217 protein-coding genes and 1 riboswitch (2 of these 218 only partly in view) are annotated in these 225,777 nt (G+C 70.7%); of the genes, 115 read left to right on the forward strand and 102 right to left on the reverse strand.

What is annotated here, in order from left to right; all coding sequences use genetic code 11:
* Positions 1–619, forward strand: partial view of a chitinase gene (locus tag OG841_RS17345; protein ID WP_371565986.1) — the 3' end only. 1,070 nt of this gene lie to the left of the window's left edge; 619 of the gene's 1,689 nt are visible here — the last part of the coding sequence; the start codon falls outside the window, past its left edge; its stop codon occupies positions 617–619.
* Positions 620–754: 135 nt separating this feature from the next.
* Here OG841_RS17345 and OG841_RS17350 read toward each other — a convergent pair whose 3' ends face one another.
* On the reverse strand, positions 755–1,153 hold the full coding sequence (locus tag OG841_RS17350; protein ID WP_328640652.1) for a hypothetical protein: 399 nt from the start codon (positions 1,151–1,153) through the stop codon (positions 755–757).
* 123 nt (positions 1,154–1,276) lie between these two features.
* On the opposite strand from OG841_RS17350, the gene OG841_RS17355 reads away from it, so the two are divergent.
* On the forward strand, positions 1,277–1,783 hold the full coding sequence (locus OG841_RS17355; protein ID WP_328640651.1) for a SigE family RNA polymerase sigma factor: 507 nt from the start codon (positions 1,277–1,279) through the stop codon (positions 1,781–1,783).
* A 56-nt stretch (positions 1,784–1,839) separates the two neighbouring features.
* A complete protein-coding gene (locus OG841_RS17360; RefSeq protein WP_328640650.1) occupies positions 1,840–3,084 on the forward strand; it encodes a hypothetical protein in 1,245 nt (414 codons plus the stop codon).
* On the opposite strand, the gene OG841_RS17365 is transcribed toward OG841_RS17360, so the two are convergent.
* Positions 3,081–4,397, reverse strand: a complete 1,317-nt coding sequence (locus OG841_RS17365) for an Nramp family divalent metal transporter (protein WP_328640649.1) — start codon at positions 4,395–4,397, stop codon at positions 3,081–3,083. The genes OG841_RS17360 and OG841_RS17365 overlap by 4 nt on opposite strands.
* Positions 4,398–4,641: 244 nt before the next feature.
* Here OG841_RS17365 and OG841_RS17370 point away from each other — a divergent pair, with 244 nt between their 5' ends.
* Positions 4,642–5,964, forward strand: coding sequence for a M14 family metallopeptidase (locus tag OG841_RS17370; protein WP_328640648.1), 1,323 nt, complete (start codon positions 4,642–4,644; stop codon positions 5,962–5,964).
* 4 nt (positions 5,965–5,968) lie between these two features.
* On the opposite strand, the gene OG841_RS17375 is transcribed toward OG841_RS17370, so the two are convergent.
* From OG841_RS17375 to OG841_RS17395, 5 genes are all read right to left on the reverse strand, one after another.
* A complete protein-coding gene (locus OG841_RS17375; protein ID WP_328640647.1) occupies positions 5,969–6,502 on the reverse strand; it encodes a hypothetical protein in 534 nt (177 codons plus the stop codon).
* A gap of 83 nt (positions 6,503–6,585) precedes the next feature.
* Positions 6,586–8,058 carry a GntP family permease gene (locus OG841_RS17380; protein ID WP_328640646.1) on the reverse strand — a complete coding sequence of 491 codons (1,473 nt, stop codon included), beginning with the start codon at positions 8,056–8,058 and terminating at the stop codon, positions 6,586–6,588.
* A 115-nt stretch (positions 8,059–8,173) separates the two neighbouring features.
* On the reverse strand, positions 8,174–8,584 hold the full coding sequence (locus OG841_RS17385; protein WP_328640645.1) for a RidA family protein: 411 nt from the start codon (positions 8,582–8,584) through the stop codon (positions 8,174–8,176).
* Positions 8,581–9,342, reverse strand: coding sequence for an IclR family transcriptional regulator (locus OG841_RS17390; protein WP_328640644.1), 762 nt, complete (start codon positions 9,340–9,342; stop codon positions 8,581–8,583). Before OG841_RS17390 ends, OG841_RS17385 begins: the two co-directional genes overlap by 4 nt.
* Positions 9,339–10,598 carry a sugar kinase gene (locus OG841_RS17395; RefSeq protein ID WP_442759706.1) on the reverse strand — a complete coding sequence of 420 codons (1,260 nt, stop codon included), beginning with the start codon at positions 10,596–10,598 and terminating at the stop codon, positions 9,339–9,341. Before OG841_RS17395 ends, OG841_RS17390 begins: the two co-directional genes overlap by 4 nt.
* Before the next feature lie 184 nt (positions 10,599–10,782).
* Between OG841_RS17395 and OG841_RS17400 the strand changes: the two genes are divergently transcribed.
* Both OG841_RS17400 and OG841_RS17405 read left to right on the forward strand, forming a co-directional pair.
* Positions 10,783–12,045: an amino acid deaminase gene (locus tag OG841_RS17400; RefSeq protein ID WP_328640642.1), complete on the forward strand. Its 1,263-nt coding sequence runs from the start codon at positions 10,783–10,785 to the stop codon at positions 12,043–12,045.
* Between the two features lie 35 nt (positions 12,046–12,080).
* Complete coding sequence (locus OG841_RS17405) at positions 12,081–13,721, forward strand: N-acyl-D-amino-acid deacylase family protein (protein ID WP_328640641.1); 1,641 nt, start codon at positions 12,081–12,083, stop codon at positions 13,719–13,721.
* Here OG841_RS17405 and OG841_RS17410 read toward each other — a convergent pair.
* The gene (locus OG841_RS17410) at positions 13,711–14,643 is read right to left on the reverse strand and encodes a S1 family peptidase (protein WP_328640640.1); all 933 of its coding nucleotides are present in this window, start codon (positions 14,641–14,643) and stop codon (positions 13,711–13,713) included. The genes OG841_RS17405 and OG841_RS17410 overlap by 11 nt on opposite strands.
* 135 nt (positions 14,644–14,778) lie before the next feature.
* Positions 14,779–15,441 (reverse strand): hypothetical protein, encoded by a 663-nt coding sequence (locus tag OG841_RS17415; protein WP_328640639.1) that lies wholly within the window; start codon positions 15,439–15,441, stop codon positions 14,779–14,781.
* Positions 15,442–15,567: 126 nt separating this feature from the next.
* Between OG841_RS17415 and OG841_RS17420 the strand changes: the two genes are divergently transcribed.
* The 6 genes from OG841_RS17420 (at position 15,568) to OG841_RS17445 (ending at position 22,162) form a co-directional block, all read left to right on the forward strand.
* Complete coding sequence (locus tag OG841_RS17420; RefSeq protein ID WP_328640638.1) at positions 15,568–16,779, forward strand: pyridoxal phosphate-dependent aminotransferase; 1,212 nt, start codon at positions 15,568–15,570, stop codon at positions 16,777–16,779.
* A gap of 48 nt (positions 16,780–16,827) precedes the next feature.
* A complete protein-coding gene (locus OG841_RS17425) occupies positions 16,828–17,250 on the forward strand; it encodes an SCO4983 family protein (protein ID WP_328640637.1) in 423 nt (140 codons plus the stop codon).
* Between the two features lie 506 nt (positions 17,251–17,756).
* Positions 17,757–18,821 (forward strand): hypothetical protein, encoded by a 1,065-nt coding sequence (locus OG841_RS17430; RefSeq protein ID WP_371566001.1) that lies wholly within the window; start codon positions 17,757–17,759, stop codon positions 18,819–18,821.
* Between the two features lie 23 nt (positions 18,822–18,844).
* Positions 18,845–20,008, forward strand: coding sequence for a toxic anion resistance protein (locus OG841_RS17435; protein WP_371566003.1), 1,164 nt, complete (start codon positions 18,845–18,847; stop codon positions 20,006–20,008).
* On the forward strand, positions 20,005–21,564 hold the full coding sequence (locus tag OG841_RS17440) for a substrate-binding and vWA domain-containing protein (RefSeq protein ID WP_371566005.1): 1,560 nt from the start codon (positions 20,005–20,007) through the stop codon (positions 21,562–21,564). Before OG841_RS17435 ends, OG841_RS17440 begins: the two co-directional genes overlap by 4 nt.
* Positions 21,551–22,162 (forward strand): hypothetical protein, encoded by a 612-nt coding sequence (locus OG841_RS17445; RefSeq protein ID WP_328640633.1) that lies wholly within the window; start codon positions 21,551–21,553, stop codon positions 22,160–22,162. The genes OG841_RS17440 and OG841_RS17445 overlap by 14 nt, the downstream gene beginning before the upstream one ends.
* Positions 22,163–22,333: 171 nt before the next feature.
* Here the strand turns inward: OG841_RS17445 and OG841_RS17450 are convergent, their stop codons facing one another.
* Complete coding sequence (locus tag OG841_RS17450) at positions 22,334–24,157, reverse strand: phosphoenolpyruvate carboxykinase (GTP) (RefSeq protein WP_371566007.1); 1,824 nt, start codon at positions 24,155–24,157, stop codon at positions 22,334–22,336.
* Positions 24,158–24,495: 338 nt separating this feature from the next.
* Here OG841_RS17450 and trhA point away from each other — a divergent pair, with 338 nt between their 5' ends.
* The 4 genes from trhA to OG841_RS17470 all read left to right on the forward strand — a co-directional run bounded on the left by trhA (position 24,496) and on the right by OG841_RS17470 (position 28,286).
* Entirely contained in the window at positions 24,496–25,209 is a 714-nt protein-coding gene (trhA, locus tag OG841_RS17455; protein WP_328640631.1) for a PAQR family membrane homeostasis protein TrhA, read from the forward strand.
* A 102-nt stretch (positions 25,210–25,311) separates the two neighbouring features.
* On the forward strand, positions 25,312–26,856 hold the full coding sequence (locus OG841_RS17460; protein WP_371566010.1) for an MFS transporter: 1,545 nt from the start codon (positions 25,312–25,314) through the stop codon (positions 26,854–26,856).
* A 5-nt stretch (positions 26,857–26,861) separates the two neighbouring features.
* Complete coding sequence (locus tag OG841_RS17465; protein ID WP_328640629.1) at positions 26,862–27,494, forward strand: TetR/AcrR family transcriptional regulator; 633 nt, start codon at positions 26,862–26,864, stop codon at positions 27,492–27,494.
* A 33-nt stretch (positions 27,495–27,527) separates the two neighbouring features.
* Entirely contained in the window at positions 27,528–28,286 is a 759-nt protein-coding gene (locus OG841_RS17470; protein ID WP_328640628.1) for a Mut7-C RNAse domain-containing protein, read from the forward strand.
* Here OG841_RS17470 and OG841_RS17475 read toward each other — a convergent pair.
* Positions 28,243–30,297: a thioredoxin domain-containing protein gene (locus tag OG841_RS17475; protein ID WP_365118896.1), complete on the reverse strand. Its 2,055-nt coding sequence runs from the start codon at positions 30,295–30,297 to the stop codon at positions 28,243–28,245. The two genes, OG841_RS17470 and OG841_RS17475, sit on opposite strands and share 44 nt — an antisense overlap.
* A 150-nt stretch (positions 30,298–30,447) precedes the next feature.
* On the opposite strand from OG841_RS17475, the gene OG841_RS17480 reads away from it, so the two are divergent.
* On the forward strand, positions 30,448–33,651 hold the full coding sequence (locus tag OG841_RS17480; protein ID WP_328640626.1) for a tetratricopeptide repeat protein: 3,204 nt from the start codon (positions 30,448–30,450) through the stop codon (positions 33,649–33,651).
* Between the two features lie 310 nt (positions 33,652–33,961).
* On the opposite strand, the gene OG841_RS17485 is transcribed toward OG841_RS17480, so the two are convergent.
* Both OG841_RS17485 and mca read right to left on the reverse strand, forming a co-directional pair.
* A complete protein-coding gene (locus OG841_RS17485; protein ID WP_371566015.1) occupies positions 33,962–34,222 on the reverse strand; it encodes a hypothetical protein in 261 nt (86 codons plus the stop codon).
* Positions 34,215–35,075: a mycothiol conjugate amidase Mca gene (gene mca / locus OG841_RS17490; RefSeq protein ID WP_266568629.1), complete on the reverse strand. Its 861-nt coding sequence runs from the start codon at positions 35,073–35,075 to the stop codon at positions 34,215–34,217. The genes OG841_RS17485 and mca overlap by 8 nt, the downstream gene beginning before the upstream one ends.
* A 136-nt stretch (positions 35,076–35,211) precedes the next feature.
* On the opposite strand from mca, the gene OG841_RS17495 reads away from it, so the two are divergent.
* Together OG841_RS17495 and greA are read left to right on the forward strand one after the other, a co-directional pair.
* The gene (locus OG841_RS17495) at positions 35,212–35,610 is read left to right on the forward strand and encodes a DUF4307 domain-containing protein (protein WP_371566017.1); all 399 of its coding nucleotides are present in this window, start codon (positions 35,212–35,214) and stop codon (positions 35,608–35,610) included.
* A gap of 168 nt (positions 35,611–35,778) precedes the next feature.
* Positions 35,779–36,279: a transcription elongation factor GreA gene (gene greA, locus OG841_RS17500; protein ID WP_328640623.1), complete on the forward strand. Its 501-nt coding sequence runs from the start codon at positions 35,779–35,781 to the stop codon at positions 36,277–36,279.
* A gap of 60 nt (positions 36,280–36,339) precedes the next feature.
* Here greA and OG841_RS17505 read toward each other — a convergent pair whose 3' ends face one another.
* From OG841_RS17505 to ilvA, 3 genes are all read right to left on the reverse strand, one after another.
* Entirely contained in the window at positions 36,340–37,185 is an 846-nt protein-coding gene (locus OG841_RS17505) for an ABC transporter permease (protein ID WP_328640622.1), read from the reverse strand.
* A complete protein-coding gene (locus tag OG841_RS17510) occupies positions 37,182–38,162 on the reverse strand; it encodes an ATP-binding cassette domain-containing protein (protein WP_328640621.1) in 981 nt (326 codons plus the stop codon). The genes OG841_RS17505 and OG841_RS17510 overlap by 4 nt, the downstream gene beginning before the upstream one ends.
* Before the next feature lie 138 nt (positions 38,163–38,300).
* The gene (gene ilvA / locus OG841_RS17515) at positions 38,301–39,530 is read right to left on the reverse strand and encodes a threonine ammonia-lyase (protein WP_328640620.1); all 1,230 of its coding nucleotides are present in this window, start codon (positions 39,528–39,530) and stop codon (positions 38,301–38,303) included.
* A gap of 162 nt (positions 39,531–39,692) precedes the next feature.
* Here ilvA and OG841_RS17520 point away from each other — a divergent pair, with 162 nt between their 5' ends.
* The 3 genes from OG841_RS17520 to OG841_RS17530 all read left to right on the forward strand — a co-directional run bounded on the left by OG841_RS17520 (position 39,693) and on the right by OG841_RS17530 (position 41,160).
* Positions 39,693–40,196: a MarR family winged helix-turn-helix transcriptional regulator gene (locus tag OG841_RS17520; protein WP_020118471.1), complete on the forward strand. Its 504-nt coding sequence runs from the start codon at positions 39,693–39,695 to the stop codon at positions 40,194–40,196.
* A gap of 150 nt (positions 40,197–40,346) precedes the next feature.
* On the forward strand, positions 40,347–40,850 hold the full coding sequence (locus tag OG841_RS17525) for a sigma factor-like helix-turn-helix DNA-binding protein (RefSeq protein ID WP_365118899.1): 504 nt from the start codon (positions 40,347–40,349) through the stop codon (positions 40,848–40,850).
* Positions 40,851–40,911: 61 nt separating this feature from the next.
* Positions 40,912–41,160: a hypothetical protein gene (locus OG841_RS17530; protein WP_371566021.1), complete on the forward strand. Its 249-nt coding sequence runs from the start codon at positions 40,912–40,914 to the stop codon at positions 41,158–41,160.
* Positions 41,161–41,172: 12 nt separating this feature from the next.
* On the opposite strand, the gene OG841_RS17535 is transcribed toward OG841_RS17530, so the two are convergent.
* Positions 41,173–42,330 (reverse strand): cystathionine gamma-synthase, encoded by a 1,158-nt coding sequence (locus tag OG841_RS17535; RefSeq protein WP_328640618.1) that lies wholly within the window; start codon positions 42,328–42,330, stop codon positions 41,173–41,175.
* Between the two features lie 193 nt (positions 42,331–42,523).
* Between OG841_RS17535 and OG841_RS17540 the strand changes: the two genes are divergently transcribed.
* The 3 genes from OG841_RS17540 to OG841_RS17550 all read left to right on the forward strand — a co-directional run bounded on the left by OG841_RS17540 (position 42,524) and on the right by OG841_RS17550 (position 44,818).
* Positions 42,524–43,642, forward strand: coding sequence for a hypothetical protein (locus tag OG841_RS17540; protein ID WP_328640617.1), 1,119 nt, complete (start codon positions 42,524–42,526; stop codon positions 43,640–43,642).
* A 179-nt stretch (positions 43,643–43,821) separates the two neighbouring features.
* A complete protein-coding gene (gene msrA / locus OG841_RS17545; protein WP_371566024.1) occupies positions 43,822–44,487 on the forward strand; it encodes a peptide-methionine (S)-S-oxide reductase MsrA in 666 nt (221 codons plus the stop codon).
* Positions 44,480–44,818, forward strand: coding sequence for a hypothetical protein (locus tag OG841_RS17550; RefSeq protein WP_371566026.1), 339 nt, complete (start codon positions 44,480–44,482; stop codon positions 44,816–44,818). The genes msrA (OG841_RS17545) and OG841_RS17550 overlap by 8 nt, the downstream gene beginning before the upstream one ends.
* Positions 44,819–44,954: 136 nt before the next feature.
* Here OG841_RS17550 and OG841_RS17555 read toward each other — a convergent pair whose 3' ends face one another.
* Positions 44,955–45,644 carry a hypothetical protein gene (locus OG841_RS17555; RefSeq protein WP_371566028.1) on the reverse strand — a complete coding sequence of 230 codons (690 nt, stop codon included), beginning with the start codon at positions 45,642–45,644 and terminating at the stop codon, positions 44,955–44,957.
* Between the two features lie 156 nt (positions 45,645–45,800).
* On the opposite strand from OG841_RS17555, the gene OG841_RS17560 reads away from it, so the two are divergent.
* From OG841_RS17560 to OG841_RS17570, 3 genes are all read left to right on the forward strand, one after another.
* Positions 45,801–46,394 (forward strand): DUF4291 domain-containing protein, encoded by a 594-nt coding sequence (locus OG841_RS17560; protein ID WP_365118907.1) that lies wholly within the window; start codon positions 45,801–45,803, stop codon positions 46,392–46,394.
* Between the two features lie 257 nt (positions 46,395–46,651).
* Positions 46,652–47,101, forward strand: a complete 450-nt coding sequence (locus OG841_RS17565) for a hypothetical protein (RefSeq protein ID WP_371566031.1) — start codon at positions 46,652–46,654, stop codon at positions 47,099–47,101.
* A 443-nt stretch (positions 47,102–47,544) separates the two neighbouring features.
* Positions 47,545–47,868 carry a hypothetical protein gene (locus OG841_RS17570; RefSeq protein ID WP_365118910.1) on the forward strand — a complete coding sequence of 108 codons (324 nt, stop codon included), beginning with the start codon at positions 47,545–47,547 and terminating at the stop codon, positions 47,866–47,868.
* 111 nt (positions 47,869–47,979) lie between these two features.
* On the opposite strand, the gene OG841_RS17575 is transcribed toward OG841_RS17570, so the two are convergent.
* Positions 47,980–48,813 (reverse strand): helix-turn-helix transcriptional regulator, encoded by an 834-nt coding sequence (locus tag OG841_RS17575; RefSeq protein WP_365118911.1) that lies wholly within the window; start codon positions 48,811–48,813, stop codon positions 47,980–47,982.
* 107 nt (positions 48,814–48,920) lie between these two features.
* On the opposite strand from OG841_RS17575, the gene OG841_RS17580 reads away from it, so the two are divergent.
* The 4 genes from OG841_RS17580 to OG841_RS17595 all read left to right on the forward strand — a co-directional run bounded on the left by OG841_RS17580 (position 48,921) and on the right by OG841_RS17595 (position 52,054).
* Positions 48,921–49,667 carry an SDR family oxidoreductase gene (locus tag OG841_RS17580; RefSeq protein ID WP_365118912.1) on the forward strand — a complete coding sequence of 249 codons (747 nt, stop codon included), beginning with the start codon at positions 48,921–48,923 and terminating at the stop codon, positions 49,665–49,667.
* A 31-nt stretch (positions 49,668–49,698) separates the two neighbouring features.
* A complete protein-coding gene (locus OG841_RS17585; RefSeq protein WP_365118914.1) occupies positions 49,699–50,292 on the forward strand; it encodes a hypothetical protein in 594 nt (197 codons plus the stop codon).
* A gap of 76 nt (positions 50,293–50,368) precedes the next feature.
* Positions 50,369–51,046 carry a HEAT repeat domain-containing protein gene (locus OG841_RS17590; RefSeq protein WP_371570731.1) on the forward strand — a complete coding sequence of 226 codons (678 nt, stop codon included), beginning with the start codon at positions 50,369–50,371 and terminating at the stop codon, positions 51,044–51,046.
* A gap of 3 nt (positions 51,047–51,049) precedes the next feature.
* Positions 51,050–52,054, forward strand: coding sequence for a MerR family transcriptional regulator (locus OG841_RS17595; RefSeq protein WP_371566034.1), 1,005 nt, complete (start codon positions 51,050–51,052; stop codon positions 52,052–52,054).
* A gap of 43 nt (positions 52,055–52,097) precedes the next feature.
* Here the strand turns inward: OG841_RS17595 and msrA (OG841_RS17600) are convergent, their stop codons facing one another.
* Complete coding sequence (msrA, locus tag OG841_RS17600; protein ID WP_328640610.1) at positions 52,098–52,610, reverse strand: peptide-methionine (S)-S-oxide reductase MsrA; 513 nt, start codon at positions 52,608–52,610, stop codon at positions 52,098–52,100.
* A gap of 173 nt (positions 52,611–52,783) precedes the next feature.
* On the opposite strand from msrA (OG841_RS17600), the gene OG841_RS17605 reads away from it, so the two are divergent.
* Both OG841_RS17605 and OG841_RS17610 read left to right on the forward strand, forming a co-directional pair.
* Positions 52,784–53,893 carry an AI-2E family transporter gene (locus OG841_RS17605; RefSeq protein ID WP_371570734.1) on the forward strand — a complete coding sequence of 370 codons (1,110 nt, stop codon included), beginning with the start codon at positions 52,784–52,786 and terminating at the stop codon, positions 53,891–53,893.
* Between the two features lie 196 nt (positions 53,894–54,089).
* The gene (locus OG841_RS17610; RefSeq protein ID WP_371566036.1) at positions 54,090–55,010 is read left to right on the forward strand and encodes a DUF5829 family protein; all 921 of its coding nucleotides are present in this window, start codon (positions 54,090–54,092) and stop codon (positions 55,008–55,010) included.
* Between the two features lie 50 nt (positions 55,011–55,060).
* Here the strand turns inward: OG841_RS17610 and OG841_RS17615 are convergent, their stop codons facing one another.
* Positions 55,061–55,444, reverse strand: coding sequence for a VOC family protein (locus OG841_RS17615; RefSeq protein ID WP_371566038.1), 384 nt, complete (start codon positions 55,442–55,444; stop codon positions 55,061–55,063).
* 91 nt (positions 55,445–55,535) lie between these two features.
* On the opposite strand from OG841_RS17615, the gene OG841_RS17620 reads away from it, so the two are divergent.
* Genes OG841_RS17620 through OG841_RS17630 form a run of 3 tightly spaced genes read left to right on the forward strand, consistent with a single transcriptional unit; the run spans position 55,536 to position 58,691 of the window.
* Positions 55,536–56,588 (forward strand): iron-siderophore ABC transporter substrate-binding protein, encoded by a 1,053-nt coding sequence (locus tag OG841_RS17620; RefSeq protein WP_328640606.1) that lies wholly within the window; start codon positions 55,536–55,538, stop codon positions 56,586–56,588.
* Positions 56,589–56,592: 4 nt separating this feature from the next.
* Positions 56,593–57,579, forward strand: a complete 987-nt coding sequence (locus tag OG841_RS17625; RefSeq protein WP_365118921.1) for a FecCD family ABC transporter permease — start codon at positions 56,593–56,595, stop codon at positions 57,577–57,579.
* Positions 57,576–58,691, forward strand: a complete 1,116-nt coding sequence (locus tag OG841_RS17630) for a FecCD family ABC transporter permease (protein ID WP_371566041.1) — start codon at positions 57,576–57,578, stop codon at positions 58,689–58,691. Before OG841_RS17625 ends, OG841_RS17630 begins: the two co-directional genes overlap by 4 nt.
* A 771-nt stretch (positions 58,692–59,462) precedes the next feature.
* On the opposite strand, the gene OG841_RS17635 is transcribed toward OG841_RS17630, so the two are convergent.
* Positions 59,463–60,503, reverse strand: coding sequence for an NAD(P)-dependent alcohol dehydrogenase (locus OG841_RS17635; protein ID WP_328640603.1), 1,041 nt, complete (start codon positions 60,501–60,503; stop codon positions 59,463–59,465).
* Positions 60,504–60,686: 183 nt separating this feature from the next.
* Here OG841_RS17635 and OG841_RS17640 point away from each other — a divergent pair, with 183 nt between their 5' ends.
* Positions 60,687–61,589 carry a helix-turn-helix transcriptional regulator gene (locus OG841_RS17640; protein WP_328640602.1) on the forward strand — a complete coding sequence of 301 codons (903 nt, stop codon included), beginning with the start codon at positions 60,687–60,689 and terminating at the stop codon, positions 61,587–61,589.
* Positions 61,590–61,596: 7 nt separating this feature from the next.
* Here the strand turns inward: OG841_RS17640 and OG841_RS17645 are convergent, their stop codons facing one another.
* The 7 genes from OG841_RS17645 to OG841_RS17675 all read right to left on the reverse strand — a co-directional run bounded on the left by OG841_RS17645 (position 61,597) and on the right by OG841_RS17675 (position 70,796).
* Positions 61,597–62,367, reverse strand: coding sequence for a group II truncated hemoglobin (locus OG841_RS17645; RefSeq protein ID WP_328640601.1), 771 nt, complete (start codon positions 62,365–62,367; stop codon positions 61,597–61,599).
* Between the two features lie 63 nt (positions 62,368–62,430).
* Positions 62,431–62,691: a nuclear transport factor 2 family protein gene (locus tag OG841_RS17650; RefSeq protein WP_371566043.1), complete on the reverse strand. Its 261-nt coding sequence runs from the start codon at positions 62,689–62,691 to the stop codon at positions 62,431–62,433.
* 267 nt (positions 62,692–62,958) lie between these two features.
* Positions 62,959–66,279: a S8 family serine peptidase gene (locus tag OG841_RS17655; RefSeq protein ID WP_371570735.1), complete on the reverse strand. Its 3,321-nt coding sequence runs from the start codon at positions 66,277–66,279 to the stop codon at positions 62,959–62,961.
* 200 nt (positions 66,280–66,479) lie between these two features.
* Positions 66,480–67,163, reverse strand: coding sequence for an ABC transporter ATP-binding protein (locus tag OG841_RS17660; RefSeq protein WP_365123790.1), 684 nt, complete (start codon positions 67,161–67,163; stop codon positions 66,480–66,482).
* A 164-nt stretch (positions 67,164–67,327) separates the two neighbouring features.
* Entirely contained in the window at positions 67,328–68,806 is a 1,479-nt protein-coding gene (locus OG841_RS17665) for an ABC transporter permease (RefSeq protein WP_371566046.1), read from the reverse strand.
* A 173-nt stretch (positions 68,807–68,979) separates the two neighbouring features.
* On the reverse strand, positions 68,980–70,245 hold the full coding sequence (locus OG841_RS17670) for a L,D-transpeptidase (RefSeq protein WP_328640597.1): 1,266 nt from the start codon (positions 70,243–70,245) through the stop codon (positions 68,980–68,982).
* Positions 70,246–70,451: 206 nt separating this feature from the next.
* Positions 70,452–70,796: a hypothetical protein gene (locus tag OG841_RS17675; RefSeq protein ID WP_328640596.1), complete on the reverse strand. Its 345-nt coding sequence runs from the start codon at positions 70,794–70,796 to the stop codon at positions 70,452–70,454.
* 130 nt (positions 70,797–70,926) lie between these two features.
* On the opposite strand from OG841_RS17675, the gene OG841_RS17680 reads away from it, so the two are divergent.
* Entirely contained in the window at positions 70,927–71,208 is a 282-nt protein-coding gene (locus tag OG841_RS17680; protein WP_266568632.1) for an LPXTG cell wall anchor domain-containing protein, read from the forward strand.
* A gap of 42 nt (positions 71,209–71,250) precedes the next feature.
* Positions 71,251–72,009 carry a hypothetical protein gene (locus OG841_RS17685; RefSeq protein WP_328640595.1) on the forward strand — a complete coding sequence of 253 codons (759 nt, stop codon included), beginning with the start codon at positions 71,251–71,253 and terminating at the stop codon, positions 72,007–72,009.
* Positions 72,010–72,046: 37 nt separating this feature from the next.
* Here the strand turns inward: OG841_RS17685 and hutH are convergent, their stop codons facing one another.
* From hutH to OG841_RS17700, 3 genes are all read right to left on the reverse strand, one after another.
* A complete protein-coding gene (gene hutH / locus OG841_RS17690) occupies positions 72,047–73,585 on the reverse strand; it encodes a histidine ammonia-lyase (RefSeq protein WP_328643641.1) in 1,539 nt (512 codons plus the stop codon).
* An 82-nt stretch (positions 73,586–73,667) separates the two neighbouring features.
* A complete protein-coding gene (locus OG841_RS17695) occupies positions 73,668–74,816 on the reverse strand; it encodes a GGDEF domain-containing protein (RefSeq protein WP_328640594.1) in 1,149 nt (382 codons plus the stop codon).
* A 701-nt stretch (positions 74,817–75,517) separates the two neighbouring features.
* Complete coding sequence (locus tag OG841_RS17700; RefSeq protein ID WP_328640593.1) at positions 75,518–76,321, reverse strand: enoyl-CoA hydratase/isomerase family protein; 804 nt, start codon at positions 76,319–76,321, stop codon at positions 75,518–75,520.
* Positions 76,322–76,520: 199 nt separating this feature from the next.
* Between OG841_RS17700 and OG841_RS17705 the strand changes: the two genes are divergently transcribed.
* Positions 76,521–77,168, forward strand: a complete 648-nt coding sequence (locus OG841_RS17705) for a hypothetical protein (protein ID WP_371566055.1) — start codon at positions 76,521–76,523, stop codon at positions 77,166–77,168.
* Here the strand turns inward: OG841_RS17705 and OG841_RS17710 are convergent.
* Both OG841_RS17710 and OG841_RS17715 read right to left on the reverse strand, forming a co-directional pair.
* The gene (locus tag OG841_RS17710) at positions 77,165–78,259 is read right to left on the reverse strand and encodes an adenylate/guanylate cyclase domain-containing protein (protein WP_328640591.1); all 1,095 of its coding nucleotides are present in this window, start codon (positions 78,257–78,259) and stop codon (positions 77,165–77,167) included. The genes OG841_RS17705 and OG841_RS17710 overlap by 4 nt on opposite strands.
* 187 nt (positions 78,260–78,446) lie before the next feature.
* Positions 78,447–79,310, reverse strand: coding sequence for a biotin--[acetyl-CoA-carboxylase] ligase (locus OG841_RS17715; RefSeq protein ID WP_328640590.1), 864 nt, complete (start codon positions 79,308–79,310; stop codon positions 78,447–78,449).
* A gap of 111 nt (positions 79,311–79,421) precedes the next feature.
* Between OG841_RS17715 and OG841_RS17720 the strand changes: the two genes are divergently transcribed.
* The 4 genes from OG841_RS17720 (at position 79,422) to OG841_RS17735 (ending at position 82,069) form a co-directional block, all read left to right on the forward strand.
* Positions 79,422–81,014, forward strand: a complete 1,593-nt coding sequence (locus tag OG841_RS17720; protein ID WP_280862898.1) for an acyl-CoA carboxylase subunit beta — start codon at positions 79,422–79,424, stop codon at positions 81,012–81,014.
* 17 nt (positions 81,015–81,031) lie between these two features.
* The gene (locus OG841_RS17725) at positions 81,032–81,241 is read left to right on the forward strand and encodes an acyl-CoA carboxylase epsilon subunit (protein ID WP_311720852.1); all 210 of its coding nucleotides are present in this window, start codon (positions 81,032–81,034) and stop codon (positions 81,239–81,241) included.
* Between the two features lie 74 nt (positions 81,242–81,315).
* Complete coding sequence (gene mmpB, locus OG841_RS17730) at positions 81,316–81,444, forward strand: morphogenic membrane protein MmpB (protein WP_328640589.1); 129 nt, start codon at positions 81,316–81,318, stop codon at positions 81,442–81,444.
* Between the two features lie 4 nt (positions 81,445–81,448).
* Positions 81,449–82,069: a nucleoside triphosphate pyrophosphatase gene (locus tag OG841_RS17735; protein WP_328640588.1), complete on the forward strand. Its 621-nt coding sequence runs from the start codon at positions 81,449–81,451 to the stop codon at positions 82,067–82,069.
* Here OG841_RS17735 and OG841_RS17740 read toward each other — a convergent pair.
* Positions 82,038–82,559 (reverse strand): hypothetical protein, encoded by a 522-nt coding sequence (locus OG841_RS17740; RefSeq protein ID WP_328640587.1) that lies wholly within the window; start codon positions 82,557–82,559, stop codon positions 82,038–82,040. The two genes, OG841_RS17735 and OG841_RS17740, sit on opposite strands and share 32 nt — an antisense overlap.
* 364 nt (positions 82,560–82,923) lie before the next feature.
* Here OG841_RS17740 and OG841_RS17745 point away from each other — a divergent pair, with 364 nt between their 5' ends.
* Positions 82,924–84,696 carry an acetyl/propionyl/methylcrotonyl-CoA carboxylase subunit alpha gene (locus OG841_RS17745; protein WP_328640586.1) on the forward strand — a complete coding sequence of 591 codons (1,773 nt, stop codon included), beginning with the start codon at positions 82,924–82,926 and terminating at the stop codon, positions 84,694–84,696.
* A 720-nt stretch (positions 84,697–85,416) separates the two neighbouring features.
* Here OG841_RS17745 and OG841_RS17750 read toward each other — a convergent pair.
* Entirely contained in the window at positions 85,417–86,379 is a 963-nt protein-coding gene (locus OG841_RS17750) for a DeoR/GlpR family DNA-binding transcription regulator (RefSeq protein WP_371566063.1), read from the reverse strand.
* 166 nt (positions 86,380–86,545) lie between these two features.
* Positions 86,546–87,994 (reverse strand): NAD(P)H-quinone dehydrogenase, encoded by a 1,449-nt coding sequence (locus OG841_RS17755; protein WP_266560306.1) that lies wholly within the window; start codon positions 87,992–87,994, stop codon positions 86,546–86,548.
* Positions 87,995–88,091: 97 nt separating this feature from the next.
* Here OG841_RS17755 and OG841_RS17760 point away from each other — a divergent pair, with 97 nt between their 5' ends.
* The 3 genes from OG841_RS17760 (at position 88,092) to OG841_RS17770 (ending at position 91,526) form a co-directional block, all read left to right on the forward strand.
* Positions 88,092–88,529 carry a gamma-glutamylcyclotransferase gene (locus OG841_RS17760; RefSeq protein ID WP_266521562.1) on the forward strand — a complete coding sequence of 146 codons (438 nt, stop codon included), beginning with the start codon at positions 88,092–88,094 and terminating at the stop codon, positions 88,527–88,529.
* Positions 88,530–88,642: 113 nt separating this feature from the next.
* The gene (locus OG841_RS17765; RefSeq protein WP_059204730.1) at positions 88,643–89,467 is read left to right on the forward strand and encodes a purine-nucleoside phosphorylase; all 825 of its coding nucleotides are present in this window, start codon (positions 88,643–88,645) and stop codon (positions 89,465–89,467) included.
* A gap of 427 nt (positions 89,468–89,894) precedes the next feature.
* On the forward strand, positions 89,895–91,526 hold the full coding sequence (locus OG841_RS17770; RefSeq protein WP_365122634.1) for a phospho-sugar mutase: 1,632 nt from the start codon (positions 89,895–89,897) through the stop codon (positions 91,524–91,526).
* A gap of 192 nt (positions 91,527–91,718) precedes the next feature.
* Here OG841_RS17770 and OG841_RS17775 read toward each other — a convergent pair whose 3' ends face one another.
* A complete protein-coding gene (locus tag OG841_RS17775) occupies positions 91,719–92,390 on the reverse strand; it encodes a PH domain-containing protein (protein WP_365122632.1) in 672 nt (223 codons plus the stop codon).
* A 110-nt stretch (positions 92,391–92,500) separates the two neighbouring features.
* Between OG841_RS17775 and deoC the strand changes: the two genes are divergently transcribed.
* From deoC to OG841_RS17790, 3 genes are read left to right on the forward strand one after another with little or no spacing between them, the layout of a single operon-like run.
* Positions 92,501–93,460, forward strand: coding sequence for a deoxyribose-phosphate aldolase (gene deoC / locus OG841_RS17780; RefSeq protein ID WP_059205131.1), 960 nt, complete (start codon positions 92,501–92,503; stop codon positions 93,458–93,460).
* 5 nt (positions 93,461–93,465) lie between these two features.
* A complete protein-coding gene (locus OG841_RS17785; RefSeq protein ID WP_365122629.1) occupies positions 93,466–94,902 on the forward strand; it encodes an aldehyde dehydrogenase family protein in 1,437 nt (478 codons plus the stop codon).
* The gene (locus OG841_RS17790; RefSeq protein ID WP_328640581.1) at positions 94,895–95,782 is read left to right on the forward strand and encodes an aldehyde dehydrogenase family protein; all 888 of its coding nucleotides are present in this window, start codon (positions 94,895–94,897) and stop codon (positions 95,780–95,782) included. The genes OG841_RS17785 and OG841_RS17790 overlap by 8 nt, the downstream gene beginning before the upstream one ends.
* Before the next feature lie 75 nt (positions 95,783–95,857).
* Here the strand turns inward: OG841_RS17790 and OG841_RS17795 are convergent, their stop codons facing one another.
* Entirely contained in the window at positions 95,858–96,250 is a 393-nt protein-coding gene (locus OG841_RS17795) for a hypothetical protein (protein WP_365122627.1), read from the reverse strand.
* A 61-nt stretch (positions 96,251–96,311) separates the two neighbouring features.
* Between OG841_RS17795 and OG841_RS17800 the strand changes: the two genes are divergently transcribed.
* Together OG841_RS17800 and OG841_RS17805 are read left to right on the forward strand one after the other, a co-directional pair.
* The gene (locus OG841_RS17800; RefSeq protein ID WP_328640579.1) at positions 96,312–97,016 is read left to right on the forward strand and encodes a uridine kinase; all 705 of its coding nucleotides are present in this window, start codon (positions 96,312–96,314) and stop codon (positions 97,014–97,016) included.
* A 73-nt stretch (positions 97,017–97,089) separates the two neighbouring features.
* Entirely contained in the window at positions 97,090–97,416 is a 327-nt protein-coding gene (locus OG841_RS17805) for a DUF6281 family protein (RefSeq protein ID WP_371566068.1), read from the forward strand.
* 157 nt (positions 97,417–97,573) lie between these two features.
* Here the strand turns inward: OG841_RS17805 and OG841_RS17810 are convergent, their stop codons facing one another.
* Positions 97,574–98,311, reverse strand: coding sequence for a SigE family RNA polymerase sigma factor (locus tag OG841_RS17810; protein WP_328640577.1), 738 nt, complete (start codon positions 98,309–98,311; stop codon positions 97,574–97,576).
* Positions 98,312–98,540: 229 nt separating this feature from the next.
* On the opposite strand from OG841_RS17810, the gene afsQ1 reads away from it, so the two are divergent.
* The 5 genes from afsQ1 to OG841_RS17835 all read left to right on the forward strand — a co-directional run bounded on the left by afsQ1 (position 98,541) and on the right by OG841_RS17835 (position 102,386).
* The gene (gene afsQ1, locus OG841_RS17815) at positions 98,541–99,218 is read left to right on the forward strand and encodes a two-component system response regulator AfsQ1 (RefSeq protein WP_037718821.1); all 678 of its coding nucleotides are present in this window, start codon (positions 98,541–98,543) and stop codon (positions 99,216–99,218) included.
* Complete coding sequence (locus OG841_RS17820) at positions 99,215–100,798, forward strand: HAMP domain-containing sensor histidine kinase (RefSeq protein ID WP_328640576.1); 1,584 nt, start codon at positions 99,215–99,217, stop codon at positions 100,796–100,798. The genes afsQ1 and OG841_RS17820 overlap by 4 nt, the downstream gene beginning before the upstream one ends.
* Positions 100,795–101,448 (forward strand): hypothetical protein, encoded by a 654-nt coding sequence (locus OG841_RS17825; protein WP_328640575.1) that lies wholly within the window; start codon positions 100,795–100,797, stop codon positions 101,446–101,448. The genes OG841_RS17820 and OG841_RS17825 overlap by 4 nt, the downstream gene beginning before the upstream one ends.
* A gap of 93 nt (positions 101,449–101,541) precedes the next feature.
* The gene (locus tag OG841_RS17830) at positions 101,542–102,093 is read left to right on the forward strand and encodes a VanZ family protein (protein ID WP_328640574.1); all 552 of its coding nucleotides are present in this window, start codon (positions 101,542–101,544) and stop codon (positions 102,091–102,093) included.
* A gap of 92 nt (positions 102,094–102,185) precedes the next feature.
* Positions 102,186–102,386 carry a PspC domain-containing protein gene (locus OG841_RS17835; protein WP_326665090.1) on the forward strand — a complete coding sequence of 67 codons (201 nt, stop codon included), beginning with the start codon at positions 102,186–102,188 and terminating at the stop codon, positions 102,384–102,386.
* A gap of 81 nt (positions 102,387–102,467) precedes the next feature.
* Here OG841_RS17835 and OG841_RS17840 read toward each other — a convergent pair whose 3' ends face one another.
* On the reverse strand, positions 102,468–102,824 hold the full coding sequence (locus tag OG841_RS17840) for an ATP-binding protein (RefSeq protein WP_328640573.1): 357 nt from the start codon (positions 102,822–102,824) through the stop codon (positions 102,468–102,470).
* Between the two features lie 111 nt (positions 102,825–102,935).
* Positions 102,936–104,126, reverse strand: a complete 1,191-nt coding sequence (locus OG841_RS17845; RefSeq protein ID WP_371566072.1) for an adenosine deaminase — start codon at positions 104,124–104,126, stop codon at positions 102,936–102,938.
* A gap of 113 nt (positions 104,127–104,239) precedes the next feature.
* Here OG841_RS17845 and OG841_RS17850 point away from each other — a divergent pair, with 113 nt between their 5' ends.
* Entirely contained in the window at positions 104,240–104,995 is a 756-nt protein-coding gene (locus tag OG841_RS17850) for an alpha/beta hydrolase (RefSeq protein WP_328640571.1), read from the forward strand.
* Position 104,996: 1 nt separating this feature from the next.
* Here the strand turns inward: OG841_RS17850 and OG841_RS17855 are convergent, their stop codons facing one another.
* Positions 104,997–105,947, reverse strand: a complete 951-nt coding sequence (locus OG841_RS17855) for a LysR family transcriptional regulator (protein WP_280862919.1) — start codon at positions 105,945–105,947, stop codon at positions 104,997–104,999.
* A gap of 63 nt (positions 105,948–106,010) precedes the next feature.
* Here OG841_RS17855 and OG841_RS17860 point away from each other — a divergent pair, with 63 nt between their 5' ends.
* A complete protein-coding gene (locus OG841_RS17860; protein ID WP_365122612.1) occupies positions 106,011–107,288 on the forward strand; it encodes an MFS transporter in 1,278 nt (425 codons plus the stop codon).
* 328 nt (positions 107,289–107,616) lie between these two features.
* The gene (locus tag OG841_RS17865; RefSeq protein ID WP_328640569.1) at positions 107,617–108,633 is read left to right on the forward strand and encodes a sigma-70 family RNA polymerase sigma factor; all 1,017 of its coding nucleotides are present in this window, start codon (positions 107,617–107,619) and stop codon (positions 108,631–108,633) included.
* Here OG841_RS17865 and OG841_RS17870 read toward each other — a convergent pair.
* Positions 108,517–108,903 (reverse strand): STAS domain-containing protein, encoded by a 387-nt coding sequence (locus OG841_RS17870; RefSeq protein ID WP_328643640.1) that lies wholly within the window; start codon positions 108,901–108,903, stop codon positions 108,517–108,519. The genes OG841_RS17865 and OG841_RS17870 overlap by 117 nt on opposite strands.
* Positions 108,904–109,036: 133 nt before the next feature.
* On the opposite strand from OG841_RS17870, the gene OG841_RS17875 reads away from it, so the two are divergent.
* Positions 109,037–109,960, forward strand: a complete 924-nt coding sequence (locus OG841_RS17875) for an AEC family transporter (RefSeq protein ID WP_328640568.1) — start codon at positions 109,037–109,039, stop codon at positions 109,958–109,960.
* Positions 109,961–110,029: 69 nt separating this feature from the next.
* Here OG841_RS17875 and OG841_RS17880 read toward each other — a convergent pair whose 3' ends face one another.
* The 8 genes from OG841_RS17880 to OG841_RS17915 all read right to left on the reverse strand — a co-directional run bounded on the left by OG841_RS17880 (position 110,030) and on the right by OG841_RS17915 (position 119,567).
* A complete protein-coding gene (locus tag OG841_RS17880; RefSeq protein ID WP_328643639.1) occupies positions 110,030–111,307 on the reverse strand; it encodes a thymidine phosphorylase in 1,278 nt (425 codons plus the stop codon).
* A gap of 27 nt (positions 111,308–111,334) precedes the next feature.
* A complete protein-coding gene (locus OG841_RS17885; protein ID WP_328640567.1) occupies positions 111,335–111,736 on the reverse strand; it encodes a cytidine deaminase in 402 nt (133 codons plus the stop codon).
* On the reverse strand, positions 111,733–113,016 hold the full coding sequence (locus OG841_RS17890) for an ABC transporter permease (protein ID WP_328640566.1): 1,284 nt from the start codon (positions 113,014–113,016) through the stop codon (positions 111,733–111,735). The genes OG841_RS17885 and OG841_RS17890 overlap by 4 nt, the downstream gene beginning before the upstream one ends.
* Positions 113,016–114,143: an ABC transporter permease gene (locus tag OG841_RS17895; RefSeq protein WP_328640565.1), complete on the reverse strand. Its 1,128-nt coding sequence runs from the start codon at positions 114,141–114,143 to the stop codon at positions 113,016–113,018. The genes OG841_RS17890 and OG841_RS17895 overlap by 1 nt, the downstream gene beginning before the upstream one ends.
* Positions 114,140–115,654 carry an ABC transporter ATP-binding protein gene (locus OG841_RS17900; RefSeq protein ID WP_365122606.1) on the reverse strand — a complete coding sequence of 505 codons (1,515 nt, stop codon included), beginning with the start codon at positions 115,652–115,654 and terminating at the stop codon, positions 114,140–114,142. The genes OG841_RS17895 and OG841_RS17900 overlap by 4 nt, the downstream gene beginning before the upstream one ends.
* A gap of 233 nt (positions 115,655–115,887) precedes the next feature.
* Positions 115,888–116,946, reverse strand: a complete 1,059-nt coding sequence (locus tag OG841_RS17905) for a BMP family lipoprotein (protein ID WP_057607711.1) — start codon at positions 116,944–116,946, stop codon at positions 115,888–115,890.
* A 288-nt stretch (positions 116,947–117,234) separates the two neighbouring features.
* Positions 117,235–118,455 (reverse strand): M20 family metallopeptidase, encoded by a 1,221-nt coding sequence (locus OG841_RS17910; protein WP_328643638.1) that lies wholly within the window; start codon positions 118,453–118,455, stop codon positions 117,235–117,237.
* A 704-nt stretch (positions 118,456–119,159) separates the two neighbouring features.
* Entirely contained in the window at positions 119,160–119,567 is a 408-nt protein-coding gene (locus OG841_RS17915) for an ATP-binding protein (RefSeq protein ID WP_328640563.1), read from the reverse strand.
* 216 nt (positions 119,568–119,783) lie between these two features.
* On the opposite strand from OG841_RS17915, the gene OG841_RS17920 reads away from it, so the two are divergent.
* The 3 genes from OG841_RS17920 (at position 119,784) to OG841_RS17930 (ending at position 121,582) form a co-directional block, all read left to right on the forward strand.
* On the forward strand, positions 119,784–120,638 hold the full coding sequence (locus tag OG841_RS17920; RefSeq protein WP_328640562.1) for a helix-turn-helix domain-containing protein: 855 nt from the start codon (positions 119,784–119,786) through the stop codon (positions 120,636–120,638).
* Positions 120,639–120,646: 8 nt separating this feature from the next.
* Positions 120,647–120,847 (forward strand): DUF397 domain-containing protein, encoded by a 201-nt coding sequence (locus tag OG841_RS17925; RefSeq protein ID WP_328640561.1) that lies wholly within the window; start codon positions 120,647–120,649, stop codon positions 120,845–120,847.
* A gap of 75 nt (positions 120,848–120,922) precedes the next feature.
* Complete coding sequence (locus tag OG841_RS17930; protein WP_328640560.1) at positions 120,923–121,582, forward strand: class I SAM-dependent methyltransferase; 660 nt, start codon at positions 120,923–120,925, stop codon at positions 121,580–121,582.
* A gap of 243 nt (positions 121,583–121,825) precedes the next feature.
* On the opposite strand, the gene OG841_RS17935 is transcribed toward OG841_RS17930, so the two are convergent.
* Positions 121,826–122,524, reverse strand: a complete 699-nt coding sequence (locus tag OG841_RS17935) for an SDR family NAD(P)-dependent oxidoreductase (protein WP_328640559.1) — start codon at positions 122,522–122,524, stop codon at positions 121,826–121,828.
* Positions 122,525–122,637: 113 nt separating this feature from the next.
* Here OG841_RS17935 and OG841_RS17940 point away from each other — a divergent pair, with 113 nt between their 5' ends.
* The 4 genes from OG841_RS17940 to OG841_RS17955 all read left to right on the forward strand — a co-directional run bounded on the left by OG841_RS17940 (position 122,638) and on the right by OG841_RS17955 (position 127,412).
* A complete protein-coding gene (locus tag OG841_RS17940; RefSeq protein ID WP_328640558.1) occupies positions 122,638–123,507 on the forward strand; it encodes a helix-turn-helix transcriptional regulator in 870 nt (289 codons plus the stop codon).
* 406 nt (positions 123,508–123,913) lie between these two features.
* Positions 123,914–124,690 (forward strand): alpha/beta hydrolase, encoded by a 777-nt coding sequence (locus tag OG841_RS17945; RefSeq protein ID WP_328640557.1) that lies wholly within the window; start codon positions 123,914–123,916, stop codon positions 124,688–124,690.
* Between the two features lie 158 nt (positions 124,691–124,848).
* Positions 124,849–125,745 (forward strand): alpha/beta hydrolase, encoded by an 897-nt coding sequence (locus OG841_RS17950; protein ID WP_365122659.1) that lies wholly within the window; start codon positions 124,849–124,851, stop codon positions 125,743–125,745.
* A 227-nt stretch (positions 125,746–125,972) separates the two neighbouring features.
* On the forward strand, positions 125,973–127,412 hold the full coding sequence (locus OG841_RS17955) for an ATP-binding protein (protein WP_365122656.1): 1,440 nt from the start codon (positions 125,973–125,975) through the stop codon (positions 127,410–127,412).
* Between the two features lie 2 nt (positions 127,413–127,414).
* On the opposite strand, the gene OG841_RS17960 is transcribed toward OG841_RS17955, so the two are convergent.
* The 5 genes from OG841_RS17960 to OG841_RS17980 form a co-directional block, all read right to left on the reverse strand.
* Complete coding sequence (locus OG841_RS17960; protein ID WP_371566080.1) at positions 127,415–127,792, reverse strand: DUF1266 domain-containing protein; 378 nt, start codon at positions 127,790–127,792, stop codon at positions 127,415–127,417.
* Between the two features lie 43 nt (positions 127,793–127,835).
* Positions 127,836–128,900 (reverse strand): hypothetical protein, encoded by a 1,065-nt coding sequence (locus tag OG841_RS17965; protein WP_365122655.1) that lies wholly within the window; start codon positions 128,898–128,900, stop codon positions 127,836–127,838.
* 119 nt (positions 128,901–129,019) lie between these two features.
* Positions 129,020–129,961, reverse strand: a complete 942-nt coding sequence (locus tag OG841_RS17970; RefSeq protein ID WP_328640555.1) for an N-acetylneuraminate synthase family protein — start codon at positions 129,959–129,961, stop codon at positions 129,020–129,022.
* 14 nt (positions 129,962–129,975) lie between these two features.
* Complete coding sequence (locus tag OG841_RS17975; RefSeq protein ID WP_328640554.1) at positions 129,976–131,226, reverse strand: N-acylneuraminate cytidylyltransferase; 1,251 nt, start codon at positions 131,224–131,226, stop codon at positions 129,976–129,978.
* Between the two features lie 35 nt (positions 131,227–131,261).
* Positions 131,262–132,605: a DUF6716 putative glycosyltransferase gene (locus tag OG841_RS17980; protein ID WP_371566083.1), complete on the reverse strand. Its 1,344-nt coding sequence runs from the start codon at positions 132,603–132,605 to the stop codon at positions 131,262–131,264.
* Positions 132,606–132,803: 198 nt separating this feature from the next.
* Here OG841_RS17980 and OG841_RS17985 point away from each other — a divergent pair, with 198 nt between their 5' ends.
* The 5 genes from OG841_RS17985 to OG841_RS18005 all read left to right on the forward strand — a co-directional run bounded on the left by OG841_RS17985 (position 132,804) and on the right by OG841_RS18005 (position 138,614).
* A complete protein-coding gene (locus OG841_RS17985) occupies positions 132,804–133,790 on the forward strand; it encodes a glycosyltransferase family 2 protein (protein ID WP_371566085.1) in 987 nt (328 codons plus the stop codon).
* Entirely contained in the window at positions 133,790–135,133 is a 1,344-nt protein-coding gene (locus OG841_RS17990) for an alpha-2,8-polysialyltransferase family protein (RefSeq protein WP_371566086.1), read from the forward strand. Before OG841_RS17985 ends, OG841_RS17990 begins: the two co-directional genes overlap by 1 nt.
* Positions 135,134–135,531: 398 nt before the next feature.
* Positions 135,532–135,753 carry a hypothetical protein gene (locus tag OG841_RS17995; protein ID WP_371570743.1) on the forward strand — a complete coding sequence of 74 codons (222 nt, stop codon included), beginning with the start codon at positions 135,532–135,534 and terminating at the stop codon, positions 135,751–135,753.
* Positions 135,754–136,540: 787 nt separating this feature from the next.
* Positions 136,541–137,677 (forward strand): acyltransferase family protein, encoded by a 1,137-nt coding sequence (locus tag OG841_RS18000; RefSeq protein ID WP_328643634.1) that lies wholly within the window; start codon positions 136,541–136,543, stop codon positions 137,675–137,677.
* A 64-nt stretch (positions 137,678–137,741) separates the two neighbouring features.
* Complete coding sequence (locus OG841_RS18005; protein ID WP_365122593.1) at positions 137,742–138,614, forward strand: class I SAM-dependent methyltransferase; 873 nt, start codon at positions 137,742–137,744, stop codon at positions 138,612–138,614.
* On the opposite strand, the gene OG841_RS18010 is transcribed toward OG841_RS18005, so the two are convergent.
* Positions 138,580–139,257, reverse strand: a complete 678-nt coding sequence (locus OG841_RS18010; protein WP_328640549.1) for a TetR/AcrR family transcriptional regulator — start codon at positions 139,255–139,257, stop codon at positions 138,580–138,582. The genes OG841_RS18005 and OG841_RS18010 overlap by 35 nt on opposite strands.
* A gap of 70 nt (positions 139,258–139,327) precedes the next feature.
* On the opposite strand from OG841_RS18010, the gene OG841_RS18015 reads away from it, so the two are divergent.
* Positions 139,328–140,728 carry an FAD-dependent oxidoreductase gene (locus OG841_RS18015; RefSeq protein ID WP_371566089.1) on the forward strand — a complete coding sequence of 467 codons (1,401 nt, stop codon included), beginning with the start codon at positions 139,328–139,330 and terminating at the stop codon, positions 140,726–140,728.
* Here the strand turns inward: OG841_RS18015 and leuE are convergent.
* Both leuE and OG841_RS18025 read right to left on the reverse strand, forming a co-directional pair.
* Entirely contained in the window at positions 140,718–141,368 is a 651-nt protein-coding gene (gene leuE / locus OG841_RS18020) for a leucine efflux protein LeuE (RefSeq protein WP_365122586.1), read from the reverse strand. The two genes, OG841_RS18015 and leuE, sit on opposite strands and share 11 nt — an antisense overlap.
* Before the next feature lie 17 nt (positions 141,369–141,385).
* Positions 141,386–142,966: an acyl-CoA mutase large subunit family protein gene (locus OG841_RS18025; protein WP_328640546.1), complete on the reverse strand. Its 1,581-nt coding sequence runs from the start codon at positions 142,964–142,966 to the stop codon at positions 141,386–141,388.
* Positions 142,967–143,089: 123 nt separating this feature from the next.
* On the opposite strand from OG841_RS18025, the gene OG841_RS18030 reads away from it, so the two are divergent.
* Positions 143,090–143,911: a L,D-transpeptidase family protein gene (locus OG841_RS18030; RefSeq protein ID WP_328640545.1), complete on the forward strand. Its 822-nt coding sequence runs from the start codon at positions 143,090–143,092 to the stop codon at positions 143,909–143,911.
* A gap of 221 nt (positions 143,912–144,132) precedes the next feature.
* Here the strand turns inward: OG841_RS18030 and OG841_RS18035 are convergent, their stop codons facing one another.
* The 4 genes from OG841_RS18035 to OG841_RS18050 form a co-directional block, all read right to left on the reverse strand.
* Positions 144,133–145,200 carry a hypothetical protein gene (locus OG841_RS18035; RefSeq protein ID WP_328640544.1) on the reverse strand — a complete coding sequence of 356 codons (1,068 nt, stop codon included), beginning with the start codon at positions 145,198–145,200 and terminating at the stop codon, positions 144,133–144,135.
* Entirely contained in the window at positions 145,200–145,862 is a 663-nt protein-coding gene (locus OG841_RS18040) for an RNA polymerase sigma factor (protein ID WP_328640543.1), read from the reverse strand. Before OG841_RS18040 ends, OG841_RS18035 begins: the two co-directional genes overlap by 1 nt.
* A 327-nt stretch (positions 145,863–146,189) precedes the next feature.
* Positions 146,190–146,924, reverse strand: coding sequence for a hypothetical protein (locus tag OG841_RS18045; RefSeq protein ID WP_371566092.1), 735 nt, complete (start codon positions 146,922–146,924; stop codon positions 146,190–146,192).
* 36 nt (positions 146,925–146,960) lie between these two features.
* Positions 146,961–147,578, reverse strand: a complete 618-nt coding sequence (locus OG841_RS18050) for an RNA polymerase sigma factor (protein ID WP_328640541.1) — start codon at positions 147,576–147,578, stop codon at positions 146,961–146,963.
* A 272-nt stretch (positions 147,579–147,850) separates the two neighbouring features.
* Between OG841_RS18050 and OG841_RS18055 the strand changes: the two genes are divergently transcribed.
* The gene (locus OG841_RS18055; RefSeq protein WP_365122581.1) at positions 147,851–150,040 is read left to right on the forward strand and encodes a peptidoglycan recognition protein family protein; all 2,190 of its coding nucleotides are present in this window, start codon (positions 147,851–147,853) and stop codon (positions 150,038–150,040) included.
* On the opposite strand, the gene OG841_RS18060 is transcribed toward OG841_RS18055, so the two are convergent.
* Complete coding sequence (locus tag OG841_RS18060) at positions 150,028–150,267, reverse strand: hypothetical protein (RefSeq protein WP_371566095.1); 240 nt, start codon at positions 150,265–150,267, stop codon at positions 150,028–150,030. The two genes, OG841_RS18055 and OG841_RS18060, sit on opposite strands and share 13 nt — an antisense overlap.
* A gap of 104 nt (positions 150,268–150,371) precedes the next feature.
* Positions 150,372–150,755, reverse strand: a complete 384-nt coding sequence (locus tag OG841_RS18065) for a hypothetical protein (RefSeq protein WP_328640538.1) — start codon at positions 150,753–150,755, stop codon at positions 150,372–150,374.
* A gap of 231 nt (positions 150,756–150,986) precedes the next feature.
* Here OG841_RS18065 and OG841_RS18070 point away from each other — a divergent pair, with 231 nt between their 5' ends.
* Positions 150,987–151,448: a DUF1877 domain-containing protein gene (locus tag OG841_RS18070; protein ID WP_328643633.1), complete on the forward strand. Its 462-nt coding sequence runs from the start codon at positions 150,987–150,989 to the stop codon at positions 151,446–151,448.
* 27 nt (positions 151,449–151,475) lie between these two features.
* On the opposite strand, the gene OG841_RS18075 is transcribed toward OG841_RS18070, so the two are convergent.
* The 4 genes from OG841_RS18075 to OG841_RS18090 form a co-directional block, all read right to left on the reverse strand.
* Positions 151,476–152,135 carry a hypothetical protein gene (locus OG841_RS18075; RefSeq protein ID WP_328640537.1) on the reverse strand — a complete coding sequence of 220 codons (660 nt, stop codon included), beginning with the start codon at positions 152,133–152,135 and terminating at the stop codon, positions 151,476–151,478.
* Positions 152,136–152,211: 76 nt separating this feature from the next.
* On the reverse strand, positions 152,212–152,715 hold the full coding sequence (locus OG841_RS18080; protein ID WP_328640536.1) for a hypothetical protein: 504 nt from the start codon (positions 152,713–152,715) through the stop codon (positions 152,212–152,214).
* Positions 152,716–152,800: 85 nt separating this feature from the next.
* Entirely contained in the window at positions 152,801–153,568 is a 768-nt protein-coding gene (locus OG841_RS18085; protein WP_328640535.1) for a DUF4328 domain-containing protein, read from the reverse strand.
* Between the two features lie 122 nt (positions 153,569–153,690).
* Complete coding sequence (locus tag OG841_RS18090) at positions 153,691–155,343, reverse strand: family 20 glycosylhydrolase (RefSeq protein WP_371566102.1); 1,653 nt, start codon at positions 155,341–155,343, stop codon at positions 153,691–153,693.
* A 155-nt stretch (positions 155,344–155,498) separates the two neighbouring features.
* On the opposite strand from OG841_RS18090, the gene OG841_RS18095 reads away from it, so the two are divergent.
* The 7 genes from OG841_RS18095 to OG841_RS18125 all read left to right on the forward strand — a co-directional run bounded on the left by OG841_RS18095 (position 155,499) and on the right by OG841_RS18125 (position 161,985).
* On the forward strand, positions 155,499–156,011 hold the full coding sequence (locus OG841_RS18095; protein ID WP_328640533.1) for a 2-oxo-4-hydroxy-4-carboxy-5-ureidoimidazoline decarboxylase: 513 nt from the start codon (positions 155,499–155,501) through the stop codon (positions 156,009–156,011).
* Positions 156,012–156,263: 252 nt separating this feature from the next.
* Entirely contained in the window at positions 156,264–156,644 is a 381-nt protein-coding gene (gene sdhC, locus OG841_RS18100; RefSeq protein ID WP_328640532.1) for a succinate dehydrogenase, cytochrome b556 subunit, read from the forward strand.
* 5 nt (positions 156,645–156,649) lie between these two features.
* Positions 156,650–157,132: a succinate dehydrogenase hydrophobic membrane anchor subunit gene (locus OG841_RS18105; protein WP_057607755.1), complete on the forward strand. Its 483-nt coding sequence runs from the start codon at positions 156,650–156,652 to the stop codon at positions 157,130–157,132.
* A 19-nt stretch (positions 157,133–157,151) separates the two neighbouring features.
* Positions 157,152–158,906 carry a succinate dehydrogenase flavoprotein subunit gene (gene sdhA / locus OG841_RS18110; RefSeq protein WP_059204785.1) on the forward strand — a complete coding sequence of 585 codons (1,755 nt, stop codon included), beginning with the start codon at positions 157,152–157,154 and terminating at the stop codon, positions 158,904–158,906.
* The gene (locus tag OG841_RS18115; RefSeq protein WP_057607757.1) at positions 158,906–159,685 is read left to right on the forward strand and encodes a succinate dehydrogenase iron-sulfur subunit; all 780 of its coding nucleotides are present in this window, start codon (positions 158,906–158,908) and stop codon (positions 159,683–159,685) included. The genes sdhA and OG841_RS18115 overlap by 1 nt, the downstream gene beginning before the upstream one ends.
* A 126-nt stretch (positions 159,686–159,811) precedes the next feature.
* The gene (locus OG841_RS18120; protein WP_371566109.1) at positions 159,812–160,597 is read left to right on the forward strand and encodes a hypothetical protein; all 786 of its coding nucleotides are present in this window, start codon (positions 159,812–159,814) and stop codon (positions 160,595–160,597) included.
* A 95-nt stretch (positions 160,598–160,692) separates the two neighbouring features.
* The gene (locus tag OG841_RS18125) at positions 160,693–161,985 is read left to right on the forward strand and encodes a M48 family metallopeptidase (RefSeq protein ID WP_371566111.1); all 1,293 of its coding nucleotides are present in this window, start codon (positions 160,693–160,695) and stop codon (positions 161,983–161,985) included.
* A gap of 21 nt (positions 161,986–162,006) precedes the next feature.
* Here OG841_RS18125 and OG841_RS18130 read toward each other — a convergent pair whose 3' ends face one another.
* Genes OG841_RS18130 through OG841_RS18145 form a run of 4 tightly spaced genes read right to left on the reverse strand, consistent with a single transcriptional unit; the run spans position 162,007 to position 165,791 of the window.
* On the reverse strand, positions 162,007–164,469 hold the full coding sequence (locus tag OG841_RS18130) for a DUF4132 domain-containing protein (protein WP_371566113.1): 2,463 nt from the start codon (positions 164,467–164,469) through the stop codon (positions 162,007–162,009).
* 2 nt (positions 164,470–164,471) lie between these two features.
* On the reverse strand, positions 164,472–164,864 hold the full coding sequence (locus OG841_RS18135) for a hypothetical protein (protein ID WP_266560454.1): 393 nt from the start codon (positions 164,862–164,864) through the stop codon (positions 164,472–164,474).
* Between the two features lie 50 nt (positions 164,865–164,914).
* Positions 164,915–165,385: a DUF2752 domain-containing protein gene (locus tag OG841_RS18140; RefSeq protein WP_328640528.1), complete on the reverse strand. Its 471-nt coding sequence runs from the start codon at positions 165,383–165,385 to the stop codon at positions 164,915–164,917.
* Positions 165,357–165,791 carry a TM2 domain-containing protein gene (locus tag OG841_RS18145; RefSeq protein WP_328640527.1) on the reverse strand — a complete coding sequence of 145 codons (435 nt, stop codon included), beginning with the start codon at positions 165,789–165,791 and terminating at the stop codon, positions 165,357–165,359. Before OG841_RS18145 ends, OG841_RS18140 begins: the two co-directional genes overlap by 29 nt.
* 126 nt (positions 165,792–165,917) lie before the next feature.
* On the opposite strand from OG841_RS18145, the gene OG841_RS18150 reads away from it, so the two are divergent.
* The 4 genes from OG841_RS18150 (at position 165,918) to OG841_RS18165 (ending at position 168,120) form a co-directional block, all read left to right on the forward strand.
* Positions 165,918–166,328, forward strand: a complete 411-nt coding sequence (locus OG841_RS18150) for a VOC family protein (protein WP_328640526.1) — start codon at positions 165,918–165,920, stop codon at positions 166,326–166,328.
* 117 nt (positions 166,329–166,445) lie between these two features.
* A complete protein-coding gene (locus OG841_RS18155) occupies positions 166,446–166,841 on the forward strand; it encodes a hypothetical protein (RefSeq protein ID WP_326665202.1) in 396 nt (131 codons plus the stop codon).
* Entirely contained in the window at positions 166,838–167,356 is a 519-nt protein-coding gene (locus OG841_RS18160) for a thiol-disulfide oxidoreductase DCC family protein (protein WP_328640524.1), read from the forward strand. The genes OG841_RS18155 and OG841_RS18160 overlap by 4 nt, the downstream gene beginning before the upstream one ends.
* Positions 167,357–167,367: 11 nt before the next feature.
* Complete coding sequence (locus OG841_RS18165) at positions 167,368–168,120, forward strand: TetR/AcrR family transcriptional regulator (protein WP_371566116.1); 753 nt, start codon at positions 167,368–167,370, stop codon at positions 168,118–168,120.
* Positions 168,121–168,125: 5 nt separating this feature from the next.
* Here the strand turns inward: OG841_RS18165 and OG841_RS18170 are convergent, their stop codons facing one another.
* Positions 168,126–170,534: an MMPL family transporter gene (locus tag OG841_RS18170; RefSeq protein WP_328643632.1), complete on the reverse strand. Its 2,409-nt coding sequence runs from the start codon at positions 170,532–170,534 to the stop codon at positions 168,126–168,128.
* Positions 170,535–170,699: 165 nt separating this feature from the next.
* On the opposite strand from OG841_RS18170, the gene OG841_RS18175 reads away from it, so the two are divergent.
* Positions 170,700–171,413, forward strand: coding sequence for a response regulator transcription factor (locus OG841_RS18175; protein WP_371566118.1), 714 nt, complete (start codon positions 170,700–170,702; stop codon positions 171,411–171,413).
* Positions 171,410–172,870: a sensor histidine kinase gene (locus tag OG841_RS18180; protein ID WP_328640522.1), complete on the forward strand. Its 1,461-nt coding sequence runs from the start codon at positions 171,410–171,412 to the stop codon at positions 172,868–172,870. Before OG841_RS18175 ends, OG841_RS18180 begins: the two co-directional genes overlap by 4 nt.
* Positions 172,871–172,888: 18 nt before the next feature.
* Here the strand turns inward: OG841_RS18180 and OG841_RS18185 are convergent, their stop codons facing one another.
* The 5 genes from OG841_RS18185 to OG841_RS18205 form a co-directional block, all read right to left on the reverse strand.
* Positions 172,889–173,287 carry an ATP-binding protein gene (locus OG841_RS18185; RefSeq protein ID WP_328640521.1) on the reverse strand — a complete coding sequence of 133 codons (399 nt, stop codon included), beginning with the start codon at positions 173,285–173,287 and terminating at the stop codon, positions 172,889–172,891.
* A 142-nt stretch (positions 173,288–173,429) separates the two neighbouring features.
* Positions 173,430–174,983 (reverse strand): ABC transporter substrate-binding protein, encoded by a 1,554-nt coding sequence (locus tag OG841_RS18190; RefSeq protein WP_328640520.1) that lies wholly within the window; start codon positions 174,981–174,983, stop codon positions 173,430–173,432.
* Positions 174,984–175,162: 179 nt separating this feature from the next.
* The gene (locus OG841_RS18195) at positions 175,163–175,507 is read right to left on the reverse strand and encodes a hypothetical protein (RefSeq protein WP_328640519.1); all 345 of its coding nucleotides are present in this window, start codon (positions 175,505–175,507) and stop codon (positions 175,163–175,165) included.
* 98 nt (positions 175,508–175,605) lie between these two features.
* Complete coding sequence (locus OG841_RS18200; protein ID WP_328640518.1) at positions 175,606–176,913, reverse strand: metallophosphoesterase; 1,308 nt, start codon at positions 176,911–176,913, stop codon at positions 175,606–175,608.
* Between the two features lie 6 nt (positions 176,914–176,919).
* Positions 176,920–177,180, reverse strand: coding sequence for an SCO4848 family membrane protein (locus OG841_RS18205; RefSeq protein ID WP_266521402.1), 261 nt, complete (start codon positions 177,178–177,180; stop codon positions 176,920–176,922).
* Between the two features lie 91 nt (positions 177,181–177,271).
* On the opposite strand from OG841_RS18205, the gene OG841_RS18210 reads away from it, so the two are divergent.
* Positions 177,272–178,570 carry a D-alanyl-D-alanine carboxypeptidase family protein gene (locus OG841_RS18210; protein ID WP_328640517.1) on the forward strand — a complete coding sequence of 433 codons (1,299 nt, stop codon included), beginning with the start codon at positions 177,272–177,274 and terminating at the stop codon, positions 178,568–178,570.
* On the opposite strand, the gene OG841_RS18215 is transcribed toward OG841_RS18210, so the two are convergent.
* Positions 178,515–179,426: a YihY/virulence factor BrkB family protein gene (locus tag OG841_RS18215; RefSeq protein ID WP_328640516.1), complete on the reverse strand. Its 912-nt coding sequence runs from the start codon at positions 179,424–179,426 to the stop codon at positions 178,515–178,517. The genes OG841_RS18210 and OG841_RS18215 overlap by 56 nt on opposite strands.
* 181 nt (positions 179,427–179,607) lie before the next feature.
* On the opposite strand from OG841_RS18215, the gene OG841_RS18220 reads away from it, so the two are divergent.
* Both OG841_RS18220 and OG841_RS18225 read left to right on the forward strand, forming a co-directional pair.
* The gene (locus OG841_RS18220; protein WP_328640515.1) at positions 179,608–180,990 is read left to right on the forward strand and encodes an FAD-binding oxidoreductase; all 1,383 of its coding nucleotides are present in this window, start codon (positions 179,608–179,610) and stop codon (positions 180,988–180,990) included.
* Positions 180,991–181,018: 28 nt separating this feature from the next.
* A complete protein-coding gene (locus OG841_RS18225) occupies positions 181,019–181,774 on the forward strand; it encodes a decaprenylphospho-beta-D-erythro-pentofuranosid-2-ulose 2-reductase (protein WP_328640514.1) in 756 nt (251 codons plus the stop codon).
* A gap of 6 nt (positions 181,775–181,780) precedes the next feature.
* On the opposite strand, the gene OG841_RS18230 is transcribed toward OG841_RS18225, so the two are convergent.
* Both OG841_RS18230 and trpS read right to left on the reverse strand, forming a co-directional pair.
* Positions 181,781–182,365 (reverse strand): 2'-5' RNA ligase family protein, encoded by a 585-nt coding sequence (locus tag OG841_RS18230; protein ID WP_328640513.1) that lies wholly within the window; start codon positions 182,363–182,365, stop codon positions 181,781–181,783.
* Positions 182,366–182,550: 185 nt separating this feature from the next.
* Positions 182,551–183,564 (reverse strand): tryptophan--tRNA ligase, encoded by a 1,014-nt coding sequence (trpS, locus tag OG841_RS18235; protein WP_057608143.1) that lies wholly within the window; start codon positions 183,562–183,564, stop codon positions 182,551–182,553.
* A gap of 142 nt (positions 183,565–183,706) precedes the next feature.
* Between trpS and OG841_RS18240 the strand changes: the two genes are divergently transcribed.
* The 4 genes from OG841_RS18240 (at position 183,707) to OG841_RS18255 (ending at position 186,779) form a co-directional block, all read left to right on the forward strand.
* Entirely contained in the window at positions 183,707–184,267 is a 561-nt protein-coding gene (locus OG841_RS18240) for an RNA polymerase sigma factor (protein WP_328640511.1), read from the forward strand.
* Entirely contained in the window at positions 184,260–185,174 is a 915-nt protein-coding gene (locus OG841_RS18245; protein WP_371566124.1) for a hypothetical protein, read from the forward strand. The genes OG841_RS18240 and OG841_RS18245 overlap by 8 nt, the downstream gene beginning before the upstream one ends.
* A gap of 110 nt (positions 185,175–185,284) precedes the next feature.
* On the forward strand, positions 185,285–185,992 hold the full coding sequence (locus OG841_RS18250) for a hypothetical protein (RefSeq protein ID WP_365119630.1): 708 nt from the start codon (positions 185,285–185,287) through the stop codon (positions 185,990–185,992).
* 52 nt (positions 185,993–186,044) lie between these two features.
* Positions 186,045–186,779: a hypothetical protein gene (locus tag OG841_RS18255; protein ID WP_371566127.1), complete on the forward strand. Its 735-nt coding sequence runs from the start codon at positions 186,045–186,047 to the stop codon at positions 186,777–186,779.
* Between the two features lie 38 nt (positions 186,780–186,817).
* Here the strand turns inward: OG841_RS18255 and OG841_RS18260 are convergent, their stop codons facing one another.
* Together OG841_RS18260 and OG841_RS18265 are read right to left on the reverse strand one after the other, a co-directional pair.
* A complete protein-coding gene (locus OG841_RS18260; protein ID WP_328640508.1) occupies positions 186,818–188,269 on the reverse strand; it encodes a glycine hydroxymethyltransferase in 1,452 nt (483 codons plus the stop codon).
* A 41-nt stretch (positions 188,270–188,310) separates the two neighbouring features.
* Positions 188,311–188,400: riboswitch (ZMP/ZTP riboswitch) on the reverse strand.
* A gap of 109 nt (positions 188,401–188,509) precedes the next feature.
* The gene (locus tag OG841_RS18265; RefSeq protein WP_328640507.1) at positions 188,510–189,361 is read right to left on the reverse strand and encodes an LLM class flavin-dependent oxidoreductase; all 852 of its coding nucleotides are present in this window, start codon (positions 189,359–189,361) and stop codon (positions 188,510–188,512) included.
* A gap of 309 nt (positions 189,362–189,670) precedes the next feature.
* Between OG841_RS18265 and OG841_RS18270 the strand changes: the two genes are divergently transcribed.
* The 7 genes from OG841_RS18270 to OG841_RS18300 all read left to right on the forward strand — a co-directional run bounded on the left by OG841_RS18270 (position 189,671) and on the right by OG841_RS18300 (position 198,648).
* Positions 189,671–190,534: a hypothetical protein gene (locus OG841_RS18270; RefSeq protein WP_328643630.1), complete on the forward strand. Its 864-nt coding sequence runs from the start codon at positions 189,671–189,673 to the stop codon at positions 190,532–190,534.
* Positions 190,535–190,678: 144 nt separating this feature from the next.
* Positions 190,679–191,257: an antibiotic biosynthesis monooxygenase gene (locus OG841_RS18275; protein ID WP_328640506.1), complete on the forward strand. Its 579-nt coding sequence runs from the start codon at positions 190,679–190,681 to the stop codon at positions 191,255–191,257.
* Between the two features lie 29 nt (positions 191,258–191,286).
* Positions 191,287–193,521: an aminodeoxychorismate synthase component I gene (gene pabB / locus OG841_RS18280; RefSeq protein WP_328640505.1), complete on the forward strand. Its 2,235-nt coding sequence runs from the start codon at positions 191,287–191,289 to the stop codon at positions 193,519–193,521.
* Positions 193,518–195,044, forward strand: a complete 1,527-nt coding sequence (locus OG841_RS18285; RefSeq protein ID WP_328640504.1) for a benzoate-CoA ligase family protein — start codon at positions 193,518–193,520, stop codon at positions 195,042–195,044. The genes pabB and OG841_RS18285 overlap by 4 nt, the downstream gene beginning before the upstream one ends.
* 67 nt (positions 195,045–195,111) lie before the next feature.
* Positions 195,112–196,674 (forward strand): class I adenylate-forming enzyme family protein, encoded by a 1,563-nt coding sequence (locus tag OG841_RS18290; protein WP_328640503.1) that lies wholly within the window; start codon positions 195,112–195,114, stop codon positions 196,672–196,674.
* The gene (locus OG841_RS18295; protein ID WP_371566131.1) at positions 196,671–197,840 is read left to right on the forward strand and encodes an FAD-dependent oxidoreductase; all 1,170 of its coding nucleotides are present in this window, start codon (positions 196,671–196,673) and stop codon (positions 197,838–197,840) included. The genes OG841_RS18290 and OG841_RS18295 overlap by 4 nt, the downstream gene beginning before the upstream one ends.
* A gap of 13 nt (positions 197,841–197,853) precedes the next feature.
* Positions 197,854–198,648 carry an aminotransferase class IV gene (locus OG841_RS18300; RefSeq protein ID WP_328640501.1) on the forward strand — a complete coding sequence of 265 codons (795 nt, stop codon included), beginning with the start codon at positions 197,854–197,856 and terminating at the stop codon, positions 198,646–198,648.
* Between the two features lie 60 nt (positions 198,649–198,708).
* Here OG841_RS18300 and OG841_RS18305 read toward each other — a convergent pair whose 3' ends face one another.
* Together OG841_RS18305 and pdxR are read right to left on the reverse strand one after the other, a co-directional pair.
* Positions 198,709–199,197, reverse strand: a complete 489-nt coding sequence (locus OG841_RS18305) for a carboxymuconolactone decarboxylase family protein (protein ID WP_328640500.1) — start codon at positions 199,195–199,197, stop codon at positions 198,709–198,711.
* Between the two features lie 59 nt (positions 199,198–199,256).
* Entirely contained in the window at positions 199,257–200,645 is a 1,389-nt protein-coding gene (gene pdxR / locus OG841_RS18310) for a MocR-like pyridoxine biosynthesis transcription factor PdxR (RefSeq protein ID WP_328640499.1), read from the reverse strand.
* A 46-nt stretch (positions 200,646–200,691) separates the two neighbouring features.
* Here pdxR and OG841_RS18315 point away from each other — a divergent pair, with 46 nt between their 5' ends.
* From OG841_RS18315 to OG841_RS18325, 3 genes are read left to right on the forward strand one after another with little or no spacing between them, the layout of a single operon-like run.
* Complete coding sequence (locus OG841_RS18315) at positions 200,692–201,219, forward strand: carboxymuconolactone decarboxylase family protein (protein ID WP_328640498.1); 528 nt, start codon at positions 200,692–200,694, stop codon at positions 201,217–201,219.
* Positions 201,216–201,659 (forward strand): carboxymuconolactone decarboxylase family protein, encoded by a 444-nt coding sequence (locus OG841_RS18320; RefSeq protein WP_365119616.1) that lies wholly within the window; start codon positions 201,216–201,218, stop codon positions 201,657–201,659. Before OG841_RS18315 ends, OG841_RS18320 begins: the two co-directional genes overlap by 4 nt.
* Entirely contained in the window at positions 201,656–202,378 is a 723-nt protein-coding gene (locus OG841_RS18325; protein ID WP_328640496.1) for an isocitrate lyase/PEP mutase family protein, read from the forward strand. The genes OG841_RS18320 and OG841_RS18325 overlap by 4 nt, the downstream gene beginning before the upstream one ends.
* 6 nt (positions 202,379–202,384) lie before the next feature.
* Here the strand turns inward: OG841_RS18325 and OG841_RS18330 are convergent, their stop codons facing one another.
* From OG841_RS18330 to OG841_RS18365, 8 genes are all read right to left on the reverse strand, one after another.
* Entirely contained in the window at positions 202,385–203,332 is a 948-nt protein-coding gene (locus tag OG841_RS18330) for an ABC transporter substrate-binding protein (protein WP_328640495.1), read from the reverse strand.
* A gap of 1 nt (position 203,333) precedes the next feature.
* Complete coding sequence (locus tag OG841_RS18335; RefSeq protein WP_371566135.1) at positions 203,334–205,271, reverse strand: ABC transporter permease; 1,938 nt, start codon at positions 205,269–205,271, stop codon at positions 203,334–203,336.
* On the reverse strand, positions 205,271–206,377 hold the full coding sequence (locus OG841_RS18340) for a quaternary amine ABC transporter ATP-binding protein (RefSeq protein WP_371566137.1): 1,107 nt from the start codon (positions 206,375–206,377) through the stop codon (positions 205,271–205,273). Before OG841_RS18340 ends, OG841_RS18335 begins: the two co-directional genes overlap by 1 nt.
* The gene (locus OG841_RS18345; RefSeq protein ID WP_328640492.1) at positions 206,377–207,906 is read right to left on the reverse strand and encodes a GMC family oxidoreductase; all 1,530 of its coding nucleotides are present in this window, start codon (positions 207,904–207,906) and stop codon (positions 206,377–206,379) included. The genes OG841_RS18340 and OG841_RS18345 overlap by 1 nt, the downstream gene beginning before the upstream one ends.
* 46 nt (positions 207,907–207,952) lie before the next feature.
* Positions 207,953–209,479, reverse strand: coding sequence for an aldehyde dehydrogenase family protein (locus OG841_RS18350; RefSeq protein WP_328640491.1), 1,527 nt, complete (start codon positions 209,477–209,479; stop codon positions 207,953–207,955).
* 187 nt (positions 209,480–209,666) lie between these two features.
* Positions 209,667–210,896 carry a hypothetical protein gene (locus tag OG841_RS18355; RefSeq protein ID WP_328640490.1) on the reverse strand — a complete coding sequence of 410 codons (1,230 nt, stop codon included), beginning with the start codon at positions 210,894–210,896 and terminating at the stop codon, positions 209,667–209,669.
* Positions 210,897–210,956: 60 nt separating this feature from the next.
* The gene (locus OG841_RS18360) at positions 210,957–211,313 is read right to left on the reverse strand and encodes a hypothetical protein (RefSeq protein ID WP_057607802.1); all 357 of its coding nucleotides are present in this window, start codon (positions 211,311–211,313) and stop codon (positions 210,957–210,959) included.
* The gene (locus OG841_RS18365; RefSeq protein WP_371566140.1) at positions 211,300–213,111 is read right to left on the reverse strand and encodes a hypothetical protein; all 1,812 of its coding nucleotides are present in this window, start codon (positions 213,109–213,111) and stop codon (positions 211,300–211,302) included. The genes OG841_RS18360 and OG841_RS18365 overlap by 14 nt, the downstream gene beginning before the upstream one ends.
* A 141-nt stretch (positions 213,112–213,252) precedes the next feature.
* Between OG841_RS18365 and OG841_RS18370 the strand changes: the two genes are divergently transcribed.
* Positions 213,253–214,140, forward strand: a complete 888-nt coding sequence (locus tag OG841_RS18370) for a bifunctional helix-turn-helix transcriptional regulator/GNAT family N-acetyltransferase (protein ID WP_328640488.1) — start codon at positions 213,253–213,255, stop codon at positions 214,138–214,140.
* Between the two features lie 26 nt (positions 214,141–214,166).
* Here the strand turns inward: OG841_RS18370 and OG841_RS18375 are convergent, their stop codons facing one another.
* The 6 genes from OG841_RS18375 to OG841_RS18400 all read right to left on the reverse strand — a co-directional run bounded on the left by OG841_RS18375 (position 214,167) and on the right by OG841_RS18400 (position 220,483).
* Positions 214,167–215,042, reverse strand: coding sequence for a hypothetical protein (locus tag OG841_RS18375; protein ID WP_371566142.1), 876 nt, complete (start codon positions 215,040–215,042; stop codon positions 214,167–214,169).
* Between the two features lie 141 nt (positions 215,043–215,183).
* Positions 215,184–216,173, reverse strand: coding sequence for a malate dehydrogenase (locus tag OG841_RS18380; protein ID WP_059204831.1), 990 nt, complete (start codon positions 216,171–216,173; stop codon positions 215,184–215,186).
* 322 nt (positions 216,174–216,495) lie between these two features.
* Positions 216,496–217,680 (reverse strand): DUF2690 domain-containing protein, encoded by a 1,185-nt coding sequence (locus OG841_RS18385; protein WP_328640486.1) that lies wholly within the window; start codon positions 217,678–217,680, stop codon positions 216,496–216,498.
* Positions 217,681–217,931: 251 nt separating this feature from the next.
* Positions 217,932–218,390: a helix-turn-helix domain-containing protein gene (locus OG841_RS18390; protein ID WP_365119598.1), complete on the reverse strand. Its 459-nt coding sequence runs from the start codon at positions 218,388–218,390 to the stop codon at positions 217,932–217,934.
* A 241-nt stretch (positions 218,391–218,631) separates the two neighbouring features.
* Entirely contained in the window at positions 218,632–219,252 is a 621-nt protein-coding gene (locus tag OG841_RS18395; RefSeq protein ID WP_371570749.1) for a DUF3017 domain-containing protein, read from the reverse strand.
* A 376-nt stretch (positions 219,253–219,628) separates the two neighbouring features.
* Complete coding sequence (locus OG841_RS18400) at positions 219,629–220,483, reverse strand: bifunctional methylenetetrahydrofolate dehydrogenase/methenyltetrahydrofolate cyclohydrolase (protein WP_328640484.1); 855 nt, start codon at positions 220,481–220,483, stop codon at positions 219,629–219,631.
* 240 nt (positions 220,484–220,723) lie between these two features.
* Between OG841_RS18400 and OG841_RS18405 the strand changes: the two genes are divergently transcribed.
* From OG841_RS18405 to OG841_RS18425, 5 genes are all read left to right on the forward strand, one after another.
* Positions 220,724–221,380 carry an RDD family protein gene (locus tag OG841_RS18405; RefSeq protein WP_328640483.1) on the forward strand — a complete coding sequence of 219 codons (657 nt, stop codon included), beginning with the start codon at positions 220,724–220,726 and terminating at the stop codon, positions 221,378–221,380.
* Between the two features lie 140 nt (positions 221,381–221,520).
* Positions 221,521–222,261, forward strand: a complete 741-nt coding sequence (locus OG841_RS18410) for an FHA domain-containing protein (RefSeq protein ID WP_365119595.1) — start codon at positions 221,521–221,523, stop codon at positions 222,259–222,261.
* Positions 222,258–223,784 carry a serine/threonine protein kinase gene (locus tag OG841_RS18415; protein WP_365119594.1) on the forward strand — a complete coding sequence of 509 codons (1,527 nt, stop codon included), beginning with the start codon at positions 222,258–222,260 and terminating at the stop codon, positions 223,782–223,784. The genes OG841_RS18410 and OG841_RS18415 overlap by 4 nt, the downstream gene beginning before the upstream one ends.
* Positions 223,785–223,884: 100 nt before the next feature.
* Positions 223,885–224,124 (forward strand): hypothetical protein, encoded by a 240-nt coding sequence (locus tag OG841_RS18420; RefSeq protein ID WP_365119593.1) that lies wholly within the window; start codon positions 223,885–223,887, stop codon positions 224,122–224,124.
* 183 nt (positions 224,125–224,307) lie between these two features.
* A protein-coding gene (locus tag OG841_RS18425; protein ID WP_371566143.1) for a protein kinase domain-containing protein crosses the window boundary here: on the forward strand, positions 224,308–225,777 show its 5' portion. 195 nt of this gene lie beyond the right edge of the window; the window shows 1,470 of its 1,665 coding nt (coding positions 1–1,470); its start codon is at positions 224,308–224,310; its stop codon lies beyond the right edge, outside the window.

Consider the following 225,777-nt stretch of genomic DNA (forward strand, 5'->3'; position numbering starts at 1 on the left):
GGTGAGCGACCCGACGTCGGCGGCGAACTTCGCGAACTCGGTGTACGCGCTGATGCAGACGTACGGCTTCGACGGGGTCGACATCGATCTGGAGAACGGACTCAACGCGACCTATATGTCACAGGCGTTGCGATCGCTGTCGGCAAAGGCGGGGTCGGGTCTGATCCTCACGATGGCGCCCCAGACCATCGACATGCAGTCGACGTCCAACGCGTATTTCCAGACCGCGCTGAACGTGAAGGACATCCTCACGGTCGTCAACATGCAGTACTACAACAGCGGTTCGATGCTGGGCTGCGACGGCAAGGTCTACTCCCAGGGCTCGGTGGACTTCCTGACCGCCCTCGCGTGCATCCAGCTGGAGGGCGGACTGTCCCCGTCCCAGGTGGGGTTGGGCCTGCCGGCGTCCACGAGCGGGGCGGGCAGCGGCTACGTCTCGCCCTCGGTGGTGAACAACGCGTTGGACTGCCTGACCAAGGGCACGGGGTGCGGCTCCTTCAAGCCGTCGAAGACCTACCCGGACCTGCGCGGCGCCATGACCTGGTCGACCAACTGGGACGCGGCGGCGGGCAACGCGTGGTCCAACACAGTGGGACCGCACGTGCACGGGTTGCCGTAGCCGTCGGTCCGTCTCCTCACTCGTCACGGTCGGATCGATCGGCGCCCGTGTGTCGCGAACCAGCGAGAAGCGGGCGCCGCGGAGGCAGCGCACGACCACCGTCACCTCGGTCGCCGTGGCGCACCGCGTCCACCGTCACGCCAGGGGCCGGTAATACCCCAGCACCGGTGCCAGCCGGGCGAACCACTGGCCCAGGGTGTCCCGGCTCTTCGCGTCGACGACGCACTCGTAGAAGCGGCCGTCGAGGTGGATGACGCCCATCATCAAGGTCTTGCCGCCCGGCCCGTCCTTGTAGTGGACGCTGCGGATCTCGTGCCAGGGGAACTCGGCGGAGTGCCCGTGGTCCTCGAAGGCGACGCCCACGGAGTCGACGACGATGGAGTTGTGCCGGTCGACGGCCATGAACTCCGGTCCCTCGGGCACCCCTTGGGGCGCCTGAGAGGCGAAGGCCGACGGGGGCGGTGGCGGACCGAAACCCGGCGGGCCGCCGTACGGGTGGGGCTGGTCGCCGTAGGGCGGTGGCGGGGTGGTCATCGGCATCCGTCCCCTGGCGTCGCGGACTGCTTCCGGTTCATGTGAAACATTCTCCCCACCCCACAGCGTCATTGAAGTAAGGACCACTTCCACGGCCGGGCGCACAGCACCAGGGGGGAACACATGAGACAGGCCCGTGCGGACGAGTACGCGGAGTTCGCCGCTGCCCGGGCCGGACACCTGTACCGCTCGGCGTGTCTGCTGACCGCGGGTGACACTCATCTCGCGGAGGACCTGGTGCAGGAGGCGCTCGGGCGGATCTACGTTCGCTGGAGCCGGATCTCCCTCGTCGGCAACCCCGCGGCGTACGCGCAGACCGTCCTGGTCAGGGTGTTCCTGACCCATCAGCGCCGCCGCAGCAGCAGAGAGCGCGCGACCGACGTCCTGCCGGAGGTGGCCGTCGCCGGTGTCGACACGCCCCTGCGGCTGACGCTGCTCGACGCCCTCGCACGGCTGCCCGCCAAGGACCGTGCCGTGGTGGTCCTGCGCTACTGGGAGGACCGCTCCATCGAGGAGACCGCCGGTGTCCTGAACGCCAGCGCGGCAGCCGTCCGCACGCGCTGTACCCGAGCCCTCAAGCAGCTGCGCGGGCTCCTCGGCGAGGACATCGGCGCCTACGCCCGGCCCTGACCGGCCCCCTGACTTCCCTTTCGTCCGACCGACCGACCCGGAACGGTGGCTGCCCCATGCTCGCAGACCAGCACAAGGACCCCTTCGAGGAGCGGCTCGCCACCGCCCTGCACGAGACCGGCGGCGGTTTCGACACCGATCGCACGGCCCTCGCCGCACGCGGCGCGGCGCGGGGCCGGCGCAAGCGGTTCGTGCGGCGGGCCGCCGTCGCCGGGGGCACCGCGAGTGTCGTGCTCGCCTGTGTGGGCGGGGTGCTGGTCCTGCGGCCGGGCGGTACGGCGACCGAGGCCGTGCCGTCGTCCGTGACGGCCTCCGCCGAGCCGAAGCCGAGCGTCACGGCCGCGCCCGCGACCGACGAGCAGATGATCGAGACCCTCAAGAACCTGCTGCCCGAGGGTGACTTCAGCGAGGAGCGCGGGCAGGGCACCGAGCCGGCCGACGACCGGAAGGTGCCCGCGCCGTCCGCCGGGCTCGTCTTCGACGACGGCGACGGTGCCGCGGCCATCGGGGTCAGCGTGGGCCGGGTGCAGCCGGGCGGTACCGAGGCCCGGCAGGCGGCCCGGTGCCCCGACCGGGTGTACATCCCGTACGACGCCTGCAAGACGAGTCGGCTCGCCGACGGCTCCGTGGTCACCGTGCTCCAGGGGTACGAGTATCCCGACCGCCGGGTGGACACCAAGCTCTGGACCGCCGAGCTGGTCACCCCGACCGGGCAGCACATCACCGTCAGCGAGTGGAACGCGGCCGCCGAGAAGGACAAGCCCGTCACCCGGACCGATCCCCCGCTGAACCCGGCTCAGTTGACGCGGCTGGCGGCGGCGAAGGAGTGGCGCAGCGTCGCGAACGCCCTCCCCGCGCCCCTCCCCGAGCCGGAGCTCCCCGGCTCCGACCTGCACGCCCGCACCGACCTGCTGGCCCTGCTGCCGAAGGGCCTGAAGGTGACCGACAAGAGCAGCGACGACGGCGACTTCGCCTACGCCGTGGTCGACGACGGCAAGGGCAGGAGCATGGTCCAGGTGAACGTGCAGCCCGACATGCTGGACGCGGCCGGTGACCTCTTCGACTCGAATTCCGAGACGCTGCCAGACGGCACCCGGGTCGCCGTCAAGCAGGGCCCCGGGGACAGGGGCGACCAGGTCATGTGGACTGTCGACACCATGCGCGCCGACGGCAGGCGCGTGGTGATCAGCGCCTTCAACGCCGGCACCCAGAACGAGCCCGCGACCCGTGAGACCCCCGCGCTGACCATCGCCCAGATGCGGGAGATGGCGCTCGACGCCCGGTGGTGGAGCGGCAGTTAGAAGAACTCCGACCATGGCTGGTCCCAGATCTGCTTCACGCACAGGACCAGGAACAGCAGGCCCGCGATCGCCAGCATCGCGTTGCTCAGGGGGCCGTTGCGCCACTCCCTTGGCGTGCGGGAGGTGTTCAGCAGCCACATCAGCGTGCCGGCCAGGAAGGGGAGGAAGGCCGCGCCGAGGACGCCGTAGATGATGACCAGGCGGAAGGGCTGGCCCTGGAAGAGCAGGACCATCGGCGGGAAGGTCAGCCAGAGCAGATACACGCGGAACGGCCAGGAGCGCTCGCGTGAGCCGGAGGCGACCTCCCGGCCGGAGCCCGCCGCACCCGCGCGGTCGCGGTACCGCGCCACGAAGTCCGCGAACATCAGGCTCACCCCGTGCCAGACGCCGATCAGCGAGGTGAAGGACGTGGCGAAGAAGCCGATCAGGAAGAACTTGGCGGTCGCCGACCCGTACTCGTCCTCCAGGATGTCGCTCAGCTGGACGAGCCCCTTGTCGCCGCTCGCGATCGCCACATTGGCGCTGTGCAGCAGTTCCGCGCCGACGAAGAGCATGGCGACGACGAAGATGCCGGTGGTGATGTAGGCGACCCGGTTGTCGAGGCGCATCACCTTCATCCAGCCGGTGTTGGTCCACCCCTTGGCGTTGACCCAGTAGCCGTACGCCGCGAGCGTGATCGTGCCGCCGACGCCGCCGATCAGACCGAGGGTGTTGAGGATCGAGTCCTTCTCGTCGGGCAGGACGGGGAGCAGGCCGGCGAAGGCGTCCGGGAGGTTCGGGGTGACCCTGATCGCGAGGTACACCGTCACCACGAACATGACGCCCACCAGGACCGTCATGACCTTCTCGAACACCGCGTACTTGTTGAACCAGACGAAGACCAGGCCGACAAGACCGCAGGCGATGGCCCACCATTCGAGGTCCATCACGTCCGGGAACAGCGCCTGAAGGGGCAGCGCGCTCGACGACATCGCCGCCGCGCCGTACACGAAGCCCCAGATCACCACGTAGACGGCGAAGAACCAGGTGGTCCAGCGGCCCAGACTCGCCCAGCCGTCGAACAGGGTGCTGCCGGTGGACAGATGCCAGCGGCCCGCCGCCTCCGCGAGGGAGATCTTGACCAGGCAGCCGATCACCGCGGCCCACAGCAGGGTGTAGCCGAAGTTGCTGCCCGCGATGAGGGTGGCGACGAGGTCTCCGGCGCCGACGCCGGTCGCGGCGACGACGATCCCCGGGCCGATGTACCGCCAACTGGACTTGCGCGGTACGGAGTTCGTCTCACCGGTCACTGTGTTGTCCGTGGTGTCCGCCATGAAGGTCAAGAAACCCTAAAGATCGCGGACCGGCAAGAGGGCGTGCGGTGAAGGAAATCGAAGCGACCCGGGCGCACGGTTCACGCCATCGCGGCTTTATTCACTCTTGACCTGCTCATGCCATAAGCCCACGATGAGCGGCACACCCGCACCGGCAGCACGTCGCAAAGCTCGCTGAACCAACCCCCCGCTCCACTCCCCGCTTCCGGAGATCCCGGAATCCCTGGAGAACACAGGAGACTTCATGCGACTTCGCATACGCGGTTCCGGCACCCGCTACGCCGCCCTCGCCGCCGTTCTCGCCCTCGCCCTCGCTGCCCCGCTCTCCGCGAACGCCGACAGCGCCCCGAAGGCGGCACCGAGCGCCGAGGATGTCCGGCAGTACGAGATCCACCAGCACACAACGCCCGTGACGCGTACGGCGATCCAGCGGAGCGGTGTCACCGTCGACGAGGCCGACGAGGAGACCGTCGTGGTCTCCGGGCGCGCGGACCAGATCAAGCGGCTGCGCCAACTCGGCTACCAGGTGACCGAGTTGGGCGCGGCCCCGAACCGGATCGCCGAGGGCGAGGCCCGGCTGTACGACTTCCCGTCGGCCGACTCGCGCTACCACAACTACGCCGAGATGACCGCCGAGATCGACCAGCGCCTCGCCGCCTACCCGACCATCATGAGCAAGCGGGTCATCGGCAAGTCGTACCAGGGCCGGGACATCGTCGCCATCAAGATCAGCGACAACGTGGCGACCGACGAGGCCGAGCCCGAGGTGCTGTTCACCCACCACCAGCACGCCCGCGAGCACCTCACGGTGGAGATGGCCCTGTATCTGCTGCGCGAACTCGGCGCGGGCTACGGGAGCGACTCCCGGGTGACGAACATGGTGAACAACCGTGAGATCTGGATCGTCCCCGACCTCAACCCGGACGGCGGCGAGTACGACATCGCCACCGGTTCCTACCGCTCGTGGCGCAAGAACCGGCAGCCCAACTCCGGTTCCTCGGCCGTCGGCACCGACCTCAACCGCAACTGGGCCTACCGCTGGGGCTGCTGCGGCGGTTCGTCCGGATCGACGTCCTCCGAGACCTACCGGGGTCCGGCCGCCGAGTCGGCGCCGGAGGTCAAGGTCGTGGCCGACTTCGTGCGCAGCCGGGTCGTCGGCGGGGTCCAGCAGATCAAGACGAACATCGACTTCCACACGTACAGCGAACTGGTGCTGTGGCCCTACGGATACACGTACTCCGACACGGCGACCGGCATGACGGCGGACGACAACGCCGTGTTCAAGACGGTCGGGCAGAAGATGGCCGCGAGCAACGGGTACACGGCGGAGCAGGCGAGCGATCTGTACATCACCGACGGGTCGATCGACGACTACCTCTGGGGCACGCACAAGATCTTCTCGTACACCTTCGAGATGTATCCGTCGTCGAGTTCCGGTGGTGGGTTCTATCCGCCCGACGAGGTGATCGAGCGAGAGACCTCGCGGAACCGGGACGCGGTGTTGCAGCTGCTGGAGAACTCGGACTGCATGTACCGGTCGATCGGGAAGCAGGCGCAGTACTGCTAGGGGCCTAGTCGGACTCCTCGGGCTCTTCTTCCGTCGCTTCCGGGGTCTCGTCCTCGAAATACCTGTCCATGACGGCGTCCAGCTGCTCGTCCCACTCGGCGAACCGCGCCCTCGACTCGGCCTCGATCTCGATCGGGTACCAGCGCCGGTCGGGGGTGTGCACCGTGATGGTGAACCGCTTCCCGAACCGTGGCGTCTCCGTCTCGATCGCGCCGATCTCGTCCCAGCGGAACTCGCAGGCCTGGTCGTCGAGGGAGAGCCGTACGCCCTGGTGGTCGGCGACGAACTTCGCACGCCGGTCGGAGGCCTCGAAGACGGGGCCGTCGGGGGCCTCCTCCTCGTCGGCGTCGTCGGGCTCCTCCGCCGTGGGCGTGGGCTCGTCGGCGTCGGTCTCCTCGACCGCCTCCTCCTGGTGGGCGTCCTCGGGCCCTGCGTCCTCCGCCTCGCCGGACACGGGTGAGGTGAGCCCGGGGATGAAAGCCGGGTCGAATCCGGCGCCTTCCAGGGGCTGGCTGCTCGAACCTATGCGCTGCTCCACAGCGGGCAGTATGGTCGACGATCCTGTGCCCGGCACAGCCGGCCCCTACATCGTTATCGGACGCCTACATGGGGCTACAACACCTACACGAACACACTCAGGACCGCCGCCACCACAAATCCCGCCACCGACAGCACCGTCTCCAGCACGGTCCACGTCCTGAGCGTGTCCCGTTCGCTGATGCCGAAGTACTTGGCGACCATCCAGAAGCCTCCGTCGTTGACGTGCGAGGCGAAGATGGAGCCGGCCGAGATGGCCATGATGACGAGCGCGACGAAGGCCTGGGAGTGGTCGCCCTCCGACAGCAGCGGCGCGACGATACCGGCCGTGGTGACGATGGCGACCGTCGCCGAGCCCTGGGCGACGCGCAGGACCACCGAGATCAGGTAGGAGAGCACCAGCACGGGCAGACCGACGTCGTTGAAGGTGTCGGAGAGTGCCTGGGCGACCCCGCTGGCCTTGAGGATCGCGCCGAAGACACCGCCCGCGCCGACGACGAGCAGGATGTTGCCGACCGGCTTGAGGGACGCGGTGGACACCGTCTCCAGCGACTTGCGGGACCAGCCGCGACGGATGCCGAGCAGGTAGTACGCGAGCACCAGGGCGATCGTCAGCGCCACGAAGGGGCTGCCGAAGAACTCGATCACCGAGCGGCCCGTGGAGGGGTCGAGCGCTATCGAGGAGAAGGTGGCGGCGAGGATCAGGACCAGGGGCGTACCGATGATGCCGAGGACCGTGCCGAGCGGTACGGGGTCCTCGCGCGGCACGACACCCTGCGACCGCTGTTCCTCGATCACGGCCTGCTTCGCCTCCGCCGCCGCCTCCACCATGTCCTGCGGTACGGCCACGAAGATGCGGCGGCCGACCCACGCCGAGTAGGCCCACGCCGCCAGCACCGCGGGGATGCCGCAGACGATGCCCATGAGGATCACCCAGCCGAGGTCCACGTGGAGCAGACCGGCGGCCGCGACCGGGCCCGGGTGCGGGGGCAGGAACGCATGGGTCATCGAGAGACCGGCCAGCAGCGGCAGACAGTAGAGCAGGATCGACTTGCCACTGCGCTTCGCCGCCGCGTACACGATCGGCGCGAGCACGAAGATGCCGACGTCGAAGAAGACCGGGATGCCGAAGATCAGACCGGTGAGGCCCATGGCGAGCGGGGCGCGCTTCTCGCCGAAGAGGTTCAGCAGCCGGGACGCCAACACCTCCGCACCGCCGCTGACTTCGAGAATCGCCCCGAGCATCGTGCCCAGGCCGATGATGATCGCGACATGGCCGAGGATGCCGCCCATTCCGGACTCGATGGTGGACACGGCGTCCGACCGCTGGACCGTGCCGAAGAGTTCGGTGACCGAGAGACCCGCGAGCAGGCCGACGGCTATGGAGACGCCGAGCAGGGCGACGAAGGGCTGGAGTCGCGCCTTGATGATCAGGAGGAGGAGCAGGGCGATACCGAGGGCGGCGACCGTGAGGAGACCGGCCGTGCCGTCGATGAGGAGGAGCAGACCACCGGTGTGCGGGGGTGTCTCGGTGGTCGCGGCGAGCGGTAGGGACATGGGGGAGGTCCTCTGGGTAAGTCCATGGAGCTTTCGGGCAGGGGGCATCGCGGTACGGCCCGGTCACGGGCCGCACCGGTCACGGCGTGCGGGAGTGGGTGGAGCCGGCGGCGTCTCAGCCGAGAACGGCGAGCGCGTCGATCTCGATGAGGAGCCCGGCGGGAAGGCCGACGTAGACGGTGGTCCGCGCGGCGGGCGGGGCGGTGAGGCCCTGCTCCTCGAAGTAGGTGTTGTAGATCGAGTTCATCTCGGCGAAGTGGTCCACGTCCGTCAGATAGACGCGGATCATCATCGCGTCGTCCCAGGAGGCACCGCCCTCCTCGAGGATCGCCTTGACGTTGGCGAGGGTCTGGAGGGTCTGCTCGCGCAGGGTGGGCCCGGCGGGCGTGGGCGGCTTGCCCTCCTCGGCCGGGAGGAAGCCGACCTGTCCGGCGACCTGGAGAATGTTGCCCTTCCTGACCCCGTGGGAGAACTTCGCGGGCGGGGTGGTGTGGGTCGTGGGGGTGAGCGCGATCTTGTCCGTCATACGGGTTCCTTTGCTGTTGTTCTGCCCGAGTACTCGCCGCTGATGGCGTCGGCCGTGCGGCGGACCTGCGGAAGCAGGGTGAGGAGTTCCTCGGCGGTGACGACGACGTTCGGCGCGGAGACCGACATCGCGGCGACGACCCTGCCGTCGGCGCCACGAATGGGCGCGGCGACGCAGTTGATGGACTCCTCGTGGCCACCGAGGTCGGTGGCCCAGCCCTGTTCGCGCACGCGCTCCAGCTCCTTGAGGAAAGCGGGGGCGTTGGGTGTCGAACGGGCCGTGTACAGGGGGTAGTCGAGCTTGTCCGCGAGGGCGCGGAGCTCGGCTTCGGGGAGATCGGCGAGCAGCAGTTTCGCCACGGCCGCGACGGTGATGGCGACGGGCTTGCCGATCCGCGAGTACATCCGCACGGGGTACCGGCTCTCGACCTTGTCGATGTACAGCACTTCGTCCTCCTCGTACACGGCGAGGTGGGCGGTGTGCCCGCACAGCTCGTTCAGCCGTACGAGATGGGGGTGCGCGATCTCGCGGATGTCGAGGTTCTCCATCGCCTCCTGGGCGAGGGCGATGAGGCGGGCGCCGAGGCGGTAGCGCTGGTCGGACTGGCGGTAGACCATGCCGTGTTCGTGGAGCGTGCGGAGGAGTCGCAGCGCGGTGGACTTGTGGACGCCGAGGCGGTCGGCGACCTGACCGAGGTCGGCGGGGCCCTCGGCGAGCAGCGGCAGGATGCTGAGTGCGCGGTCGACGGTCTGACTCATGGGGTGGGTACCTCCTCCGGGGCCGTGCCGGCTTGCGTCCAGCCGGGGCCGAGTCGAAGTGTCCCCCACGCGTCGTCCGCGACGGCGGCCAGTCGGTCGGTGGTGTCGCGGGTGGGAGGTGTCGCGAGGTCGCCGGGGGTGGTGAGGGCGGCGGCGGCGTAGAGGTGACCGTGGCGGAGACGGGTCTTCAGGGGTAGCCCGCGGAGAGTGGCGGAGAGGAACCCGGCGGCGAAGGCATCACCGGCGCCGGTGGTCGCCACGACGTCCACGTGCAGGGAGGGAACGAAGACGCCCGGCTCCGTGGCCGACCGTGGGTGGGCGTCGCCCGCCCCCGCCGGCGAAGGGCCGTTCCCCGCGGACCCGGAACCGCCCCGAGCAACACGACCCCCCGCAGGCTCCGTCGGACGGGGGGCAAGGTCGGCGCCTTCCGGCCGAGGGTCGGTGTCGCTCAACCCCGCCTGCGGGGTGCCGCCTGGTTTTGGGTCGGGAGTGAGGGCAGCAGCTTGTATCTGAGGGCCGGTGTCCGACCCAAGGGGCGCGGGGCCGCGTCGGTATGCGGCTCCGCGCCGGCCCGCAGCCGATACGAACGCCGTAGCGCCCACTCCTCCTTGCTTCACCACCAACACCCCCGGCTCGGGCAGCGCGGCGCGTATCGCCGACGGTCCGCCCGAGATCCCCCATGCCTCCTCGGCCTCGTCCTCCCCCACGAACACGAGGTCGGCTCCCCGGGCCAACTCCAGCACCACCCGCGGACCGTCGGCGTCCCGCCACAGGCCGGCCCGGTGGTTGACGTCGAAGGACACCAGCGGCCGGTCCTCACCCGGCGCCATCAGCGCGCGCAGCAGCGCCAGACACCCCGACGACAACGCCGCCGTGATCCCCGACAGATGCAGCACCCGAGCCGCCCGCACCGACGCCAGGTCCACGTTCTCCACCGACATCGCCGATGCGGCCGACCCCGCCCGGTAGTACGCGACCTCATGCGCGTCCGTCGCCCGGTCCCCCGCCGTGCGGAAGTACACCCCCGTAGGACGCGAGGAATCCCGCCCCACGGCGGAGACATCGACCCCGTACCCCCCGATCGTCTCGACCAGGTGATCCCCGAACCCGTCCGACCCGACCCGGCTGACCCACCGAACGGTGTGGCCGGCGGCCGCCAACCCGCACGCCACGTTCGACTCCGCCCCGCCGATCGCCCGGTCGAAGGACGGCACGTCGGCGAGCCGGCCCGCCCGCGTGGGCAGGAACGTGACCATGGACTCGCCGAGCGCGACGACGTCCACGACGTCGGGGGCATTCACGATGGTCGTAGCTCCTCGTCGATGGCGGAGGGTCACGGCGGCTCCATTGACCCCGTGTTGGCCTGGATGTTAGACAGCAGTAAGCGTTATACGCAATGGTCGTTGCAGACAATGCAATTCACCTGATCAGGGAGGCCCCGTGTCCCTCGCCCGCCTCGCAGAGGACCGCGTCGACCACCGTTTCAAGGGCCTCCCCCCGGACGCGGACGGCCTGTCCGTCGCCGAGTTGACCGCCCAGCGCCGCAACCTCTTCACCGGCGGCTTCACGACCCCCGTGCTGGCCCTCTCCGCCGAGCGCCTGGAGCACAACCTCGCGCTCATGGAGACGTACGCCGCCCGCCACGGCCTCGCCTTCGCCCCGCACGGCAAGACGACCATGGCCCCCCAGCTCTTCCGGCGCCAGATCGAGCACGGCGCCTGGGGCATCACCCTCGCCGTACCCCATCAGGTACGCGTCGCCCGCGCCTTCGGCATCGAGCGGATCTTCCTCGCCAACGAACTCGTGGACCCGGCGGCCCTGAAGTGGATCGCCGCCGAGCTCGACACGGACCCCGCCTTCCGCTTCCTCTGCTACGTCGACTCCGTGCGCGGAGTCGAGCTGATGGACACGGCCCTCCAGGGCTCCAACCGCCCCCTGGACGTCGTCGTCGAACTCGCCGCCGGCGAGGGCGCACGCACCGGTGTCCGTACGGAGGCGGAGTGCGCGGCGGTCGCCGACGCGGTCGCGGCCACCGGGACGCTACGGCTCGTCGGCGTCGCCGGATACGAGGGCGAGGTACCCGGCGCCGACCCGGAGCGCGTCCACACCTGGCTGCGCCGGCTCGTCGCCCTGGCCGCCGACTTCGACAAGGCGGGACGGTTCACCGCGGCGGGACCGGACGAGATCGTGATCAGCGCCGGCGGCAGCGCCTGGTTCGACGCGGTCGCCGACGTCTTCGCCGAGATCCCCGAACTCTCCCGCCCCGTGCTGAAGTTGCTCCGCTCCGGCGCCTACGTCTCGCACGACGACGGCCACTACCGCAAGGTGACCCCCTTCAACCGGATCCCCGAGGAGGGCGCCCTGGAGCCCGCGTTCCGTCTGTGGACGCAGGTCGTCTCCCGGCCCTCCCCCGACCAGGCCTTCACCAACGCGGGCAAGCGGGACGCCGCCTACGATCTCGACCTCCCCTTCCCCCAGGTGGTCCGCCGGGGCGACACCGAGCGCCCGGCCATCGGCATCGAGGTGACCGCCCTCTCCGACCAGCACGCCTGGCTGCGCACGGCTCCCGGGGCCGACCTGGAGGTCGGTGACTGGCTGGGCCTCGGCCTCTCCCACCCGTGCACGTCCTTCGACAAGTGGCCACTCATCCCCGTGGCGCAGGCCGACGGCACCGTTGTGGAATACATCCGCACGTTCTTCTGAGACACGTTCTTCTGAGACACGAAAAGAGTCCGGCGATGGAAGAGCTCGTCATCCGGGACGCCGACGTCGTCGACGGCAGCGGCGCCCCCTCGTACCGCGCCGATGTCGTGGTCGACGGCGGCCGGATCGTCTCGATCGTCAAGGAGGCGGCCGACGCGGGCTGTCAACGCCCCACGGCGAGAAGGGAGCTGGACGCCGAAGGCCTCGTCCTGTCCCCCGGCTTCATCGACATGCACGCGCACAGCGACCTGGCCCTGCTGCGCGACCCCGACCACAGCGCCAAGGCCGCGCAGGGGGTCACTCTCGAAGTGCTGGGCCAGGACGGGCTGTCGTACGCGCCGGTCGACGACCGCACCCTGGAGGAGGTCCGCCGCGCCATCACCGGGTGGAACGGCTACGGCGGCGACATCGACTTCGACTGGCGGTCGGTGGGCGAGTACCTGGACCGCCTGGACCGCGGGATCGCCGTCAACGCGGCCTATCTGATCCCCCAGGGCACGCTCCGCGCGCTCGTCGTCGGCTGGGAGGACCGCGAGGCGACCCCGCAGGAACTGGACCGTATGCGCCGGCTGGTCGCGGAAGGCATGGAACAGGGCGCGGTCGGCATGTCGTCGGGCCTGACCTACACCCCGGGCATGTACGCCGAGGACGCCGAACTGACCGAGCTGTGCCGGGTGGTGGCCGAGTACGGCGGCTACTACTGCCCGCACCACCGCTCGTACGGGGCGGGCGCGCTGGAGGCGTACGAGGAGATGGTCGCCCTGACCCGGGAGGCCGGCTGTTCCCTCCATCTCGCCCACGCCACCATGAACTTCGGCGTGAACAAGGGCCGGGCGCCGGAGCTGCTCGCCCTCCTGGACGAGGCGCTGGCCTCGGGTGCGGACATCAGCCTGGACACCTATCCCTACACCCCCGGCTCCACGACCCTCGCGGCCCTGCTGCCGAGCTGGGCGAGCGAGGGCGGTCCCGAGGCCGTCCTGAAGCGGCTGGCGGACGACGACACGGCCGAGCGGATCCGGCATCACCTGGAGGAGATCGGCGCCGACGGGTGCCACGGTGTGCCCGTCGAGTGGGACACCGTCGAGATCTCGGGCGTCGGCGACGCGGCCTTCGCGGACCTCGTCGGCCGTTCGGTCGCGGAGTCCGCCCGCTCGCGAGGCGAGAGCCCCTGGGCGACCGCCCGCGGGCTTCTGCTCGCCGACCGGCTGGCCCCGTCGATCCTTCAGCACGTCGGCCACGAGGAGAACGTCCGGGCGATCATGCGGCATCCGGTGCACACCGGCGGCTCCGACGGCATCCTTCAGGGCGCCAAGCCGCATCCGCGGGCGTACGGCACGTTCCCGCGATATCTGGGCACCTACGTGAGGGAGTTGGGTGTCCTCTCCCTGGAGGAGTGCGTCGCGCGTCTCACCTCGCGCCCGGCGTCCCGGTTGCGCCTGCCGGACCGCGGCCTCGTCAGGGAGGGCTACCGGGCCGACCTGGTCCTCTTCGATCCGCAGACGGTGGCGCCGGGGTCGACGTTCGAGGAGCCGCGCCGGTTGCCGACGGGTATCCCCCATGTCCTGGTCGACGGACGGTTCGTGATCGAGAACGGCCGGCGCACGGACGTGCTGGCAGGCCGGGCGGTCCGTCACAGTCCCGTGCGACGGAACGCCCCGCACAGCGCTACGGCTTAGGCAGGGTGCACGCGCTCGCGTTCAGGTTGAGCTGGTTCCCCGTCGTGAAGCAGGCCGGGATGTTGTAGATCTCCTGGGCGTAGTTGATGCCCTCGCGGACGGTGACGTTGCCGTTCGCGTCGACCTCGCACGGGTTGTTCTCCGTGCAGCGCTCGCCGTCCTCGTTGCCGGTGTTGTTGACCGCGACGACCTTGCCGGTGGACTGGTCGACGACGGGCGAGCCCGAGGTGCCGCCGATGGTCTGGCAGGCGGAGGTGTAACGGACCGAGTCCTTCCAGGTCCAGTCACCCTCCTTCAGGCGGTACGCGAACCCGTCGATGTTGCAGCTGTAGAGCCTCTTCCAGTAGCCGGAGGCCACGGTGATGGCGGTACCGGCGGTCGGGTGCGTGTCCTGCACGGTGAGCGGGGAGATGCCGTACGAGCTCTTGATCGACGCGTAGGTGCTGGTGAGCTGGTAGATCGAGACGTCCGTGTCGGTCATCGTCCCGTAGGCGAGCTTGCTGGCGCGCAGGGTGGCGACCTTGGTGCCGGCGGAGTTGAGCAGTCCGAAGGTCCGGCTGGAGGCCTGGTTGGTGAGCACCTCGCCCGGCTCCGGGAAGCCGGTGGTGAGGCAGTGGCCGTTGCTGAGCACCAGCGCCGGGTCGGTGTCCAGGGAGTTCGGGAACCGGATGACCGAGCCGGAACAGTTGCTGAGCGAGACGGTCCCGGCGAGGGTCACGGCCTTCAGCTGGGGCGACGGTGAGGTGAGCTGGGACAGACTCGCCGTGGTGGACGTGACCACGTCGTGGACCACGGAGCTGACCGTGTCCGTGTCGGCGCCCTTGCCCACGGTCGTGGCCGTGGGTTCGGCCGCGACCGCGGGTGCCGTGCTCATCCCGGCGAAGGCCAGGATGCTGAGCGCGGCGACGAGAGGCTTTCTCATGTGGGGGTCCCCTCTTGCGACTTGGGCGGCCGGAAATCTTCCGGCCGCCCGCGATTTTGTCATGCACATTGTGAAGAGAGGTGGGTTATTGGGCAAGAAGCTGTGTCGGCATGGGCAACCTACCCAGCTGGACGGTTACTTGGGTCCTTTGGTACTGCCCTGTCCGCGTCCTTTGCCGTTGGAGTTGCCCGGGCCGCCGGCGGAGACGGAGCTCGACGAGGGCGAGGGCGAACCCGAAGCGGCGGGCCGGGTGCCGGAGGAGGTCCCCGCCGACGGACTCCCATCCGCCTCCGGGCTCGCGGACGCATCCGCGGAGGTGTCCACGCCGGACGTGGCGGCACCGGTCTCCGGACCACCGGAGGCCGTCGCCCCCGGGACCGCCGGGCGGGCGGAGGACGCCGGGTCCGTGGCGTCACTCGTCCCGGCGGAAGCCGAGGGGGTGCCGTCCTTCCGGTCCTGCGCGGGCCCCGAGGAGGACAGCCCCGCGATCAGGGCCGCCGCCGACACCACCCCGGCGGCTCCGACGGCCACGACCACCCGCCGCGAGCGTCGGGCACCCGTGCCGTGCGCGGCACGCCGCCGGGCGGCCCGGCCGGCGGGCCGCGGGCCGGGCGGCTCCAGATCGCCGGGCTCCGGGGCCGCGGGCTCGATCCGGGGAAGCTCGGCCGTCGCGTCGTACACGTTCTGCCAGCCGTGCGCCGCCGCCGGATCCGTGTACTGCTCGTACGCCGGGGCCGGGGCGGGCTGCGGCTGGTAGACGTTCGGCGCCCCGGACTCGTACTCGACTGGCCTCGACATGGCGACGGATTGTAGAGACGGATGTGCCAGGTGGGACAGCTACCGGCGATAACAGCCCAAACGGACGCGTCTCACGTGGCGGAAAGCACGGCCCGCGAAGCGTTACCGGGCCGTAAGCTCCCAGACATGCAGGTGATCCAGTCGACCAAGCTCGCGAACGTCTGTTACGAGATCCGGGGCCCGGTTCTCGAGGAGGCGATGCGCCTGGAAGCGGCCGGGCACCGCATCCTCAAGCTGAACACGGGCAACCCCGCCGCCTTCGGGTTCGAGGCGCCGCCCGAGATCCTGGAGGACGTCCTCCGGAACGTGTCGACGGCCCATGGATACGGCGACGCGAAGGGGCTGCTGGCCGCGCGCCGTGCCGTCGTCATGCACAACCAGACCATCGGCATCGAGACCGACGTCGAGCACGTCTTCATCGGCAACGGCGTGTCCGAGCTGATCGTGATGGCGATGCAGGCCCTGCTCGACGACGGCGACGAGGTCCTCGTACCCGCTCCCGACTACCCGCTGTGGACGGCCGCCGTGTCGCTGTCCGGCGGAACGGCCGTCCACTACCGCTGCGACGAGCAGGCGGACTGGATGCCCGACCTCGCGGACGTGGAGCGGAAGGTCACCGACCGCACCAAGGCGCTCGTCATCATCAACCCCAACAACCCCACGGGCGCGGTCTACGACGAGACCATGCTCAAGGGCCTGGCCGACATCGCCCGCCGGCACAACCTGCTGATCTGCTCGGACGAGATCTACGACAAGATCCTCTACGACGGTGCCACGCACACCCCGACCGCCGCGATCGCCCCCGACCTGCTGACTCTCACCTTCAACGGCATGTCCAAGGCGTACCGGGTGGCGGGCTACCGGGTGGGCTGGATGTCGATCTCCGGCCCCCGCGCGCACGCCGACTCCTACATCGAGGGCCTGACCATCCTGGCCAACATGCGCCTGTGCGCCAACATGCCGGGACAGCACGGGGTGGTCGCCGCGCTCAGCGGGCGGCAGTCGATCAAGGACCTCGTGCTGCCGGGCGGGCGGCTCGTCGAGCAGCGGGACGTGGCGTACGAGCTGCTGACCCAGATCCCCGGCGTGAGCTGTGTGAAGCCGAAGGGGGCGCTGTATCTCTTCCCTCGGCTCGACCCCAAGGTCTTCAAGATCAAGGACGACCGGCGGATGGTCCTGGACCTGCTGCGCCAGGAGAAGATCATGGTCGTGCAGGGCACCGGCTTCAACTGGCCCGAGCCCGACCACTTCCGGGTGGTCACCCTGCCGACGGCCGGGGACCTGCGGGACGCGGTGGGGCGGATCTCGAACTTCCTGGACGGGTACAGCCAACTTTAGACAAGATCTAAGCTAGGATGGTTTCCTGACAGCATCGGGAGGCCATCCATGTACGAACCGATCCGCACCAAGTCGGTCCACAGCACGATGGCCGACGCCCCGTCCGACTTCCCCCACCGCTCACGCGAGGAAGAGCTGGACATCCAGCTCGCCGGACATCTCGCGGCGCTGCTCGCCGTCACGGACGAGCTGCGGGCGGTGGCGCCGTCCGCCGACCTGGACACCGCGGCCGAGCGGCTCACCGTGCAGGTGACCCGGCTGCGGGGCGGAGGCGCACCGGCCCGCGCGTCGCTGACCTCGGTCACCTCCGAACCGCACGTCACCGACCTGCACCGCCGCGCCCACGCGGTGGCCGGCCGCGCCCTTCTCGTGGCGGCGTCCCGGGCGGACACGGCGGCGGCGATCCTCGCGGCGGAGCGGATGGACTCCCACGCGGCGGCCCTGGAGCCCCGCGAACTCGCCACGCACTGAGCCGTACGGCTCCCCGAATCGGCCCCGGTCCGCGCGCTCCCGCAGCGACGCGCGGACCGGGTGCCACGCACTGCGTTCGCTTGAGCGGGGGCGCCTCGCCGTAGGGGTTCCTGTCGGCTCGCGGGTGCAGGTTTCGTCGTGGCTGGTCGCGCCGTTCCCCGCGCCCCTGACCCCCCGTGTCGAGTCGGGACCGGTGCTACACCTTCCGTTCAGCCTGTTCGCCGTAGGGGTTGCTGTCGTCTTGCGGCGCAGGTTTCGGCGTGGCTGGTCGCGCCGTTCCCCGCGCCCCTGGAATGCGCACCCGTGTCGAGTGGGGGCCGGTGCTACGCCTTCCGTTCAGCCTGTTCGCCGTAGGGGTTGCTGTCGTCTTGCGGCGCAGGTTTCGGCGTGGCTGGTCGCGCCGTTCCCCGCGCCCCTGCCCCCCCGTGTCGAGTCGGGACCGGTGCTACACCTTCCGTTCACCCTGTTCGCCGGGGAATGTTGGGTTCCGCGAGCACGCTCCCCGTGTGAGACGCATCGCAGGGATCGTCCTCGCGGTCCTGCTGATCGGCGGCGTGGTGGCAGCCGTCGTGGCAGGCCGGGAAGCGGACGACAAGGGCACGGCAACGAAGACCGTGCAGGGAGTGATCGGATCGGAGAAGGCCGAGTTCTTCGCCGATCCCGACGTGGTGAAGGCCCTCGCCGCCAGGGGCTACACCGTGAAGGCCGAGACCTCCGGGTCCTGGGCCATGGAGGGCCTCGACCTCGACGGGTACGATTTCGCCTTCCCGTCCAGCCAGGCCCCGGCCACCGAGCTCGCCGCGAAGTACAAGGTACGGGGGACCCTCCCCCGCCCCTTCTACTCGCCCCTCGTCGTCGTGGCGCACAAGAGCGCCGCCGGGGTCCTCGCGGGCAACGGCCTGGCCACGCTGGACGCGGAGCACCGCGGCACCCTCAAGATGGCCGCCTACCTCGACGCGGCCCGCGAGGACCGCACCTGGCAGCAGCTCAAGGGGGCGGACACGTACGGGGAGCTCACCGGCACCCTCTACCTCTCCAGCACCGACCCGGAGACCTCCAACTCCGGCGCCCTCTACCTCGCCGCCGCCTCCTGTGTGGCCAACGGCGGCAAGGTCGTCGCGAGCGACGCGGAGGTCAGGCGGACGACCCCCCTGCTGCACAAGCTCGTCAGTGTGCAGGGCGCCCAGCAGTCCAGCACGGACGCGGCCTTCCGGGACTTCGTCAGCGGCGCCGGCAACCCGCTCGTCCTGGTCTACGAGTCCCAGGTCGCCTCGCTCCTCGCGGACGGGCAGCACCCCGACGACCTGGTCGTCCTCTACCCGGACACCACGGTCAACAGCGACCACACGGTCGTACCGCTGACCGAGAACGGCCAGGCCCTCGCCGGGCTCCTCTCCACCGACCGGCGGTTGCGCGAGCTGGAGGTCCGGCACGGGTTCCGGCCGCAGGGCGACGCCACCGAGTTCGCCTCGGCCGCCACCTACCTCAAGCAGGAACTGACCGGCGTCCGCCAGGCGCCCGTGCCCACCTCCGCGGTGCTGCACGAGCTGGCGCGACGGGCGCGCGGATAACGGGGGACACAGCCATGACATCCATGAACGACGACACTTTCGTCCTGACGCCTCCCGAGGCCGTCGCACCCGTGCCCCGCGAGAAGGCCGGCGGACTCGTCCCCGTCGACGACTCCGTGCGCACCGACATGGCCAGGAAGGCCTCCGCGTACGTCGAGGGGCTCGCGACGCTCGACGCCCGCTCGCCCGAGTTCGCCGGCAAGGTCGGTGAGATCACCGGACTCGGTGCCGGCGAGATGCGCAGCGCCGCCGCGCAGTCCAACCGGATGCTGGAGCGGACCGTGCGCAGTCTGCCGGACAAGGGCGGGGACGCCCAGTCCCTGGTGGCGGGCTCGCTCGTCGAACTGCGGCGCGTGGTCGAGGACCTGGACCCCCGGGACCTGTCCGCCGCCAAGGGCCGCAGGTTCCTGTCCCGGCTCCCCGGCGGCAACCGGCTGCGCGATCACGTGGCCAAGTACGCCTCAGCACAAGGGACGTTGAACAGGATCGTGGGCTCGCTGCGCGGCGGCCAGGACGAACTCCGTCGTGACAACGCCGCGTTGCAGACCGAGCGGGTCCGCCTGTGGGAGACGATGGGCAAGCTCCAGGAGTACGTCGTGCTGACCGAGGCCCTGGACACGGCCGTCGAGCGGCACATCACCGCCGTAGGAGATCCGGAGGCGGCCGACGCGCTCCGCGCCGACGTCCTCTTTCCCGTCCGGCAGAAGCACCAGGACCTGCTCACCCAGCTGGCCGTCTGCGCGCAGGGCTACCTCGCCATGGACGTCGTACGCCGCAACAACGAGGAACTGATCAAGGGCGTCGACCGGGCCGCCACCACCACCGTGTCGGCGCTGCGCATCTCCGTGATGCTGGCCTCCGCGCTCGAGAACCAGAAGAAGGTCGTCGAGCAGGTCAACGCCCTGCGCGGGACCACCGAGGACCTGATCCGGGGCAACGCCGAGATGCTCGCGACCCAGAGCGGGGAGATCCAGCGCATCGCCGCCGACCCGGCGGTCGGCGCCGAGACCCTGCGCTCCGCCTTCCAGCAGATCTACCGGACCCTCGACGCGATCGACACGTACAAGGTGCAGGCGACCGAGGTGATGGCGGCGACCGTGGAGTCACTGACCTCCGAACTCCAGCACGCCAGTGGGTACTTGGAGCGCAGCCGGTCGCAGGGCGCGCTGGAGGGGGGCCTCGGATGAGACGCCACGCACTGGCCGCCTGCCTCGCGGCGCTCGGCCTGCTCACCGCCTGCACGGCCCAGGAGGACGGGATCAGCGGCCTGTCGACGCCCGGCGTCCCCGGGCCCGCCGAGCCGGGCACCCTCCGTGTCCTCGCCTCCAGCGAGCTGAGCGACATGGCCCCGGTGCTCGCCCGGGTCGAGAAGGACACCGGCATCAAGGTCCGGCCGACGTACATCGGCACCCTGGACGCCGTGGACATGCTGGCGAAGGGCACGGCCGACGGACGGTACGACGCCCTGTGGCTGTCGTCGAACGACTACCTCCGGCTGCGCCCCGAGGCGGCCGCGAAGGTGGTCTCCGAGACGCCCGTCATGTCGAGCCCGGTCGCGATCGGGGTGAAGCAGGCGACGGTGAAGGCGCTCGGCTGGAAGCCGGACGACGTCACCTGGTCCCAGGTCGAGCAGGCCGTCCGGGACGGAAAGCTGACGTACGGCATGACCGATCCGGCCCGCTCCAACTCCGGCTTCTCCACACTGGTTTCGGTGGCCTCCGCCCTCTCCGGCGCCCAGTCGGCGCTCACCGACGCGGACGTCGGCAAGGCCAGGCCCCGGCTGAAGGAGTTCTTCAAGGGCCAGAAGCTGACCTCGGGTTCCTCGGGCTGGCTGGCGGCGACGTACGACCGGCGCGGCGACGTCGACGCCCTGCTCAACTACGAGTCCGTCCTCAAGGGCATCCCCGGTCTGACCGTGATCCGTCCCCGCGACGGCGTGATCACCGCCGACTATCCGCTCACCACGCTCAAGTCCACGAGCACCCGGACCCGCGAGGAGGTCCGCCGGCTGACGGAGGACCTGCGCACCGAGAAGATCCAGCGGGAGATCACCGCCCGCACCCACCGCCGCCCGGTCGTCGCCTCGGTCCCTCCGGGAAGCGGCCTGGACACCACCCGCCGCCGTGAACTGCCCTTCCCGGGCACCCGTTCCGTCGCCGACGGCCTGCTCGACTCCTACGAGAACGAGCTGCGCCGCCCGTCGCGGACCGTGTACGTCCTGGACACCTCGGGCTCGATGGAGGGCGACCGCCTGGACCGCCTCAAGACGGCCCTCACCGACCTCACCGGCGACTTCCGCGAACGCGAGGAGGTCACGCTGATGCCGTTCGGCTCGCAGGTGAAGAGCGTACGGACCCATGTGGTCGAGCCGGCGGACCCGCGGACCGGCCTGGACGCGATCCGCGAGGACACCTCGGCGCTCTCCGCCGACGGCGACACCGCGATCTACACCTCACTGGAGAAGGCGTACGGCCATCTCGGCGGCGACAGCGACACGTTCACGTCGATCGTGCTGATGACGGACGGGGAGAACACGGCGGGCGTCGACGCCGGGGCCTTCGACGACTTCTACCGGGACGGCCTGACCCCCGCCGGACGGCGGATCCCGGTCTTCCCCATCCTCTTCGGCGACTCCGACCGCTCCGAACTGGCCCACATCGCCGACCTGACCGGCGGCCGCCTCTTCGACGCCCGGCAGGGCTCGCTGGACGGCGCCTTCGAGGAGATCCGTGGCTATCAGTAGATATCTGGAGTCCCGCAAGAACCTCGCGGGAAGCGCGTGCGGCCTGGTCGGTCTGGCGCTGACCTTCGCGGGTGTGGCCGGCCCGTACTGGCCCGTGGTCGTGGCCGGGCTCTACGGCGCGGGCGCGCTGATCGCCCCGCCGGAACGCCCCGCGCTGCCCGAGCTCCCGGACCCGTCGGCCCAACTGGACGAGGTGCGGGGCGACTTCGAGAAGGTGCGCGCCTATCTGACGGACATCGAGCTGTCGGTCACGGCGGCGGCCCGGCTGCGTGAACTCACCGAGCTGCTGGCCGCGTTGCTCGACCAGGGCTGGAGCAAGGAGCTGCTGGCCCATGACCCGGAGGGTGTGCACGCGCTGTCCCGGATCGTCCGGCGCGACCTGCCCGAGGCCGTCGACAGCTTCGTGCGCACCCGGTGGTGGACGCGGATGACACCGGGCACGGAGTCCCCCGAACTCCACCTGGAACAGCAGCTGGGCCTCATGAAGCAGGACGCACAGCAGCTGGCGGCGGCTCTCCGGGACACGGAGGCCCGCCGCCAGGAGACCCACACCCGGTATCTGGAGGACCGGGGCGGGCACAACGGGGTCAGTGCGTGACCGACGGTCTCGCCTTGTGGGCAGCACGCCCCGCACGCCGTTGTGCGGGGCCGGTTCGTGACTCAGGGCCTGTCCGAGCGGACCTGCCCTCGTGCCGCCACCCGCGGCCGGCCCGTGACGATCACGGGTCAGGGCTCCCATCGGGGCCGGCCGCGGGGGTTCTGGGGGGACTCAGCCCAGGCGCCGCACCAGCGCGTGGTACTCGTCCCACAGCTCCTTCGGCGTGTGGTCACCGAAGGTGTTGAGGTGCTCGGGGATCAGGGATGCCTCGTCCCGCCACACCTCCTTGTCGACCGTGAGCAGGTACTCCAGGTCGGTGTCGGCCAGGTCGAGGCCCTTGGTGTCGAGCGCGTCCTTGGTCGGCAGGATGCCGATCGGGGTCTCGACGCCCTCGGCCTTGCCCTCCAGCCGCTCCACGATCCACTTCAGAACGCGGCTGTTCTCGCCGAAGCCGGGCCAGACGAACGCGCCTTCGTCGTTCTTGCGGAACCAGTTGACGTAGTAGATCTTCGGCAGCTTCGACTGGTCCTTGTCCTTGGCCACGTCGACCCAGTGCCCCATGTAGTCGCCCATGTTGTAGCCGCAGAACGGCAGCATGGCGAAGGGGTCGCGGCGCAGCTCGCCGACCTTGCCCTCGGCGGCGGCGGTCTTCTCGGAGGCCACGTTGGCGCCGAGGAAGACGCCGTGGTTCCAGTCGAAGGACTCCGTCACCAGCGGGACCGCGCTCGCGCGCCGCCCGCCGAAGAGGATCGCCGAGATCGGCACGCCCTTGGGGTCCTCCCACTCGGGCGCGATGATCGGGCACTGGGCGGCGGGGGTGGTGAAGCGGGCGTTGGGGTGGGCGGCCGGGACGTCCGAAGCGGGCGTCCAGTCGTTGCCCTTCCAGTCGGTGAGGTGCGCCGGGGTCTCCTCCGTCATGCCCTCCCACCAGATGTCGTTGTCGTCGGTGAGGGCGACGTTGGTGAAGACGGAGTTGCCCCACAGCGTCTTCATCGCGTTGGCGTTGGTGTGCTCGCCGGTGCCGGGCGCGACGCCGAAGAAACCGGCCTCGGGGTTGATCGCGTAGAGGCGGCCGTCCTCACCGAAGCGCATCCAGGCGATGTCGTCGCCGATCGTCTCGACGGTCCAACCGGAGATCGTGGGCTCCAGCATGGCGAGGTTGGTCTTGCCGCAGGCGCTCGGGAAGGCGGCGGCGACGTACTTCGACTCGCCCTGCGGCGGGGTGAGTTTCAGGATGAGCATGTGCTCGGCGAGCCAGCCCTCGTCGCGGGCCATCACCGAGGCGATGCGCAGGGCGTAGCACTTCTTGCCGAGCAGGGCGTTGCCGCCGTAGCCCGAACCGTAGGACCAGATCTCGCGGGACTCCGGGAAGTGCGAGATGTACTTGGTGGAGTTGCACGGCCAGGGAACGTCCTCCTGGCCTTCCTCCAGCGGCGCCCCGAGCGTGTGGACGGCCTTGACGAAGAAGCCGTCGTCGCCGAGTTCGTCGAGGACCGGCTGTCCCATACGGGTCATCGTGCGCATCGAGACCGCGACGTAGGCGGAGTCGGTGATCTCGACGCCGATCGCGGAGAGGTCCGAGCCGAGGGGGCCCATGCAGAACGGGACGACGTACATCGTCCGGCCCTTCATCGAACCGCGGAAGACGCCCTTCTCGCCGGCGAAGATGTCCCGCATCTCCCCCGGTGCCTTCCAGTGGTTCGTCGGCCCGGCGTCCTCCTCCTTCTCCGAGCAGATGAAGGTGCGGTCCTCGACGCGCGCGACGTCGGTCGGGTCGGAGGCCGCGTAGTAGGAGTTGGGGCGCTTGATCGGGTCGAGCTTCTTGAAGGTGCCCTTCGCCACGAGCTCCTCGCACAGGCGCTCGTACTCCGCTTCGGATCCGTCACACCAGACCACGCTGTCCGGCTGGGTCAGTTCGGCGATCTCGTTCACCCACGAGATCAGTTCCTTGTGCTGGGTGGGGATGACGGGGGGAGCCGCGATGTCGCGCGCCACGATTGCTCCTAGATGAGGGATTTTTTGTTTGGAGGCCCCGTGGGGGCTGCGACCCGGATGCTTCTCGTGCCGTTTGGTGGTGACCTTGGCGCTCATCCGGTGCCGACCGCACTCATTTGATCATCCGACCGAAGCGCCCATCTGTCCAGAGGGCATCACAGGTGAGCGGAGTGAGGATCGCCACGCTCACTGTGCGCACAGCGCGTTTATTTGCGTGCACTTAGCGTTCAGCGAACCGTCTCTTTACTGGTCAACTCCCGTGAGACGATGGCCACTCTTGGCCGTTCCTCACGCTCTACTCATGCGTAACTTACGGTCCCGTAGGTACGATGCCGGTCATGACGCCGCCCGCCCACGACGCCGACGCTCCCTCCCTGCCCCACCAGATCAAGCAGCACGCCCACCAGCTGGCCGAGCCCATCAAGCCGAAGCTGCGCGGTTGGCTGCACCTCGGCATGTTCCCGGCCGCACTGGTCGCCGGGCTGATACTGACCGCCCTCGCGAACTCCACCAGAGGCCGGATCGCCTGCGGGATCTTCGCCCTGACCGCCTGCCTGCTGTTCGGCGTCAGCGCGCTGTACCACCGGGGCACCTGGACCCCCCGCATGGACGGCGTGCTGCGACGGCTGGATCACGCCAACATCTTCCTGATCATCGCGGGCACCTACACCCCGCTGACCATGCTGCTCCTGCCGGGCAGCAAGGGGCAGTGGCTGCTGTGGGGCATCTGGGGTGCCGCGGTGGCCGGCATCCTCTTCCGGGTCTTCTGGGTCGGCGCCCCGCGCTGGCTCTACACCCCCTGCTACATCGCGATGGGCTGGGCCGCCGTCTTCTTCCTGCCCGACTTCATGCGCGCCGGCGGTGTCGCGGTCCTGGTCCTGGTCGTCATCGGCGGCCTGCTCTACAGCGCGGGCGGCGTGATCTACGGCCTCAAGCGGCCGAACCCGTCACCGCGCTGGTTCGGCTTCCACGAGGTGTTCCACTCCCTCACCGTGGCCGCCTTCGCCGTCCACTACGTCGGCATCTCGCTGGTGGCGTACCAGCACACGTAGACCGTTCCATGCCTTTCGAGGGCCACGGCTTCCGAGCCGTGGCCCTTTTTGCATGCCCAAACCGATTGACAGCTCATAGCTTTTGAGAGCTACTCTCATTTCATGGAAACTATCACTCCGGACCCCCGCCGCTGGTGGGCCCTGGCCGCCCTCGTCGCGAGCATGCTGACGCTCGGCTTCGACCTGACGATCCTCAATGTGGCGCTGCCGACCATGGCCGCCGACCTCGACGCCGGCACCGGCGCACAGCAGTGGATGGCCGACGCGTACGTCGTCGTCTTCGCCGCCCTGATGCTCCCCGCGGGCCTCCTCGGCGACCGGTTCGGGCGGCGCCGGATGCTCATCACCGGACTCGTGATCTTCCTCGCCGGATCACTGGTCGGCGCGCTGGCGGGCGATGTGAACGCGGTGATCGCCGCCCGCGCGGTGATGGGCGTCGGCGGCGCCCTCGTCACCCCGCTCGCGCTCTCCGTACTGCCCACCATCTTCGCCCCCGACGAGCGCACCAAGGCCGTCGGCATCGTCTCCGCCGCCTCCGCGCTCGGCCTGCCCCTCGGCCCGATCATCGGCGGCTGGCTGCTGAACCACTTCTGGTGGGGCTCGGTCTTCCTGGTCAACGTCCCGATGGCCGCGATCGGCATCGCCGCCTGCGTCTTCCTGCTCCCCGAGACCCGCGACCCCTCCTCCCCCAGGGTCGACACCCTCTCCGCCGCACTCACCGTCACCGGCCTCGGCGCCCTCGTCTACGCGATCATCGAGGCACCCACCCGCGGCTGGAGCGACCCGCTGGTGCTGGGCATGCTCGCGGCGTCCGTCCTGCTGATCGCCGCACTGGTGGTGCGCGAACGCCGGGTGCGGCGCCCCATGCTCGACATGACCCTGCTCACCCACCGCGGCTTCCTCCTCAACACCACCGCCGCGACCCTGGTGAACTTCATCCTGTCCGGCCTGCTGTTCGTGCTGCCGCCCTTCCTCCAGGCCGTCCTCGGCCACGACGCCCTGGGCACCGGCGTCCGGCTGCTGCCGATGATGGGCGGACTGCTGGTCGCCTCCCGCCTCGCCCCCAAGGTCGTCGCCCGCTTCGGCGCCCGCGCCTCGGTGAGCGCCGGTCTGGTGGTGCTGGCCTTCGCCGGGCTCCTGGGCAGCCGTACGACGGTGGACTCCGGCTACGGATTCGTCGCGCTGTGGCTCTCCCTCACCGGCTTCGGCTTCGGTCTCTCGCTCATCCCCGCCATGAACGGGGGCCTGAGCGCCCTGCCCCGCGACCGCGCCGGCAGCGGCTCCGGACTCCTGATGACCATGCGCCAGGTCGGCGGCGCGATCGGCATCGCCCTGCTCGGCAGCCTGCTCGCCGGCACCTTCCGGGACCGCCTCGACGTCACCGGGCTGCCCGCCCGGGCCGCCGACACCGCCGGGGAGTCCGTGGTCGCCGCACACCTGGTCGCCCAGCGCACCGGCTCCGCCGATCTGCTGACCTCCGCGAACAGCGCGTACGTCCACGGCATGGGCATCGTCCTGCTGGTCTGCGGGATCGCGGCCCTCGTCGCCGCGCTGCTCGCCGCCGCCTTCCTGCCGGGCACACCCCGTCCCGCCGAGACCTCCACAGCACCGGACATGGCTGCCGAGGAGGCGGATGCCCGACAATGAACCCCATGACGGCCGCACGCTCCCCCCTCTCCCCCGCCGACCGCCCCCAACTGGGCCTTCGTGAGCGCAAGAAGATCAAGACCCGCGAGGCGATCCGCACCGCGACCTACGCGCTGATCAAGGAACAGGGTTACGACGCCACGACCGTCGAGCAGATCGCCGAGCGCGCCGAGGTGTCACCGTCGACCGTCTTCCGCTACTTCCCGACCAAGGAGGACATCGTCCTCACGGACGAGTACGACCCCCTGATGGTCGAGGAACTGCGCGCCCGGCCCGCCGACGAGCCGTGGATCGACTCGCTGCGGCACGTGATGCGCCTGGCACTCGACGGCACCATGGCCGAGGACCCCGAGGCGATCCGCGTCCGGGCCCACCTCGGGGTCCAGGTCCCCGCCGTCCGCGCCCGGATGCTCGAGAGCATGTCGGAGACCGGGCGCATGCTCTGCGAGGCCCTCGCCGAACGCTCCGGCCTGGCCGCGGACAGCCTCCAGGTCCGCGTCTACGCGATGTCCCTCATCGGCGGCCTCATGGAGGTCTCCATGTACTGGGCGGAGAACGGCTTCGAGGGCGACATGCGCGACCTCCTGGACCAGGCCCTGGAGGTCCTGGACCAGGGCCTGCCGACGAAAAAGCCCTGAATCCGCTCTCCCCTGCCGTGGCATCCTGACCGGGTGAACGGTCCCGAGATCCACGTCGAGTTCGCCCCTGGCCTGGCCGTGTTCGTCGCGAGCGGCCGCCGCCGGGGGCCCACCACCCTCACCACCGACGGCGTCTCCTCCCTCGGCCACGTCGTCGAGTCGGCCGGCGTCCCGCTCACCGAGGTCGGGGCCCTGCGGGTGAACGGCCGCGAGGTCCCGAGGTCCTACGTCCCCGTCGCGGGCGACTCCGTGGAGATCAGGGCCGTCGCCCGCCCCCAGCGGATCCCCGGCGCTCCCCTGCGCTTCCTCCTCGACGTCCACCTCGGCACCCTCGCCCGCCGCCTGCGCCTGCTCGGCGTGGACACCGCGTACGAGTCCACGGACATCGGCGACCCGGCCCTCGCCACCCGCTCCGCGACCGAGAAACGCGTCATGCTCAGCCGCGACCGGGGCCTGCTGCACCGCAGGGAACTCTGGGCGGGCGCCTTCGTTTACAGCACCCGCCCCGAAGACCAACTCCGCGACATCCTGGACCGCTTCCGCCCCGAACTACGCCCCTGGACCCGCTGCACAGCCTGCAACGGCCTGCTGCGAGAGGCCACCAAGGAGCAGGTGGCGGACCGGCTGGAGGGCGGGACGGAACGGTCGTACGACGTCTTCGCCCAGTGCCAGGAGTGCGGCCGCGCCTACTGGAAGGGCGCACACCACGAACAGCTGGAGGCGATCGTGGCCGGCGCCCTCGCGGAGGTCAACCGCCCAACGCCACCCGCAACGCCTCCGCGTCGGTCGTAGGCGCCTCACAGGTGAAGTGCCGGCAGACGTAGGCGGTGGGCTCGCCGTTGACGAGGATCCGGTCGGCGAGCAGCGGGAGTTCCTCGCTGTCCGGAGTCCCCACCGCGACCACGGCACCGGGGGCGGTCCCCAGAAGTGCCGTACGGTGCAGGGCCCTTGTGGCGTCGTCGGTCAGCGCGGGTCCCACGACCGCGACCTCCTTCGGCCCGTCGAGGTGTGCCTCCGCCACCGCGAGCCCCCAACCGACGAACCGCGGCACCCGGGGCCCGAGCGCCTTCACCACCCCGAGTGCCTTCTCCGCGGCCTCGCGATGGGGCTCGGCCCCGGTCTGCGCGGCGTAGGACAACAGCGCCCCCGCCGCGGCCGTCCACCCGGAGGGCACCGCGTTGTCGGTCGGATCCTGCGGCCGGCGAATCAGCCGCTCGGCGTCGGCTGCCGTGTCGAACAGCCCGCCCTCGGACCCGGTGAACCGCGTCAGCACATGGTCGAGCAGGAACCCGGCGAAGTCGAGCCAGACCCCCTCCCCGGTCACGGACGCCAGCGCGAGGAAACCCTCGGCCACATCGGCGTAGTCCTCCAGCACACCGGCGTTGGCACCGACCTGACCGTCCTTGCTGGTACGGGACAGCCGGGCCTGCTCGTCCAGATGCAGCCGTACGAGAAGATCGGCGGCACCCAGAGCGGCCTCGACCAGGTCGGGACGGTCGAAGTAGGCGCCGGTCTCGGCGAGCGCGGCGATCGCGAGCCCGTTCCACGCGGCGACGACCTTGTCGTCCCGGCCGGGGGCAGGGCGCCGCGCGCGTGCGTCGAGGAGCCGCCGCCTGATCGACTCGATCTTCTCGGCCTCGAACACGGTGTCCTGCTGAGGGAGTTGGAGGACGGACTGCCCGTGCTCGAACGTGCCCTCCTCCGTGACACCGAAGTACTGGGCGGCGAGGTCGGCGTCCTGCTCCCCGAGCACCTCACGCAACTGCTCCGGCGTCCACACGTAGTAGGCGCCCTCGACGTGCCTGCCCGTCCCGTCGTCACTGTCGGCGTCCAGCGCGGAGGCGAACCCGCCCTCGTTCGTGCGCAGTTCACGGACGATGAAGTCGGCGGTGTCGAGGGCTACCCGGCGGGCGAGGTCGCTGCATTCATCAGCGACTCCGTCGCGGGCGGTGGACCGCCACAGGTGGGCGTAGACGCGGCACAGCAGGGCGTTGTCGTACAGCATCTTCTCGAAGTGCGGCACGATCCAGTCCCGGTCGACGGAGTAGCGGGCGAAGCCGCCGCCGAGCTGGTCGTGGATGCCGCCGCGGGCCATGCGCTCGCAAGTGTCCCGGGCCATCTGGAGGGCGCCCTCGGCACCGGTGCGGGCGTGGTGCCGCAGCAGGAACTCCACGACCATGGACGGCGGGAACTTCGGCGCCCCGCCGAACCCGCCGCGCTGCGCGTCGTACTCCCTCGTCAGCCCGAGCAGAGCCGCGGCGAGCTGCTCCTCGCCGGGTGCCTGCGCGTCGCCGTAGGACATCTCCCGCCCGGCGAGATCCCGCACGATCTTCCCAGCGACCTCGGCGACCTCGTCCCGCCGGTCGGTCCACGCGTGCCGGACACCCTCCAGGACCTGCCGGAAGGAGGGCATGCCCTGGCGGGGCGAGGGCGGGAAGTAGGTGCCGAAGTAGAAGGGCTCGGCGTCCGGCGTGAGAAACACGGTCATGGGCCAGCCGCCCTGCCCGGTGGCGGCCTGCACGGCCTCCATGTAGACGGCGTCGACGTCGGGGCGTTCCTCGCGGTCGACTTTGATGGTGACGAAGTGTTCGTTGAGGAAGTCGGCGGTGGCCCGGTCCTCGAACGACTCGTGTGCCATGACGTGACACCAGTGGCAGCTCGCATACCCGACGCTCAGCAGAACGGGTTTGTTCGCCTTCCGCGCCTCCTCGAAGGCCTCGGCCGACCACGGCCACCAGTCGACCGGGTTGTCCGCGTGCTGGAGGAGGTAGGGGGACGTCTCGTGGGCCAGTCGGTTCGGCATGGGGTCCATCCTGCCGCAGTACCCCGCGCGTCAGGCGTCAGGCGTGTCCCGACGGCGACGTCGAGCTTCCCGGTGCGGCCCTCTCGCCCCGATGCCCCGTCCGCAGCACACTTGACCAAGAAAGCCGTTGCCGCCGGAGGGGGAAGTGACATGCGGGACAGTCATCGGGCGGAAGCCGAACGGCTGTTGGGCCGGGCGGTGGAGGAGGAGGTGCGGCGTTCGGGCGGGCGGGTCGACGGGGCCGTCCTGCTCGCGCGGGCCCGAGGATCACTGGACGCGATGGCGCAGACGGCCGCCGAGGAGTACGAGGCCTACACGCGCGCCCTGGACGAGGCGCAGGCCGGTCAACTCACCTTCAGGCAGCGGTACTCCAAGGAGGGGGCCGGGACTCCTCTGCTGGTGGCGGCGGTCGCCGCCCTGGCTGCCGCCGTGGCCGACCTGGCGCTCGGCACCGACACGGGCACCGCGCTGGGCGCGGGCGTGACCGTGGGCGTCGTGGCCGCGGCGGCGACCGTGGTGAAGGTGGCCGGCTCACATCTGCCGGCCGCGCACCACCGGGCGGGCGCCATCGGCCAGCCCGGCGGCCCGGAGCAGCTCCGGCTCCAGTGGCTGACGGCCTTGGAGGTACGGGGCATCCGGCCGTTCCTCGACCAGCAGCGGGTGCTGAGCGCGTCGACCGGCCCGAAGAAGCCGGGCCCGCGGCTGCGCGGCTCGGACAAGAGCGCGGCGGCCCGCGGCAGGAGCGTGCTGGAGCAGTCGTTCGGGCAACTCCCGGAACCCATCAGCGAGTTCGCGGACCGTCGGACGGAGATGGGCCGCATCCGGCAGTGGGTGCAGGCCTCGCGCGCGACCACCGAGACCCGGCCCACGGTGGTCGTCCTGCACGGCCCGCCCGGCAGCGGCCGTACGGCACTCGCCGTACGGGCGGCGCACGACCTCAAGGACTACTTCCGCGGCGCCTGCGTCGTGGACCTGCGCGGCGACAACCCGGAGGAGTCCCCGCTCTCCACCCGGGACGCGCTACTGCATCTGCTGAACCGGCTCGGTGCCCCGCGCGAGCAGCTGCTGTTCCGTGAGCGTTCGTCGCCCGACCAGCAGGTCAAGCGGCTGAGCGAGCTGTACCACCAGCATCTGACCGGCCTGCCGGTGACGATCGTGCTGGACGACGCCTCCGACCCCGAGCAGGTCCGCACCCTCGTCCCCGAGCGTTCCGACAGCCTGGTCCTGGTCACCGCGCGCGAGCCTCTCGGTCTGCCGTCGGACCTCGCCGCCCAGGTGCACGAACTCCCGGTCGACGCCCTGGACGCGGCGGGCGCCGAGGAGCTCCTGGACGCGGCCGCGCAGTCGGCCACCGGTCCCTATGACGCCCAGTCCGCCGACCGGATCAGGGAGTTGTGCGGCGGTCTGCCGCTGGCCCTGCGCATAGCGGGCTCGTCCCTCGGTCCCCGCTCCCCGCGCCAACTGGCCACCGATCTCGGCGCGTACGGCCCGGTCGAGCCCGTCGAACGCGTCCTGTGGCTCCGTTACACCGACCAGTCGGAGCAGGCCCGTCGGCTGCTGCGCCGTCTCGCGCTGGCCGGCCGGTCCTCGCTCGGCGCCGCCGCGGCCGCCGCGCTGCTGGCCACCGACGAGACGGAGGCGACCCGGCACCTGGTGGCGCTGGCCCGCGCGGGCCTGATCGACCACGTCCGCGGCAGCCGTTACCGCGTCCACGACGTCGTCCGCGCCTTCGCCCAGGCCAGACTGCTGGACGAGGAGGAACCGGCGGAGCGCACGGCCGCGCAGGAGCGCCTCATCGTCAACTACGCCGACCTCGCCGACTCCGTGCTGCGTCTGGTCGACGGCAACATGTCGACCCGCTCGGACCGCTTCAGTCCGCACGGCTTCACCTCCCTCGACGAGGCGCTGCGCTGGCTGGACGACGAGTCGAGTTTCATCACGGCGGCGCTCAGGCACGCGGAGGGCGTCAACCAGGGAGCGGTCCTCAACCTCCTGGGTGCGCTGTGCGACTACTGCCTGCTGCGCGGTGACCTCTACCGCCTGGGCGAGATCAGCGAGTTGGCGCAGGCGGTGGACCAGGGGCTGCTGGTTCGCTCGGTGCAGTGGCGGACCGGTATCGCCGCCCGCCAGCTGGGCGAGCTGGACAAGGCGCGCACGACTCTGACCTCGGTGGTCGACCTCTATATGGAGGCCCACCACGACGCGGGCGCCGCGCGGGCCCTGTGTTCCCTGGGCATCACGCTTCACCACCAGGGTCATCTGACCGAGGCGGCCGCGAGGCTCGAGGAGGCCCTGGCCCTCCAGTCACCTCCGGAGCTGGCCACGGACCGCGCCTGGAGCATGCACGCCCTGGCGGCGGTCGAACGCGACCGCGGCCGCGTCGCGCAGGCACAGGACCTGCTGAGCCGTTCCCTGGTCCTGCACCGCGCCGGCGAGTCCGTCCACGGCGAGGCCTGGGCCCACTTCCAGCTCGGCCAGCTGGCCCTGCGCATGGGCGACGTACCGCGCGCGGAGACGGAGCTGAGAACGGCCCTCGACCTGTACGGCCGCACCCGCGACGCCCGGGGCGAGGCGTGGGCGCTGACCCAGCTGGCGCGGGCCCGCCTGGTGGCCGGGGACCCGTCGGCGGCGGTGGACGGCCTGCGCCAGGCGGCCTCCCGCCACCGCGACAACGAGGACGCGCGCGGTGAGGCGTGGACGGTCTACTACCTGGGCCAGGCGTTGGAGGAGACGGGCAACCTGGACCTCGCGGTCCGTGAGCTGGAACGCTCGCGGACGATGTTCTCCCGTATGCGGGATGTCTACGGCCTGGCCTGCGCCCGCCACCACTCGGCCCGTGTCACCCGCGACCAACGCGCCGCGCAGACGGGTTCGCTGCGCAACTCGGGCTTCGCCCGCCAGCTCCTGGTCGACGCCCGCGCCGACTTCCAGCGCATCGGTGTCGCCCACGGCGAAGCGTGGACCTGCCTCGAACTGGCGGTGGTGGACGCGGGCAACGGCCGTACCCCCCAGGCCCTCGCCCTGTGCGACGAGGCGGCGGCCCTGTTCGCCTCCTACGGCGACGAGCGGGGCGAGGACTGGGCCCGCTTCCTGCGCTGCACCCTGCTGCCGTACGCGGCGCCGGGCGGCGTGGAGATCGGCGCGGCGGTCGCCCAGGAGGAACTGGCGGAACTGGGCCGCCGGGAGCACGGGGCGCGGGACGAGAAACTGGACGAGTACGTGGGGGCGTACGGACTGCTGCTGGAGCGGGGCGTGAACCTGGACACCGGGTGGCAGGCATGGCGGCTCGGGATGGTGCCGAACCGACACGCGCGGGAGGTCATGGGGGTGGCGGTGGCCCCGGCGCGGGGCTGAGCTGCGCGGTTGGTCCGCCCGGCGGGCCCGTGGGGCGGATCGGTACCGGCAGCTGATCGGTACGCCATCGGGTGCCGGCACCTGTGCCTGTGCGCGGCGGTGTACGACCCCCGCCGTTCCGCCCCGCCGAGCGGGGTGAGGGCGTCTTTCGAGGCGGCGCCCGCGGCGGTGTCGGCTTTCCGGGCGCCGGTCCGGGCCAGGGCACGCTCGGCCCCTCGGCGTGCACGGCCCAAGGGTTGCTGCCGCCGGCCCGAGCACGGGCTCTGACGGGAGGGGCCTCGGGTGTCCCCTCCCGTCGCCGCCGTGTGGCTCAGCCCTTGGCCGGTGAGGTCTTGCCGGACGGACTGTCGGTGGTCTCCTGGCCGGAGGCCTCCTTGTCCGGGGACTCCTTGAAGTCGACCTTGTTCATGTGCTTGCTCATGGACTTCATCAGGGCCCACACCGCCAGGGCCATCGCCGCGAAGACGATGAAGCCGAGGACTCCGGGGGTGACCTTGTCCTCGTCGACCTCCTTGGCGAGGGTCGCGAGGTGCGTCATTGCCAGGCTTGCGCTTGCGCTCATGTCAGGCATTGTCGCGGATGCCCGCAAAGAGGTCGTCCTCGGGGAGGGAGGTATCGACGAGGGACTTCGCGAGCTCGTACTCCTCCGTCGGCCAGACCTCCTTCTGGAGGTCCAGCGGGACCTTGAACCAGCCGCCGTCGGGGTCGATCTGCGTGGCGTGGGCGATCAGGGCCTTGTCGCGGATCTCGTAGAACTCCGCGCACGGAATGTGCGTGGTCAGGGTGCGGTCGCGCATCGGCGACTCGTCCCAGCGCTTGAGCCAGTCCCCGTACGGAGACTCCATGCCGCGCTCGATCAGCGCGTGGTGCAGCGCCTCGGTGCGGGGGCGGTTGAAGCCCTGGTTGTAGTAGAGCTTGAGCGGCTGGTAGGCCGGGCCGAACTCGGACTCCGGGAACTTCTCGGTGTCCGCCGCGCCCTCGAACGCCACCATCGAGATCTTGTGGGTCATGATGTGGTCGGGGTGCGGGTAGCCGCCGTTCTCGTCGTAGGTGGTGATCACCTGAGGACGGAAGGTGCGGATCTGCTTCACCAGCTCGCCGGCCGCCTTGTCGACGTCCTCCAGGGCGAAGCAGCCCTCGGGCAGGGGCGGCAGCGGGTCGCCCTCGGGCAGGCCGGAGTCGACGAAGCCGAGCCATTCCTGGCCCACGCCGAGGATCTCGCGGGCCTCGTCCATCTCCTTCTTGCGTACCTCGTGGATGTGCTCCTCGATGTACTTGTCGCCCTGAAGCTTCGGGTTGAGGATGGAGCCGCGCTCCCCGCCCGTGCAGGTCACGACCAGCACGTCCACCCCCTCGGACACGTACTTCGCCATGGTGGCCGCGCCCTTGCTCGACTCGTCGTCGGGGTGGGCGTGCACGGCCATCAGTCGCAGCTGGTCAGTCAAGACTCAATCCTCAGTAAGTCGGCGCCCCGGTGTCTTCGGGTGCGAACGGCGGCTTCTATAGTGACCGAATCGGGGGGCGATTAATTCCACGGCCTTGGTTTACCGGGAGACGATCATGAGCACGGCGAGCACTCAGCTGCCCGAGGGGCGCTACGGCCGCTCCTCGGACCAGCGTGCCGACCACAAGCTCCGGATCGCCGGTGCCGTGCTCGGCGCCCTCCTGCTCGCGCTGATCGGCTACTTCGCCTACCACTACGTCGTGCAGAACAAGATCAGCGCCGAGGTGATCACGTTCGACTCGCAGAAGTCCGCGGTGCAGGTGCATCTGGAGGTCCGCAAGGACTCCGGCACCTCCGGCTACTGCACGATCCGCTCCCAGGCGGCGGACGGCACCGAGGTGGGCCGGGCCGACTTCCGCTTCGGCGGTGACGCGACCCGCATCGACAAGGTCGTCACGCTCCGTACGACGGCCCCGGGCACCACGGCCGAGCTGCTGGGCTGTCACGCCGACTGACGTCACCCTCGTTACGTGACCGCTGACCTGCGCGGACGTATTTCTGATGGCTTATGTCCTCCCCCTTCGGCCACTGAATTGTTAGGCTCGTGGTTTCGCCCTTCCGTGAAGGCACATTCTTCTGGGTAGGGCGATGCTTTGTATTCCCAGTACCTACGAGGAGCACCTGTGACCCAGACCAGCGAAGACGTCACCTGGCTGACCCAGGAGGCGTACACCAAGCTCAAGGAAGAGCTGGCGTACCTGTCTGGTCCCGCGCGCGAGGAAGTCACCGCGAAGATCGCGGCCGCGCGCGAGGAGGGGGACCTGCGCGAGAACGGCGGGTACCACGCGGCCAAGGAAGAGCAGGGCAAGCAGGAGCTCCGCATCCGCCAGCTGACCCAGCTCCTGGAGAAGGCCAAGGTCGGTGAGGCTCCGGCGTCCGCGGACGGTACGGTGGCGCCCGGCATGGTCGTGACGATCGCCTTCGACGGTGACGAGGACGACACCATGACCTTCCTGCTCGCCTCGCGCGAGTACGCGAGCGCGGACGTCGAGACGTACTCGCCGCAGTCCCCGCTGGGCTCCGGCGTGATCGGCAACAAGGTCGGTGAGGAGGCGGAGTACGAACTGCCGAACGGCAAGAAGGCCTCCGTGACCATCCTCAAGGCCGAGCCCTACAACGGCTGACCCCGGCCGCCCCTCTGTCCTTGGCGGGCCCCCGGCGCCCTCGCGGCGCCGGGGGCTCTGTCATGCGGTGGCCGAGCGGTACTTGCGCACCGCCAACGTCCTGAATATGACGATGATCAGGATCGAGTAGATCAGCGAGGCCCAGACGGGGTGCTGCATGGGCCAGGCGTCGGAGGGGGACACACCGGGGTTGCCGAACAGCTTGCGGCAGGCCTGGACCGTGGCGCTGAACGGGTTCCAGTCGGCGACGTGCCGCAGCCACGGGGTCATGCGGCTGGAGTCCACGAACGCGTTCGAGATGAACGTCACCGGGAAGAGCCAGATCAGGCCGCCCGAGGTGGCTGCTTCAGGCGTGCGCACGGACAGGCCGATCAGGGCGCCGACCCAGGTGAACGCGTACCCGAGCAGGAGCAGCAGACCGAAGGCGCCGAGGACCTCGCCGATGTTGGTGTGGGTGCGCCAGCCGACCAGCAGGGCGACCATGGCCAGCACGAACAGGGTCAGCGCCGTCTGCACCAGGTCGGCGAGCGTCCGTCCGGTGAGCACCGCGCCGCGGGCCATGGGCAAGGAGCGGAAGCGGTCGATGAGCCCCTTGTGCATGTCGTCGGCGATCCCCGCGCCGGCGCCCGCCGTGGCGAAGGTGACGGTCTGCGCGAAGATCCCGGCCATCAGGAACTCGCGGTAGACGGTGGGGTCCGTGGTGCCGCCGATGTTCATGGATCCGCCGAAGACGTAGCTGAACAGCACCACGAACATGATCGGCTGGATGAGGCCGAAGATGACCATCTCGGGGATCCTGGACATCCGGATCAGGTTGCGCTTGGCGATGACCAGCGAGTCCCGGACGGACTGGCTGAGGGGGTTGCCGGGAGCGGCGACCCGCGCGGTGTCGGTGACGGCGCTCACTTGGCGTCCTCCTTCTTGTCGTTGCCCTCGTCCTTCGCCTCGGCCGCACGTCCCGTCAGTGACAGGAAGACGTCGTCGAGGGTGGGGCGGCGCAGGCCGATGTCGTCTATCTCGATGCCGCGGGTGTCGAGTTCGCGGATGACCTCGGCGAGCAGCTTGGCGCCGCCGTTGACGGGCACGGTGAGCTTGCGCATGTGGTCCTCGACCGTGGTGTCGCCCTTGCCGAAGCCGCGCAGGACCTCCGAGGCGGCCTGGATGTGCTCGCGCTCGTGCACGACGACCTCGACGCGCTCGCCGCCGGTGCGGGCCTTGAGCTGGTCGGAGGTGCCCGTGGCGATGACATGGCCGTGGTCGACGACGGCGATCTCGTGGGCGAGGTGGTCGGCCTCCTCGAGGTACTGGGTGGTCAGCAGCAGGGTGGTGCCCGCGGAGACCAGCTGTTTGATGACCTCCCACAGCAGTTGGCGGTTGCGTGGGTCGAGGCCGGTCGTCGGTTCGTCCATGAACATCACGGGCGGTGAGACCACCAGGGCGGCCGCGAGGTCGAGGCGGCGGCGCATGCCGCCGGAGTAGGTCTTGGTGGGGCGGTCGGCGGCGTCGGCGAGGTCGAACTGCTCCAGCAGTTCGGTCGCGCGGACCTTCGCCTGCTTCGCCTTCATCTGGTAGAGCTGGCCGACCATCTGCAGGTTCTCGCGGCCGGTGAGGTATTCGTCGACAGCCGCGAACTGGCCGGAGAGGCCGATGGAGCGGCGCACGGCGTCGGGGTGCTTGAGGACGTCGACGCCCGCGACGACCGCCGAGCCGCTGTCCGGCTTCAGGAGGGTCGTCAGGCAGCGGACGGCCGTCGTCTTGCCCGCGCCGTTCGGTCCGAGGAGGCCCAGGACGGTGCCCTCCGGGACATCGAGGTCGACGCCGTCCAGAGCCCTTACGTCACCGAAGGTCTTGACCAGACCTTCGGCATAGATGGCGCCTGGCATATGAGTCTCCACGTCGTCGGGAATTCTTGGGAAAGCCTAGATTGGTAAGGCACGACACACACCATAACGCGATGTATCGCGTCTCTCAATGGACTTACTCGAATGAGTGACTCCTGCGTCCTGAAGGGGGTCCTGACCTCAGTCGATGACCCTGTAGCCCGCCTCGCGGAGGGCCCGGCCGACCTCGGCGCAGTGCTCCGGCCCCTTCGTCTCCAGGTGCAGTTCGACCTCCGCCTCCGCGAGCCCGAGCCGTGGATCGGTCCGGACGTGGCTCACGTCGAGGACATTAGCGTCGACCACTGACAACACCCCGAGAAGCGTCGCGAGGGCACCGGGCCGGTCCGTGAGCCGGAGCCGGACGGCCAGGTAGCGGCCCTGCGCGGCCATGCCGTGCCGCAGCACCCGCTGCAGCAGCACCGGGTCGACGTTGCCGCCGGACAGCACGGCGACGACCGGCCCCTCGAAGGCCCCCGGGTCACTCAGCAGTGCCGCGACCGGGCTCGCCCCGGCCGGCTCGACGACCAGCTTGGCCCGCTCCAGGCACAGCAGCAGCGCGGCGGACAGCTCGTCCTCCGTCACCGTGCGGACCTCGTCCACGAGTTCGTCCACGATCCCGAACGGCACGTCCCCCGGCCGCCCGACCTTCATGCCGTCGGCCATCGTCGCCGGGTTCTCGATCGACACCGGGTGCCCGGCCGCCAGCGAGGGCGGATACGCGGCCGCGCCCGCCGCCTGCACACCCACGATCCGCACGTCCGGCCGCAGGGCCTTCACGGCGATCGCGACCCCGGCCGCGAGTCCGCCGCCGCCGATCCCGAGGACGACCGTGCGCACCTCGGGGCACTGCTCCAGAATCTCGAGACCGACCGTGCCCTGGCCGGCGATGACGTCGGGGTGGTCGAAGGGATGGATGAACACCGCGCCCGTCTCGGCCGCGTACTCCTGTGCGGCGGCCAGCGTCTCGTCGACCACCTGGCCGTGCAGGCGCACCTCGGCGCCGTAGTGCCTGGTGGCGCTGATCTTCGGCAGCGGGGCACCCTTCGGCATGAACACCGTGGAGCGCACGCCGAGCAGCGTGGACGCCAGCGCGACGCCCTGCGCGTGGTTTCCGGCGCTCGCGGCCACGACACCCGCGGCCCGCTCCTCGGGCAGCAGTCCGGCGATCCGGACGTAGGCGCCGCGGAGTTTGAACGACCCCGTCCGCTGGAGGTTCTCGCACTTGAAGTGCACCGGCGCGCCCACCAGCTGGGTCAGGTGGCGGCTGCCCTCCATCGCGGTCGTCCGCGCCACGCCCGACAGCATCTTCTGCGCGCCGCGCACGTCGTCGAGCGTCACCGGCGGCACGGGGTGGGCCTTGCGGTAGTTCATGACTCAAGTCTCGCAGTTCACACGCGCGCGCTCGCGCTGTGACCAACGTCCGAGACGGGTTTACTCAGCGCTGGTACGGCCTGCCTCCGGGCCGCGTAACCTGTCCCCCAACCCAGCAGCCCTTCATGAAGTGAGCCCCCGGCCATGCCCACAACACCTGAAATGTCGATGGACATGACGACCGTCGGTGACACCGGTCTCCTCGACACCCTGCAGCACGAGGTGGCGGTCTTCGCCCGTCGTGCCGAACAGACCCGGCTCGGCGGGGTGGGGCAGGTGCGCAACTCCATGGACCGCGCCGCGTACCTGCTGCTCAACCGGCTCGACAAGGAAGGCCCGATGGGCGTCAAGGCGCTCGCGGCGAGCATGGGGATCGACTCCTCCACGGTCACCCGGCAGGTGGCGCCGCTCGTCGACACCGGGCTGGTCAAGCGCACCTCGCACCCCGAGGACGGACGCGCGGTGGTGCTCCAGCTGTCCCCGCGCGGGCAGTCCCGGCTGGAGGAAGTGCGCTCCTCACGGCGTCAGTTGATGGCCGAGCTGACACACGACTGGGCACCGGAGGAGCGCGAGGCGTTCTGCACGCTCCTCACGCGCTTCAACACCGCCCTCTCCTCCCGGATGGCGGTCCAGGGGGTCCCGGGACCGGAGGCACAGTCCTCTTAGGCGTCCTCTCAGGCACGCGCACACGCGTGTACCGCCCCGCCTCTTGACCGGACGGCCGTGCCGGGCCTCATATGAGACCGGGTCCTCTGAGACCGGGTCCTCGTGGTCGTACGAAGCCGTCGTACGGTCATCCGCAGGCGGGGAGGTGCGGTGCGGCAACGGCAGATGGTCCAGGGCACGCGTCGGGCCCGGGAGTTCGAGGCGTTCGTCGCGGGCGCGGCCGGGCGGCTCCTGCACGCCGCGACGCTCCTGACGGCGGAGGCACCGGACGACAACCCGCGCGCGCGACGCCTGCTGACGCTCGCGCTCGCGCACACGTACGCGTGCTGGGACCGGCTGCGCGGTGAGGATCCCTACGACCGCGCCCGCCAGCACCTCGCCCTGCGCTTCGCACACGGAGCATGGCGCCGCCACGGCGTCCTGCTCGGCGGCCGCACGCACCCCGACAGCCCGCTGTCCCGGCTCGCCCCCCAGGAGCGGCTGATCCTGGTACTGCGCCTCTACGAGGGCGTGGCCGAGGAACAGGCGGCGGCGCTGCTCGGCCTGCCGGCGGAACGCGTCCGCACGATCTGCGACCGGGCGACGGCCACGCTGCTGCACCCACCGCGCGGGCCCGCACCGGCGGTGGTGACGGCGAAGGTGGCGGCGTCATGAGGAGGCGGGGCGGGAGTGCCCGCCGTGTCGTGAGACACCCGCGTCGTCCCGGGAGGTGCGCGTGAACCGGACCCAGCGTGAGGTCGCCGTGCGGCAGATCATGGAACGGGGAGCTCCGCAGGTGCCCGCGGATCTGTACGGGGACGTCGTACGGCGGGGATCGCGCATGCTCCGGCGCAGGACCGCGGCGCGCCGGATCATGTGGCTGCTGTTGTTCGCCGCGAGTGTGGCGTTCGTGGTGTGGGCGCTGACCGCGCGCCCGTGGGTGGAGCCGCCGTCCACGACGACTCCACCGATGAGGGGCTGGTGAGCCCGGCCCGGCCTACTTGGCGAGCGCCTGCTGGAGATCCTCCAGCAGGTCGTCGACGTTCTCGATGCCCACGGACAGGCGCACGAGGTCGGCGGGGACCTCGAGCGCCGAGCCCGCCACGGACGCGTGCGTCATGCGGCCGGGGTGCTCGATCAGCGACTCGACGCCGCCCAGGGACTCCCCCAGCGTGAAGATCCTGGCGCGGTTGCAGACCTCGACGGCCGCCTCCTCGCCGCCCTCCACCCGGAAGGAGACCATGCCGCCGAAGGACCGCATCTGCTTGGCCGCGACCTCGTGCCCGGGGTGCTCCTCCAGTCCCGGGTAGAGCACCTGCGTCACGCGCGCGTGCCGGGTCAGCATGTCGGCGACCTTCGTGGCGTTCTCGCTGTGCCGGTCCATGCGCACCGACAGCGTCTTGGCGCCGCGCAGCACCAGCCAGGAGTCGAAGGGCCCGGCGACCGCGCCCATCGCGTTCTGGTGGTAGGCCAGTTCCTCGCCGAGTGCCTCGTCGGCGGTGACCAGGGCGCCGCCCACGACGTCGGAGTGACCGCCCATGTACTTGGTCAAGGAGTGCACGACGACATCGGCGCCGAGCGCCAGCGGCTGCTGGAGGTAGGGCGTCGCGAAGGTGTTGTCGACGACGAGCCTCGCGCCCGCGTCCCGGGAGACCTGGGCGACGGCGGCGATGTCGGTGATGCCGAGCAGCGGGTTGGAGGGGGTCTCCACCCACACGGCCTTGGTCTTCGGGGTGATCGCGGCCCGTACGGCGGCCGGGTCGCCGGTGTCGGCTACCGACCACTCGACGCCCCACCGGGCGACGACCTTCGCGAAGAGGCGGAACGTGCCGCCGTACGCGTCGTTGGGGATGACCACGTGGTCGCCGGGGCTGAGCAGCGTACGCAGCAGGCAGTCCTCGGCCGCCAGTCCGGACGCGAACGCGAGGCCCCGGCGGCCGCCTTCGAGGGCGGCGAGGTTCTCCTCCAGGGCGGTGCGGGTCGGGTTGGCGCTGCGGCTGTACTCGTAACCGCCGCGCAGACCGCCCACGCCGTCCTGCTTGTAGGTCGAGACCTGGTAGATCGGCGGGACCACCGCACCGGTGACGGGGTCCGCGGTGTTGCCCGCGTGGATCGCGAGGGTCTCGAAGTGCTGACTGATGTGCCTGTCGCTCATGGGCTCCGAGGGTAGTCCGCCCGGGAGGCCGATGACGGACGACGAGCTCCGCACGGCCGCACGGCAGGGTTTTCCCCAGGCGTTCGGGCCGGTCGGGAGAGTTTTCCCCAGGACATTCGGGCCGGTTCGGAAGTTTTCCACAGGGCGCCGACCGGGTTGGTCAAGTGTCGGCGGCGTCTGGAACTCTTGAGGCATGGAGATTCTCTGGGTCCTGATGGCGGCGGTCATGCTGGGCTTCGTGCTGCTTCCGTTCCTGCGGCGCAGGCGAGGCGGGATCGAACAGGTCCCGGCGGGCCACCCGGACGCCGCGGACCCGGAGGACTACGGCTTCGTACGGCAGGAGGAGCTGGACATCCGCATGCCCGGCCCCGACCAGGATCTGCTGGACGTCCTGGACCTGGTGCAGCGCACACAGGACTACAAGGCGGCCTCCCAACTCCTGGCCGGCACCGAGCGGGAGGGCGAGCTGCGCTGGCAGCGCGTGCAGGCCTTCGCCGGAGCCGCCTCGCTGGAGCTGCAGCAGCGTCCGGGCGGGGTCAGCGAGGCACCCGGCGGGCAGTGGCTGCGGGTGTGGCGGGCCGAGCAGCCCAAGGACGCCGGTGGCGCGGCCGTGCACGCGGAGTTCCTGGTCCATCAGGCGTGGCGGACCTCGACGCCGGGCACGGACGAGTTCCGGATCATCATGGAGGAGGCGAAGGTGGCCTGCGGCGAGGCGGCGCTGCTGGCCCCCGGCGATCCGGTCCCGTACATCGTCGAGCTCTCCGTGGCGCGCGGACTGGCCTATGCGCAGGCGGAGTTCGAGCAGCTGTGGCTGAAGATCCTGGACCGCGCCCCGGCCCACATGGGGGCGCACCTGGCCGCGCTGCACTACTGGTGCGAGAAGTGGCACGGCTCGCGGGAGCTGGCGTACAGCTTCGCGGAGGCGGCCGCCGCCCGGGCCCCGCGCGGCTCCCTCCTCGCCGCGATGCCACTGTTCGCGGTCTTCGAGCACCTGCCCGAGGTGAACCTGGTCAGCGGCTTCTACCGGAGCGAGGTCGTGACCAAGGCGATCCACGGCGCGCTGCACGCGGTCCACTCGGCCCGTGCCGACGATCCGATGCTGGCCCACGTCCGCCATCTGCTGGTCTTCTTCCTCGTGCGCGGCGAGCGCTGGGCGGAGGCGATGAGCCAGCTCGTCCACATCGACGGCCACGTGGGTGCCCTGCCCTGGACGCTGTCCGCCGATCCGGCCGCGGAGTTCGCGATATACCGGGCCCTGGCGGTGGCGGGATACGAGGCGAACGGCGGGAGTCCGGCGACGCTGGCGCAGTGACCGCGCCACCGTGGCGGTACCAAGGTGGTCCGGCGGGCCGGCGCCTACGGACTGACGGCGGGCTCAGGCGCCGGGCACATGTCGACGCCGGGCTTGTCGGAATGCGGCCCCGCACGGAAACGTTCTCGGTGCCGACCCGCCCCCCATGTGCGAGGCGCACGAACGAAGGAGCCCACGTCATGCTGTTCGGCCGTACGCCCGTCCTGCCCACCCCCGAGCAGGCGCTGACGGGTCGCCCCGAGCCGATCTTCACGGTCCCCGACCGCCACACCGTCCTCGGCACCCCGCTGCTCGGCCCCTACCCCGAGGGCTACCAGATCGCCGACTTCGGCCTGGGCTGCTTCTGGGGCGCCGAGCGCATCTTCTGGCGGCTCCCGGTGGGAGTGTGGACGACCTTGGTCGGCTACCAGGGCGGCCACACCGAGAACCCCACGTACGAGGAGGTCTGCTCGGGTCTCACCGGCCACACAGAGGCGGTCCGGGTGGTCTTCGACCCCGCCCTCATCTCCTACGAGCGCCTCCTGAAGACCTTCTGGGAGGCCCACGACCCGACGCAGGGCTTCCGCCAGGGCAACGACGTCGGCACCCAGTACCGCTCGGCGATCTACACCCACACTCCCGAGCAGGCAGCCATGGCTGCGGCCTCCCGAGCCGCCTACCAGAAGGTCCTCACGTCCTCGGGCCACGGCACGATCTCCACGGAGATCCTCCCCGCGCAGGGCCGGACCTTCTATCCGGCGGAGGGGTACCACCAGCAGTACCTCGACAAGAACCCGGCGGGCTACTGCGGGGTGGGCGGGACCGGTGTCGCTTGCCCGATCGGGGTGGCCAAGGCTGATGGCTGAGCCACTTTCCCCGGAGGTCGCGGCGACCCTGCGGGCGCTGCTGTCCGGCCCGGATCCGGTGAGCGGCGCCCTGCTCGCCCAGATCCCCTACACACGCGTGTCGGGCCGATGTGGCTGCGGCTGCGCGACGGTCGATCTGGAGGTGGACCGTACAGCGGTCGCTCCCGCACCGCCGCACGACAATCCGGCTGTGGACGCCGGTTACACCGACCCGCACCGGGCCGGCGTCATGGTCTTCTCCGAGGACGGCTACCTGTCGCTCCTGGAGATCTACTCGGTCTCCGACGAACCGATCTCGACGTGGCCAGACCCTCACTTCATCGAGCGATGAGCAAGTAAGCGCACGCACCAGCGTCGAACCTTTTCCACCTTCTCGGAGAACTCCAGTCCGGCCACTCGTCAACGGACGTCATGCCACGACGGTATTTTCTGCCGGTGCACTTCTCAGTAGTTCGGGGTTGCCCGCGCTATACCTGTGAGGGCCCGTCGTCGGTCTCTTCCGGCGACGGCCCGACGGACACGGCGAGATACCGGAACTCTCCCCCCGCTCCGTCCAGTTCGGAGTAGGGCTTCCAATCGAGCGGATATGCGCCTCGCAATGTGCACGTGTTCGGCTTGTAGGCGCCCTCCGCCCACAGGAGCGTGCCGACAAGCTCACGCCCCTGGTGGATCCGGAAGTCTCGATCCCGAGTCCGTCCGCGGCAGATGCCGGGCGGAGCCCATAGGGATGCGTCGTTGGTCAGCATGATGGCAAGACCGTTCTGGTCAGACCGGCGGCAGATGCGCTCCAGCCTGGCTATGTCCCGCACGAAGTGCAGACGAGCGAGATCTGCGGCGGCATGCCCTTTCAGGGCGTAGTCCTCGGCGGGCGCGCCCACCGTGCCCGTCCATCTCCGGGTGAAGTACTTGAACTCGATCGCGGTGCGAGTTGACGGGCCGATGCACAGGAGGTCCAGGTGTTCGGCGCTGCCCCCTGCCTTCTGCGGTACCTCCAGCCTGGAGTGCACATCCGGCGACAGTTCCCAAAGCGCCCGCGCAAAGCTGTGTTGAAGATCGGCTTCGGAGTGGAAGACTGGTCTGTGCCTGCCCAGATGCGCGATGACGTCGCCGAGTGTGATGCGTCCGGCGACAGTCCTGCTGCCGTCCATCCATGCCATGGCCACAGCGACATTGAAGCGGCTCCGCGGCTGAATTCTCAAGCAGCGGCGTCCCCGCCGGCACCCGGCAGGGTGCTGCGGCAGGGGTTCTCGACGCAGCGAACGGCAGTCGAAAATCAGTGGCCGACTGAACCGACCGACCCCACGCTGTACGCCATGGAAGAACCGCAACACCGGATCCGTGCGGCCTACTCGGAATCCACGATCACCGTCTACCAGGCGTACTCCCCGGAAATCGGGCTGCCCGCCGTCCGCGACGGCCGTTTTCCCTCCGTGTGGAAGCGGGACAGAATGACGTGGATCAAGCCGTCGTTCCTGTGGATGATGTACCGCTGCGGCTGGGGCGCGAAAGTCGGGCAGGAGAGCGTCCTCGCTGTCGAGATCACCCGCGACGGCTTCGAGTGGGCGCTGCGCAACGGGTGTCTGTCGAGCTACGTCCGCGGAGTGCACGCCGACCGAGCCACCTGGCAGCGTCAGTTGAAGCGGGCGCCCGCTCGCGTGCAGTGGGACCCGGAGCGGGACCTGCGCCTTCATCCCCTGCGGTATCGGTCCTTGCAACTGGGTCTCTCCGGTGAAGCTGTACGTCTCTTCGCGGACGAGTGGACGGTCGCCATCCGCGACGTGACCCCGCTCGCCCACGAGATCCGTGCCCTCGTCAGCGGAGATGACTTGACCGCCGCCACGACACTGCTGCCCCAGGAACGCCCTTATCCCGCTGGAGACGAGTTGCTCGGCCACCTCCTGGGATGACGAGCCGACTCAGCCGACAGTCGACCGCGGCCGGCGGGTCACACGGCAGCGCAGGCGCCGCCGGGACGGGGTCAAGCCAAGTACTGCGTTCGAGACCGACTGGGGAGCTTCTGCCCGACGGGCATCACGCCCGCACCGGAGCCCACGGAGACGTAACGGCCGTCTCAGCTACCCTCCTGTCCCACCCCAGGTCAGCTGGCTCCTGCAGGAACACGCCTACTTGCGCAGCCATTAGGCCATTACAAGGTCGGTCCGGCATGACCGCGGCGGCCGAGCGACAAGTCCCCTCCATGGCGACGTCGGAGGCAAGAGCAAAAGGGCTTGGTGGGCTTGGCCAGTGGTGGGGGGTTCTGGCCGGGCTCCTGTTGATAGCTGCATGGATCAACTCCGCCGCAGGACCGGCGGTAGTGGTCGGCCTCTCGGCCGCCACGGCAGCATGGTGCTTCTTCCAAGCCCCTGTGACATGTGGTGCTCCGGTGCGCGGACGGGACGACGGTTGTCGAAACAACGCGTCAGGGCTTCTTCTGGGCTGCCACATCCGACAACACCGCTGGCAGAAGCTGAAGATGCTCTTCCTGCGCCGCCAGCTTCGAACGTTCTGCTCGGGCCTCTTCTCGGACGGGAAGGCCACCATTGTCACGCTGTCGGGCATGGCAAGCGTCGTGTCCGCCCTCGTCGCCCTCATCCCGGGCGTAGTCGTCCGCTGACCAGTGCAGTGGACCTCTGCGGTCGCACCACTGGCAACCTGGATGGCAGCGCTTTCGGTGTCAAGACCAGGGGGACCCAAGGGTGACCAAGACGTGGCGGCTCATGCAGGGCGACGAGCGGGTTGGTGAACTCTGTGAGTACGGAACCGATCAGCCGACGGTCTTGTGCCACTTCTCGCCTGGGCCGGGCTGGGAGCCCGTCAGGCCGCTGTTCGAGGCGTGGGCGGTCGTGCAGGGTCCTGACCCTGACGGGAGTCGGCATGCGAAGGCCATCCGGCCCTTGATGGATCTGGGGCTGACGCTGCACCCTTCGGACGGGAGCCCACGCTTGGGCCTCTTCAGAGACTGCATCCTGCGCATCTACGGGGACACGGCCCGCCTCCGTTGCTGATCAGCCCATAAACGCGCGCGCTGGTCAGGCCGGTGCGTTACGGTGCCGCACCGTGAGTACGGACATCCATGGCGGCATCGAGTTTCGTCACCCCGGCGTCGGCACCGACTACTACGACGGTGAGCCGTGGGTGTTCGCCATGGATCTTTGGCCGCTGTACGACGAGACCGACTACGCGGGTTTTCGACCCCTGGCACCAGGCCGCGGTCTTCCCGTCGATCTGTCGAGCGCGATGCGTTCGCAGGTGGAGTCCTGCGTTGAAGCGGGCGAACTGGACGGCGCGACCTGGGTCAGCTGGGCGGAGCTGGCGTCGATAGATCGTGACGGGCTGCGGCTCCGAGCTGCGGGCCATCACGTGGCCGGTCGGGGCGCCTGACGCGCGACCGGGAGTCCTGCCCAATCGTGTGGCAAAAGCCGACGGCTGAGACCGAAGCGCCTCACGTCCGGCGGGCGTCGCCGTGACGCTCGATGCGCCGACTTCCGGTGATCATCGGCGTCGTGCGCGGTGCGGTCCGCCGTCCGAGTCTTCGGTGGCGGAGCCGTCGGCATAGACCACGAGTGTCTGTTCCGGCGCTTCGGCCAGGTGGAACGCGGTGTACGCGTACTCGGTCGGGCCGTGCTGTGGGTGGCGCAGGCGTTTGCGGCCGCTGTGGCGGGGCTGAACGTCGTATCGGGGCCACCAGGTCCGCACTTCGGGGCTGCCTTCGTGCAGTTCCCGGATCAGGCGGGTGTAGCGGGGGTCGTCGGGGTGGCGGGTGGACAGCGTGCGGAGGCGGGCGAGGAGGCCGCGGGCCTCGGGTTCCCAGTCGACGACGACGGACCGGGCGACCGGCTCCAGGAAGACCCAGCGAACGAAGTTGGGCGGGCGGTCGGTGTCGTCGACGAGGCCAGGGAAGAGGTCTTCGGCCGCTTCGTTGTGGCTCAGGACGTCGTAGTTACCGGCGATGACGTACGCCGGGTTCGGCTGGAGCAGATGGGGGACCGCGGCCGCTTCCCTGGTGAGCGCCTCGGACTCCTCGGGCCCGGGTGTCGCCGGGCCGTGCCCGGCGAGGCGGAACAGGTGATCACGCTCGTGCGCATCGAGCCGCAGGGCCGCCGCGAGTGCGTTCAGCACCTGCTCGGAGGGGCGGATGTCCCGCCCCTGCTCCAGGTACGTGTACCACGTGGCACTCATCCCGGCCAGCAGGGCCAGTTCCTCCCGACGCAGGCCCGGAGTCCGACGGCGGCCGGTGCGGGGCAGACCAACATCGTCGGGCGTGAGGCGTTCCCTGCGGCTGCGCAGGAAGCTGCCCAGTTGGCGGCGGTCGGGCTGCTCGGACATGACGCGTAGCACCTCTGATTCCAGGATAAATGCGCTCTGGATACCAGGTTAATAGCAGTCGAGACTGGAGTGAGAGCTCAGACCGCACATCGCGAGAGGACCGCACCATGGCCGACACCAAAGGAATCCACGGCAAAGTCGTGGCCGTCACCGGAGCGAGCGGCGGCATCGGCGAGGCGACCGCCCTTCTGCTCGCCGAACGGGGGGCGCGGCTCGTTCTCGGCGCCCGTCGGACCGAGCGGCTGGCGGAGCTGGTGGCCCGGATCGAGAAGGCGGGCGGTACGGCCGTACAGATCCGCACCGACGTGACCCGGCGGGACGACCTGCACGCGCTCGTCGCGCTGGCCCGTGAGTCCTTCGGCCGGCTCGACGTGCTCGTCGGCAACGCCGGGGTCGGCACCATCTCGCCCCTCGACGATCTACGCGTCGAGGAGTGGGACCACATGGTCGACGTCAACGTGAAGGGTGTGCTGCACGGGATCGGTGCCGCGCTGCCCGTTTTCCGGGCGCAGGGCAGCGGTCACTTCGTCACCGTCGCGTCCACGGCCGCGTTCCGTGTCGTCCCGACCATGGCGGTCTACGCCGGTACGAAGTTCGCGGTCAGGGCCATCTGCGAGGGGCTGCGCCAGGAGGCCGGCGAGTCTGTGCGGGTGACCACCGTCTCGCCCGGCCCCATAGCGACCGAGTTCGCCGAACAGTCCTCCAACAGCCGGATCAGGGCGGAGATCACGAAGATGCGGGACGAGATCGCGATCCCTCCCGACGCCATCGCCCGGGCCATCGCGTTCGCGGTCGAACAGCCCGCGACGGTCGATGTGAGCGAGATCGTCGTACGGCCCACCGCGCAGGGCTGATCGCGACCCGCCGTAGGGGGATCATGGCGGGGTGACGGAACTCTCCCCCTACCAGCGGGACTTGCGGGACCGGCTGTCGTCGGTCCCGGTGCTTCCCGCGCCTGCTCCCTGGCAGCCGGTGTTCGAACCGTGCGCGGCCGTCGGAGGGCTGCTCGGGATCGGGTTCGCCACGCACCCCGACAGCGGCAACGACCTGCTGATGGTCGTCTCCACCGCCGGTCACGGCCTCTTCGACGCCGTCACCGGCGAGAGGATCGCCCGGGACCCGGACCCCGATCCCGAGACCGGCACGCCGGATGCGGCAGCGGATCTGACCTGCCCAGGCCTCGGGCCGGTCGCCGGCAGCAGGGTGCACATCGCCGGGCTCTACGGCGGTGGCCTCCATTCCACCACCGCCGACGGCTGGTACGTGGAGGTCGTCTCTCCGGTCTGGCCCAACGACCGTGTCCTGCTCTCCCGCGGCGGCGGCATGCCCCACCGCAGTCCGCACGGCGAGCGGTGGTGGCACGTCTTCCACTCCCACTACTCCGAACTCCGGGCCGTCGGCTTCTCCCCCTCCGGCCGCACCCTCGCCGTGGCGACGAGCAGTGACGTGACCTTGTGGAGGCGGCCGCCGCGTCCGTGATGCGCGTGCGGTTCCCCTTGACCTTGACACCGTGACAAGGCCTTCACTCCTTACCGAGGAGGTGGTCTCGGTGACCATGCAGGAACAGGAACAGGAACAGGACGCGGGGGCGGTGCGAGCGCTTCGGGGGCTGGAGGACCGTCGTTCGTCCGTGCGGCTGCGGGCGGCCCTGGCGGTCGGTACGGCGCCGGATCCGCGGTTCGTCGACAAGCTCGTCGAGCGGTGCGCGGTCGAGCCCGAGTTCTTCGTCCGGGACATGCTCACCTGGGCCCTGACCCGCCACCCGGTGTCCGCGACGCTCCCCGCGCTGCTCCGCGAAGTCGGCTCGGAGCGTGCGCAGGCGCGGAGCCAGGCGTTGCACACGCTGTCCAAGATCGGGGACCGGCGGGCGTGGCCGGCGATCACCGAGGCGCTCCTGTCCGACGGCGACGACGAGGTGGCGCGCAGTGCCTGGCGGACCGCGGCGGTGCTGGTGCCGGAGGGCGAGGAGGCCGGGTTGGCCGCGGTGCTGGCGACGCAGCTCGGCCGGGGCCGGCGGGAGACGCAGCTGAGTCTCAGCAGGGCGCTGGTCGCGCTGGGTGAGGTCGTCCTGCCGGTTCTGCGTGCGGCGACGACGGCCCCCGACCGACATGTGCGCACACACGCGCTCGCCACGGAACGGCTGCTGCGCGACCCTGATGCCGGATTCGAGTTCGCGATCGAGGAGGCGAAGCGCGTGGTGGCCCTCGGCGGGAACGGCCAGGAGGGACGATAGGACGTGTTGATCGGTGAGGTGGCGCGACGGTCCGGGGTCAGTGCCCGCATGCTCAGGCACTACGAGTCGCTCGGCCTGCTGCGCCCTTCGGGTCGTACGGGTACCGGCTATCGGGAGTACTCCGGCGACGACATCCGGCGGATCTTCCACATCGAGAGCCTGAGATCGCTGGGGCTGTCGCTGCGTGAGATCGGCCGCGCGCTCGACGATCCCGGCTTCACGCCCTCGGCGCTCGTCGACGACCTCATGCGCCAGACGCGGGAACGCATCGCGGCCGAGACCGAGCTGCTCACGCGGCTCCGCCGGATCGATGCCGCGGAACCCGCCGACTGGGCGGACGTACTCCAGGTCGTCGTGATGCTCCGGGCGCTGGGGTCGAAGAGCGCCGCCGCCCGCCAGCGTGCCGCCCTGTCCTCGGTCGACGAGATCCGCGTGCCGGTGGAGGCCCTCGTCGAAACGGTCCTCAGGGAGACGGATCCGAACGTCGCCGGAGCCCTTCGATGGGCGCTGGCACGATCGGGCGAAGGCAGCGCGGCACTGCTGGCGGAGGGCCTCTGCTCACCGTCGGCCGCGGTACGGGAACGTGCAGTGCGGTCCCTCGCCGAGATGCCGGGTGAGGAGTCCACCGCCGGGCTGCGTGAGGCTCTCGCGGACCCCGCTGCCGTGGTCCGCGGCCAGGCGGCGCTGGCGCTCGGGCCGCGTGGCGTGGCCGATGCCGTCCCGGTGCTCATCGACATGATCGTGGCGGGGCCGAACGACACCGACGCGGCCGACGCGCTGAGCCTGCTGGCGGGCGACACCGCGACCGCGGAGCGGATCGCCACCGGGCTCGTCGGCCGCCTCGCCCACGACGCCGTCGAGGCGCCCGCCCGCGCCCGGCTGACCCAGGCGCTGGCGGACATCCCCGGAGCCACGGCCGCACGCGCCCTCGTGGAGCTGTCGTACGACGTCGACCCGGCCGTCGCTCTGACCGCGACGTATCTGCTTCGGCTCCGCGAGGCGCGGTGACGGATCCCTCGGCGGCGGCGCGGGCCTGCGGGCCGCCTCTCGGTCAGCCCTCCGCGCGGGCGGGCAGCCGCCATCCCGGCCGCGGGAAGTGGCAGGTGTAGCCGTCCGGGTACCGCTGGAGGTAGTCCTGGTGCTCGGGCTCGGCCTCCCAGAAGGGGCCCACCGGCTCCACCTCGGTGACGACCTTGCCGGGCCACAGACCGGAGGCGTCCACGTCCGCGATGGTGTCCTCGGCGATGCGCTTCTGCTCGTCGTCCACGTAGTAGATCGCCGAGCGGTAGCTGAGGCCGATGTCGTTGCCCTGGCGGTTCTTGGTGCTCGGGTCGTGGATCTGGAAGAAGAACTCCAGGAGCGTGCGGAAGTCGGTCCTCTCGGGGTCGAAGAGGATCTCGATGGCCTCCGCGTGCGTGCCGTGGTTGCGGTACGTCGCGTCAGGCACGTCACCCCCGGTGTATCCGACCCGGGTCGCCGTCACGCCCGGAAGCCGGCGGATCAACTCCTCCATTCCCCAGAAGCATCCGCCCGCCAGCACCGCCCTCTGTGTCTGCGCAGCCATCGCTGTCCTCCCATATCTGCTCGCTCGGGCCGGTCGGCCGGCACACCGCCGGCATCCCCTGCCCACTCCCCCTCAACGCGCGAGGGTGCCGGGCGATTCCACGGCCGACCGGTGACGCAGCCACGGTGCCGGTGTGATGTGAGTACCCATAGGGTGCACCCGTGACTGCCAACTTGAGTTCCACGAAAGCCCGCGCGGCGCTGCGCACGTCGGCGCGGGCCTCCGCGGAGTTGCTGCTCATATTGCTGATGCTCGCGGTGAGTCTGTGGGTGCTGGGCCGGATGTGGTCGGTCGTGTGGCCGCTCGTGATCGGTCTGCTGCTGACCACGCTGACCTGGCCACCCACTCGCTTCCTGCTGCGCCGCGGGTGGAGGCCCGCTCTCGCCGCGTCGCTGGTGACCGTGCTGTTCCTGCTGGTCGCCGCAGGGGTCGTGGCACTGATCGCGGTGCCGGTGGCGTCTCAGTCGGGCGACTTGACCGACGGGGTGGTCGACGGCGTCCAGAAGGTGCGCGAGTGGGCCGCCGGGCCGCCGTTGAACATCGGTGACGCCCAGATCGACAAGGCCTTCGACTCCGCGGTCTCCCGAGCGCAGGACGGTCTCGGCAGCATGGTCGGCGCTGTCGTCACGGGAGTGAGCACCGTGGTGAACGGCCTGGTGACCGCCGTCCTGGCCCTGTTCCTGATGTTCTTCTTCCTCAAGGACGGCCCGCGGTTCCTGCCGTGGCTCGCCCGTCAGCTGCCCGGTCGGCTCTCCACCGACGTCCCGACCGTGGCCGCGCGCGGCTGGGACACGCTGGGCTCCTTCGTGCGCTCCCAGGCGGCCGTCGGCCTGATCGACGCCGTCCTGATCGGCCTGGGCCTGTGGATCCTGGGGGTACCGCTGGTGCTCCCGCTGGCGGTGCTGACCTTCGTCTCCGCGTTCGTGCCGATCATCGGTGCCTTCTTCGCCGGTTTCGTCGCGGTTCTCATCGCGCTGGTCTCCAACGGCCTGGCGGACGCGCTGATCGTGCTGGCCATCATCGTGGTGGTGCAGCAGCTCGAGGGCAACGTGTTCCAGCCCATGATCCAGAGCCGGGGGCTCGGCCTTCACGCGGCGGTGGTCCTGCTGGCGGTGACGTTGGGCGGCAGCCTCGCCGGAATCGTGGGGAGTCTGCTCGCGGTACCGGTCGCCGCGCTGATCGCGGTGATCTGGGACTACGTGCGCGAGCAGCTCCAGGAGCCGTCACACGATCCGGTCACCGACGAGCCGGAGACCGAGACCGGCATCGCCGCCCCGTCCTGAAGACTCGTCCTGAGGAGCGGTCCCGTCCCTCGGGGCGACCGCCCACGCCGTGCCCGAGCCGACGGCCGTCGGGCGGTGCCGTGCGGCACCTCGTCGAACCCCAGGTGTCAAGCATTTCGGCCTCGTTGAAAATGAACCGCGGCCGCAGCCTCCCCGTCCTACGATCGCCTGCATGCTGATTCATCGGACATTACGGATGATCGTCGTACTCGCTCTGGCCCTCACCGGAGCGCTCGGGGGTGCTGTGGGGACGGCACAGGCCGAGGGGAACCCGTCCTCGAACGACCGGCAGTTGCTGTTCTACAACCACTCCTACGGGGTTTTCGACCGGGAGACCGCCGACGCCATCGAACACTCCGACTACTTGAGGGACTTCGCCAACTTCCAGGTCCGCACCACGACCGGTACTGGCGGACAGACCTGGACCGGCCGCTACCTGATGGGCCGCGAGACCTATCTCGAACTGTTCGGAGTCGGTGACATCGCGGGCCAGGACGGCACCCTCGGCTCCGCCGGGCTGGGCCTGTCCACCGAACGGGACGGTGACCTGGCGACGGTCACCGAGCGGCTGAAGAGCGAGGGGGGCACCGACCCCATCGAGTTCCTCCAGACCCGGGACTTCGGTGACGGGGTACCCGTGCCGTGGTTCGACGCCATCCTCACCGCCACCGAGTACGACGCCTTCGGGGCCTGGGCGATGGAGTACCGGCCGGAGTACTTCGCCGATCCCCGCAGCAAGACCGAGCCCGCGAGTTTCCCCGGTGACGTCGGCCGGGAGCGTGTCCTGTCCGACGACTACCGCACTCACCTGATGCGTGACGTGACCTCCGTCCGTATCGCGGTGACCGAGGGCGACCTCGCCGACACCGTGCCGCTGCTGCGGGCCGGCGGGTTCGCCGTCAAGAACGTGTCCGGCGGTGGTGTCGTCGCGGAGGGGGGCGGCACCACGATCCGGTTCGACTCCGTCCCGCGCGAGCAAGCCGGGTTCCAGCGGGTCGAGATGTCACTCAACCGGCCCGTGAAGGACCGGCACGTGGAGCAGATCGGTCACTCGACGCTCACCGTCGGCCCGGGCAGCCGTGCCGTGTGGACGTTCACCGCCAACGGCACTCGGTAGCCGGGCAGCAGACAGCGGGTGCGCCCCCTACGAGGGGCGCACCCCCACCCTCAACCCCCACTGCCGTACGGCCGCGTCAGGATCTCCAGCCGATGGCCGTCCGGGTCGTCGAAGTACGCGCCCCGGCCCCCGTCGTTGCGGTTGATCTCCCCCGGGCGGTGGTGGGACGGGTCCGCCCAGTAGGTCAGGTCCGCCTGCTGGATCCGGGCGAAGATCGTGTCGAAGTCGTCCTCGGTGACGAGGAACGCGTAGTGCTGGGGCGTGATCTCGTCGCTCGTGTCCATGTAGTCGAGGGTCACGCCGTTGGGGATCCCGACCGGGATGAAGGGGCCGTACTGCGGGCTCACCCTCAGGCCCAGGATGTCGGCCAGGAAGCGGGCCGAGGCGTGCTTGTCGTGTGCGGCGACGATGGTGTGGTTCAGCTGAACGGTCATCGCTACCTCCTCGTTCAGACCTTACTCCGGGCCAGGTTAAGGTAAGCCTTGCCTTAGCAAGCCTCAGTCTGAGTACCTCCCCGGAGTAGCCGTGCGCGCAGCAGCAGTGAAGGCCGTCGTGGCCGCGACCGTCGTCGGAGGGCTGCTCGCCGGCTGCTCGTCGTCCTCGTCGGGGACGAACGGGACCAGCGAGAAGGCGGCCGGTGACCGCAACCCCGTGCTGGGCGCCTCCGAAGGCCCCTCCGCCGCACCGAGCGTCCTCGCCGACGGCATGGGCTCCGACCAGGACACCGACGGGACCTTCCCGCGCACGGTCACGCACTTCGAGGGCAGGACCACGGTCGAGGCCCAGCCGAAGAGGATCGCCGTGCTCAGCACCGGGCAGCTCGACGATCTGCTGTCCCTGGGGGTCGTCCCCGCGGCCACCACCCGCGCCGACAATGCGGGGCTCGTGCCCGGCTATCTCGCGGACGCCTTCCCCACGGACAAGAAGCGGCTCGCCGGCATGACCGACGCGGGTACCCGGCAGGCCCCCAACCTGGAGACCCTCGCCGCCGCCGAGCCCGATCTCATCCTCGCCAACGACTCCCTCGGCGACCTCTACCCCAAGCTGTCGAAGATCGCACCCACCGTGATCACCGCCGGCAACGGCATCAACTGGAAGCGCGACCTGCTGCTCGTCGGCGACGCGGTCGGCAAGGGCGAGGCGGCGCGGAAGCTGCTGGACGACATCGTCGCCGACGCCCGGGCGAAGGGGCAGAGGATCGAGGGCGACCCGGCCGTCTCCATGGTCCGCTTCACTCCCGACCGCACCCGGATGTTCGGCGTGTCCTCGTTCACCGGGTCCATCGCCGTCGACATGGGGCTCTCCCGGCCCGCGTCTCAGCAGTTCAACGCCATCTCGGAGGACATCGGCGCGGAGAGCGTCGACACCGCCGACGGGGACTGGATCTTCTACTCCGTGCAGGGGGACGCGTCGAAGACGGATGCCGGGAGCGTCGTGGCCGGACCGCTGTGGAAGTCGATGAAGGCGGTGACGGCCGGGCAGGCCGTGAAGGTCGACGACGACCCCTGGTACCTCAACGCCGGGCCGTCCGCCGCGCGGCTCGTCATCTCCCAACTCGCCGACGCCATCGGCAAGTAGCCGCGTGATACGTCGTCTCGCCTGGCCTGCGGCCGTCCTCGCGGTGGCCTGCGCCGGGGTGCTCAGCCTCGCGGTCGGGACCCGGGCGGTGCCGCTGTCCGCCGTCATGGACGCCCTGCTGCACGGCGGCGGGTCGCCGGACGCGCTCGTCGTACGGTCGCTGCGGGTGCCGCGGACCGAGATCGGGTTGACGGCGGGAGCAGCGCTGGGAGTCGCGGGGGCCGCGCTGCAGGCCGTGACGCGCAATCCGCTCGCCGATCCCGGGATCCTCGGGCTGAGTCAGGGGGCCGCGGCGGGGGTCGTGGTCGCCATCGGGCTCGGGCTGGCGCACGGGTTCTCCGGGTACGTCTGGTACGCCTTCGCCGGAGCCGTCCTCGCGGCCTGCCTCGTGTACGGGATCGCGGCTCGGGGGCGGGGTGGGGCGTCGCCGGTGAAGCTGGCGCTCGCGGGGACGGCGCTGTCGGCGATGACCGCCGGGGGCACGACCGTTGTCCTGACGTCGAGTTCGGCGACCCTCGACCAGTTCCGGTTCTGGCAGGTGGGGGCGTTGAGCGGACGGGACGCGGGGACGGTCGTACGGATACTGCCGTTTCTCGTCGTCGGGGCCGTGCTGGTGCTGGGGTGCGCGCGGGGACTGGACGCGTTGGCTCTGGGCGACGAGACGGCTCGGGCGCTCGGGCATCGGGTCTCGTGGGTGCGGGGGGCCGCGGCGCTGGGGGCGGCGCTGCTGACCGCGGCGGCGGTGGCCGCGGCGGGGCCGATCGCGTTCGTGGGGCTCGCGGTGCCGCATCTGGCCAGGCGGCTCGTGTCGGGCGGGCACCGGGCGGTGCTGCCGCTGTCGGCGTTGCTCGGGGCCGCGTTGCTGGTGGGGGCGGATGTGGTGGGGCGGGTCGTGCGGGCTCCCGCGGAGGTGCCGGCGGGTGTCATGACCGCGCTGGTGGGGGTGCCTGTGCTGGTGGTTCTCGTACGGCGACGCGGGGCCGTCTCATGAGAGGTGCTCGGCGTGCTGCCGCGCCCACGGAGGTGCCTCGCGAGGCGGTTTCGCGGCCGCGGGCCGGCGGGGGCCGGTCGCGCGGCGGAACCATCATCCTGCGCCCCCGTCCCCGGTTGTCGGTCCTCATCGACCGTCGGTCCGTCCTCGTCGCCCTGCTTCTGCTCGCCCTCCTCCTCGTCGGCATGGCCGCCTCCGCCTGCCTCGGTCAGACGTACCTCTCCCCCACGGAGGTCTGGCGCACCCTCCGCACCGGATCCGGTCCCTACGACCTGGTCGTCAACGAACTCCGCGTCCCCCGGATCGTGCTCGGCGCCCTCGTCGGGGCGGCCTTCGGGCTGTCCGGGGCGCTCGTGCAGACCGTCACCCGGAATCCCCTGGCCAGCCCCGACGTGATCGGCGTGGGCCATGGGGCGGCCGCCGCGACCGTGCTCGCCCTTGCCACCGGGGTCGTCTCCTCACCCGGCGCCATGCCCCTTGTCTCCGTAGGGGGCGGGCTTGTGGCCGCCGCCCTCGTCCACGTGCTCGCCTGGCGGCGCGGGATGCAGACCGGGCGGTTCGTGCTCGTCGGAGTGGGGATCGGGGTCGCCCTGTCCGCCGTCGTCCAGCTGTATCTCACCGACTCCGAGCTCGAGGCCGCCGAGCAGGTCAAGCTGTGGCTGACGGGGAGCCTCAACGGGCGGGGTTGGCAGCAGGCGGGGCCCCTCGGCGTCGTACTCCTGGTGTGTCTGCCCGCGCTGGCATGGGCGAGCAGGGCCGCGCGGCCGCTCGGGTTCGACGCGGACACCGCCGCCGCGCTGGGCGTGCGGGTGGACCGGGTGCGGCTCGGTCTGACCCTGCTCGGGGTGGTGCTCGCCGCCACCGCGACCGGTGCCGCGGGGCCGATCGGGTTCGTGGCCCTGACCTCGCCGCAGCTGGCCCGACGACTGACGCGGACGCCCCAGCTGCCGCTGCTGTGCTCGGCGCTGACGGGTGCCGTTGTTCTGGTGGCCGCCGATCTCACCGCGAGGACACTGCTGCCCCCGCTGGAGATCCCGGTCGGGGCACTGACCTCACTGGTCGGGGGACCGTATCTGCTGTGGCTGCTGGGTCGACGAGCGACCGCGCGCTGAAGGTGCTCCGGCGGAAGCGGACCGCACGCTGAACGCCCTCCCCGGGAACGAGCCGTGCGCTGAAGGCCCTCCCCCAGGAACGAACCGTGCGCTGAAGGGCTCCCGCGGGAGGCAAGCCGCATGCTGAAGCGCCTCCGCCGGGAACGAGCCGCACACCCAACGCCGACCCGCGGAACGAGCCTTACACCGAGCCCCCTCCCGAAGACCCAGCCGCACACCAAAGCGCCTCCCCCCGAAGCAAGCCACACACCCCAAGCCCACCCCCCAAAACGCGCCGCACACCGAACCCCCTCCCAAAGACCCAGCCGCACACCAAAGCGCCTCCCCCCGAAGCAAGCCACACACCCCAAGCCCACCCCCCAAAACGCGCCGCACACCGAACCCCCTCCCAAAGACCCAGCCGCACACCAAAGCGCCTCCCCCCGAAGCAAGCCACACACCCCAAGCCCACCCCCCAAAACGCGCCGCACACCGAACCCCCTCCCAAAGACCCAGCCGCACACCAAAGCGCCTCCCCCGAAGCAAGCCACACACCCCAAGCCCACCCCCAAAACGCGCCGCACACCGAACCCCCTCCCAAAGACCCAGCCGCACACCAAAGCGCCTCCCCCCGAAGCAAGCCACACACCCCAAGCCCACCCCCCAAAACGCGCCGCACGCCGAAGGGCCTCCCGCACGACCAAGCCGTACGCCCACAGCCCACCCGCGGAGCGAGCCGCACGCCGAAGGGCCCCGGCATCAGACCGGGGCCCTTCGTTCACGCCATGCGGATCAGATCGTCGCCGTGTCGATCACGAACCGGTAGCGCACATCGCTGTTGACGACCCGCTCGTACGCCTCGTTGATCTCCGACGCGGCGATCAGCTCGATCTCGGAGCCGATGCCGTGCTCGGCGCAGAAGTCGAGCATCTCCTGGGTCTCGGCGATGCCGCCGATCATCGAACCGGCGAGGGTCTTGTTGCCGCCGATGAGGGAGAACAGGTTCAGCGCGATGGGCTCCTCGGGGGCGCCCACGTTGACCAGCGCGCCGCCCGTCCTGAGCAGGCTCAGGTAGGCGCCGAAGTCCAGCGGCGCGGAGACCGTGGACAGGATCAGGTCGAAGGAGCCGGCGAGCTCCTCGAACGTCTTGGGGTCGCTGGTCGCGTAGTAGTGGTCCGCGCCCAGCTTCAGGCCGTCGTCCTTCTTGCGCAGGGACTGCGACAGGACGGTGACCTCCGCGCCGAGCGCGTGCGCGATCTTGACGCCCATGTGGCCGAGGCCGCCCAGGCCGATCACGGCGACCTTCTTGCCGGGGGCGGCACCCCACTGCTTGAGCGGCGAGTACGTGGTGATGCCGGCGCACAGCAGCGGGGCGGCCTCGTCGAGGGACAGGCCCTCGGGGATACGGACGACGAAGTTCTCGTCGACGACGACCTTCTCGGAGTAGCCGCCGTAGGTGGGCTCGCCGTCCTTGCCTATGGCGTTGTACGTGCCGACCGAGCCCCCGGTGCAGTGCTGCTCGAGGCCTGCCTTGCAGTTGTCGCACTCGCGGCAGGAGTCGACCAGGCAGCCGACGCCGACGCGGTCGCCGACCTTGTACTTGGTGACGCCGGGGCCGACCTCGGAGACGACGCCGGCGATCTCGTGGCCCGGGACCATCGGGAAGATGGCCTCGCCCCAGCCCTCGCGGGCCTGGTGGATGTCCGAGTGGCAGATGCCGGCGAACTTGATGTCGATCAGGACGTCGTGCTCGCGGACCGCCCGGCGCTCGATGGTGGTGCGCTCCAGGGGAGCCTTCGAGGCGGGGGCGGCGTATGCGGCAACAGTGGTCATGAGGGTGGTTCTCCTCGGGAGGGTGTGTGCCCGGCTGCCTTCTGTCTTGTCCATTCGTCCGGGCACGCTGCACAGCCTGCCCCAGGAATCGACACCCACCCAGGCCACAGCTTTGCGTACGTTCGGCGGTCCTACTACTGGCGGGGACAGGATGGTGTGCGTACGACCGTGAATACTTGACGTATGGACGACATGGCCGAGGAACTGCCCGGAGGCCGCTCACTGGACCGGCGCGCCGAACTCAGCGAGTTTCTGCGCACCCGGCGGGCCCGGCTGAAGCCGGAGGACGTGGGGCTTCCGGACTTCGGGCGGCACCGCAGGGTACCGGGGTTGCGCCGCGAGGAGCTGTCGCAGCTGGCGGGCGTCTCGGTGGCGTACTACACGCGCCTGGAGCAGGGCAACGGGCGCAATGTCTCGGCGGAGGTCCTGGACGCCATCGCCCGCGCGCTCCGCCTGACCGACGCCGAGCGCGCGCACCTCACGCATCTGGCGAAGCCCAAACAGCACAAGAAGAAGACCACCGCGCGCACCGAGCAGGTGCGCGGGTCGATCCGGCAGCTGCTGGACTCGATCAACGTTCCGGCGTACGTCTCGGGGCGGCGGTCGGACATCGTCGCCTGGAACGGGATGGCGGCGGCGGTCTTCGGGGACTGGGCCGAGCTCCCGGCGCAGGAGCGGAACTGGGCGCGGATGATCTTCCTGCGGCCGGAGTACCAGAACCTGTTCGTGCCGTGGGAGCAGAAGGCCAGCGATGTGGTCAGCTACCTGCGGATGGACGCCGGCTGCCATCCGGACGACCCGCGGCTGTCCGCACTGGTCGGCGAGCTCTCCGTGAAGAGCGAGGAGTTCAGGCGGCTGTGGGCCACTCACGACGTCAAGGAGAAGAACTTCGGCGTCAAGCAGCTCCGCCACCCGCTGGTCGGCGAACTGACCCTGAACTTCGAGTCGTTCCCCCTGTCCGACGGCACCGAGCAGGCCCTGATCACCTACCACGCGGAGCCGGGCTCCCCCTCTGCGGAGGCGCTGAGGCTGCTGGCGAGCTGGGGCGCGGACGCGACCCGGGCGGGCGAGTCCGCGCACTCCTGAGCCGGTCTCAGCCCTGGTACGGCGGCGCCGCTCCCCAGTTCCACTTCGGCACCGGCTGCTCCGCCGGCGGCTTGGCGTCCGGTCCTGAGAAGTGGACCGCGAGCCGGGTGCCCCACTCCACATAGGCGAGGAACGCCGAGCGGAACTCCGCGTCGGTGGGCAGTCCGGCCTCGTCGGCCGCGTCCTGGATGAGGTTCACCCAGCGGCGGCGCTGTGGCTCGGTGATGCCACGGCCCAGGTGCTTGGCGACCATGTGGCCGTGGCCGCCCTGGGTCTCGGAGTAGGCGGTCGGGCCGCCGAAGACCTCCGCGAGCCAGAGGGCGACGTGCTCGGCGTGCTCGGGGGCCAGCCCCGCGAACACCGGGGCCAGGAGATCATCGGCGAGGACCTTCTCGTAGAACACCGTGGTGAGCCGGCCGAAGGCCTCCGCGCCGCCCGCCCACGCGAAGAGGGTGGGGACGGCGGCGCCCCGGCCACGGACCGTCGTCGGTGTGTAGTGGCGCATCTCCTCGATGTTCTCGATGTACGGCCGGATCTCGGCGAGGAAGTCCGGGAACAGCTCCGACGTGCGGAAGCCCTCCAGGTGGTCCTCGGTGGAGGTCCAGGTGATGCGCAGGACGAAGTGCTCGAAGTCCTCCTCGCAGCGCGCCAGTTCGTAGTCGACGCACTGCGGGGCCGCCGCCAGCTGGGTCGCTGCGTGCGTGTAGGCGGACAGGAACTCCGCCGAGCGGTCTTCCGGGATGCGGTAGCGGATGTACTCGACGGTCTCTGTGGTCATGGCCTCACACAAACACGGAGCCGCGCCGGAAGCGCCCCTTCCGACCCGGAGTTCGCTGTGGGCTCACCCCTGGCCGGCGGGAAGGGGCACGGTCAGGCCGGGCTCGGGCGGGGCGCCCGTGAGCGCGGTGGTGTCGAGGTAGCGGATCTCATAGGAGCGCTCGATGAACCTCCAGCCGGCCGGGGTGCGTCGGTAGCGGTCGTGGTACAGGGCGTGGTCGGCGTGCGAGCTGCCGTCGCGCATCCGCCCGAACTCCACGAGGTACGCCCGCCCGTACGCGCTGTCGCCGTCGACCCCGAGCACTCCGGGGTGCACGGTCTGCACGAAGTACTTCCTGGCCGGCCTCGTCACCGGGGCCCCCCGACTGGTCCTCCTGGAACGCACGGTCAACGGCCGGCCCGGCCTGGTGGTCCAAGTGGACGACACCGTTCAGGCGGTCCTCGCCCTCGATGTCGAGGACGACCGGGTCACCCGTGTCCGGGCGGTACGGAACCCGGAGAAGCTGCGGCCCGGGACGGCGGGCTGAGGCACGGAGAAGGCCCGCCGGAAGCGGTGCTCCCGACGGGCCTCTCCCTTACTACGACCTACAGGTCACTTCGCGTAGTACGCGTTGTAGATCGAGATCGTCGACTTGTTGCCCTTCTTGTCGGCGATCTTGGCGTGGAAGGAGATGGCCTTCCCCTTCGCCGGGTTCTTCACGGTGATCTTGCCGCCCGAGACCGTGACCTTCTTCCAGGTCTGGCCGTAGTCGTACGACACGTACACCGCGAGGGACTTCAGGTTGGAGCCCTTGGCGGAACCCTCGACGGTCAGCGGGATCTTGACCGTCTTACCGGCCTCGACACGGCTGTCCAGACCCGTGGCCGCGTTGAAGCGGACCATGGAGGCGGGCAGCTTGGTGAAGTCGGCCGTCTTCTTGGACGAGAACGTCCAGCTGGCGTCGATCCGGGTGGAGGCCGCCGCGACCTTGACGCTGCGCTTGACCGAGGTCGTCAGCTTGTACGAGGCCTGGCCGGCCGGGACCTTGAAGGTCTTCTCGCCGAACAGCGGGTCGTCGTTCGAGCCGACCTTGACGCCGTTCTTGTACAGCGTGGTGTTGACCGAGGTGAACACCGACGAGCCGGCGTGGCCCTGGCCGTCCGCGAACAGCGGGAGGGAGCCGAAGATCTCGTTGCCGTTGCGGTACAGACCGAGGTCGGCGTTGAGATGCGGGCCGAAGACCGCGGTGTTGAAGGTCTTCCCGTACGACTTGCCGCCCTGGAAGGACTGTGCGGCACCGAGCGTGTAGTACGCCTCGGAGATCGGGAAGCCGTCCGGGTCGACACCGCTGTCCTGCTCGAAGTCCATCCCCCACTTGACGCCGCTGAGGGTGGACAGGTGCAGGGTGCGGGTGCTGGGCAGGGTCTGCTGGATGCCGATCGAGGAACCCGAGAAGGAGCCGGGCAGCCAGCCCACGGCGTTGATCGAGCCCTTCTTGCCGCTCGACGCCGCGCCCATGCCGACCTTGACCGTGGCCAGCTCGCTCGCCTTGTAGTGCTTGGTGTAACCGGTGGCGAACTGCTTGACCTTGCTGCCGGCGACGGTGTCGTACTGCTCGGTGGCGCCCTTGCTCCAGTGGCCGTCGAACTGCTCGGTGAGCGAACCGTCGGTCACCTGCGGGCCGAAGTGCGCGGTACGGAAGCCCGCGTACGAGTCCAGGAACCAGCCGTAGCCGTAACCGCCGTCGGCCGTGTCGACCTGGAAGCCGGGCGAGGCGAACTCCGACTTGGCCGCCGTGTCCGGCACGGTGATGTCGACCGGCTTGGCCTTGCGCGCGTCCAGCGTGATCGTCGTGTTCTTCGTGACGTTCAGCTTCGGCTGGACCATCCAGTCGGCGCCCTTGGTGGCGTCCTCCGGGTCCACGAAGTACGCGGAGTTGAGGATGTAGCCGCCCTTGGGCGCGCGGACGGTGACCGAGCCGTCCTCGTCGTACGGCGCGAACCACTTGCCGTTGGCGAGGCCGGAGATGCCGGACAGGTCCGTGCTGTAGGTCTTGGCCGGCTTGCCGTCACGGTCGAGGACGTTCAGCGTGACGTCGTACGACTCGACCTCCCGCTGCACCGCCGCCGCCGTGCGCACGGTCTGACCGCCGCCCGTCGCCGTCACGTACGCGGAGTACGCACCGTCGAGCGTGCCGCCCAGCTTGGTGTTGACGATGAGGTCGACGGAGGCCTTGCCGCCCGCCGGGACCGTCACCGTGGTGGCGCCCAGCTTGAAGAAGCCGGCCGGAGCGGCCTGCCCCTTCGGGTTGGTGGCCGTCGACGACAGCTTCAGCGTGACGTCCTTGGTACCGAGGTTGCGGTACGTCACCTGCTTGGTGACCGGCTTGTCGTCGGTGTGCGGCCACAGCTGCGTGCCGAAGCTCACCGACACCGGGTTGGCGATGACGGACTGCGTGATGGCCTTGTCGACCGCGATACGGCCCGAACCCTGCTGGAACGGGGTGTACTTGCCGCCCTTGGCGGAGCCGGTGAGGGTGCCCTTCAGCTCGGCGTAGCCCCAGTTCGGGTGCTCCTGCTTGAGGATCGCCGCCGCGCCCGCGACGTGCGGGGTCGCCATCGACGTACCGGAGATGGTCAGGTAGCCGGCGGGCTTCTCGCCGACCTCCTTGTCGATGAGGCTGCCGGGAGCGGCCGCCGCGGTGATGTCCACACCCGGCGCGGTCACGTCGGGCTTGATCTGCCCGTCGAGGCCGGGGCCGGTGCTGGAGAAGGACGCCAGCTTGTCCTTGTCGTCGACCGCGCCGACGGTCAGGGCGGAGGCGGCGCTGCCCGGGGAGCCGATGGTCTGGTCGCCGAAGTCGCCCTCGTTGCCGGCGGCGATGGCGAACAGGATGCCCTTGGTCTCCGAGAGCTTGTTGACCTCGGCTTCCAGCGGGTCGATCTCCGGGGTGTCGCCGCCGCCCAGGCTGAGGTTGACGACGTCGGCGCCCTGCTCGGCCGCCCACTCCATGCCCGCGAGGATCTGCGAGTCGTCGCCGTAGCCGTCGTCGCTGAGCACCTTGCCGTTGAGCAGCTTGGCGCCGGGGGCCACACCCTTGTACTTGCCGCCGGACTTCGCGCCGGTACCGGCCGCGATGGAGGCGACGTGCGTGCCGTGGCCGAACTTGTCGGTCGCGTCGGCGGAGGTGGAGAAGTTCTTGGCCGCGATCACCTGGTCCTTGAGGTCCGGGTGGGTCGCGTCGATGCCGGTGTCCAGGACGGCGATCTTGACGCCCTTGCCGTCGTAGCCCTTGGCCCAGGCGGTCGGAGCGCCGATCTGCGGCACGGACTTGTCGAGGCTGGCCTTGCGGACGCCGTCGAGCCAGACGTGCGCGATGCCGGAGGCGGTCTTGTCGCCGTTGGTGACCGCGTCCCACAGCTCGGGCGCGTCCTCCTTCGGCGTCTGCACCGCGTCGGCGTTCAGGGAGGCCAGGCTGTGGCGGAGCGTGCCCGCGTCCCGGACGTCGTCCTTGGCCGCGCTCGCCGCGCCCTTGTAGCCGACGATCACCTTCAGTCCCTTGCTCTGGGACTTGCGGGTGGTGGCCTTGTTGAGCTCGGTGACGTCGAACAGCCGCTGGTCGAGCTTGCCGCTCGACACCAGGCGGACGACGTCGGACGGCAGCACATAGGTGTGGCCGTCGGCCTTGCGGAGCTGAACCGGTATGTGCTCGCGGCCCTTCGCGGGCTCCAGGCCCACGACACGGCCCTTGGCGTCCACGACGACGCGGTCACCGGTGATCAGGGTGATGCGGTGCTTGGGCGTGAGCTGCGCCTTGTTGGTCTGCGCGACGCTCGCCGTCTGCTGCGCGTCCGCCGACGCCGGGCTGGTCATGCCCGCCGCGAGCGCTACCGCTGCCGCCGTGGCGATCGTGGCCGCGCATGCCTTTTTCACTTGTCTGCGCAAGTTTCCCCCTTGCAGAAGGACCGGGTGAATTCCCCGTTCACCCGGGCGGGGGAAGACTCGCACGCGTATACGTGCACCCCCCGGTGCTCGAAGTATGCCGAGGGGTGATCACGACCTCAATAGACAACTGCCCGACAGCAAAGTCTGTTACAAGACTGCCGGATTCAGGGGGAGTTGAGGCTCCGCGCTCAGGAGGCGGCGTTCTCCTTCACCGTGATCCTGCCCTTGCGGATCGTGGCGAGACGCGGGGCCTTCTTCGCGATGGCGGAGTCGTGGGTGACCATGATGAAGGTCAGCCCCAGCTCCTTCCACATGCGTTCGAGTACGTCCATGATCTCGTCGCGCATCGACTCGTCGAGGTTGCCGGTGGGTTCGTCGGCGAGGAGCACCTTCGGCTGCTTGACGAGGGCGCGGGCGATGGCGACGCGCTGCTGCTGTCCGCCGGACAACTCGGAGGGCAGATGCCTCAGGCGCTCACCGAGCCCGACGGAGGTGAGGGCCTCCGCCGCCCGCTCCCGACGCTCCTTCACCTTCACGCCGAGGGGTACGAGGGCGGTCTCGACGTTCTCCTGGGCGGTGAGGGTGGGGATGAGGTTGAAGGACTGGAAGACGAAGCCGATGTTCTCGCTGCGGACCTTGGTGAGCCTGGCCTCCGACAGCTTGGCCAAGTCGGTGCCGTCGAGCACCACTTCGCCCTCCGTGGGCTTGTCCAGTCCGCCGAGCATCTGAAGGAGGGTGGACTTGCCGCCGCCGGTGGGCCCCTGGATGACGAGACGGTCCCCGTCGGCGATGGTGAGGTCGACACCGGCGAGCGCGTCGACGGTGTCCCTGCCTCGGGAGTAGCGCTTGGTGACGCTTCTGAGTTCGTACATGGAGTGCTCCGGGGTGGGTGGGGTTCGGGCTGGTGCGGTTCGTGTTCGGCCGCGGGTCGGTGGGGGCTGGTCGCGCAGTTCCCCGCGCCCCTCAGGTGGGCGCGGCGGCACCCGGTCGGCGCCGGTGAGCGACACCCACTCCCGGCCGGCCCCGACGGACCTTGCTACTCGACTCGGCGCAGTGCGTCCGCCGGCCGCAGCCGGGAGGCGCGCCAGCCGCCGAACGCCCCGGCGATGAGGCCGCCGGCCACAGCGAGCCCCACCGCGATCGACACCGTCGTCAGGCTGACCGGAGCGGTCAGGGAGACATCCAGCGTCTTGGCGGCCGCCTGACGGCCGAACCCACCGCCGAAGCCTCCGCCACCGGGACCACCGGCGCCGCCACCACCGCCACCACCGCCACCGCCCAACTGCGCCTGCAGCGTGGGACTGATGGCGGTCACGACGTACGCCCCCGCGAGACCGAGCGCGATGCCCAGCGCCCCGCCCAGCAGCCCGTTCACCATCGCCTCGCCGACGACCTGCCGGGTCACCCGCCCCGACTTCCACCCCAGCGCCTTGAGCGTGCCGAACTCCCGCACCCGGCGTGAGACGGCGGACGAGGTCAGCAGACCGGCGACGAGGAAGGCAGCGACGAGCACGGCGATGGACAGCCACTTGCCGACGTTGGTGGCGAGCGAGGACGCCGTCGACAGCGACCCCGACACCGTGTCCGCGAGATCCGCCGAGGTCGTCACCGTCGTACCCGAGATGTTCTTCTGGATCGTCGACTTGACGGAGTCGATCTTCTGCGAGTCGGTCGCCTTGACGTAGATCGTGGTGACCTTGTTCTTCGAGTCGCTGAGGGTCTGCGCCTGGGTGAGCGGGACGTAGATGTTGGCGGCCGCGTCCCCGCTGTCCGCGGTGGCGATACCGATCACCTTGAACTTGACGCTCTTGATGGTGACGGTGGAGCCGACCTTGAGCTTCTTCTCCTTGGCGTACGCGGAGTCGACGACGGCGACCTTCGCGGCGGTCTCGGTCGACGTGAACGTACGGCCGCTGGTGATCTTGGAGGAGGTCAGCGGGCCGAGGGCCGCCTTGGTGACGTCGGTGCCGAAGACGGAGTAGTTGTTGACGTCGAAGTTGGCGCCGCCGCCCCGCACTTCGCCCTGGGGCTGGCCGGTACCGCCGCCGTTCCGGCCGAAGCCGCCGCCTTCACCGCCCCCGTTGCCGTTCTGCTGGAACTGGCCGCGCGTGAACTGGCCGTTGATCTTGATGACCTGCAGGCTCAGCCCGCCGACCGCGTCGGAGACACCGGTCTGCCGGCCGACCTTGGTGACGGTGGAGGTGGACAGGGTCTGGAACCCCTGCACCATCACCCGGTCGCTGCTCTGCTCCGCGTCGGAGCCGTTGTCCTGCGCGTCGAACCGGAAACGCGGCCGCTCCGACGAACTGGCCTGCGGCTGGGCGGCCTTGGTGACCGTCATGTCGGTGCCCAGCCCGTACAGCGACTGGAGGACCTTGTCCTGGGCCTTCCCCATGCCGGACGACACGGAGCTGACCACGATGACCAGCGCGATCCCGAGCGCGAGCCCGGAGGCGACGACGAGGGCCGCCTTTCTGCGGCGGCGCAGTTCGCGCCTCAGGTAGGTGAAGAACATGGCCGCAAGCTAGGTACGGCGCGTGATGACTGCATAAGCCCCGAATAAGAGCTGCATGAGAAGGCTGTCCGGAAGCTGGCAAGGGCCCCGGACGCGCCTGTCAGGAACGCACGGAAGGCGGCCGCCCCCGAGGGGCGACCGCCTTCCCGCGCGTCAGTCGGTCGGCGCGTGCGTCAGACCGCCGACCCCGCCTTCCAGTCCGCCCAGCTCAGGTTCCAGCCGTTGAGGCCGTTGTCCGGGGCCACCGTCTTGTCGCCGGTGTTCTTCACGACCACCACGTCACCGACGATGGAGTTGGTGTAGAACCAGTAGCCCGCCGTGCCGGTGTCGTTGGCGCCCTTGGTGTCGGACAGGCCCACGCAGCCGTGGCTGGTGTTGACGTTGCCGAAGACGGACTTGGCGCCCCAGTAGTTGCCGTGCACGAAGGTGCCGGAGTTGGTGAGCCGAATGGCGTGCGGCACGTCCTTGATGTCGTACTCGCCCTTGCCGTCGTCGTCGGTGAAGCCCACGGTCGCGCCGTTCATGCGCGTCTCCTTGAACTTCTCGGACATCACCATGACGCCTTCGTACGTCTTGTTCTCCGGGGAACCGGCCGAGATCGGGATGGTCTTGATGACCGCGCCGTTGTGCGTGATCTTCATCTGCTTGGTCTTGGCGTCGACGTACGAGACCTGGTTGCGGCCGATCTTGAACGTGACGGTCTTCTGCTGGACGCCGTAGACACCGGAGGCGCCCTCGACACCGTCGAGCGCGAGCTTCAGCGTGACGGTGGAGTTCTCCTTCCAGTACTGGTCGGGACGGCAGTCCATGCGGACGGTGGAGAACCAGTGGCAGACGACCTCCTGGCCGCTGCTGGAGGAGACCGTGATGCCCTTCTGCACGGCCGCCTTGTTGGTGATCTCCTTGTTGAAGTTGATCGACACCGGCATGCCCACGCCGACGGTCGAGCCGTCCTCGGGCGTGAAGTTGCCTATGAAGCTGTTCGCCGGGGAGACCGTCGTGAACGAGGCGTTCTCGTGGGCGACGAGCCCTTCGGAGTCCTTGGCCTCCGCGGCGACCTTGTAGGTCGTGGAGCGCTCCAGCTGAGTGCTGGGCTTCCAGCTGGTCTTGTCGGCGGACAGCGCGCCGGCCACCTTCGCGCCGTCGGTGGTCGTCATCGTCACACCGGTGAGCGTGCCCTTGCTCACGGTGACGGCGGCGGAGTTGTTGATGGAGGCGTTGTCCGTGCCGTCCTTGGGCGTGATCTTGATCTCGGCCTGGGAGCTCTTCTTGGCCGCCGCCTCGTCGGCCTTGGCCTGCGAGGTGTCGCCGCCGCTGCCGCTCGACGAGGAGTCGTCGCCACCGGAACAGGCCGAGAGCACCAGCACCCCGCCGAGCAGTGCGGACGCGACCGAAAGGCCCCTGCGCCGCTTACTGACCGTCATCACACGCTTCTCCATCGTTGCCGAATCCCAGAAACCCCGAGAGTCCCCGTCAATAAAAACTAAACGCTACGACCGGTTCGTCCCGTTCCACCTTCCGAGAAGATGTGGGGCACACCACGTCCGCCGTGGCGGAGGGTGCGTCTGTCGGTGCGTGCGACTCCTGAGACGACGAAACCCCGGACGGCGGTTGCCACCCGGGGTCACGAAGTCCCCAAGCGCGCTCAGCCGACGGCCTCTTCTTCCTCGTCCTCCCGTACATCATCCCCGTCGAGGTCCCAGTCCGGCGAATCCGGGTCGTACTCGATCTGCTCACTGCTCCAGGAGGCCTGGGCGAGTTCGACGCCCGACAGGTCCCCGACCAGGTCGAACGGGTCCACGAGATAGGCGAGCGCCTCCGCAGTGTCTTCCGTCACAGCGCCCTCGGCGTGCGCCCGCTCGTCGGCCGGCATGTCCGGATCCTCCGCGATCCGCGCCAGCGCGGCCCGGGTCACGGCGTCCCGGTCGTCGACCTCGACGACGAGTTCCACCCGAAGCCGTACAAAACGTGATGTCTCTTCAGTGCTCATGCCCGGAGCGTAAAGCCCATGGCTCCCGTGACTTTCCCGTGACCCGCGCCTTTCACTAACATCGCCCCACACGGCCAATTCGCCAGCACCACAAGGGGATCGATATTCCGTGTCATCCGTTCGCCGTCCGTTGCTGACCGCCACCGCCGCGGGGACCCTGCTGGGTGCCCTGTGGTTCGTCCCGTCCGCCAACGCGACCCAGGACAGCCCGGCGAGAACAGAGCCGTCCCCGCAGGTCACGGCACAGGCGCGGGTCACGACCACGAGCGCGGAGACGTCCGTGGACGACACCCGGCTCGCCGACACCGGCAGCTTCGACACCACGCCGTACGTCGTCGGCGGCACCCTGTTCCTCACGCTGGGTGCGGGCTTCGTCGTCTATTCGGTACGACGGGAACGGCTGGGGTTTTGAACGGGCTTGACGTGCTCTTGACGCGACCTTCATAGTCCGCGCATGAAGAGATCATCGACGGTGCGCACAGGTGTCACTGCGGCCGTGGGCGTGCTGTCGCTCGCGCTCATCACGGGATGCGGCGGAGGCTCGGACGACGACTCGAAGGCATCCGAGAGCCCCCGGCCGTCGGAGGCGTCCGCCTCGCCGACCACGGCCGCCGCGAAGGCGCTCGGCGCGGCCGAGCTGGAGAAGCTGCTGCTCGTCCAGAGCGACCTGCCCAGGGACAAGATCGCCGACGGCGACGACACCCTGCCGAAGTCCCGGAGCGAGCTGAAGACGGACAAGGCCGCCTGCGCCCCGCTCGCCTACGCCCTGACCGGCCTGCCCCCGGGCGACACCGACACGGGCGCGAGCAACACCGTCACATCGGAGGAGCGCGTCGGAAACTCCTTCAACGTCACCATGACCAGCGTGGGCCTGTCCTCGTACGAGGGCGACGGCGCCGCGAAGGCCCTCAAGGCCGTCTCCGACGGGATCGCCCCCTGCTCCGGCGGGTTCGGCATCACGGCCCAGGGCGAGGAGATGAAGATCACCAAGGTCGCCCCGGGCAGGGCTTCCGGCAAGGGTGACGACTCGGTGGCCTTCGTCCTGGACGCCGACATGGACGGCGAGGGCACAGGAACCTTCACCGTGGAGGCGGTGCGCGTCGGCACCGTCGTCTCCACGTACTACTCGGTCGACTTCGCCTCGATGGAGAGCGGCAAGACGTCAGCCGTCCCGCTCCCCGTGATCGACGCCCAGGTGGGCAAGCTCAAGTAGCGCTCCGGGCCCCGCCGTACGGCGGGGTCCGTCCCCCTTACCGCAAAGGCCCGGTGACCGTCTCCACCGCCTCGACCAGCCGCCCCTCGCGCACGAACGCGTCCGCCGCGGCGAGGTCCGGCGCCAGGAACCGGTCCGGACCGGGCCCCTCGACACCCGCCTTGCGTACGGCGGTGATGGCGGCCCGCGTCGCCGGCGCGGGACTCAGGCCCTCGCGCAGCTCGACGGCGCGCGAGGCGGCGTAGAGCTCGACGGCGAGGACCCGGGTGAGGTTGTCGACGGCGGTACGCAGCTTGCGGGCGGCCGACCACCCCATCGAGACGTGGTCCTCCTGCATCGCGGAGGACGGGATCGAGTCCGCGGACGCCGGTACGGCCAGCCGCTTCAACTCGCTGACCAGCGCGGCCTGCGTGTACTGCGCGATCATCAGTCCGGAGTCGACACCGGCGTCGTCAGCGAGGAACGGCGGCAGCCCGTGGGACCGGTTCTTGTCGAGCAGCCGGTCGGTGCGCCGCTCGGCGATCGACGCGAGGTCGGCGACGGCGATGGCGAGGAAGTCGAGGACGTAAGCCACGGGCGCGCCATGGAAGTTGCCGTTGGACTCGACGCGCCCGTCCGGCAGGACGACGGGGTTGTCGACCGCGGACGCCAACTCCCTCTCCGCCACCAGCCGCGCATGCGCCATGGTGTCCCGCCCGGCCCCGGCGACCTGCGGCGCGCAGCGCACGGAGTAGGCGTCCTGGACCCGGGGCGCGTCGTCCTGGTGATGCCCGGTGAGCTCCGAACCCGTCAGCACGGCCAGCATGTTGGCGGCGGAGGCCCCCTGCCCCGGGTGCGGCCGGATGGCGTGCAGTTCGGGAGCGAGCACCCTGTCGGTACCGAGCAGAGCCTCCAACGACAGGGCGGCGGTGATGTCGGCGGACTTGTAGAGCATGTCCAGATCGGCGAGCGCCATGACCAGCATCCCGAGCATGCCGTCGGTGCCGTTGAGAAGGGCGAGCCCCTCCTTCTCGCGCAGCTCGACCGGCTCGATCCCGTGCTCGGCGAGCAGCTCACCGGCGGGCCGCACCACACCGTCCGGCCCCTCGGCGTCGCCCTCCCCCATGAGCGTGAGGGCACAGTGGGACAGTGGCGCCAGGTCGCCGGAGCAGCCGAGCGACCCGTATTCGTGGACGACCGGCGTGATCCCGGCGTTGAGCACGTCGGCCATGGTCTGCGCGACCTCGGGCCGCACCCCCGTGTGTCCCGAGCAGACGGTCTTCAGTCGCAGGAACATCAGCGCCCGTACGACCTCCCGCTCCACCCGCGGCCCCATTCCGGCGGCGTGCGAACGGACGATGTTGCGCTGCAGTTGGGCGCGGAGCTCCTGGCTGATGTGCCGGGTCGCGAGGGCACCGAAGCCGGTGCTGACGCCGTAGACGGGCTCGGGCTTGGCCGCGAGGGCGTCCACGATCCCGCGGGCCGCGGCGAGGGCGGCGACCGCCTCCTCGGAGAGCTCGATGCGGGCACCGTCTCGTGCCACGGCAAGAACGTCGGACGCGGTGACCCCGGACGTCCCCACCACCACAGTGTGCATATCCATATTCAGGAGCGTACGCACTGAATTCCAGGATGTCACCACTGGGTCGGGGTTACGCCCCTTACATGTACGCACCCACTCAGGGCAGTCGCCCCCGGAACTGCCGCCGCTCGGCCGTCTCCCCGGAAGGAGCGGCGTCGGCCAGCCGTACCACGGGATCGTCGGGCCCCGCCCGCCCCGCGACGACGGGCTTGACGGCGCGTTCGGCCTTGGCCCGGTACTGCGCGGCATCGGCGAGCCGGAACAGCCGCCGGGCGGACAGAACGGGTCCGATCGGATCCGCGGTGGAGGCGACCCCACAGGCCACTCCCTCGCCCAGCTCCAACTCCCCGGCCCGCCGACAGAGTTCATCGGCCGCCTTGACCACGTCGTCGGCGGACGGGCCGACGGCGAGCAGACAGAACTCGTCTCCGCCGAGCCGCGCGGCGAGGGCACCCGGCAGCATGGCCCCGCACAGGGACAGCACCGAGCCGAAACGTTCCAGCAACCGGTCGCCCACGGCGTGTCCGCGAGTGTCGTTGACCCGCTTGAGCCCGTTCAGATCACACACGACGAGGCTGACGACGACACCGTCCCGCTTGTGCCGGTCTACGGCCTCGTCGAGCCGCGCGTCAACGGCACGACGATTGGCGAGTCCGGTCAGCGCATCCGTGAACGCCAGCCGTCTCGCCTCCTCCAGCCGCTCCGCCTGGGCGATTCCGGCGGCGACCACGGCGGCCAGAACGGTGGCGAAGTCGGCGTCCTCCCGCCCGAAGACGGGGGCGCCGGCGGGGCGGGCGACGTACAGCTCCCCCCACGCCCGCCCGTTCAGCACGATCGGAGCGACGACACAGCTCCCGCGCCCCCTTCTGCGCAGCGCGGCGACCCGCTGATGCACATAGCCGGGTCGCCCCCCGGCCGCGGGCCCCTCCGCCGTCTCGACCCACGCGTTGGGCTCGCCGCCCCCGGCCCACCGCTCGTGCAGAAACTCGGTGATCTCCGGGAACTGGTGCACGGGGTAGGCCTCACCGTCGGGGAACTCCTCCTCACCGGCGGCCAGCTCCCCCACGTTCACCAGCACCCTGAGCCGCCCGAGCTCCCGCTCCCACACGGACAACGCGGCGAAACTCCCCCCGAGCGCACGGCACGCCCCAGCGGCGGCGGCCCGCCACGCCTCCCGCGAGCCGTGGGCCGCCGCCATGCCCTGAGCCAACGCCACGACGGCGGCCAGCCGGATGTCCTCACCCATCACTCCAGGCTAGGGAGGATTCGGGTAGGGGCCGGTTGTGGTTGGGCCGTTCGAGCACGCGCGGGCGCGGGCGCTGGGCTTGAACCGGGTGGCCATGTCGGTGCCGGGTCAGGTGGTCGGGCGAGTGGGGGCTGTTCGCGGGGGGAGCTTGCGCTGGACGGGGCGCCTACGGGGGTGCCGCTTCCGTCCTTGGGCGGCTACCGGCGCGTTGTGGCTGATCGCGCAGTTCCCCGCGCCCCTGGGGAGGTGCAGTCCCCTGCGCCACGACGGACCGCTCGCCGCACCGCCCACCACGACGGACCGCTCGCCGCACCGCCCACCACGACGGACCGCTCGCCGCACCGCCCACCACGACGGACCGCTCGCCGCAACGGACCGTTCACCACCTCACGGCCCCGGCGAACCGGTAGCCGTACCGCGCGCCACGACGGACCGTTGGCCGCGTACGGCGCCAAGGGGACGGGGTGGGGGGTGTCCGCCCGCAGCGGCCGGCGTCCGATACCCGGCACCACCCAAGACACAGCAACCGCCGGACCGAGGACGGACACCCCCCCCCCCGGCCCCGACCCACCCACCAGACGACACGCGCTACACCCGCCCCGACCGGGCCCGCAGCTGCGCCGCAGGCACTCAGGGGCGCGGGGAACTGCGCACAACGCCCACCCCCACCCAACCGAAGCAGGCCGCCGCAGGCACCCCCGTCAAACCGCCGGAGGCCACCGCGGTGCCCGGCGCTCGTTGAACGCCGCCACCCCCTCCGCCCGGTCCCCCGAGAACGCCACCGCCCGCCACGCCGCGTCCTCCACCTCGAGCCCGGCCCGCAGGTCCAGCCCCTGCCCGAGCCGCAGCGCCCGCTTCGCCGCCCGCAACCCCACAGGCGAGTTCGCGGCGATCCGAGCCGCCAGCGAAAGCGCCTCCGCCCGGTCCTCCCCGGCCTCCACCAGCTGATCCACCAGCCCCAGCCGTTGCGCCTCCTCCGCCTCCACCCGCCGCGCGGTGAAGATCAGCTCCGAAGCCCGCGCCGCCCCCACCCGCCGAGGCAGCAACTGCGTCCCCCCGCCCCCGGGGATCACCCCCACCGACACCTCCGGCAACCCCACCACCGCCGTACGGTCGGCCACGATCAGGTCGCACGACAGCGCCAGCTCGAATCCCCCGCCCAACGCGAACCCGTGCACCGCGGCGATCGTCGGCACAGGCAACTCCAGCACCCCCGTGTACGCCCCCCGGGCCACCGGTCGCTGCCGCAGCAGCTCAGCGTCGCTGAAGGAGTTCCGCTCCTTCAGATCCGCCCCGACACAGAACGCCCGCTCATGCGTGGAGGTCACCACGACCACCCGTACCCCCTCATCACCCCCCAGCGAGGCACAGGCGGCGGCGACGGACCGTGCCATCTCCGTGGAGACCGCGTTCATCGCCTTGGGCCGATCGAGAACCAGCTCGGCGACAATCCCCTCCTCATGCCGCCGCACCAGCACGAACTCCCCGAACCGCTCCTCACCCATGACACCCTCCCGGTTAACGCGGGTTAACAAGAACGCTCCGATCATCGCAGCCCCACCCCCACCGCGAAAGGTTCCCGCCGACCCACCCGACACCCCGTACGAGTGACATCCCGCCCAACTCCCCACCCACCGCCCACAGCAGCGCATAACGTGCGCCCCGCCACGGCGCACGGGGGCGCAGGCACACAGGGGAGGAAGCATGACGGCGACGATGACTACGGCGGCGACGGCGACAGGACTGGCGGACGGCACCGACACCGGCACTGGCACCGGCACCCGCCTCTTCGGACCGCGCGGCCGCCACCGCAAACCCCGCCCCCGCAAGGTCCTGCTCGCGGCGGGCGGCCTCGCCCTCGCCGCCGGTGCCCTCAGCCTCGTACGGATGACGCCGGACACGGGAGTGGGCGGCTTCGGTGCGACGGAGGCGGACCCCCAGGCCGCCCCGGGCGCGGACACGGACATCGACACCGGCACGGACCGAGCGACGAACGCCGCCGCGACCGTGGGCTCCGTCCCGCAGGCGGGCCCGTCGTCGACCACGGCGATGGGCGGGCTCTCCGCGACGCCCACACCGGGCGCCTCGTCGGCCCCGAGGGGGTCCGCGACGGCCGTACCACTCCCCCTCGCGGCGGCCCCCACGACGATCCCGGAGGCACCGAACACCCCGGCACCGACCTCCACGGCGTCCACGACGCCCCACGCACCGGCGACGACCACGGCCCCGCAACCGGCCCGGACCACGCCCCCACCGGCACCGACGCCCACCCCACAGCCCTCTCACACCACCCAGCCCGCCCCCGGCCTGTGCGTACCGATCATCGGCCTGTGCGTGCAGCAGCGCGGCTAGGAGGGAGGCCCGTCCCTGCGGGTCAGCAGCCAGGGCTCGACGACGCCGAGTCCACGCACCGGCCGCTGCCACATCGGCTGGAGTGCGAAGCGGTACGTCGGCGGCTCCTCGCCCTCCTTCTCCGCGGTGGCCGCGGCCTCGGCCGCCTCGGCCTCGGAGGCGGGCGCCTCGCCGGTGCGGATCAGCTCCTCCGCGAAGGCGCTGTCGACGAGAACGGCGTCGCGGGGAGCTATCGAGGTCAGCCGGGAGGCGAGGTTCACCGTCGTACCGAAGACATCGCCCATACGGGTGGTCACCGTGCCGAAGGCGATGCCTACGCGCAGCTCGGGCATGGTCTCGTCGTTCGCCATGGTCTCGATCAGCCGCAGGGCGATCTCCGCGGCCACCGCCGCGTCGTCGGCCGCGTACAGCACCTCGTCACCGAGCGTCTTGATGAGCCGCCCGCCGCGCGCGGCGACGAGGTCGGCGGCGGTGGTCTCGAAGGCCTCGACGAGCTCGCCGAGCTCCTCCTCCTCCATACGGCGGGTCAGCCGCGTGAACCCGACCAGGTCGGCGAAGCCGACGCACAGCCGCCGGTCGACCATCTCCTCGTCGTCGGCGGCCTGCACGACCCGCCCAGCCGATGCGGAGAGCTGGCGGCGCCAGACGTAGACGAGGAACTCCTCCAGCTCGGGCAGGAGCAGCTCGATGATCGGGTACGTCACCTCGGTGCGGGTCATGCCCGGCTCCGGGGGGTCGGTCAGGCCCTCCAGGAAGGAGTCGATCTGCCACTCGGCGAGCCGGGCGGTGGTCTGCCCGGTGGACCGCGCCACCTGGACGGCCATGGCCTCGCTCAGCAGCCCTGCCTCGACGAGACCGGCGAGGCGGCGCAGCGCCAGGACGTCCGCCTCGGTGAAGGCCTTGGCCTGGCCGACGTCGGCGAAGCCCATCGCCCGCCAGAAGCGGGTGGCCAGCTCCATGGAGACACCGGCGGTGCGGGCCGCCTGAAAAGGGGTGTAACGCCGCTCTGCGCCGAGGATGAGCTGCTCGAGACGCACGGCGAGCGGGTGCGGGGTCGCGTCCGCGCCGGAGCCCGTGTCGTCTGCGGTCACGCCTGCTGCCCTTCCGATCTGTCACGGTCAGGTATCGACCGGCCTCAACTGTACGGCAGGTGTGCGCCAGCTCACGTCCTCACTCCTTCAGGTGGAGCGGGGAGATCGTGGGTGGCTGATGTCTTCCGTCGTCCGCGGGGCGTCGTGGCTGGTCGCGCAGTTCCCCGCGCCCCTGATGTGTCGATGCCTACGCGGGTCGCAGGTGCACGATGTCTCCTGCACCCACCGGTTCCTGTACGCCCTCCTCCGTCGCGATCACCAAACGGCCGTCGCCGTCCACCGCGACCGCCTCGCCGACCAGTGAGCGGTCACCCGGCAGCTCCGCCCGTACCGTCCTTCCCAGCGTCGCGCACCCCGCCGCGTACGTCTCCTGGAGTCCGCTCACCGTCGGGTCGCCCGCCGCCGTGCGCCACCGCTCGTACCACTCCTCCAGGGAGCGCAGGACGGCCCGCAGCAGGGGGTCCCGGTCCGTGCTCACCGCTCCGGCCAGCAGCAGCGAACCCGCGGTCGGGACCGGCAGCTCGTCCTCCCGGAGGGTGACGTTGATGCCCACGCCCACGACGACGCCGCCCTCGCCCGCCCGCTCCGCGAGGATTCCGCCGGCCTTGCGTTCCTCGCCGCCCACGGTCACGAGCAGGTCGTTGGGCCACTTCAAGGCCGTATCGACACCTGCGGCCCGGGACAGCCCCGTCGCCACCGCCACCCCCGTCAGCAGCGGCAGCCAGCCCCAGCGGGCCACCGGCACATCACCGGGCGTCAGCAGAACGGAGAAGAACAAGCCCGACCTCGGCGGCGCGGTCCACTGGCGGTCCAGGCGGCCCCGCCCCGCGGTCTGCTCCTCGGCGACGAGGACCGCGCCCTCGGCCGCCTTGCCCGCGCCGGCACGGGCGACCAGGTCGGAGTTGGTGGAGCCGGTGCCGGCCACCACCTCGATCCCGGACCACAGCCCGCCCTCCCGCACCAGCCCGCGGCGCAACGCGGCCGCGTTGAGGGGTGGCCGGTCGAGGTCCGACCAACGGCTGTCGTCTCCTGAAGCATCTCGCGGCGTCATGCAAGCCACCCTAGGTGTGTGAAACGCCGCACTGCTGATTCGGAGGGGCACCACTACTCTACGGATGAGTAACCGTCCCCCCTTTTGAGCAGGCAGGGAGCCGCGATCCCGATGTCCGAGCCGGAAGCGACCGACATTCACACCACCGCGGGCAAGCTCGCGGATCTCCAGCGTCGTATTGACGAGGCGACGCACGCCGGCTCCGCACGCGCCGTCGAGAAGCAGCACGCCAAGGGCAAGCTGACGGCCCGTGAGCGCATCGAGCTCCTCCTGGACGAGGGCTCCTTCGTCGAGTTGGACGAGTTCGCCCGGCACCGCTCCACCAACTTCGGTCTGGAGAACAACCGCCCCTACGGCGACGGTGTCGTCACCGGCTACGGCACGGTCGACGGCCGCCCCGTCGCCGTGTTCTCCCAGGACTTCACCGTCTTCGGCGGCGCGCTGGGCGAGGTCTACGGCCAGAAGATCGTCAAGGTGATGGACTTCGCGCTGAAGACCGGCTGTCCGGTCATCGGCATCAACGACTCCGGCGGCGCCCGGATCCAGGAGGGAGTGGCCTCCCTCGGCGCCTACGGCGAGATCTTCCGCCGCAACACCCACGCCAGCGGTGTCATCCCGCAGATCAGCCTGGTCGTCGGTCCCTGCGCCGGCGGAGCCGTGTACTCCCCGGCGATCACCGACTTCACGGTCATGGTCGACCAGACCTCGCACATGTTCATCACCGGCCCCGACGTCATCAAGACGGTCACCGGTGAGGACGTCGGCTTCGAGGAGCTGGGCGGCGCCCGCACCCACAACGCGGTGTCCGGCGTGGCCCATCACATGGCCGGGGACGAGAAGGACGCCATCGAGTACGTCAAGCAGCTGCTGTCGTACCTGCCGTCCAACAACCTCTCCGAGCCGCCGGTCTACCCGGAGGAGGCGGACCTCGCGATCACCGACGAGGACCGCGAGCTGGACACGCTCGTGCCGGACAGCGCGAACCAGCCGTACGACATGCACACGGTGATCGAACACATCCTGGACGACGCCGAGTTCTTCGAGACGCAGCCGCTGTACGCGCCGAACATCCTCACCGGCTACGGCCGTGTCGAGGGCCACCCGGTCGGCATCGTGGCCAACCAGCCGATGCAGTTCGCCGGGTGCCTCGACATCACCGCGTCCGAGAAGGCGGCGCGCTTCGTCCGCACCTGCGACGCCTTCAACATCCCGGTGATCACCTTCGTCGACGTACCGGGCTTCCTCCCCGGCGTCGACCAGGAGCACGACGGCATCATCCGCCGCGGCGCCAAGCTGATCTACGCCTACGCGGAAGCCACCGTCCCCCTCATCACGGTGATCACCCGCAAGGCCTTCGGCGGCGCCTACGACGTCATGGGCTCCAAGCACCTCGGCGCGGACCTCAACCTCGCCTGGCCGACCGCCCAGATCGCCGTGATGGGCGCCCAGGGCGCGGTCAACATCCTGCACCGCCGCACGATCGCGGAGGCGGAGGCGGCCGGAGAGCTGGAGGCGACCCGCGCCCGCCTGATCCAGGAGTACGAGGACGCCCTTCTCAACCCCTACATCGCGGCCGAGCGCGGCTACATCGACTCGGTGATCATGCCGTCGGACACCCGCCGCCACGTGGTCCGGGGCCTGCGCCAGCTGCGCACCAAGCGCGAGTCCCTGCCCCCCAAGAAGCACGGCAACATCCCCCTCTAGCCCTGCCGGGAGCCGTCATGAACATCAAGGTCGTACGGGGTAACCCCACCCCGGAGGAACTCGCCGCCGCCCTGGCGGTGGTCCGGGCCCGCGCCGCGGCGGCGACGACAACGCCGTCCGGCGCCGAGGAGCAGAGCGCCGCGTGGTCCGACCCGTCACGGATCGCGGGCCACCGCCTGCCCCAGCCGGGGCCCACCTCGTGGGCGCGCACCTACTGGCCGGGGTAGGGCGGCCCACCTGTCGGAGAAGTTGAGTACGCGTACTCAGGCGCCCTCCGCGAAATCGCCGCACGCTGGAAACCATGCTGTGGTCCGACCCCGAGAACGAACCGCCCAAGGAACTGCGCGACACGCAGGAGATGCTTCGGCGTCTGAGCATCTTCCTGGCGCTGGCCATGGTGCTCGCGATGATGGTGATCGGACTACGCTGACCGCATGACCGACCAGCCGCGCCGCCGACTCGTCCTCGCCTCCCAGTCACCCGCTCGCCTGAACCTGCTGCGGCAGGCCGGCCTCACCCCCGAGGTACTCGTGAGCGGGGTCGACGAGGACGCCGTCACCGCTCCCACGCCCGCCGATCTCGCGCTCGCCCTCGCCGAGGCGAAGGCCTCCGTCGTGGCCGCGAAGCCCGAGGTCAAGGGCGCGCTGGTGATCGGCTGCGACTCGGTGCTCGACCTGGACGGCGAGGCACTGGGCAAGCCGGCCGACACCGAGGAGGCCACGGCCCGCTGGAAGTCCATGCGCGGGCGCGCGGGCACTCTGCAGACCGGCCACTGCGTCTACGACACGACGAGCGGCCGGTATGTCTCCGGCGTCGCCTCGACCGTCGTCCGCTTCGGCGAGCCGACCGACGACGAGATCGCCGCATACGTCGCCTCCGGCGAACCCCTCTATGTCGCGGGGGCGTTCACCCTGGACGGCCGCTCGGCCCCGTTCATCGACGGCATCGACGGCGACCACGGCAATGTGATCGGCCTCAGCCTGCCGCTGCTGCGCCGGCTGCTGGCCGAGCTCGGCGTCGGCATCACGGAGTTGTGGGCGCCGGCGGAGGCGTGACCGGCGAGCCGCCGGCCCCCTGAGGGCTCTCCGGCTCCTTGGGGCCCTCGGGGCCGCCCGGACCCTGCGCGTCCTGCGGTCCCGCCGCGACCGGCCCTCGCCGTGCGTCGTAGGTCACCAGCACGAGCACGAGCAGCCCGAGCATCACGAGCATGAAGAGGAACTGGGGCCAGCCGATCAGCGCCCAGGCGACCGCGCCCAGCAGGCCGTGCACCACGGCCGCGCTGATCAGCAGGACCCGGCCGAGCCCGGCGGGCTGCCGGTCGCGCACCGCCACCAGCAGGGCGACCAGCGCGCACAGCGCGAAGTAGAGGCCGAAGACGATCCCGCCGATCTTCGAGGACATCGACATCGCGTCCGGGTCCAGACCGGCCAGCGACATGTTCTGCGCGTCGACGAGATTGCCCATGAGCCAGTTCAGCATCGCCACGCCGAGAGCCTCGACGAAGAGAACGACCGCCACGACCCACGCCACCGGCCTGCGGATCACCGGTCCCCACCCACTTTCGAGCCATGCTCTGGATACCAGACCTACGTTCAATACAGCGCGAACGCTACTAACGGGTAAACCCTGGGACAAGGGTTCGGCCGCAGGCAAAGATTCATTGGGCCATTCGTAGGGACTCCACAAAGAAACGGAGTGGTCCGCAGCACGCTCTCACAGAGACCTTGGCCACAGAGGAGGGCTAGGGTTTCCGGGAGGAGTCCTGCGTAACGAGGTGCGACAAGGGATTTCGCGGGTCGGGCTACCCCCGCATCACGCTCCGTGTGGGGAAGCTCACCACAGGGGATGGGTCGAAGAGCCGTGTCGGCAGTCCCTAAACTCGGCTTGTTTCAAGGAGGGAGCCTCAATCGTGCGCAAGGTGCTCATCGCCAACCGTGGCGAAATCGCTGTCCGCGTTGCCCGGGCCTGCCGGGATGCCGGTATCGCGAGCGTGGCCGTGTACGCCGACCCGGACCGGGACGCTCTGCATGTCCGCGCCGCGGATGAGGCGTTCGCCCTGGGCGGTGACACCCCGGCCACCAGCTATCTGGACATCGACAAGGTCCTGGGCGCCGCGCGCGAGTCGGGCGCGGACGCCATCCACCCCGGCTACGGCTTCCTCTCCGAGAACGCCGAGTTCGCGCAGGCGGTCCTGGACGCGGGCCTGATCTGGATCGGCCCGCCCCCGCAGGCCATCCGCGACCTCGGTGACAAGGTCGCCGCCCGGCACATCGCCCAGCGGGCCGGCGCCCCGCTGGTGGCCGGCACCCCCGACCCGGTCTCCGGTGCCGAGGAGGTCGTCGCCTTCGCCCAGGAGCACGGCCTGCCGATCGCCATCAAGGCCGCCTTCGGCGGTGGCGGACGCGGCCTGAAGGTCGCCCGCACCCTCGAAGAGGTCCCCGAGCTCTACGACTCCGCCGTGCGCGAGGCCGTCGCCGCCTTCGGCCGCGGCGAGTGCTTCGTCGAGCGCTACCTCGACAAGCCCCGCCACGTGGAGACCCAGTGCCTGGCCGACACCCACGGCAACGTGGTCGTCGTCTCCACCCGCGACTGCTCGCTCCAGCGCCGCCACCAGAAGCTGGTCGAGGAAGCCCCCGCGCCCTTCCTGTCCGACGCCCAGGTCGCCGAGCTGTACGCGTCCTCCAAGGCCATCCTCAAGGAGGCCGGCTACGTCGGCGCCGGCACGGTGGAGTTCCTGGTCGGCATGGACGGCACGATCTCCTTCCTGGAGGTCAACACCCGCCTCCAGGTGGAGCACCCGGTCACCGAGGAGGTCGCCGGCATCGACCTGGTGCGCGAGATGTTCCGCATCGCCGACGGCGAGGAGCTCGGCTACGGCGATCCCGAACTGCGCGGCCACTCCTTCGAGTTCCGCATCAACGGCGAGGACCCGGGCCGCGGCTTCCTGCCCGCGCCCGGCACCGTCACCCGCTTCGAGGCGCCGTCCGGCCCGGGTGTCCGCCTGGACGCCGGTGTCGAGTCCGGCAGCGTCATCGGCCCCGCGTGGGACTCCCTGCTGGCCAAGCTGATCGTCACCGGCGCCACCCGCGAGCAGGCGCTCCAGCGCGCCGCCCGCGCCCTGGAGGAGTTCCAGGTCGAGGGCATGGCCACCGCCATCCCCTTCCACCGCAAGGTGGTCGCCGACCCGGCGTTCGCTCCGGAGCTGACCGGCTCCGGTGACCCGTTCACGGTCCACACCCGCTGGATCGAGACCGAGTTCGTCAACGACATCAAGCCCTTCGCCGCCCTCACCGAAACCGAGGCCGACGAGGACGCGGACCGCGAGACGATCGTCGTCGAGGTCGGCGGCAAGCGCCTGGAAGTCTCCCTGCCGGTCTCCCTGGGCATGTCGCTGGCCCGCACCGGCCTCGCCGCCGGGGCCAAGCCCAAGCGCCGCGCGGCCAAGAAGTCCGGCCCCGTCGCCTCGGGTGACACCCTCGCCTCTCCGATGCAGGGCACGATCGTCAAGATCGCCGTCGAGGAGGGCCAGGAGGTCAAGGAGGGCGACCTCGTCGTCGTCCTCGAGGCGATGAAGATGGAACAGCCCCTCAACGCGCACAAGGCCGGCACCATCAAGGGCCTGTCCGCGGAGGTCGGCGCGTCGATCACTTCGGGCGCGGCGATCTGCGAGATCAAGGACTGAGCAGTCGTACGACATCTCGAGGCGCCCGGCGAACTGAAGCAGTCAGTCCGCCGGGCGCCTCGTTTTACCCACGGGATCCCCGCCCAGCCGGTGCCGATGGGGTCCCCCCGCTCGAGCGAAGCCGCGAGTGGCGGAGGGCCAGGGCGAGACCGACGTAGGGGACGGCCGCAATGACGAGGACAGCGCGATCAGGGCCGCGATGCCGATCACGTATCCGGCCACGTTGAGCGGCATGGACAGGATCGGCAGCCAGGCGCCCCCGGGCCGGGATCAGGCGGCCGCGCAGCAGGGCGACACCGAGCAGGATCGCACCGACGACGTGCGCGGCGACGACGTGGCGGATCGGGCCGTTCAGCACGGCGAGTTCGTTGACGCCGTCCGCGATCCGGATCCCGGCCTCACCGAGAACCTGCGCGGCCGAGGCCGACCACCCAAAACCTGCACCCCGCTAGGCACCGGCCCACCCCAAAGCCCTTGCGCCCGGAGCCGCCCCGAGACACCAACCCCGTCGACAGCCCACCCGCGACACTCGAGCCGCACGACAACCCCGACGCACGAGCCCCATCCGGCCGGCGCACCCCCACACCGCGTACCGCCCCCGGCCGGAGCAGCCCCACCCCGCGCCGCACGAGTCGCACGACACCCCCCGTCCCCGCGTACTGGCGCCGAGGCAGCCCCGCCCCTCAAGCAACCCGGCGGTACCGCGCGGGCCGAAGGAGCTCAGCGGCGGCGCAGATCCGCCACCCGTGCCCGCTCCGCACCCGCAATCGGGTCGCCCAGGGCCGTGGCCGTTCGGAGAGCGGGACCCGGTGAGGCGACCTGGCCGCGGCGGGGCCCCGGCAGGGGCACGTCCCGGCGCTGTTGCTGCCGCGCCGGGGCCTGATCTCCCCCCGGTGCTCCCGACGCGCCGGCCACGGTGATCTGCACCCCCTGGTCGGCGAGCGCCTGGAGTTCCGTGGCGGCCCGGTCGTCGTGGCCCGGGGGCTCGTCGGTGACGAGCCGGGTGATCAGGTCCGTCGGCACGGTCTGGAACATCGTGTCCGTACCGAGCTTGGTGTGGTCGGCGAGGACCACGACCTCCGCGGCGGCCTGCACCAGCGCCCGGTCCACGGACGCCGACAGCATGTTGGACGTGGAGAGACCGCGCTCGGCGGTGAGCCCGCTCCCGGAGAGGAAGGCCCGCGAGACCCTGAGCCCCTGGAGCGACTGTTCCGCTCCGGAACCCACCAGGGCGTAGTTGGAACCGCGCAGGGTGCCGCCGGTCATCACGACCTCCACCCGGTTGGCATGGGCGAGCGCCTGGGCCACCAGAAGGGAATTGGTCACGACGGTCAGTCCGGGAACCCGGGCGAGCCGGCGCGCCAGCTCCTGCGTGGTGGTACCCGCCCCCACCACAATGGCCTCGCCTTCTTCTACGAGGCCCGCGGCGAGATCGGCGATGGCCGTCTTCTCGGCGGTCGCGAGATGCGATTTCTGCGGAAAGCCGGACTCCCGCGTGAACCCGCCCGGCAATACCGCACCGCCATGTCGGCGGTCGAGGAGTCCTTCTGCCTCCAGTGCGCGCACGTCCCGCCGTACGGTCACTTCGGAGGTCTGGACGACGCGGGCGAGCTCACGGAGCGATACAGCCCCGTTGGCTCGCACCATTTCGAGGATCAATTGGCGACGTTCTGCAGCGAACACGAAACTGACAGTAACGCCAACGACCGTCTGCTTTCAGCTGTTTGCGCCGAATAGCAGAAGATGTTCGCACAGCTGGGCGGGAAGTGGTATAGGGCCTAATCCCCCCGCCTATGCCGCGCGAATGGTCGACAACTCCCTGTGACCAGGCAGGAATCGCTTTCGGCCGTCAGGCTCCCCCGGTCTCCTTGCGCGTGTGCAGCTGCCGTGCCACCTCGGCGATCGACCCCGAAAGGGAGGGGTAAACGGTGAAAGCGTTCGCGATCTGTTCGACCGTCAGATTGTTGTCGACCGCGATCGAGATGGGATGGATCAGTTCCGAGGCGCGGGGCGAGACGACGACACCGCCGACGACGATCCCGGTCCCCGGCCGGCAGAAGATCTTGACGAAGCCGTCGCGGATGCCCTGCATCTTCGCGCGCGGGTTGCGCAGCAGCGGGAGCTTCACGACCCGGGCGTCGATCTTGCCGCCGTCCACGTCCGCCTGCGAGTAGCCGACCGTGGCGATCTCCGGGTCGGTGAAGACGTTCGACGAGACCGTCTTCAGGTTCAACGGGGCCACCGCGTCACCGAGGAAGTGGTACATGGCGATCCGCCCCTGCATGGCGGCCACCGAAGCCAGCGCGAACACCCCGGTCACGTCACCGGCGGCGTACACACCGGGAGCCGACGTCCTGGACACCTTGTCGGTCCAGATGTGCCCGGACTCGCGCAGCTTGACGCCCGCTTCCTCCAGCCCCATCCCGGCGCTGTTCGGAATGGCACCGACGGCCATCAGGCAGTGCGACCCGCTGATGACCCGTCCGTCCGCAAGCGTGACCTCGACCCGGTCCCCGACCCGCTTGGCGGACTGGGCACGGGACCGCGCCATGACGTTCATGCCACGACGCCGGAAGACGTCCTCGAGGACCGCGGCCGCGTCCGGGTCCTCCCCGGGCAGCACCCGATCCCGCGAGGACACCAGCGTCACCTTGGAACCGAGCGCCTGATAGGCACCGGCGAACTCGGCACCGGTGACACCGGACCCGACCACGATGAGCTCTTCCGGCAGCTCGGTGAGGTCGTAGACCTGGGTCCAGTTGAGGATGCGCTCGCCGTCGGGCTGGGCGTCGGGCAGCTCACGGGGGTGCCCACCGGTGGCGATGAGCACGGCGTCGGCGACGAGCGTCTCCTCGCTCCCGTCGGCGGCCCGCACCACGACCTTCCTCGACCCGTCGAGGGCCTGCATGCCCTCGAGTCGCCCACGCCCGCGCAGCACCCGGGCACCGGCACGCGTCACGGAGGCGGTGATGTCGTGCGACTGAGCGAGGGCGAGCCGCTTCACACGCCGGTTGACCTTCCCCAGGTCGACACCCACCACCCGGGCGGCCTGTTCCAGCGGTGGGGTGTCGTCGGCGACGATGATCCCCAGTTCCTCGTACGACGAATCGAAGGTCGTCATGACCTCGGCCGTAGCGATAAGGGTCTTCGACGGCACGCAGTCGGTCAGTACCGACGCTCCGCCCAGACCGTCGCAATCGACGACGGTCACCTCCGCGCCGAGTTGGGCGGCCACCAGGGCCGCCTCGTATCCGCCGGGTCCGCCACCGATGATCACGATCCGAGTCACGTACTCCATTGTCCCGCACGACCCCAGGTGCTACGGCCCGGGGGCCGCCCCCGAGATGCCACTGTTACGGGAGAGACGCCGGGCAACGCTGCCGTACCCTCGACCCATGTCGCTCTACGCCGCCTACGCCGGCAACCTCGACGCGCGGCTGATGACCCGCCGCGCCCCGCACTCGCCGATGCGCGCCACGGGGTGGCTGAACGGGTGGCGGCTGACCTTCGGGGGCGAGCACATGGGCTGGGAGGGCGCCCTCGCGACGATCGTCGAGGACCCCCTCTCCCAGGTGTTCGTGGCGCTCTACGAGATCGCGCCCGCCGACGACGAGTCGATGGACCGCTGGGAGGGCGTGGGCCTGGACATCTACCGCCGCACCCGCATCCGCGTCCACACCCTGGAGGGCGAGGAGCAGGCCTGGACGTACGTCCTGAACGGCTACGAGGGCGGCCTGCCCTCCGCCCGCTATCTGGGCGAGGTGGCCGACGCGGCGGAATCGGCGGGCGCGCCCCACGACTACGTCATGGAGCTCCGCAAGCGCCCCTGCTGAATCACACAGGTCACCGGCGTCACACCGTTGGTTGGAAACGACAAGACAACGATCGCCATCCCGTCAGCTCTGTCATCTACGCGCGTAGGCCCGGACCGGCTACCCTCATCCGCGTGAACGCATCTCTTCTTCCGGACGACATCCAGGGCGACCCGCACGCCGCCGCCGACGCCGCCGCCGCGCGCCTGCGCGAACTGACCGGTGCCGAGACCCACGACGTCGCCCTCGTGATGGGCTCCGGCTGGGCACCGGCCGTGGACGCCCTCGGTGCCCCCGACGCCGAGCTCCAGGTCACCGAGCTGCCCGGTTTCCCGCCGCCTGCGGTGGAGGGGCACGGCGGCAAGATCCGCTCGTACAAGATCGGCGAGAAGCGGGCCCTGGTCTTCCTGGGCCGCACGCACTACTACGAGGGCCGCGGTGTCGCCGCCGTCGCCCACGGCGTCCGCACCGCCGTGGCCGCCGGCTGCAAGACCATCGTCCTCACCAACGGCTGCGGCGGCCTCCGCGAGGGCATGCGCCCCGGCCAGCCGGTCCTGATCAGCGACCACATCAACCTCACGGCGACGTCCCCGATCATCGGCGCGAACTTCGTGGACCTCACGGATCTCTACTCTCCCCGCCTGCGCGCCCTGTGCAAGGAGATCGACCCGAGCCTGGAGGAGGGCGTCTACGCCCAGTTCCCCGGCCCGCACTACGAGACCCCGGCCGAGATCCGCATGGCCCGCGTCATCGGCGCGGACCTGGTGGGCATGTCGACGGTCCTCGAGGCGATCGCCGCGCGCGAGGCGGGGGCGGAGATTCTGGGTATCTCGCTGGTGACGAACCTCGCCGCGGGCATGACGGGTGAGCCGCTGAACCACGAGGAGGTTCTTCAGGCGGGCCGTGACAGCGCGACGCGGATGGGTTCGCTGCTGGCGCAGGTGCTGGGGCGGATCTGAGAACGCGGTAGGGGGTGCCACGTGATGTCGTAGGGCGGCTGCGGGTGCGTTGTGGCTGGTCGCGCCCGCGCGGCGGTAGCCGCACATCGATACAGCCCCGCGCCCCCGGGTGGGTACAGTCACGCCTGCCACGATGAGGCCGTTGGCCGCGTACGGCGCGCAGGGGACGGGGTGGGGGGTGTCCCGCCCGCAGCGGCCGGCGTCCGTTACAGGGCACTGTTGGAGCAGCCGAGCCGCCGGACCGAGGACGGACACCCCCCACCCCGGCGCCCCGACCCCCAACACACCCGCACGCGCTGCACAAGCCCCCACCGAAGCCGCACGGGCCGCCGCAGGCATCCAGGGGCGCGGGGAACTGCGCACAACGCCCGCCCCCACCGGACCCGCACACAACGACACAACGACACAACGAGAGGCTGACGCAACCGTGCACGACGATCTCATCGCCCGGGCCAGGACCTGGCTCGCCGAGGACCCCGACCCGGACACCCGCGACGAGCTCGCCAAGCTCCTCGACGCCGGGGACGTCACCGAGCTCACCGCGCGCTTCAGCGGCACCCTCCAGTTCGGGACCGCCGGCCTGCGGGGCGAAATCGGCGCAGGGCCGATGCGCATGAACCGCACGGTCGTCATCCGAGCCGCCGCCGGCCTCGCCGCGTACCTCAAGAAGCACGGCAGCACCGACGGCCTCGTGGTCATCGGCTACGACGCCCGCCACAAGTCCGCCGACTTCGCGCGGGACACGGCAGCCGTGATGACCGGCGCCGGCCTCAAAGCCGCGGTCCTGCCCCGCCCCCTCCCCACCCCGGTCCTGGCCTTCGCCATACGGCACCTCGGCGCGGTGGCAGGCGTGGAGGTCACCGCCAGCCACAACCCGCCCCGCGACAACGGCTACAAGGTCTACCTCGGCGACGGCTCCCAGATCGTCCCGCCCGCCGACGCGGACATCGCCGCCGAGATCGCGGCGATCGCGAGCCTGAACGACGTCCCCCGCCCGGACACCGGCTGGCAGATCCTCGACGACGCCGTCCTGAACGCCTACCTGGCCCGCACGGACGCCGTACTCGCCGAGAACTCCCCCCGCACCGCGCGCACCGTCTACACCGCGATGCACGGCGTGGGCAAGGACACGCTTCTCGCCGCGTTCGACCGCGCCGGTTTCCCCGCCCCGGAACTCGTCGCCGAACAGGCCGACCCCGACCCCGATTTCCCGACCGTCGCCTTCCCCAACCCGGAAGAGCCCGGCGCGATGGACCTGGCCTTCGCGAAGGCCCGCGAGACGGACCCCGACCTGATCATCGCGAACGACCCCGACGCGGATCGCTGCGCGGTCGCCGTCAAGCGGGACGACGCCTGGCGCATGCTCCGCGGCGACGAGGTGGGCGCACTCCTCGCGGCCCACCTCGTGACGCGCGGGGCGCGCGGCACCTTCGCGGAGTCGATCGTCTCCTCCTCGCTCCTCGGCAGGATCGCGGAGAAGGCGGGCCTTCCCTACGAGGAGACCCTCACCGGCTTCAAGTGGATCGCCCGGGTGGAAGGCCTGCGCTACGGCTACGAGGAGGCCCTCGGCTACTGCGTGGACCCCGAGGGCGTACGGGACAAGGACGGCATCACCGCGGCCCTGCTCATCACGGAGCTCGCCTCCGAGCTGAAGGAACAGAACCGCACGCTCCTCGACCTCCTCGACGACCTCGCCGTGGACCACGGCCTGCACGCCACGGACCAGCTCGCGGTCCGCGTGGAGGACCTGTCGGTCATCGCCCGGGCGATGGAGCAGCTCCGCGAGCACCCGCCGACCGAGCTCGCGGGCCTGGCCATCACCAGGGCCGAGGACCTGACGCAGGGCACGGACAGGCTCCCGCCCACCGACGGCCTGCGCTACACGCTGGACGGGGCCCGGGTCGTCGTCCGCCCGAGCGGCACCGAGCCGAAGCTGAAGTGCTACCTGGAAGTGGTCGTCCCCGTCGCCACCCACGCCGACCTCCCGGCGGCCCACAGCAAGGCGACGGACCTGCTGACCGCCATCAAGCGGGACCTGTCGGCGGCGGCGGGCATCTGAGGCTGTCGGCAGCGACCCGGCCTGAACGGGTGCGGGGCGGCCCCCGTCCGGGTCGCCCCGCACCCGTTCACCTCTCGGTGTACTGGGGGCATACATGGCGCGGGTCTGTGTCGAGGTGCGGCTCAGCCACGACGGCGCGGCAGACCTCAGACCTCAGACGGCAGACGGCAGTACGTGGCACCCCGAAACGCGTCAGCCAATCGCCGCCAGGATCGTCAGAAGCACCGCCCCGGCCGCCGCCGGCCCCACGATCTCGTACGCCCACCGCACGGTCACCTCGCCCTGGGAGGTCTGCGCCTTCCCGCGGGCCTCGAGCATCTCGCGCAGTTCGTCGATGATCTTGTCGGTCTCGGCCCGGGTGGGCCCCTCCGGGACGGGGGTACGACCACCGAAGCCGTCCGGCTGCATTCCGCCGCCGAACAGGCCGAGGCCCCTGGTGGAACCGCGTCCCGACGACTGCCGGGCGTTCTGCTGGGCCGTCTGCCGTGCCGCCTTCTTGCGGCCGCGCAGGGAGACCGGGATCGCCCACAGCTGGTACTTCGCGCCGGACGTGACGAACACCTCGTTCGAGTAGCCGGAGCGGAGCATCTCGACCTCGCCCCACGGCACGACGATCACGCGGAAGGGGTTGCGGATGCGCAGGCGGTCGTGGTTCGCGAAGACGGCCGGGCGCAGTGTGAAGGCGACCACCAGCGGGACGGCGAGGATCAGGGTGGCGAGGGCCAGCCACGGGGTGCGGCCGGTGCCGGAGACGACGGCGTCGATGCCGAGCCAGCCGATGATGACGAGGACGAGGGAGCCGCCGATCAGTGCCATGGGTGAGCGGTAGATGCGGTCCCTGGACTCGGGGGGTGCGGTCGTCATGAGGCCGATCCTAAGCGCCGCCCGGGTTCGTGTCGGTGTGCGGGGGCCATCAGAAACCGACCTCCGGGGTGTACAGCCGCTACGCGCGTAGATATGCTCGTCTGGTGACCATGCCCACCACTGCATCAGCCGCACACCCGCTCACGGACGTGACCGCGTCCGACAGCACGCTGCGCCGGTTCCTTCACGGGCTGCCCGGCGTGGACGCGGTCGGCCTGGAGGCGCGTGCCGCCTCGCTCGGTACCCGTTCCATCAAGACGACCGCCAAGGCGTACGCCATCGATCTCGCCATCTCGATGGTCGACCTGACGACGCTGGAAGGCGCGGACACCCCGGGCAAGGTCCGGGCGCTCGGCGCCAAGGCGGTCCGCCCCGACCCGACCGACCGGACGACCCCGGCCACGGCCGCGGTCTGCGTCTATCCCGACATGGTGCCCGTGGCGAAGGAGGCCGTGGCCGGTTCCGGCGTGAAGGTCGCCTCCGTGGCCACCGCGTTCCCGGCCGGCCGCGCCGCCCTCGACGTGAAGCTGGCCGACGTGCGCGACGCCGTGGCCGCGGGCGCCGACGAGGTCGACATGGTCATCGACCGCGGGGCGTTTCTCTCCGGCAGGTACCTGAAGGTGTACGACGAGATCGTCGCCGTGCGTGAGGTCTGCGGTACGGCCGCCCGACTCAAGGTCATCTTCGAGACCGGCGAGCTGTCGACGTACGACAACATCCGCCGCGCGAGCTGGCTCGGCATGCTGGCCGGCGCGGACTTCATCAAGACGTCCACGGGCAAGGTCGCGGTGAACGCGACCCCGGCGAACACCCTGCTGATGCTGGAGGCGGTGCGTGACTTCCGTGCGCAGACCGGCATCCAGGTGGGCGTGAAGCCGGCCGGCGGCATCAGGACGTCCAAGGACGCCATCAAGTTTCTCGTCCTGGTCAACGAGACCGCGGGCGAGGACTGGCTGGACAACCACTGGTTCCGCTTCGGCGCCTCCTCGCTTCTGAACGACCTGCTGATGCAGCGTCAGAAGCTGGCCACCGGCCGCTACTCCGGCCCCGACTACGTGACGGTGGACTGATCACCATGGCATCGGCATTCGATTACGCACCCGCACCCGAGTCCCGCTCGGTCGTCGACATCGCGCCGTCCTACGGCCTGTTCATCGACGGCGAGTTCGTGGAGGCGGCCGACGGCAAGGTCTTCAAGACCGTCTCGCCGTCCACCGAGGAGGTCCTCTCCGAGGTCGCCCAGGCCGGTTCCGAGGACGTGGACCGCGCGGTGAAGGCCGCCCGCAAGGCCTTCGAGAAGTGGTCGGCGCTGCCCGGCCAGGAGCGCGCCAAGTACCTGTTCCGCATCGCCCGGATCATCCAGGAGCGCAGCCGCGAGCTCGCCGTCCTGGAGACCCTGGACAACGGCAAGCCGATCAAGGAGACCCGCGACGCCGACCTCCCCCTGGTCGCCGCGCACTTCTTCTACTACGCGGGCTGGGCCGACAAGCTGGAGCACGCCGGGTTCGGTGCTTCCCCGAAGCCCCTCGGCGTGGCCGGCCAGGTCATCCCCTGGAACTTCCCGCTCCTGATGCTGGCGTGGAAGATCGCCCCGGCGCTGGCGACCGGCAACACCGTCGTCCTGAAGCCGGCGGAGACCACCCCCCTGTCGGCGCTGTTCTTCGCGGACGTCTGCCGCCAGGCCGGCCTGCCCAGGGGCGTCGTCAACATCCTTCCCGGCTACGGCGACACGGGCGCCGCGCTCATCGCGCACCCGGACGTCAACAAGGTGGCCTTCACCGGCTCCACCGCCGTGGGCAAGGAGATCGCGCGGACCGTCGCCGGCACCCGCAGGAAGGTCACCCTCGAACTGGGCGGCAAGGGCGCCAACATCGTCTTCGACGACGCCCCGATCGACCAGGCGGTGGAGGGGATCGTCAACGGCATCTTCTTCAACCAGGGCCAGGTCTGCTGCGCGGGCTCCCGTCTCCTCGTCCAGGAGTCGATCCAGGACGAGCTGCTGGACTCCCTCAAGCGCCGCCTGTCCACCCTCCGCCTCGGCGACCCGCTCGACAAGAACACCGACATCGGCGCGATCAACTCCGCCGAGCAGCTCTCGCGGATCACCTCGCTCGTGGAGAAGGGCGCGGCCGAGGGCGCCGAGCCCTGGTCCCCGGAGTGCGAACTCCCCTCCTCCGGATACTGGTTCGCCCCGACGCTGTTCACGAACGTCACCCAGGCGCACACCATCGCCCGCGACGAGATCTTCGGCCCGGTGCTGTCGGTCCTCACCTTCCGCACCCCGGACGAGGCCGTCGCCAAGGCCAACAACACCCAGTACGGCCTTTCGGCGGGCATCTGGACGGAGAAGGGTTCGCGGATCCTGGCGGTGGCGAACAAGCTCCGGGCCGGGGTCGTCTGGTCCAACACGTTCAACAAGTTCGACCCGACGTCGCCGTTCGGCGGCTACAAGGAGTCGGGCTTCGGCCGCGAGGGCGGTCGCCACGGCCTGGAGGCGTACCTCGATGTCTGACCGTCTGTCCGTCCTCAAGACCTACAAGCTGTACGTCGGGGGCAAGTTCCCCCGCTCCGAAAGCGGCCGGGTGTACGAAGTGACCGACTCCAAGGGCAAGTGGCTGGCGAACGCGCCGCAGTCGAGCCGCAAGGACGCCCGTGACGCGGTCGTGGCCGCGCGCAAGGCGTTCGGCGGCTGGTCCGGCGCGACGGCGTACAACCGCGGCCAGGTCCTCTACCGCGTCGCGGAGATGCTGGAGGGCCGCAAGGCGCAGTTCGTCCACGAGGTGGCCGACGCCGAGGGCCTGTCCAAGTCCAGGGCGGCCGAGCAGGTCGAGGCGACGATCGACCGCTGGGTCTGGTACGCGGGCTGGACCGACAAGATCGCCCAGGTGGTGGGCGGCGGCAACCCGGTCGCGGGCCCGTACTTCAACCTGTCCTCCCCCGAGCCGACGGGCGTGGTGGCCGTCCTGGCCCCGCAGGAGTCGTCGTTCCTGGGCCTGGTCTCGGTGGTGGCCCCGGTGATCGCCACGGGCAACACGGCGATCGTGGTGGCGAGCGAGAGGTCGCCGCTCCCGGCGCTGTCCCTGGGCGAGGTCCTGGCCACCTCCGACGTGCCCGGAGGCGTGGTCAACGTCCTCTCGGGCCGTACCGCGGAGATCGCGGCCCCGCTGGCGTCCCACCAGGACGTCAACGCGATCGATCTGGCGGGCGCGGACGAGGTCCTCGCGAAGGACCTGGAGATCGCGGCGGCGGACAACCTGAAGCGCGTCCTGCGTCCACAGCCTGTGGACAACTGGACGGCGACACCGGGCATCGACCGCCTGACGGCGTTCCTGGAGACAAAGACGGTCTGGCACCCGACGGGTTCCCTGGGGGCGTCGGGCTCGTCGTACTGACAGCGGGCCGCCACACCGGAGAGCCGCGCCTCCCCTCCGTCCGGGGGAGACGCGGCTCTCCTGCCGTCGTACCAGTCAGTTGTTCGGCAGCCCCGTCACCTGCCCCACCACCGGCATGCTCCCGATCGACTGCGCCTGCGCCACGGGCCCCAACAGCGCCTGCGAGGCAATCGGCTGGGAGTCGCCGAGCTGCGTCGCCACACCGTTGTCCAAGGGGTCCACTCCCGTTCCCGCCAGCGGGTTCGGCTTGAGACCGGCGACCGGGCCGGTGACGTAGCCGACCGAGCCGGTGAGCGCCTGCACCCCGGCCTGCGGGTCGATGTTGCCCAGCGAGGTCGGGACTCCCACCATGCCGACGACCGGCTCGGTGTCCGCGGCGGCCACCCCGGCGCCTGCGCCGAGTGCGACACCCGCGGTGGCGAGGGCGGTGAGTGTGCGCCGGGCTGTCGGGTTCGCGTGTCGTGCCATGTGTTTCTGCCACCTTTTCCGTGCACTGGGTAATCGTGTCGACACGAAGGGTAGTTGAGGTGTGACGCACGCTTCAAAGCCAACCCGCGGGGTCGTTGAACAGCAAGTGAATGCCTCACACTGGTGTCCCGTGAGCTCCCAACCGCCCATACCGACGCGAGTCGTGCTGCTCTGCGGCCCCTCCGGCTCCGGCAAGTCCCTTCTCTCGGCCCGGTCCGGTCTTCCGGTTCTCCGGCTCGACGACTTCTACAAGGAGGGCAACGACCCGACGCTGCCGCTGGTGGCGGGGAGCTCCGACATCGACTGGGACCACCCCGGGTCCTGGGACGCGGACACCGCGGTGGCGGCGATCGTCGAACTGTGCCGCACGGGCCGTACGAGGATCCCGGTCTACGACATCTCGCTGAGCGCCCGCACCGGCGAGGAGGCGGTCGACATGGGCCGGACCCCGCTGTTCATCGCGGAGGGCATCTTCGCCGCCGAGATCGTCACCCGCTGCCGGGAGCTCGGTGTGCTGGCCGACGCGCTGTGCCTGAGCCGGGGTCCGGTGCGCACCTTCCGCCGCCGGTTCCTGCGGGATCTGCGCGAGGGCCGCAAGTCGGTGCCGTTCCTGCTGCGCCGCGGCTGGCGGCTGATGCGCCTGGAACGCTCGATCGTCGCCCGCCAGACCGCCCTCGGCGCCCACCCCTGCGACAAGGACGAGGCCCTGACCCGCCTGACCACCGCGGCATCGGGACACCGGCAGGCGGCGACGCCGGCCGCCTGATCGGCCCGGCCGAACGACTTCGGCGCCTTCTCCGTCGTAGGACCGGAAATCGGTCACCTCGGGAAGGAAGCGGATGACGACAGCACGGCTGGTCATGACGGTGGCGATGCTGGCGGTGGTCCTCGGATGTTCGTCCGCCGGCGGCGAAGCCGCGGCCTCCTGCGCGGGGGTGGTGACGTACGAGAACCGCGACTACCTGCCCACCCAGGACGAGGACTTCACCGTCGGCGAGCGCCTGGGCAGCGCCCGCATCCCGGAGTGCGACGACACCCCGAACGATCCCGACGTCGCCGTTCCCGAAGGCACGACCAACGCGTACCTCGTCGAGGGCAGGGTCCCCGCCGAGGCCATTGCCGTCGGTGACTCGCCTGCCTCGGCGAGGCTCGTGGAGATCCGCTGAGCACACACCAAAGCGGGACCGGACGGACCCCCCGGCCCTCCGGTCCCGCTTCTTGGTGCTTCCCCGCTGTCCCCGTGGGTCCCCCGTGACCCCCGTTGATCCCCCGGGTACCGGCCCCCCAGCCGGTACCCCTGGTCCCCCGTTCCTCCCCCAACCCTCAGGCGACGAGCTCCCCGAAGGCGTTCTCCTCGTCACGGCCGAAGCTGAGGACCTCGTCCTCGCGCAGCCGGCGGAGCGACCGCCAGATGCTGGACTTCACCGTGCCGACACTGATGTCGAGGATCTCCGCGATCTCCGGGTCGGTGCGGCCCTCGTAGTAACGGAGGACCAGCATCGTGCGCTGGAGTTCGGGCAGCCGGGCCAGCGCCTGCCACAGGACCGCGCGCAGCTCCGTGCCGCGCATCGCGTCCGTGTCGCCGGGCGTCTCCGGCAGTTCCTCGGTCGGGTACTCGTTCAGCTTGCGGCGGCGCCACGCGCTGATGTGCAGGTTCGTCATGGTGCGGCGGAGGTAGCCCCCGACCGCGGCCTTGTCGCTGATCCGGTCCCATGCCTTGTACGTCGAGAACAGCGCGCTCTGCAGCAGGTCCTCGGCCTCGAAGCGGTCCCCGGTCAGGTGGTACGCGGTGGCGTACAGGGAGGCGCGGCGCTCCTGGACGTAGGCGGTGAACTCCGCCTCCGACAGCGAACGACGCTCCCCCGTGTCCTCCCTGTACGACGATCCCCCGTGCGATTCCCCCGTGAAGGTGTCAACCACCGACATGTACGCGGTGTGCTGACGCCCGGTGCCGCGAGCGCACCCCCGCCCGCTCACGGCACCGGACTTCTCGGAACCCCGGGTCACGTCGTGCAGCCGCGTGACCACTGCGCTGGTGCTGATGCCGTGCAGCGTGTTCATCTCGCGCCCCCCGTCGTGGACTTCCGGTGTTCGGCTTGCTCAGGCGGTGCTTCCTTGCCTGTGCCGAGAACTCTGCCAACGCACCTTCATGGCCGTGTCCGCCGACTGTCACAGACCTGTCACAGGGGCCCGTCTCAGGAATTGCACAGCGGACCCACGGATGGGTGCCGTAAGGACTGCCTGTCCCCACAGGTCGAACCGCACCCCCTCCATGGGCCAGAATGAGCCCGTGCCTTCCCTGTTGCTGATCGAGGACGACGACGCCATCCGTACGGCCCTGGAGCTGAGCCTCACGCGCCAGGGCCACCGGGTTGCCACCGCTGCCACCGGCGAGGACGGCCTGAAGCTGCTCCGTGAGCAGCGGCCGGACCTGATCGTGCTGGATGTGATGCTGCCCGGCATCGACGGGTTCGAGGTGTGCCGGCGCATCCGGCGCACGGACCAGCTGCCGATCATTCTGCTGACCGCGCGCAACGACGACATCGACATCGTCGTCGGACTGGAGTCCGGCGCCGACGACTATGTCGTCAAGCCGATCCAGGGGCGGGTGCTGGACGCCCGGATCCGGGCCGTGCTGCGCCGCGGGGAACGCGAGTCGACCGACGCGGCGAGCTTCGGCTCCCTGGTCATCGACCGCGCGGCCATGACCGTGACGAAGAACGGCGAGGACCTCCAGCTCACGCCCACCGAGCTCAGGCTGCTCCTGGAGCTGAGCCGGCGGCCCGGCCAGGCCCTGTCGCGGCAGCAGTTGCTGCGGCTGGTCTGGGAGCACGACTACCTCGGTGACTCGCGCCTGGTGGACGCCTGTGTCCAGCGGCTGCGCGCCAAGGTCGAGGACGTGCCGTCGTCCCCGACCCTGATCCGTACCGTGCGGGGCGTGGGTTACCGGCTGGACACGCCTCAGTGACCGAAGCGCAAGGGGGGCTCCGCGGCTGGTTCGCGGCTCGTAAGGGTGTGTGGTCACGGCTGCGTTTCACCAGTCTGCGCCTGCGGCTCGTGGTCGTCTTCGGCCTGGTGGCACTGACCGCCGCCGTGTCCGCGTCCGGGATCGCCTACTGGCTCAACCGCGAGGCGGTGCTCACCCGCGCCCAGGACGCGGTGCTGCGGGACTTCCAGCAGGAGATGCAGAACCGCGCGGGCGCCCTGCCGGAGGACCCCACGCAGGACGAACTCCAGCAGGCGGCGGGGCAGATGGCGGGCAGCAGCCAGCGCTTCAGCGTGCTCCTCGTCGCCGACGACGCCAACGGCAGGACCGTGTACGGCACTTCGGGCGCCCTGGACGGCTTCACGCTCCAGGACGTGCCCGTGTCGCTGCGCGAGGCGGTGAACGAGAAGCAGGAGGTCGACTCCGCCAACAAGTACGCCTATCACCTGTACTGGCAGCGGACCGTCGACCACGACACGCCGTATCTGGTCGCCGGCACGAGGGTGATCGGCGGCGGCCCCACCGGTTACATGCTCAAGTCCCTCGAGCCGGAGGCCAAGGACCTCAACTCCCTGGCCTGGTCGCTGGGTATCGCCACCGGGCTGGCCCTGATCGGCTCCGCGCTGCTCGCGCAGGCCGCCGCGACGACCGTACTGAAGCCGGTGCACCGGCTCGGGGTCGCCGCGCGCAGGCTCGGCGAGGGCAAGCTGGACACCCGGCTCAGCGTGTCGGGCACCGACGAACTCGCCGATCTCTCGAGGACGTTCAACCACGCGGCCGAGGCGCTGGAGAAACGGGTCGACGACATGGCCGCCCGCGACGACGCCTCGCGGCGCTTCGTGGCGGACATGAGCCATGAACTCCGTACGCCGCTCACCGCGATCACCGCCGTCACGGAGATCCTCGAGGAGGAGCTGGAGGCGGAGACCGGCTCGGTGGACCCGATGATCGAGCCGGCCGTGCGGCTGGTGGTCAGCGAGACGCGCAGGCTCAACGACCTGGTCGAGAACCTCATGGAGGTCACCCGCTTCGACGCGGGTACGGCCCGGCTGGTCCTGGACGACGTCGACGTGGCCGACCAGATCACCGCGTGCATCGACGCGCGCGCGTGGCTGGACGCGGTGGACCTGGACGCCGAGCGCGGCATCCACGCCCGCCTCGACCCGCGCCGCCTCGACGTGATCCTCGCCAACCTGATCGGCAACGCCCTCAAGCACGGCGGCTCCCCGGTCCGGGTGGCCGTGCGCGCGGCGTCCGACGAGGTGGTCATCGGGGTCCGCGACCACGGCCCCGGCATCCCCGAGGACGTCCTCCCGCACGTCTTCGACCGCTTCTACAAGGCCAGCGCCTCCCGCCCCCGCTCCGAGGGCAGCGGCCTCGGCCTGTCCATCGCCCGGGAGAACGCGCACATCCACGGCGGCGAGATCACCGCGGCGAACTCCCCCGACGGAGGCGCCGTCTTCACGCTGCGGCTCCCCCGGGACGCCTCGGCGCTGGCCGAGGAACTCCTGGAGGCCAAGAAGGACGACGACCGCGCGTCGAAGAAGGGGGACGCCCGATGAGCTCCGAGAGGCGACACCGGGGGCGGGCCGTACGAACGCGCGCCGGGCTGAACGTACGCGGGCTGCTGGCGCTGCCCCTGCTCGGGCTGCTGGTCGCCGGGTGCGGGATCCGCTCCACCGAGGTGCCCACCGACTTCGGTCCCGCGCCCTCGCGGGTGCGGTGTTCGCTGTCCGAGCCGAGCGCGGCCTCGCAGGCCTCGCGGGGGCTGGCCGTGCAGGTGTTCCTGCTGTGCGGGTCGTCCCTGGTGGCCGTGGACCGGAGCCTCAGGGTCCCGGACGGGACCGCGGACTCCGCGCGAAGGGTGCTGGTCGCCCAGGGGCTCCTCGACCAGCTCGCCAAGACGCCGTCGGCGGCCGAGCGGGAGGCCGGGTACCAGACGTATGTGCGCGGCGGCATGACCGTCGGCGGGCCGCGCGCCAAGGACCCCGAGGACACGCTCCGGCTGAGCACCCCGCCCGCCGAGCTCTCCGCCTACGCCCTCGCCCAGGTGGTGTGCACGTTCTCCGACTCGGCCGCGGCCGAGGGCGACGGCTCCGTCATCCTCGGCGGCCCCGCGACCACCCCGTTGCGCCGCTACGACTGCACGGACGAGGTCCGCTCCCGGCCGGGCAGCCGGCAGCCCGCGTCGAGCGAGGTGACGGGCGGCTGACGGGGGTTCGACGGCCACGTGTGGCGCAGACCTCACCCAGGTACCTCGGGGTGTTCCGGAACCGATCGTGGCGAGCGGGGCGTCTACGGGGTCGTGCAGCGTCAAGGCTTCGTCGGCGGCAGTGCCGCCCTTCGCGTCCGTGTGGCAGGAGGTGCCCTCCTGGTCGCACACCTCGCGTTCGTCGCCTGGTTCACGCTGCGGCCGCTGGACGTGCCCTGGGTCGTCCCGGCCAACCTGCACCCGCTGGCCGGCATCCGCGCCGACCTCGCTCTCGGCTGGCAGGAGGGAACCCGCCGTATCGGCGAGGGACTGGCCCTGCTCGCCCCGCTCGGCTTCCTGCTCCCGATGGCGCACGGCAGGCTGTGGGCCTCCCCGCTCGGCTCCCTGATCCGTACGTCCGCCGCGGGCGCCCTGATCTCCCTGGGCATCGCGCTCCTCCAGACCGGGGTCCCCGGCCAGGTCGTCGACATCGACGCGCTGCTCCTGAACACCGCCGGCGTGGCCCTCGCGCATGTCGCGGTCGTGCCGACGGCACGCCACTGGCTCCGTCGCGGGACCGAGCGCAGGCGGCGCACCGCCGTCCGCCAGGAGGAGCCGGCTCAGGGTCGGACCCCGACGATTCCCAGGGTCGGGATCGCACCGTAGAGCGACGCTTTGTGTCGTTCGTCTCCGTAGCGTTGAGGACAGTTGGAGAGGGTCACCCGGACCCGACCACCGACGCTCACGAAGGAGCCGCAATGTCCCGCCTTGCCCGCCCCACCGACGGCCGCATGATCGGCGGAGTGTGTGCCGCGCTGGCACGGCGCTTCGGCACCTCCGCGACCACGATGCGCGTGATCTTCCTGGTGTCCTGTCTGCTGCCGGGCCCGCAGTTCCTGCTCTACATAGCGCTGTGGATCCTGTTCCCCTCGGAGGAGAAGGCGCAGGCCGCCTGGTAATACCCCCTACGCACGTACGCCGGTGGGGCGCACCCCGGACCACGGGGTGCGCCCCACCGGCGCGTGCGAGGAGCGAGGGACTCAGCCGAGCGGCAGGCCGTTCAGGCTGGAGTCGCTGCCCAGCAGGAGCTTGCCGACCGGCAGGCCGCCGAGGAGACCGGCGACCGGCGCGGCCGGACCGTCGGCGAGCGCCTTCGCGACAGCCGGCTGGGCGGTCGCGAGGCCCGCGCCCAGCGCCGGCTGGGCCTGCGCCAGCGCCTCACCGCCGCCCGGCAGCGCCTTGGTGACGTTCTCGGTGGGGAGCCCCTTGGAGACGGAGCCGAGCGCCTGAGTGGCGTCCGGGACCGCCGGAGCGGCGTTCGCGGCACCCGCGCCGGTGGCGGCGAAGGCGGCACCGAGGGCGGCGACACCGAGGGTCTTGGCAGCAGACTGCTTCATAAAATGCGTCCTCGAAATGGTTTTACGGGAATGTCAGCGGTTCACGACCGTAAACACGCGGACCCGCCCGCCGCAAACATCGAAATGCGGACGAATGGTGAACGCCCGCCCTCATTTCGTGCCCGAGAATGCGCCCGGCCAGCTCCCCTCGGCCACAGAACCGCTGGTGGAAGCGGTCTGCTGGAACAGCCATTCGGACTTCAGCTCTGCATATCCGGGCTTGATGACGTCATTGATCATCGCGAGTCTTTCATCGAAAGGAATGAACGCTGATTTCATCGCATTGACGGAGAACCACTGGAGATCGTCGAGCGTATAGCCGAACGCGTCGACGAGGTGCTCGAATTCCCGGCTCATGCTGGTGCCGGACATCAGCCGGTTGTCGGTGTTCACGGTCGCCCGGAAGTGCAGGCGCCGCAGCAGCCCGATCGGGTGCTCGGCGTACGACGAGGCCGCCCCGGTCTGCAGATTGGAGCTGGGGCACAGCTCCAGCGGGATCCGCTTGTCCCGGACGTAGGAGGCGAGCCGCCCGAGCTTGACCGTGCCGTCCTCGTGGACCTGGATGTCGTCGATGATGCGCACACCGTGCCCGAGCCGGTCGGCACCGCACCACTGCAGGGCCTGCCAGATGGACGGCAGCCCGAAGGCCTCGCCGGCGTGGATGGTGAAGTGGTTGTTCTCGCGCTTCAAGTACTCGAAGGCGTCGAGGTGACGGGTGGGCGGGTAGCCGGCCTCCGCGCCCGCGATGTCGAAGCCGACGACGCCCAGGTCGCGGTAGCGGTTGGCGAGTTCGGCGATCTCCAGGGCACGGGCCGCATGCCGCATCGCGGTGAGCAGGGCGCCGACGCGGATGCGGTGGCCGTTCGCCCTGGCCCTGCGCTCCCCTTCCCTGAAGCCCTCGTTGACGGCCTCGACGACCTCTTCGAGGGTCAGGCCCTTCTCCAGGTGCTGCTCGGGGGCGTACCGCACCTCGGCGTAGACGACACCGTCCTCGGCAAGGTCCTCGGCGCACTCGGCGGCCACCCGCACCAGCGCGTCACGGGTCTGCATGACGCCGACGGTGTGCGAGAAGGTCTCCAAGTACCGCTCCAGCGAACCGGAGTCGGCGGCTTCGCGGAACCAGACGCCCAATCGGTCCGCGTCGGTCTCGGGGAGGGCGGAGTACCCGGTGTCCCGGGCGAGGTCGACGATCGTGCCGGGGCGCAGCCCGCCGTCGAGGTGATCGTGCAGCAGAACCTTGGGTGCCCGGCGGATCTGGTCCGAGCTCGGGGGGTTCCCCATCCGGTCAGTCTTGCTCGTCATCCTGGCACTCTAACGCCTACGCGCGTAGACGGCTCGTTGTACGAATCCGCCGATACGTAACGGTGACCGCCCCGCCCCGTGTCGTACACCCGCGCTTCTGACACTGTTCTGTCATGGCACAGCAAGCGACGCCGGTTCGCAGCGCCCGACTGGGCAGGACACTCGGCCCGGAGCCGGCGGCGGTGAACGGGGTGGTGCTGCTCCTTCCGGGCGGCGACGAAACCTCTCTGCGCAGACCCGCCTCGATGCGACTCCCCTCCACCGTACGGGCGTTGGGACGACGGCTCGCCCGGTCGGGACACGCGGACGGGCTGGCGGCCCACCTGGTGCACTACCGCTATCGCGGATGGAACGGCAGCGAGGCGCATCTCGCGCACGACGCGACCTGGGCCGCCGACGAGATCGTACGGCGCTACGGCGACGTCCCCGTGGCCCTGGTCGGCGTCGACATGGGCGCGCGGGCCGCCCTGCGCGCGGGCGGACACGAGGCCGTCAACTCCGTGGTGGCGGTCGCTCCTTGGCTGCCCGAGGAGGATGTGGCGGCCACGCCCGAACCGGTCAAGCAGCTCGTGGGGCGGCGGGTGCTGATCGTGCACGGCACGAACGACGCGCAGACGGACCCCGAGTTGTCGTTCCGGCTCGCGTCCCGGGCGAAGAAGGCCAACCGGGAGGTGTGCCGGTTCGAGGTGCACTCCGACGGACACGGGCTGCATCAGTACCGGGCCGAAGTACAGGCGCTGACCGAGGACTTCGTCATGGGAGCACTGTTCGGGCGGGCGCTGTCCCGGCCTGTGCAGGACGCGCTGGCCGCGCCTCCGCCGCTGGGGCTGCGGATGCCGCTCGCCTCCGGGTTCGGGCGCAGACGGTAGGTCAGGGCAGCAGGTTCCCCCTTCTCGACAGCAGGAACTTCTTGAAGGCGGCCACCGGGGGTGTGTCCGGGTGGCCGTCCAGCCAGGCCACCCCGATCTCGCGGGCCGCCCGGGGGGCCGTGACCGTCAGTTCCGCGACTCCTGGGCGGGGGAAGGCCGGTGGCGGCAGGAGGGCGACACCCAGTCCGGCCGCCACCAGGCCCCTCAGGGTCTCCGCCTCCTCCCCCTCGAAGGCGATCCTCGGCTTGAAGCCGGCCTCCTGGCAGAGGTCGTCCGTGATGCGGCGCAGGCCGTAGCCGGGCTCCAGGGTCACGAAGGACTCCTCGGCGGCCTCGGCGAGGCGCACGCGTCTACGGGCCGCGAGGGGGTGATCGGCGGGGACCACGAGCCGTAGCTTCTGTTCGTCGAGGCGGCGGGCGACGAGGTCGGGGGCGTCCGGGACCGGGGAGGTCAGACACAGGTCCAGCTCCCCCGCCCGCAGCCGTTCGATCATCGCCTCGCCGTAGTTCTGGACCAGGCTGAAGCGGACGCGGGGATGGTCGGCGCGGAAGGCCCGGATCAGGCCGGGGACCGTTTCCGAGCCCATGGTGTGCAGGAAGCCGAAGGCGACCTTGCCGGTGGCCGGGTCGGCGTCCGCGCGGACCTCGTCCGCGGCACGCTGGATCTCGGCGAGGGCGCGTTCGGCGGAGGCGAGGAAGGTGCGGCCCGCGGGGGTGAGGGAGACCGTGCGGCCGATGCGGGCGAACAGGTCGACGCCGAGGTCCTGTTCCAGGCGGACCATCGCGCGCGAGAGCGTCGACTGGGGTACGTCCATCTCCTGCGCGGCGCGGGTGACGTGCTCGGTGCGGGCCACGCCGGCGAAGTAGGCGAGCCGCGGGGCCAGCAACATCACCATGTCTTCTGTGTCACTGGATGGTGACAGGCGCGCCTGTGACCTCTGCTGATGCTCCATGGGAACGATTATGGCGAATCCATGCATTGGACGGATGAGCGGAGTCGTACGTAGCTTCGAGGCATGCCTGCCAGTACCGAGGCGCCCACCCGCGTGGGCGCCGTATCTCCCGCCTCTGCCACCTCCGCCGCCGTCGATTCCCGTCTCACCCCGGGTGGCCCCGGCTACCGCAGGATGAGCTTCGCCCTCTTCCTCGCCGGTGTCGCGACCTTCGCGCTGCTGTACTCCACGCAGGCCCTTCTCCCGCTGATCTCGGGCGAGTTCGGGGTGGCGGCGAGCGAGGCGAGCTGGACGGTGGCGGCGGCGACCGGCGGTCTGGCGCTGTTCGTGCTGCCGATGAGCGCCCTGTCGGAGCGCTTCGGACGCCGTACGGTCATGACGGCGTCGCTCGCGGTCGCGGTGACGGTCGGTCTCCTGGTCCCCTTCGCGCCCTCGCTGACCGCGCTGGTCGTGCTGCGGGCCGTGCAGGGCGCGGCCCTGGCGGGGCTGCCCGCCTCCGCGACGGCGTATCTCGCCGAGGAGGTCAGGCCGAAGGCGCTGGTCACGGCGATCGGGCTGTTCGTCGCCGGCAACAGCGTCGGCGGGATGAGCGGCCGGGTCATCACCGGCTGGGTCGCGCAGGAATGGGGCTGGCGCGTGGCCGTGGGGGTCATCGGCGCGATCGCGGTGGCCTGCGCGGTGGCGTTCCGCCTCCTGCTGCCGGCGCCGAAGCACTTCGTGGCGGGCTCGCTGCGGCCGCGGGTGCTGCTCGGCACGGTCCGCGCACACCTGGGCGACCCGCTGCTGCGCCGCCTCTACGCCATCGGCGCGCTGTTCATGACGGTCTTCGGCGGCGTGTACACGGTCATCGGCTACCGGCTGACCGAGGCGCCCTTCTCGCTCCCTCAGGGCATCGTCGGCTCGATCTTCCTGGTCTACCTGGTGGGCACGGTGTCCGCGTCGACGGCGGGCCGGCTGGTCGGCCGCCTGGGCCGCCGGGGCGCGCTGTACGCGGCGGGCGGTACGACGGCCGCGGGCCTCCTGCTCTCCCTGGCGGGCTCCCTGCCGCTGGTCCTGCTGGGCCTGGTCCTGATCACCGGCGGCTTCTTCGCCGGGCACGCGGTGGCGTCCTCGGCGGTCAGCAAGACGGCCACCCACGGCCGCGCCCAGGCCTCGGCCCTCTACCAGTCCGCCTACTACATCGGTTCCAGCGCGGGCAGCACGGTCGGCGCGCTCGCCTTCCACGCGGGCGGCTGGACCGGGACGGTCGGGGTCGGACTGCTGGCGGTGCTCGGCGTGGTGTCGATCACCGTCCTCGGAACCCGTGCGGCGAGGGCTGAGCAGCGGCTCGCGACGGTCTGAGCGGCAGGTTCTTGCTTCCCCTGACCGGGGTCGGCCGGTCAGGGGGATGTTTTTTCGCCCCCGCCGGACGGACTGGGATCGCCTGGGCCGGCGCTTGGAATTCAGCCTCTCCGGCGTTTGAGGAGCGGGGGTCCAGGGGGCAGAGCCCCCTGGGAGCGGGGTCGAAGGGGCAGCGCCCCTGGGGATGGGACGGGTAGGGGCGGCGGGGGCGAGAACCCTCTGACCTGCACGTTCGTTCACTCGGCACGCCATTGTCAGACCCCTGCGGTAGTTTCCGAGTAGTGGGCGCAAAGGCGCGGCACAGCACGGCCACAGGGGTGGGTGGACGATGACGGACAGCACGGCGACGACGACAGACCTCGACATCAGGCTCGAGAAACACCGCACCGAGCTGACGGGGTACTGCTACCGCATGCTCGGCTCCTCCTTCGAGGCCGAGGACGCGGTGCAGGACACCCTGGTGCGGGCCTGGCGGAGCTACGACAAGTTCGAGGGCCGTTCCAGTCTCCGCTCGTGGCTGTACCGCATCGCGACGAACGTCTGCCTGGACATGCTGACCGCGGGCAACAAGCGCGCCCGCCCCATGGACCTCTCGGAGTCGACCCCCCTCGCCCAGGCCGCCCTCTCCCCCCGCCCCGACCACACCTGGCTGGAGCCGATGCCGGACAACCGCATCCTGCCGACGGTCGAGGACCCGGCGGAGGCGGCGGTCGCCAAGGAGACCGTGCGGCTCGCCTTCATGGCCGCCCTGCAGCAACTGCCGCCCAAGCAGCGCGCGGTGCTGATCCTGCGTGAGGTGCTGGCGTGGAAGGCGAGCGAGGTCGCCGAACTGCTCGACACCTCCGTCGCCTCGGTCAACAGCGCCCTCCAGCGGGCCCGCGCCACCCTCGCCGAGCGGGAGGAGCACGGCGCCGACGCGGCCGTGTCCGACCCGCTGGACGAGGAGCAGCAGAAACTCCTGGACCGCTATGTGAAGGCGTTCGAGGGGTACGACATGACGGCGCTGACGGCTCTCCTCCACGAGGACGCCATCATGACGATGCCGCCGTTCGACCTCTGGCTGACGGGCCACGACGACATCACGGGCTTCATGACGACCCTGGGCTCGGCCTGCGAGGGCTCACGTCTGGTGCCGGTGCAGGTCAACGGCCTGCCGGGGTTCGCCCAGTACAAGCCGGACCCGGAGAAGGGCGGTCACACCCCCTGGGCGGTCCAGGTGCTGGAGATCTCAGACGGCCGGCTCACCGGGTTCCACTTCTTCCTCGACACCCAGCGCTGGTTCCCCCTGTTCGGACTGCCCCTCCACCTCGAAGCGGAGGCCGACGAGGTCAAGGAGGGCGTGTAGCCCGGGGTCGGGGTCGCGCAGCCTGATCCGGCCCCCGGCACGCCGGGCCGCGAGCTGGAGCCGGGCGAGCAGATCGACCGTGCCGAGCCCCGGCGGCCCGAGCCCGGCGACGTCGCACACCACCACCCCGGCACGGGTCGTCCGCAACAGCGCCCGGACCTCGTCGCTCAGCCCCGTCACCTCGTCCCGGGTGACAGGGCCGACGAGCACGAGTACAGCGGGTGTCATGGCGTCCACGATCGGTAGACCGGGCGGGCGGGCGTAACTCATCGGCCGACGCCCTGTCCGCGCGGGCAGGATCACGTTGACCTGCGGGCCGTCTGCCCCCGAGGGTTGCCTGTATGCGCCACCCATCAGCACCTCCCTGGATAGGCCACGCCCTCCTCACCCTTGAGGAGTCCGCGTGCAGGGAGTGCTGACCGGCTTCGCGGTCATCGCGGTGGTCATCGGGGTCGGTTACCTCATCGGCCTGCGCGGCTACCTCGGCGACCAGGGCCGGGAGGTCCTGACCAAGCTGGCCTTCCACGTGGCGTCCCCGGCCCTGCTGTTCACGACCCTGGCGCGGGCCGACCTGTCGGTGATCTTCTCCAGCCGCCTCCTGGTGACCGCGCTCAGCACGGCCGCGGCGGCGGGGATCTTCGTCGCGGTGGGTGTCGTACGGGGCTGGGGGCTGGGCCGTACGACGATCGGCGCTTTGTGCTCGTCCTACGTCAACTCCGGCAACCTCGGTATCCCGATCGCGGTGTACGTCCTCGGGGACGCGTCACTGGTGGCGCCGGTGCTCCTGTTCCAGCTGGTGGGGGTGACCCCGGTCGCGCTGACGGTCCTGGACCTGGCGTCGGGTGACGGGGAGAGGGGCCCGCTGTGGCGGAGACTGCTGACCCCGCTCCGCAATCCGATCGCGGTGGGCTCACTGGCCGGCGTGGCGGTCTCGGCGGCCGGTCTCAAGGTCCCGGCCCCCGTCATGGACCCCTTGACCCTGATCGGCGGCATGTCGGTCCCGGCCGTCCTCCTCGCCTTCGGCATCTCCCTGTGCGGCAGCACGATGCCCGGCCGGGGCCCGGACCGACAGCTCGTCCTGCTTTCGGTCGCGCTGAAGTCGGTGGGGCAGCCAGCGGCGGCCTGGGCCCTGGCGGCCGGGGTCTTCGGCCTGCACGGGTCCCAACTCCTCGACGTGGTCGTGACCTCGGCCCTGCCGGCCGCGCAGAACCTCTACACGTACGCGTCCACCTACGGCGTGGGCGAACGCTTGGCCCGGGACTCGATCCTGGTGTCGACGGTGTTGTCGGTGCCGGTGCTGGTGGGGGTGGCGGCGTTGTTGGGCTGAGCGGAGCCCGACATGCCGAACGGGACCGGCGCAGGTTCACCGGTCCCGTTCACTCAAAGGAACGCCAGGTCAGGCGATACGTTCCAGCACCACCGGCGACGTCGTGAAGTCCGTCCCCGCCGCCCCGATGTCGTAGGAACCCTCGATCGACTGGAGGGCGTACTCGAAGCGCTCCGGGGTGTCGGTGTGCAGGGTCAGCAGGGGCTGCCCCTGCGTCACCGTGTCGCCCGGCTTGGCGTGCAGTTCCACGCCCGCGCCCGCCTGGACCGGGTCTTCCTTGCGGGCACGCCCGGCGCCGAGGCGCCAGGCGGCGACGCCGATGCCGTAGGCGTCGAGGCGGGTCAGGACGCCCGAGCTCGGCGCCTTGATCACGTGCTGCTCGCGGGCCACCGGCAGCTTCGCGTCCGGGTCGCCGCCCTGCGCCGCGATCATCCGGCGCCACACGTCCATCGCCGAGCCGTCGGCCAGGGCCTTCGCGGGGTCGGCGTCGCGGACGCCCGCCGCGTCGAGCATCTCGCGGGCCAGCGCGAGGGTCAGCTCCACCACGTCCGCGGGTCCGCCGCCCGCCAGGACCTCGACCGACTCGCGGACCTCGAGCGCGTTGCCCGCCGTCAGGCCGAGGGGCGTGCTCATGTCCGTCAGGAGCGCGACCGTCTTCACGCCGTGGTCCGTGCCCAGGCCCACCATCGTGGACGCCAGTTCCCGCGCGTCCTCGATGGTCTTCATGAAGGCGCCGGTGCCGACCTTCACGTCCAGGACCAGCGAGCCCGTCCCCTCCGCGATCTTCTTCGACATGATCGAGGAGGCGATCAGGGGGATGGCCTCGACCGTTCCCGTGACGTCACGCAGGGCGTACAGCTTCTTGTCGGCCGGAGCCAGACCGTCGCCCGCCGCGCAGATGACCGCGCCGGTCGTGTCGAGGACGTTCAGCATCTCCTCGTTCGACAGCAGCGCACGCCAGCCCGGGATCGACTCCAGCTTGTCCAGCGTGCCGCCGGTGTGGCCGAGGCCCCGGCCCGAGAGCTGGGGGACGGCCGCACCGCAGGCCGCCACCAGGGGCGCCAGCGGGAGGGTGATCTTGTCGCCGACACCGCCCGTGGAGTGCTTGTCGGCCGTCGGGCGGGACAGGGACGAGAAGTCCATGCGCTCGCCGGAGGCGATCATCGCGGCGGTCCAGCGGGCGATCTCGCGACGGTTCATGCCGTTGAGCAGGATCGCCATCGCGAGCGCGGACATCTGCTCGTCGGCGACCTCCCCGCGGGTGTACGCGTCGATGACCCAGTCGATCTGCTCGTCACTGAGTTCACCGCGGTCCCGCTTGGTGCGGATGACGGAGATGGCGTCCATGGCCATGCAGGGCTTTCCTTCCGGGAATTACTTGGTGAGATGCCCCGGCCCGAAGGCCTGCGGCAGCATCTCCGACAGCGGCAGGATCCCCGCCGGGGTCTCCATGAGCAGTTCGGGGCCGCCGAACTCGTACAGCAGCTGCCGGCAGCGGCCGCAGGGGACGAGGATCTCGCCGTTGCCGTCGACGCAGGTGAAGTGCGTGAGGCGGCCGCCGCCCGAGTTCTGCAGCTCCGAGACCAGACCGCACTCGGCGCACAGGCCGAGGCCGTAGGAGGCGTTCTCGACGTTGCAGCCGGTGATCGTCCGGCCGTCGTCGACCAGGGCGGCCACGCCGACCGGGTAGCCGGAGTACGGGGCATACGCCCGGGACATGGCCTCCCGGGCCCGCTCGCGCAGCGACTCCCAGTCGACGTCGGACCGCGGGGTCACTTGCCCTGGCCCTTCCGGTAGCGCATGCCGTCCGCCTTGGGCATCCGCAGGCGCTGCGCGGACAGCGACAGCACCAGCAGCGTGACGACGTACGGGGTGGCGCCCACGAAGTCGCTCGGGACCTCGTCGGTGACCAGGTACCAGACCAGGACGCCCGCGGCCACCATGAGGCTGATGCCGCCCTGCCAGTGCGCCTTCTTGTACAGCTTCCAGCCGGCCATCGCCAGGAGCAGTACGAACAGCAGGAGCAGCAGCGCGTGGACGGTCTCGCCGCCGTTGCGCAGCTGGAGCGCGTCGGAGTAGCCGAACAGGCCCGCGCCCATCGCGAGTCCGCCGGGCCGCCAGTTGCCGAAGATCATGGCGGCGAGGCCGATGTAGCCGCGGCCGCCGGTCTGGCCCTCCAGGTAGGTGTGCGAGGTGACCAGCGCGAGGAAGGCGCCGCCGAGGCCGGCGAGGCCGCCGGAGACGGCCACGGCCATGTACTTGTACTTGTAGACGTTGACGCCGAGGGACTCGGCGGCGATCGGGTTCTCGCCGCAGGAGCGCAGCCGCAGGCCGAACGGCGTGCGCCACAGCAGCCACCAGCTGCCGACGAACAGCACGACCGCCAGGACCGTCACGATGGACAGGTTGGTGAACAGACCGCCGAGGATGCCCGCGACGTCGGAGATCAGGAACCAGTGGTGGTTCTCGATGGAGTGCAGCCCGCTCGACAGGCCCGGGACGTCGAAGCTGGGCAGCGAGTCCACGGGCGGGGACTGCTTGGGGTTGCCGCCCGCGTCCGCCGCCTTGCCGTCCACGAAGAAGAGCTTGGCGAGGTACTGGGTGGTGCCGAGCGCGAGCAGGTTGATCGCGACACCGGAGACGATGTGGTCGACGCCGAAGGTGACGGTCGCGACCGCGTGCAGCAGGCCGCCCAGGACGCCGAAGCCGACACCGCACAGGAGGCCGAGCCAGGGGCTGGACTGCCAGCCGATCCAGCCGGCGCCGAAGGTGCCGAGGATCATCATGCCCTCGAGGCCGATGTTGACCACGCCGGACCGCTCGGACCACAGACCGGCGAGACCGGCGAGGCCGATCGGCACGGCGAGGCTGAGCGCGGCGGAGACCTGGCCCTCGGAGGTGAGCTGGTCGGAGCCGGAGATGACACGGACCGCGGCGACGAGCAGCAGCGCGCCGGCGACGATCATCAGGATCTGGCCGAGCGAGCGGCCCGACCGGGTGGCGGTGTCCGCCTTGGGTGCCGCGGGGGGCGGCGTGTTGGTCATCGTGGCAGTCATCACGCCACCTCCTGCTTCTTGGTCGGGGCTCCGGCCTGAGCGGCGAGCTCGGCGCCGACCCGCTGCTGCTGGCGCTTGAGTCCGTAACGGCGTACGACCTCGTAGGCGATGACGACGCACAGGACGATGACGCCCTGGATGACGCCGAGGATCTCCTTGTCGTAGCCCTCGAACTCCAGGTGGTTGGTGGTGCGCTCCAGGAAGCCCCACAGCAGCGCGCCCAGCGCGATGCCGACCGGGTTGTTGCGGCCGAGCAGGGCGATGGCGATGCCGGTGAAGCCGATGCCGGTCGGGAAGTCGTTGCTGAACTGGTGGCTGTCGTTGAGCAGGGTCGGCATGCCGATCAGGCCGGCCACCGCGCCCGAGATGAGCATGCTGGTGGCGATCATCCTCTTCACCGAGACACCGCTCGCGGCGGCGGCGCTCTCGGACTGGCCGACGGTGCGCAGGTCGAAGCCGAACCGGGTGCGGCCGAGCACGAACCAGTACGCGATGCCGACGAGCACGGCGATGACGATGAAGCCCCACAGCTCGCCCGCGGCGCCGGTGTCGATCTGGAAGAAGTACGACGACTCCGGCAGCGGCTTGGTGGAGACGACCGTGCCGCCGGCCTGGAGTTCGGCGAGCTTTCCGGGCTGGAGCAGGTAGGCGATGATCGCGGTGGCGATCGCGTTGAGCATGATCGTCGAGATGACCTCGCTGACGCCGCGGGTCACCTTCAGAACGCCCGCGATGCCCGCCCATACGGCGCCGGTGCCCATGGCGCACAGGATGATCAGCGGGATGGAGATCCAGCCCGGCGTGGTCAGCGCGCCGCCGAGGACCGCGGCGAAGAACGCGGCGATGCGGTACTGGCCGTCGACGCCGATGTTGAACAGGTTCATCCGGAAGCCGATGGCCACCGAGACGCCCGCCAGGTAGTACGTCGTCGCCTTGTTGAGGATGTAGACCTGGCTGTCGCTGGCGGAGCCGTAGGTCAGCATGTCGCTGAAGGCGGCGCCCGGGTTCTTGCCGGTGGCCAGGATCACCAGGGTGGTGACGACGAGCGCGGCGACGACCGCCAGGAGCGGGGCCGCGATGGCGAGGAGCAGCCGCTCCTTGTCGATGCGTTGGGTCAGCTTGTTCATCGGGCGTCGTCCTCGTGGTCCGCTGCGGAGTCCGCTGCGTGCTCCAGGTGGCCGGTGGCCGCACCGGTCATGGCGGAGCCCAGCTCCTCGGGGGTGATGGTGGCGGGGTCGGCGTCGGCGACCAGTCGGCCGCGGTACATCACCCGCAGGGTGTCGGACAGGCCGATGAGCTCGTCCAGGTCGGCGGAGATCAGCAGCACGGCCAGGCCCTCGCGGCGGGCCTCGCGGATGTGGTCCCAGATCGCGGCCTGCGCGCCGACGTCCACACCGCGGGTGGGGTGGGCGGCGATGAGCAGCTTGGGCGTGTGGCTCATCTCGCGGCCGACGATCAGCTTCTGCTGGTTGCCGCCGGACAGCGAGGCGGCGGTGACGTCGATGCCGGGGGTGCGGACGTCGTACGCCTGGATGATGCGCTCGGTGTCGGTGCGGGCCGCCTTGATGTCGAGCAGCTGGCCGCGGGAGTTGGGCCTCTCGGTGACATGCCCGAGGATGCGGTTCTCCCACAGGGGGGCCTCGAGGAGCAGGCCGTGGCGGTGGCGGTCCTCGGGGATGTAGCCGACGCCGGACTCGCGGCGGTGGCGGGTGGCGAGGTGGGAGATGTCGGTGCCGTCGAGTGTGACCGTGCCGGAGTCGGGGGTGCGGATGCCCATGATGGCCTCGACCAGTTCCGACTGGCCGTTGCCCTCCACGCCGGCGATGCCGAGGACCTCGCCCTTGTGGATGGTGAAGGAGATGTCGTCGAGGATGACCCGCTCGACGCCGTCGAGGTCGGTCTGGGCCAGCCGCAGTCCGTCCAGCTTCAGCAGCGGGACGTCGGTGACCGTGGACTCCTCGGTCTCCGGGGTGGGCAGTTCGCTGCCGACCATCAGCTCGGCGAGCTGCTTGGGGGTGGTGCCGGCGGGCTCGACCGTGCCGACGGTGGTACCGCGCCGGATGACCGTGATCTCGTCGGCGACGGACAGGACCTCGCCGAGCTTGTGCGAGATGAAGATGACGGTGAGGCCCTCGGCCTTGAGCTCGCGCAGGTTGTCGAAGAGGGCTTCGACCTCCTGCGGCACGAGGACGGCGGTGGGCTCGTCGAGGATCAGGGTCTTGGCGCCGCGGTAGAGGACCTTGAGGATCTCCACCCGCTGGCGGTCGGCGACGCCGAGCTCCTCCAGCAGGACGTCGGGGCGGACGTTCAGGCTGTACGCGTCGGAGATCTGCCTGATCTTCGCGCGGGCCTTGGCGCCGATGCCGTACAGCTTCTCCGCGCCCAGGACGACGTTCTCCAGGACCGTGAGGTTGTCGGCGAGCATGAAGTGCTGGTGCACCATGCCGATGCCGCGGGCGATGGCGTCGGCGGGGGTGTGGAAGGTGACCGTCTCGCCGTTCACCGTGATGGTGCCCTCGTCCGGCTGCTGCATGCCGTAAAGGATCTTCATCAGGGTGGACTTGCCGGCACCGTTCTCACCGCACAGGGCGTGCACGGTGCCCGTGCGGACGGTGATGTCGATGTCCTTGTTGGCCACGACGCCGGGGAATCGCTTGGTGATGCCGCGCAGTTCGACGGCAGCGGGAGGGCTGGACGCGTTGATGGCGCACTCTCCTCGGGGAAAAGGGGCTGCGTAGGGGAGGGCAGGCGTCGGTGACGCTAGCGCGGCAACTCCATGCTACACGCGTAGAGTTGACACATTGTTATGGCTCGACGAGGGGGTTGTCGAGGCCCCCTCGTCGAGCCCGGGTTCCGGCGGGAACCGTCAGGTCAGCTGGTCTTGACCTTGATGGTGCCGTCGACGATCTTCTTCTTCGCCTCGTCCAGCTTGGGCTGGATGTCGTCGATGAAGCCACCGCTGGTGGAGAGGCTGACACCGCCCTTGGCGAGGGAGTAGATCTGGTTGCCGGTCAGCGGCTTGCCGTCGTTGACGGACTTGATGAAGTCGTAGACGCCGACGTCGACGTTCTTGACCATCGAGGTCAGGATCGAGTTCTTGTACTTGGCCAGGCCCGGGATGTTGTACTGGTCCGAGTCCACGCCGATGGCCCAGGCGCCCTTGACGCCGGAAACGGCCTCGATCGAGCCGTTGCCGGAGGAGCCGGCCGCGGCGTAGATCACGTCGACGCCGTTGTCGAGCATGCCGGACGCGGCCTCCTTGCCCTTGGCGGGGTCGGCGAAACCGGAGAAGTCCGAGCCATGGGTCAGGTACTGGACGTCGACCTTGACCTTGGGGTTGGTGTCCTTGACGCCCTGGGCGTAGCCCGCCTCGAACTTCTTGATCAGCGGGGTGTCCACGCCGCCGATGAAGCCGACGTGGTCCTTCTTGGTCTTCAGCGCCGCGGCGACACCGGCGAGGTACGAACCCTGCTCCTCGGTGAAGGTGATGCTGTCGACGTTCGTGGCCTTCGCGACCGAGTCAATGAGGCCGAAGTTGACCTTCGGGTACTTGGGAGCGACCTTGTCGACCGAGGTGGCGTAGGAGAAGCCGACGGCGACGATCGGGTTGTAGCCGGCGTCCGCCAGGTCGGTCAGGCGCTGCTCGCGGTCGGCCTCCGTGTCGGAGCTCTTGGCGGTCAGCTCCTTGAGGGAACCGTCGAACTCCTTAGCGGCCTTGTCGGCACCGCGCGCGGCGGAGTCGTTGAAGGAGCGGTCACCACGGCCGCCGACGTCGTAAGCGAGACCGATCTTGATACCGCCCTTGCTGCTGCCGGCGGAGGCGGACGACGAGCTGTCGTTGTCCGAGGAAGTGCTGCCACAGGCTGTGGCAGTCATTGCGAGAGCTGCGGTGGCGATACACGCAGCGGAAAGCTTGGCTACCCGGCGCACGGGAGGCTCCTTCACCTGACCTGAGCGCCTTGTCGGCGCTTCATGTGAGCACCATGCCAGTGCCCGGGCCTGTACGCCCCTGCGGCGTTGGCTTCGCGGCATCGTAACGCGCGTAGATGTCGGAAACAGACCTCTTCCGAAGCCGTTATCGATTCGAGGCAAACAGCGTCTGAACTGAGGCTCTGCCGCCCTGACACACCGGGATGTCGATGTGCGCACAATTGGCTTACGACCATGTTGCGCCGGTCGGCGGAACGGCCCCCGAGGGGGCCGTCCGTCACGCTCGGATCACTGCGCGGCGTCCAGCAGTGCCGCCGCCGTGAACATCTCCACCCCTACGGTGATCGCGGACTCGTCGGCGTCGAAGTCGCCCTGGTGAAGGTCGCGCACGGTCCGTTCCCCCGGCGTGCGCACCCCGAGGCGGGCCATGGCACCGGGAACGTGCTGGAGGTACCAGGAGAAGTCCTCGCCACCCAGGCTCTGCTCGGTGTTCTCGATCGAGTCGGCTCCGCGCCGGGCGGTCATGGCGTCCCGGAGCAGCTCGGTGACGTCCGCGTCGTTGACGACGGGCGGAACGCCGCGCACATAGTTGATCTCGGACTTGGCCCGGTGCAGATTGGCGACCTCGTCGATCGCGGCGACCACGATGTCCGGGGCCTGCCGCCAGGTGTCGAGGTCCAGGCAGCGGACGGTCCCGGAGAGCTCGGCGTGCTGCGGGATCACATTCGGCGCATGCCCCGACTCGATCCGTCCCCAGGTCACGGCGAGCCCGGCCCGCGTGTCCACCCGTCGCCCGACGAGGGCGGGCACGTCGGTGACGACGCGGGCGGCGGCGGTGACGAGGTCGGTGGTGAGGTGCGGCCGGGCGGTGTGCCCACCGGGCCCGTCGAGCGAGATCTCCAGCCGGTCGCAGGCGGAGGTGATGGCACCGGTCCTGAGCCCGATCTTCCCGGCGTCGACCCGCGGGTCGCAGTGCACGGCGAGGATCTTCCCGACCCCGTCCAGCACCCCGCAGTCGATGGCGTCGGCGGCACCGCCGGGCAGCACTTCCTCGGCGGGCTGGAAGAGCAGCCGCACGGGCCGCGCCAGCAGCCCCCGCTTGTGCAGGTCGGCGAGGACGAGCCCGGCCCCGAGCACGACGGTCGTGTGAACGTCATGTCCGCACGCGTGCGCCCGATCGGGCACGGTCGACCGGTACGAGCACTCGCTCTTCGTGTCCGGGATGGGCAGACCGTCGATGTCGGCGCGCAGGGCGAGCATGGGCCGCTCGCCGTCCCACTCCCCGATGTCACACACGAGGCCGGTCCCGACGGCGAGCACGCGCGGCTTCAGCCCGGCCCTCTCCAGCCGTTCCTTGATCGCCGCGGTGGTTCGGAACTCCTGGTTGCCGAGCTCCGGGTGCATGTGCAAGTCGCGTCGGAACAGTACGAGTTCGGCGTGCAGTTCCTCGCTCAGCACGCCGGGAAGCATTGCTTCCCCGGGAAGATCGACCTCGGACTCCAGTGACATCAGTTGCTTCACCCTCTAAAGGGTAGGACGCCGGGGCGACCAACCGACCCGCGATCAACAAAACTTCAACCCGCCGGGGGAAGAAAATATGGCCGCTCGACGCATGGACGTGATTTGAGGTGGGTAGGAACCTCTTTTCCCACACATACCATGCCGGGCTTGCGTCCGGCGGCTCTGTTCATCTGTCGAAACGGCATTGGGACACGGCGGGGACGGGGGCGGGGCCTTCACGGTGAGGTACGGCTACCGCCACGCGGAGTGATCGGCGGTGGTGGGCGGGTCCTCCGGGACGGCCTTCGGCCAGGAGGGCGGGGCGGGACCCCAGGGAGAGCTTCACTTGCCTTACGGTTCCGCCGGACCGTGCCGCGAGTCACGTCGAGGCCGCTGGGAGTCGCCGTGTGTGCTTGCGGCCACTCTCTGCGCAACCGGCCGACGCCACCGAAGCCATCGCCGCACCGGCCGCTCGCCGCCACCACCCGGCATGCATGCGAGCCGCGACCGCGCCCCGCCGACGCCGACCCGCGACGAAGCCGGCTTCGAGCCCCCGCTTTCCCCGGGCCGCCCGCCCGTTTCTCCCCCGTGCTGGAGCGAGCCATGTCCGGGGGTGGCCCGGAGGGCCATCGGCGCAGCCGACGCGGAGCACCCTTGACGCGACTCACGGAAGCACGACCCCGACGCAGAAGCGGGCGGCCCCACGACCCCTCCTAAGCGGCGGACAGCTCACACCACACGAACTTCCCCCGGTTGCCGAGTCTGGCCAACGGCTGCCACCCCCACAGATCGGCACAGGCCTTGACCAACGCCAGCCCCCGCCCTTCCTCCGCCTCTCCCAGGGTGTCCAACTCGCCGGGCGGCTCAGGAGGTTCAGGGTCCGCGTCCCAAGCCCCGATCCGCAACACCCCCGCCGACCAGCGCACCCTGAGAGCCGCGGGCCCCTTCGTATGCCGTACGGCATTGGAGACGAGCTCGGCCGCGAGCAGCTCGGCGGTGTCGGTCAGGCGGATCAGGCCGTGCATCGTGAGGATGAGCCGGAGGGTGCGGCGGGCGACGGTGACGGCTCGGACGTCGTTCGGGATGTACAGGGTGTACTCCCAGGGGTCGTGTTCGGGCATGGGCCAACTCCAGCTCTCCAGGGGACTTCGGGCGGTGGCAGTGCCGCAGCCGTCATGGCAGGACGGGGCGGTGCGCTTCCGGGATCCCGGCGATTCCGCAGCGTGTGCGTCGCGTCACCGAAGGTAGACCTGCAATTCGAGGTCTAGCAACCTGATCGCGTAATCTGCCCCCCGAACGTGCCACGCCTATGGGCGTGTTGATCCGAGGAGCACTCCATGGCGGGACTGAGGCCTGAACCCACCGCACGGCAGATGCGACTGGGAACCGAACTGCGCAGACTGCGGGAGAAGGCCGGCCTCACCGGACGCGAGGCGGCGGCCCTGCTGGGCGTGAGCTCCGGCCAGATCAGCCAGATCGAATCCGCCCTGACCGGCGTGAGCGAGAAACGCCTGCGCAGCATGGCAGCCAACTACTCCTGCTCCGACGAAGAGTTGATCTCAGCTCTGGTACACGTGGCCACCGACCGGACCCGCGGCTGGTGGGAGGAGTACCGGGGGCAGTTGCCCACGCCGTTCCTGGACCTCTCCGAGCTGGAACACAACGCCACATTCCGATGGGACGTGGACTTGCTGCACGTGTCGGGCCTCCTCCAGACCGAGGACTACGCGCGGGCTCTCTTCTCGACCCGCATCCCTGAGCTCCCCGATGCCGACCGCGAGCTACGTGTGCGGCATCGCATGCAGCGTCGAGCAATCCTTGAAAGGCGCACACCGACTCCCTACCAAGCCGTGATCCACGAGGCAGCACTACGCATCAGGGTCGGCGGCCGGGCCACCTCGCTGGCCCAACTCGCCCATATCCTGGAGCTCTCCGAAGCAGGCCACATCACCGTCCGAGTCATCCCGTTCACTCTGGAGCGCTTCGACGACACGGGCAGCGCAATGATCTACGCCGGTGGCAGCATCCCGAAGTTGGACACTGTGGTCCGCGACGCTCCACACGGCACGGCGTTCATCGACGCGGAGGCCCAACTCGGCGTATTCCGAACACTCTTCCGTAGAGTAGGGGCGTCATCACTCGATCCCGAACAGTCACGCGACCTGATCCACCATCTGGCCAAGGAGCTGTGAGGCACCCGATGAACACACGCGAAAACTGGCGGAAGTCGTCCTACTCCGGCGGCGGCGACGGCAACGCCTGCGTGGAGATCGCAACCCACCCCACCCACATAGCCATCCGCGACTCCAAGACCCCGACGGGCGCCACCCTCGCCTTCCCGCCCGGGACCTTCACCGCCTTCCTCGAAGCCCTCAAGTCCCCGCACTCCACCGCCCGATGACCCCCAGGGAAACTCCACGCGGCGCTCCGCAACTTCCCACCCGCCGCTCCGAGACGCCCCGCTAGGGTGCAGCCCGTGAACGCCGAGAACCCCGACTTCATACGGGCCACCCGAACCGCGTACGACACGATCGCCGAGCCCTACACCGAGCAGTTCTCCGACTGGGCCGGCATCCCCACGCTGGACAGAACCCAGATCACCGGCTTCGCGGAACTGGTGAAGGAGCAGAACGCCGGCCCGGTGGCCGACATCGGCAGCGGCCCGGGACACGTGACCGCGGCGCTGCACGACCTCGGCATCCGGGTCTTCGGCGTGGACGTCTCCCCCAAGATGGTCGAACTGGCCCGCAGAGCCCACCCGGGCCTCCGCTTCCATGTGGGCTCGATGACGTCGCTCGACCTGCCGTCGGAAACCCTGGGCGGCATCACCGCGCTGTACTCGATCATCCACGTCCCGGACGACCACCTCCCGACGGCCTTCGCGGAGTTCCACCGCACCCTGGCCCCCGGCGCCCACGCCTTGATCGGCTTCCAGTACGAGCCCGGCGGCACCCACATGCACCTCGACGAACGCTTCGGCCACAAGATCTCCCTCGACTACTGGCTGCGCGCACCGGAAGCCGTGGTCGAGCCCCTGATCAAGACAGGCTTCGAGGTGATCGTCCGGGTCCTCAGGGAACCGCTCGGCGAGGAGAAGCTGTCCCGGGCGTTCCTGGTGGCAAGGAAACCGGCGTAGGACGCATCGCCCGGACGTTGAGCCGCAGCACGATAGGTGTCACATCGGGATCCGACCGACCTGCGTTTTCGTACGGTGCAGCGCGGTGAGCCTCCGCCGACTTGAAGACGCGGGTCCAGGGCCGGCGTGACGGTCGCCCCAGGTTTCTCACGCTGGTCGGAGGCGGCGGTTCTCCCGCCCAGGACCGGTCTCGATGTTCTGCCCGTTCTGATCTTCAGAGTTGGTGACCCGGCACCGCCGGTCTCAGGACCAGGCGATCTCGCCATGGCGGTCGATGAAGCGTCCGGTGCCGGCGCCGGGCCCCTCGGTGGCGAGGGCGACGATCGCGTCCGTGCCCTCGGTGAGGGTCTGGGAGCCGCTGTGACCGTTCATGTCGGTCGCGGTGTAGCCGGGATCGGCGGCGTTGACACGCATGCCCTTGAGGCCCTTGGCGTACTGCGTGGTCAACATGGTCAGCGCCGCCTTCGAGGAGGCGTACAGCGGCACGGTGACGTGCGACTCGGACCGACCGGGGTCGTGGGTGAAGGCGAGGGAGCCCATGCCACTGCTGACGTTGATGATCACGGGGTCGTCCGAGAGGCGCAGCAGCGGCAGGAAGGCAGCGGTGGTGCGGACGACGCCGATGACGTTGACGTCGAGGACGGCGCGGGCGTCGGCGGCGGTGAGGTCGCCGGGATCACCGAAGGGACCCTGCACCCCCGCGTTGTTGATCAGGACGTCGATCCTGCCCTCGTGTTCGGCGACGTCCGCGGCGGCCGCGACCACGGACGCGTCGTCGGTGACGTCGACGGGGACGAAGCGTGCGCCCAGCGCGGCGGCCGCCTCCTCGCCCCGCTCACGGTCGCGGGCTCCCAGGAGAACGGTGTGACCGCAGGCGACGAGGCGGCGGGCGGTCTCGCGGCCGATGCCCTTGTTGGCTCCGGTGATGAAGGTGATCGTCATGCCTTCGATGGTTGCCTTGCCGAGCGAGCCGGACCAGGGACGCTTCGACGGTGGGAAGACCAGTACCACCCTCGCACCCCCTCAGGTGATCGGGGACGCAGGAGGATGGGGGCATGACGACGACACCCCCCGGGGCCGGGCTGGGATCGATGATCCGCACGTGGCGCAACCGGATGCCCCCGTCGGCCGCGGGGCTGCCGGTCGTCCGCAAGCGCCGGGCGGCCGGGCTGCGGCGCGAGGAACTGGCTGACCTGGCCGGGGTGTCGGTCGACTACGTCGTACGCCTGGAACAGGGGCGGGCCACGACACCCTCGGCGTCGGTGGTGGCGTCCCTGGCGCGTGCCCTCCAGCTGTCCACCGCCGAGCGGGACCACCTCTACCGGCTGGCCCGGATCGTGCCGCCGGCGGACGGCACGATCAGCGACCATCTCCCACCCGGCATGCAACGCGTGCTCGTCCGCCTCGGAGACGTAGCGGTCGCCGTGTTCGCGGCGGACTGGCAACTGGTGTGGTGGAACCCCCGGTGGGCCGCTCTTTTGGGCGACCCCTTGGCCGCGCCGCCGCGGATGCGCAACTTCGCCCGCGACAGGTTCCCGGTGGGCGCCGATCACACCTCCCTCGCGCTGTGGCCGGTCACCGACGCGGACCCCGACACCACCGACGCCGCCCTCGTCTCCGACCTGCGCCGCGCCACCGGCCGCTTCCCCCGGGACAGCCGCCTGGCCGCGCTGGTCCGCGACCTGAACGCGGGCAATGCGAGGTTCGCCGAGCTGTGGGCGGCGGGAGAGGTGGCCGCGAACCGCGAGGTCCACAAGACGGTCGACCACCCGTCGGTGGGCCCGGTCACAGTGGACTGCGATGTCCTGAGCGACGGCGACACCGAGCTCAAGATTGTCATCATGACCGCTGCGCCGGGCAGCGAGGACGAGACCAAACTCCACCTCGCCACCGTCGTCGGCCCACCGGCAGGCACGCGCAACTGATCCGTCCCACGCGTCGGCCCGACCGGCGCCTCACGGTCCCCTGTCGATCCCCTCGCGTCGTGGTGAACATTTCAAGCGGCCAACTCCATGGAGGGGTCGGCAGTGGGGCACGGCGCGACGAGACGCCCTTCGCCCATCGCCAGACCCGTCGAACACACTTGTGCGTCTGTGGTCACCTGCCAACAACGGCGCACGTGTCGGCGGGGCGGGTTGGAATAGTCTCGATGTCGAACGCGCCGGGGCCCGTTCGTCGCCAGAGGCGGAGACCCGGCAGTGGGCCGCTCGGTGTGCAGCTCCTCGGCCGTCGGTCGACCAGTCCGAGCATTGGCTTCAGCAGGAGGTAGCTGTGTCCCTGCCCCGGCACACATATCAGGTTCTGCCCACCAGACGGACGCAGGGGACCGATGTGCCCTGGCCGCATGACGTGCACATCGCGCTCCCCCCGTCGTACGAGCACGGTGACCGCAGCTACCCCGTCCTCTGGGTGACGGATGCTTCCCTCAGCTTCCCGCTCGTCGTCGGCCTGATGAACTGGCTCCACACCGTGCAGGAGGTCGCCGAGCTCATCGTGATCGGCGTCGGCGCTCCCGACGAGAGCGATTCCGCCGAGTTCGGCGCGCGTCGAACACACGACTTCTATCCGATGCCGAGATGGGTCAACGCGGGGCCCGGCGGCGCGCGCATGGAAGCACTGGCCGGCGAAGCGCCGACGAGCGGTGGCGGCGCCGATGCGATGCTGTCGTTCCTGGTGGACGAGTTGCGCCCGCAGTTGGCGACCGAGTTCCGCTTCGACGACGACCACGGTCTCGTGGGCTTTTCCGGCGGCGGACACTTCGTCGGCTACGCACTGCTCTCCCGGCCCGCGGCATTCGGCAGCTATCTGGCCAGTAGCCCTGCCCTCAGCGGATGTGAGGACCTGCTGTTCACGCTGGAGGCCGACTACGCCAAGACCCACGACGACCTGGCGGCGAAGGTGTTCCTCGGCGCGGGCGAGGCGGAACTCACCGATCCCTACGTGGCCGCCGCCGACATCCTCGGGTCGATGACCCGTATGTCGCAGCTGCTGCGGCTGCGGAACTACCCGTCCCTGGAGCTGACTTCCCGCCTGTACCCCAGACAGACGCACGGGTCGGCGTTGTCGTACGCGTTGAACGAGGGCCTGCGCACGCTGTACCCCGTCTGAGGTGTGGTGCTGGGTCCACCCCTGTGGTGGTGCTGGGCCGCTGGTGGGCCGAGCGAGCTCTTCATAGCGTCGTGCTCATGATGGATGACACGAACGAACAAGGAACGGGTACCACCAGGCGGACGGCGTTACGTGGGCTGGGACTCGCGGTCGGGGGCATGGCACTGGCCACCGGGCTCGGAACCACCCCGGCCGCAGCGGACCCGCGTCGCGGCATCACCACCTACGTGCTGGTGCACGGCACCCACAGCGCCGGCGCGTTCTGGATGCCGATCGCACGGGAGCTGGAGCTGCGCGGTCACCGCGTCGTCATGGTGGATCAGCCACGGCATGGCGCGGAGGCTTTCGTGCCGGAGTCGTATCAGCGCCAGGACCTCAAAGCGATGGCGGTCGAGCCTTCCCCGCTGAAGGGCCTCGGGCTGGAGGACTACGAGGCGCGCGTCACGGGCATCGTGCGGCGGGCGGCACGGAACGGCCCCGTGGTGCTGGTCGGGCACAGCCTGGGTGGCGTATCGGTCAGTCGTGTCGGCGATGCCGTCCCGCATCTGCTGCACCACATCTGCTACATGGCGGCCTTCTGTCCCAGCCGCGTCCTGCCCACGGCGGACGCCTGCACGGCGGCGCCCGAGAACGCGAACGCCGTCAGTCCGGTCGAGCTGACGGTGGGCGACCCGGACCGGCTCGGTGTACTGCGACTGAACTTCCGGACAGGTGACAGCCATGCGCTGGCCCTCCTGAAGGAGATGATCTGCGCGGACTACCCCGACGCCGACTTCCGCCGGATACTGGCCGGCATGCAGACCGACGAGCCGGTCGCCGCCTATGCGGGCCGAGCGGTCGGCCGGGCCGACAGCTGGGGCCGCATTCCCCGCACCTATCTGCGTTTCGGCAGGGACCGGACGATCGCCACCGCACTCCAGGACAGGATGATCGCGGAAGCCGACGCGTCCACGCCCGGCGACAGCTTCCGCGTGCACGATTTTCCCGAGGCGTCACACATCGGCCCACTGAATCCCGTCCCGGTCGCAGAAGCCCTGGACACGCTCGCAGGGTAGGGGGATAGGGCACTCGAAGAAATTCGAGCGCCAAAGAGTGTCTCTTCCTGGGAGCGCCGAAAGCCGGACCAGGTCGTGGACAAGCGAGGGGGTGGGGGGAGCCCCGCCCCCTCAAGATCTCCCCTGGGGTGCAGGACAGCTGCGAGGCTGCAAGAAAGGCAGCAAACGGTAAAGTAAGATTCAATCTACGTAAGGATGGATCTACGTTAGGTGCCGGAGGTCGCTTCGTGGAGTTCCATGGTCGGGCCGCTGATCTCGAACTGTTGACTGGGCAGCTCTCCTCGGTGACACAGCGGAGTGGAGCTACTCGGGGGCGAGCCGTGATCATGACTGGTCGGCGCCGGGTGGGAAAGTCGCGGCTGGTTCAGGAGTTCTGCGACCGCTCGAGAGTGCCGTACGTGGTGTTTCAGGCCACTCGCGGGCGCAACCCCGTGACGGAGCGTGCCGAATTTGCCGCCGCTCTGGCGCAGTCCCCGCTGCCGGAGGCCGAGCTGGTCGCCGGTCTCCAGGCACAGGACTGGAACCAGGCCCTGCGCTCGCTGGCGCTCGCGATCAGCGATGACTCACCCAGCATCGCGGTGATCGACGAGGTGCCCTGGCTGGTCGAGCAGGACCAGGAGTTCGAGGGCGCACTGCAGACCGTCTGGGACCGTCATCTGTCCTCCAAGCCGGTGTTGCTCGTGCTCGTCGGCAGCGATGTGTCGGTGATGGAGGCACTGCAGTCGCACGGGCGGCCGTTCTTCGGTCGGGCGGCGAAGATGACCGTCCATCCCTTGAACCTGGCCGACGTCCAGGCCATGACCGAACTGAACGCCGCAGACGCCGTGGATGCCCAGCTGATCACGGGAGGGTTTCCGGAGATCGTGCAGTCGTGGCGTCCGGGAATGAGCCGCATCGACTTCCTCCGGGCTTCCGTCGCCAATCCTCTCTCCCCCTTGTTGGTGGCCGGCGAGCTGTCCCTGTTGGGTGAGTTCCCCGAAGCGTCGCACTCACGGGCCGTACTGGAAGCGATCGGCAGTGGTGAGCGCACGTTCAGCGCGATCGCGACCCAGGCCGGTGGTGGCGGAGCGCTGCCGTCCGGCACACTTTCCCCGCTGCTGACCACTCTGCAGACCAAGCGGGTTCTGACTGCTGATCTCCCACTGTCCGTCAAACCGGACAGCAAGAACAAGCGCTACCGGATCGCCGACCCGTACCTGCGGTTCTGGCTGGCGTTCTTGCAGCGCGCGATCCCGCTCGTCGAGCGCGGGCGTGGCGACGTGGCGCTGGAACGCATCGAACGATCCTGGACCACCTGGCGTGGTCGTGCGGTCGAGCCACTGATCCGCGAGTCATTGCTGCGCCTGCTCCCGGACGATGAGTGGCCCGAGACCGAGGCCATCGGCGGCTGGTGGAACCGGCAGAACAACCCCGAGATCGACCTCCTCGGCGCAGACCGCGAGCCGGTGGCCCGGCAGGTGCACTTTGTCGGGTCGATCAAGTGGCTCGAGAACCAGCCCTTCGGCCGCCATGAGTACGACGCTCTCGTCCGCGACATGCTTGCCGTCCCCGGCGCCGATCCCGACACCCCACGTGTCGTGGTCTCACGCTGCGGGGTGGCAGACGGTCTGCCACTGACCGCGCATTGGGGGCCGGAGGATCTCGTACGGGCATGGCAGCCCCGGTAGCCCTATCGGAAGGGAATGTTGAGCCAGGGACTGCCGGGGTCCGAGGTCAGGATCCTGTGGACGGTGACCATGTCCTGGTACCAACTGCCGAACTTCTCGTTGTCGAACTGCAGACAGCGGCCGAGGACGAAGGCGGCGGAGAAGTCCTCCCAGGATTCATAGCAGCGGGCCGATTTGTACCCGGCCTCGGCGACGGCTGCCTCCGCTTCCGCCAGGTCCCAGTAGCGGGTGCTCAGACCCCAGCGGGCCATGCAGGAGGCGCGGCCCAGGTCCCAGGCGTCGGCGGAGCAGCGAACCGTCCACGACCGGCACCAGCACCTCGCTGCGCCGGAACTCCCCCACGGCCGCACGCAGATCGCCCTGCCGCAACGCCTCGGCACTCACTCCAGCCGCCCCCGCCGTAGCCGACGATGCAGTTGGGATTCAGCCCGTCGCCACCGCCGACAGCCGGTGCACATCCCGGGCCGTCCCGGTGACCCCGGACAGGAACCCCTGCGCCCGCGGCGAAGCCGTCTCCGTCAGCCAGTCCGGGTCGATGTCGCACACCGCCACGCGGACCTCCGTGCCGGCCAGCGCCAGCGGCAGGGTGTGGACCACGGTCGACGGGAAGCTGAGGATCGTACGGCCGATCGGGCCCCGGCGGGCGATCAGCTCCAGCGGGAGATCCGGGCGGACGATCTCCAACCCCGTCTCCACGGCCAGCCGGTGGAGCTTCTCCGTGGACTCGCGGCGGTGGGCGAAGTAGCGGGTCGCGCCATGGGTCTTGGCCAGGCGGGTGACCGCTTCCAGATAGCGGTCGGCGTCCACCACACCGGTCTCCACCAGCGAGGTGCCGACCATGTCCGCGCCCTTCGTGATGCGCGGCGGGCCGAAGCGACCACGGGTCCAGGCGAACGAGTTCACCGACATCGCCACTCCCGGCGGCGCCTCCTCCATCGGCATCGAGGTGAATATCTCGACCCCCCTGCCCGCCCCCGGTGTCAGGCGCTTGCGGGCCGCCGCCGAGATCGGGGCGAAGGCCAGGTCCCGGGGGCTCGGGCGGCCGCCCTTGCGGTGCCAGCGCACCAGGCGTTCGCCGCGGGCCAGTTGGGACACGAACTCCATCGTCGCCGTGCCGTCGTCGACCACGACCAGGTCGCTGGCGCGGGTGATGGTCAGGAGCAGCTGGACATAGCGGGAGAAGGGGTCGCCCAGGACCACGCGGTCCGCCTTGCGGAGCATGCCCGCGAGGCCCCCGATGGTCTGGAAGGGGGCCGCCGGGCCGCCCCTCGCCTCCTCCCAGCGGACCTCGTGGCCCTCCTCGCGGGCGAGTTCCGCCATCCGGCGCAGCTGGCCGCGGGTCATGGGGTCGGTCGGGGACAGCACGACGAGGGTGAGCTCCGCGCCGGGCGCGTGGCCGTGCGCCCACTCCAGCACGTTCAGCAGCTGGACCGGGCTCTCGACGAACGCGAGGGTGTGGGGGCCGGTGTTCCCGGCGCGGGGGCTCATCGACGTACGACCGTCCCGTCGTAAGGCGCTCATGCGGCGCTGATATGCAGGGGGCGCGCCGAGTCCTCAGGCGGACGACGCCTGAGGACTCGGCACCTGAGGACTCGACGCCCGGTGGCTCAGACCGAGACCGGCTCGCCCGCGGCGGCGGCGATCTCCGCCTCGGCGACCACGCCGGTGACGCGGCGCAGCTTCTTCATGGGGCCGAGCTCGGAGTCGTAGACCTTCTTGACGCCGTCGCCGAGGGAGGCCTCGATGGTGCGGATGTCGCGGACCAGGCGCGTGAGGCCCTGGGGCTCCACCGAGGCGGCCTGGTCGGAGCCCCACATCGCGCGGTCGAGGGTGATGTGGCGCTCGACGAAGGTGGCGCCGAGGGCGACCGCCGCGAGGGTGGTCTGCAGGCCCGTCTCGTGGCCGGAGTAGCCGATCGGGACGTTCGGGTACTCCTCCTGGAGGGTGTTGATCACGCGCAGGTTGAGCTCCTCGGCCTTCGCCGGGTAGGTCGACGTGGCGTGGCAGAGAAGGATGTTCTCCGAGCCGACGACCTCGACCGCGTGGCGGATCTGCTTCGGGGTCGACATGCCGGAGGACAGGATGATCGTGCGGCCGGTGGCGCGGAGCGCGCGCAGCAGCTCGTCGTCCGTGAGGGAGGCGGAGGCCACCTTGTGGGCCGGGACGTCGAACTTCTCCAGGAAGGCGACGGCCTCGGTGTCCCACGGGGAGGCGAACCAGGCGATGTTCTTGCTCTTGCAGTACTCGTCGATCTGGCGGTACTCGTCCTCGCCGAACTCCACGCGGTGGCGGTAGTCGATGTAGGTCATCCGGCCCCAGGGGGTGTCGCGCTCGATGTCCCACTGGTCGCGCGGGGTGCAGATCTCGGGCGTGCGCTTCTGGAACTTGACGGCGTCGCAGCCGGCCTCGGCGGCCACGTCGATGAGCTTGAAGGCGTTGTCCAGCTCGCCGTTGTGGTTGATGCCGATCTCGCCGCAGATGTAGACGGGCTGGCCGGGACCGGCGATGCGCTCGGTGCCGAACGTGCGGAGGCGGGAGTTAACAGACATGACGGGAACGTTCCTTAACTGTTGAGGGAGTCGAGAGAGGGGCCGAGGATCCAGCTGGCGATCTCTCGGATCGCGCCGTCGCCACCGGGGACGGTGGTGACCGCACGGGCGGCGCCGCGTACCACGTCGTGGGCGCTCGCGACCGCCACGGGCCAGCCCACGAGGGCGAAGCACGGGAGGTCGTTGACGTCGTTGCCGACGTAGAGCACGCGCTCGGGCGCGATGCCCTGCTCCTCGCACCACTGCTTCAGTGCGAGGTCCTTCCGGTCGATGCCGTGCAGCACGGGGATCTTCAGCTTCCGTGCGCGGGCGGCGACGACCGGGTTCTGCTCCGTGGAGAGGATCAGCATCTTCAGGCCCGACCTGCGCAGGGCGGCGATGCCGAGTCCGTCTCCGCGGTGCACGGAGACGAACTCCTTTCCATCGGCGTCGATCAGCACCCGGTCGTCGGTCTGGGTGCCGTCGAAGTCCAGTACGACCGCGTCCACGTCGCCGAAGGACGGCAGGGCGCCGGCGCGGTCCGCGTCGAAGAGGGGGGCCAGCGCGCGGGCGCGGGCCAGGTCGTGCGGGTCGTCGATCTCCAGCACGCGCGCGGGGTCCGTGCGGACGAGTTCGGTGCGGCCGAAGAAGCGGTGCTGGTGCTTGCGGAAGCCCGGCGCGTCCATCGCGTAGGCGGCGCCGGTCTCCAGGAAGTCCTGGGGGCGGTCCTGGCGGCGGGGGCGGTAGGACTTGTCGTGGTTGACGCCGTGGCCGCCGCCGGTGGCCGCGTCGGCCGCCTCCTGGGGGGACTCGGTCTCCCGCCAGACGAAGCCGTGGAAGGGGGCCACGGTGACGGCGGTGTCGGCGCCGTCCTCGACGATCGCGGCGGCGACCCCGTCGATGTCCTCGCGGACGATGAAGGGGCTGGTGCACTGCACGAACACCACCACGTCGACGGCCGCGCCGTGCAGGGCCTCGTGGGTGTCCATGGCGTGCAGGACGGCGGCCTCCGAGGTGGCCGTGTCACCGGCGATGGCCGCGGGCCGCATCACGACCTCGGCGCCGGCCTCGCGGGCGGCGGCGGCGATCGCCTGGTCGTCCGTGGACACGAGGACGTCCGTCACCAGCCGGGTCGCCCGGCATTCACGCACGGCCCTCGCGACCAGCGGCACACCTCCCACGGGGGCGAGGTTCTTCGCGGGCACGCCCTTGGAGCCGCCGCGCGCGGGGATCACCGCGAGCACTCGGCGCACCGAAGCGCCTTGGCCCGCTTGCGGGTTGGACATGGGGTCCACTTCCTTGGATAGCGACTGGAAAGACGTCACAGCTCCCCCATCCGCCGGATCACCGGGGCCACCCGCTGCACCCCGTGCCGGTAGGCGCCCCGGGCCGCGCGGCGGACGATCTGCCGCACCGGGCCCGGCTCCTTGTCGTGGGCGGGGGCGCCGGGCAACGGTGTGCCGTCGGGGCCGAGGTGGTGGCGGGCGAGGATGCCGGGGAGGTAGCCGGGGGCGGTGACGGGTGTGTAGTACGGGGTCAGCGGGGGCCGCTCGGGCGAGACCAGCAGCTTGGCGATGCGCTCACGGGCCGCGTCGAAGGCGTGTGCGTACGAGCCGTCCGCGACGACGCCCTGCCGGGCCACCCACTCCGCGTCGGGCACCGGCCGGTGGCCCGCGTCCAGTTGGTCCCAGGAGGCGAGGCAGCCGGAGCCCACGAAGTGGTGGTTGCCGAGCACCTCACGGACGCCGAGGTCGGTCAGGACCGCGGTCGGGACCCGGCGGTGCAGCGACTCCAGGGCGGCCGTGGAGCTGATGGTGACCAGCAGGTCGGTGCGGTCGAGGACCTCGCCCATGTTGCCGTAGACCAGACGGAAGTTGGCCGGCGGATCGAGCCGCTGGATCAGCTTCTGGTACGGCAACTCCTCGATGTGCGTGGTGTGTTCGCCGGGCCTGGAGCGCAGCTTGAGCAGCACCTCGCGCTCGGGGTGCAGCCGGGCGTGGCCCACGAGCCGCTCCAGCAGGTAGACCCGGTCCCTGCGGTTGTCGGGCACGGAGGGCTGGACCGCGAACACCACGGTGTACGGGTCGTGTTCGCCTTCGTAGGCCGCGCCGCCCAGGAACGGCAGCGCCACCTCGGTCACGGAGGAGGCATCCGCGCCGACGCCCTCGTACACCGCGCGGAAACGCTCGGCGTCCTGGCGGGAGTTGGCGAGGACCAGGTCGGCTCCGTGCCGCAGGAGCAGGCCGTCGGCGAGCTTCTCGTAGACGACGCCGACATAGCCGGTGACGACGACGGGGCGCTTCTCCAGGCCGTCCCAGACCCGCGCCAGACCGTGCAGCATGGCCTGGACGCCGCCGCCGACGAGGGCCAGCACGACGAGGTCGTACGACGTCTCGGCCATGGCGCGCAGGAACTCGACGGCGGTGACCTCCCGCAGCGAGTCGGCACGTACGCCCACCTCTTCGAGCTGGCGTGCGGTGGGTGTGGCCCGGCCGCGCAGCAGGAATCCGTCCAGCGCGAGGCCGACTTGCGCCCCGCCTCGCGGTCCGGCTTCCATGGACGGACCCGGAGCGATGCGGTCGGCGGTCAGCGCACCCCATTTCCAGCGGGTGTCGGAGTCCGCGAGGACGGCGATTCGAAGGGACTTCGTTGTACTTGGCGGCACGACGAAGACGCTAGGAAGCAATTTCTAGGTCCTGCCCAACCGCGAATCAACGAGAAGTTAACAAAAGCCCACCGAGAGCCGAACTGGCCCGCCGAAGACCGGGAAGTACACGGGATGCACCGTTCCGACACATCGAGTTCACCCACAGTCCCCCTGCTCGAAAGTTCCGCTGCCGGACCGCCTTCTAGCGTTTCTCGGGTGCCAAAGCTCTCCGTCATCGTGCCGTTCTACAACGTGCAGCAATACGCCCCGGACACCCTCCGAAGTCTTCGCATGAATGCGCGGCGAGATTTCGAGTTCGTGCTGGTGAACGACAAATCAAAGGACGAAACTCCGGCGATTCTCGACCGTGCGGCCGAGGAGCTCTCGGACGTCGCCCAGGTGCAGGTCCTCCACCACGAGACGAACGGAGGGCTCGCCACCGCGCGCAACACCGGCCTGGACGCGGCGCGGGGCGACTATCTGACCTTCCTGGACGGCGACGACTGGCTCGCGCCGGGCTACCTCACGGAACTGGTCACCGCCATCGAGGAGTTGGGCTGTGACTTCGTCCGCACCGACCATGTGCAGACGGTCGCGCGCGCCCGCACCGTGCACCGGGTCCCGATCGGGCGGCGGGGCGAGGTGATGAACCCGCGGGACGCGATCCTGCCCGCCGACCGCTCGACCTCCGTCGACTACGCGTACGCATGGGCCGGCGCCTACCACCGCCGCCTGCTGGACAAGGGTCTGCTGCACTTCACCGACGGGCTGCGCACGGCCGAGGACCGGCCGTGGATCTGGAAGCTGCACCGCGAGGCCGAGTCGTTCGCCGTGGTGAGTCTGCTGGGCGTGTTCTACCGGCGCGGGGTGGCCTCCTCCCTCACCCAGATCGGCGACGCCCGCCAGCTCGACTTCATCCGCGCCTTCGACCAGGTCATCGAGGAGACGGCGGCGGACCGGGACGCCGACAAGCTGCTCCCCAAGGCGGTGCGCACGTACTGCGCGATCATCGCCCACCATCTCTCCGACGAGTCCAAGTGGGAGCCGTCCGTGGCCAAGCAGCTGCGGGCGATGAGCGCGGCGGCCATACAGCGGATGCCGCAGGACGCGCTCGGTGACGTACTCGACACCATGGACCTGCGCCGCTCCGCCAAGCTGCGGCGGCTGCGTCGGCGGATCACCACAGCGAAGGCGGCCGCGTGATGTCCCCCCGTACCTCCCACACCACGCAGATCTTCTGCGCCTCCACGCTGTACGGCGCGGTCACCCTGGCCGCCGCGATCGACTCCGACCTCTTCGAGGAGGCCGAGCGGCGGGTGCTGCTGGTGTTCAACAACACCGCGACGCCGGAGACCTCGCTGCCGCTGGACGCGATGCCGGGCTTCGCTCCGCTGCGCGACCACTTCGACGAGGTGCTCTCCTGGAACGAGGCCATCCGCCCCTTCCACCCGGGCTCCTGGGCCCCCCGCCCGGACGACATCCCCCTCTTCGAGCGCTATCTGCGGCTGCTGTGGGGCCTCGGCGAGGACCGTGTCGAACTGGTCCTGGAGTCCCTCCAGGTCGCCCCCGCCCTCACCGTCGCCCAGATCTTCACCGGCGCCCCGGTCGACGTCTACGCCGACGGCCTGATGAGTTACGGCCCCACCCGCAACAAGCTCGACCCGCTGGTCGGCACGCGCGTGCGGCGGCTGCTCCACCTGGACCTGATCGCGGGCCTCACGCCGATGCTGCTGACCGAGTTCGGCGTTCCGCCGGTCGTGGTGCCGACGTCCGCCTTCCTGAAGGCGATGAGCGAACTAACGGCTGCCGTGGAGGAGTTGCCACCGCTGCCGGACAACGCCGTGCTGCTGCTCGGCCAGTACCTCTCCGCGCTGGACATCCTCTCCCCGGTCGAGGAGGAGAACCTGCACGTACGGATGCTGAAGGGCGCGGTCGCCAAGGGGCACCGCTCGATCGTCTTCAAGCCGCACCCCAGCGCGCCGGCCCGCTTCAGCCGCGCTCTGGAGGCCGAGGCGGAGAAGCTCGGCGTGGACCTCACCGTCCTGGACACACCGGTGCTCGCCGAGGTGCTGTTCGAGAAGGCACGGCCCGCACTGGTCGTCGGCTGCTTCTCCACCGCGCTGTTCACGGCCTCCGCCCTCTACGACCTGCCGGTCGCCCGCATCGGCACCGAGCTGCTGCTTGAGCGGCTGACGCCGTACCAGAACAGCAACCGGGTGCCGGTGGTGCTGGCCGACGCGGTGCTGGCGGACCTGGAGGAGCGCAAGGGCGAAGAGGCGGTGCCCGCGGACACGCTGAACGCCCTGGTCACCGCGTTGAGTTTCACGATGCAGGCGCAGATTTACCCACCGCTGCGCACGGCCGCGGAACGGTATCTCTCCCAGCACCTCAACCCGCGCACCCGGCGCTACTTCAGGAAGAAGCGGCTGACCTCGCTCGGGCTGCCGGGTGGGATCCCGGAGCGGCTGGCCTTCCTGCCGCGCAGCTCCACCGCGCGCCGGGTGGTGCGGCGGGCCCGGGCGCTGAAGAAGGCCGTGAAGCGCTGAGCGAACCGTGCGTGAACGCGGCACACCGGGAACATGGCGCCGGGGAAAAGGCCAGGTCACCCCGTCTGACCTGGCCCTAGCATCGCCGGACGCGTATCCACCGGCTCGATGAAGCCAATGCCCGCATGCTGGCCCACGCACCATCCGTCAGGCCGGTGTCGACCAGCGACATCATCCGCGCCCACCGCAAGAAGCACCCGTACCGTGGCTATGCCGAGATCGACTCCCCGTACTGTCCGCCGTTCGTCATGTTCTGTGTGAACGACGACGCCGTCGCCCTCGACACCCTCTGGAACGGGCGGTTCGGCTACGAGCCCGGCAGCCTCGGCATCTGGGCCCGGCTCGCCGCGAAGAGCACGACGATCGCCGATGTCGGCGCGCACGTCGGCTACTTCTCGATGATCGCCGCGCTCTCCGGTCCGCAGGCGACGGTGCACTCCTTCGAGCCGGTGGACCAGATCCACGCCCGGCTCTCGGTGAACGTCCGGTCGAACGGCGTCCAGAACGTCAGGCTCCACCAGGCCGGTGTGTCCACCGCGGCGGGCTGGGCGGCCGTGGCGTACGTCAGGGCCTCGCTGTGGTCGCCGTGCACCCAGGCCATCTGGGCGAGGCGGGCGTAGGCGGTGGCGGCCCGGTTGGGGGCGGCGGCGGCCAGCAGGAGCTGGGTCTTCGCCTCCGCGCAGCGGGAGACGCTCATCAGGGCGTGGCCGAGGACCTCGTGCGGCCAGGCCTCGTCGAGGGGGATGCGGACACGGGAGAGGATGTCGACGGCGTCCTGGTAGTCACCGGAGGCGATGTGCGCGGCGGCCACCTTGCGGGCGGCCTCGACGTCCCCGGTGCGGGCCACGTGCGGAGTGCCGTAGTGCACGATCAGGTCATGGTGCAGTGCGCCGGTGGACTCCAGGTACGCGGACTGGAAGTCGGCGTCGGACAGTTCGAACTCGCGCCAGCGGTCCTCGGCCCGGCTGTAGCCGCTCTCGCCGCCCTGCCAGGGCTTGTGGCGGCCGGTGAAGTGCACGACGAGCAGCTTGCGCAGTTGTTCGCCGAGTTCGACGCGGCGCCGGTCGACACTGCCGACGACCTTGCCGCTGTGCGCCGCGCAGGCGCGCAGGCATTCGTCCGGCTCCCCTCCACGCGCGCGTGCACGCCTCTTCTGGACCGTCGTCATGCACTCCTGTTGTTTTCTTGCCAAAGCAAAGACAAGTTCACGGGTTTACTGCGACGTGGGGGGATTCTGGGCGAACTTGGAAAGCCAAAACGACATACAGATGAACTCACCGGGACCAGGCGGCTAATGGTTGGCCCGGCACGTAAGACATCGCCGTGATTCGGACTAACGTGCTGGGGCGCATCCACAGGAGTGACATAGGCTCCGCAGAGCTTGCGAAGGGGATTTCCGTGACCAGCATGACCGTCCGGCCGGCGGCCGACCTGCCCCGGCGGCCGGAAGGGCCGCAACCGGTAGGGCCGCCGTCCGCACCACGCCCCCGTGAGACCCGGCTGCGGGCCCTGGACGGACTGCGGCTGGTCGCCGCGCTGATGGTGGCGGCGTACCACTACGGCGGCCGGGGCGGCGAGATCACCAAGGCCTGGGGAAGTTCCGCACAACAGCAGTTCCCCACGTTGCACACGTATTTCTCCTACGGCTGCCTCGGCGTCCAGGTCTTTTTCGTGATCAGTGGATTCGTGATCTGCATGAGCGGCTGGGGGCGGCCCCTGAAGTCGTTCTTCGCCTCCCGCGCCTCCCGGCTCCTGCCCGCGTACTGGTTCGCCGTTCTGCTGGTCACCGCGGTGTTCGCGTTGCCGGTGGTCGCCTACGAGGCGCTCTCGCCGAGCGATGTCCTGGTGAACCTGACCATGCTTCAGCAGCCGCTGGGCGTGGACCGGGTGCTCGGGGTGTGCTGGACGCTGTGGGCGGAGGTCCGCTTCTACGTCCTGTTCGCGCTGTGCGTGGTCCTGCCCGGGGCCTCCCGGCGCCGGGTGATCATGTTCTGCGCGGGCTGGACGCTGGCGGCGGCGATCACCCAGGCCGCGCACCAGCCGCTGCTCGACGTGGTCTTCATGCCGGAGTACGCCCCCTTCTTCATCGGCGGTGTCGGCCTCTACCTCGTCCACCGCGACCGGCGGGACGTGTACGCATGGGGCATCGTCGCGGTCAGCTTCCTGATCGGGCAGCACTACGCGGTCCGTTCGCTGTGGAACGCGTCCGACCCGAACGCCTTCGCCCACCGCACCACGCTGGGCATCGTGCTGGTGGTGGCCTTCGGCTTCCTCGCCGTCGCGGCGATCGCGCTGGGCTGGCTGAGCTGGGCGAACTGGCGCTGGCTGACGGTGGCCGGGGCGCTGACGTATCCCTTCTACCTGGTGCACGAGCACCTGGGCTGGGTGGTCGTGCACGAGCTGCACGTCCGGCTCGGCGTGCCCGCGGCGGGGACCTTCGCGCTGACGATCGCCGGGATGCTGCTGCTGGCCTGGCTGATGAACCGCTTCGTCGAGAAGCCGCTGACTCCGCGCCTGCGTTCGGCGCTGGCCCGCCGGCTCTGAATCTGTTCACCGGACGTTCAGCGGGGCGCCAGTTGGGCCGGGCGTGGGCGAGCAAGCATGACTCATGGCCGACTCACAGCAGACTCCCACGCTCCCCGGTGAACTGAAGGACGTCCCCGGCTGGTTCCCGCCGCTCGACCAGGTGCTGTTCACCTGGTTCCTGGAGAAACAGCAGCTCGCCGGAGATCTCCTCGAACTCGGCGTCTACATGGGCAAGAGCGCGATCCTGCTCGGGCACCATCTGCGCCCGGACGAGGCGTTCACCGTCTGCGACCTGTTCGGCGGCGAGGCCCCCGACGGCGCGAACCGCGCGGAGACCTCCAAGTCGTACGCCTCCCTCACCCGCGAGACCTTCGAGCGCAACTACCTCTCCTTCCACGACGCCCTGCCGAGGGTGATCGAGGCCCCCACCTCGGTCATCTCCGGCGAGGTGAAGTCGGGCACCTGCCGCTTCGCCCACATCGACGCCTCGCATCTGTACGAGCACGTGCGCGACGACATCGGCGCGGTGCGCGAGATCCTGCTGCCGGGCGGGCTGGTCGTCCTGGACGACTTCCGCTCCGAGCACACCCCGGGTGTCTCCGTCGCCGTGTGGGAGGCCGTGCTGAACCGCGGGCTGCGGCCGATCTGCCTGAGCACGCAGAAGCTGTACGGCACGTGGGGGGACCCGGAGCCGGTGCAGGAGGAGTTGCTGGCCATGCTCCGGGAGCGCACGGACGTCGGGCTGAGCGTGCAGGAGGCGGCGGGCCACCGTCTGGTGCGGGCGCGGGCGCAGAAGATGCAGGCGCCGCCGTTCCCCCGCTCCCGGCACTACGTCGCGCCGGCGGCCGCGCCCGCCCCCGCTCCGAAGCCGCGCCGGTCTCCGGCCCGGCGGATCGCCGTGGATCTGTTGCCGCCCGTGGTCACGCGCGCGGTGCGGAAGGTGCGGGCCCGGTAGGCCGGTACCGCTGCTCGATTCCCGCCAGCACCAGGGCCAGCCCCTCCTCGTAGTGCCGTTCGAAGTCCTGGAAGATCTCCGCGCCCGCCGCCGCCGACAACGGGAAGCCGGCCATCAGGCGGGCGCGTTCCTCGACGTCGAAGCCTTCCCGGCGTTCGCCCGGCAAGGGCTCCACGCCCTGCTCCTCGGTGACGAAGCCGAGGGTGTAGAGGTACGACGTCGACGTGGCCCGGACCGCCTGGGCGAGGGTGAAGCCGGCGGCCGTGAAGAGCCGGAGGGTCTCCTCCATCTGCTCGACGTGGACCAGGCCCGTGAAGCGTGAGCCGCTGTAGACCTTGGCGCCGTCGCGGTAGCCGAGCAGGGCGGTGCGCAGGCCGCGGTTGGCCTTGAGGAGTCGCTCCCGCCAGGTGTCGGACGGGTCGAGCGCGGTCCCGGCGACCATCCGCCGGAACATCTCCGTCGCCATCTCGTCGAGCAGCGCCTGCTTGTCCTTGAAGTGCCAGTACAGGGCGGGGGCCTTGACGTCGAGTTCCTTGGCGATGGCCCGCAGGGTGAGCCCGTCGAGGCCCACCTCGTTCAGGAGCTTCAAGGCGGTGTCGGCGACCCGGGCGCGGTCCAGGGGCGGGCGTTTCTCCGTACTCACGCTTGACAGCTTAACAGCGTTAAGGTCACTCTCGACGCCAACGGCACTTAACAGCGTTAAGGAGATGGGTATGAACACGGATGTACTGGTCGTCGGCGCCGGCCCCACGGGTCTCGCCCTCGGCATCGACCTCGCCCGGCGGGGCGTGGACGCGCTGGTCGTGGAGAAGGCGGACCTGCTGTTTCCGGGCTCACGCGGCAAGGGCCTCCAGCCGCGCACGATGGAGGTCTTCGACGACCTCGGCGTGCTCGACGCGATCCTCGCGGTCGGCGGGACCTACCCGGTCCACATGGTCTGGCGGGACGGCGAGCGGGTCGGCGAGCACCGGATGTTCGACCCGGCCGAGGCGACGGAGGACTCGCCGTACAACGCGCCGTGGATGGTGCCGCAGTGGCGCACCCAGGAGGTGCTGTTCGCGCGGCTGGAGGAGCTGGGCGGGCGGGTGTCCTTCGGCCGGGAGGTCGTGGGGTTCGAGCAGGACGCCGACGGGGTGACCGTGCGCTTCGCCGCGGGAGCGGACGTCCGCGCCCGGTACGTGGTCGCCGCCGACGGCGGGCGCTCGGTCGTCCGCCGGACGCTCGGCATCGGCATGACCGGCGAGACGGTCGACCCCAACCCCCTCCTCGTCGCGGACCTCCGCATCACCGGGCTCGACCGGGACAACTGGCACGTCTTCCCGCCGCGCGGCGAGACCGTCGGCTACCTCGCGATCTGCCCGCTCGCCGGCACCGAGGACTTCCAGGTCGTGGCCCAGTTCCCGGAGGGCACGCAGGTGGACCTGTCCCTCGACGCCGTCCGCGCGGTCGTCGCGGCCCGCTCCCACCTGGCCGCCGAGTCGGTGACCGAGGTCCGCTGGGCCTCCGACTTCCGGCCCCGCGCGGCCCTCGCGGACCGTTTCCGCTCCGGCCGGATCTTCCTCGCCGGTGACGCGGCCCACGTCCACTCCCCCGCGGGCGGCCAGGGCCTGAACACCAGCGTCCAGGACGCGTACAACCTGGGCTGGAAGCTGGGCGCCGTGCTGCGGGGCGGTGCCCCGGCCGCCCTCCTGGACACCTACGAGGAGGAACGCCGGCCCATCGCCGCGCACATGCTCGGCATCTCGACGGGCGTGCACCGGGGCGAGGTCCGCCGCGGCGAGGCGACCCGCCAACTGGGCCTGGGGTACCGGGACTCGTCCCTGACGGAGGAGACGCGCACGGCACCGAGCGGGCTCCGCGCGGGCGATCGCGCCCCCGACGGCAAGCTGGGCGACGTCCGCCTCTTCGACGCGTTCCGGGGCCCGCACTGGACGCTGGTGGCGGTGGGCGTGGAGGCGCCGGGGCTGCCGGAGTCGGTGCGTGTGGTCACCGGTGAGGAGCAGCCGTCGTACGGGAAGGGACTGTTCCTGGTGCGTCCGGACGGCTATGTGGGCTGGGCGGGTGAGGACGCCTCGACGCTTCTGAGTTATGCCGGTCGAACGGTCACGCGCTAGCGAACGACAACTTCACCGCGAACCCGAGGAACAGCGCCCCCGCCGCCGACGTCGCCCCCGCCGACAACCGCCGCCGACGCCGGAAGGTGTCCGCCAGCCTCGTCCCGCCGAAGATCAGCGCGGTGAGGTACAGGAAGCTGGCCAACTGGGCGAAGGCTCCCAGGACGACGAACGAGAGCGCCGGGTACGCGTAGCCCGGATCCACGAACTGCACGAAGAAGGCGACGAAGAACAGGATCGCCTTGGGGTTGAACAGGCTGACCACGAGGGCCCTGCGATACGGCCGCTCGTCACCGCCCCCGGCGACGGGAGCCTCCTGGGCGGCCTGCTCCCGCCGGGTCCGCCACAGCCCCCACGCGGCCCGCAGCATCCCCACCGCGAGCCAGGTCAGATACCCGGCCCCCGCGTACTTCACGATCCCGAACAGCACGGCGTTGGCCTGGAGCAGCGAGGCGACCCCGGCCGCGGACAGGGTCATCAGCACGGTGTCCCCGCACCAGACGCCCGCCGCCGCCGTGTACCCCGCCCGCACTCCCCGCCGCGCGGCGACGGAGACGACGTACAGCGAGTTGGGCCCGGGCAGCAGGACGATCAGGACGAGGCCGGCCAGGTAGGTGGGAAGGTCGATGACACCGAACATGGGAACGAGTGTCGCACTCAGAACGCGTCCGACGGGACATACGTGCCCCACACCTCGCGCAGCGCGTTGCACACCTCGCCCACCGTCGCGCGGGCCTTGAGCGCGTCCTTCATCGGGTAGAGGACGTTGTCCTCGCCCTCGGCGGCCTTCTTCAGGGCGGCGAGGGCCGAGTCCACCGCGGACCGGTCGCGCTCGGCACGGAGCCGGGCCAGCCGCTCCGCCTGCCGGGCCTCGATGGCGGGGTCCACGCGGAGGGGCTCGTACGGCTCCTCCTCGTCGAGTTGGAAGCGGTTGACGCCCACGACCACCCGGTCGCCGGCGTCGGTCTCCTGGGCGATGCGGTAGGCGTTGTGTTCGATCTCGGTCTTCTGGAAGCCGTGCTCGATGGCCGCCACCGCGCCACCGAGGTCCTCCACCTTCCGCATCAGGTCCAGCGCGGCCGTCTCGACGTCGTCCGTCATCTTCTCGATCACGTACGAGCCCGCGAACGGGTCGACCGTCGCCGTCACGTCGGTCTCGTAGGCCAGCACCTGCTGGGTGCGCAGCGCGAGGCGGGCGGACTTGTCGGTCGGGAGGGCGATGGCCTCGTCGTAGGAGTTGGTGTGCAGGGACTGGGTGCCGCCGAGGACGGCGGCGAGGCCCTGGACGGCGACCCGGACCAGGTTGACCTCCGGCTGCTGGGCCGTCAGCTGCACCCCGGCCGTCTGGGTGTGGAAGCGCAGCATCAGCGACTTCGGGTTCTCCGCGCCGAACTCCTCGCGCATCACCCGCGCCCAGATCCGGCGGGCCGCACGGAACTTGGCGACCTCCTCCAGGATCGTCGTCCGCGCCACGAAGAAGAACGACAGACGCGGCGCGAAGTCGTCGACGTCCATGCCCGCAGCCACCGCCGTGCGCACGTACTCGATGCCGTCCGCCAGCGTGAACGCGATTTCCTGCGCGGGCGAGGCCCCCGCCTCCGCCATGTGATAGCCGGAGATCGAGATCGTGTTCCACCTCGGGGTCTCGGCCTGGCAGTACTTGAAGATGTCCGCGGTCAGCCGCAGCGACGGCTTCGGCGGGAAGATGTACGTGCCCCGCGCGATGTACTCCTTCAGCACGTCGTTCTGGATCGTGCCGGTGAGCCGGTCGGCGCCGACGCCCTGTTCCTCGGCGACCAGTTGGTAGAGGAGCAGCAGGAGGGCCGCCGGGGCGTTGATCGTCATCGACGTGGACACCTGGTCCAGCGGGATCCCGCCGAACAGCACCCGCATGTCGTCGACCGAGTCGATCGCCACACCCACCTTGCCGACCTCGCCGTGCGCGATCGGGGCGTCGGAGTCGTGGCCCATCTGGGTGGGCAGGTCGAAGGCGACCGACAGACCGGTCGTGCCGTGGGCGATCAGCTGCCGGTAGCGGGCGTTGGACTCCGTCGCCGTGCCGAAACCGGCGTACTGGCGCATCGTCCAGGGGCGGCCGGTGTACATCGACGGGTACACGCCCCGCGTGAAGGGGTACCCGCCCGGCTCACCGAGCTTCTCCTCGGGGCTCCAGCCCTGAAGGGTCCCGGGACCGTAGACGGGTTCGATGGGCAGTCCGGACTCCGACTCACGCGTCATGCCCACCACCGTATTGCGGTCTCGGGCGAAGCGCCGCCGGGTCGTTCGCAACCGGCCGTCCGGGGGGAGACATCTCAGGGGATGCCGGTGAGAGGACAGGGGGTCCGGATGCGTACTACGGGCATGGGGAGATCGTTCGCCGCACTGCTGGTCCTGGCGATGGCCTGCGGCTGTACGGTGCGGACCGCCGACGGGGACGGCGACGGGAAGCGGCGACTGCCGGTACGGATCGAGGTCCCGAAGCGCAGCACGCCACCGGCGGACGACGACCCGAAGCCGAGTGCGACGCCGTCCGCGCCGGCCGCCGCGCCCGCCGCCGTGCTGTGGTCGCGCGGCGACTCCGGGCGGGACGTGCGGGAGTTGCAGGCCCGGCTGCGGCAGGTCGCGTGGCTCTACGACGGGCCGACGGGGTCGTACGACGATCTCACCGAACGCGCGGTCGAGGGGTTCCAGGGCAAGCGCGGGCTGCCGAGGACCGGGAAGACCGACACGGTCACCTGGAAGCGGCTGAAGGACATGACGCGCGAGCCGGGCAAGTGGGAGCTGTATCTGATGGGCGGGCAGCCGGCCGACGCGCCGGACCCGCGCTGTCTGACCGGGCGGGTGCTGTGCATCAGCAAGACCAGCCGGACACTGCGCTGGATGATCGACGGGCGGACGGTGACGACCGTGCCGGTCCGCTTCGGCTCGGTGGGCACGCCGACCCGTGAGGGCGTGTTCAGCGTCTACTGGAAGTCCCGGCACCATGTGTCGACGCTCTACGACTCCCCGATGCCGTACGCCATGTTCTTCAGCGGCGGCCAGGCGGTGCACTACTCGGCCGACTTCGCGGCCCACGGATACGCGGGTGGCTCGCACGGCTGTGTCAACGTGCGGGACGAGGCGGCGATCGCCGGCCTGTTCGCCCAGGTACGGAACGGCGACAAGGTCGTCGTCCACTGGTGAGTTCCGCGAGGTGAGTTAGGGGCGCGGACGGGACCGGGGGAACGTGTCCCGCCCGCGCCAGGTGCACGAGCCGTAGGTACGGGGGGAACCCCGGCTCTGTGCGACGGCCGATGACCAGTCGGCTCACTCAGTACTGCGCTACAGCGGCCGAAAACGTCACACCCACCGCGACCGAAACCGTGGTGGGTGAGAAAAGTGCAGGTCAGCGGCGCGGTGAGCGGTCAGATCGCGCTATACGACGGGCTCGGCAGCGGCGTCGGTGACATCGTTGCCCCGGGCGAGGCGAGCGGGGTGCCGGAGGTGCCGCCGTCCGGGTCGTGGTGGTTCTTGCGAGGGGACGTGAACTGGCCGTCGCCGTTCTCGTTCCCGTGGCCGTTCCCGTGCCCGTTCCGGTCGCCGTGCCCGTTCCGGTCGCCGTGGCCGCTCTTGTCGTTGTCCTCGTTGTTGCCGGTGTCCTCGCCCTTGCCGTCGCCCTTGCGGTCGTCGGGGGCCGACTGGGCGTCGCCCCGGGTGCCTGCGCCGGACAGGACACCCCTGCAGTACTTCCACACCCGCGAGGTGCCGCCCGCCGCGTCCTCCAGGGAACGCCGGCGGGTCGGGTCGAGGTGCTTGCCGTCGCGCATGTCCCGGCAGGCCGAGGCGGATCCGTTCCAGTCCGTGCGGGGGCGTACGCCCAGGCCTTCGGAGCCCGTGTCGGGCGCCGCGCCGGCGCCGCCGCGGGCCGTGTCCCGGGAGCCGGACCCGCCGGAGGGGGAGTTCTCGGGCGAGGGCGCGACCTGAGGGGCCGAGGGCGAGACGAGCGGGCGGTCCGGGGTGGCGGCGGCCGACACCGACGCTGCGGGTTCCGGTTCGCCGTCCCCGAAGTGCGGCAGGACTCCGATTCCGGCCGCGACGGCCACTCCGCCGACCATGCCCACGGCCAGCACGGCGGCCAGTCCGAGGTGCGCGGGGCGCCGGCGGCGGGGACGACCGGCCCCCGCGTCCGGGGCGCCGATCCGCACGAGACCGGCGTCGCCGCGGCCGGCTCCGGTCCGGTTCCGGCCCCGGGCGGCCGGGCTCACCCCGTCGTCCGCACGATCCGCGCGCGCCGTGCGGAACGCGGCCAGCGCGGCCTCCTCGCCGGGAAGTCCGCCGCTGGTCGGCGCGGGTTCCGCGGTCAGCGCCTCCAGCGTTTTCGCGAGGCGTTCGGCCTGGTCGCGGTCGGCCGCGTCGACAGCTTCCAGTGACTCGCCGCGCAGCAACCGCTCCGCTGTCTCGAGGTCCAGCCACCCGTAGCTCTCGTCGGCCATCACATGTCCTTCTGCGTCCGCGGACGCATATGCGTCACACTCGCGGACGTCACCGCATTGTCCTGCGGTTCTCGCTGGGGTGGCAGGGCATCGAGCGCGCCGGCCGATTCCGGATCGTCGCCGAGGAGCTCGGCGAGCCGTTTCAGACCTCGGTGCGCGGCCGTGCGTACCGCGCCGGGACGCTTGCCGAGGGTCTCGGCGGCGGTCTTGGCGTCCAGGCCGACCACCACGCGCAGCACCACTGCCTCGGCCTGGTCCTGGGGCAGCCGGGCGATGAGCGAGAGGGTGCTGCCGGTGGCCAGCGCCTCGATGGCCTCGCCCGCGGTGTCCGACTCGGCGGGCTTGCCGGTCAGCTCGGTCTCGTCGCCGCCGATGGCGGGCCGGCGGCCGCGCATCCGGATGTGGTCGAGGGCGCGGTTGCGGGCTATCCGTGCGGCCCAGCCGCGGAATCGGTCCGCGTCCCCGTCGAACCGGTCCAGGTCACGGGCTATCTGGAGCCAGGCCTCGGAGGCCACGTCCTCGGCGTCCGGATCACCGACCAGCGTCCGGACGTATCCGAGCAGCCGCGGGTGCACCGCGCGGTACACAGTCCGGAACGCGGTCTCGTCCCCGTCCTGTGCCGCAAGCACCGCGGCAGTCAACTCCGCGTCGTCCCCCAGCACCCGTGAATCCTCAATACGTGGTCGCGATCGATGGTCGCCGCTTCGAGCCGTCGAGGGGTTGGGTGATCGCTCGAGAGTCGCGCTGATCATTCAACTTCCGCGCCCGGCGCGAAAGGCACGTTACGACCTGAAACCGCTGCTCGTCCATGTCCGTACAAAATGCAACTCCCTCGTGATCCGGGGCCGGCCCGGCGGGGTGTGACAGAAACCGCCCTCATGGCGCTGAAGGAAGTACGGGCCGCCGCGCGGCCCGTGCCGCGCGACGGCCGGGGCCTCTCCTGTGGGGGGTGGCGGCCCCGGCCGTCTCCGCGGTTCACCCGCTCCGGGTCACTGCTTCTTGGACTTGTTCTTGTCCGTGTTCTGCGGGGCGCTCGTCTTGGCCTTCTGCTGCCCCGGTTTCGCCTGGCCCGCGTCCTTCGCGTCGGCCGTCCCCGTGCCCGTCAGCGTGGCGCAGTAGGCGCTGACGTTCGCCTCGCCGCCGGCCGCCGTCACGAGCCGCTGGTACGCCGTGGAGTCCAGCGCCTTGCCCCGGCCACGGAGTTTCTCGTAGGCGCGGCAGTGGGCCAGGGTGTCCTTCGCGGTGGGCGGGCGCTCGGCGGGGGCGGACGCGGGGGGCCTCGCGCTGCTGGGCGACGCGGCCGGGGTGCTCGCCGAGACGCTCGGGCGTACGTCCTTGCCGCCCGCCGCGCCCAGGGGCTCGCCGCCGCCCGCCGAGCCGATCGCCGCGTAGGCGACACCGCCGAGGGTGAGACTCGCGAGGAGCACGGAGAGCGTCGCCTTCAGCGAACGTGCCCGGCGCCGCTGCGAGCGGGGCCGCCAGTCGTCCCGCCGCCGGGTCCGCGCCCGGTGTACCCCGGCGTCCCTCGCCGCCCGGAACGCGGCCACGGCCCGCCGCTCCGCCTCGCCGTCCGACTTTTCCCCACGGAGGGCCGCGGCGAACAGCGCCTCGAGGGGACTGTCGTCGTACGGCTGCCGCCCGTCCCGCGCGGTTCGGCCCCGCGGGGTCTCCTCCGTGCGCGCATGCCGACGGCCGGGGGCATCGCCGCTCCGTTCGTCACCCATGCCGTGTCCGTTCCTGTCCGAGGTGGTCCTCGCCTGTCATGTCGACTCCCCCAGCGTCCTGGGGCCTTCATCCGTCACACTCTCGGCGCCCAACTGGTGCGCCAGCCGCTTCAGCCCCCGGTACGCCGCGGTGCGCACCGCCCCGGGGCGCTTGCCGAGGACCCGGGCGGCGGCGGGGCCGTCCAGTCCGACGACGACCCGCAGCAACACCGCCTCGGCCTGGTCCCTCGGGAGCCCCCGGACCAGTTCGAGGGCGTACTCGGTGGAGAGGGACTCCAGCGCCTGGTCGTGGGTGCTGTGCGGGCCGGGCAGGTCCAGCATGTCCTGCTCCAGCGCCGCCGACCGGGGCCGCACCCGCTGCCGGCGCAGATGGTCCAGGGCCCGGTGCCGGGCGATGGTCGCGGTCCAGCCGCGGAAGCCCGCCCCGTCACCCTTGAACCGGCCCAGGTCCCGGGCGATCTCCAGCCAGGCGTCCGACGCCACGTCCTCCGCGTCCGCCCCGACCAGCCCGCGCAGATACCCGAGCAGTCCGGGCTGCACCAGCCGGTAGGCGACCGCGAAGGCGGCCTCGTCGCCCTCCTGGGCCCGCGCGACGGCCGCGCCCAGTTCCCCGTCGGACGCCTGCACGCGGCGGGGTTCCCCTCCCTGGCCCAAAAACTTTCCTGTCCGTACCGGTTCGTGGCGATTCCGCACCGTCCGGCGCAGTCACACCCTTGCCCATGTCCCCCACGGTCAACAGCGTCGGACCTCACAGAAGTGTCACAGCAGGTCGGACATCCCGGGCACCCCGCCTCCAACACCCGTGACACCTGGCAGTGTTCGTACGCTGTATGAGTGCCACCTGTGTGACAGGTGGTTTTTCTGTGACCAAATTCAGGGGTGGGGTAGTGAGTCGTCGTAAGAGCCGTGCGTACAGACCGCTCAGCATGAAGCGGCGAGCGTGGCTGACGCTGGGGGCGGTTGTTCTGGGAGGCGGCGGCATAGCGACGTACGCCGTCGCCAGTCCGTCGACCGACGCCGCGGGGGACGTGCAGCCCAAGCGGCCGGTGAAGGTCTACGACTTGACGCTGAAGGGCACCGCGGCCGGCAAGCGGGAGCTGCCGCGCACCGAGACCAAGGAGTTCTCGCTGCTCGGTGTCTCCTGGACGGGGGTGACCAAACCGCTGGAGGGCAGGGCGCAGGTCCGTACCCGCAGCAGCGACACGGGCGAGTGGACCGCCTGGCAGGACCTGGAGACGAACATCGACCCACCGGAGGACCCCGAGGAGCGCAGCGGCGCCCGCGGTGCGTCCGAACCGCTGTGGGTCGGTCCCTCGGACGGCGTGCAGGTGCAGGTCGTCCACGAGGACGGCACCACGAGTGCCGGACTTCCCAAGGGACTTGAGGTCAACCTGGTCGACCCGGGCATCGCGACCGCCGCGGAGCAGAAGAACACCGGCGACGACACGGACCCGGCGGCGTTCGCCGCGGACGAGACGCCCACGCCGACTCCGACGGTGAGCGACAGCACGTCCGCCTCTCCGACCGCGACCCCGACCGACACGGCCACGGCCACGCCGACGGCCACCGCCACCATCCCCACCGCGCCCCCGTCGACGGTCCCCGCGCCCTCGGTGGTCTCCCGCGCCGACTGGGGCGCCGACGAGTCGCTCAGCCCGGACCCGTCGGAGTACAACGCCGATGTGAAGGCCGTCTTCGTGCACCACACGGACGGCTCCAACGACTACTCGTGCGCCGACTCCGCGTCGATCGTGCGCGGCATCTACGCGTACCACACGCAGACCAACGGCTGGAACGACATCGGCTACAACTTCCTCGTCGACAAGTGCGGCACCATCTTCGAGGGCCGCAAGGGCGGCGTGGACCTGCCGGTCCTCGGCGCGCACACCTACGGCTGGAACCGTGAGTCCACCGGCATCGCGATCCTCGGCAACTACACCGACGCGGGCGCCTCGGACGCCGCCCTCACCTCGGTCGCCCGGATCACGGCCTGGAAGCTCGGCCAGTACGGCGTCGACCCCGACTCGACGGTCCAGTTGAAGGCGGGCGCGACCCAGAAGAACCTCGCCGGTACGAGCTTCACCGCGGGCAGCCTCTACACCTTCAACCGGGTCTCCGGCCACCGCGACGGCTACGCCACCGAGTGCCCGGGCACCTCGCTCTACGCCCAGTTGCCGACCATCCGCGCCTGGGCGTCCGGCCCGGTGCAGGGCCTGAAGCTCACCTCGCTGACCGGCGCGACCCTGTCCGGCTCGACGTACTACACCAAGGGCGCGATCACGGCCAAGTGGTCGGCCACCACGCCGAGTTCGCTGATCTCGAAGTTCGAGCTGCTGGTCGACGGCCAGGTCGTCGCCACCACGTCCGGTACGGCGACCTCGGCCGGCACCACCCTGGCCGCGGGCAGCCACAAGGTCGCCGTACGGGCCGTGCACCAGTCCGGCAAGACCACTCCGGCGACCACCGCGCTCACCGTCGTGACCGACACCACCGCGCCGACCTTCTCCACCACACCGACGATCACCCTGCGCACCGGCACGGTCACCACCACCGCCGCCCCGGTCACCCTCGGCTGGAAGGCCGCCGACTCGCAGGCCCTGAAGCAGGTGAGCCTGCTGTCCCCGACGACGGCCACCTTCGGCTCGACCACCACGAGCTCCAGCCGTACCGCCAAGCCCGGTACCGCTAGCACCTGGTCGATGAAGGCGTACGACGTCGCGGGCAACACCCGTACGTCGTCCCCCTCGTACACGCCGATGATCCTTCAGGAGACCTCGGCCACCAAGTCCGGCAGCTGGACCACCCGTTCCTCCACCAGCTACCTCGGCGGCAAGTCGTACTCCAGCGGTTCCAAGGGCGCGAGCCTGACCTGGACGTTCACCGGCCGGTCCGCCGCGTGGGTGGTCTCGCGGGCGTCCACCTCCGGGCAGGCGTACGTGTACGTGGACGGCACCAAGGTCGCGACCGTGGACCTGAAGTCCTCGACGACGGCCTACCGCCAGGCGATCTGGACCAAGTCGTGGTCCAGCAGCGCCAAGCACACGGTGAAGATCGTGGTGGTGGGCACCGGCGGCCGCCCGACGATCACGACGGACGGCCTGGTCTACATCAAGTAGGGCCTCAGCCCAGCGAGTCCACCGGCTCGGGCGTCCGCTCCCCCGCACCCTGGGGGGGTGGGCGCCCGTCCCGCGTTCACGGCGATTCCCGCGATCAGCGCGGCCGGCAGCAGCGCCCCGAACGCCCACCAGGTGGCCACGGTGAAGCCGTGCACCGTGGCCTCGGCCTGGAGCAGCCGCTTGTCGACGCCGGGTCCGGCGTGCGCCGTCAGGTAGGTCGCGGTCACGCTCGCGGCGATCGTGTTCAGAAGGTCATCATCGCCGTACTCATGCCGAGACCCAGCATCAGCATCCCGGGCAGGACGTGCGGGACGTACGCCGGCGTCCTCGGTCAGTGCCGCACGGCACCCGTCGCATCCCGGCACAGCAGTCGCAGCGAGCCGTCCCCGGCGAAGCAGCGGCGGGCCTCGTCCACCGGGTCCCAGAGCCGTCCGTCGGGCGTACGGACCCAGTGCTCGCCGCCGCTCGTCCACCACTCGGCACCGGCCTGGCGGACCACGACCTCACCGGCGTAGGCGCCGAGCCCGCGCAGCACGGTCTCCACGGCGGCGTACGGCGCCCCCTCGCGCCGTATCTCCTCGATCAGCCGGTCGACGCGCCACAGGCTCTGCGCCGAGTAGTCGAGCCGGACGCGTGCGCCCTCGCGCAGGGCCGACACCGCGTCGGCCGCCCAGCGCACGGGCTTGGTCGCGGCGGAGGGCCTGGGTGCGGGCATGGGCGCCTGGCGGGTCGTCACATCAGCGGTCGCATGAGTCGTCACATCAGTCATCACTTGGGGAAAGCGTCTCAGCGAGGCGATTCGTCACCCGGATCGGGGCGTTCGCGCGGACCGGTGCAGGACCGACCCACCTTCGCCGTATCCCTCTCCGGACGGTCACAGGACCCTCTCTGTCGCGAGGTTGACGCCAGAGTGACGATTCACCCCTCCGCCGCGCTCCTGTCTCTGATGAGCGACTACTTCCATCTCCGCGCGGTGCCGCCCTCGGCCCTGCGCAACAGCGCGAACTGGATGCAACGGCTGTTCGAGGACGACTGGGACGCCGTCCGCGAACGCATCGGACGACACCGGGAGGAGGTGCTGGACAAGTCCTACCTGGACCACGAACTCCTCTACGCCGGCGCCGAGGTGGTCCTCGGCGGACTGCCGGTCTACCCGGGCGACCACGACAAGCCCCCGTTCCTGCTCCTGACGGCGGCCCGGGCGCACCGCGTCTCGGCGTACCTCGGTTCGGCCGACTTCGAGGCCCTGTGGCTGGTCGTCCGCGAGGAGTTGCTGCCCCGACACGGCGGGACGGCCGCGGAACGGGAGGCGCGGGGGGTGTTCGCGGCGGCGCACCGGGATCTGACGGCCTTCTACGATCAGACGGCCCGGTACGGGGACGCGGTGGTCAAGTGGCTCGTCCGGTGAGCCGCTCCGCCATCGAGCCGCCCTCCCTCACCCCCGCCGCCGGTTCCTCCGGGACACCACCGCGCGCAGCACCCGGCGACCCTCCGTCGACACCTCGAGGGCCGGTCGCAGACCTGCCGGGCCGTGACCGGCGAGGAGTTCCAGGACGGTGATCTGGCGGCGCAGTTCGGCGGCGACGAGGGGGGACATGCCCTCCGTACGGCCCTCACGGCGGGCGTCGACCGAGTCGCCGGCGTCCTTCAGGGGGTCGAGCAGCCGGTGGATCCGGAGCGCGGCGACCGAGCAGGCGTCGGCCCACACCCGTACCCGGTCGGCGGACCGTTCGACCGGCGCGGCGGCGAGCATCCGGCGGGCCAGCAGCACGGCCTCGTCCTCACCGGAGCCGGAACCGGAACCAGAGCCGGAACCAGAGCCGGAACCGGAGCCGGAGAAGTCGCCGGAGCCACCCGCGTCCGACTCCCCGTCGCCTCCGTCGGCCGCCCCGAACTCCCCGCCCAGCTTCCCCCGCACCTGCTCCAGCCGTTCGCCCCACTCCGCGGCGCCGGCGTCGTCCGCGAGCCCCGCCCACAGGGGCCGAAGGACCTCGTCGTCGCCACCGAGCAGCGGTACGCAGCGATCCAAACAAGCCAACCCGCTGGCGGCCAGTCCGCGTTCGTCGGCCTGGCCGATCAGCTCCACCAGACTCATCCACGCCTCCCTCGCCGAGCGGCATTCCCTAACGGAACCCGCACCTCCCCTTACTGCGCGCGACGGCCCGGGAGTGTCACAGGGGTACGACACCGAGCCGGTCGAGCATACGGAAGAAGAGATTTTCGGCCAACAGGTCGGGGTCGGCGTTCAGTACGTCGAGCAGTGGCTCCTCGGCCACCTCGTACCCCGCCTCCGCCGCCCAGGCGACGGCCCGGGCGGCCGCGTCCCGGGGTTCGAGGAAGTAGTCCTCCAGGGTCAGCCCCTCCTCGCCGCCCCCGAGGTACTCGGCCATGGCGGAACGGGCCAGACAGGTCGTCCAGGCCCCGCTCTCCGGCCCCGCCGCCTCCAGCACGACCGACGCGCTGTCCATGACGTATCCGAAGAGCGCCGGCGAACCGCTCTCCAGGGCAAGGGCGTTCATGTTCCCGACATCGCCCTCGCCGTTCGCGTACTCCCAGACCTGCCATCCGCCGGGCGCCGACTCGCGCAGGACCATGCCCTCGGCTCCGGCCAGCGCGTCCAGCTCGGCGAGCGGCCGCTCCCCGCGGCCCACGACGAAGTAACCCCAGTAGCCCATCCCCGGTTCCCCCTGGCTGCTCGGTACGGCTGGCCCGAATACACCACATTCGTACGGCAGTTCGCAGCAGGATGGACCAAATCCGTCACACGGCGACGGGCACCGCGGGTCCCTGGCGGGCCTTCTCGTCCTGCATCCGGGTCAGCCGCAGCACGAGGGCGACGGCGACCAGGGCGGCCACGAGGTCGACACCGTCCGCGAACATCACCTGCGTCATGGAGTCGTGGATCTCCTGGGAGGTGTCGGCCGCGTCGAACGCGGTGTACAGGAACCGCCCGATGGTGTTCGTGAGGAGCCACAGCGCCCACCACACGTTGATCAGGGCATGCCCGCCGGGCTTGTCCCCCGTGCTGCTCGCGTCCCAGATGTCGACCACGACCCGGCGCGGGTACCACAGGTTCGCGATCGGCACGACCCAGCCGGCGATCACCCAGGCGCGCGCCCTGTGGTGTCCGTCCGGGGCGAAGACCTCGGCGTTGCGCCGAACCCGCCACAGCCAGATCACGAAGACGACGGCGCAGGCCAGCAGCACGAGCACCTGTGCGCTGCCGGCCGCGGCGGTGAGCTTGTCCGCCAGATCGGCCCGGTCCAGTACGGCGGCCCCGGTGTCGCCGACGGCGAGGTCGCCCGTGACGTCGTACATGAGGAAGTCCGCGCCGAGGGCGAACACGTCGACGGCCGCGGCCAGTCCGAGCAGTACCGCGGTGGCGCGTCCGAGGCCGATCGGCGAGCGCAGCGGGATCCTCGGTGTGACACCGGCCGGCGGGATCGCGAACCCGGCGGGTGTGGCGCACCCGGCGCACAGCACGCCCTCCGGTGCCGCTTCGGCATGCAGGCAGCGCGTACAGAGCATGGTGAGGTCCCCCCGAGGTGCGGATGATCAGCAGACCGCGCGGGTTCTCCCCAGAGCCTTACGCGCGGCATGCGGAACATACGGTTCGACGGCCCCGTACGTCCACAGGAATCCCCGGTTCCTCAGCTCAGCCGGTCCGCGAGCGCCTTGAACCGCGTCCAGGTCAGGGCGGGCTTCCCCGGATCCCACAGCTTCTGCACGGTCGCCCGCAGCGGCATCCGGATGCCTGCCGCGACCTGGTCCTGCGTCTGCGCGTTCGGGAAGTCGCACCACACCGCGAAGTACCCGCCGAGGATCTGGCTGTCGTACTTCGAGGGGACGGCTGTCGTGCCGCGGAGGACTCTCGGGGTCCACTCCTCGTAGATCCGCTGTCCCGTCGGATAGGAGAACTGGTTAGGCTGCCCGAGGACGTAGTAGAGGAACTTGTCGTTGTAGTTGACGACCTTGCGCCCCGCGCTCAGATACTCCACCGGCTGCCGGGCGCCGATCTCCTTGCCCGTCCAGTACCCGACCCGGATGTCGTCGGCGGCCCGGACGGACGTCGCCCGGAAGAATCCGTCGTTCCACGCGATCGGGGCCCTGCCGTGCGCCCGGACGGTGTCGGCGCGGTCGTTGAGCCAGCCCGTGGTCAGGTCCTCGACGGTGGCGCCGGCGCCGTAGGCCTTCCTGGCGGCGGCGGCGAGCTGCGGATAGGTCGCCTCCGGGTCGGACACCATGAGCGCGCGGTACTCGTCGCCGCCGAGGTGCCAGTCGGCACCGGGGAAGAGGCCGGCGTACTCGTTCAGCAGGTCGTCGACGATCTTGGCGGAAGCGGGGTTGGAGATGTCGACGGCCCCGCGCGCCGCGTTCCCCGCCCCACTGCGCAGCTGGAGCTCCGGGTGGGCGGCGATGACGGCCCCCAGGTGTCCGGGCGAGTCGATCTCCGGTACGACGGTGATGTGCCGCTGCGCCGCGAGCGCGACGATCCTCTTCACCTGCGCCTTGGTCAGGTGCTGCGCCGACACGATCTCCGGGTGCGAGTCGGACTCGATCCGGAACGCCTGGTCGTCGGAGAAGTGCAGCTGGAGCCGGTTGAACTTCAGGTCGCCCAGTTCCCGGACCCGGTCCTCGATCCAGCCGGCCGTGAAGTTCTTGCGGGCGATGTCGAGGAGGAACCCGCGCACCGGCTTGGCGGGCTCGTCGCGCACGACGCCCTCCGGTGCCGTACCGCCACCGTGCACCGCCTGCTTGAGCGTGCGGGTGCCGTAGAACACCCCCGCGTCATCCGGGCCACTTATGGCGACCCGCCCGCCGCGCACGGTCATGCGGTACGACTCCGGGTTCGCCCCCTTCCCGCCATTGACCGTGAGGCGTACGTCCCCGGCGCGTATGTCGTCCTTCTGCCCGGCGTACGTCAGCCCCAGCTCACCGGCGAGGAGACGCCCCTCGTCGGCGAGGCCGGCGTCGTTCACGACCACGCGCCGACCGGGGGCGGGACGCCAGCCGGGACCGCGCGCCGGGGTGTGGGCGCGGACGGCGGGGATGGTGCGGGGTGTGGCGGACAGGGGGTAGGACCGGGTGGGGCTGGGGGTCGGGCTCGGGGCCCTCGAAGGGGCCCGGGAGCCTTCCGCTCTGCCGCCCAGAGGTGACTCGGCCTGGGAACTGGCCGATCCGGCCGGGTCGCTGTCGCCGCCCGCCCACAGACCGAGTCCCACCCCGACCGCGACGGTGACGACCACCGCCCCCGCGATCAGCCCCCGCGCCTGCTTCTCCGTTCGCTTCCTGTGCTGGCTCACATCGCCAACCTAGGGCCTTGCGCGTGAGGACCGCGTCCTCCAACCGTGCCGAAACGCCCCCGTGCGGGTGAAAATCGGGCATCCGTCGGACAGATCATGTCCACTCTCGATAGCGTGACGTCACACCGCTCACAGCTTCCTCTGCCGAAACACACGTGACGCCCACACATTCTCCTGGCCGACTGGCCATACCGTGCCTGCCCACCGTCCTGGACGCCTTCAACATCGCGCCCGCCGACGAGGCCAGGCTCCTTCTCCTGCACTGCCTGCACAGCCTGCGCTGGGCGGAACGGGTCGCGGCCCACCGCCCCTATCCGACCGTGGACGCGCTGCTGGCCGCGTCGGACGAGGCGGCCTACGACCTGACCGTGTCGGATCTCTCCGAGGCCCTGGCTGCCGAGACCCTGCCGGCGCTGCCGGACGGGGTCTACTCGGCAGCACACATGGCCATGGACGCGGCCCACGCGGCCTATGAGGCCCGCTTCGGACACGCTTTCGTCATCTGCCTGGACGGCCTGCCCCCGGCAGAGGCCCTGGACCACGCCCTGGCGGGCATCCGGTCACGATTGACAAACGATCCGGAGGAAGAACGCGTGGTGGCGGCAGAGGAACTCCGCCGCATCGCGAGGGGCCGGTTGGTGTCTTCCCTGAAGGGCGCGGGGCTGTAGTCGATGTGCGGCTGCCGCCGCGTGGGCGCGACCGCCCCCCACGGCACCGCACCCGGCACATAACAGCTCAGACCACCCCATCAGCCGTCGAGTTCCCCCATCTGCGTGCCACTTTGATCACACAGGTAGGCCCCGGCTAAGCCCAGCGGCAGCGCATCGCTACGATGCTGGGGGCCGGTGGACCGTACCCGGCCGGGTCGACCGACAGCACAAGCCGGCAGACCCCGATACCCCGCTCCCGGAGGGACTTCCGTGCCGGCTGGAACGCTGTACCGCGGCCGGGAAGGAATGTGGTCCTGGGTGGCTCATCGAGTCACCGGCGTCCTCATCTTCTTCTTCCTGTTCGTTCACGTGCTGGACACCGCTCTCGTCCGTGTCTCCCCCGAGGACTACGACAAGGTCGTAGCCACGTACAAGACCCCGATCGTCGCGTGTCTGGAGTACGGCCTCGTCGCGGCCATCCTCTTCCACGCGCTCAACGGCCTGCGCGTCATCGCCGTCGACTTCTGGTCGAAGGGCCCGCGCTACCAGAAGCAGATGCTCTGGTCCGTCGTAGGCCTGTGGGTCGTGCTCATGATCGGGGCGATCTACCCCGTCCTCGGCCACGCCGCTCGTGAACTGTTCGGGAGCTGACACCGATGGCGACCACTGAAACCACCGCTTCCGGCATCGGCCCCGTAGAGGGCGACTCCGGCTACGGCGTCGACAACCCGGCGCCCCTCATCGAGGCCCCGCGCAAGCGGACCAAGAAGACGCCTCGCTCCACCCGCGGCAACTTCGAGATGGCGGCATGGCTGTTCATGCGCCTGTCGGGTGTCGTGCTGGTCGTCCTGGTCATCGGCCACCTGCTGATCCAGCTGGTGCTGGACGGCGGCGTGTCGAAGATCGGCTTCGCGTTCGTCGCGGGCCGCTGGGCGTCCCCGTTCTGGCAGGTCTGGGACCTGTTGATGCTGTGGCTCGCGATGCTGCACGGCGCCAACGGTCTGCGCACGATCATCAACGACTACGCGGAGCGCCCGAACACCCGCCTGTGGCTCAAGGGCCTGCTCTACACCGCCACGGTGTTCACCATCCTGCTCGGCACGCTGGTGATCTTCACCTTCGACCCGAACATCCGCTAGGCACGGGGCTGCGAGAATCATGAAGATCCACAAGTACGACACCGTCATCGTCGGCGCCGGTGGCGCGGGCATGCGCGCGGCCATCGAGTCGACGAAGCGCAGCCGCACCGCCGTGCTGACCAAGCTCTACCCCACCCGCTCCCACACGGGCGCCGCGCAGGGCGGCATGGCCGCAGCGCTCGCGAACGTGGAAGAGGACAACTGGGAGTGGCACACCTTCGACACGGTCAAGGGCGGTGACTACCTGGTCGACCAGGACGCCGCCGAGATCCTGGCGAAGGAGGCCATCGACTCGGTCCTCGACCTGGAGAAGATGGGCCTGCCGTTCAACCGCACGCCGAACGGCACCATCGACCAGCGCCGCTTCGGCGGTCACAGCCGGAACCACGGCGAGGCCCCGGTCCGCCGCTCCTGCTACGCGGCCGACCGCACCGGCCACATGATCCTCCAGACGCTGTACCAGAACTGCGTCAAGGAGGGCGTGGAGTTCTTCAACGAGTTCTACGTCCTGGACCAGCTGATCACCGAGGTCGACGGCGTGAAGCGGTCGGCGGGTGTCGTGGCGTACGAGCTGGCGACCGGCGAGATCCACGTCTTCCAGGCGAAGGCCGTGATCTACGCGTCCGGCGGCTGCGGCAAGTTCTTCAAGGTGACGTCCAACGCCCACACGCTGACCGGTGACGGTCAGGCCGCGGTCTACCGTCGCGGGCTGCCGCTGGAGGACATGGAGTTCTTCCAGTTCCACCCGACCGGCATCTGGCGCATGGGCATCCTGCTGACGGAGGGCGCCCGCGGTGAGGGCGGCATCCTCCGCAACAAGGACGGCGAGCGCTTCATGGAGAAGTACGCGCCGGTCATGAAGGACCTCGCGTCCCGTGACGTCGTCTCCCGCTCCATCTACACCGAGATCCGTGAGGGCCGCGGCTGCGGTCCCGAGGGCGACCACGTCTACCTGGACCTCACCCACCTCCCGCCGGAGCAGCTGGACGCGAAGCTGCCCGACATCACGGAGTTCGCCCGCACCTACCTCGGTATCGAGCCGTACACGGACCCGATCCCGATCCAGCCCACCGCGCACTACGCGATGGGCGGCATCCCGACGAACGTCGAGGGTGAGGTGCTCGCCGACAACACCACGGTGGTCCCGGGCCTGTACGCGGCCGGCGAGGTGGCCTGCGTCTCGGTCCACGGCGCCAACCGCCTGGGCACGAACTCGCTCCTTGACATCAACGTGTTCGGCAAGCGGGCCGGTATCGCCGCCGCCGAGTATTCGCAGAAGGCGGACTACGTCGAGCTGCCCGAGGACCCGGCGCGGCTGGTGCTCGACCAGGTCGAGCGGCTCCGCGACGCCACCGGCACCGAGCGTGTGTCGGTGCTGCGCCGCGAGCTGCAGGAAACCATGGACGCGAACGTCATGGTGTTCCGCACCGAGCAGACGATCAAGACGGCGGTCGAGAAGATCGCGGAGCTGCGCGAGCGCTACAAGAACGTCTCGATCCAGGACAAGGGCCGGCGTTTCAACACGGACCTGCTGGAGGCGATCGAGCTCGGCAACCTGCTGGACCTCGCCGAGGTCATGGCGGTCTCCGCGCTGGCCCGCAAGGAGTCCCGCGGCGGTCACTACCGCGAGGACTACCCGAACCGCGACGACGTCAACTTCATGCGCCACACCATGGCGTACCGCGAGGTGGGCGACGACGGCGCCGAGTCCATCCGTCTCGACTACAAGCCGGTCGTCCAGACCCGCTACCAGCCGATGGAGCGTAAGTACTGATGGCAACCCCTGTTCTGGACAAGGCGGACGCGGCCGGCGAGCCCGAGCCCGGCTTCGCCGACTCCCCGTACATCACGGTCACCTTCCGCGTCCGCCGCTTCAACTCGGAGGTCTCGGCGGAGGCGACCTGGGAAGACTTCCAGCTGGAGATCGACCCGAAGGAACGTGTCCTCGACGCCCTGCACAAGATCAAGTGGGAGCTGGACGGCACGCTGACCTTCCGCCGCTCCTGCGCGCACGGCATCTGCGGCTCGGACGCGATGCGGATCAACGGCAAGAACCGTCTGGCGTGCAAGACGCTGATCAAGGACATCAACCCGTCGAAGCCGATCACGGTCGAGCCCATCAAGGGCCTGACGGTCCTGAAGGACCTCGTGGTCGACATGGAGCCGTTCTTCCAGGCGTACCGCGACGTGATGCCCTTCCTGATCACGAAGGACACCAACGAGCCGACCCGGGAACGCCTCCAGACGGCGGAGGACCGCGAGCGCTTCGACGACACGACGAAGTGCATCCTGTGCGCGGCCTGCACGTCCTCCTGCCCGGTCTTCTGGAACGACGGCCAGTACTTCGGCCCGGCGGCCATCGTCAACGCCCACCGCTTCATCTTCGACAGCCGTGACGAGGCGGGCGAGCAGCGACTGGAGATCCTCAACGACCGCGACGGCGTGTGGCGCTGCCGCACGACGTTCAACTGCACGGACGCCTGTCCGCGTGGGATCGAGGTCACCAAGGCGATCCAGGAAGTGAAGCGGGCGCTGATCACTCGGCGCTTCTGATCTCCGTTCTCCTACGGTGAGTTGGGCCCCGCTCCCCGGTTCGCGCCGGGGCGGGGCCTCCCTCATTCCCAGCCAACTCCTGTGTGGCCACTGTGACTTGTGGGTTCTGAGTTGCAGACTGTCCTCATGGCACTCCTGAGGAAATCCGCCGCCGCGCTGTGCGCCGCCGCAGCGGTACTGCTCGCGATACCCCCCACTGCCTCCGCGACCCCCGCCCCCTACGGAACGCTGGCCCGGGAGAACTTCGACCGTCTCCCCCTCGGCCCGGTCACCGAGGGGCACGGCTGGAGCGCCGACACGGCCGGCGGCACGCTGACCGTCGCCCCCAGCTCCACGGGGCACGGGCGTGAACTGCGCATTCGTACCGAGGGCAACGGTCGGGCCTTCCTCGTGTTCGATGAGCTCTCTTCGCCCAGCAACAGCTTCTGGGGGCGGGTGCGGCTGCGGGTCGGGGGGTTCCCCACCGCGCCCGACTGGGCGCACTGGACCATCGCCGAGGCGTCGGGGGCGGGCTCGTCGACGCTGGTGCGGCCGCTCGGCGGGCAGTACGCGCCGACCGACGGCGGCAACTTCTGGGGCGTCGGGTCCGATCTCGGGCCCACCGGGGACTGGACCTCCTGGAAGACCTCCGCTCCGGCCGTCGGCGGGGCCTGGCAGTGCGTCGAGTTCCATCTGGACGCCACCGACAACCGGGTCACCGTGTATCTGGGCGGCGTGGAGCAGTCCGAGCTGACGGTGTCCACCAAGACGCACGGGGGGACCGCGGACGACTTCGTCTTCCCCGCCTTCGACCAGCTGAAGCTGGGCTGGCAGCTCTATCAGGCCGATCCGACGCCGTCGTCGTACGACGTCCGTATGGACGACATCGCGCTCGGCACGCGGCGCGTGGGCGGCTGCGGAAACGGTCGCTGAACCCGGGATTGCGCCCGGTCTGCCGGGCGTGATCCACTTCGGCGGTCATGAACTGGGGGCCTCTGGGGAGGGGCCGGGGGACAGGGGAGGCAGCGGTGCGTACCGCTGGAGAAGAGATCGTCGCGTCGTGCCCGCAGTGCGGGGTGGAGATCCGTACGGACAGACGGTTCACCACATGGTGTGCCGCCTGTGAGTGGAACGTGGACCCGCAGGGGCCCGGCAAGGAGAAGCGCGGGCTGGACCGGGTGCGCCGCGGGCTGGCGCAGCGGTATGGCGCGCGGCTGTTCGACGAGCTGAGGGGCGAGGGCGGGAAGGGCGGCGGGAGCGGGAGCGGGCGTACCTGGTCCGGTCCGCTCGCCTACGCGCTCGCGCTCGCCGTGCACGGTCTGACCGTCGTGCTGGCCGCGGTCGGCTTGTGGGGCCTGGTCCGTGGCTGGGGCGGGCTCGGTATGGCGTTCGGGCTGTTCCTGTTGGCGCTGGCCTGGTCGCTGCGGCCGCGGCTGAACCGGCTGTCGGATGACGACCGCGTCCTGCTGCGAGGCGATGCGCCCGAGCTGTTCGCGCTCGTCGACGAGGTCGCCGCCGCCCAGGGGACCCGGGGCGTGGACGTCGTCGTCGTGGACGTCGAGGCCAACGCGAGTGTGACCCAGCTCGGGCTGCGGCGCAGGCGCCTGACGCTGGGGCTGCCGCTGTGGGAGGTGCTGAGCCCGCAGGAGCGGATCGCGCTCCTGGGACGCGAGCTCGGTCACTTCACCCACGGCGACACCCGGCACGGCATGGTCGTGGGAACCGCCTTCAGGTCGCTGAGCACCTGGCTCTACTACGTCCGGCCGATGCCGAACCCGAACGTGGTCCAGGCCGTCACCAACCTGGCCTGCGTCCCGCTCCGCCTGCTGATCAGCGCCGTCATGACGCTGCTCGACCTGCTGACCGCGCGGACCTCCCAGCGCGGTGAGTATCTGGCCGACGGAGCGGCGGCCCGCACCGGGTCCACCGAGGGAGCGGTCGGTCTGATGGACCGCCTCATGGTCACCGACTCGATCGTCACCACCTTGCAGCGCGAGACCAACAGCCGCCGGCTGCGCCGGACGGGCGGGGGCGGCGAGCAGAACGCCGACGGCCTGTGGGAGGCGCTCGTCGCCCATCTGGACTCCGTCCCGGAGTCCGAGTTCGAACGCCGGCGCCGGGTCGGGGCGCTGCGCGGCCACAGCGTCGACGCGAGCCACCCGCCGACCCATCTGCGCCGCCGGCTCCTGCTGGACGGAACGCCGGTGCCCGCCGCGGTGACGGCGGACGCCGCCCGGACCGAGCGCATCGCCGGTGAGCTGGCGGGCGTACGCGCGACGCTGGCCCGCGAAGTCGTCAGGGACGGTTACGGAGACCAGTGACGGCCCCCGGGGTCGGACGGGTCACAGCTGGCTCAGGATCGTCGGATCGGTGATCTTCGTGTCGTCCGCCAGCATCATCGCCTTGCTGAGGACGACCGCGAGCATGCGGTCGCCCTCGTAGGGGAGGTAACCGGCCTGCGGTGCCGACGGGTTGGACTTCGGGACGATGCACAGGTACTGGTCGTTCGGGGTGCGGAGGATGTTGCCCGAGCCGAGGTGGATCTTGTACGTGTGGCGGTCGCCCTTGACGTGGAGGAAGCGGCCCTCCAGGGTGCAGCGGTCGGCTATCGCGAGCCTCGGGATCAGGCGGTCCAGGAGGAGACGGCGGGTCTCGGCGCTCTGGTTGAGCTCTCCGAAGCCGTACGACGTCCAGTACTCGCGGAAACGGCCGCCGGGGCCGCCGTCCTGCCAGGTGGGGTCGTTGCCGATGCTGGCCACGCCGACGAACAGGTCGACGTCGCGCAGGACTTCGGACAGGACCAGGGGCGGGATCTCCGTCAGGGGCAGGGGGTCCACCGGCTCGGCACCGTCGCGCAGCCCCATGCGGTACTCGCCGCCGGCGCAGTGCGCCCAGTTCTCCGGGGCGTCGATGGGGTAGAAGCGGACCTGGTCGGTGCGCAGGCGCAGGAAGGTGCCGGAGTCGGTGATGTCCGTGTAGTCCTCGCCGCCGTCGCCCTCGATCCAGTACTCGGCTCTCAGGCCCCAGCGCGGGAGGTCCCGGCTGGGCGGCGGGGCCTCGTCGTCGACGGCCAGGCGGAGTCTGTTGCGCCAGCCCCGGGCCGCCGCCAGGGAGTGGAACTGGTGCTGGCGCAGGACGTGGGCCGCGAAACGGTTGGAGTAGGTGCCGGTGGTGCGCTCCGCGTCCGTCAGCAGGTAGACCTCTCGGTGGGCCTGCTTGAAGGGCTGGGTGATCGCGTGGCGTTCCAGCCAGTCGCGCCAGGCGACGATCTCGGCGGGGGTGTGGTCCACCGGGTGCCAGAGGCGGACATCCGTGCCTGCGGTGACCGGGGTGTCCGCGACCGTGCGCAGGGAGCCGTCGGCGTATCCGGCCGTCGTGCCGTCGACCGTCCACAGGAGGCGACGGGCGAGGGTGCCGACGAGGGGGTGGTCTAGGTAGCGCTCGCGCCAGGTGCCGTAGGACCAGGTGCGGTCGGCCAGGAACTGGCGGTCCAGGCGCTCGCTCTGGGCCGAGAGCATCTTGTCGACGTCCTTGACGGCCGCCTTGAGCTCCTTCAGCTCCTCCGCGTGGTCCCGTCGTGCGGCGGCCGGCACGCTCCTGACCGGTTTCCCGCTCGCCTTGCTCCAGGTCAACACGGCCTTGGCGCCTTGGACTTCGAGGACAGCCATGTTCTCGCCGAGCCGGTGCTCCGCGCGTCCGACCTCGGTCAGGCCGTACGCCGGTACGGCCAGTTCCTCGATCTCCTCGCGGCGAAGGCCCAGGGCGACGGCGCGTGCCTCCAGGGCCGCGTCGAGCAGCTTGGCGGTGTTCTTGTACGTCACCCGGGTGGCCAGGCGGGCCAGTTCGGCGAGGGCCGCCTCACTGTCGATGCGGGCGAGGGCGTTGACACCGGCGTTGGCGACCTTCGGGTTGCGCGGGCCGAGGCCGGCGACCTTCTTGAGGGAGGTCTCGACGAGGACGCCGAGGGCGCGGGCGGAGTCGGGGTGCGCCGGGAGGAGGGAGAGGAGCCAGGCGAGGCCGCGGAGGGCGTTCGCGTTGTAGGGGTCGTAGGCGCTGTTGACGTCGGGTTCGTACCGCCCGCGTTCCAGCTCGAAGGTGCGGGGGCGGCCGACCAGGGTGAGCCAGCGGATCACCGCCTCGCGGACGCGGTCGGGACCGAGCGGGTCGACCAGGTCTGCTGCCTGCTTGTCCCACTTGGGGGACGGCTTGGCCGCGGTGGCGGTCGCCATGTGGGTCAGGAGTCGCTGCCAGGCGGGGCCGGTCTCCCGCAGGGCTTCCTCGGCCCACTCCTCCCCGACGTTGAGGGGCGGCTCGGTCAGCTTCTTGGCCGTCCTGGGCAGGTCCTCGTTCTGGTAGGCGTGGAGGACCGAGCGGCGGACCGTGGCGACGACGGCGGGCGCGACCGGGCGGCCCGCGGCCAGCTCGGCCTCGATGAGGTTCTCGTAGCGGGCGCCCCACCCGAAGGAGTGCTGCCGGGAGATCCCGTCGAGCAGGGACAGACGCTCCGCGGTCAGGCGGTCGTGGGGCGGCAGGTCGCGGGAGACGATGCCCAGCAGGATCAGCGCGTTCTGCCGGGCGTTCGGGCCTGCCTGTTCCGAGTGGTACTGCGTCACGAGGCCGTCGGCGACCCCCGACCGTGCCTCCGGCGGCAGTTCGCGCAGCAGGGCCGGCACGCCGTCCCACAGGCCGGCCCAGTTGCCGTTGTTGGCGACCGCGGCCTTGAGCAGGTCGGCGGCGAGCTCCTCCAGGTCACCGTCGGCAACCCGCTGCCGGATCAGGTCCTTGTACTTCTGGATCTCGCCCATGGTCAGCCACCCACCAGCGGGACGAGCTTGAGGAACGTGACCTCGGTGCCGAGCACGAGGTCGATCTCCTCGTCGAGCTCGGTCACCTGGCGGTCGCCGACCAGCACCAGGAAGCCGTTGCCCGCGAAGGCCTTGAGGGCGAGCTCGGTCTGGGTCTCGGGGTCGATGCGGCGGGGCGTGCGCAACGCGTAGCCGTTCAGCACGCGTTCGGTGTTCTCGGGCTGGACCAGGCCCTGGAAGACGGCGGGCGTACGCGCGTTGTACTCGGCGACCTCCTGGAAGACCCGGCGGCGGATCAACTCGCGCACGGCGAGCCGCTCCTCGGCGATCTCCAGACCCCAGCCGTCACTGCGGCTCCCGCTCGTCGTCTCGTCGACGAACATCACGATTCCCATACCGAAGACGGTACGAGGCACCACTGACAACGGGCCCGGCTCGGCAGGGGTCACACGATGTTGCGGACCACCGTCCAGGCCACGGCCACCGCGAGGACGACCACCTGCGCCCGGGGGCTCAGCGTGGGGCGCCAGCGGCGGCCGCGCAGGCCCTCCCACGCCCAACGGCCCAGCAGGATCAGGGCGTACGGCGAGGCGAGCAGCAGAGCCCGGTTGTCCAGCCACGCCTCGGTGAAGTGACCGTGCATCAGGTCGTACACCATGCGGGTGCCGCCGCAGGCCGGACAGAGCAGGCCGGTGAGCATGCGGAACGGGCACTGCGGCAGGAGGTGGCCGGGGTCGTGCGGGTCGGTGCGGTAGAGGTACACGGCACCGGCGGCTCCCGCGGCGAGCACCGCCGAGGGTGCCGCCGCGGGGTGGCGGAGCGGGGAGCGCCGCACGGAGGAACGGGGCACCGCCGGAGCGGTGCCGGAGGCCGCGGCGCCCTCCGCCCTAGCTTCGGAGGATCCGGCCGTGTTCATCGGTGTGGTCGTTTCCGGTGAGCAGGAGGATGCCGTCGACCAGCGACCAGATGCCCAGGCCGCCACAGGTGAAGAGCTGTGCGAGTCCCATCCCGACGTTGCCCAGGTAGAAGCGTCCTACGCCGAAGCCGCCGAGGGTGAGCTGGAGGATGCCCGCGATGACCTTCGACTTGTCGGAGTACGGCCGTCCGTACGGGTCGTAGCCGTAGGGGGCGTTGGGGTCTCCCGTGTACGTCCCCGGGGGCGGGTAGTAGCCCGGCGGCGGGTAGCCGGGAGGCGGGTACCCCGGGGGCGGATATCCCGGTGGCGGATAGCCCTGCTGCTGTTGGTGTCCCTGCTGCTGTTGGCCTTGCCCGCTTTCCTGCTGTTCGTGACCGTGCTGTTCGTGACCCGGCTGCTCGCTCAAGGGGGACTGCTCCTGGGGACCGAAGCGGGAGGACCCGCGAAAAAAAGACAATGAGCCCGGTCATCATGCACGACGGACACCGCGTCGCAGAAGCCCGTTCCGTCAACCCCGGCCTAATCTGACGACATGTCAGATGACCAGTCGTACGAACTGCTCGGTTTCGACAACGTGCTGCTCCCCGTCGGGAACCTGGGCGAGGCCCTCTCCTTCTACGAGCGCGCGGGCTTCACAGTGGGCTTCCGGCTCGACGAAGCCGGGATCGCCCTGCTGAAGGTGGGCGGCGAGACACCCGGACTCCTGCTCCGGCAGGAGGAGGCACTCGGGCACCGGCCGCCGCCGTGGCCCGCCACGCGCGTGTGGCTGGAGGTGCCGGACGCGAGGACCGCCGCCCGGGAACTGCGCGCCGCCGGCCTCGAACCGCTCGACGAGCCCTTCTCCGTGGTCACCGGCTGGACCGTCGAGGTCGCCGACCCCTGGGGGAACGTCCTCGGGTTCACCGACTACACCAAACGCCCGGAGCTCGGCCGGCGAGCCTGAGGGATCACGGACACACACGTGACGCAGGCCTCTCCACAAGCGAGTTGAACACGTTCAAAAGCAGGTCTAGAGTCTCCCCCGTCAGCGTTTTGAACGCGTTCAAGAAGGGGGAGGCGCATGGACCGCACGGTCGTCGCCTACGTCATCTACCTCGTCGTCAGCATTGCCCTGACCGTCTGGGTGGCCCGCACGCTCAGCAGGAACGGGCGGATCTTCCTCGCCGACGTGCTGCGCGGGAACGAGAAGCTCGCCGAGGCCGTCAACCACCTCCTGGTGGTGGGCTTCTACCTCGTGAACCTCGGGTTCGTCGCGCTGTACCTCAGCGGCGACGGGACGATCGAGAACACGCGCGGCGTCTTCGAGGCCCTGTCGACCAAGCTGGGCGTGGTGCTGCTGGTGCTCGGAGTGATGCACCTGGCCAATGTCTACGTCCTCAACCGGATCCGCAGGCGGGGCGCCATGGAGCGGGAGCAGGTGCCCCCGGTCGCGCCGCAGGACTGGGTCCGGGCATGACAGGCCCGGCAGGTGCCACGAGCGGTGCGGGCGTCCCGGCGGACCGCACCCCGGTCCGCCGGCTCACCGTCCTGTACGACGCCGACTGCTCCCTGTGCGCCTTCCTGCGCGACTGGCTCGTACGGCAGCCACAGCTGGTGCCGCTGGAGTTGGTGCCGGCCGGGTCGCAGGAGGCCCGGCTGAGGTTTCCCGGGCTCGATCACCGCGCCACCCTGGAGGAGATCACCGTCGTCGGCGACGCGGGGCAGGTCTACCGCGACACCGCCGCCTGGATCGTGACCCTGTGGGCGCTGCGCGAACACCGGCCGCTCGCTCACCGGCTCAGCACCCCGTCCGGGGCACGCCTCGCGAGGGGCGCGGTACTCGCCGCCGCGAAATGGCGGGGCGCGCAGTGGCAGGGCGGTCAGTGGGGCGGCCCTGCCTACCGCCGGTCGGAAGGCTGGGCGTACGACCCCGGCAGGGGCTGGGTCCACACCCCACCGGGGTGCGACAGCGGCGGCCGCGCCACTGGTTAGGCTCTCTTTCCGTGCCTGCGAACAACGACGGCCCCGACGAGGGCAGTACCCCGAGCAAGTCCGAACAGACGAGCAAGTCCGAGCAGACGCGCGCGCTGATCCTGGAGACGGCGATGCGGCTGTTCCAGGAGCGGGGGTACGACAAGACGACCATGCGGGCCATCGCCCAGGAGGCCGGTGTCTCCGTCGGCAACGCGTACTACTACTTCGCGGGCAAGGAACACCTGATCCAAGGCTTCTACGACCGGATCGCCGCCGAACACCAGGCGGCGGTCCGGGAGGTCCTGGCCCGGGAGAGCGGCCTGGAGGCGCGGCTCGCGGGCGTGCTGAAGGTCTGGCTGGACATCGCGCAGCCGTATCACGAGTTCGCGGTGCAGTTCTTCAAGAACGCCGCCGATCCCGACAGCCCGCTCAGTCCGTTCTCGCCCGAGTCGGAGCACGCGCGCGTGGAGGCGATCGCCGTACACCGCGAGGTGCTGCGGGGCGCGACGAAGACGAAGGTGCCGGAGGAACTCCGGGACATCCTCCCCGAGTTGATGTGGCTGTCCCAGATGGGGCTCGTCCTGTACTGGATCTTCGACCGCACGGAGGGCCGCGAGCGGAGCTACCGGCTCGCCGAGCGCGGAGCCAAGCTCACCGCGAGGGGCGTGTCGCTGGCCCGGTTCCGGGTGCTCAGGCCACTCGTACGGGAGGTGCACGAACTGTTCACGGACTTCCTGCCGGGGATGACGAAGGTGATGCCGGACCCCGGCAGGAAGGCGTAGTCACGTCAGTTGACGGCGTCGACCCCGCCCTCGACCAGTTCGACGTCGCACACCAGGGTCCCCTCCCCCACGACGACGTGCCGCGCGCGCGAGCCGTACGTCGGAGCCGTGGTCGCCAGCAGGTACGTCCCGGGTGCCGGGACCGAGACGATGTACGAGCCGTCGGCCAGCGACTCCACCCGGTCCAGCTGACGGCCCCCGGCCGACAGCAGCGAGACGGCGGCGCCCTCCACGGGCTCCCCTTCCGCCGTACGGACGAAGCCGTGGACGGCCGACGCCGGGCCGCCGCCCGAGGGAGCCGCCGTCGCGGGTGCCGCCTCCTCCTTCGGCTCCACCGCGAGGTGCGGCAGCCGCTTCTCGAGCCCCTGCGGCAGCCACCAGTTGGCGTCGCCGAGCAGATGCATCGCGGCCGGCACCAGGGCCGTGCGCAGGATGAAGGCGTCCAGGGCGACCGCGGCGGCGAGCCCCACACCCGCCATGGCCGCCCCTGAGTCGCCGCTCAGGACGAAGGCCAGGAACACGCAGACCATGATCAGAGCGGCGGAGTTGATCACGCGGCTGGTCTCGGCCAGGCCCACGCGGACCGCGCGGGCGTTGTCCTTGGTGTGGACCCATTCCTCGTGCATGCGGCTGACCAGGAACACCTGGTAGTCCATCGAGAGGCCGAACAGCAGGGACAGCATGATGACCGGCAGGAAGGCGTTGATCGGGCCCTCCTTGCCGAGGCTCAACAGGTCGAGTCCCCAGCCCCACTGGAAGATCGCCACGAGGACGCCGAAGGAGGCGGCCGCCGCGATCAGGTTCATCACCGCGGCCGTCAGCGGCACCACCAGGGAGCGGAAGGCGACCAGCAGGAGCAGGAAGCCGAGGCCGATGATGGTCGCGATGAAGAGGGGGAGGCGGTCGCCGGTGACCGTCGCGAAGTCCTTGGAGACCGCCGTGACGCCGCCCACGTGGGCCTGCGCCCCGGCCTGCGGGATCACCTTGCCCCGCAGGGTGTCGATGAGCTGGTCGGTCTCCTCGGACTGCGGTGACGTGGTCGGGACGACCTGGATCACCGTCACGCCCCGCGCGGGCGGCAGCGCGGCGACCCGGGCGACCCCGTCCGTGCCCTGGATGCCCTTGACCAGGGTGGTGGTGTCGCCGCCGTCGGTGACCACCTGGAGCGGTCCGTTGAAGCCGGGGCCGAAGCCCTCGGCGAGCAGGTCGTACGCCTTCCTGGTGGTCGTCGTGGTGTCGTCGTTGCCCTGGTCCGTCGCGCCCAGCCGCAGCGACAGCACCGGCAGCGCGAGGACGGCCATGACGGCGAGGGCGAGCACGGCGATCCGGCGCGGGCGCTTCTGCACGCCCGCCGACCAGCGGGCGGCCAGTCCGCTCGTCCGCTCCGGCTCGGGCCCGGCGGCGGCGAGCCTGCGCCGCTGCCGGCGGCTGAGCACCCGCTTGCCGAGGAAGCCGAGCAGCGCCGGCAGCAGGGTGGTGGCCGCGAGGACGCTCAGCACCACGGTCAGCGAGGTGCCGATGACGACACCGTCCAGGAAGCGCAGGTTCGTCACCAGCATCCCGGCGAGCGCGATGCACACCGTGCCGCCCGCAAACAGCACCGCGCGGCCCGAGGTGTTGAGGGCGGTGACCACCGACTCCTCCGGGTCCATGCCGCGCAGGATGCCCTTGCGGTGCCGGGTGACGATGAACAGGGCGTAGTCGATGCCGACACCCAGGCCGATGAGGGTGGCCAGCAGTGGGGCCAGGTCGGGGATGTCGGTGCCATGGCTGAGCAACTGCGTCGAGAACAGGCCCATGCCGACACCGAAGATGGCGACGGCGAGCGGCAGCAGCATCGCGAAGAACGAGCCGAAGGCCAGGAACAGTACGACGGCCGCCGCCACGATGCCGACCATCTCCGCGAGACCGGTGGGCGGTTCCTGCACCCGCTGGATCGCCTGACCGCCCAACTCGACCTGCAGTCCGGCGCGTTCGGCGCCCTGCGCGGTGTCGACGACGTCCTGGACCAGCTCCTTGGGGACGGCGTTCGCCTGGTCGGTGAAGGTGATCTGGGCGTAGGCGATCCGCCCGTCGCCGCTGACCTGGGCCGCGTCTGCCTTGTAGGGGCTGGTCACGCCGCCGACGCCCTCCATGCCGGCGATCTTGTCGAGTGCGGGCTGGATCCGGGACCGTACGGCCTGGTCCCGTACCGAGCCCTCGTCGACCTTCCACACCACCGTGTCGGTGTCCCCCGCGCTCTGCGGGAAGGCCTTCTCCATCAGGTCGTACGCGCGCTTGGAGTCCGTGTTCGGGAGGGAGAAGACGTTCGCGTAGTCCGTGCCCGCCGTCGAGGCCGAAAAGCCCAGGCCGAACAACGCCCCCACCCACAGCAACAGGACCACCAGCCGGTGCCGGTAACACCACCGTGCCAATGCCGCCACGCTCAACAGCTCCTTACTCGGTCGGTTGGTCCCCCAGGTCCTGCGCAACAGATTCGGTGGCGCCGCGCGCGCGTGGGGGCGGCACGCCATGACTCACAAGGAACTCCAAAGCAGCGAAGCCGCACGGTTGTCAGTGGGCCCGCCGATACTGGGGGCATGACTGGGGGCATCGCTGGGGGAGAGACGAAGAGTCCGGGCACCGTGCTGGTGGTGGAGGACGAGGAGAGCATCGCCGACGTGCTCGCCATCGCCCTGCGCTACCACCGGTTCGAGGTCATGGTCGCGGGCTCCGTCCGTGAGGCGCTCGCGCTCACCGACCGCACCCGCCCGGACGCCGCCCTGCTCGACGTGATGCTGCCCGACGGCGACGGCCGCGCCCTCGGCCGTGAACTGCGCGAGCGGCGGCCCGATCTGGCCCTGGTCTTCCTCACCGCGCGGGACTCTCCCGCCGAGATCGTCGGAGCGCTCGGTTTCGGCGACGACTACATCACCAAGCCGTTCAACATCGACGAGGTCGTCGCCAGGATCTCCGCGGTCCTGCGCCGCACCCGCGCGGCCGACGTCCTGCCCCAGCGCCCGCCCCTGCGCTACGGCGACCTGGAGCTGGACGAGACGACGTACTCCGTGCACCGCGACGGCCGCACGGTCCAGCTCACCCCCACCGAGTACGCACTCCTGCGCTTCCTGGTGCGCAACGGCGGCCGGATCGTGCCCAAGGAGCAACTCCTGCGCCATGTCTGGCAGTACGAGCACACCCCGCCCGAGTCGACCGTCGTCGAGACCTACATCAGCTATCTGCGGCGCAAGCTGGACGTCCTGGGACCGCCGGTGATCACCACCCGGCGGGGTGTCGGGTACGGGCTCGCATGAAGGTCCGCCTGCCTCGGTGCCGACACGGCATCCATTCGCTGCGCGGCAAGCTGACGCTGGCCAATGTGGCGTTGCTCGCCATCGGCATCGCCGCGGCGACCGCCGTGAGCGTGATGGGCATGCGGTACTACCTGCTCGACCAGATCGACAGCGAGCTCCTCAAGACCCGGGACTCCCTCGGCGGTTCGCAGATCACCCTGCGCGAGATCGACTCGCTGAGCATGCTGGGATTCGTGCGCGACCGGCTCATGCCGGCACAGCAGGAATCGAGCAATGAGCGCTCGACGGAGACCGTCTTCGCGGTCGTCGACCGCCGGGGCGAGCCGATCAGCATCCTCGGCTTCGATCCGACCGAGGCCCAGCAGGGTCTGGCGGAGGCGGCCGGCGACCCGCGCGCGCTCGCCGCCGACTCCGAGCCGCACGACGTCACTCTGGACGGCTCCACCTATCGCGCCACGGCGGCCCGGCTCGGCGACGGCTCCTACGCCCTGCTCGCCGCGCCCACCGACGTCCTGCACCAGGGCGTCGCCAAGGCGGTCCGGCTCGACCTCGCGATCGGCAGCCTGCTGCTCGCGCTGCTGGCCTGTCTGACGATGTTCAGCGTCCGGCGCCGTATGCGGCCGCTGGAGGACATGGTGGAGACCTCGTCGGCGATCGCCGAGGGGGATCTGACCCGTCGCGTCCCCTCCAGCCGCGAGGCCACCCTGGAGGTCGAGCAGCTGCGGGTGGCCCTCAACTCCATGCTCCACCAGGTGGAGTCGGCGTACCGCACGCGCGAGCAGAGCGCGGCCCAGCTGCGCAGCTTCGTCGCCGACGCCTCGCACGAGCTGCGCACCCCGCTGTCCGCGATACGCGGCTACCTCCAGCTGTACGACAAGGGCATGCTGTCCGACCCGGACGACCGCAAGCGTGCCTGGGCCCGGGTGCTCGCGGAGACCGACCGGATGGGCCGGCTCGTCGACGAGCTGCTCACCCTCGCCCGCCTCGACCAGCAGCCCGAACTGCGGTTCAGGAACGTTGACCTGAGCCGGCTGGTGCGGGACGCGGCCGAGGATCTGCGGGTGCAGCAACCCGGCCGGCCCGTCGAGGTCGCCGCCGAAGGCTCGCTGCTGGTGCGGGCCGACGAGTCGGGGCTCAGACAGGTCCTGGGCAACCTGGTGGCCAACGTGCGCACGCACACGCCCGCCGAGGTGCCGGTGCGGCTGGCGGTGGAGCGTGAGGACGGCGTCGTACGGCTGTGTGTCGCGGACGAGGGACCGGGGCTGCACGCGGACGACGCGGCGCGCGTCTTCGACCGGTTCTTCCGGGTCGGCGGCGGCGCGGGCAGCGGCCTCGGTCTGGCGATCGTGCTGGGCGTCGTGCGGGCCCACGGCGGCGAGGTGGCGGTCCGCACGGCCCCGGGCGAGGGACTGGCGGTGACGGTCAGCCTGCCGGCGCGGGTGTCCGCGGGTCAGTGACCCCACGCGTCCGTCCGCTCAGTCGGCCATCACCAGGGCCCACACGGTCTTGCCGTGCCGCCCCCGGCTCCACACCCCCCACGCGGTGGCGATGTTCTCCACCAGACGCAGACCGCGGCCGGTCTCCTCCCACTCGCCGACCACCCGCAGCCGGGGTTCCAGCCGTCCCTCGTCGGAGACCTCTATCAGGCAGGAGCCGTCCGCGAGGGCGGTCACCGCGACCTCGAACTCCCGCTCCAGGAGCGGCCCGTGGCGCACCACGTCGGTGGCCAGTTCCGAGACCAGCAGAACCGCGTCGGCCGGCGCCGGATCGTCCGGTCCGTGGCCCCAGTCGGCCAGGTGGTCCCGGACCCGCCGCCGGGCGAGGCCGACGGAAGCCGGATGCCGGGGCAGCCGGAAGGAGTTGCGTCTCAACACGTTTGCTCCTCACCCCGCGCACACCTCCGTCACATGGTGCTGCGTTGAGTGGCTGCCCGGCGTCACTCGGGCGAATGTCAGTTCCGAGCGAATGCGTCGGACACGGCGCGATGACGTCGGGATCAGATCCAGGACGTCGGCATCAGATCCAGCTGAGGCGCCAGAGGCGGAAGACTCCGGTGCCGTCCGAGAGGTACTGGCCGCCACCGACGTCCTCGCTGGTCACGACGTAGTCCTTGGCCTGCCACAGCGGGATGACCGGGACATCGCGGGCGATGTCCGCCTGGAGGTCGCGGAAGTCCTGCCCTGCCTCGCCGCGGTCGGCGTACCGCTGACTGTCCTGAATCAGATGGTCGACCTCGTGGCTGCTGTAGCCGGTGTTCATGGTGCCGTCGGTGCCGACGAGCGGGGAGCCGTAGGTGTCCGGGTCGGGGTAGTCGGCCACCCAGCCCACCGCGTAGGCGTCCAGCTTCCCGGTCGCCCAGCGCTTTTGGAAGTCGGTCCACTTGTAGCCCTTGAGCGTCACCTTGAACAGGCCGCTCGCCTCCAGCTGCTTCTTGAGCTCTTTGGCCTCCGCGGCGGCGGAACCGCTGGTGAGGCCGTAGCCGTAGGTGAAGCTGACCGGGGTGGTGACGCCGGCCTCGGTGAGCAGGGCGCGCGCCTTCTTGACGCTCGGCTCCGCGTAGGCGTCGAAGAAGGACGTGGTGTGGCCGGTGATGCCGGTCGGGATCAGCGAGTAGAGCGGGTCGACGGTGCCCTCGTACACCGAGGCGGCCAGCTGCTCGCGGTTGATCAGCCAGGCCATGGCCTGACGCACCTTGGGGTCATGCAGGGGCTTGCCCGCGCGGGTATTGAGGTAGAGGTTGCGGATCTCGGAGCTGTCGGCCTCCGAGACGCGCTGGCCGGGGTCGCTCGGGTTCAGTCCGGCGAGGACATCGGGCGGCAGCTGGCGGTAGGCGACGTCGATCCGCTTCGCCTTCCAGGCGCTGTTGAGCTTGTCCGAGTCGCCGTAGTAGTCGAGTTCGACGGGGCGGCCGGTGCCGTTGATCTCGCCCTTGTAGTCGCCGTTGGGCGCGAGGACCGCCTTCTTGCCCTTCGTATACGCCGTCAGTTCGTACGGCCCGGTGCCGTCGACGCCGTTGTCGGTGCGCAGCGAGTTGGCCGGGTACTTGGTGCTGTCGACGATGGCGCCGGCTCCCGTGGCCACCTTGAACGGGAAGGTGGCGTCGGGCGAGGACAGCCGGAAGGTGACCGTCCGGCCGCTGACACCGACCGACTCCAGGGTGGACAGCAGCGTGGCCGGCCCGACATCGGAGTTGATCTTCTTGACCCGGTCGAAGGAGTACTTGACGTCCTTGGCGGTCATCTCGCGGCCGCTCGGGAACGTGAGACCCTCGCGCAGCACGCAGCGGTACGTGCGCAGATCACTGCCCTCGAACGCACAGCTCTCGGCCGCGTCGGGCACGGGTGTGGCACTGCCCGGCTCGAAGGCCAGCAGTGACTGGAAAACGTTGTTGAACAGCGCCCAGGAACCGGCGTCATAGGCGCCGGCCGGATCGAGTGAGGTGACTTCGTCCGTCGTCCCCACCTTGATCGTCCTGCCCGTCCCTCCGGACGGGAGCAACTGCCAGCCGCCTACTCCCACGACTCCCAGAACAAGCAGCGTCGCGAGAATCCGCACGCGAACCGACCGCATCGGTTTGCCCTCCCCGGACCCCATGGGTCCCAGTGCACACGCCACCCCCTAGTGGCGCGGATCACCTAATCACAGGTGTTTCACCTGGGGGAAGAGGGATTTGTCGAGTTGGGCAAGACGTTACCGCAAGGGATTTCAGCCATGTTTCACAGAGTTCCCACAGGGACTCCGGACGACGGTCAACGGGCCATCACGTAGACGAACACCCCGGCGCACACCGTGAGCGACGCGACGGCCCGCGCCATGATCACCCGGTCCACGATCCGCCGCAGCCACGGGACCGGAACGCCTCTCAGCAGCCAGGTGACCGGCAGGGAGAGCGCGGACGCACAAGCGAGGAGGAAGAACTGCCGCGCGGGGGAGTAGCCGGGATCCCAGGGGTCGTGCGCCACGTTCCCCAGATACAGCAGTCCCGCGACCGCGTACCAGAACAGCGCGCAGCCCCCGGTGAGCAGGGACTCGTACAGGGCGAACAGAACCGGCCTGCTGCGTGCGAGGCGCGGGAGGGACGTGTCGGACAGCATGCGCGAGCCCTCCCCCGGTCGGCCCCGGGAGGGCCGTCGTGGTCAAAGTACGCCGACTCCCGTACCGGGCACAGTCGTACGACGGACCGGGCCGCTGCTCAGGCCTGCTTCGACGCCAGTTCGATCACCGTGATGTCCGACGGGGCGCCCACGCGCGTGGGCGGGCCCCAGGCACCGGCGCCACGGCTGACGTAGAGCTGTGTGTCGCCGTAGCGCTCCAGGCCGGCGACGGTCGGGTTCGCGGCCTCCGCGAGGAGGTTGCCGGGCCAGAGCTGACCGCCGTGGGTGTGGCCGGAGAGCTGGAGGTCGACGCCGTGGTCGACGGCGTCGTGGATCTGGACCGGCTGGTGGGCGAGGAGCACGCACGCGCGTGCCGTGTCCCGGTCACCGAGGGCCTTGGCGAAGTCGGGGCCCTGGCCCTCGCTCTCGCCCGCGATGTCGTTGACACCGGCGAGGTCGAACCACGCCAGTTCCGTACGGTCGTTCTCCAGCGGGCGCAGACCGAGCCGCCGTACCTCCTCGACCCACTGCTCGGCGCCGGAGAAGTACTCGTGGTTGCCGGTGACGAAGAACGAGCCGTGTCGTGCCTCGAGCTGGGCGAGGGGGGCTGCCGCCGGGCCGAGGTCCTTCACGCTGCCGTCGACCAGGTCGCCGACGACCGCGATCAGGTCGGGCCGGGTGGAGTTGATGGTGTCGACAACCTTCCGGGCGAACCCACGGCCGAGCACCGGGCTCAGGTGGATGTCGCTGACCACCGCGATCCGGTAGCCGTGCGCCGCGCGCGGGAGCTTCGCCAGCGGCACGGTGACCCGCTTGACCCCGGGCCCGCGCAGGACGCCGTAGGTGCCGTAGCCGACGGTTCCCACGGCGGCCGCCGCTGCGGCTCCGGCGACGACCCGGGAGACGAAGAGGCGGCGGGAGGGGGCGGCGACGAGGGTGGCGCCGCCGGGTTCCGACGGCTCCTCGGACGCCGGTCCGTCCTTCCCGGATTGCCGGAGCGGGCTTCCGGCCTCCTGCGGCTTCTCGGCGGGTGCTCCCGCCGGTACCCGCTCCGGGTGCGGTACGGCGGCCACGGCGGGCTCGCCGCGCCCGTCCCGGCGTTCGAGGAAACGTCGCAGCAGGGGTCGTACGACCTCGCCCGCCACGACCGCGAGCAGCAGATAGATCGACAGCGCCAGCCACAGGAAGCCGGGCCACGCGAGCACGCGCTGGAGCCAGAAGGGGGCACCGGTGCGCTCCGCGACCAGGGCACCGACCGCCAGCACCCAGCCGCCGCCGATGAGCACCGCGCCCACGCGGCGGGCCCGGCCGGGGCCGTCGGTGGTGTCGCGGAACAGCCGGCGCCACAGGTACCAGTTGGCCGTCACCAGGACGGCCAGGGCAAGCAGTGCGAAGACGATGACCACGGTCTGCTAACTCTCGAGGGTCGGCTGTGAGTTCCGGCGCAGTGCGCGCACTCCACGCAACCCGATGAGCCCGACGACCGTCCCCAATACGAAGGAGACGACAGCCAGCAGCAGGTGCACCCAGAAGTACCCCGTCGGGTCGCCCGCGTCGTCGAACGCGAGCCCGCTGGCGTCCTTGACGAGGTTCTTGACGAAAGTGATCCAGATGATCCAGCTCCACACCCCGAAGGCGAGCAGGAACCAGGAGACGGGGCGGCTGAGCTTCATGGGTCCAGTATCGCGGGCCGTTGCCCGGTTCGGCGGCCGGGGTGGGGAGGGCTGTGAGACTTCACCCTCCGCGCCATGTACGTTCCTGAGCGTGTCCGCACCCCACAAGAAGACCGCCGGGCGATCCCTGCTGGTCACCTCCACCGCCGCCCTGTCGTCCCTCGCGCTGACCGCGCCGGTCGCTCTCGCGGCTCCCAGCCCGTCACCGAGCGCGTCCCCGAGTGCCACTCCCCCGGCGCACATGTCGACCGTGGGCGGCTCGCGGCTCGGCCAGACGGGCACACAGGTCAATCTCGCGAGCGGGGTCCCGGTGCTGCCCAAGGACATCACCGCGCGCTCCTGGATCGTCACGGACGCCGAGTCCGGCGACGTGCTCGCCGCGCACAACGCGCACTGGCGGCTGCCCCCGGCGAGCACCATGAAGATGCTCTTCGCGGACACCGTGCTGCCGAAGTTCGCCAAGACCGAGAAGCACAAGGTCGTCCCCTCCGACCTCGCGGGCATGGGCGCCGGCTCCAGCCTGGTCGGGATAAAGGAGGGCGAGACGTACACGGTCCACGATCTGTGGCTCGGCGTCTTCCTTCGCTCCGGCAACGACGCCGTGCACGTCCTGTCCGCGATGAACAAGGGCGTCGCCAAGACCGTCACGGAGATGAACGAGCACGCCGAGGACCTCCAGGCCCTCGACACGCATGTCGTCAGCCCCGACGGCTACGACGCCCCCGGCCAGGTCTCCTCCGCCTACGACCTGACCCTGTTCGCCCGTTCCGGCCTGCAGAAGAAGGACTTCCGCGAGTACTGCTCGACGGTCACCGCGAAGTTCCCCGGCGAGACGAAGAAGGACAAGAAGGGCAAGACCGTCCGCAAGCCCTTCGAGATCCAGAACACCAACCGACTGCTGAGCGGCGACTACGACATGTCGCAGTACCAGGGCATCGCAGGCGTGAAGAACGGCAACACCACCAACGCCGGCGCCACCTTCACCGGTGTCGCCGAGCGCAATGGCAGGGTGCTGCTCGTCACCGTCATGAACCCGTCCAAGGAAGAGCACAACGAGGTCTACAAGGAGACCGCGAAGCTCTTCGACTGGGGCTTCAAGGCGGCCGGCAAGGTGGAGCCGGTGGGTGATCTGGTGCCGCCGAAGGGTGCCGCGCAGTCCAGCGCCCAGCCGGGGGACTCCGGCGAGGCCGGGGGTTCCGGGGACTCCGCGGGCTCAGGGGCCTCGGCGAAGCCCGTCGCGTCCGCCACGGCCCACGGCGGCTCCCGCGGCATGGGCACCGCCTTCGCGATCACCGGCGGCCTCCTCGTGCTGCTCGCGGGGGCCGCGTTCCTCGTCAACCGCCGCTGGCCGCTGCCCGATCTGGTACGTCGTCGCTCTTCTCGTCCGTGAGCTCCTGCTCCTTGCTCCCCGTCGCCGTCCACGCGGCACAGAACAGCACCAGTTTCGCCGTGAAGTTGATCCACAGCAGCAGGGCGACGGGGACGCCGAACGCGCCGTACATGCTCTTCGTCGCCACGCCCTGCATATAGCCGCTCAGCAGCAGCTTCAGCAGCTCGAAGCCGATAGCGCCGGTCAGCGCGGCGACGAGCAGCCGGCGGCGCGTCGGCTCGACTCCGGGCAGCAGGGTCAGGACGTACAGCAGGAGCAGGAAGTCGGCGAGTACGGCGATGACGAAGGCGGCGACGCGCAGCAGGGCCCGGCCCGCGCCGCCCTCCTGGAGGCCCAGTTCCCCGCCGATCCAGTCGACCAGCGCGGAGGCGACGGTGGAGATGGCGAGCGTGACCAGGACCGCGCCGCCGAACCCGACCAGGATGCCCAGGTCCTTGCCCTTGCGCAGGATCGCGTTCTCGTCCTCGTCCGGCAGCTCCCACACCGCGCGCAGACACTCACGCATCGAGCCGGCCCAGCCGATGCCGGTGAACAGCAGGGCGGCGGCGGCGATGAGGCCGACGGTGCCGGCGTTCTGGACCAGGTCGCCGATGTTCAGCTGCTCGGAGATACCGGGCACCTGATCGGCGATCTTGTCCTGGAGGTCGTTCTGCTGCTTCGTGCTGAGCGTCGCGGCGGCGATCGCTGCGGCCACGGTGAGCAGCGGGAACAGCGCGACGAAGCTGGTGAACGTCATCGCCGCGGCCAGCCGGGTCCACTTCACCCGGTCCAGCCGTTCGTACGACCGCCACGCGTGCGTGGCCGTCAGGCGCACCCAGAGGGGCCCGACGACGGGGAGTCTCTTCAGCCAGTCCATGATCGGATCTTGCCCTCCGTAGGGAAGACCGATGTGTGAGTACCCCGAAAACGCGGGACGACGTCGGGTGCCGTCCCGATGAGCCGACAATGGCCGAGTACTGGTTGTTAATCACCCATTCCGGGGAGATACATGATGTTTGCGATCGAATTGCCTCTATAGCGGCGATACGGTCACCGGCATGTCTGCCGACACCGTTCCCGTCACGGGATGGGGGCGCACCGCCCCCACCGCGGCCCGCTTGATCCGTCTGCGGAGCTACGAGGAGGCCGTGGCCGCCGTCCGGGGCTGCGGGGCCCGTGGCGGCATCCCGAGGGGCCTGGGACGGGCGTACGGGGACGCGGCACAGAACGCCGGCGGCTCGGTGTTCGACATGACCGGCCTGAACCGCGTCCATGCGATCGACGCCGAAGGCGGCAGCGTGCTGTGCGACGCGGGCGTCTCCCTGCACCGGCTGATGGAGGTGCTGCTGCCGCTCGGCTGGTTCGTGCCGGTGACGCCCGGCACCCGGTACGTCACCGTCGGCGGTGCGATCGGCGCGGACATCCACGGCAGGAACCACCATGTGTCCGGCTCCTTCTCCCGCCATGTGCTGTCCTTCGAACTGCTCACCGCCGACGGCGAGATCCGCACCGTGCGCCGCGGCACACCTCTGTTCGACGCGACCACCGGCGGCATGGGTCTGACCGGGATGATCCTCACCGCGACGGTCCAGCTCCAGCCGGTCGAGACGTCCCTGATGTCGGTGGACACGGAACGCGCGCGGGACCTCGACGATCTGATGGCCCGTCTGACAGCGTCCCACCATCAGTACCGCTACTCGGTCGCCTGGGTCGACCTGCTGGCCCGCGGGGCCTCGACGGGGCGGGCGGTGCTCACGGGGGGCGACCACGCGCCGCTGGAAGCGCTGGAGACACGGGGGCGGCTCGCCGGGGGCACACGCGCGCGTAGGGACCCCCTGGCCTTCGGCACCCCGCGCTTCCCGGCTCCGGCCCCCTTCCTCCCCGAGGGACTCCTCAACCGGACGACCGTGGGGCTGTTCAACGAGCTCCGGTACCGGAAGGCGCCCCGCGCGCGTACCGGCCGGCTGCAGAGGATCTCCGCGTTCTTCCACCCCCTCGACGCCGTGCCCCACTGGAACCGGATCTACGGCCGCGGCGGCCTCGTGAGGTACCAGTTCGTCGTCGGACAGGGGCAGGAGGAGGCCCTGCGCCGGATCGTCCGGCGGGTCTCCGGCCAGCGGTGCCCTTCCGTTCTCGCCGTGCTGAAGCGGTTCGGGGACGCCGACCCCGGGTGGCTCTCCTTCCCGGTCCCCGGCTGGACCCTGGCCCTGGACATCCCGGCCGGTCTGCCCGGTCTCGGCCACCTCCTCGACGAACTGGACGAGGAGGTGGCCATGGCCGGCGGGCGGGTCTGCCTGGCCAAGGACTCCCGACTGCGGCCGGAACTGCTCACCGCGATGTACCCACGCCTCGACGACTTCCGAGCGCTGCGCGCGGAGCTGGACCCGCGCGGGGTGTTCACCTCGGACCTGTCCCGCCGTCTGACTCTCCAAGCCCTCTGAAGATCCCAGGCCCTCCAAGGAGCTGCTCGTGAAGGACGCCTTCGGCATCCCCCAGTCCCTGCTCGTCCTCGGCGGTACGTCCGAGATCGCGCTGGCCACCGCCCGCCGCCTCGTCGTCCGGCGCACCCGCACGGTGTGGCTGGCGGGGCGCCCCTCCCCGGCCCTGGAGTCGGCGGCCACACAATTGCGCTCTCTGGGGGCCGAGGTTCACACCGTCGCGTTCGACGCGCTGGACCCCGAGTCGCACGAGACGGTGCTCGGCAAGGTGTTCGCCGAGTCGGACATCGACATGGTGCTGCTCGCCTTCGGGATCCTCGGCGACCAGGCCCACGACGAGCGCGAGCCGGTCGCGGCGGTGCGGGTCGCGCAGACCAACTACACGGGCGCCGTCTCGGCCGGCCTGGTGTCCGCGCGCGCGTTGCAGAACCAGGGGCACGGCTCGCTCGTCGTGCTCTCCTCCGTCGCCGGCGAGCGCGCCCGCCGCGCCGACTTCATCTACGGCTCCAGCAAGGCCGGCCTCGACGTCTTCGCCCAGGGGCTGGGCGACGCCCTGCACGGCACGGGCGTGCACGTCATGGTCGTACGCCCCGGGTTCGTGCGGTCGAAAATGACGGCCGGTCTGGAGGAGGCGCCCCTGGCGACCACCCCGGAGGCCGTGGCGACGGCGATCGAGCTGGGTCTGCGGCGCCGCTCGGAGACGGTGTGGGTGCCCGGGGCGCTGCGGGTGGTGACGGCGGCGGTGCGGCATCTGCCGCGGGCGGTGTTCCGGCTGCTGCCGCTGTGACCGTGGTTACAGCTGGCTTGTGGGCAGGGAGCCGCGGTCGACGTGGCCGGCCTGGGGCGGCACGGTCGAGCGGCCGAAGGTGAACTCGCGCAGTTTGCGCCACACCCCGTCGGCGCCCTGCTCGTAGAGCGCGAATCCGGTGCACGGCCACTCGGCCTCGAACTCGGCGAGTTCCTCGAAGGCGCGGTCCATGGCCGCCTCGTCGATGCCGTGGGCCACCGTGACGTGCGGGTGGTACGGGAACTGCAGTTCCCGCGCGACCGGCCCGGAGGCGTCCCGGACCTCCTTCTGGAGCCACGTGCAGGCCTCGGCACCCTGGGCGACCTGGACGAACACGACCGGTGACAGCGGCCGGAAGGTGCCGGTGCCGGACAGCTTCATCGGGAAGGGCCGGCCCGTCGCGGCGACCTCGGTGAGGTGCGCCTCGATGGCGGGCAGCGCGGTGTCCGCGACCTCTGTGGGCGGCAGCAGGGTGACATGGGTGGGGATACCGTGAGCCGCGGCGTCGCCGAAGCCCGCGCGCCGCTCCTGGAGCAGGCTGCCGTGAGGCTCCGGGACCGCGATCGACACACCGATCGTTACGGTCCCCACGTCGTCTCCTGTTCGTCCCTGTCGTCCTGTCGGATTCGTTCCGAGCCGTCCGGCTATCGACTGTACGGCCACGGCTGTGCTGTGGGCAGGCGCAGGCGTAGTGATGTGCAGCGCTCTGTCCGGTGGTGCTGGTGTGCGGTGGTACGCCCCGGTGGCCGGCGGTCGGTACCGCCGGCCCGCGGGGATCAGTGTTTCGCGGGCAGGAAGCCCACCTTCTCGTACGTCTGGGAGAGGGTCTCCGCGGCGACCGCGCGCGCCTTCTCCGCGCCCTTGGCCAGGATCGAGTCCAGCGTCTCCGGGTCGTCGAGGTACTGCTGGGTCCGCTCCCGGAACGGCGTCACGAACTCGACGACGATCTCGGCGAGGTCCGTCTTGAGCGCGCCGTAGAGCTTGCCCTCGTACTGCTGCTCCAGCTCGGGGATGCCCGTGCCGGTCAGGGTCGAGTAGATGGTGAGCAGGTTGCTGACGCCCGGCTTGTTCTCGGCGTCGTAGCGGATGACGGTGTCGGTGTCCGTGACCGCGCTCTTGACCTTCTTGGCGGTGGCCTTCGGCTCGTCGAGGAGGTTGATGAGTCCCTTCGGCGTGGACGCCGACTTGCTCATCTTGATCGACGGGTCCTGAAGGTCGTAGATCTTCGCCGTTTCCTTGAGGATGTACGGCTTCGGGATCGTGAAGGTCTCGCCGAAGCGGCCGTTGAAGCGCGTGGCGAGGTCACGGGTCAGCTCGACGTGCTGGCGCTGGTCCTCACCCACCGGGACCTCGTTGGCCTGGTAGAGCAGGATGTCCGCGACCTGGAGGATCGGGTACGTGAACAGGCCCACGCTGGCGCTGTCGGCGCCCTGTCGGGCGGACTTGTCCTTGAACTGGGTCATGCGGGAGGCCTCGCCGAATCCGGTGAGGCAGTTCATGACCCAGGCGAGCTGGGCGTGCTCGGGGACGTGACTCTGGACGAAGAGCGTGCAGCGCTCCGGGTCGAGGCCCGCGGCGAGGAGCTGCGCGGCGGCCAGGCGGGTGTTGCCCGTGAGTTCCTTCGGGTCCTGCGGAACCGTGATCGCGTGCAGGTCGACGACCATGTAGAACGCGTCGTGGGACTCCTGCAGAGCCACCCACTGGCGGACGGCGCCGAGGTAGTTGCCGAGGTGGAACGAGCCTGCGGTGGGCTGGATTCCGGAGAGCACGCGGGGTCGGTCAGAGGCCATGCTCACCATTCTCTCAGGTGTCGGGCGCCGATCCGGAACCAGTCGGAAACAGATGCGCCACGGGTGGGAACCGATTCGGTCCGGGCGGTGTACCAATCGTGTGAGGACGCGGGAGGGGGGCCGCATCGTCGATGAGGCCGCGGTGATCGCACGCGTACGCGCCGGAGACCCGGAGGCGTACGCGGAGCTGGTGCGGGCCCATACGGGCCTCGCCATGCGAGCGGCCGCCGCGCTCGGGGCGGGTGCGGACGCGGAGGACGTGGTGCAGCAGGCCTTCGTCAAGGCGTACTGCGGGCTGGGCCGCTTCAAGGAGGGCTCGGCGTTCAAGCCGTGGTTCATGTCGATCGTGGCCAATGAGACGAGGAACACAGTGCGGACGGCGGCGCGCCAACGCACGCTCGCCGGCCGCGAGGCGGCCTTCGCGGAGGCCGAGCCGCTGATACCGGAAGCGGGGGACCCGGCGGTCGCGGCCGTGGAGATAGAGCGCCGCGCCGCACTGGGGTCCGCGCTGGACAAGCTGAGCGAGGAACACCGTCTGGTCGTCACCTACCGGTATCTGCTGGAGATGGACGAGTCCGAGACGGCCCAGGCTCTGGGCTGGCCCCGGGGGACGGTGAAGTCCCGGCTGAACCGCGCGCTGCGCAAGCTCGGCAAACTGCTGCCGGATTTCGAGCCTCGGGAAGGGGGTGATGAGCGTGAGTGAGTCCTACGGCGGTCAGGGCGCGGAGGGAAAGGCGCGTGAGCGTGCGTCCCGGCTGCCGGAGGAGCTGCGGGCGCTCGGGCGTTCGCTGGACGCGCCGGGTGCGGGCGGGTCCGAGTCGATGGTGGAGCGGGTGCTGGAGCAGATACTCACCGAGCGGCTGCCGGTCCCGGTGGCCCACGCGCCGGGTCCCGGCGAGCGGCTGCGGGCGGTGCGGCGGTGGACGCGGATGCGGTGGCGTTCGCTGGCCGCGACCCTCTGCGGGCTGCTGGCGGTCCTCGCGCTCACGCCCCCGGTGCGGGCGGCGGTCCTGGACTGGTTCGACTTCGGCGGGGTCGAGGTGCGGTACGACCCGTCGGCGGTGCCCTCGCCAGGTGCCGAGGTGCCCGGCTGCGGTCGCTCGGTGTCGCTCGCGCAGGCTGAGCGGCGGGCGGGGTTCGAACCGCTGGTGCCGTCGGCGCTCGGCGCTCCGGACGTGGTGACGGTGACGGCCGAGCCGCGGGGGCGGACTCTGGTGAGCCTGTGCTGGCGTGAGCGGGGAGACACCATACGGCTGGACGAGTATCCGGCCCGTCTGGACATCGGCTTCACCAAGAGTGTGCGGGAGCAGCCGGAGTGGCTCTCGCTGGACGGGGACTCCTCCGAGCTCGGTGGGGCCCATGACACGGCACTGTGGTTTCCGCGGCCCCACCTGCTGAGCTTCTGGCTGGTGGACGCGGCCGGCTCCCACTACACCCGCGAGCAGCGAACCGCCGGGCCGACGCTGCTGTGGATGCAGGGGTCGGGTGTCCTGGACGCTCCGGACGTGACGCTGCGACTGGAGGGGGTCGCGTCGAAGGCGCGGGCCGTGGAGATCGCGAAGTCCCTCGGCGAGCCGGGGCACGAGGACGCCGGGAAGTCCTCGGATTAGTGCGCGCGGGGTGGGAACCCCGACGGGCCGGGCGGTGTACCAGAAGTGACATGCGGCTCGCGGACGGGCCGCACGGGGATCGTCTGCTGGGGGCCGGCATGAAGAGGTGTGTGGCTGGACCGAGGGGCCGCTGTCGTGAACTGGCGGCGGGATCGGGCGCGTTGGCGGTGGTGCTCGCGCTGACGGTGTGGGGTGCGCCCTCCGCCTCGGCGGGCGGACCGACGAGCGTGCTCGTGGTCTCGCCCGAGAGTGGGGAGACGGCGTCGCTGTACTACTCCGACGAGGAGTACGACGAGTTGGAGCGGCTGCTCGGCCCTCCGGGTGCGGGCACCCGCACCACACCACCCGAGGCGAATCTGCTTGCAGCCCGGCAGATCAACGTCACGTGGATGGCGCACGATGTCTCACCGTGGCGGCTGGACCAGGTCTTCCCGCTGGCCGGCACGGATGAGGTGTGGATACGCACCGCCGAGCACGTCCCCGAGTCGGTGAACGGCCATTGGCACCGCACAAAGAATCCACCTCAACTGCGCGCCTTGCTGAAGGACTTGGGAGTGATGGGCAAGGTCTCCGGCGAGGGCCATGCCATCTTCCCGGCGCCCGGGCAGGAGCCGGGGAGCGACGCGGGGGCCATGCCCACGCAGGCGTCTGTGGGCCCGGCCTCCACGGCCGACGACGGCACCGAGTGGTGGTGGGCGCTTCCGGGGATTGCGGCCGGAGCCGTACTGGCGCTGGTGCTGCGGCCGTTCGCTCTGCGGATGCGAGGGCACCGTGTGCGCCGGGAGCCGGGACCTCGTCAGGAGCTGCGTGATCTGTGACGAAAGGAGGTGCCCGCGAGCTGGAGATAGCGAGGCTGTTCGATCGAGGGGGATGGCAGTGCGGAGCAGACACACAGGGGTGCGGCTCGGGCCGCGCAGGACATTGGCAGCGCTGGCACCAGCGGTGGTGGCGGTGACCGTGCTCGGGGCGCCGGCGGCTGCCGTGGCGGCACAGCAGACGCGGGGAGCCGGCCCCGACCGGCCCGACCTGGCGATGGTCGTCACCGGCGGCTCGGGGCGGACGGAGGCCGTGCGTTCCGACGAGCCGTACTTCACCCGCCTGTGGCAGCTGCTGCAGCCGACGCGCTCAGGCACGGAGCGGGTGTCCGGCGCCTGGGAGGAGGGCCGGTATCCAGCAGTGCGGTTAACCGTCGTGTGGGGACTGACGGGTGTCGGTGGCTGGCCTCGGACGGATTCGGCGCCGGGGGGTGATGTGGCGGTGGCGCGGCAGGACCAGCTGTTCCTGACAGGGGACGGCACGCCGTGGGTGCGCTCGGATCCGGCACCGGAGCGGGAGGACGACGACATCCGCTGGCACCGTGCGCCGCGGGCGGTTTTCGATCAGCTGGACCGGGCGGGCCTCGCCGGCGGCCCCGGGGAGGGGCGGGAAAAGGCGGAGGCCAAGAGCTCGACGGGCCCGGAGCATGGCGGGTGGTGGGCGGTGCCGGGGCTCGCCGTGGGATTCGCAGCGGGAGTCGGCGGCACGCGGCTGATACGCCGCGCGGCGGTCGGGCCAGGAGCCGGACCGCCGCGGGATGAGCCACGACAGGAACTCATCGATCTCTAGGAGTCACCGGTCTTTGACAACTCAAGAGAGGACGTGCGTCAGCCGAGGTCGATCTCCGGGTACAGCGGGAAACCGGCCACGAGGTCGGTGGCCCGGTGGGAGATCTCGTCCGCGACCTTCGGGTCCAGGATGTGCTGGGCCTTGGAGGGGGCGCCCTTGCTGGTGGTGCCGGGCTCCGTGGTGGTGAGGACGCGGTCGATGAGACCGGCGACCTCGTCCATCTCGGCGGTGCCCAGGCCACGGGTGGTCAGGGCGGGGGTGCCGATGCGGATGCCGGAGGTGTACCAGGCGCCGTTGGGGTCGGCCGGGATGGCGTTGCGGTTGGTGACGATGCCCGACTCGAGCAGGGCGGCCTCGGCCTGGCGGCCGGTGAGGCCGTAGGAGGAGGCGACGTCGATCAGGTTGAGGTGGTTGTCGGTGCCGCCGGTGACCAGGGTGGCACCGCGGCGCATCAGGCCCTCGGCCAGGGCGCGGGAGTTGTCGACGATCCGCTGGGCGTAGTCCTGGAAGGAGGGCCGACGTGCCTCGGCGAGGGCGACGGCCTTGGCGGCCATGACGTGCGGGAGCGGGCCGCCGAGGACCATCGGGCAACCGCGGTCGACCTGGTCCTTGAGGGAGTCGTCGCACAGCACCATGCCGCCGCGCGGGCCGCGCAGCGACTTGTGGGTGGTGGTGGTGACGATCTGGGCGTGCGGGACCGGGTCGAAGTCGCCGGTGAGCACCTTGCCGGCGACGAGACCGGCGAAGTGCGCCATGTCGACCATGAGCGTGGCGCCGACCTCGTCGGCGATCTCGCGCATGATCCGGAAGTTCACCAGACGGGGGTAGGCCGAGTAGCCGGCGACGATGATCAGCGGCTTGAACTCACGGGCCGAGGCGCGCAGCGCGTCGTAGTCGACCAGACCGGTGGAGGGATCGGTGCCGTAGGAGCGCTGGTCGAACATCTTGCCGGAGATGTTGGGTCGGAAGCCGTGGGTGAGGTGACCGCCGGCGTCCAGGGACATGCCGAGCATGCGCTGGTTGCCGAAGGCCTGGCGGAGCTCGGCCCAGTCGGCGTCGGAGAGGTCGTTGACCTGGCGGACGCCGGCCTTCTCCAGGGCGGGGACCTCGACACGCTGGGCGAGGACGGACCAGAAGGCGACGAGGTTGGCGTCGATGCCGGAGTGCGGCTGGACGTAGGCGTGCCGGGCGCCGAAGAGCTCCTTGGCGTGCTCGGCGGCCAGGGACTCGACGGTGTCGACGTTGCGACAGCCGGCGTAGAAGCGGCGGCCGACGGTGCCCTCGGCGTACTTGTCGCTGAACCAGTTGCCCATCGCGAGGAGGGTGGCCGGGGAGGCGTAGTTCTCGGAGGCGATCAGCTTGAGCATCTCGCGCTGGTCGTGGACCTCCTGGCCGATGGCGTCGGCGACGCGCGGCTCGACGGCGCGGATCACGTCGAGAGCGGCGCGGAAGGCCGTGGACTCGGTGGACAGGGGCTGCTGCTCTGACATGGCGGCCTCCGGGCTGCGTGGCTTGAAGCGGTCACGGATCACGGTTCGGCCCAGGCGCACGGCACTTGGTCATTCACAGGCCGCTCCCCGATGGTCCGTCCCATCCCAGCGCGCCAGTCACGGCCTGTCGGCCAGCCTACCGGGCACGTGGAACGACCCCGGCGCGACGTCCACCATGCGAGCGACGGCTTCGAGGCCGGGCCAAGGGCCGGGGCCTCGAAGCCGGGGCGGTGCAGGACGTCAGAACAGCGCGTCGGTGAGGCGGTCGATCTGGTCGGCGTCCGAGGCCCAGCAGTAGAGCATCACCTCGTCGGCACCGATGCCGACGTAGGCGTCGGCGGCCTCGCGGATCTGCCGCGGTGTGGTGAGCAGGCCGGCCTCCATGTACGCGACGTGGCCGCTGAAGGCGTAGTAGTCGCGGAGGTTGCGGCGGGCCCGGTCCAGGGTGTCGTCGGGGCCGAGAGCGACGTTCGCCTGGGCGACCAGACGGGGGTGGCCGGGGCGGTCGTGTTTCTGCCAGGCCGTTTCGGCGGCGCGGAACAGGTTGGACATGAAGGAGGGCGGCAGGGCGGCGCCGAGGAAGCCGTCGCCGAAGCGGCCGACGCGGTCGAGGGCAGCGGGGGCGAAGCCGCCGAACAGCACCTCCGGGCCACCGGGGGTGGTGGGGGCAGGACCGATGGGGTCGATGCCTTCGCCGTATGGCTCGCCGGACCAGGTGCGGCGCAGCAGGGTCATCTGTTCGTCGAGGCGGCGGCCTCGGCGGTGGAGGTCGGTGCCGGCGGCCAGGCAGTCGTCCTCGCGCCCTCCGACGCCGATGCCGAGCGTGAAGCGGCCGCCGGAGAGGCGGTCGAGGGTCGCGGTCTGCTTCGCGAGCAGGGCGGTGTTGTGGAGCGGTGCGATCAGTACCTCGGTCTGGACGCGGATGCGGGACGTGGCGCCGGCGAGGATCGCCAGGGTGACGAGGGGCTCGGGGTTGTCGTAGACGAGGCGGTCGAGCAGGCCGAGGGTGCTGAAGGGGCTCGCGTCGGCGCGCCGGGCCCAGGTGAGCAACTGGGCGGGGTCGTCGATGGGGAGGCCGAGGCCGATGTTCATGGGAGAGTCCTCCGGAGGGCGTACGAGATCCGCCGGTCGGCCGGATCCGGTGCCGCCCCTCCGTGGTGCCGCGCGCTGTGCGCGGACCTGCTCCCGTTCTGCGGCGATGGTTCCAGAGAGCGTGTGCGTCAGAGTGCGCCGACCGTAACGCGATCGGACGGGGTCGGCAACGCGTTTTCGCCGACCGCTCGCGGACACGGCCTCGGGGACACGGCTCGCGTCCGGCGGACAGTTGGAGATCAGTGAGAGCTGGTCCGAAACCAACCCACCCCTCACCACCTCCCCTAAGGTCACTGCGTGCTCTTTGGAATGGTGTGTGCTCTGGGTGCCTCCGTGTGTTTCGGGACGGCCACCGTGCTGCAGGCGATGGCTGCGCGCGCGGCGGATACGGGCGGTCGCGACGGCGAGGGGACGGCGTTCGCGGTGACGCTGTTCCTGGGGGCGGTGCGGCAGTGGCGGTATCTGGCGGGGCTGGCGCTGGACGGGGTGGGGTTCCTGCTGCAGATCGCCGCGTTGCGGTCGGTCCCGATCTACGCGGTGGGCGCGGCGCTCGCGTCGAGTCTCGCGGTGACCGCGGTGGTGTCGGCGCGGCTGCTGCGGGTCCGGCTGAGCGCGGGCGAGTGGGGTGCCGTCGGGGTGGTGTGCGCGGGGATGGCGCTGCTGGGGATCGCGTCCGGGACGGAGGGCGACCGGAGCGGGCCGTCGGCCTTGAAGTACGCGATGCTCGGGACGGCACTGGCCGTGCTGGGGCTCGCGCTGCTCGGTGGGCGACTGCCGGAGCGGGGACGGGCGTTGGCGCTCGGGCTGGGGGCCGGGTTCGGCTTCGGGGTGGTCGAGGTGGCGGTACGCCTGATCGACTCGCTCACGCCGTCGGCGCTGCTGGGCAACCCGGCGACGTACGCACTCCTCGTCGGCGGTGGTGCGGCCTTTCTGTCGCTGACCTCGGCGCTGCAGCGGGGTTCGGTGACCACGGCGACCGCCGGGATGGTGATCGGGGAGACGATCGGGCCGGCGCTGGTGGGGGTGGTGTGGCTCGGGGACCGCACCCGGGAGGGGCTGGCGTGGGCGGCGGTGCTGGGGTTCGCCGTGGCCGTCGCGGGGGCGTTGGCGCTGGCCAGGTTCGGGGAGGCCCCGGAACATTCCTCCGCGCATTCCCCTTCCCGAATTTCGTAAGGGGTTGATCGAGTTACTTTCGGTACAGCTCGACAGAATGATCCATGCCGACCGAAAGGCCGATAAAGAGTCACGATCCGGACAGTCGGAAAGAGCTTCGTTGAAGGTTTGAACGTGATGTGAAGGTCTTGCGTATACGACGGCGTGAGCAGTAATCCCGTCACCGTCACCGTGGCCTATCACGTGGTGCCGGGCCGTGAGGCCGACTTCCACTCCTGGGGGTGGGCCATGCTGGCCGCGAGTGCGCAGCAGCCGGGCTTCCTTGGAGGTGGCGTTCTTGTCGACCGAGAGGCGGAGTGGCATGTGGTCTATCGCTTCGCCAGCGAGGGAACGGCCCGGGCCTGGGAGGATTCGCCCGTCCGGACCCAGTGGCACGACCGGGCGATGGACTTCGCCCGGCAAACGGAACGCAGGAGCGTGCGGGGCTCCAAGATGTGGTTCGACTCGCAGACCACGACACCGAAGGCGCCCGCCCCGCCGGCGAAATGGAAACTGTGGTTCGTGAACATGAGCGCGGTTTTTCCGCCGGTGCTCCTGTTCAATCTGATCGCTCTTCCTTATCTCGGCGGACTCAATCCGCTCATCCGCACACTGCTGTTGTGCCTGTGTGTGACGGCTCTCGTCACCTGGATTCTCATGCCCCGGCTTCAGCGTTTCTTGAGGAAATGGCTGTATCCGCCGCTCCAGGCCCTTCGCGGACGGCACAAAAGACGGACCGCATAGGTCCGGAACGAACCGAGGGAGGTGGGCGGGTGAAGACCCTGCTCATCGACAATTACGACTCGTACACGTACAACCTGTTCCAGCTGGTCGCCGAGGTCAACGGCGAGGAACCGGTCGTCGTCCTCAACGACGCGGTCGGCGCCCTTCCCGATCTCGGGGCATACCTCGCGGGATTCGACAATGTCGTGGTCTCGCCCGGACCCGGGCACCCGGCCGAGCCGCGCGACTTCGGACTGAGCACCGCCGTGCTCACCGCGTCGCCGATCCCCGTGCTCGGCGTCTGTCTGGGGCACCAGGGCATCGCGCTCGGCGAGGGGGGCCGGGTGGAACCCGCCCCGCAGCCGCGACACGGTCATCTGTCGACGGTCCGGCACGACGGACGGGACCTGTTCCGGGGGCTGCCGCAGGACTTCACCGCGGTCCGCTACCACTCGCTGGCCGTGTCCGAGCCGCTCCCGCAGGCGCTGGAGGCCACCGCCTGGGCCGAGGACGGCGTGCTGATGGGGCTCAGGCACCGCAGCCGGCCGCTGTGGGGCGTGCAGTTCCATCCGGAGTCCGTGCTCACCGACTACGGCCACCGCATGCTCGTCAACTTCCGCAATCTCACGGCGGAACGGGCCCGCAGAACGCGTACGAAGAACACCGCGGTGCCCCCGCCCGAGGCGGTGATCCCCCGGCCCGCGCGGGTCGTCCCGCGCCCCCGGCGGACGGTGCCCGCCTACCGTCTGCACACCCGGCGCATCGCCGGCGCGGTCGACACCGAGGCCGCCTTCACCCGGATGTACGCGGCGTCGCGGCGGGCGTTCTGGCTGGACAGCGCACTGGTCGAGGACGGGCGGTCGCGGTTCTCGTTCTTCGGTGACGACAGCGGTCCGCTCGCGGAGTTCGTCCGGTACGACGTCGAGAGCGGAAAGTGCGAGATCGAGCGGGCCGGGCGGCCGACGAGGAAGGTCGCGGCGAGCGTCTTCGATTATCTCGGACGGCAGTTGACGAGTCGCCGGGTGGACGCCGCCGGGCTGCCCTTCGACTTCACGGGCGGCTATGTCGGCTACTTCGGCTACGAGATGAAGGCCGACTGCGGCTCACCGAACCGGCACACCTCCGACGTCCCGGACGCCTGCTGGCTGTTCGCCGACCGGTTGATCGCCGTGGACCATCTGAAGAGGTTCACCTACGCGGTCTGCCTGGCCGAGGACACCCCGCAGGCCGCGCGGGAGGCCGAGGACTGGCTGGAGAGCACGCTGGCCCAGCTGACCTTCGTCGCCACCGAACCGGACCCGACGGCGATACCCGGGCTGCCGACACCCACCGGCCCCGCCGACCCGGGGCTCGACCCCGACGTCGGCGCCGCCGAGCCCTGGCTGGTGCGGGACCGGGTGACCTATCTCGCCGACATCGAGTCCTGCGGACGTGACCTGCGGGCGGGCACCAGTTACGAGGTCTGCCTGACGAACGCGGCCCGGTTACCGGCCCCGCCGGACGCGTACGCGTTCTACCGGGTGCTGCGCCGGGTCAACCCGGCCCCCTACGCGGCGTTCCTGAGGTTCGGGGACGTCGACGTGGCCGGTTCCTCCCCCGAGCGGTTCCTGCGGATCACCCGGGACGGGATCGCCGAGGCCCGGCCCATCAAGGGCACCGCGCCGCGCGGGGCCGGTCCGGAGGAGGACGCCCGGCTGCGGGACGCACTGGCGTCGGACGCCAAGACGCGCGCCGAGAACCTGATGATCGTCGACCTGCTCCGCAACGACCTGGGGCGGGTGTGCCGGACCGGGTCGGTACGGGTGACCCGGCTGATGGCCACGGAGACGTACGCGACCGTGCATCAGCTCGTGTCCACCGTGGAGGGGCGGTTGCGGGAGGGGACCGACGCGGTGGAGTGCGTGCGGGCCTGTTTTCCCGGTGGCTCGATGACCGGGGCGCCGAAGCTGCGCACGATGGAGATCCTCGACTCCCTGGAGACCGAGGCCCGCGGGGTCTACTCCGGCGCCCTGGGCTATCTGGGGTGCGGCGGGGGCGCGGATCTCAGCATCGTCATCCGTACGGCCGTGTTCGCCGACGGGCTGATGCAGCTGGGCGCCGGAGGCGCGATCGTCCTCGACTCCGATCCGGTCGCCGAGTACGACGAGATGCTGCTGAAGACGGCAGCGCAGATGAGAGCCCTGCACCTGCACACCGCGGAGCGGACGGCGGAGCAGCGGCGGCACACAGCCGTCCGCGCCGACGCCCGCGGCGGGCACACGGCCACCGAGGAGACGGTCCGATGACGACTGCGCAGCCCGTGCTGTCCTCGGCCGGCTTCGACGCCCCCGGCAATCTCGCCGCCCAGCTCGCCGATCTCGCCGAGCGGCGCGGCTGGGCGGACCGGCCCGCCTTCCATCAGGGCCACCGGGCCTGGACCCACGGCGAGGTGCACGCGCTCGCGGCCCGGGCGGCCACCGTGCTCGCCGGTCACGGCACCCGGCCGGGTGACCGGGTGGTGCTGGCGTTGCCGGACGGGATCGCCTGGGTGACGGCCTTCCTCGCCGTCGCGCGCCTCGGGGCCGTCGCCGTCCTGGTCAATCCCGAACTCCCCGCGGCCGACCACGCGTTCATGGCAGTGGACGCCGACGCCGCGTTGTGTGTGACGGGGCCGGGTCTGGAGGACCGGTTCGCCGAGCGGCCCCGGCTCGGTGCCGACCAGCTGCTCGCGCTCACCGCCTCCGCCGAGGCGGCCCCCGCCCACCCGGTCGACGCGCACACGCCGTTGTATGTCCAGTACACGTCGGGCACCACGGGCCGTCCCAAGGGAGTCGTGCACACGCACGGCGACCCGAAGGCGTACCACGACCTCATCGGCCGGCGACTGCTGCGGGTCGGCCAGGACGACGTCACCCTGTCGGTGTCGAAGCTGTACTTCGCCTACGGCTTCGGCAACGCCTTCGTCTTCCCGCTCTTCTCCGGCTCCTCCGCCGTGCTCGTGGACCGGCGCCCGACCCCGGCCGCCGTGGACGAGCTCGTCGCCCGGCACCGGGTGACCCTGCTCTACTCCGTGCCGTCCGCGTACGCCGCGCTGGTGGCCGACCGGGGCAGCGGGCACGAGGCCTGCTTCGCCTCGGTGCGGGCCGCGGTGTCGGCCGGCGAGGGCCTGCCGGAGGGGCTCGGCGGACAGGTCACCGAGCTGCTCGGTGCGCCGGTGCTGGAGCAGATCGGCTCCACCGAGGCCGGTCACGCCTTCTGCGCCAACAGCTTCGGCCACAACCGCCCGGGCACGGTCGGCCGCCCCGTGCCCGGCTTCGAGGTGGAGCTGCGCGACCGCGCCGGCCAACCGGTCCCGGACAGCACGGAGGGCGAGCTGTGGGTGCGCGGTCCGACGGTGACGCCCGGCTATCTCAACCGGCCCGAGGAGACCGAACGCACCCTGGTCGGTGGCTGGCTGGCCACCCGTGACCGGGCCCTCCGCGAGGCCGACGGCACTTACCGGCACCTGGGCCGCGCCGACGACATGGAGATGGTCGGCGGCATCACCGTCTCCCCGCTGGAGGTGGAGGCCGTACTGCGCACCCACCCGGCGGTGAAGGAGGTCGCGGTCGTGGCCGTCACCGACGGGAGGGGCGTCGGTCGGCTGCGGGCGTTCGTCGTCCCCGTCGCCCCGGTCCCCGACGGAAGCCTCCAGGAGGACCTCCTCGGCCTGGCCCGCGAACGGCTGGCCGCCTTCAAGGTGCCCAGAAGCGTGAGCCTGGTCCCGTCGCTCCCCCGCACCCCGACCGGCAAGCTCCGCCGCCACCTGGTCCGCCGGGGCGCCTGGTGACCACGGCCAGAACACCCCACAGGCACCGCACGAGCACCGTAGCCGCACCGCAGAGAGGAACGGCCCCATGCGAGAGCAGCAACCCCCCTTCACCGACCGGGGTTTCTACCTGGGCCCGGTGTTCCGCCGGGCGGCCGACCGGCACGGCGCCGTCTTCGTGACCCTGGACCGCCCGCTGGACACCCATCCCGCCCTCGGTGTCGATCTGACCTACGCGGCGCTGGCAGAGGTCGTCGAGGAGCTGTCCGGACGCCTGTGGGAGGCGGGGGTGAGGCCGTCGGAGCAGGTCGTCGTACACAAGACGGACAACGTCGACATCGTGCTGCTGACCTGCGCGGTCTCCCGTATCGGCGCGGTGCCCGTGCTGCTCTCGCCCGGGCTGGCCGGTGAGGTGGTCGGGGAGTTGATCGAGCGGCTCAGGCACCCGTGGCTGGTCACCGACCGGGCCAAGCTGGAGGGGCCGCTGATGGGGGTCGGCCTCCGGGTGCGGCAGGTCCTCGCCGTGGACGACGCGCCGGGCGCCGAGCGCCTGGAGAAGTACGCCGGTACCGAGCCCCCGCCGCTCGTACGCCTCCATCCCCGCGAACCGGCGCTGATCACCCACAGTTCCGGCACCACCGGCCTCCCCAAACTCGCCGTGCACTGCGCGAACACCATGTGGAACCGGCTCGTTCCGCAGAAGGCGATGGGCTGGCCGACGCGCGGGGAGACCGCGGCGCTGCACATGTCGTTCGCGCACTCGCGCTTCTACCATCTGCTCGGCGTCCTGCTGCACTTCGGCAGCCCGCTGGTACTGATCACCGACCCGGCCCCGGCCGCCGTGGGACCGCTCCTGACCAGGCACCGGCCCGGCATCGTGGAGACCCACCCCAACACGTTCGTGCTGTGGGAGGAATTGGCCGACGCGCCCGGTGCCCCGCTGTCGCGGGTGCGGTCCTACGGCTCGACGTTCGACGCGATCCATCCGCGCACGGTACGGCGGCTGCTGGGTGCCTCGAAGCGCCGTTCGCCCTGGCTGATCCAGCTGTACGGGCAGAGCGAGACGGGTCCGGTCGCCTTTCAGTGCTTCACCCGACGCAGTGCCGCACGCGCGGACGGACGGCGGGTCGGGATCGGCATACCCGGCTTCACCCGCGTGCGCGTGACGGGGCCGGGCGGTGAGCGGGTCGCCGCCGGGACGAGCGGCCGCATCGAGGCCCGTACCAGGGGCCGCATCCTCACCTACCTCGGCATGCAGGACCGCTACGACCGTCAACTCAACGACGGCTGGTGGGAGATGGGCGACATGGGATACCGCAGTCGCCTCGGCACCCTGCATCTGATCGACCGGGAGATCGACCGGATCGACTCCGTGCACAGCAATCTGGAGGTCGAGGACACCCTGATGGAGCGCCTGGAGGAACTCCGGGAGGTCGTCATCGTGCCGGGTGCGGACCGGGAGCCGGTGCCGGTGGTGTGCGTGCGCGGGGAGCGGCCGCTGGATCTCGGGCGCTGGCGGGAAGCCACGGCCGATCTGCCGGCGATGGCCGAGCCGCGGCAGTGGCGGTTCGAGGAGCTGCCGATGACCGCGACCTGGAAGGTGAAGCGGGTCGAGATCACCCGGATGCTCGCGGAGGGTGCGCGCGCGTGACACCGGTCGTGGTGGTCGGCGCCGGCCCCGTGGGTCTGTCGGCGGCGCTCGCGCTGCGGGCACGCGGGCGGGAGGTCGTGCTGCTGGAGGCGGAGCCGAAGGACCGTGAACGGCCCGGCAGCCGTGCCCTGTTCGTGCATCGCGAGACGCTCGCGCTGCTCGACGGGATGCGGCCGGGACTGGCCGCCGAGATCACCGCGTACGGGCAGACCTGGCGAACCCGGCGGACCCTCTACCGGGGCCGCGAGGTGTACTCCCGCACCTATCCGCCGAAGGAGGGCCCGCCGCCCTTCACCAGCCTGCGCCAGGTGGACACCGAGCGCTTCCTGCGGGGCGCGTGCGAGCGGGCGGGTGTGGAGTTCGTGTGGGACGCACGGGTGCTGGACGTCCGTACGACGGCGACCGGGGTCCGGCTGAGCTGCGGCGACGGCCGGGAGTGGAGCTGCGCGTACGCCGTCGCCGCCGACGGTGCCCGGTCCGTCGTGCGGGGGGCACTGGGCATCGCCATGGAGGGCGAGCGGGGCGAGGGCTTTCATGTGGTCGCCGACGTGGCCCACATACCGGGTGCCGAGCCTCCGCCCGAGCGGATCTTCCACTACGAGCATCCGGGCGCCGGCGGGCGCAGTGTGATGCGGGTGCCGTTCACCGGGGGCTTCCAGGTCGACCTGCAGTGCCGGGACGACGACCCCGAGGAGGAGTTCGGAACCGAGGAGGCCGTACGGCGATGGCTTCCGGCGGTGGTGGGCGAGGGGTACGGCGAGCGGATCCTGTGGGTGTCGACGTACCGCTTTCTGCGCAAGGTGGCCGCCTCGTTCACCGATCCGCACCGGCGGGTGCTGCTCGTCGGGGAGGCGGCGCATCTGTTCCCGCCGTTCGGGGCGCGGGGGATGAACAGCGGCATCGCGGACGCGGCGGCCGCGGCGGAGGCCATCGCCGCCGGGACGATCGAGGCCTTCGCCGACGTACGGCGGTCCGCGGCGCTGTTCAACAGTGCCGCCGCCGGGGCCGCGCTGGACCATCTGCGGCCCCGGCGCCGGATCGTCCGGGCCCGTCAGCGGGCGGCGGCTGCGCTCGCGCCGGTGCTGCCGTGGTGCGGCTCGTGGCTGGAGCACGCGCCGTACGGGCCACGGCACGGAGCGCCGGTGAACGCCGGCCGCACGTACTGAGGAGGGAGCGGCTGTGACACAACCGGTCATCGTGGAGGGGCTGTCGGCGTGGTCACCTGCCCGTGGGCTGACCCCTGCCGCGGAGCCGACGACACCCCTGCTCGTCGCGGACTCCTGGCTGGTGCGGGACGGCAGGGTGCGCGGGCTCGAACGGCACCGGGAGCGGTTCCTGCGGACCTGCGGCGAGGCGGGCGGGCCACCGCTGCGCCGGCTGCTGGAGTTCTGGCGGGACATGACCGACGCGCTGCCCCGTACGGGCGAGTGGTTCCCCCGCGTCGAACTCGCCGCCGGGTCCCTGGAGTTGCGGCTGCTCATGCGGCACGCTCCCCCGCTCGGGACCGGCGTGCGGGTCTGGGCGACCGGCCAGGCCGATCCACGGACCGTGCCCCGCCGCAAGGGACCGGACCTCGGCGCGCTCGCCCGGGTGCGCGAGCGGGCGTCCGGTGAGGGGGCGGAGGAGGCGGTGCTGGTCGCACCCTCAGGCTCCGTGCTGGAGGCGGCCACCGCCAGCGTGCTGTGGTGGGAGGACGACACCCTGTGTCTGCCTCCGCCCCGGCTGCCGGTCCTGCCCGGGGTGACCGTCGCCCTCGTCCAGGAGCGGGCCCGGCGCGAGGGCATCCCCGTCGCCCACCGTGAGCGGACCGTGGCCGGACTGGACGGTCGTGAGGTGTGGCTGGTGAACGCGCTGCACGGAATCCGGCCGGTGACGGGATGGATCGGGGGGTCGTTGCAAGCGGCACCGGCGCGGCGCGCCCCGGAATGGCGGGTGTGGCTGGACAGCCTCATGGAGCCGCTGCCGAGCAGGTGAATTCGCTACCGGAAAATGCGCCGGACCATTACGGTCCGGCGCATTCAAAGGTGCCTGAATTCAATTCTTCGGCGTCGGCTGATAACCCCCCGGCGCCATGCGCGTGGCGATTGCGATCCGGTTGTACGCGTTGATGACGGTCGCCGCCCAGATCAGTGCCGCGATCTGCGTCTCGTCGAAGACCTCCGCGGCCTCGGCGTAGACCGCGTCGGGCACCTGGCCGTCGTTCACCAGGGTCACGGCCTCGGTCAACGCCAGTGCGGCGCGCTCGCGTCCGGTGAAGAAGGGGGTCTCCCGCCAGGCGTTCAGGGCGTAGATTCGCTGCTCGGTCTCGCCCGCCGCACGGGCGTCCTTGGTGTGCATGTCGAGGCAGAACGCACAGCCGTTGATCTGCGAGGCGCGGATGCGGATCAGTTCCAGGAGTTCCGGTTCGACCTTGGCGTCCCGGGCCGCGGAAACGGCGGCGGCATGCAGGGAGCCCATCGCCGCCGACACGTCGGGGGTGATTTTCTTCAGGGCCACACGGGATATGGGTGCGCTATTACTCATGGGGCGACTCTATCCACGCGACCGCATTCGGCAATGGGGAAAAGCTGAAATGGGCGGCGTTATTCGGGCAGCACCGCGCACAGCGCCTCCAGCGCTCCCGACCAGGCATGGTCCGGCGGTGTCCCGTAGCCCACGACGAGTGCGTCGCGCCGCTCGACGCCGGCCTCGGGGTGCTGGTAGCGGTGCAGCCCGTGGACCGCGAGGCCCTGCCAGGCCGCCGCCCGCAGCGCCGACTGCTCGGTGCCCGGCGGGAGCCGCAGCACCACGTGCAGACCGGCCGCGATCCCCGTGGCGTGGACCCTCGGGGCCCGCCGCGCGAGTTCGGCAACCAAGGCGTCGCGGCGGCGCCGGTACCGCAGCCGGGCGGCGCGCACATGACGGTCGTAGGCACCGGAGACGAGGAACTCGGCGAGGGTCAGCTGGTCGAGGGAGCCGCAGGAATCGATACCGCCCTTGGCGGCCAGCACCTCCTCCATGAGGCCGGGCGGCAGCACCAGCCAGCCCAACCGGAGGCCGGGGGCGAGGGACTTGCTGGCCGTGCCCGCGTGGACGACGTGGTCGGGGTCCAGGCCCTGGAGGGCGCCGACGGGCTGGCGGTCGTAGCGGAACTCGCCGTCGTAGTCGTCCTCGACGACCAGGCCGCCGGTGCGGCGCGCCCACTCGACGACGGCCGCCCGCCGGTCGCGGTGCAGGGTGCCGCCCATCGGGAACTGGTGGGCGGGGGTGAGCAGCACCGCGTCCTGGTCGGTCAACTCCCCGGGGTCGGTGCCGCGTTCGTCGAACGGCAGGGGCACGGTCCGCAGACCGGCGGCCGCGAGCAGGTTCCAGTGCACGTCGAGGCCGTACGACTCCACGGCGACCGTGCGGGCGCCCCGGGCCCGCAGCACCGCGCCGAGGAGGCGCAGGCCGTGCGAGAAACCGGCGCAGACCAGGATGTGTTCGGGGTCGGCGCGCACCCCGCGGGCGCGAGCGAGGTAGCCGGCGAGGGCGGTGCGCAGTTCGATACGGCCGCGCGGGTCACCGTAGTCGAGGGCCTGGTAGGGGGCGGTGGCGAGGGCGCGGCGGGCGGCCTTGAGCCACTGCGCGCGCGGGAAGGAGGCGAGGTCGGGGGTGCCGGGGACGAGGTTGTGGGTGGGGTGCCCGGGTCCGCGGGGCCGGGGTGGGGCGCCGGTCGGCGGGACGACCGTACGTTCCGCGACGCGGGTGCCCGAGCCCTGGCGGGCGGTGAGCCAGCCCTCGGCGACCAGGTCGGCGTAGGCGTCGGCGACGGTGTTGCGGGCGATGCCCAGGTCGGCGGCGAGGGCACGGGAGGAGGGCAGCCTGGTGCCGGGCGCGAGGCGACCGGTGCGGACGGCCTCGCGCAGGGCGTCGGTGAGGCCCCGCCGGACGCCCCCTCCGGTGGGTTCCAGGTGCAGGTCGACACCGAAAGTGGCCCAGGGTTTCGCCATGGAAGTGGACCATACTCCTGGGCTGCCTGGCTCCTAGGGTCGAGGCATGACCACAGAGGAAACCGTCCGGTACGCCCCCGAGCACACACCCCGTCTGTCCTGGGCCCAGCACGCCCCCGAGGTCTACAAGGCGATGCTCCGCCTCGACACGGCCGCCCGGCGCGGCCTCGACCCGCGGCTGCTGGAGCTGGTGAAGATCCGCGCGTCGCAGCTCAACCACTGCGCGTTCTGCCTCGACATGCACTCCAAGGACGCCCTCGCGGCGGGTGAGAGCGTCGAGCGGATCATCCAGCTCGGCGCGTGGGAGGAGTCGCGGCACTTCTACACGGAGAAGGAGGCCGCGGCTCTCGAACTGACCGACGCGGTCACGGTCCTCACTGGGGGCACCTCCCAGGCTTTCGGCTCTGGGGGAGGGTTCGTGCCGGACGAGGTGTACGACCACGCGGCCAAGCACTTCGAGGAGGCCGAACTGGCCCAGCTGATCGCCGCGATCACGGTGATCAACGCGTGGAACCGGTTCGGCGTGACCTGCCGTATGGTCCCGGGCCACTACGAGGCGGGGCAGCACCAGTGAGCCGTACGGAGGTTCTGGACCGCGAGGTCGGCCGGGCCCTGTCCGCGCTCAGCGCGGCCGCGAAACGAGGGCTCGGCGACCCCGCCCTCGCCGAACTCGTCGTCATCCGGGCCTCGCAGCTCAACCACTGCGCCTTCTGCCTGGACATGCATCTCGGGATCGCCCGCGAGCACGGGGTGAGCGAGAGGCAGCTCGATCTGCTGGCCGCCTGGGAGGAGGCGGAGGGCGTGTACGACGAGCGGGAGCGGGCCGCGCTCGCGCTGACGGAGGCGGTGACCGTCCTGACGGAAGGGTGTGTGCCGGACGACGTGTACGCCACCGCCGCCAAGCAGTTCGACGACGGGCAACTCGCCCATCTCATCGGTCTGGTCGTCGCCATCAACAACTGGAACCGGGTGATGGTCAGTCGCCGGATTCCGCCGGGGGGTTATCGGCCGTGAACAAGGTGGAGGTCTTTCGCGCCCTGCACCGCAACCGCCTCCCGGACGATCCGCTGGTGCTGCCCGGCCCCTGGGACGCCATCAGCGCCCGGGTGTGCGAGGAGGCCGGGTTCCCGGCGCTCGCCACGCCCAGCGCGGGGATCGCGGCCGCGCTCGGACACCGGGACGGGTCCACCCCGGCCGACGAGATGTTCGCCGCGGTGGCGCGTATCTCCGCGGCCGTGGACATCCCCGTGTCGGCGGACGTCGAGGGCGGGTACGGGCTGGCGCCGAAGGAGCTGGTGGAGCGGCTGCTGGAGGCGGGTGCGGTGGGCTGCAACCTCGAGGACTCCCGCCAGGGTGTCCTCAAGGATCCGCGCGAGCACGCCGAGTGGCTCGCCGAGGTGCGGTACGCGGCCGGTGCCCAGCTGTTCGTCAACGCCCGCGTGGACACGTTCTCGTACGGCGACGGCGATCCCGAACGGGCCATCGAGCGAGCCGCGTTGTACGTCGCCGCGGGCGCCGACTGCGTCTATCCGATCGGCGCCCCGGCGGGCGTACTCCCTCTGCTGCGATCCGGTATCCAGGGGCCGGTCAACGTGTTCGGCCGACTGGACGGCGAGGGCCCCTCGCCCACCGAACTCGGTGAACTCGGGGCCACTCGCGTCACGTTCGGACCGGGGCTCCAGCGGAGGATGGCCCGACAGCTGCGGGAGAGCGCCGACCGCCTCCAGGGATAGGGCGGTTCAGGACAGCCACGCCTTCCACGTCGACGCGTGGCTGTCCACCCACTTCTTCGCCGCCTCCTCCGGCGTCAGCTTCTGGTCGGCGATCATCAGGGAGACCTGGTTCTGGTCCTCGGTCGTCCACTTGAACTTCTTCAGGAAGGCCGCCGCCTTGCCGCCGGACTTGGCGAAGTCCGTGTTGAGGTACTTCTGGAGCGGGGTGTGCGGATAGGCGCAGGCGACCTTCGCCGGGTCCGCGTCGCAGCCCTCCTTGTAGGCGGGCAGCTTCACCTCGGTCATGGGGACCTTCTCGAACAGCCACTGGGGGGCGTACCAGTAGGTCAGGAAGGGCTTCTTCTCCTTGGCGAACTGCCTCATCTGGGTGATCTGCGCGGCCTCCGAACCGGCGAACACCACCTGGTAGTCCAGGTCGAGGTTCTTCACCAGCGCCTTGTCGTTGGTGACATAGGACGGGGAGCCGTCCATCAGCTGGCCCTTGCCGCCGCTCTCCGCGGTGCGCAGTTGCGAGGCGTACTTGTTGAGGTTCTTCCAGTTGGTGACGTCCGGGTGCTGTTTGGCGAAGTACGTCGGGACGTACCAGCCGATGTGCCCGGTCACACCGAGCCCGCCGCCCGGCGTGATCGTCTTCTTGTCCTTGACGTACCGCTGTTCCTGTTCGGGGTGGCCCCAGTCCTCCAGGATGGCGTCGACCCGGCCCTGGCTGAGCGCGTCCCAGGCGGGGACCTCGTCGACCTGGACGGTGTCGACGCGGTAGCCGAGCTTGTGCTCGAGGAGGTACTGGGCGACGGCCACGTTGGCCTGCGCGCCGACCCAGGACTGCACCGACAGGGTCAGGCTCTTGGCGCCCTGGGCGTTGGCGAAGGGCGAGGCCTGCTTGGTCATGTCGGCGGCACCGCAGCCGGTGAGCAGCAGCAGGGCGCCGCCCATCGCGATCGCACGTACTCGCATGTCAGGCTCCCTTCCCCGTGCGGCGTTCGGTCGGCTGGGTGACCCGGTCGAGCATCAGGCCGAGGCAGACGATGGCCGCGCCCGCGACCAGGCCGGTCGCAAGGTCGCCCTGGGCCAGGCCGAAGACGGTGTCGTAGCCGAGCGCGCCTCCGCCGACCAGGCCGCCGATGACGACGACGGCGAGGACGAGTACGACGCCCTGGTTGACGGCGAGCAGCAACGCGGGCCGGGCCAGCGGGAGCTGGACCTGCCGCAGCTGCTGCCAGCTGGTCGCGCCGAGGGACCTCGAGGACTCCATCGCGGCCGGGTCGACCTGGCGCAGGCCCTGCGTGGTGATGCGGACGACGGCGGGCAGCGCGTAGACGACGGCCGCCGCCGCGGCGGGCGCGCGCCCCACGCCGAACAGCGCGACGACCGGGATCAGGTACACGAACTGCGGCATGGTCTGGAAGACGTCCAGGACGGGCCGGAGCAGCCGCTCGACGCGGTCGCTGCGGGCCGCCGCGACCGCTGTCGCGAAGCCGAGGACGAGGGTGACGGCGACGGCCGCGAGGACCTGCGACAGCGTGTCCAGCGCGGGCGTCCACACACCGAGGACGCCGATCGCGGCCATGGCGAGGACCGCGGTGAGCGCGGTGCGCCAGGTGCCGATCAGCCAGGCCAGGGTGGCGACGATGAGCAGCACGGACCACCAGGGCAGCCCCTGGAGCCCGTCGCGGACCGGGTCGAGCACCCAGGTGGTGAAGTGGCCGGCCCAGTCGGCGGTGCCGCCGAAGACGGGGACACCGGAGTAGAGGTGGTCCGTCATCCAGTCGACGGCCCGGTTGACCGGCTCGGCGATGTTCAGGGTCCAGGCGTCCGGCCAGTCGAGACGGCCCAGCAGACGTCCGGCGACCGCCACGACGACGGCTCCGGCGAGGGCGTACGCCCATCCCGCGCGCCCTCGTGGCTCGGTGCCGTCGCCCGCCGCGCCCGTCACCCGGTCGAGGACGACGGCGAGCAGCACGATCGGGATGCCGGCCGCGAGCGCCGCGCCCACGTCGACCGAGGCCAGCGCCTGGTAGACGCGGTCACCGAGGCCGGCGGCGCCGATCACGGACGCGATGACGGCCATCGACAGCGCCATCATGATCGTCTGGTTGAGGCCGAGGAGGAGTTCCTTGCGGGCCAGCGGGATGCGGGCGGTCAGCAGCCGCTGGCGGGCGGTGGTGCCGAGCGACTCGACCGCCTCCAGGACCTCCTTGTCCGCGCCCTGCAGGCCGAGCGCGGTGAGGCGGGCCATGGGCGGGGCGGCGTAGACGACGGTCGCGAGGACGGCGGCGGGCACGCCCATGCCGAAGACCAGGACCACCGGAAGGAGGTAGGCGTAGGCGGGCATCACCTGCATGGTGTCCAGGACCGGCCGCAGGACCTTGTCCATACGGCGGGACAGCCCGGCGGCGAGACCCAGCAGGACACCGACGACGACCGAGGCGAGGACGGCGACGACCATCAGGGCGAGGGTCTGCATGGTGGGGACCCACATGCCGAGCAGACCGCAGGCGAGGAACGCCGCCGTCGTGCCCACGGCGAGCCGGACACCGGCGACCCGCCAGGCCACGAGGGCGCCGAACGCGGTGACGCCGGCCCAGCCCGCGCCGAGCAGGACGAGATACACGGCGCGTACGGAGATCACGACGGCGTTGCTGACGTAGCCGAAGAAGTAGAGGAACAGCGGGTGGCTGTCGCGGTTGTCGATGATCCAGTCGCTCGCCTTGGAGAGCGGGCTCGTGAGGTCGACGGTGAGGGCGCCCGGCCAGCTGCCGCTGGCCCAGCGGGCGTTGGCGAGCGGCACGAGGACCGCGGCGGCGAGGGCGATGAGCAGGAGCTTGTGGACCGCCCGGTGCCTGAGCAGACCGGTGGGCAGGGCGCGCGGCGTGGACGCGGTGACGGTTGCCATCAGACGGCCTCCTTGCGGAGCTCCGTTCCGGCGGCGCCCTTGCCGAGCTCCGTTCCGGCGACGACGCCGAGCAGGCGTTCGTGGTCGACGACGCCGAGGCACCGTCCGTTCTCCACGACGCACGCCGGCCTGCCGCTGCCGGCGACGACCTTGATCGCGTCGGCGACGACGGAGTCCGGGGCCAGTGCGCCCGGGTGGGTCGGGCCCGCGCAGTCGCCCGGCTTCATGGCCCTGCGGACCGTCATCACGTGTTCGCGCGGCACGTCCCGGACGAACTCGCGGACATAGCCGTCGGCCGGGGAGCCGACGATCTCCTCCGGGGTGCCCAGCTGGACGACCTTGCCGTCACGCATCAGGGCGATCCGGTCGCCGAGTTTGAGGGCCTCGCTCAGGTCGTGGGTGATGAAGACCATCGTGCGGCCCTCCTCCCGGTGCAGGCGGACGACCTCTTCCTGCATGTCCCGCCGGATCAGCGGGTCGAGCGCGCTGAACGGCTCGTCGAAGAGGAGGACCTGCGGGTCCACCGCGAGCGCCCGCGCGAGGCCGACGCGCTGCTGCTGGCCGCCGGACAGCTGGGAGGGCTTGCGCTGTTCCATGCCCTCCAGGCCGACCTTGGCGACGACCTCGGCGGCCCGCGCCCGGCGCTCGGCCTTCCCCATGCCCTGGATCTCCAGGCCGTACGCCACGTTGTCGAGGACCGTGCGGTGCGGCAGGAGGCCGAAGTGCTGGAAGACCATCGCGGCGCGGTGGCGGCGCAGTTCGCGCAGCCGGGACTTGTCCATCGCGCGGACGTCCTCGCCGTCGATGCAGATCGTGCCGGCGGTCGGCTCGATGAGCCGGGTCAGACAGCGCACCAGCGTGGACTTGCCGGAGCCGGACAGGCCCATGACGACGAAGACCTCGCCCTTGCGGACGTCGAAGCTGACGTCCCTCACTGCGGCCGTGCAACCGGTCTGCGCGCGCAGGGCGGCGGGGTCGAGCGCGGACAGCTCGGCGTCCTCGGGGACGCGGTCCGCCTTGGGCCCGAAGACCTTCCACAGTCCCTCGACGGAGAACACCGCCTGGTCCGTCGTCGGCGGCTTCTCCATGGTCGCGGTCGTACTCATCACGCACCACCTCCCAGCAGGTCTACGGCTTTCTCGCCGACCATGAGCACTCCGATCATCGGGTTCACGGCGGTCATGGTCGGGAACACGGACGCGTCGGCAATGCGGATGCCGTCCAGGCCCCGGATCCTCAACTCGGGGTCCACCACGGCCAGTTCGTCGTCGGCGGCACCCATACGGCAGGTGCCCGCCGGGTGGTACACGGTGTGGGCGACCTTGCGGGCGTACTCGCTCAGCTCCTCGTCACCGGTGACGTCGGGGCCCGGACACACCTCCCGCTTCAGCCAGCCGGCGAGCGGTTCGCTCCGCGCGATCTCGCGGGCGATCCTGATCCCGTCGACGAGGGTGCGGCCGTCGTAGTCGTCCTCGTCGGTGAAGTAGCGGAAGTCGAGGGCGGGCTTCACCTGCGGGTCCGCACTGGTCAGGTACAGGCGGCCGCGGCTCTTCGGCTTGGGGATGTTCGGGGTCATCGAGACGCCGTACGCCGGGCGTTCGTAACCGAGACGTTCCGGGTTGTCCGTGAAGGGGACCTGGTAGAAGTGGAACATCAGGTCGGGGCCCCGGTGTTCGGGGTCGCGGCGCACGAACAGGCCCGCGTCGGAGTCCATCGCGGAGTTCTCGGGGATCGGTCCGTTCGTCTCCCAGACGATCACCGACTCGGGGTGGTCGAGGAGGTTCTCGCCGACGCCCGGCAGGTCGTGCGCGACCGGGATGCCGAGTGCTTCGAGGTCCGCACGGGGGCCGATGCCGGAGTGGAGCAGCAGACGGGGCGAGTCGACGGCGCCGGCGCACAGAAGGACTTCGCGGCGGGCCCTGATCAGGGTCTCCTCGCCGTCCTTCGTCCGCACGTGCACGCCTTCCGCACGCGTGCCGTCCAGCTCCAGCTTGTACGCCCAGGTCTCCAGGAGAAGGCTGAGGTTGGGCCGCTCGTCCATCACCGGGTGCAGATAGGCCACCGACGCCGACGAGCGCTTGTTGTTCTCCGGGTGGTAGGCCAGGTCGAAGAAGCCGACGCCGTCGTCGAACGGCTTCTTGTTGAAGCCCTCGACGCGGGGCACGTCCAGCGCCTTCTGGGCCGCGTCGACGAAGTCACGGGCGATGGCGTTCCGGTCCTTCTCGTCGACCGGGACGATGTTGTTCTTCAGCCGGGCGTAGTACGCCTCCATCGGCACCGCGCCCCAGCCCTTGGCGCCCGCCTCCTCCCACTCGTCCCAGTCGGAGGGCAGCGGCTTGAAGGCGATCAGGGTGTTGTGGGAGGAGCAGCCGCCGAGGACCCGGGCGCGGCTGTGCCGGATGTGGGAGTTGCCGCGCGGCTGCTCGGTGGTGGGGTAGTCGTAGTCGAGCTCACCGCCGAGCAGGCCCATCCAGCGGCGCAGGGTGAGGACGTCGTCTCTGCCGACATCGCTGGGGCCGCCCTCGATGACGGCGACGGTGACGTCGGGGTTCTCGGTGAGGCGGGAGGCTATGACGGAACCTGCTGTTCCGCCGCCGATGACGACGTAGTCGTACTCCTGTTTGATCTCGGACATGGGGGTACTCCAGGGAAGTCTTGAGAGGAGAGGGGGGCGAGTGGTCTCAGCCGGCGAACCAGCGGACCGGCTTCGGCGCGAGGTTCTGGTAGACGTGCTTGCTCTCGCGGTACTCGGCGAGCCCGGCGGGGCCGAGCTCGCGGCCCACTCCGCTCTTTCCGAAGCCGCCCCACTCCGCCTGCGGGAGGTAGGGGTGGAAGTCGTTGATCCAGACGGTCCCGTGGCGGAGACGGCCGGCGACCCTGCGGGCACGTCCGGCGTCGGTGGTCCAGACAGCACCGGCGAGGCCGTACTCGGTGTCGTTGGCGAGGGCGATCGCCTCGTCCTCGGTGCGGAAGGTCTCGACGGTGAGGACCGGCCCGAAGACCTCCTCCCGCACGACCCGCATCTCGCGGTGGCAGCGGTCGAGGACGGTCGGCTCGTAGAAGTAACCGTCGGCGGGACGCTCGGCCGACGGCTCGGGACGCTGTCCGCCGGAGCGCAGCACCGCGCCCTCGGCGAGCGCGGAGGCGACGTACGACTCGACCTTGGCGCGCTGCTGCTCGGAGACCAGCGGCCCGCACTCGACACCGTCCTCGGTGCCGCGGCCGAGGCGGATCTTCGAGGCCCGGCGGGCGAGTTCGGCGACGAAGCGGTCCCGGACGGACTCCTCGACGATGAGGCGGCCGCCCGCGGAGCAGACCTGGCCGCTGTGGATGAAGGCGGCGTTGAGGGCCTGGTCCACGGCGGTGTCGAAGCCCTCGGGGGTGGCGCAGGCGTCGGCGAAGACGACGTTGGGGTTCTTGCCGCCGAGTTCGAGGGCGACCTTCTTCACCGAGACGGCCGCGGCCTGCGCGACCTTCGTGCCGCTGACCAGGCCACCGGTGAAGGAGACGAGATCGACGTCGGGGTGCTCGGCGAGCCGGGCGCCGACCGTGTGGCCGGGCCCGGTGACGATGTTGGCCACACCTTCCGGCAGACCGGCCTCGACCATCAGCTCGATGAGCGCGATCGTCGTCATCGGGGTGATCTCGCTCGGCTTGACCACGAAGGTGTTGCCGGCCGCGAGCGCGGGAGCGATCTTCCAACTGGCCTGGAGAAGCGGGTAGTTCCAGGGCGTGATCAGCGCGCACACGCCGACGGGTTCATGTACGACGACGCTGTGGATGTCGGTCGAGCCGGCGTCGACGACCCGGCCGGGCGCCTCGCCCGCGACCAGGTCGGCGAAGTAGCGGAAGGCGTCGGCGACACAGTCGATGTCGACCCGGCCCTCCTCCACCGTCTTGCCCGCGTCACGGCTCTCCAGGAGGCCGAGCTCTTCGCGGTCGCGTACGAGAAGATCGGCGACGCGGCGCAGGAGTGCGGCGCGTTCGGCGACGGGGGTGAGCGGCCAGGGGCCCTGTCCTGAGTCGAAGGCCTGGCGGGCGGCGGCGACCGCCAGGTCGGTGTCCTTCTCGTCGCCCTCGGCGACCACGGCGAACGGCCGCGCGTCGGCGGGGTCGAGGATCTCGCGGGTGGCTCCGGAGACGGCTGCGCGCCACTCGCCGCCCGCGTGGATGGTCTGCGGCTCCTGCCGCGCCTGCTGTCCGGCCATGATCGGTGTTGCCTTCCGTTCCTGTTCGGCTCCCCTGCGTCACACACGTGTCACTCATGGGGACCGTCGTCGCATGCCCCCGCGCCTCGATTGCATGCGCAATCGGTGGCCGAAAGTGGGCTTGCTCACTGAACATGAGGGCAAAGCGGGGTGAAAGGGACAGCTACAGGTGCGGCCGGACGCCGGTTCAGTCGATCGACGCCGCGTCGCAGGCGTAGGGCGCGCAGAAGCCGGAGAGAGCGGTGGTCAGGAGTTCCAGTTCGTCCTGTCCGCCGTCGTTCTCCAGGCCGTACGCGGCGATCGCGTAGTTGAGGCCGTCCTGGGCGACGAACCGCTCGTCGTAGACGTGCCAGGGGCCCACGTCCGGCTCGCCGCTGAGGGAGTCGGCCCGGTACTCCAGGCGTTCACCCGTGAGCCCGTCCTCTGCGACGGGCTGGAGGTCCAGCTTCTCGAAGCCGTCCGGCTTGGTGGTCTCGGCGGAGAGGTAGAGCGCGAAGGACGCCTCCGGGGACTCCTCCGCGACCTGGTACACCTGGAGCCGGCGTTCGCCGTCCGCGCTGCGGTAGTTGACCACGTCCATGCCGTACTTGGACGTCACCGTGGTGCGCGACCAGCCTGCGGGCCGTGCGATACGGAAGCCCTCCTTGTCCTCGTACAGCTCGTACCCGGCGGGGAGTTCGGGCGCCGAGGCGAGCGGGGACGCCGTGTCCTCGGTCGGCGAGGGGGTCGGCGACTCGTGGGGACCGCTCTGCTGCGAGACGACCCCCGTGGGCGTCGGGCTCGCGTCACCGGCCTTGTCGTCCTCGTCCCCGCCGCCGACCAGCGTCACCATCAGGGTCACGGCGACCCCGACGGCGGCGACCCCGGCGAGCACGGACCAGACGAGCCGACGGTTCGTCCCGGTGGGAGGCGGACTGACGGCCGTCTGGGCGGCGGTCGACCAGGAAGTCCCCGACCACTCCGCAGACGGCGCGGATCCGCCACCGAGCTGCTCGACGGAGGACCAGCCGCCGTCGGGGGCGCCGGGTCCGTGCCAGGTGCTGCCGCCTCCGCTTCCGGGCCAGCCGACGGGAGGGGAGGGCGGGGCGGGAGGCGGCGGGACGGGGGCGACCTCCGCAGACGGTCCCGTGGAGCCGGGCCCCGCAGCCGCGCCCACGGTCTTGTCGGGGGCTGCCTCCGCCCCGGCCGAACCGGCCGCCGGCGGCCACACGGGCGCGACCGGCCCGGCCGTGGGCGTGGCGGTCCCGTCAGCCGTCGGCGCGCCGTCCGCGGCCCCGGGACCCACCGGCGGCCACGTCGGCACCGCCCCCGGCCGGGCCGGGGGCGGCGGGGTGACCGGACCGGTCGCGGTCCCGCTGCCGTCCCCGTCCTCCCACCGCTGCGTCTCCTCGTTCCAGTACCGCACGCCCCCGCTCATGACGTCCCCTTCCCACTCACCGCGGCCCCCGTGGACCGGCATCTACCGCACCGCGCCCTCTCACAACCCCAGCAGCCCCGCCACGGCCCCCGCCGAAGCGACCAGACCGACCAGCGCCTGCGAGTCGTCCAGCAGCGCCCGCAGGCGTTCCCGACGGGTCGGCCCCGCCTGCCCCGTCGTGACGATCTCCTCCTCCGTCTCGGCCAGCGCGCTGTCCAGCGCCGCCGTCTCGTCGGTGGCCCTGAGCCGTGTGAGGTCCTCGCGGAGTTCCCGTACGGCGGTCAGGAGCGCCTCGGCGGCCTCGTCCCGCTGAGGCGCCGTACCGTGGTGGCTCTCGGCGTGCGCGTGGCTGCCGATGGCGAAGGTGCTGCCGTGGACACCGCCGCTGATGCTGACGCCCGGCTCATCCGTTGTCATTGCCGCTGGTTCCCTTCTGCGGCGCGGACCCCGCGCCGCCGTTGGCGGAGGACGCGGTGGCGTTCTTGCCCACCGCGAAGGTGCTGCCGTGGACACCGCCCTCGACGTTCACGCCCCCGCTGCTGATGTTCACGATCTTCTGGACGAACTCGCCCGTCTGGTAACCGGATTCGGCCAGCGCGGTCAGCACGCCGTGCGCGACCCGGTCCTGCACGCTCCTGAGGTAGCGGGAGGCGTCCATCTCCTGGAAGCGGGACCCCTCGTCCACCGAGCCCAGCTCCCGCACCGACAGCGCCGGGCCGTCGGGCAGCGCGCCCGCGTAGCCGCCGGTCAGCAGCTTCCACGCGTACCCCACGCCCCTGCCGAGGGTGACGAGGGAGCGGGCCGCGGAGCCCGGCACCCGGGCCACCGCCCAGGCCGCCTTCCCGACGACGTTGTTGTGCCGGTACGTGTGGGCCGTGCGGTCGGCGTCCTTGAAGTCCTCGCGCACCGGCAGCAGCACATGCGGGGCGATCTCCAGCATGAGCATCCGGCCCTGGGTGTGGACCCGCACGAAGACCGTGACGACGAGTTCCTCCTCCCAGCCGCCGACCCGGATCCGCAGGAAGTGCCGCCGCTTCTCGGCACCCTCCTCGACCGCCCGCGCCCGGTGGTCCTCGAAGGCCTGCGGGTGGTACGGCGCCTCCTCGCGCCGGCGCAGCCCCTCCGCGGGCAGGAACACGCACTCGTCGATCTCCAGCCAGCGCAGCCGGTCGCGGACCGTGTGTCCGGCGAACTCGGAGGGCAGCCGCAGCTGTTCGAGCAGCGGGCGGATCTTCTCCAGGACCGCGCGGTTGTTCAGCGGCAGCTGTTCCTTCTTCATCTCGTCGGGCCGCAGCTCGACCGCGAGCACCCAGGTCTCGTAGGCGGCCCCGGCCCCGCAGAAGGGACGCTTCTCGTGGTACATGACCAGCGGCGCGTGCTGCTCGATCCGGATGCGCTGCTTCAGCCGCTGGAACCGCTGTCCCTCGGCCCGCTCGGCGGGATCGCCGGCCGCGTCCGGGAAGCGCTGCGGGGACAGCTCGGCGCCCATCGCCCGGGCGAACTGTCCGCGCTGCGCGGCCACACACCCCGCGATCAGTGCGAAGACGACGATCACCAGCCAGGCCTGCAGGGGCCCGATCAGCCCGCTGACCCCGTCGAAGTCGGGGAACAGCAGATCGGACGGGCCGGTCGAGTCGCCGTAGGAGCCGTACGAGTCGCCGTAGCCGTACGAGTCGCCGAAGGACCCCGAGTCACCGTAGGACGACGAGTCGTCCTCGCCTCCGCCGAACGCGACGACGAGGGCCAGGATCAGGAACGCCGCGAAGACGAGCCGCCCCCACCAGCGCACGAAGAAGGCCGGCACCCTCCGGTACAGCGGCGGGTTCGCGCTCTTGCCCCGGATCCATGAGGCGGCCGCGAGCATCATGCCGGGACCGAGGAACACGAACAGCAGCCCACCGGTCAGCGGCAGCCCGATCACCCACAGGCCCAGGATCAGCCCGGCCCACAGGAGCTCCTGGCGCCGGGCGCGCAGCGCGTGCGCGAGCACCCGGGCCGCGTCGAGGCCGAGCGAGGGCGCCACGATCCGCTGTTCGTTCAGGTGCAGCTGCTCGATGACCCGGTCCCGGTAACCGGAATCCAGGTAGGTGCCCGCGCACAGCAGCCGGGTCGCCTCACTGGCGTGCGGTGGTGTGGCCGGTCCGGGTGGTGCCGACGAAGGTGATGCGCCGCCCGATGTGGGCTGCGGTTGCTGGGGCACGAATGCAGTACTCACGCCACTTCCCCCGATGCGTGCAAAGGCCTTGCTCAGTGCTGTTGTTGACAACCGATCAGCATAGGGGTGCGGGTGGGGCCGACGAACCGGAATGCCCGATCTGTGGACAGCCGCAGATTCATTTGACTAAGGTCAAAGATTATGGACCCGGTGTCGACAGAGCACGTGGCGGAGTTCCGCCGGTTCAACCGCTACTTCACCCGCCGTATCGGCGCCCTGGACGACCACTACCTCGGCCAGGACCGCCCGCTCGGCGAGGCGCGGCTGCTGTTCGAGATCGGCGAGGGGGTCTCGCTGCGCGAGCTCAGGACCCGGCTCGGTCTGGACGCCGGTTATCTGAGCCGGATGGCGAAGACCCTGCAGGCGCAGGGCATGGTCCGGGTCAGCGTCCACCCGGGCGACAGCCGGCTGCGCATGGTCGAGCTGACCCGCGCCGGAAGAATCGAACTCGAGGAGCAGAACCGCCGGGCCGACGCCCTCGCGGCCGGTCTGCTCGACGGACTCACCGGGCCCCAGCGCGACCGGCTCGCCGAGGCGATGAGCACCGCCCAGCGCCTGCTGCGCCTGGCCGGCATCACCGTGGCCCCGGTCGACGGCGCCGCCCCCGACGCCCGCGCCTGCCTCGACGCCTACGCCGCCGACATCGACGCCCGCTTCCCGGAGGGCTTCGACACGTCCGACCTGGTGGGCCCCGAGGAGGTCTCGGGGAACGCGGGCGCGTTCTTCGTGGCGTACGAGGAGGGCCGCCCCGTGGGCTGCGGCGCGTTGCGCCGGCTGGAGCCGCGCGTCGGCGAGATCCGCCATGTGTGGGTGCACCCGGACGCCCGCCGACTCGGCCTCGCCCGGCGGATCCTCGCGGCCCTGGAGACGGAGGCCGCCGCCCGCCGCCTGGCCGTCCTGCGGCTCGACACGCACGCCTCGCTCACCGAGGCGCGGACGATGTACCGGGCGTGCGGCTACACGGAGATCCCGCCGTACGGGGATCACGTCTACGGCGACTACTGGTTCGAGAAGCGGCTGACGGGCTGACCGCGGGTCCCGGCGGACCCGAGGGCTCACTCCGCCCCCACGCCGCACTCCGTGTCCGCCGGGCAGAAGGAGGCCAGCGCCCTGGTGAGAGGCTCGCGCACCAGGGCGGGCGCGAGGGCGGCGGGGCCGGTGGCGCGGATCGCGTACAGCCTCCCGTCGGCGGCCAGGAAACGGTGGTCGACGACCTGGCGGGCGCCGAGGTCCGGGTCGTCGTAGCGGTAGGCGAGTTCGGCCCAGGTGGTGCCGGAGGACCGGTCGAGGACCTGGTAGCCGGGTCGGCGCGAGAAGCCGTAGCCGGGGTCGTTCTGGGCCAGGCCGAGGGACTGGGCCGGGGTGTCCTCCGCGAGCCGGAAGACCTGGAGCCGGCGGCCGTCGGCGGGAGCGTCGTAGACGACGACCGGAGCGGACTCCCCCTGCTTCTCGGTGCGGGTCCAGCCCCGGGGAACGTCGACGGTGTAACCGACGGGGTCCTGGAGACGGCGGTACCCCGAGGCGGTGGAGACGGAGGACGACGGGGACGGCGTGGCCGTGATGCTCGGGACCGGACCGGCGCCCTTCCCGGGACCGGATCCGAGGGAGGTGTCGCGGAGGAGCCACCAGATACCGACACCCACCGAGACCCCGACCAGGACGGCCACCGTGAGGGCGGAGAGCACCCGTCGGACCCGGTGGGGTGCGTGCGGGGGACCCGCGGGAGCCGGCGCCACCGGTGGCCAGGGAGGGGCGGGGGCAGCCGGTGTGCCGGCCGTCGCCCGGGGAGGCGCGAACGAGGTCTGCGTCTGGGCGGACGCCCACGGCGGGGCGGTCCCCGTCTCCCCCGAGCTCCAGGCCGCCCGGCCTCTCTCCTCGCTCGGTTCGTGCTCCGCTCCGGAACCGGAGCTGTAGCCGTTCCAGCCATTCATCGCGAACCCCCCGCATCACCCCACCGGGTACTGCTTCGACCGTAGGGCGAAAAACGGCCACGGGCCCTGATCCGGAAGGAACCGGAACAGGGCCCGTGCAGGCTCGTGACAGAGCCGTCGAGAAGACTCGGACGCCGGAACTCAGATGAGGCCGAGCGCGCGCACCGCCTCGCGCTCCTCCTCCAGCTCCTTCACGGAGGCGTCGATGCGGGCGCGGGAGAACTCGTTGATCTCCAGGCCCTGGACGATCTCGTAGACGCCGTCCTTGGTGGTGACGGGGAAGGACGAGATCAGGCCCTCCGGGACGCCGTAGGAACCGTCCGACGGGATGCCCATGGAGGTCCAGTCGCCGTCCGCGGTGCCGTTGACCCAGGTGTGGACGTGGTCGATGGCGGCGTTGGCGGCCGAGGCGGCGGAGGAGGCGCCACGGGCCTCGATGATGGCCGCGCCGCGCTTGGCGACGGTCGGGATGAAGTCCTCGGCCAGCCACTTCTCGTCGTTGACGGTCTCGGCGGCGTTCTTGCCGGCGACCGTGGCGTGGAAGATGTCCGGGTACTGGGTGGCGGAGTGGTTGCCCCAGATGGTCAGACGCTTGATGTCGGCGACCGTGGTGCCCGTCTTCTTCGCGAGCTGGGTCAGCGCGCGGTTGTGGTCGAGGCGGGTCATCGCGGTGAAGCGCGCGGCCGGTACGTCCGGGGCGGCGGCCTGGGCGATCAGCGCGTTGGTGTTGGCCGGGTTGCCGACGACCAGGATCTTCACGTCGTCCGCGGCGTGGTCGTTGATGGCCTTGCCCTGCGGCTTGAAGATGCCGCCGTTGGCCTCCAGGAGGTCACCGCGCTCCATGCCCTTGGTGCGGGGGCGGGCGCCGACGAGCAGACCGACGTTGGTGCCGTCGAAGGCGACGTTCGGGTCGTCGGTGATGTCGATGCCCTGAAGGAGCGGGAAGGCGCAGTCGTCGAGCTCCATGGCGGTGCCCTCGGCGGCCTTCAGCGCGGGGGTGATCTCCAGGAGGCGAAGCTTGACCGGAACGTCCGCGCCGAGCAGCTGGCCGGAGGCGATGCGGAAGAGCAGGGCGTAACCGATCTGGCCGGCCGCGCCGGTGACGGTGACGTTCACGGGAGTGCGGGTCATGGCGTTCTCCGTATGACAGCTGGCGGTGGGGCGTCCCTGCCCCGGACGTTTGATCGATCTCTTGGCGTCAAGAGAGATCCAGCGGTCAGGCTATCGCGCATCCGGGATGTCGGACGTCCGGCCCCGTGTGGCCCACCCCACAACCACCGCGCAAACGCCCGACAAAAGAGGCGGCCGCCCGTCCGGGAGAGGGGGACGAAGGCGGCCGCCGTATGGGGGTACCGATTTCCGGACTCCCGTGGGGGTACGGTTCGCCTGCCCCCGATTCAGCAGCCCATGCGCGATCGCTGAAGATTTACCCACCGAGGGGGCCGGCACCCTCTCAGTCGGTGCACCCCGACTGTCCGGAAGCCAGCGTCACGCAGGCCTTCGCCTCGCCGGCGTCCTTCACCGCCACCATCGGCGTATAGGCGATGGTGTCCCCGACTTCGGTGATGTTCCCACTCTGCTCGGTCGCCTTCCCCGCGGTCACCTCGACCTTGTCCCCCTGCCCGGCCTGGGTGACCCTCCCCCAGGCCGCGCCACAGGACTCGCTGTACCGCACCTCGACCACGGTCGCCCCCACCGTCGCGGTCTTGGCGGTCGTCACCAGATTCCCGCTGCACCCCATGGCCTCGGCGTCCTTGCCGGTGCATCCCGCGCCACTGCACTTCACCCCGGCGGGCAGCGAGACGGACGTACTGGCGGACGGCGACGGAGACTTGTCGGCCCCCGCGTTCTTCTTGTCCCCGCCCCCGTCGGTCAGGAAGAACACGGCGGCGACCACGACCAGCACTCCGACGACCCCCGAGAGGAACATCGTCAGCCGCCGCTTCCCCGCGCCGGAGCCACCGGACCCGGCGGACCCGTCGGCGCCGCCGGAGGAGCCGTCCCCGGGTCGCGCGTCCTGCGGCTCGTCGTACGGCCCGGGCGCCCCCGGCGTCCACGCCGGACCGCCGGTGGAAACGGGCGCCGCCGCGGCCGTACGCCCCGAAGAAGGCTGCGACGGCCCCTGATACCCGGCTATGCCCCAGGAGTTCCCGCTCGAGGAGCCCTGCCGTGCCTCCACGCCGTCGGTTTCCGGTGCCGCCGGCTGCGGCGGCACCGTGGGGGCGACTCCCGCGGGTCCCGCCACCCCCGGCGTCGCCGTCACACTGCTGCTCCTGCGGGCCGTCTTGCCGCCCTTGACGCGGGCGGGCGGCGCGCCGAACTCGCCGAGCGCGGCCCGCGCCTGGGAGATCCGGATGGCCTCCATGGTCATGTCGTGGCGCATCTCCGAACGGCTCCAGGCCCGTTCGGCGAGCTCCCACATGGTGGTCAGGTGAACGGGATTGGTGCCGGTGACCTCGGCCAGGGCGACGATCGCGCCCTTCGGCGCGAGCAGCCGGCCGTTGAGATACCGCTCCCAGGACGTCTTGCTGTAACCCGTGCGGTCGGCGACGGCCGCGATGCTCAGGCCGCTGCGGTCCACGAGCCGCCGCAATTGGCTCGCGAACTCCCTGACCTGCGGATCCAGTTCATCCGGCAAAGCCCTCCAGCGAGGCATTGCTCCCCCTCTTTCCCCCGGTCGGTGCTGGTTGTTCTCCGCTCCCCCGTGCCCCCCACAGGAGTGCGTCCGCCAAGGATCTCAGCTCCCGGCGTGAAGACGCACGGGGGCGTCGGCAAGTTCGACACATTAGCTCCGCTGTCGAACGGTTCTGTGTCAAATGCGCGAAGTTGTCAATACATCGCCACAGGAGGAACACACCGGTAATAACGCCCGTCACGGGGGTTCCCGGCTCACCCGGAGGCCACGGCACCGGCCACCCCGGCCAACAGCAGGAGGACAAGCAGAAGTACGGCGAACAGCAACAACCGGTTCATTCCGCGGCCGCCCTCTTCGGGGCGCTCGTCCCACCACGGCAGGGTCGGGTCGTCCTCGTACGTCTCACCCCCGGCGGTCGGTGCGGGCGCCGTCGTCGGGCGGGGCCAGGCCTGGACCGCCAGTTCCCAGCGCACACCGAAGCGGTCGGCGTCGGCGGTGTCGAGACCCGCGATCCGGCACAGGGCGGCGACGGCCTGGCGGGGCGGGGGCTGGGTGGCGTTGAGATAGCGGTGCCAGGAGGACTTGCTGTACGCGGTGCGGGCCCCGAGCGCGACCAAGCTGAGCCCCGTGCGGTCCTTGAGCTGTCTGAGCTGCTCGACGAAGTGCCGTACCTCCGGCGGCAGATCGTCGGGCAGCGCCTGCCAGCCACTCATCGCCCACCTCCACGGCGTCCTCACCTGCTTCCAGGCAATTGACGACGTCAGAGGCCTGATCGGTTCCTGGTCCGGGAGCGGCTGTGGCAGGTCGCGCACACCGTGCCGGAACGGTCACCGCTGTGCCACAGCGAACTGACAGTGGTTGAACAGGCCGTTCGCGGCACGGGACGCTGTGCCGTGACGGCGGTCCGTCCCTCATCGGGGGTGGGGGCGGACCGCCGTCCCGTGCCTGCGTCGGTCAGCTGCTGCTGACCGTGAAGTGCAGGGTGTCCTTGAGGAAGGGGATCACCAGCCACGGGTCCGGCTGCACCATCATCGCCAGCAGGACGATCGCGGTGCCGAGCACGCCGTAGGTGGCGATGTCGGTGAAGCGCGAGCGCACGGCGAGCATGCCGACGTCCGGCAGCAGCCAGCGGAGCACGCCACCGGCGAGCAGGGCGAGGCCGATGAGCAGCGTGCCGTAGCGGAACTGGTCGAGGGCGGTCAGCAGCAGCCCGAGCCCCACCGTGGCCAGCACGGCGAGCACCGGCCACTGCCGGGCGGGCGCCGGAGCGTCGCGCGGCGCGGCCCGGCCACCGCCCTCGGGCCGTGCGGTGTCCCTGGTGAACAGCGGAAACCGCCGGGTCGCCCGCCGGGGCCGCCCGTCGACATCGGGCGCGCTGATCGCGTCCCGCACGACGACTTCGGCCTGCGACCCGGGATCCGACAGGTTGTCCGACTCGCCATCGACGCCGTCCGGCTTCCCGGCTGCACCATCCGCGGCAACCGTGGCCCCGGACTCACGGACCTTCCCCGCCTCGGCAGTCGTGGCACCGGACTCACGGGCCTTCCCCGCCTCGACGGCTCCGGCACCCGACATAGGGAGCTCCCCTGTATCGGCCGTCCTGGCACCCGGCTTCCGGGAGGCGCCCGACGTGTCCGACGCCGCGCCCTGCTCCTGGGAGCCCCGCGCCGCGGCCGCCGGCGTACCGGCTGTCCGGGCGCCCCGCTTGCCGACCGTCCGCTTCTCGGCCCCGGGCGCCTCGCCCACCGGCTCCCGGGACCCGACGCCGTCCACACCCGCCTCCCGGTGCCCCTGCGCCTCGGCCACCGGCTCCTGGGGCCGGACGCCGTCCGCACCCGCCTCCCGGTGCCCCTGCGCCTCGGCCGCGTCGACACCCGCCGTCCGTGACCCGCCTGCCTCGGGCGACTCCGCACCCGTCTCCCGAGAGCCCCGCTTCTCGGGGCCCCGTGCCTCAGCCGACACTGCGCTCCGCCGCCTCGACCACGTTGACGAGCAGCTGGGCGCGGGTCATCGGGCCGACGCCGCCGGGGTTCGGGGAGAGGAAGCCGGCGACTTCGGCGACGCCGGGGTGGACGTCGCCGACGATCCTGCCCTCGGCGTTGCGGGAGACGCCGACGTCGAGGACGGCGGCGCCCGGCTTCACGTCCTCAGGACGGATCAGGTGGGCGGAACCGGCGGCGGCGACGATGATGTCCGCGCGCTTGAGGTGCGAGGACAGGTCACGGGTGCCGGTGTGGCACTGGGTCACCGTCGCGTTCTCACTGCGCCGGGTGAGCAGCAGCGGCATCGAGCGGCCGATCGTCACGCCACGGCCGACGACCACCACCTCCGCACCCTTGATCTCGACGCCGTAGCGGCGGAGCAGCGTCAGCACACCGTTCGGCGTGCACGGCAGCGGCGCCGGCTCGTTGAGGACCAGCCGGCCGAGGTTCATCGGGTGCAGCCCGTCCGCATCCTTGTCCGGGTCCATGAGTTCGAGGATGCGGTTCTCGTCGATGCCCTTGGGCAGCGGCAGCTGGACGATGTAGCCGGTGCACGCCGGGTCGTCGTTCAGCTCGCGGACGACCGACTCGATCTCCTCCTGCGTGGCCGTCTCGGGCAGTTCACGCTGGATGGAGGCGATGCCGACCTCCGCGCAGTCCCGGTGCTTGCCGGCGACGTACTTCTGGCTGCCGGGGTCGCTCCCGACGAGGATCGTGCCGAGGCCGGGCGTGACGCCCTTCTCCTTCAGCGCCGCCACCCGGGCGGTCAGATCGGACTTGATCGCGGCTGCGGTGGCCTTGCCATCGAGAATCTGGGCGGTCATGTGCCCATCCTCGCGGATGACCCGGCCCCGGTTCCAATCCGGGTTCCACCATCGCCCCGCTCAAGATCGACGAGGTTGCACTTGCACAACACATATCGAATGAGGCTGGACAACAACACACCTGCCTAGAACGATGTCTGGCGCAGTATCGCGGTTGATGTTCGGGGGGCAAACCGCTCAAACCATGACGTTCCTCCGCGCAGTCCGCATTGTCCCCAGCTTGGCCCACGGAGGATCATCATGAGTTTCGGCTCGCCCAACAACCCTTACGAGAAGCCGCAGAACCCCCAGAACCCCCAGCAGCAGCCCGGTTACGGCTACCCCCAGCAGCCGCCGCAGCAGCAGCCCGGTTACGGCTATCCGCAGCAGCCGCCGCAGCAGGCTCCCCAGGGCGTACCGCCGCAGCAGGGATACCCCCAGCAGCCCGGCTACGGCTACCCGCAGGCGCCGCAGGTCCCGGCCTCCGCCTACGGCTACCCGCAGCAGCCGGGCTACGGCGCGCAGCCCCCGTACGCGAACTGGGGCCAGCGCTTCCTCGGCACCCTGGTCGACATGCTCGTGTTCCTGGTCCCGTACGTCCTCGCCGGCGTCGGCGCGGCCAACAAGATGCCGGCCCTGGCGATCATCGGTTACCTCATCGTCATCGGCCTCGCGATCTGGCTGCTGATCATGGAGGGCCGTACCGGCCAGACGCTCGGCAAGAAGGCGCTCGGCATCCGCCTGGTGCGGGAGAGCGACGGACAGCCCCTCGGCGTCGGCATGGCCTTCGTGCGCCGTCTCGCGCACTTCCTGGACAGCCTCGCGTGCTACCTCGGCTGGCTGTGGCCGGCCTGGGACGCCAAGCGCCAGACCTTCGCCGACAAGGTCTGCTCGTCCATCGTCATCCGTACGAACTGAGCACCGCTTCACCACAATCGGCGGCAGATCGCCACGTCGCCTTCTCGCCATACTTCCCCCGGGGCCGTGTCACGTCGTGACACGGCCCCGGGGCGTCACCCACCCTGGCTCGTAGACACGCGGGGACGGGGAGACGGACCGTGTACAGCATCATCGTGGTACCTCCGCCGACCACGGAGGACCGGACGACACCACAGCAACTGCGACTCGCCCCGGGCGAGCGGCTGACCTTCGGACGCGGCGCCGCCTGCGCGGTGCGGATCCCCCATGAGGGGGTGTCCCGAAGAGCCGGCGAGATCACCGCGCAGGGCGCGTTCTGGGCGCTGAGCAACCTGTCCGGACTCCAGACGTACGTCGTGGAGAACCCGGAAGGCGCGGGTGAGCACATCAAGGTCGGGCCGGGCCGCCTGGAGGCGCCGGTCCCCTTCGAGTTCTCGCGGATCGTGCTGCCGGCCGCGGGCGACCTGATCGCCATCGACGTGTGGGCGCCGCGCCACGACTATCTGCGCGCCGACGGCGACATCGAGGGGACGACCACCGCGCCCGCCTTCTCCGTCGACCGGACCAAGCGGTACTTCGCGGTCCTGGCCGCCCTGTGCGAGCCCCGGCTGCGCGGCGAACCGCACGCCCCGCTGCCCACCGTGGACCAGGTGGTCAACCGGCTGCGCCCCCACTGGCCTGCCGCCTCCCGCACTTCGGTGCAGTGGAACATCGACTACCTGGCGGTGAAGCTGCGCCTGAAGCCCGGCCCGGAGGAGGCCGACCCGGGCCCGCGGCTGAACGGCAAGAAGGAGTCCCTGGTCTCCCTGGCGCTCCGCTTCGACCTGGTCCGCGAGGAGGACCTGGTGGTGCTGACGGGTTCCGGCGGGGCGGCCCGGTGACCGAGCCGTATGCCGTGCCCGTCCCCCGGGGCTACCGGGTGGCCGGCTGGGAGGTGCGCGAGCCGATCGCCACGGGCGCCTTCGGGAGCGTGTACGAGGGCCGGCGGCGCGACGGGCAGCCCGCGACGGCCGCCCTGAAGTTCCTGCCCACCGGCACCGGGACGCCCCGTCAACTCGCCCATCTGCGCGAACTGGTCGAGCGTGAGGTGCAGTTGTACCGCAGGCTCAGACGCCCCCGTCTGATCCGGATGTACGACACCCTCGTCGTCGACGACCCCGAGCGCCCGGAGTTGGACGGCGCCACCGTCCTGGTACTGGAGAAGGCGCAGACCTCCCTGTCGGCCCTCCTGGCCTCCCGGCCCCGCCCGCCGTCCGGCCCCGCCCTGCTCGCCCAGATCTGCGAGGGACTGGCCCAGCTGCACCGCGCGAACTGGGTGCACGGCGATCTGAAGCCCGCCAACGTCCTGCTGATGGAGGACGGTTCGGCCCGGCTCGCCGACTTCAACATGGCCGCGGAGCTCGAGGGCACCCACGCCTACACCCCCGCCTTCTCCACACCCGACTACACCCCGCCGGAACTCCTGTGGGCGGAGATCGGCGAACGCGGCCGTCGCATCCGCCCCTCCGCCGACGTGTGGGCCTTCGGCGTCCTCGCGCACCTGGTCCTCACCGACACCTTCCCGCTGCCCGGCGGCACCCCGACGGCCCGCCGGGACGCGGCCGCCGCCTACGCACGCGGCACCGACGACCTGCGGCTGTCCCCCGAACTCCCCGACGAATGGCGGGAGATCATCCGCGACTGCCTCACCCGCACGCACGCCGGGCGCGTCACCGTCGAGCCCCTGTTGCGCCGTGTCGAGACCGCCGCCGGCACCGCTCGCTCGCCTCGCTCCTTCCTCGCGCGCCGCCCCCGTCGTACGACGCTCACGGCAGCCCTTCTCGCCGCCGCGGCGGTGGCCGGACTCGGTTACGGCATCAGCGCCTGGACGTCGGACTCCGGGGACGGTGGCTCCTCGGCGACCGTCTCACCCGCGACCTACGGCGCCGCCGAACTCCGTACGGGCAAAGGCGTCCCGGTCGCCTATCGGGTGCTGATCGTCGAGTCGGCGCACGACTGCGCGCAGGAGGACGTCACCCCGGCTCTGATCGCCGCCATGCTGAAGACGGAGAGCGACTTCGATCCTGATCTCTCCGACCCGGCCAACAACGAGTACGGCATCGCCCGTTGGACGCCGAGGGTGCTGCGGTACTGGATGAACGCGGACGGCACGCCCGCCGACACCATGCCCCAACCGCCCTTCCCGCCCGCCGAGTCCATCCCGGCGATGGCCCGATACCTGTGCTGGATCGCGCCCCGCCTGGAGGCGGGTCTGCCGGGTGACCGCCGGGTACTGATCGCCGCCGCGTACCGGACCTCCTACGAGACGGTGAACACAGCGGGCGGGGTCCCCGAGAAGTACCGCGGCTACGCGTCCCGGGTCGCACGCCACCTCAAGGAGTACACGCCGCCCGGCGCGAAGTGACCCTGAGACTTCTCAGGTACCCGCGCGGAGGACGGACCGGCAGGGTGGGCGCAGGCCGCTTCGGCGGCACCACCACCGAGGTTCACCTGGGGGTATCGACGTGAACATCATCAAGCCCGCCGCACTGCTGCTCGCGGCCGGGGCGCTGGTCGCCGGCTCCGCGGCGGCCGCGTCCGCGGCGGTGCCGGACTCGCACGAGGGCACCGCCCCGGACGGCACCCGCGTGACCGTCGTCACGGACGGCAACCGCGACGGGGCCGCACCGGCCGACCGGGACCTCTCCATCCCGGACGGCACGCGCGTCACCGGTGTCCAGCCCGACGGCACCCGGGTCACCTGACCCGGCGCGGACCGCGCGGTCTCCGGCCCTTTCGGGGGAGGGCCGGAGACCGCGCTCACGTATGCGCGGGCCGCGTTCCCCCCGTATCCCGGCACTCCCCGGCAGCGGGGCGCTAGCCTCTCCTCAGTCAACTGGCGTGCCGTGAGAGCACGTTGAGGAAAGAAAAGGCAGGTCGGGGGGACCGTGACAGACATACCGGCGGCCGGTGACGCGCTGCGGCAGGCGGGCGCGGTCCCGCTGCTGCCCGCCGATCCCGGACGTATCGGACCCTACGTCCCGCTCGGGCTGCTCGGCAGCGGCGGCATGGGCCGGGTCTATCTGGCCCGGCGTGCCGACGACGCCCCGGGACTCGCCGCCGTGAAGGTGATCCGGCCCGAGTACGCCGAAGGTCCGGACTTCCGGCGGCGCTTCGAGCGGGAGGCCTCCGTGCACGGCCGGGTGCGCACACCGCGCGCACCGCATCTGCTGGGCACCGGATTCGACGACGCGCTGCTGTGGATGGCCACCGAGTACCTGCCCGGCCTCAACCTCGCCGAGGCCGTCCGCGAGTGCGGGCTGCTGGAGCCGGCCGGGGTGTGGCGGCTGGTCGCGGAACTCGGGGAGGCCCTGTCGGCGCTGGCCGCCGCCGGGGTCGTGCACCGGGATCTCAAGCCGTCCAACGTGGTCCTGTCCCCGCGGGGCACGCACGTCATCGACTTCGGCATCTCCCGCGCGGCCGACAGCAGCGCGATCACCACGACCGGGAACCGGGTCGGCACGGCCGCGTACATGGCGCCCGAGTACCTGCGCGAGGGCCGCTGCGACGCCGCCTCCGACGTCTTCTCCCTCGGCTGCACACTCGTCTACGCCGCCACCGGGCACGCCCCCTTCGGCGACGGGACCGGTGTGGACGTCATGCACCGGGTCGCCTTCGAGGCACCCGACACCGAGGTCATGGCCGAACTCGCGCAGGCGGACCCCGCGTTGGCCGCGCTGCTGTCCGCCTGTCTCGCCAAGGACCCCGCCGGGCGTCCCGCCCCGCGGCAGCTGACCGACGCGGCCACGGCCGCAGGACACAGCCGCGCGTCCCACTGGCAGGAACCCCTGGCCGCCCGGCTCCGTGACCGGCAGCAGGGGTGTGCGGTGCTGGAGGGCGGGCCCGTCCGGCAGTCCCCCCACTTCCGCACGCCCACGGAGCCGGTGCTCTCACCCGTCCCCGCCCCGGTCACCGGGACCGGTAAGCGGCGGAGGCCCCTCCTGGCCGCCGTCGCGGGGATCGCCGTCGGAGCCGTGGCCGTCGGAGCCTTCCTGCTCACCCGCCCGGGCCTCGACTCCCCGGCCGCCGCCGCCCCGACGCGCTCCGCCGGCGTCAGCGCCTCCGCCGCACCGCCCTCTTCCGGGACCGGGGCCTCCGCCTCACCCTCGGGCAAGGACGCCGACGAGAAGAAGAAGGACAAGAGCGAAGCGCAGACGGCCGCCCCCGAGGCGAGCGGCAGCGCACCGGACAGCACTCCGTCCGCGACGGCCACCCGGAACAGCGGCAGCACGGGCGGCGGACACAGCAAGGCCCCCAGCCCCACCGCCACGGTGACCAGGACCGCGGCGCCCCCGGCCACCCCCGCCTGGATCTCGGGCTGCACGTACTACTCCGGCACCGAACTCACCGACTACGGC

The sequence above is a fragment of the Streptomyces canus genome, from assembly GCF_041435015.1.
GTDB classification, from domain to species: domain Bacteria; phylum Actinomycetota; class Actinomycetes; order Streptomycetales; family Streptomycetaceae; genus Streptomyces; species Streptomyces canus_G.

Bases quoted from the DNA above. Each gene is read 5' to 3' on its own strand.
- OG841_RS17350 (WP_328640652.1), bottom strand. From the start codon at position 1,153: ATGACCACCCCGCCACCGCCCTACGGCGACCAGCCCCACCCGTACGGC.
- OG841_RS17355 (WP_328640651.1), top strand. From the start codon at position 1,277: ATGAGACAGGCCCGTGCGGACGAGTACGCGGAGTTCGCCGCTGCCCGG.
- OG841_RS17360 (WP_328640650.1), top strand. From the start codon at position 1,840: ATGCTCGCAGACCAGCACAAGGACCCCTTCGAGGAGCGGCTCGCCACC.
- OG841_RS17365 (WP_328640649.1), bottom strand. From the start codon at position 4,397: ATGGCGGACACCACGGACAACACAGTGACCGGTGAGACGAACTCCGTA.
- OG841_RS17370 (WP_328640648.1), top strand. From the start codon at position 4,642: ATGCGACTTCGCATACGCGGTTCCGGCACCCGCTACGCCGCCCTCGCC.
- OG841_RS17380 (WP_328640646.1), bottom strand. From the start codon at position 8,058: ATGTCCCTACCGCTCGCCGCGACCACCGAGACACCCCCGCACACCGGT.
- OG841_RS17385 (WP_328640645.1), bottom strand. From the start codon at position 8,584: ATGACGGACAAGATCGCGCTCACCCCCACGACCCACACCACCCCGCCC.
- OG841_RS17390 (WP_328640644.1), bottom strand. From the start codon at position 9,342: ATGAGTCAGACCGTCGACCGCGCACTCAGCATCCTGCCGCTGCTCGCC.
- OG841_RS17395 (WP_442759706.1), bottom strand. From the start codon at position 10,598: ATGGTCACGTTCCTGCCCACGCGGGCGGGCCGGCTCGCCGACGTGCCG.
- OG841_RS17405 (WP_328640641.1), top strand. From the start codon at position 12,081: ATGGAAGAGCTCGTCATCCGGGACGCCGACGTCGTCGACGGCAGCGGC.
- OG841_RS17410 (WP_328640640.1), bottom strand. From the start codon at position 14,643: ATGAGAAAGCCTCTCGTCGCCGCGCTCAGCATCCTGGCCTTCGCCGGG.
- OG841_RS17415 (WP_328640639.1), bottom strand. From the start codon at position 15,441: ATGTCGAGGCCAGTCGAGTACGAGTCCGGGGCGCCGAACGTCTACCAG.
- OG841_RS17420 (WP_328640638.1), top strand. From the start codon at position 15,568: ATGCAGGTGATCCAGTCGACCAAGCTCGCGAACGTCTGTTACGAGATC.
- OG841_RS17425 (WP_328640637.1), top strand. From the start codon at position 16,828: ATGTACGAACCGATCCGCACCAAGTCGGTCCACAGCACGATGGCCGAC.
- OG841_RS17435 (WP_371566003.1), top strand. From the start codon at position 18,845: ATGAACGACGACACTTTCGTCCTGACGCCTCCCGAGGCCGTCGCACCC.
- OG841_RS17440 (WP_371566005.1), top strand. From the start codon at position 20,005: ATGAGACGCCACGCACTGGCCGCCTGCCTCGCGGCGCTCGGCCTGCTC.
- trhA (WP_328640631.1), top strand. From the start codon at position 24,496: ATGACGCCGCCCGCCCACGACGCCGACGCTCCCTCCCTGCCCCACCAG.
- OG841_RS17460 (WP_371566010.1), top strand. From the start codon at position 25,312: ATGGAAACTATCACTCCGGACCCCCGCCGCTGGTGGGCCCTGGCCGCC.
- OG841_RS17465 (WP_328640629.1), top strand. From the start codon at position 26,862: ATGACGGCCGCACGCTCCCCCCTCTCCCCCGCCGACCGCCCCCAACTG.
- OG841_RS17475 (WP_365118896.1), bottom strand. From the start codon at position 30,297: ATGCCGAACCGACTGGCCCACGAGACGTCCCCCTACCTCCTCCAGCAC.
- OG841_RS17480 (WP_328640626.1), top strand. From the start codon at position 30,448: ATGCGGGACAGTCATCGGGCGGAAGCCGAACGGCTGTTGGGCCGGGCG.
- OG841_RS17485 (WP_371566015.1), bottom strand. From the start codon at position 34,222: ATGCCTGACATGAGCGCAAGCGCAAGCCTGGCAATGACGCACCTCGCG.
- mca (WP_266568629.1), bottom strand. From the start codon at position 35,075: ATGGCCGTGCACGCCCACCCCGACGACGAGTCGAGCAAGGGCGCGGCC.
- OG841_RS17495 (WP_371566017.1), top strand. From the start codon at position 35,212: ATGAGCACGGCGAGCACTCAGCTGCCCGAGGGGCGCTACGGCCGCTCC.
- OG841_RS17510 (WP_328640621.1), bottom strand. From the start codon at position 38,162: ATGCCAGGCGCCATCTATGCCGAAGGTCTGGTCAAGACCTTCGGTGAC.
- ilvA (WP_328640620.1), bottom strand. From the start codon at position 39,530: ATGAACTACCGCAAGGCCCACCCCGTGCCGCCGGTGACGCTCGACGAC.
- OG841_RS17520 (WP_020118471.1), top strand. From the start codon at position 39,693: ATGTCGATGGACATGACGACCGTCGGTGACACCGGTCTCCTCGACACC.
- OG841_RS17535 (WP_328640618.1), bottom strand. From the start codon at position 42,330: ATGAGCGACAGGCACATCAGTCAGCACTTCGAGACCCTCGCGATCCAC.
- OG841_RS17540 (WP_328640617.1), top strand. From the start codon at position 42,524: ATGGAGATTCTCTGGGTCCTGATGGCGGCGGTCATGCTGGGCTTCGTG.
- msrA (WP_371566024.1), top strand. From the start codon at position 43,822: ATGCTGTTCGGCCGTACGCCCGTCCTGCCCACCCCCGAGCAGGCGCTG.
- OG841_RS17550 (WP_371566026.1), top strand. From the start codon at position 44,480: ATGGCTGAGCCACTTTCCCCGGAGGTCGCGGCGACCCTGCGGGCGCTG.
- OG841_RS17555 (WP_371566028.1), bottom strand. From the start codon at position 45,644: ATGGCATGGATGGACGGCAGCAGGACTGTCGCCGGACGCATCACACTC.
- OG841_RS17560 (WP_365118907.1), top strand. From the start codon at position 45,801: ATGGAAGAACCGCAACACCGGATCCGTGCGGCCTACTCGGAATCCACG.
- OG841_RS17565 (WP_371566031.1), top strand. From the start codon at position 46,652: ATGACCGCGGCGGCCGAGCGACAAGTCCCCTCCATGGCGACGTCGGAG.
- OG841_RS17575 (WP_365118911.1), bottom strand. From the start codon at position 48,813: ATGTCCGAGCAGCCCGACCGCCGCCAACTGGGCAGCTTCCTGCGCAGC.
- OG841_RS17580 (WP_365118912.1), top strand. From the start codon at position 48,921: ATGGCCGACACCAAAGGAATCCACGGCAAAGTCGTGGCCGTCACCGGA.
- OG841_RS17590 (WP_371570731.1), top strand. From the start codon at position 50,369: ATGCAGGAACAGGAACAGGAACAGGACGCGGGGGCGGTGCGAGCGCTT.
- msrA (WP_328640610.1), bottom strand. From the start codon at position 52,610: ATGGCTGCGCAGACACAGAGGGCGGTGCTGGCGGGCGGATGCTTCTGG.
- OG841_RS17610 (WP_371566036.1), top strand. From the start codon at position 54,090: ATGATCGTCGTACTCGCTCTGGCCCTCACCGGAGCGCTCGGGGGTGCT.
- OG841_RS17615 (WP_371566038.1), bottom strand. From the start codon at position 55,444: ATGACCGTTCAGCTGAACCACACCATCGTCGCCGCACACGACAAGCAC.
- OG841_RS17630 (WP_371566041.1), top strand. From the start codon at position 57,576: ATGAGAGGTGCTCGGCGTGCTGCCGCGCCCACGGAGGTGCCTCGCGAG.
- OG841_RS17635 (WP_328640603.1), bottom strand. From the start codon at position 60,503: ATGACCACTGTTGCCGCATACGCCGCCCCCGCCTCGAAGGCTCCCCTG.
- OG841_RS17640 (WP_328640602.1), top strand. From the start codon at position 60,687: ATGGACGACATGGCCGAGGAACTGCCCGGAGGCCGCTCACTGGACCGG.
- OG841_RS17645 (WP_328640601.1), bottom strand. From the start codon at position 62,367: ATGACCACAGAGACCGTCGAGTACATCCGCTACCGCATCCCGGAAGAC.
- OG841_RS17660 (WP_365123790.1), bottom strand. From the start codon at position 67,163: ATGTACGAACTCAGAAGCGTCACCAAGCGCTACTCCCGAGGCAGGGAC.
- OG841_RS17665 (WP_371566046.1), bottom strand. From the start codon at position 68,806: ATGTTCTTCACCTACCTGAGGCGCGAACTGCGCCGCCGCAGAAAGGCG.
- OG841_RS17670 (WP_328640597.1), bottom strand. From the start codon at position 70,245: ATGGAGAAGCGTGTGATGACGGTCAGTAAGCGGCGCAGGGGCCTTTCG.
- OG841_RS17675 (WP_328640596.1), bottom strand. From the start codon at position 70,796: ATGAGCACTGAAGAGACATCACGTTTTGTACGGCTTCGGGTGGAACTC.
- OG841_RS17685 (WP_328640595.1), top strand. From the start codon at position 71,251: ATGAAGAGATCATCGACGGTGCGCACAGGTGTCACTGCGGCCGTGGGC.
- hutH (WP_328643641.1), bottom strand. From the start codon at position 73,585: ATGCACACTGTGGTGGTGGGGACGTCCGGGGTCACCGCGTCCGACGTT.
- OG841_RS17695 (WP_328640594.1), bottom strand. From the start codon at position 74,816: ATGGGTGAGGACATCCGGCTGGCCGCCGTCGTGGCGTTGGCTCAGGGC.
- OG841_RS17700 (WP_328640593.1), bottom strand. From the start codon at position 76,321: ATGGGTGAGGAGCGGTTCGGGGAGTTCGTGCTGGTGCGGCGGCATGAG.
- OG841_RS17705 (WP_371566055.1), top strand. From the start codon at position 76,521: ATGACGGCGACGATGACTACGGCGGCGACGGCGACAGGACTGGCGGAC.
- OG841_RS17715 (WP_328640590.1), bottom strand. From the start codon at position 79,310: ATGACGCCGCGAGATGCTTCAGGAGACGACAGCCGTTGGTCGGACCTC.
- OG841_RS17720 (WP_280862898.1), top strand. From the start codon at position 79,422: ATGTCCGAGCCGGAAGCGACCGACATTCACACCACCGCGGGCAAGCTC.
- OG841_RS17725 (WP_311720852.1), top strand. From the start codon at position 81,032: ATGAACATCAAGGTCGTACGGGGTAACCCCACCCCGGAGGAACTCGCC.
- mmpB (WP_328640589.1), top strand. From the start codon at position 81,316: ATGCTGTGGTCCGACCCCGAGAACGAACCGCCCAAGGAACTGCGCGAC.
- OG841_RS17735 (WP_328640588.1), top strand. From the start codon at position 81,449: ATGACCGACCAGCCGCGCCGCCGACTCGTCCTCGCCTCCCAGTCACCC.
- OG841_RS17755 (WP_266560306.1), bottom strand. From the start codon at position 87,994: ATGGAGTACGTGACTCGGATCGTGATCATCGGTGGCGGACCCGGCGGA.
- OG841_RS17760 (WP_266521562.1), top strand. From the start codon at position 88,092: ATGTCGCTCTACGCCGCCTACGCCGGCAACCTCGACGCGCGGCTGATG.
- OG841_RS17775 (WP_365122632.1), bottom strand. From the start codon at position 92,390: ATGACGACCGCACCCCCCGAGTCCAGGGACCGCATCTACCGCTCACCC.
- deoC (WP_059205131.1), top strand. From the start codon at position 92,501: ATGCCCACCACTGCATCAGCCGCACACCCGCTCACGGACGTGACCGCG.
- OG841_RS17785 (WP_365122629.1), top strand. From the start codon at position 93,466: ATGGCATCGGCATTCGATTACGCACCCGCACCCGAGTCCCGCTCGGTC.
- OG841_RS17790 (WP_328640581.1), top strand. From the start codon at position 94,895: ATGTCTGACCGTCTGTCCGTCCTCAAGACCTACAAGCTGTACGTCGGG.
- OG841_RS17795 (WP_365122627.1), bottom strand. From the start codon at position 96,250: ATGGCACGACACGCGAACCCGACAGCCCGGCGCACACTCACCGCCCTC.
- OG841_RS17805 (WP_371566068.1), top strand. From the start codon at position 97,090: ATGACGACAGCACGGCTGGTCATGACGGTGGCGATGCTGGCGGTGGTC.
- OG841_RS17810 (WP_328640577.1), bottom strand. From the start codon at position 98,311: ATGAACACGCTGCACGGCATCAGCACCAGCGCAGTGGTCACGCGGCTG.
- OG841_RS17825 (WP_328640575.1), top strand. From the start codon at position 100,795: ATGAGCTCCGAGAGGCGACACCGGGGGCGGGCCGTACGAACGCGCGCC.
- OG841_RS17835 (WP_326665090.1), top strand. From the start codon at position 102,186: ATGTCCCGCCTTGCCCGCCCCACCGACGGCCGCATGATCGGCGGAGTG.
- OG841_RS17840 (WP_328640573.1), bottom strand. From the start codon at position 102,824: ATGAAGCAGTCTGCTGCCAAGACCCTCGGTGTCGCCGCCCTCGGTGCC.
- OG841_RS17845 (WP_371566072.1), bottom strand. From the start codon at position 104,126: ATGACGAGCAAGACTGACCGGATGGGGAACCCCCCGAGCTCGGACCAG.
- OG841_RS17850 (WP_328640571.1), top strand. From the start codon at position 104,240: ATGGCACAGCAAGCGACGCCGGTTCGCAGCGCCCGACTGGGCAGGACA.
- OG841_RS17855 (WP_280862919.1), bottom strand. From the start codon at position 105,947: ATGGAGCATCAGCAGAGGTCACAGGCGCGCCTGTCACCATCCAGTGAC.
- OG841_RS17860 (WP_365122612.1), top strand. From the start codon at position 106,011: ATGCCTGCCAGTACCGAGGCGCCCACCCGCGTGGGCGCCGTATCTCCC.
- OG841_RS17865 (WP_328640569.1), top strand. From the start codon at position 107,617: ATGACGGACAGCACGGCGACGACGACAGACCTCGACATCAGGCTCGAG.
- OG841_RS17870 (WP_328643640.1), bottom strand. From the start codon at position 108,903: ATGAGTTACGCCCGCCCGCCCGGTCTACCGATCGTGGACGCCATGACA.
- OG841_RS17880 (WP_328643639.1), bottom strand. From the start codon at position 111,307: ATGGACGCCATCTCCGTCATCCGCACCAAGCGGGACCGCGGTGAACTC.
- OG841_RS17890 (WP_328640566.1), bottom strand. From the start codon at position 113,016: ATGACTGCCACGATGACCAACACGCCGCCCCCCGCGGCACCCAAGGCG.
- OG841_RS17895 (WP_328640565.1), bottom strand. From the start codon at position 114,143: ATGAACAAGCTGACCCAACGCATCGACAAGGAGCGGCTGCTCCTCGCC.
- OG841_RS17910 (WP_328643638.1), bottom strand. From the start codon at position 118,455: ATGTCACTGGAGTCCGAGGTCGATCTTCCCGGGGAAGCAATGCTTCCC.
- OG841_RS17915 (WP_328640563.1), bottom strand. From the start codon at position 119,567: ATGCCCGAACACGACCCCTGGGAGTACACCCTGTACATCCCGAACGAC.
- OG841_RS17920 (WP_328640562.1), top strand. From the start codon at position 119,784: ATGGCGGGACTGAGGCCTGAACCCACCGCACGGCAGATGCGACTGGGA.
- OG841_RS17925 (WP_328640561.1), top strand. From the start codon at position 120,647: ATGAACACACGCGAAAACTGGCGGAAGTCGTCCTACTCCGGCGGCGGC.
- OG841_RS17935 (WP_328640559.1), bottom strand. From the start codon at position 122,524: ATGACGATCACCTTCATCACCGGAGCCAACAAGGGCATCGGCCGCGAG.
- OG841_RS17940 (WP_328640558.1), top strand. From the start codon at position 122,638: ATGACGACGACACCCCCCGGGGCCGGGCTGGGATCGATGATCCGCACG.
- OG841_RS17950 (WP_365122659.1), top strand. From the start codon at position 124,849: ATGGCACTGGCCACCGGGCTCGGAACCACCCCGGCCGCAGCGGACCCG.
- OG841_RS17965 (WP_365122655.1), bottom strand. From the start codon at position 128,900: ATGAGCCCCCGCGCCGGGAACACCGGCCCCCACACCCTCGCGTTCGTC.
- OG841_RS17970 (WP_328640555.1), bottom strand. From the start codon at position 129,961: ATGTCTGTTAACTCCCGCCTCCGCACGTTCGGCACCGAGCGCATCGCC.
- OG841_RS17975 (WP_328640554.1), bottom strand. From the start codon at position 131,226: ATGTCCAACCCGCAAGCGGGCCAAGGCGCTTCGGTGCGCCGAGTGCTC.
- OG841_RS17990 (WP_371566086.1), top strand. From the start codon at position 133,790: ATGTCCCCCCGTACCTCCCACACCACGCAGATCTTCTGCGCCTCCACG.
- OG841_RS17995 (WP_371570743.1), top strand. From the start codon at position 135,532: ATGATCGCCGCGCTCTCCGGTCCGCAGGCGACGGTGCACTCCTTCGAG.
- OG841_RS18000 (WP_328643634.1), top strand. From the start codon at position 136,541: ATGACCGTCCGGCCGGCGGCCGACCTGCCCCGGCGGCCGGAAGGGCCG.
- OG841_RS18005 (WP_365122593.1), top strand. From the start codon at position 137,742: ATGGCCGACTCACAGCAGACTCCCACGCTCCCCGGTGAACTGAAGGAC.
- OG841_RS18015 (WP_371566089.1), top strand. From the start codon at position 139,328: ATGAACACGGATGTACTGGTCGTCGGCGCCGGCCCCACGGGTCTCGCC.
- leuE (WP_365122586.1), bottom strand. From the start codon at position 141,368: ATGTTCGGTGTCATCGACCTTCCCACCTACCTGGCCGGCCTCGTCCTG.
- OG841_RS18025 (WP_328640546.1), bottom strand. From the start codon at position 142,966: ATGACGCGTGAGTCGGAGTCCGGACTGCCCATCGAACCCGTCTACGGT.
- OG841_RS18030 (WP_328640545.1), top strand. From the start codon at position 143,090: ATGGGGAGATCGTTCGCCGCACTGCTGGTCCTGGCGATGGCCTGCGGC.
- OG841_RS18035 (WP_328640544.1), bottom strand. From the start codon at position 145,200: ATGGCCGACGAGAGCTACGGGTGGCTGGACCTCGAGACAGCGGAGCGG.
- OG841_RS18045 (WP_371566092.1), bottom strand. From the start codon at position 146,924: ATGGGTGACGAACGGAGCGGCGATGCCCCCGGCCGTCGGCATGCGCGC.
- OG841_RS18055 (WP_365122581.1), top strand. From the start codon at position 147,851: ATGAAGCGGCGAGCGTGGCTGACGCTGGGGGCGGTTGTTCTGGGAGGC.
- OG841_RS18065 (WP_328640538.1), bottom strand. From the start codon at position 150,755: ATGCCCGCACCCAGGCCCTCCGCCGCGACCAAGCCCGTGCGCTGGGCG.
- OG841_RS18070 (WP_328643633.1), top strand. From the start codon at position 150,987: ATGAGCGACTACTTCCATCTCCGCGCGGTGCCGCCCTCGGCCCTGCGC.
- OG841_RS18075 (WP_328640537.1), bottom strand. From the start codon at position 152,135: ATGAGTCTGGTGGAGCTGATCGGCCAGGCCGACGAACGCGGACTGGCC.
- OG841_RS18080 (WP_328640536.1), bottom strand. From the start codon at position 152,715: ATGGGCTACTGGGGTTACTTCGTCGTGGGCCGCGGGGAGCGGCCGCTC.
- OG841_RS18085 (WP_328640535.1), bottom strand. From the start codon at position 153,568: ATGCTCTGTACGCGCTGCCTGCATGCCGAAGCGGCACCGGAGGGCGTG.
- OG841_RS18105 (WP_057607755.1), top strand. From the start codon at position 156,650: ATGGCGACCACTGAAACCACCGCTTCCGGCATCGGCCCCGTAGAGGGC.
- sdhA (WP_059204785.1), top strand. From the start codon at position 157,152: ATGAAGATCCACAAGTACGACACCGTCATCGTCGGCGCCGGTGGCGCG.
- OG841_RS18115 (WP_057607757.1), top strand. From the start codon at position 158,906: ATGGCAACCCCTGTTCTGGACAAGGCGGACGCGGCCGGCGAGCCCGAG.
- OG841_RS18120 (WP_371566109.1), top strand. From the start codon at position 159,812: ATGGCACTCCTGAGGAAATCCGCCGCCGCGCTGTGCGCCGCCGCAGCG.
- OG841_RS18130 (WP_371566113.1), bottom strand. From the start codon at position 164,469: ATGGGCGAGATCCAGAAGTACAAGGACCTGATCCGGCAGCGGGTTGCC.
- OG841_RS18135 (WP_266560454.1), bottom strand. From the start codon at position 164,864: ATGGGAATCGTGATGTTCGTCGACGAGACGACGAGCGGGAGCCGCAGT.
- OG841_RS18140 (WP_328640528.1), bottom strand. From the start codon at position 165,385: ATGAACACGGCCGGATCCTCCGAAGCTAGGGCGGAGGGCGCCGCGGCC.
- OG841_RS18150 (WP_328640526.1), top strand. From the start codon at position 165,918: ATGTCAGATGACCAGTCGTACGAACTGCTCGGTTTCGACAACGTGCTG.
- OG841_RS18155 (WP_326665202.1), top strand. From the start codon at position 166,446: ATGGACCGCACGGTCGTCGCCTACGTCATCTACCTCGTCGTCAGCATT.
- OG841_RS18160 (WP_328640524.1), top strand. From the start codon at position 166,838: ATGACAGGCCCGGCAGGTGCCACGAGCGGTGCGGGCGTCCCGGCGGAC.
- OG841_RS18175 (WP_371566118.1), top strand. From the start codon at position 170,700: ATGACTGGGGGCATCGCTGGGGGAGAGACGAAGAGTCCGGGCACCGTG.
- OG841_RS18180 (WP_328640522.1), top strand. From the start codon at position 171,410: ATGAAGGTCCGCCTGCCTCGGTGCCGACACGGCATCCATTCGCTGCGC.
- OG841_RS18190 (WP_328640520.1), bottom strand. From the start codon at position 174,983: ATGCGGTCGGTTCGCGTGCGGATTCTCGCGACGCTGCTTGTTCTGGGA.
- OG841_RS18195 (WP_328640519.1), bottom strand. From the start codon at position 175,507: ATGCTGTCCGACACGTCCCTCCCGCGCCTCGCACGCAGCAGGCCGGTT.
- OG841_RS18205 (WP_266521402.1), bottom strand. From the start codon at position 177,180: ATGAAGCTCAGCCGCCCCGTCTCCTGGTTCCTGCTCGCCTTCGGGGTG.
- OG841_RS18215 (WP_328640516.1), bottom strand. From the start codon at position 179,426: ATGGACTGGCTGAAGAGACTCCCCGTCGTCGGGCCCCTCTGGGTGCGC.
- OG841_RS18220 (WP_328640515.1), top strand. From the start codon at position 179,608: ATGTCTGCCGACACCGTTCCCGTCACGGGATGGGGGCGCACCGCCCCC.
- trpS (WP_057608143.1), bottom strand. From the start codon at position 183,564: ATGGCCTCTGACCGACCCCGCGTGCTCTCCGGAATCCAGCCCACCGCA.
- OG841_RS18255 (WP_371566127.1), top strand. From the start codon at position 186,045: ATGGCAGTGCGGAGCAGACACACAGGGGTGCGGCTCGGGCCGCGCAGG.
- OG841_RS18260 (WP_328640508.1), bottom strand. From the start codon at position 188,269: ATGTCAGAGCAGCAGCCCCTGTCCACCGAGTCCACGGCCTTCCGCGCC.
- OG841_RS18265 (WP_328640507.1), bottom strand. From the start codon at position 189,361: ATGAACATCGGCCTCGGCCTCCCCATCGACGACCCCGCCCAGTTGCTC.
- OG841_RS18270 (WP_328643630.1), top strand. From the start codon at position 189,671: ATGGTGTGTGCTCTGGGTGCCTCCGTGTGTTTCGGGACGGCCACCGTG.
- OG841_RS18285 (WP_328640504.1), top strand. From the start codon at position 193,518: ATGACGACTGCGCAGCCCGTGCTGTCCTCGGCCGGCTTCGACGCCCCC.
- OG841_RS18290 (WP_328640503.1), top strand. From the start codon at position 195,112: ATGCGAGAGCAGCAACCCCCCTTCACCGACCGGGGTTTCTACCTGGGC.
- OG841_RS18305 (WP_328640500.1), bottom strand. From the start codon at position 199,197: ATGAGTAATAGCGCACCCATATCCCGTGTGGCCCTGAAGAAAATCACC.
- pdxR (WP_328640499.1), bottom strand. From the start codon at position 200,645: ATGGCGAAACCCTGGGCCACTTTCGGTGTCGACCTGCACCTGGAACCC.
- OG841_RS18315 (WP_328640498.1), top strand. From the start codon at position 200,692: ATGACCACAGAGGAAACCGTCCGGTACGCCCCCGAGCACACACCCCGT.
- OG841_RS18330 (WP_328640495.1), bottom strand. From the start codon at position 203,332: ATGCGAGTACGTGCGATCGCGATGGGCGGCGCCCTGCTGCTGCTCACC.
- OG841_RS18335 (WP_371566135.1), bottom strand. From the start codon at position 205,271: ATGGCAACCGTCACCGCGTCCACGCCGCGCGCCCTGCCCACCGGTCTG.
- OG841_RS18340 (WP_371566137.1), bottom strand. From the start codon at position 206,377: ATGAGTACGACCGCGACCATGGAGAAGCCGCCGACGACGGACCAGGCG.
- OG841_RS18345 (WP_328640492.1), bottom strand. From the start codon at position 207,906: ATGTCCGAGATCAAACAGGAGTACGACTACGTCGTCATCGGCGGCGGA.
- OG841_RS18350 (WP_328640491.1), bottom strand. From the start codon at position 209,479: ATGGCCGGACAGCAGGCGCGGCAGGAGCCGCAGACCATCCACGCGGGC.
- OG841_RS18355 (WP_328640490.1), bottom strand. From the start codon at position 210,896: ATGAGCGGGGGCGTGCGGTACTGGAACGAGGAGACGCAGCGGTGGGAG.
- OG841_RS18360 (WP_057607802.1), bottom strand. From the start codon at position 211,313: ATGACAACGGATGAGCCGGGCGTCAGCATCAGCGGCGGTGTCCACGGC.
- OG841_RS18370 (WP_328640488.1), top strand. From the start codon at position 213,253: ATGGACCCGGTGTCGACAGAGCACGTGGCGGAGTTCCGCCGGTTCAAC.
- OG841_RS18375 (WP_371566142.1), bottom strand. From the start codon at position 215,042: ATGAATGGCTGGAACGGCTACAGCTCCGGTTCCGGAGCGGAGCACGAA.
- OG841_RS18380 (WP_059204831.1), bottom strand. From the start codon at position 216,173: ATGACCCGCACTCCCGTGAACGTCACCGTCACCGGCGCGGCCGGCCAG.
- OG841_RS18390 (WP_365119598.1), bottom strand. From the start codon at position 218,390: ATGAGTGGCTGGCAGGCGCTGCCCGACGATCTGCCGCCGGAGGTACGG.
- OG841_RS18395 (WP_371570749.1), bottom strand. From the start codon at position 219,252: ATGTCGGGTGCCGGAGCCGTCGAGGCGGGGAAGGCCCGTGAGTCCGGT.
- OG841_RS18400 (WP_328640484.1), bottom strand. From the start codon at position 220,483: ATGACCGCCCAGATTCTCGATGGCAAGGCCACCGCAGCCGCGATCAAG.
- OG841_RS18405 (WP_328640483.1), top strand. From the start codon at position 220,724: ATGAGTTTCGGCTCGCCCAACAACCCTTACGAGAAGCCGCAGAACCCC.